The organism is Paenibacillus sp. Soil724D2, assembly GCF_001427935.1.
GTDB lineage: Bacteria > Bacillota > Bacilli > Paenibacillales > NBRC-103111 > Paenibacillus_E.
Window position 1 is genome coordinate 115,344 of the sequence record NZ_LMRY01000012.1, and the last position, 230,686, is coordinate 346,029.

Genomic DNA, 230,686 nt, shown 5'->3' on the forward strand with positions numbered 1-230,686 from the left:
CGAATATAATTGAATATGTCAGTTTTAATAACATGTTACCGTAAGGGCATTAGTTATTGAAGAATGTAAGTCTTCTTCTATAACTATGCCCTTTTTATTTTTGCCAAAATGATAACCCTGAAGGGAGTTGGTAGCGCAAACTACAAGGAAAGTTAAAGTTAGGAATACGCTACTTCATAAATAACCATCAGACTTATTAAAAAAGGGAGAAGATGAACACATGAATATGAAAAAATGGTCAACAATGGGTTTAGCTGCGTCCATGGTACTTGTGGCGGCAGGCTGTGGTAAATCTACACCAGTCGAAACAACAAAACCAGCTGCATCGGCGGCGCCGACTACAGCTGCTTCAGCGGCCCCAACAGCTGCTGGTCCCAAAAAATTAACCGGTGATTTTGAAATCCAGTACTTTGTTGGCGGTTATGGCGACAAATGGTGGAAAAAAGTTATTGCTGATTTCCAAGCAGCAAACCCTGATCTGAAAATTAAAGAAAGTGCGGGACCAAAAATCAACGAACAAATGAAACCCCGTTGGATCGCTGGAAACCCACCTGATTTCGTATATATCGATGGACCTGAATTGTTCGATCGCCAAATGGTTACAGACGGACAGCTTGAAGATTTGACGGATTGGATCAAAGATGCTAAAAACGTTGACGGCGAGAAAATCATTGATTTGCTTGCTCAAAAGCCACAAGAGTTCGATGGTAAAATCTACAACGTTCCTTTCGTAATGAGCTCATGGGGTATTTTCTACGATAAAGCCCTGTTCAAAGATAAAGGTTGGGCTGAGCCAAAAGATTTCGAAGAATTCTTAGCGGTAAGTGAGAAAATTAAAGGTGCTGGCATTAATCCTTTCATCCACACAGGTAAATACCCTTATTACATCAACGGTGGCGTGTTGCTTCCAGCTATCGTATCTGCTAACAATAATGACTACAAATTGCTGCAAGACATGTCTACAAATAATCTAGAAGCTTGGAAAAACCCAGCTATCCTTAAAGGTCTTAATAAAATCGTTCAGCTTCGTGACAAAGGTTACATCGACAAAGCATCCGTACAAATCAACCACACGGATTCCCAATCCTTGTTCCTGCAGCACAAGGATGCTTTTATCCCGAACGGTCTATGGCTGCCAAACGAAATGGCCAAAGACGTTCCTGCTTCCTTTGATTTCGGATTCATTCCATCCATCACACAAGATAAAGGTGGAAAAGTTGTAGCTAATACTTCGACTTCTACGTTTGCAGTTGCGAAAAAAGCGAAAAACAAAGATGCAGCAAAAGCGTTTATGCAATTCGTATTCTCTAAAACACAAGCTTCCCAATGGGCTGAGTTGAGCGGCGCTCCTTCCAACGTAAAAGGTGACATCTCCTCCTCCAAAGCACCTAACTTTGTTAAAGATGCGGCGAAATTCTTGTCATCTCCTGAAACAGTTGTAGTGCCAACAGTCTCCTTCGCGGCTGACGTTGACAAAGCGATGCAAGATGCAACAGTGGCATTGACGATTGGTACAATTACTCCTGAAGAGTGGGTTAAACGTGTATCTGATGTCGTAGCGAAACAAAAGAAATAGGAACTGAATGAAGCAGTGCGGAGAACTAGCGAGGCATTAGCCTTAGGAGTTCTCCGCCATTTTAATGATAGGACGGTGAGGATAGAATGAAGACCAACTCGAAAATGTGGAAACGGAATTTGTTCATCGCTTCATTCATCATTCCGACTTTTCTTTTCTTCTGTGTGTTTACGATCTACCCTGTTATACAAGCTTTGCAGAAGTCATTCTATGATTGGTCAGGAATGTCAGAGAATAGCACGTTTATTGGGTTTGATAATTTCGTCGAATTATTTAAGGATCCTATTGTACTTAGAGCCATCGGGAATGATTATTTTTTAGTAGTTGGTAAGGTCATTGGCATTATGATTCTGGCGACGTTCTTTGCTGTTGCTTTAACTCGTTTCAAGCTAAGAGGCTCTGGCTTCTTCCGCGCAATATTCTTTATCCCGAATGTGATCTCCGTTGTTGTTATCGGTGTGCTCTGGAACTTCATCTACAATCCGCAAATTGGATTCCTGAATGCGTTCTTGTCACTATTCACAGGAAATAAAGTCGATATTACTTGGTTAGGATTTCCACAGCATACGATCTGGATGCTATTACCCCCAACGATATGGGCTGGTATCGGCTTCTATATGATCTTGATGATTGCTGCAATCGTGAATATTCCTGCTTCCTACTATGAGGCAGCTAATATAGACGGAGCTGGTCAATGGTCGCAATTCCGCCACATTACCATGCCGCTCATCTGGGAGCAAATTAAGGTTTCCATTGTAAACATTGTCATTACGACTCTCAATGGATCATTCGTCATTGTTCAATTAATGACAAACGGCGGACAGCCTGATAATACGACCCAAGTTATGGGATCTTATCTGTATCGGATGGCTTTTCAACAATATCATTTCGGTTATGGAGCAGCCATTGGTGTCATGATCCTAATCGTTTCACTGATTACTACCCTTGTTCTGCAGCGTATTATGCGCCAAGAAACTATCGAAATGCATTAAGGTCATCATAGAAAATGATACTGAAGGAGGGGGAACCATCGTATGGTCGTCAAAAACCCGTTAGTGAAAATGTTTGTCTGGATCATTCTTCTTATTTGGAGCGTCGCCGTCCTGTATCCATTGATTTGGACACTGCTTGATGCGCTAAAAAATAATGAGCAATTTTTCTTAAATGCCCCATGGGCATTGCCTAAATTCCCGCTGCTTTGGACAAACTTCTCCTATGTTTGGAGTAAATATAATTTTAGCACCTATTTCATGAACTCCATTATTGTGACGGTAGGAAGTACCCTTTTGGGTATGATACTTGCTGCGATGACAGCTTATATCCTGGCTAGGTATGATTTTAAAGGGAACAAAATCCTCTTAACAATCTACGTCTCGTCCATGATGATACCGTTCGCGCTAGCACTGATTCCGTTGTTCTTCTTATTGAATGATTTGCACTTAATCAATACGTGGTTAGGATTAATTCTGGTCTATGCAGCACTTAATCTTCCTTTTGGAATTTTCTTGCTTGTAGGGTTTTACAAATCGCTGCCAAAAGAAATTGAAGAAGCGGCAATTATTGACGGGACCTCCCATTACGGTACGTTCTTCCGTGTTATGCTGCCATTGTCTCAACCGGGTCTAATCACGGTGATGATTACAAACATGCTGAATAACTGGAACGAGTACTTCCTAGGGGTTGTCTTGACCAATGAACCAACCAAGTACACGCTTCCAATCGGTCTTGCTGTTATGCAGGCAGAAATGCAGTATAGAGTTGAGTGGGGACCTTTGTTCGCAGGCCTGCTTATAACGACACTTCCCACGTTGATTGTGTATATGATCTTTCAACGTCAAATTGCAAGTGGAATTACTGCAGGTGCCGTGAAATAACTGTATAATTGGTTGCATAGAAAAAACACCTTATCCTAGAGGATTTTATCCTTTCGGGAGGGTGTTCTTTCTACTATAATTGGGATAGGAAGAGCAAACAAGAAACGGCCAAACTTGTAGGCTTTTATAGGGGAACACGACATGAGAGCTATGTATATATTGCAGAAAATAGGACGTTCATTGATGATTCCGATTGCGGTGCTGCCGGCGGCATCCATTCTTCTTCGTATTGGGAAAATGACGTTTAGTGATCCATTTCTTATGCAGGTGGCTCAGATTTTTGAGTTAGGCGGAAGTGCGATTTTTGATAATTTGCCATTCATATTTGCAATTGGTATAGCCATTGGACTTACGTCCGGGGATGGGATTGCGGCACTTGCTGCTGCGGTTGGCTATTTAGTGTTTGACAATGTCTTGAAGCATTTTCAAGTGGGGACCGACTCTGTGGAACGGCTGGATATGGGTGTTCTAGGCGGTATGCTCGTTGGCATGCTATCTGCGACGTTCTTTAACAGGTTCCAAAATACCCGGCTGCCCAAAGCGCTCGGGTTTTTCGGAGGCAAGCGATTCGTTCCGTTAATCACATCTCTGGTTATGGTTTTCCTAGGGGTGTTGATGGGATTCATCTGGCCTCCCGTTCAAAGGGGCATAAGTGTAATCGGGTTATGGATCGTTGACAATGGAAACATTGGCGTATTTATCTACGGAATGATGAACAGGCTTCTAATCCCTACGGGTTTGCATCATATTATTAATAATATAGCTTGGTTTCAAATCGGAGATTATGTCACACCTACTGGTAAAATGCTGCATGGCGATATCTCACGATTTTTTGCTGGAGATCCAGAAGCGGGACTATTCACGACAGGTTATTACCCCGTTATTATGTTTGGGCTTCCTGCTGCGGCCTTAGCATTAATCAGAAGCTCGTCTTCTAACCGTCAGTTTGTTGTTCCTGTGATGCTCAGTGCTGCATTAACCAGCTTCCTTACAGGTATAACAGAGCCAATTGAGTTTGCTTTTATGTTCTTAGCACCAGGCTTATATCTGATACATGCCGTCTTAACTGGCTTTTCCATGGTAATCATGAATATGCTTCAGGTGAAAATGGGATTCGGCTTCTCAGCCGGATTTATTGATCTCGTTCTCAGCTGGCATCAATCTACGAATCCTTATTGGATTATCCTTATTGGGGTAGGGTACTTCTTCCTTTATTATGTCGTATTTCGGACCTATCTTCATTTCTTTCCCTTCAAAGTGCCCGCTCAGGACGAAGCTGCTAAGCTTGAAACAGAGGATGCCCAAGAGATCATCGAAAAAAAGATAGAAGACCGTCCTACCAGCATTCTAAGGCATATTGGCGGACCTTCTAACATTATCTCGATCGATGCTTGCATTACACGACTACGGCTCTTAGTGAATGAAGAAAATTTAATCATGGACAGCGAGCTTAAAGACCTTGGCGCTATTGGAGTTATCAGACTTGGCAAAGGAAACGTGCACATTGTTTTTGGCACGGAATCGGAGCAAATTCGAGAAAGTATTAAACCCATGCTTCACCTGCAAAAAGACAAATCAGGACAAGCCTAAGAACGCGGAGGTGTCTTATGATTGAACGGACGATCATTCATGTACTGTCCCATAATGTGGTGATGGCACATTTGACATCAGGGAAAAATTCCATTGCTTTTGGAAAAGGAATTGGATTCAAAAAAACGCCAGGAATGCTCATTAGCGAAGGTGAGATCACACAAGAATTTCTTCTGCATACATCCGAAGTTCTTAAAAATTATGAACAAATTCTGAATGCGGTTGATTTGAAAATTATCGGGATTACGGAGGAAGTCATCGCGTATGCACAAAGCATGCTGGAAGGCGACTTCTCCGAAACGATTCACGCCTCGTTGGTCGATCATATTAACTTTGCTGTCGAACGACAAAAGCGGGGTATTTTCATCACGAATCCATTCGCTTATGAAATTGGGTATATGTATCCTGAGGAATACAAAGTAGCCAAGAAGTCCGTAGATTTCCTCAATGATCATTTGGATGTGAAATTGCCGGAAGATGAAGTTGCCTTCTTGGCCATGCATTTCAATGGCGCACGTAAAAAAGAGCAAGCTTCTGATTCCTTAACGGTAGTTAGAGTAGTGTCGCAGACGATCGAATCTGCCAAAGAATTAGGCTTTAATTTCGATGATTCGTTCTCAACACTGCGGTTCATTAGTCACCTGAAAGGTGTCATTGAACGGGTCAAACAAAAAAAGACACTCCAGAACTCGCTGCTTGAAAAGATTAAAGAGGAGTATGGAGACACCTATGTGAAGGCGAAGGTATTATCTCTCATGCTGAGTGATTCTCTTCAATTAGAAGTTCCTGACGATGAAACGGGTTACTTGACGATGCATCTGGAACGACTGCTTCAACGAACAGAAGCATAGGCTATTAAATAGCTAATCTGGATTCCCTTGCAACCTTCATGGAGCAGGGATTTTTTGTTTGAAATAGAGACGAAATGCCTTTATGTGGATTGCATATTTGCACGTTGTCAGCTAAACTGACTGTTAGAGTCATTAGAGAACGGAGTGCATAGGACATGCTGTATAAGAAGTTAGGAAAACCAATCTTGTTCCGAATGGATCCGGAGAAGGCGCATCATCTTACGATTGACGGGCTAAGTGCTGTAGTGAGCTTCCCAGGGGGGAAACAACTGCTCAAATCCATGTATGGAGTGCCCTATTCACCAATCTTGGCCCAACAATTATGGGGACTGCAATTTGCAAATCCAATAGGTCTGGCAGCTGGTTTAGATAAAAATGCCAAGGCCGTTAAGGGATTCTCACAACTAGGCTTTGGTTTCATGGAAGTAGGCACAATTACACCAAAGCCACAACCGGGCAATGAGCTGCCGCGGCTATTTCGTCTTCCGGAAGACAAGGCGCTTATCAACCGAATGGGCTTTAATAATGTAGGTACAGACGTGATGGCTACTAACTTGATGAAGACAGGTAAACGCGACATACCCGTAGCTATTAACATAGGTAAAAATAAGACGACACCGAATGAGCAGGCCGAAGAGGATTATCGAACTTGCATTCGGGAGTTATATACATATGGTGATTTCTTTGTTGTGAATATTAGCTCACCAAATACACCGGATTTGCGTAATTTACAGCATGGGAATGATTTGAAGCGACTGCTTGATGCAGTTACAACGGAAATGCAGCTTCAAGAGAAGAAGAATGGTCAAACAGGAAAACCTGTTTTGGTTAAAATTGCGCCGGATCTCACGGATGAAGAGCTTGAATTAACCGTGCATACGATTAAGGATAGCGGTATTTCTGGGATTATCGCCACGAACACTACGCTCAGCAGACAAGGGCTAGTACACCCTAATCGCGAGCAAGCAGGCGGACTTAGCGGAAAGCCACTAACACAGCGAACTACAGAAGTCATTAGACGTGTCTATCAACTGACGGAAGGCAAGCTGCCGATCATTGGGTCCGGGGGAATATTTACTGCGCAAGATGCCTATGACAAAATTCGGGCCGGAGCAAGCTTAGTTGAAGTGTATACAGGCTTTATTTATGAAGGACCTGGAATGCTTACTAGCTTGAATAAAGGCCTACAAGATTTGCTGAGGAGAGATGGGTATACACATATTTCCCAAGCAATCGGCGCAGATCAGCACTGACTTCATTCAGAATGGAGGATAAAAGAATGGATGGACGAGATTGGAAGAAATTTCTCCTGCCTTATGAACAAGCGGTGGAGGAGCTAAAAGTAAAATTCAAGACACTGCGTGGCGAACTCAAGAGCAGAGAAGAGTATGCACCTATTGAATTCGTAACAGGACGTGTCAAAAAGATATCAAGTGTACTGGAGAAAGCGAAACGCTTGAGTGTTCCAATGGATCAATTAGAGTCCGGTATCGAGGATATCGCTGGGATTCGGATTATGTGTCAGTTTGTAGAAGACATTGATCGTTTGGCCGAGCTGATTCGCAGCAGACAAGATATGAATGTAGTCTACGAAAAAGATTATATTGCCAATAAGAAACCGAGTGGCTATCGAAGCTTTCATATTATTATTGAATATCCTGTTCAAACCGCTTTGGGAATGAAACGAATATTAGCTGAGGTGCAAATTCGGACACTCGCCATGAATTTCTGGGCGACGATCGAGCACTCTTTGAATTATAAATATAAAGAACAGTTACCAGTTGAGGTTAGAGCCCGTCTTAGTAAAGCAGCCGAGGCTGCTTATCTCTTGGATCAGGAAATGTCCAGCATTCGTGGTGAGATTGTTGCGTCTCAGAAGATGTTTGAGGATAACTCGAATTTGGTAAATATCGTACTCAATAACATTCAGGAACTTTATTTCTATCATCGGGTTCGGGAAGCCGCTCAATTTCAGCTGAGATTTAACGAGATATGGGAGACGGAAGAAGGGTTGAGTGATCTTTCGTCCGATATTGAGGCTGCAATCAATAGAGCGAAAAAAGGAGATAATAACTGATCTATGAGTACCTACGATCGTTTATATGTGGCTTACTTATACTATTTCAATGATCAGCGAGATTATTTCGAATGTCATGAAGTGATGGAGGAGCTTTGGCTGGAGGAAGGCCGAAGCCCCTTATACCAAGGTCTACTGCAGGTTGCAGTGGGCCTTTATCATCATGCCAATGGAAACGTAAGCGGTTCCATCAAACTCTTTAGCGCTGGACTGGATAAGCTAGCACCATACCCTGCACATTCGCTCGGTATTGATTTGGAAAAATTGATTCGAGATAGTCAAAATTACTTAACAAAGCTGTTGCGTATAGAGGAAGAACAGTTCGCTCCTTATGACCTTAACATTCATATTCTAGATGATGAACTGGGTGAACTTCTTGCACAATTGAAGCTTAACCCACCTCAACATGAAGAGGAGGAAGGCCATGATTGAGGTTCGTCAGCTGAGCAAATATTATCAAGTACATGAGCGAGAGCCTGGATTCATGGCATCTTTGAAAAGCTTGTTTCACCGCAAGTTCCGCACCGTTAAAGCCGTAGACGATGTTTCCTTTTCCATACCGGAAGGTGAAATTGTGGCTTTTCTTGGTCCGAATGGGGCCGGCAAGACGACTACGATGAAAGTATTAACTGGACTGCTGCATCCTTCAGGTGGTGAAGTGAAGGTGGGCGGTTTTGTTCCTTTTCAGCAAAAAAAAGAATTTAAGAAGCAGATTTCGCTCGTCATGGGACAGAAAAGTCAGCTTATCTGGGACATTCCCGCAGCGGAAACGTTTCTCGTTAATAAAGTCATTTATGAGATACCTGATCGGGAATATGAAGAAACCTTAGGAGATTTGGTGCAGCTGCTCCAGTTGGAAGAAGTCATCCGTAAACCGGTTAGACAGCTTTCACTGGGGGAGCGGATGAAGTGTGAGCTGGCAGCGGCGCTGCTGCATCGCCCGCGTATTGTATTTCTAGATGAGCCGACGATTGGCCTCGATGTGAATATGCAAGAAGTGATGCGTCGATTCATTCAGGATTACAGCCGTAAATATAAGGCGACAATCTTACTGACAAGTCACTATATGGCGGATGTTACGGCGTTATGTGAGCGAGTGCTGGTGATTGGAAAAGGTCGACTCCTATATGATGGTGCTATATCCCAACTGGTTGACAAGTATGCGCCTAATAAGCGTATTCGTCTTCAATTGACTGAGCGGGTAAAGGAATCAGAGCTAATCGAAGTAACCCAAGGGTTAGGGACGTTATTTCATTATGCGTTTCCAAATGTGGAAATAGACGTGCCGAGAGAGCAAGTTTCTGAACTTTCAGCCCGATTATTAACCCATTTGACGGTATTGGATTTGACCATTGAAGATCCTTCCATGGAATCGGTGATCGCACAAGCCTTTGAAGCGGGGACCGAAGGGGGAAGTTAAGGACCATGAAGGCGTTAGCTTTATTTTGGCAAAAATATTGCATGCTGCTTCGAGTTGAATGGGCTGTTATGTTTGCCTACCGGAGTGAATCGCTCATTTGGATGATAGGAGCATTCATTCAACCTCTGGTCAGTATGGCTGTTTGGCTCTCGATAAGCGATAACAATTCCATTGGTGGCTATACATCTCATGATTATATGGTGTATTTCCTGGGAGTACTGCTTGTAGATCGATTGACGAGTACATGGGATGTTTGGGAGCTGGATGCCAGCATTCAGGATGGGTCGCTCTCAACCAAGATCGTACGCCCCTTCCATCCGGTTCACTGGAGTATCTCTCAAAACCTCGTATATAAGTTGTTTTTTGCTGTTTTGCTAATACCTGCATGGGCGATAGCTGCTGCGTTTGTCCCTATGTTTAGGTTGACTATTTCCTTGGAAATAATTGCACTCTCGTTCTTCGCTATTGTACTTTCCTCTGCAATCCGCTTTCTAATTGGTTTCGAGTTTGGTCTGATGGCTTTTTGGACGAATAGGGCGACTGCGATTTATAGTTTGTATGAGGGTGTTCATTTGTTTCTTGCTGGACGACTAGCCCCACTCAGTATGTTTCCTTCTTGGGTTGAAAAAATGGCAGCATGGCTTCCTTTCTATGGAACTGTTGGGTTTCCAGTTGAGATGTTAACAGGCAAGCTTGAGCTTGGCACATCAGCCATTATTCAGAACTTTGCGATACAGCTTACTTGGTTAATTGTCCTTCTTGTTACGTTTCGCTTGTTGTGGAGACAAGGCATGAAGAAGTATGGTGCTGTGGGCGGATGAGGAAGGGCGGTGGAAGTGATCAAGTACATACGACTATTTAGGGAGTTTATGAGGGCATGTTTAGTCGAAGAGTTCGAGTACAGAGCTAATTTTGCCGCAAATCTCCTATCCACGGTATTTTGGCTCTTCATGGCGATCTTGACAGTTCAATTATACTTTTATCGAACACAGGAGATTGGTGGCTGGGGTTTCTATGAGGTGTTGGTGCTTCTAGGTATTTTCAACGCTGTACATGGATTTATTGAGTTTATCCTTCAGCCGAATATGTCTCGTCTCGTCAGTCATATCCGTAAAGGGACTTTGGATTTCATCCTGACGAAACCAGTTGACAGCCAATTTTACATTAGTTTTAGACATCTTGTTTTCTGGCGATTAGCCGATATTATTCTTGGCTTTGGCTTGACGGCTTATGCACTCTGGGAGCTGGACGCTATTCCTAGTATTGCGGGGCTTATACGCTTTGTCATTGTTTTCCTTGCATCGTTGGTTGTGGTCTATTCGCTTTGGATGGGCATGATGATGTTCTCGTTCTGGGCTGTTAAAGTAGATAACTTGTCCTATTTATTTAGTTCGTTTTTTGAAACGGCACGGTTTCCAGTTTCGGTCTATAAAGGATTATTACGATTCACCTTAACCTATATTTTTCCGATTGCTTTCATAACGACATTCCCAGCTGCAGCGCTCATTGGTCGAATCAGTGGATGGCAAGTCGTTTGGAGTGTTGGGATTGCAATGGTTTGTTTCGGATTGACGAGGGCTTTATGGAAGATCGCTTTACGCCATTATACCAGTGCGAGTAGTTAAGTTTTTGAGGCGAAAATAGAGAAAGGACTTCCCACCTTGCGGTGTAAGAAGTTCTTTTTTGCGTGGAATGAGTTACCCAGCCTTTCATACATAAAATTAAGGGAAGTGGGAAAACTTTTCCATAAGACATAGTTATTCCTATGAATTTGGTGGTGGCGATCTGATGAAATCTTGGACGAAAACGCTACATCAACTATTTAACAGAAAGAAAACTACTCTCCCCCTTTCACAAGAGAGGGAGCCAATGGAAATGCCTATTTTGCAGCAAAGCCTTTATCTTGATATTGGACTGAACCTCGCTCAGATCAAAACGATTTTTGGACATAGCTCTGATATAGTAACCGGAGAGTTATGCCTGGATGCCGAAAATACCAACAAGATTGGCTATGTATACTTAGATCAATTGGTTAATAAATCATTTTTTCAAGAAGTGACGAATGCTCTATTTACAGGAACTACTCAGCTCATCGAAGCCATAAATACCGGTTTCTATGATTCACCAGATTTGATTAGGAACAGCATTCATGCCTGTGGGGAAGTCAAAACGATCGAAGATTTTCAAGTATTGTGCCAGAATATGTTATCTGGTGAGACTGTTATTTTAATCGATGGCTATGCACTTGCACTTTCAGTGAATACAGCTGGCGGAGATATGCGTTCTGTAGAAGAGCCATCAACGCAATCCGTAGTAAGAGGTCCTCGTGATGGATTCACGGAATCGATCGGCACGAATATATCCCTCATTCGCAAACGAATTAAGAGCCCCAATTTATGGTTAGAAACCACGGTGATTGGCAGAGTCACTCAAACCACAGTGTCCATTATGTACATAAATGGAATCGTAAATAACAAAATTGTTGAAGAGATACGTCTCCGGCTTGCACGAATTGATATTGATGGGATTCTGGAAAGCGGCAATATCGAGGAACTTATACAGGATGAAACCTTCACGCCGTTTCCAACACTATACAATACAGAACGTCCCGATGTTATCGCGTCAGGATTGCTTGAGGGTCGTGTTGCCATCCTGGTAGATGGAACCCCCTTTGTGCTTGAGGCGCCAGCGCTGTTCACCCAATTTTTCCAATCCGCTGAAGATTATTACCAACGGGCTGAATTTGCCACACTTATCCGCATATTACGATATATATGCTTCTTTATCTCATTGATGGCTCCTTCGTTCTACATCGCCATTACAACATTTCATCAAGAGCTATTGCCCAGCTCACTCCTGTTCAACTTAGCCGCGCAGCGAGAAGGCATACCATTTCCGGCTTTTGTTGAGGCACTTCTTATGGAAATTACCTTTGAAATCTTGCGTGAAGCCGGTGTCCGTCTACCCAAAACAGTAGGCCAAGCTGTATCTATCGTAGGTGCCTTGGTTATTGGGCAGGGAGCTGTGGATGCAGGGCTAGTTTCACCGGCAATGGTAATTGTCGTTGCCATTACAGCGATTTCCAACTTTGTAATCCCGGCTTTTAGCATGGGCATTCCAATCCGCATCATTCGGTTTATTCTGATGATTTTTGCCGCAACATTTGGTTTATTCGGGATCACCGTTGGTTTAATCGCGATGGTCCAACATTTATGCAGCTTGCGCTCCTTCGGGGTGCCGTATATGGCTCCTATGGCGCCTTTTGTCCTTGATGACCAGAAAGATACCATTCTTAGATTCCCTCAATGGGGGCTATTCTCTAGACCACGTTTCATTAGTCAAAAAAATAACATTCGGGAAAATAATAACCCAACAACGAAACCAACAAGGAAGTAAAAGGGAGGAGGGCTCTGCCTGATGAAAAGATTAGGTCGTATTCTTTGTACACTTATCTTAGTAGGCGTCGTGCTCTCCGGGTGTTGGGATCGACATGAATTAAATGATCTGGCCATCACGGTTGGTGTAGGATTAGATAAAAGTGGAAAAGATTATCTAGTTACAGCACAGATTGTGAACCCAAGCGAAGTTGCAGCTAAAAAAGGGAGTGGCTATAGTACTGCAATTACAACCTTTTCAGCGACGGGGGTTTCAACATTAGAAGCAGCAAGAAAGTTGACGACATTGATTCCCCGGAAGATATTCGGTTCTCATTTACGTATTCTCGTAATTGGTGAAGAGCTTGCACGTGAAGGTGTTTCCAAGGTTTTGGATGGCCTCGCCAGAGACCATGAAATTCGATCTGATTTCTATATCATTGTTGCCAGAGACACGACGGCAGCCAGTGTTCTTAAAATTTTGACCCCAATAGAAAGAATTCCAGCTAATAAAATGTTTAAAACACTAGAGTCGTCTGAAAAAGCGTGGGCACCAACCGTTAGTGTTGAGCTGGATCGATTTATATCCAACCTTGGTAAACCTACAAGAAATTCGGTACTGACTGGGATTCGGATTCTAGGAGATAAGCAGAAAGGAAAGTCGGAATCTAATTTATCAGAGACTACGCCTTCCTCTTATTTGGAGTATTCAGGAATAGCTATATTTATGAAGGATAAGCTTGTCGACTGGCTTAACGAAGAAGAAAGTAAAGGATTTAACTACATCATGGGAAACGTTAAAAGTACGATGGGGCATCTCAAGTGTCCCCAAGGTGAAACATTATCGATTGAAGTCATCCGAACAAATACCAAAGTTAAAGGTCATGTTGTAAACGGCAAGCCTGAAATTAACATACACTTATTCATGGAGGAAAATATAAGTGAAGTTCATTGCCAGATCGATTTGTTGGATCCTAACACCATTCACGAATTAGAACAAATCTCCAAAACTACGCTAAAAAAAATTATGACTTCTGCAATTAAAAAGGCTAAACAGAACAAAGCTGATATTTTCGGCTTTGGAGAAGCCATAGAAGATGTCTCCCCCAAGACCTGGTTGAAAGTAAAATCGGATTGGGAGAACGAATTCGCCAAGATAAAAGTGAACATCGACACCGATGTTCATATTCGTGGTTTGGGAACAACAAATAATTCAATTATTGAGCGTTCAGTGGAGGACTGATTCGAATGTTGACAATTCTCTTGAACATGATCATTGCTACTATCATCGGTCTAATTGAAGCTCCTGCTCTAATACGTAAAAAGCAAGTCTTAGAAAGCTGGGTTTTCTTTTCTCTTCTATTTATAGGAACCCTTCTTAGTATCCTGTTAAGACTTAGAGTAAAGCTTCCTAACCCACTTGACCTGATTACCTATTTCTATAAACCTGTCAGCGAAATTGTTTTTGGTATCCTAAAGTAGAGGTGTATGAAATGATCGAGAAAGGTAAAATTGGCGTCCATCAATTTACCATCCTAACTATCCTATTCACAATTGGCAGCTCCATTCTCATAGCTCCCTCTGGACTTGCTTATGAGGCTAAGCAGGATGCATGGATTGCCGCAATTCTGGGACTACTTGTCGGGTTACTTCTAGTTATGCTGTATCAAGCAATTGGAAATCGTTTCCCCCAAAAAACATTGGTTGCTTATAGTGAGGAACTTATGGGGAAGTGGATGGGAAAAGCGGTTTCCTTACTTTACTTTTGCTTTTTTTTCATTCTAGCGGCACTCGTTCTTCGCAATCTTGGGGATTTTATCTCAACACAAGTATTAGTGGATACGCCTCTGCAATTCACGCAAATCTTTTTCTTAGGCGTTATCATTCTTGGTATTCGAAATGGGATAGAGACATTCACTCGAACTTCGGAAATTTTTCTGCCATGGGTATTAATTTTTTTCTTCCTTATGTGTATTCTTCTCCCCTCCAAAATGCAAATTGATTGTTTAAAACCCCTTTTAGGCTACGGATTGAAACCTATCGTACGTGCAGCGGTTCCACTTATCGGAACTCCTTACATGGAGCTTGTTGTATTCTTAATGATTATTCCTTTCGTGAAGCATACGAAAAAACTGGGGAGGTCTTTTTTAGTCGGGGTTTCTATTGGTGGAAGTTTGTTAATTATCATATCGCTTTTATCCATCCTTGTATTGGGAGATGATTTAACAGCCACCCAAATGTATCCGAGCTATAGCTTAGCCAAAAAAATTAGTATTGGTTCTATCCTTGAACGTCTAGAGGTCTTAATGGCAGGGATCTGGTTTATCACCATCTACTTCAAGCTCACGTTATGCTTTTATGCGGCAACTATGATTATCGGTGAAATATTTAATCTGAGGGATGTTCGGCAGCTGTATTTGCCTTTAGGGATGATTTTAATTGTGCTTTCGGTTGTTGCTTACCCTAATGCAACCTATTTCATTCAATTTGCGACTAAAATATGGGTCTTCTATTCAGGAACATTCGGGTTTGTCATCCCTCTGTTATTACTCGTTTTGGCTATTTTTCGAAAAAAAAAGATCGTTAAATAGCAAAATCAGCGGAATTTCCGCTGATTTTTATCGTAGGATTAACCTTTATACTTTTGGAAAAAAGCCTTAAATGTCTCTGGTGTGTTACCGCCAGCTGCGCCTGCTTCAGGAACACCGCCAACAATTCGCTCGACTTCTACACCATTTTTGTAGTAGACGAGTGTAGGTGTGGATTCGATTTTATATTTCTGCCAGCCCTCTTTGAATTCTTCCAAGTTGAATTGTTTGACATCAATACCTAGCTCTTTTTCTATAGGAACAAGAACTGGGGTTGTTAATTTACAATGCGGGCAGGTCGAAGCATAATAATATTGGAAAAATGTTTCTTTGTTCTTTAGTCTTTGATCCAAATCTTTCGGTAGAATAAGGTTTTGATAGTTCGGATCAGTTAATTGTTTTACAGTTTCCGGATTTAATTTGGATGCAGCAACGCCATAGGGATTACCAGCATTAGCTTTGTCCGAAGTTTTGGTAGACTGCTGATTAACGAAATATAAGCCTCCAAATAAAACAAGAACAATGCCTAGATAAATAAGCAGCTTCTTCAATGTATGCACCTCTTTATAATGTTTACTTTCTACTATCTTCTATAAAAAGTATAGCATATCCTGTTGATATTTTGAAAATAATTGGCTGTTTGGTGACAAGTTAGATATAATACCGATATTAAAAGATGAAAGAGAAGATGTCCGGATGACGAAGCAGCTGCCTGCCCTTTTTAAAGAAAAGATGATTGATTTATTGGGTGAAAATGAATTTCAGCAATTTCTGGAATCGTATGACCAAGCGAGAACGTTTGGTTTAAGAGTGAACACGGTGAAGGTGGAAAAGGCGGATTTTTTGGCGAAAAGTCCATTTGCGCTGAGCGCGGTGCCTTGGGCTACCGATGGCTTTTATTATGAAGAAGGTGAACGACCAGGGAAGCATCCCTATTATCATGCAGGCCTTTACTATATTCAAGAGCCAAGCGCGATGGCGCCTGTAGAATTGCTGCAAGTACTCCCAGGGGACCGTGTTCTTGATTTATGTGCCGCACCTGGCGGGAAATCAACGCAAATAGCCGCTAAGCTTCAAGGCGAAGGGGTGCTTGTTGTTAATGACATTCATTCTGATCGTGTGAAGGCATTAGTTAAAAACCTTGAGCTTTTGGGAGTTAGAAACGCTATTGTTTTGAATGAGAAGCCGGAGCGGATGTTAAAGGTCTTCCAAGGCTATTTCGATAAAATACTAATAGATGCGCCTTGTTCAGGTGAAGGGATGTTCCGTAAAGAAGAAGAGATGATGCAGCAATGGGAGCGTCATTCGGTACAGGAATTTGCTAGTATGCAGAGAGAACTGCTTGGTCAGGCGGCTCAAATGCTAGCGCCCGGCGGAATGATTGTATATTCGACCTGTACGTTCTCACCGGAGGAGAATGAAGCGCAGATCGCGGAGTTTTTGGACAAGCATCCGGCGTTTGATGTGGTTCCGGTTGAGGGCTTTGGTGCTGGAAGGTCGGAATGGCTGCGTTCGCCTTGGTGTGAGGAGGAGTTTTCTGAACGCGCTCGAGAGGCTGTGGCGGGAACTGCTCGGCTTTGGCCGCATCGTTTGCGGGGCGAGGGGCACTATGTTGCTGTGCTGCGGCGGGACGGGGCTGCCACCGCGGGAGATGCTAGAGATGCGCAAGAGGTAGGGAGTGATCCCGACGTTGTGTCGGCATCGGTAGTTGGGAAGCGCAGCGGCCGTGAGGCGCTGCGGAAGGGCCGCGCGGAGACGTCGACTCGCGCGGCTGTGAGCTTGGAGCCGCTGGAGGCGTTCTCGGGCGAGCTGCTTCGCAGCGAGCCCTTCGCCGCCGCGCGACTCGTGTGTTACGGCGAGCACGCGTATGCGTCGCCGGCAGGTTTGCCCGAGCTGCACGGACTGAAAGTCGTGCGGCCGGGCTGGTACATCGGCGCGCTGCACCGCGGCCGATTCGAACCGTCCCATGCGCTAGCCATGGGACTGCGCATGCGCGAAGCCAAGCGAGCGCTGAGCTTGGCTTCGAGCGACGAGCGAGCCCTTCGGTACCTGAAGGGCGAGACGCTCGAAGTCGCGGAGAGCGAGATCATCCGCGACCCGGAAGTGACCCAGGCAGCCAAAGGCTACTGCCTGGTCTGCATTGAAGACCATCCCGTCGGCTGGGGCAAATGGCACGACGGGATGCTGAAGAACGAATACCCGCCCGGCTGGAGGTGGACCTAATCGGTCATGAAACAAACACAAAGGCTCGATAAAATACTCGCCCATGTGGGCATTGGCACACGCTCTGAACTCAAACGCCTTGCCAAAGAAGGCGCGATTTTCGTCAACGGTGTGAAAGTCAAAGACAGCGGTATGCAGGTGAATGCTGATACCGATATCATCACTGTAAACGGTGAATCGGTGTCATATCGTGAGTTCGTTTACCTCATGATGAATAAACCGCAGGGGGTCGTTTCTGCCACAGAAGACAACCGCGACCGCACGGTTGTGGATCTTTTGGATAAGGCATATGCGCCATTCGAGGTTTTTCCTGTTGGACGATTGGACAAGGATACAGAAGGCTTCCTTTTGCTAACGAACGATGGGAAATTGGCCCATAATCTTCTTTCTCCACGCAAACATGTACCCAAAACCTACTTCGCGAAAGTGGAGTGGGAGGTAAGCGAATCGGACCGCGAAGCCTTCTCCCAAGGTGTTACTTTGGACGATGGCTATGAAACACTTCCGGGTATTTTGAAAATTTTGAAGACCGGTAATGAGTCTGAAAATGAGCCCTCGGAAATCGAGCTAACGATCATGGAGGGCAAATTCCATCAGGTGAAACGGATGTTTCAAGCTGTAGGCAAAAAAGTCGTATACTTGAAACGGATTTCGATGGGGCCACTAGCGTTAGATCCAAGTTTAGCATTGGGTCAAGTGAGAGAGTTGAGTAAAGAGGAACTTCTTGCCTTACGAAATTCCAATTAATGGTAAATCCGAATAACGCGCACAGTACCGGATTGTACGAAACGGATTGTGCGTGTTTTATTTTCAATCTTATTAACGCTCTTCCCATTTCTTTAGGATGGATGCAATAATCTCCTTCTTTGTCTCCTCAGCAAGTCCGTTCCTTAGTTCTGTGATGAATTCAATGAAGAGCAACGACAAAAGCTCATTCAGGTCCATTTCCAATGGAATCTCATACTTGCAATCCCAATCATCGAAAAACACCGCTATTCGGTTGACTTCTCTTGGATGGATGTCTACGTTAAGGGTCAAATAATCTCTTGCACCGGTCATACTAGACACGTTAGACAAACTCCATTGAAACTTCTCAATTCTATTTATCTCTCGCAGATTGTTACCTACAACGCTAGTATTCGTGTTTAAAAAATGACTGTAGTTTTCTCTCAAATCCAACACGTAATCATACAAATCCTTATCTTGGCGTACGTGATCAAGAAAATTATCAAATAATAGCTTTACGAGAAACGTTATATTCATACCAAGGAGGTCTTCATTGGTTGTGTATTGAATATCTTCAATGAAAACTTCTGCCCGGTTAAAAAAATCGCGAGGTGCACGGACTTTAACGGTTTTATAAAATTCAGGAGTTTCCCTGTTAAAAAAACTAGTCCATGATTTTAAAGTTAGCATACAAGCGGTCCTCCTTTTCTTCTCTATTACTACTTATTCTAAATCTAGCACACATATGACAATCGGCACGAAAGCTTTAGCCAAGGGGAGGGGAAAACGAAACGGAAAAGTAACATCTTAAAATTAGAGATTTACAAAACTACTAGTATATGGTATTTTCAAACAAGAAAGAATATGGAATGCGTGCGGAAGAACCGCCCATGTGTCGCTGTGTGCTAGGCGATTACTGGGCGGTTTTTTATGTAATGCGATGCTACCGATAATGATAAGTCACGTTTTGTATGTAATGAGTGACCAATAGAAAGAGGGGATTATTATGAGAAAAAGGTTTTCAATGATTTTATGTACGGTACTATGCGCAACATCTATAGGGTATGATGCGATTAATTCCTCCGCACAAAGCCCCATCAAGTTCGTGGACACATCGCAGCATTGGGCCGAAAAGTCTATTCAAACCGCAGTGGAAAAGAAATACGTTGATGGCTATGACGATGGAAGCTTTAAGCCAGATTTACCAATTAGCCGTGCTGAGTTTATCAAAATGTTATCTGCTGCCGCAGGTGAAAAAGTAGAAAAAGTTGAGGGAAATGATTGGTACGTGCCTTATGTTAACAGGCTGAAGGAATTAAGTGTTATTCCAGTGGAATTTCCCGAAAGATATAATGAGCCACTTCAACGCTCTGAAATGGCTATGTTAAGCGCTCGGAGTGTGGATAAAGCTCTGAAGGGGTCAATGCTTGATTCTGTGAAATTAGGGTTGATTCATGGGGTTAGCACGACTGATTTAGCGCCTTATGGGACAAGCACTCGTGCACAGGCAATTACGATTATTGAGCGTATCTTGTCGGCTAAAAAGGGTGAGAAATTACCGGTAGATAAGTATGCAATTAGTCAGGCACTGATTGAGACGACGAATAGTAATGTCGAATATGTTCTTGGACTAAAGCCGAAAAATATTGGCGAGACATGGAGTGCGGGGCAAGGTGCTACGGTGACTTTAGACCAGGTGGTTATTGCTGATCCGTCTGATGAGAATGATCCTTATATGTCGTATGTTGATACTTCGAACTGGAACCGTAAGGTGGATAAACAGCTGAATTTCGTGGTGTTAGCTAAATTCACAGTAAAAGTGGATGAATCGGCGGATGAAAAATTTAATTTTTTCGTTAATCAATATATCACTTTATTTGATGGAACCGGAATTCTACTACTCTCGAAGAGTGGCTTGCCAAGAACTATACGTTTTGCGGTCCCAGGAACTTATTCGGGTTATGTGGCTTATGGTGTAAAAAAAGATCATGCAAAAACAGGCTTAACTTTTGATGTGATAGGCAATGAAGTTGGTATTGCAAAACCATAGGGGGTTCTCACATTGCGAATCTTTACTGCAAAAATAATGTTATTTCTAGTAATAACTCAATTGATAACCCCTTTTATTGATATTTTCCATGCTGAAGCTGCTAGCTCTAAAACACTGTATTATGATTATGAACAAGGTCAGTTTAAAGAAGCACCTGTCAATGCACAATATTCTGCTTCGTCAACCAAACAGATAAATAAAGACATTAGTCCTTATTTATCTGGAAATATTACTTCAGTAAAAATCATCAATAATGGAACAGAAATACCATGTTCAAGTTGTTTTTCGGGTTCATCAATTATTATTACTTCGATAAGTGGAGCACAAATACCTGTGTATGGTAAGTCAGAAACAAAGCCGGGACATCAAATATATAGACAACCTCTGGGAAAGATATGGGAGCATATGGGTGAAGAAACGCCTGCTATTGAATTTAGCGGTGCCTCCGGAAATCCTTCACCTTACCCAGGACTAATACCTGCACTTGGTAGATACAGATACACAGTAAATCCTTTCGATTATCGAGATGTAGGCGGCTCAAGAAATGGACCGGATTTACGTTATAGCTATGATTCTAATCAATATAAAATATCTGGAAAAACTGATTCAACAGCAAGTGGAGATATTGAAAAAGACTTTGTTAAGGAAGGATGGGCAGTTACAACGGCTTATGAGGTCGATCGTCCCAATCGCTGGTTCATAGACGAGTCTTCTGTAGTACTAAAGGACGGATCACCTGAAATAACCGATGGCGATAAATTGTTGCAAAGTACCATCTCAATCGTCGGCGCTGAGCAGCATCCATTTTCAAATGCTATTCCTCTATCATACGGAAAAGGGAAAACGGATGGACAAGGGATGATCAGAACTATGCTAGCCCTTGACGGTTCTGTTGATTCTGTAGACTACGAGGAGCTCGATGCACTCACAGGAGGCCAAACACCACCATACGGTTTACTACGTAACTACCACATGTACGCCATCGGCAAATGGAAAGGCGAAACCTACAAATACCAAACCCGCATAGAAGTCACTTTTGTTCCACCCGACAAACCGGACCTAGCATCCCTATCCATCGACGCAGGCGCATGCGTTCTTTCAAATGTTAGCACCAACCTCACCATCAAGTTCAAAAACTCAGGTGTTTCTATCCCCAGCGGAACATCCTTCAGCGTAACCCTAGCCGCCGACGGCACAGTGTTCAAAACTCTTTCCTACTCATCTGGTTTAACCTCTGGAGAGACCAAAACCGAGATCATCCCCTACACCTTCAGCAGTATGAAAAGCATCACGCTAACCGTTGACTCCAATGATGACATCTCAGAAACAACTGCCTCTAATAACATACTTACTCAAATCGTTACTCCCCAAGCAAGTTGTACACCAAGCGGCGGAAACTTTAGCGGAACTACCTCAGCCGATAAGCCCACAATTCCTTGGAAAGATTCTAACCTCATTAAAGCAGACTGGACGATTCCTTCTGGCTGTACGCCTGTTCGAGGAAGGTTCATTTTATCCCAAACTACAGGTGCATATATTCAATACGGTTGGAGTTCGTTAAGTAGTACTTCTGAGAGTGATATGTCCATTTTTGCTTATGGGATGATGGGTTTTACGGGTTATCCAGGCAATATTACAAGCGGCGAAGTGGTTATTGAATACAAGCTTGAGGATAGCTGTGGAGGAACTTCCTATTTCTATGAAGGGAAGTTTACAGTCGGTCCAAAACCTCCGAATAGACCACCTCAATTTGAGATCGGTTGGTTTGCTGATGCTGATTACTATAGCAGGACTCCTTTATCGGATTCCATTGTTGGTGATAAATTAAATGTGAGGTTGTTGCCAGAAATTCCACCTAACCATTATGATCCTGACGATGATATCGTAACTTTCGAGTGGTTGTTTCCAATCAGCTCAAGTCCTTGGATCAAAAGCTTTCCTTCTTTGGGCTATCTAAAGGGTGAGGATAAGCTTACGTGGTTAACGGCATCAACAGCCGGTGACCATACGATAACAGCGAAAATGTGTGATGATAAGGGAGCTTGTACGCAAAAGGATGCAACAATAACTATTATGCGTCCTGAGCCATTACCCTGTATTAATGTACCGAACCGAGTCGTACAAAACCGTCCTCTTGCAGCTAATGCAATTAATGGAGCTTGCAGCAAACCAGCTAAAAACAGAACGATAACGGAGTATTTCTGGACGAATAATCTCCCCGTTTATCCCAATGTTGGCATAGAGACTGTAACCTTAGAAGTAAAGGACAATTACGGTGTCCGCAGCTTGCCAGAAAACATAGCAATTAAAAACATAAACGTTGTGGAGGATAAACCTCCCGTAGCTGCCATCAACTTGCCTATCTTTGCTGTAAGAGGAAATGTTCCGTTCAGGGATTTATCTTTCAGTCCCGATGGAGATGTAATCGTAGAAACGTCTATTACCTATGTGTACGATAGCAATGACGATGGCATTTTCAATGATCATATGCCTTTAAATATACCGATAACCGTTGGTGGACCGGCTATACTTTCAGCTCCTAAGGTAGGTAAGTATAAATTAACGGTAAAAACAAAGGAGGATTGGGGGTTAACGCATACCAAAAGCTATGTGGTTGATATCAAAAATGATTCTCCCGAAGTTTCATTCAGTGTCACAAGCGCAAATCCAGAACCTCCTTTGTTTCATACAACATTAGAAAATGAAATGCTAATGGCATATGGGGATCAGTGGCAAGGTTCATCTTTAACCAATCCTAATTTAAATAAAGTGAAGGATATTGGATTTACATACAACACGGCTACCAACGGATTAACATCTCATTATGGTAAACAGCCTTTCAATGGCCCTGCCACAGGATTAACGATTACTCCTGAACAGTACCAAAAAACAACCTATAACGCTTGGCATACGTTCCCCGTTCCTCAGTTATTTAATACACAATTTTTGGGTAACAGATATGGAGTTGGTTCTATTGGTTCCATTCCATTTTTTGACGGTACTAATACTAAAATAGACGGAGGTTTGGGAAATACTTATGATTATGTTCAACAAAAGTATATCCCTATTAAACCTACACCTGATAACCCAGGAAAGTTCCTAGCTTATGATGCTAAAGGTGGAGCTTATTCGGTAGACTTCAAATCCGGATATTATAATGATAATGATTATAGTGAGACATGGACTATTTATCGTAAAACTGCTGATGGTACATCTTGGAAACGTTCTGGTCAGTACATCTATGATGGCTGTTCTGGTGACTGTTCGTCCAGTGAAAGTGGAACAAGATCACCTCATGCTAATCTGAAACTAAACAATGACGGAACTAAGGTTTCGCTTGGAGGTAACTACTCATGGCAATGTGGGTGTGTTGTGACTACTTGGCTTGATGTAGAGACAGGATTAGAAGTAGCTGCTAATACTGTTATTCCTGCACCTACTCTAACGGGTATCTATGAGGACTCAGAAGTATATCTGTATCGAGAGCAACCAATGAATTTAACTACGGATACATATAGTTCTGGGAATTGGGGGTCTAGCAGTAACCGATCAGGAACAGTTAGTGAATACTTTGTATCTTATAATAAGCAAACGGGTGTTACGAAGAAGATAGAAATATACAAAGATATCTACTTCAATAATCGTTCAAGAAGTGAAGATGGCAGCGTAATACGAGGTGATGGTTCAGATAGCGATAGTTCAACATTAATTGAGGTGAATTATTCTGTCTCGGCTGATGGCTATGTCTATATCGTTGACGGTATGAACAAAATCGTAGTTGCTGATAAGTACGCAAACCAACTTGCTTCCTATACGACCAAAGGAACTAGACCAACTAATACCTTTTCTCACGAACAAACGCTTCAAGAGAGGTTTAGATATACGGTATCTTCGGCAGGATTAAGTGCAGATGGAGAGTTTCAAGTCGTTCTTCAAGAAGAGCATTATAAGTTAAGAAGATGGAACTTTCAATGGACGTCCTGTGGTTCTTGTAGTGTAGGCAGCTATGTTTCTCACTATGATGAAGATGATAGTCAATCTGAACGTAAATTCTACTATTATAAGATAAATGGTGGAACGACTAGTCCTTCCAGCTACGCTTTAGCGGAAATAGGTCAAACCATGAAGAAGGATACGAGTATTGGAGACGCAGATTACGTGTTCGATTTCTTGCAAGCTAGTGTGAATATGAATGTGAATGCTCCTTCGGGTTTAATCTTCAGGGCAACGAATAACAATACGATGTATCGATTAGAGTTTACAACAAACAAAATAAGCTTATCGAAGCTCGTTGGCGGTGTTCGTACTGAGTTACGGTCAACGCCAGTCTGGTTGTCTACGACATCTTTTAACAACATGAAGGTTAGTGTTAGAGGTGGAAAAATAAAAGTACGGATGGGTACTGTTCCTATTCTGGAAGTAACCGATCTTGCTTTAACAGAGGGTACTTATGGATTTTTCATAGGCGGATATGGTTCTCACTTCCGTAACTTTTATGTCAAAGTACCAATTGTAGATAACAACAAAATTAGCGATACCGGCATTGCGGGAGAAGAACTGACGTACGCTACGGAGTATGCGGATCCTGAAAGTGATGATCATTTGATTAGTAAGGATAAATGGAAATACGAGCATACGAACTCTACGAAATTTTTAGATTCGGGGGATGGTAAAAGTGGACTTTCTGCTTACAATAATCAAACATTTAATGGAGATCCGATTAAAACGTTAGATAAGGTAGGGGTTTATAAATTAACTTTTATTGGTGCAGATGATCCTACGCCTGTTGGCTTTAAATATCCGAATCCTGCCTTTGCAGAGTACCTGTCTGAATCTGATCCTTATACTAGAAATGTATTGATCCATCGTAGACCAATAGGGGTTTTGAATGTAAATCAAGATATCTATTATAACGTGACTTACGATGATCAAAGCTATGATCCTGATCGTTGGCTAAACAATTGGACTTACTCTACGGAACCAACTGGCATTGATTATTCGGCAACTAGAGGAATTATTGAGCGCAGATACGAGTACATAAAGCCAGATGGTACAACTGTAAATGGAAAATTATTGAGAGTAAAAGAAATGGGGGCTTATACATTTAGGGTGGCTGTAAAAGATGAATACGGTGCGTGGTCTGATTGGGCAGAAGCTATATTGTGGCTAGACGCACTACCTGCGAATCATGCGCCTTTCGTTGATATTACGAGCCATACGAGTACGGATACGAATAATCCGTCTGGCTCAACAGGGAATAATCCTTTATTTACATGGAATGCGGTAGATTACGATGCGGATAGCCGAATTGTACGTTCGGAAATAGACGTGCAACAATACTACTATAATTATTATAATAATCCGCAATGGCAATGGTTTAGTATGAATAACCCTAATATTGCAAAAGTCTCTAATGTACTCAGTGATGGCCATACAGTTTCATTAAGCTATAACTATCCAATGACTGTGTACGCCAATCAAACTTACAGGGTTAGAATTAGGGTACAGGATGAACAAGGAGAATGGTCTGGATGGTCGGAAAGGTATTTTGCATTAGGATTTCCTCCTACAGCTACTTTGACTTTTCCTAACGGTACCCAAGCCGAACCTACACCTATTTCTGACGGGGTTTTGAAACCTTCTTGGAATCAAAATGATCCAGATGTTCCAACGGAGTATCGTAGTTTCCAATATCGTATTCTTGATGCTAATGGTACTCAAGTTCAGTATAACCAATATGGGTACGTGTACGATGCTCAAAGATATGGTAGCTTTGCGCACTCTTGTAGCTATAATAGCGAAAATAGTTCCTGGAACAACTGTGATTATTACACGATTTCCAATACTTGGAATACTCATCCTACAGAGTGGTTTGGTCTTTCGTTAATCCAAGGTCAAAACGGCCCCTTCCAAGTTCAAGTTAGAGTACATGATGGAAGATACTGGTCAACGTGGTCTAATTCCGGTTGGTTTACGGCGAATAGACCTCCAGCAGCGAACATGACGATTCCAAGTGGGACGCAAGCTTCGCCTACTATTTTCTCCGAGCTGCGGCCTACCTTTGAGTGGAGCCAAAGCGATCCTGATCCGGGTACAACTTTTACTTATTTCCAAATGCAAATTACCAATGAGGCTAACGATGTGCTGTTACTGGACTCAGGGCAGTTCTACCAAGGGACGGTTTCTAACGTGGGGAGTTGGATGGTCAATCAGGAACTTCCAGCTGGCCAAAAACTCCGCGTTAGAGTTAGAGTATTTGATGGGGTTACTTGGTCAGATTATTCAGCGCAAACTTGGTTTTATATCAATCGAGCACCTGAGGCCGAATTTGACTGGACTCCAAAGCCAGTTTGGGAGGGGGATGTAGTGACAACCATGAATACCTCTTTCGACCTAGATGGTGATGTACTAACCTATGCGTGGAAATTAGAGCAACCTGACGGGGGTACTACCACTTTTTCCACTAAGGATATTTCTCATCGCTTTCTAAAGCCTGGGATGTATAAGGTGTCGTTAACCGTATCAGATGGACGACTTTCGAATACCGTAGTCAAAATGATTGCTGCTATGCCCTTGACGATTCATTCGGATGTAACCTATACAGACAACTGGCTGATTTTGCATGAAAAAAGCGGTCACCAAACAGTTTCGCCACCTAAGGACTTCTACTCTGGGGAAATATTCATAGTTTCTAGCAAGAGTTCACCTGCGCCTGTAGACGAAGTGACAGCTTGGATCGATACGACAGGGTTAGATGGGCATGCGATTTATGTGAATGAGCGTTTAGTTGCAGCAGGAGGGGATGCAACGTCTTTTAGCGGAGAACTATTTGATGCGAAATTCCAATCATTCGCGGAGGGCTTGCCTCAAGGAGTACAAACCATTCATTTTCAAATTCGTTACCGTAACGGTGTTGTGAAAAAGGAGGACATTCCTGTCCAAATCATTGGCAATGTCAATAAATCAGTCGGCGTTCATAGGGTTCAATAATTTGGAGGCAGTTATCTTCGGATAGCTGTCTTTTTTATGTAAATTCGATGAATCCAATGTCTTCCTATGGTACAATAAGTCGATAAAAAGGCGAAGTACAAGGGAGAGAGAATACCTTGAAATATCGATTAATAGCACTGGATGTAGACGGAACTCTTTTAAATGATGAGCATGAATTATCAGAACGCACGATTGAAACGATTCAGGAGGTACATGATCAAGGGTGTCACATTGTGCTATGTACCGGAAGAGCTCCAGCTAGCACATTGCCAATTCTTCAACAACTCGGGCTTGAGGGAACGATGATTACGCATAATGGCGCGGCGACAGTTCATGCAGATGAACGGGGTCAGACTTTGATCAATGAGTTTGCTTTTACGCTTCCTGAAATTGAGCCTATGTTGGATTATGTGCGAAGAGAAGGCATTCATTTCGATGTATGTACGTCTTTTAACATGTATATCGAACGGATCAGTGAGTACGAAAAACAGATGTATCAAAAGTTTATGATCAACCCCAAACTTGTGACGAACGTATCAGAGCTTGGACTGCCAATAGTGAAATTTACAATTTTTAGCCAAAATGAGTTGGATCGCATTCAAAAGGAATGGGAAGAACAGAAACTATACGGTCATATGCGGATGATTCGCAGTGGCGACCTCTTTATTGATGTGATGAGTACAAAGGCCAATAAGGGCAACGCTTTGAAAGCTTTGGCTGCTTCTTTAGAGATTGATCCTAGTGAAATCATGGCTATCGGAAATTATTACAATGACCTAGAAATGATGGAATTTGCCGGACTCGGCATCGCTGTGGAGAATTCGCCAGAAGGCGTGAAAGAAGCAGCGGATGCGGTGACTTCCTCTAATAATGACGAGGGTGTCCGTGAGGCTATCTTGAAATACTGTTTATAATATAAAATTCGATTAAATCCTCGGTTTTTGAGGATTTTTGTCGTTTTAGGGGGGTTCTTCCATATTATGACGTATGGTAGAATAAGAGAAAGAAAATTGATAACGGTGGTGTAAAGGAATGACGGAAAAGAAACGATTATCAAAGAAAGAAAAAGTAATTGCAACGGTAGTGTCAACTGCAATTGCGACTATTCCCTTTTTTGTTGGGATGCCGACTTACGAGGTTGCTGCTGCTAATGGGACGGAGGAACCGGAACCAGTCGATCAGATTCATGATTTAGTAATACCGAAAAATTCCACCATAATCAATTTAAGAGATTTATTTCACTTATCTGAGGAATCAACTTTTTCAGTTTTAAATGGTACAAATCCATTAATTGAAACTAATTTTTTAGATAAAGGCTTCTTGAAAGTAAAGGGAGGAGTTACTGGGAAGGCTAGCTTTACCGTTACATTCGAAGATTATGATAATGAATCCGGAGAATATCATACGATCGAAGAATCGTTTAACGTAGCTGTTGTTCCTTCGGAATCTACCGGTAAAATTAATATTGGCAATTTAGTAACTTATATGAGTGGTCTTCCAGAAGATTTCGAATCAGCAGAACAAGTAAAGCAATTATTAACGGGGATTTCGCCGAGCATTGTTGATGTAAACCACGGAGAAGGAACGACGAAGCTTCTTATAAAGCCATTTCCAGACGTCGTTACGATTAATAAGAATTCTTCTATCCCGATTTCAAGTGTTTATGATTTACATGAATATTTTCATTATTCCTATGGTGAAGGAGAAGGAGAAGGAGAAGGATTAAACTTTTATGTATTCTCTTCAAATGAAGATATAGTAGATGTTTTTAATGATGGGGATTGGTATTTAAGTTCATCTGATCAAACAGGTGGAGTAGACATAACAATTGTAGCTGTAAATGAACGTGGGGATATGGGCTATGATACGTTTCATGCAACAGTCTTAGCTGAGAATCAAGCGCCAGAAATTGGTGAGAGTTTACATAAAAGTTATCATATTTCTCCTGGATCGAGTTTTGAGCTTGATTTGAATCACTATTTTTCTGATTCTCTTGGTGATTTAACTTTTAGCAAAATTTTGACTTCAGGATCAAACGGGTCATCTGAAATTTATGGTTCAAAGCTGTATTTACATCCTAATATGGAGAATATCTCAGAAATACGTGGTGTAAAGGCAACTGATGGGGTGGGTCTTGAGGTGTCACAACCATTCACTGTAACTAGTTCAACCTATAATCCTTTTGAATATCAAACTATCTTTGTTGGCAGCACCTTAGATATTAATCTAACAGATGCTTTTGGAACATCTACTCCTTTAAATTACACTTTTGATTATAATGATGACTCTGTAACGGTATCAAGTGTAGTTTACAATTCTCAGAACTATCTAAGGCTTTCAGGATTAGGGGAGTACTACTTTCCATCTTCATCTAAACTTAAAGTTAACGCAGTTAATTCAGCTACGGATGAAGCTTACGTTGACACACTGGGTTTGAATCACTCAATATTCAATGGTTTTCTTAATATCAGTTCATTATTCCCAATAGAGATTGAGTCCGGCAAAGTTATCCAAGTATCTTCTAGTAATTCAAATATGCCTATGATACCAAGCGGATCTAATTACTTTGTTAACGGTTCAGGGACTACAACAATAACGGTTGATGTTGATCATGGTAAGAAAATATTAACAATACCTTACACCACACCACCGATATTACCATAATAAGCAGGTGACCTATGAAATCGACCTACGCGCCAATCATCGAACTTTTACAGAAGCAAAGATACAAGGAAGCGGAGGTTGTGGCGAAGGATCTAATCCGAACTAATCCATTAGAAGGACAGGCTTGGGTTTTCTTGGGAGAGACCCTGATGCATCAAGGCTATGGTCTAACGGCCAAGCGGGTATTTAATCGTGCTTGGCTCCTCGATCCTGAGGCTTCTTGGGTAAAATCGGTTTATGAGGCTTTGGAGCAAACACCTGAAGGTGAAGAACGAGTTGATATCGAAGGGCTTCTTCATGTTCCAAAGGTTACAGTTGCCGCAGCAATTTTGGCTCGAAACGAAGAGCAACGAATTGAAAAGTGCATAACCGCGCTTTATGAGGCTGTGGATGAAATTATTCTAGTAGATTCATCTACTGACCGTACCCGAGAGATAGCGTCCAAATTCAGCAAAGTGAAGGTGGTATCCATTGAGTGGAGGGACCATTTTGCCGCTGCACGAAATGAGGGCTTGAATCATATTCAAAGTGATTGGGTACTTTGGGTGGATACAGACGAGCTTTTACTTGAAGAGGATGTTTGTGGGGTTCGAGAATTAGCAGGTATTTTCCATCATCATCCCACACCGCCAGTTCTTCATATTTGGCATCTCAATCAGATTCGCGGCGAAGTTCATTATGATTTTTCACAGACACGAATGTTTCCGATGAAGCGAGGGCTTCAGTTTTGGGGAAGAATTCATGAACAAATAAGCAGTTCTTTAGGTATATACGAGGAGGAAACTTACCGTCGTGCCGTTCGAATTCGCTTTCTCCATGATGGGTACGACCCTTCTGTGATTAAGGAAAAAAATAAACTAGAACGTAATTTACGCTTACTAAAGATGATGATTGAAGAAGAGCCAAACGATCCTGGCAACTGGCTTTTTTTGGGTCGGGAGTCTTTATTAATAGGGCAGGAAGAGCAAGCACTGGTAGCATTACTCGAAGCAGAACGGATTGGCATGCAAACACCGCGTTTTGGTAGAATGCTGGATGTCTATAAGCTTCTGACGCATTACTATATGAGCCGTAAGGATTGGAAACAGGCAGAAATAACTTGTCTTAAAGCATTAGAGCATAATAACCAATTTCCCGATGCACATTTCCTACTTGCCCAAATACGAATGAAGCAAGCAGATGAGCTATATCTGCAAGCGGATTTTCATCTCAAAAAAGCGAAGACGTCCATTAAGGAATACAGAGGATCTGTCTCAGCAGATTATCAAATAGGACAATGGAAAGCAGATTTGGCAGTAGCTGATCTAGCCTTAAGAGCAGGCAAATTGGCAGAGGCTCGACATATCTATCAAGTTCACGCAATGCGCTACCCGAACATCGAAAGCTTATCCCAACGAATTGATATGATTGAAAAACAGAAACACCTATTGAATAGACCCATTTAACGGAGGCTCCAATATGCCTTCGTTTATTTCATTTATCCTGAATACTCATATTTTGGGCGATGTTGGGACAATCTACAGAAGAATCATAAGAACTGTAGAGGAGGCGAGGAAAGTCGTGGCCGATATTATGCTTAGACCCGACCTGAAAACGGCAGGCGGAGAAGTCTGCGATATTGAGTACAATGGGGAGTTTGTCGGTACGTTAACGCTAGTCTACAGGGAATCGGATCGACTTAAAGGCTCGATTCATCTGGAGCAGCAGTCCATTACGATCGTGGACAAACAGAAGGTGTATGATTTCGTTCAGTCATACATTCAGAGTGTCATTGATGCACTGGCTATTGAGGAGTGCGAGGTATTAGTTAGTTACAGTGATTATGATTTCGTTATCGCGACAGACCATGCCTTACAACCTACCATGCACGAAGGGGACTCACATTCGTACACTCGTCACGAACATGACGATGAGGTTGATTATGAATGGGTGAGGGACGAAACCCGATTCGATGACATCGACTCAGAGAATGCTCCAGATAAAATGGAAATGATTCAAGAACGCAAGAATCAACAGGGCTATGAGCTTGTTATTGTGGGTGAAAGTAGAAACCGTGTGGATTATCATGTTTATGATAAAGACTCGGAGCTTATTGCTGAAATTACGCTTCATATGTATGGTACTGATGTAATTGGAGATATAACATGGAGATTCGATCCTTTTGATGAGGAAATGGACAGGGTCTCCGAGCTCATCGTCGAAGATTTCAATGAGGATGAAACGGATACGTTCATTTTTAACATGATCTATAATGGGGAAACCGTAGATACGGTGGAATTAACGCACATTGATTTATTAGATTTGGTTGATGACATGGAAGAGGATACGATGCTTCCTTCTCCGGAAGATTACACGATTAATTTGGCCAGAGATGATGGTGATACACTCACGTATGAAATTTATCAGCAATCCTATGGTGGTTTGCCTATTGGTACTGCAACGGTAGATATTAGTTCTCGCCAGCTAACAGGATTCATTGATTTCCGGGAGCCAGGGGATTCAGATGATCGAGAGCTAATTGCCACATTATTGCTTGAAGAGTTGGATAAAGAAAAAGAGTATGAAACGTTTAATGTATCCATGCTTTATAGAAATAAGCTAATTGATGAAATTTGGTTCGAAACAGACCAATATCATTGAGCTAGCACCATGAGCTAACACCAAATAAAAAAGGCATGAACTCCCATAAAAGATGGAAGTCATGCCTTTCTGTTTAATTAAAAAGTGTTGGAAACGATGATTTGATCCAAAGGAAGGCGACCTGCAGATCTTGCAGGGGAAGCAGCCAAACCTACGCTAATCAGCATAACAGGTACATAACGTGCTGGAACGTTGAAAGCTTCAACGAATTTGCCGGCATCGTAACCACCCATTGGGCATGTGTCATAGCCCATTGCTTTTGCAGCAATCATAAGCTGCATAGCTGCTAAGGATGCGTTACGAATAGCTTCGTCACGAGCAACTTGTGGATATTGATATGCGCGTTCGATTTGAGCGGCAAGAGTGTCATACACTTCTTTTGGCATGTGGCCAGCTTCAACTGCTGGACCAAAAGCGAGTTCTACGTTTTTATTAGCTTCAAGATCGCCTAGAACAGCGATAACAACGGAGCTTTCTACGATTTGCTTTTGTCCATATGCGATAGGAAGTAGTTTCTCTTTTTGAGCTTGATCTTCAATAACGAGAAACTTCCAGTGTTGAAGGTTCCATGAAGATGGTGCTTGTGACGTGGACGTCAAAAGCTGTTCCAAATCAGCTTTTGGCATTTTGTGACCAACTTGATATTGCTTTACGGAATGACGGTCTTCTAAAACTTTAAGAACTTCGGATTTAACTTCTGTACTCATTAGGTTTCCCTCCAAGGATATAAATGTAAACCAGTTAATAACAATTACTGTAATCATAAATATTATAGTTTAAGTTGTCAAGAGAGTCTTTCGCGATGTCGGAAAATGTTGGATAATGGAAGCAAGAAAGGGGATGTTCCTCTTGAAAATGACGCAAAAAGAGCTTAGTCACCTTATTTTTCTCTCAGAAGTCGTCTTAACCGGCAAGAAGAAGAGCCTTATGGATGAGACGCTGCAATGTTTGCTTTATATTGTTAAATCAGTCGAAGAGGTTGAGCTTCCCAATACCGTAGTCGATCAAATTGAAAGTCTTACAGCTCTAATTGAATCGGATTTACGTAATGAGAATGAACGGATTCAGGAGATTCGCGGTCACTTGGACTGGTCGCAAAAGGGAAGACGAAAACAGCAAGATTGATTGTGAAAAACGGTCTCTTCGTGATAGAATGTAGAGTACTGTTTTTTTCATAATTATGAGGTGATAGATATGAGCTACGATATCCCAAGAGATGTGCAAATGTTGGGGCGTGACATCCAAGAGAACCAATTGAAATATCATCACAAATCCGTTTTGATTTCCAAAGAATTTACGTTTGACAGTGCGCATCATTTGCATTGTTATGAAGGAAAATGTAAAAATCTGCACGGACATACCTATAAACTGCAAGTTATTATGCGCGGAAAAGTGGATAACCGGGGGATCGCTATAGATTTTGGTGATATTAAACGTATTGCAAGAGAACGTGTCGTTGACCGATTGGACCATAAATATTTGAATGATGTGCTGCCCGCTATGAATACAACCGCTGAAAATATGGTCGTTTGGATGTATGAGGAAATTCATCAGGCTTTGCTTGAGGAACAACTTTATCCAGCGATCATGCTGGAAGAAATCCGGCTGTGGGAAACGCCGACTAGTTATGCGGCCATCACACGCTCGATGATGGAGGAGGATGTGTAATGCGAGATATCCGCATTCCGATGGTCGAGATCTTCGAGACGGTTGAAGGCGAAGGGACCCGTGCCGGGTTCCCGACGGTCTTCGTCCGTCTTTTTGGTTGCAACCTGCGCTGTACCTGGTGTGACACCAAGTACAGCTACCCGCCCGCGGAAGCGGAGAACGTCATGACCATTGCTGAAATTATCAGCAAGGTCCAGACGTACCGCTCCCGGCATATTTGCCTTACCGGCGGCGAGCCGCTCCTGTACGGCGAGAAGTCGCTCGCGTTAATCGACGCGCTCGCAGAGCTGGAGCAGGTCGATGACCTGCATATCGAGACGAACGGCGCGATCGATCTCGCACTGTTCGTAGAGCGTGTCGCATCGCCGAAGGTGCGATACGTCATGGACTTTAAGCTGCCCGACTCTGGCGAGATGGAGCAGATGGTCATGAGCAATTTCGCCCTGCTGCGCGAGCAGGACGAGTTGAAGTTCGTCATCGGCAGCGAGCACGACTTCCGCACCGCGGTGGAAGTGCTTGAGCAGCACCCGACGAAGGCGCTGCCGATGTTCAGCCCGGTGTGGGAGACCATGCCGCCGCGCAAGCTCGTCGAGCATATGCTTGACGCAGGGTTGTCCAAGGTGAAGCTCAATATGCAGCTGCATAAGATCATTTGGGATCCCGCGATGCGCGGCGTTTAAAGCGAGTATCTGCTTATTTATCCATTTTTCACAAGAAGAAAAAGAGGTGTCTACTATGAGCGTAAGCAATGAAGATAAGAAAAGAGCCGTCATCATTCTAAGTGGCGGATTAGATAGTACAACGTGCATGGGACTTGCCAAAGAAGCGGGATATGAGCTATATCCGATTTCTTTTGACTATGGTCAGCGTCATAAGATCGAAATCGAGAATGCCAAGCAAGTCGCTGAGCATTATGGTGTCAGTGGTCGTCATAAGATCATCAAGCTAGATTTCTTGCGTGATTTCGGCGGCAGCGCATTAACGGATGATAGCATTGATGTTCCGAATGTTGTGGATGGCTTGACGGAAGGTTCAGAGGAATCTGAAATTCCAGTGACTTATGTACCTGGACGCAATTTGCTATTCCTTTCGATCGCAACCTCTTATGCAGAAGTAACAGGATCACAGGCTATATATATCGGAGTGAATGCTCTCGATTACAGTGGATATCCGGATTGTCGTCCGGAATTCATTCATAAAGTGGAAGAAGTGATTGCCCTTGCCACCAAGGTCGGCGTTGAAGGAAAAGGGATCACGATTGAAACACCTCTCATTGACTGGACCAAGGCACGAATTGTGGAAGAAGGCTTGAAGATCGGTGTTCCTTACGAGCTAACAACGTCTTGTTACAATGGAAAAGCGGAAGCTTGCGGTGTTTGTGACAGCTGCCGTTTACGGTTGAAGGGTTTTGAAGAAGCGGGTTCAAAAGATCCGATACCATACCTAGCTTAAGTTTCCCGCAAGAAAGGCGGAGCGTTTCGTGACCAGAATCATGGTGGTGGATGATGACGCAGATATCAGAGAGTTGATTCGCGTTTATTTGGCCAGAGAAGGTTTAACAGTCATGCAGGCAAGCAATGGACAAGAAGCGCTCAGCATGCTTGAAACAACACCGGCGGATTTAGTCGTATTGGATGTCATGATGCCTTTGATGGACGGTTGGGAACTTTGTCGCGAATTAAGGGCGCAATATGAAGATTTGCCCCTCCTTATGGTGACAGCCAAAAGCGAGTCCGTCCACAAGGTGAAAGGTTTCCAGCTTGGCACGGACGACTATCTTGTGAAGCCTTTTGACCCCGTGGAATTGGTAATGCGTGTTAAAGCTTTGCTTAAGCGTTATCGGATCAACGCCTCTCAGACGATCACACTCGGTAATGTGCTGATTGATCGCACGGCATTCGAGGTTCGATTACAGGATCAGCGCTTGGCGCTTCCTTTAAAAGAGTTCGAGCTCCTCTATAAGCTTGCAAGTTATCCAGCACAAATCTTCACCCGTACGCAGCTCATTGAGCAGATTTGGGGGATGGATTATGAAGGTGATGACCGAACGGTTGATGTTCATATTAAACGTTTGCGAGAGCGGTTCGAACCACTGACGGAGGAGTTTCGTATTACGACCATTCGTGGACTTGGGTACAGGCTCGAGGTGAATGCATGATTAAGATAAGGTCGCTTTATCTGCGCGTGGTGCTGACATTTCTGGCCATAGTTGTGGTTAGTGTGTCAGTCGCCTTTCCGTTGGCAACGGTCTTTTTCAGAAATCTGATTACCACGGAATTTCAAGCAGACATGCTCGCGATAGGCCGGCAACTAGTCACGTTGAGTGAAGACATTCAGCCGAAAAATCTTGATTCTTTTGTGGCAGGAAGCAACCGATTAAACGATAACTACACCTTGACTTTATTTTACGAAAACGGAGAGCCGGCGACGGCGATCTCTTTGGACAAAAAAGGGAATCCTCGTATTGAAGCATCGGAAGTGGCCTATGTTCTACATGGCAGCATTTATAAAAGTTTAGACTATGGGATGCCCAAAGATCCATTCAATCAGATTAAGGTAGGATTGCCTCTCCAAGTTGATAGCAAAACTTATGCCCTATTCATTCATCCAAACTTCTCCGAGGTAGCTCGTCGTCAAGTGCAGACAGCTGTCATTACTGTACTTCTCATCGTACTTATTGTCGGCAGCTTGCTCATTCTCGTCGCATCTCGCTATCTAGTAAATCCATTAAAAAAATTGACGCTGGCTACGGAACGATTAGCTAGAGGCAATTTTAATGTTCATGTTTCAGTGAAACAAAAGGATGAGCTAGGACAGTTAGCTCAAAGTTTTAATCATATGGCTGGCGAACTGAAACAGCTAGAACAAATGCGGCAAGACTTTGTTTCGAACGTTTCCCATGAAATTCAGTCTCCTCTTACGTCGATCCGGGGCTTTTCCAAGGCGCTAAGGGGTTCAGATATTGACGAGGCGGAGCGTGCACGTTACTTGGAAATCATTGAACGTGAGAGTGAGCGATTATCACGCCTCAGTGATAATTTATTGAAGCTGGCGTCTCTGGAGTCGGAGCATCATCCTTTTCACCCAACCACATACGATCTAGATGAACAATTACGTAGAGTTGTTGTATTCTATGAGCCGCAGTGGTCAAGTAAGCAATTGGAGCTGGACTTGGAGCTTCCTCGAGTGAAAGTTACCGCTGATGCAGACCAATTAAGCCAGGTATGGATGAATCTTCTTGGGAACGCAATCAAGTTCACACCCTTAAGAGGGACAATACACATTCAGTTAGAACCTCTCAATGACAGGATTCGCATTCGCATTCAAGATAGTGGCATTGGAATCGCTGCCTCGGATCAAGAACGGATATTTGAACGATTTTATAAGGCGGATGCGTCCAGACAGCGCGAGACAGACGGAAGCGGTTTGGGACTTGCGATTGTAAGGAAAATTGTTGAACTTCACCATGGTACTATTGAACTGCAGAGTGAGATCGATAGAGGAACGTTGTTTGTCGTTACGATACCGATTCTGATATATCCAACTAATAAATAAAAGAGGACAGCAGATGTTTATGCTGTCCTTTTCCTATTAAAACATGTAACCACGCCAAGCTGTAACCCATATAGTAGGTTATCTGTAAATCATTTTTTACGCAAATAGCGAGCATATTCTAATGGGCGTTTATAAACCCTGTCACGCTTGTCTATCTCATCATACAGTTCTTTTTGTGGCTTTCCGTTCACTTCTATGATCCAAAGAAATCCGGCGCTGTCCAGCACAAGGTCAACACTAAGTTCACCTAGATGGTAGTGGGTTCCCATTTCAATGATTTCCGCCGCTCTTAAACTTATGTCGTAAATCGAGCGAATGATGTCATTAACTTTATCAGGAGGATACAATTGTTTAAGCGCTTTTTCGGATAAACAAACCTTCTCGCACATGCTTGTGTTAAAGAAGCCTTTATGAGCGAGCCGACTGATAACGTTGGTGGCAGACCATTGACCTCTCTTATTTTTTTGTGCGAGTACTCGGATATCGAATACTTGTTCGTTAAGTGGTTGAATATCGACGCCTTTTTGGATGATGTAAGGGGTGGATCCCACAAGCTTATCAATGCTCGCTTGGAATTGCAGGGGATCTTTTACGATGATTTTAGGTGAAAAATGATGCTCCCCAATGTGAATCTCCTTCGAATCTTTCACCTCCACACGATAAACGCTTTTCCCTTTATTTCCATAACAAGGTTTAACGTATAGGACCTTATGAGTATCTAGTAAGCTCAAAACATTTTCCCTGTCATACAAGATAGTTTCCGGTAAATATTGTGCGAGCCATTGGCTTAAATGAATATGAATCTCGTGCTTATTAAATTGGTTGATATGATTGAAACATTTGTCACTTCCGATTATTTTACCTAAACGTTCGATGATTTTAGGGTTAAAACGATAACAACGATTGTAAACAACATCGGGGAAAGGAAATTTACTTAGAAGCCATTTTCGGTTTATACGATGTATGCCGGATATGCTATTTCGTTTCCAATCAATATCATCTGGGGTAAAACAGAATAATTTCATATGGGTCGTATTGCAATTCAGATATTTTTGCAGGGCATACTTTCTTTCATACTGGTTAGCAACCATGATACCGACTAAACCGCTTCCTTTGTCCATCATTTTCCTCCTTAATCCTGTAAAGAAAGTCCTATATAGAATATGTTAGGAAATTGGAAGTGTATGGACAAGAATACAATGGAATAGAAAATGTGTGCATTTATTAAATTAGAAATTAATTTGCCTTTGAGGTAAAATAGCCCAGCCAAAACGTTGTTAGGTGAATACCTTAATTTTGACAACAAATAAGGAGTGATTTTTTATGGGTAGAGTACCTGGCCCCCCAGGCCCTCCAGGACCACAAGGACCACAAGGACCACAAGGACCACAAGGACCACAAGGACCGCAAGGACCGCAAGGACCGCAAGGTCCAGCTGGAGGGATATCTTCATTCGCTTTCCTTTGCAGCACAGAGGAACAAAACGTTGATGCTGCATCAGTCCCCGGCGGGCAAGGAGAAGCCGTTACTTTCAATAATTCTCTTATCACTGGTACGGCCATTTCATTCACAGCTCCGCAAACGATCAATATCCTTCAGTCTGGCACCTATCTTATAAGTTGGGAAGTGTTCCCTACACCAGGTAATAATGCGTTTGGTTTGTTTTTTGATCCAGCTGGTCCTACTCCAGCTTCCTTGGTACTTTGCAGCAATTATGGTACAAACGCAGGAAACCAACCTTACCAAGGTCAGGTCGTTACTCAATTAACGGCAGGTGGTACGTTAACATTGAATCGGATTGATAATATGGGGAATTTGGTATTGCAAAACGCTATTGGTGGAGGCACACCTGTAGTAAGCGCATCTATTGTAATTGAAAAGTTAGCATAATAATCAATTAGGAAATGGCACCTTTTATATGGCGGCGGTTTTTATCATAACCTGCCACAGTTTCTATGTTAGTTAAAGAAGGTCACCAATAGATCCCCGTGTTATTCACGGAGATGATTGGTGACTTTTTTTATTTGTTCATATTGGGTTCATATTGAACCTGTATGGTTAGCTTATAAACATTTGATGAGAATAAGTTTACGCTTGTCATGAGGGGAGTACAGGAATGAATCGATTAACACAGTTTTCCATGAAGAATGTCTCGGCATTATTCATTATCATGATCATGCTTTTTGTTGGCGGATTTTATTCATCCACACAGCTTAAAGTAGAGAACATGCCAAACGTTTCTTTTCCAGTAGTTGCTGTAACAACTACCTATACAGGAGCGCCCAAGGATGTCATGGATGAAATTACGGCTCCTATTGAAGAAAAGCTAGCGAACATTGAAGATCTTGATTCCATAACTTCAACTTCGAGTGATAATTTCTCCATGATTATCGTTCTGTTCAAACAAAATGTAGATATTGACAAGAAGAAGCAGGCCGTTCAAGATATGTTGGCTGAAGTTAAGCTTCCGGCTGCTGCAGGAGCGCCAAAAGCGTCAACATTCGGTGCTGCATCTTTCCCTTCCAATTACTTAGTCGCTTATGCGAAGGACGGGGTAAGCCAAACAGAGCTCGACAAGTCTTTTAAAGATAAAATCAAGCCAGGTCTTGAAGGAATTAAAGGGATCGACCATATGGACGTTATTGGTGCCAGAAGCACATCGCTCGATATTGAGCTGGATGCTGCTGCGCTTGATGTATATGGATTGTCACCGGCTCTAGTGAGCAATGCAATTAATTCCGCTGCGACGAAGAGTCCTATCGGTAGCGTAGAAATTAGCGGCAACAATAAGATGACTCGTGTCACTGGCAATTTATCAAGCTTGTACGATTTGCAACAGGTTGAAATCACCACACCTAAAGGAGATATTGTAACACTAGATCAAGTCTCTAAGGTAAAGGCGATAACGGAATCTGACTTCAATGGCAGACTGGATGGCAAGCCAGCTGTTGGTATGATTTTGTACAAAGCAGGCAGTGCTAATGCGGTTGATTTCTCAGGATCCATCGAGAAGCTCATTCAGGAGTGGGAAACATCACTGCCCAATATTACTTTCAAAAACACCTACGATAGTGCAGATCAAATTAAAAAATCGATTACAGGACTTGTACGTGAAGGAATTGTAGGGGCGATATTGGCTTCCTTAATGATTCTTATTTTCTTGAGGAACATTCGGATGACACTCATTGTTCTCGTCTCGATACCACTTTCCATTTTGATCACATTATTATTAATGTCGCAATTAAATTTGACGCTCAATACGATGACACTCGGTGGTATTTTTATTGCAGTAGGTCGCGTAGTCGATGATTCCATCGTTGTTATCGAGAACATATATGCTTCGTTGGAAAAAGCGCAGGAACGCAAAGAATCTGTCATTGCCTTAGCGACAAAGCAAGTTTCGATGGCTATTACGTCCTCAACTTTGGCAACCGTAGGGGTTTTTGCACCACTTGCTCTAGTAACGGGTGTTGTGGGAGGGTTCTTTAGACCCTTTGCTTTAACCATTGCTTGCGCACTTTTATCTTCCTTAATTGTAGCTTTAACGGTTATTCCGATGCTCGCTAAATTGCTCGTTCTTCGCAGTAAGCCGGGTAAGGGACACCATGATGAATCAAAGCCAACTAAATTAACAACATTCTACGAAAAGGCATTAACATGGAGTTTGAAAAATCGGATAAAAACATTGTTAATTTCAGGACTTATGCTGGTAGTCACAATTGCAGCGACAGTACCTTTCCTATCGGTTTCGTTCTTGCCTAGCTCGAAGCCGGCGACAACGATGTACTTCCAGCTAAAAATGCCGTATGCGACTTCTTTTGAGGCTACAGATGCGAAAACGAAAGAAATTGAAACCGTCTTGCTAGATACGAAAGATTCCAATGGCGAGCCTGTGTTCAAATTCGTTGAAGCCTTAGTCGGTTATGCAGGTAAAGATGACGAACGGACGCCATATGCTTCACAGATTTTTGTCCAAGTGAATGACAAGGTCGATCCGAATCAAGTAAAAGACCAAATGAAAGCTTATATTCTCTCTGAACTTCCAAGCGGATCTGAAGTAGAGCTTAAATCCATGGAAGGTGATTTCGGTGTCTCATCGACTGACTTTGCCTATACGCTGCAAGGGGAGGATCAGCTTCAATTAGAGAAAGCGGCCGGTTTGGTTAAAGAGAAGCTAAATACATTCACGGAGCTAAGTGAAATTGGGGATAACCTGAGTGATGCCAAAACAGAAATTGAAATTGCTGTGGATCAGAAAAAAGCGAGAGCATACGGATTAAGCTCATCGACTGTTCGTGATACCGCACGTGCGTGGATTCAAAAGCAAAATCTAGGAGACATGAAATTCGATAATATCGTTTATACAACAACGGTATCGTTAGATAAATCGGACAAAGATACACTAGAAAAGCTAGGCAATATCCCATTGACCGGATCGAATGGATCAAAGGTTTTATTGAAAGAAGTAGCTAAGGTCAGTGAAACGAAAGGCGCTGCTTCGCTCGCACGTGAGAAACAGCAGCAGCTTGTGAAAGTGACTGCAAAAATCAATGCAGCTGATAAAACGGGTGTGAGTGCCAAAATCAGCGCTGCGATGAAAGATATCGAATTGCCTGAAGGCGTGACACCCAAAATTAGTGGTGTTTCGGATGATGTGAATGAAAGCTTCATGCAGTTGTTCATCGCGATGGCTGCGGCCATATTCGTAGTTTACTTGATTATGGTATTGGCCTTTGGAAATGCAAGTGCACCATTCGCCATCTTGTTCTCTCTACCGCTTGCAGTTATTGGGGGTCTTCTCGGACTTGTCATAGCAAGAGAGCCGTTAACCGTAACCTCTATGATTGGTTTCCTCATGCTTATTGGGATCGTAGTGACGAATGCGATTGTATTAATCGATCGTGCCCAACAGCTGCGCGAAGATGGATACACGGTACGTCATGCTCTAATTGAAGCGGGAAAAGTAAGACTTCGTCCTATTATTATGACCGCTGGAGCTACCATTATGGCATTGGTGCCTCTTGCGCTCGGTATTTCTGGAGAAGGCGGATTAATCGGTAAAGGACTGGGTGTAGTCGTTATCGGTGGTTTGATTACCTCTACGCTATTGACACTAGTTGTCGTACCGATTGTGTACGAATTGATTGAAAGTATAAAGAACCGTATAGGTCGTATGTTCAATCGTAAGAAAGTAAACGAAAAAACGATGTTAGAGGTATAAGGAGGCACATAGATGATTAACGATAGTTCGCGGAAACGAAAATTTAAATCCCGTTCGATGGGGGTGATAGTCCTATTGACCGCTGCGGCGGTCCTGGCCTCAGCTTGTTCAGCTCCAGGTGCAAAAGGGGCTGCAACGGTGCAGTTAGCACCAAAGGCGATTAAAACAGATGTCATAAAGAAGCAGAAAATTAGCAATCCGATCGAACAAGTTGCTGATGTAGCGGCAGGAACGACGCTTGATGTCGTATCGAAAGCTAACGGTGAAGTAACGGAAGTGCTGAGAAAACGTGGAGAGTATGTTGAGAAGGGGGATATTCTCTTCGTTATTGATAATAAAGATGCCTTATCTGCCAAAAGGAAAAGTGAGCTTTCTGTAAGAAGTGCCCAAGAATCCTTGCAGCAAGCAAAGGATAATAAAGTAAATAACCGCAAGGATCTAGCGGACAATGTAACTAGATCGCAAACGGCAGTCAAGAATGCTGAGCAAGAATACAACAAAGTTCGTAATGAATATGACGCAGGCATTGCCGTTCAGCATCAGGTGGATCAATCCAAACAAGCGCTGGATAGCGCCAAGATGAATCTAGATGCTGCACAGAGCAAGCTTTCAGCTTTTGACAACTCGGATTCTATCTCTTCAATTCAAACACAGGCTGAATCCGCAAGCCTATCTCTAGAAGATGCGACTCGCTCATTAGAGAATTATCAAGTTAAAGCACCAGGTAACGGAGTTCTAACGGATTTCAACGTAGTGGTTGGGCAAACAGTAGCTGCCGCGGCAGGGAAAGTTGGGCAAGTCCAGCAGATTGATCCAATCAAAATCAAAACCGAGCTTACAGAAACGAATTTCCTCCTTGTTAAAGGAAAGCAAGAACTCATTTACTATAATCCGGATACTCCTGACAAAAAAGGAACAGCTAAAATTAGCTATTTGGCACCTATTATGAGTGCTGCAACAAAAACGTACACGTTAGAACTGGAAGTTCCCAATAGCGATCATCTGCTGCAGCCAGGTAATCGATTCATGGTACAGCTTACGACTGAGACGGAAGAACAAGTGGTTGCTATTCCTACATTAAGCATCATTCGTGAAGAGTCCGATACCTTCGTCTTTGTTCAGCAAGGTGATCAATATCAGAAACGGAAAGTGAAATTAGGACGCATTAACGGAGAGTATCAAGAAGTGATTGAAGGCGTCAAAGACGGCGAGAAATTGGTTACTGCCGGACAGAACACCTTGAAGGACGGACAAAAAGTAGACAGTGCTAATGCTAGCGCGGGGCCGCAGCCGACAACAACACCAACAGCCAAATAGACATCAGCGAAACTTCACAATAAGGAGAGTACTTACATGAAAAACAAACCATGGAAATCTAGTCTGACAGCTATCATGCTAGGAGCAATGATCGTTCAAGGCGGCACGGCCGTATGGGCGGCCGACTCAACGACGCCTAGTGCCTCTGCACCAACAGTCAATTACGGATTGACACCTGATATACGTGCCGCGATCAAAAGTGCAGCCGTGACGCCAACCGCGTCAGGTTCACAACTTGCGGTTACTGTTCGCTTATATAACGGAGGTGCCGTGCAGAACAGAGTTCCCGAGCACGAGCTTCGTGTTCAAACTGCTAGTGGCGTTTCGTATACCTTGAAACCAAGTGCGAGCAATAAAGAAGCTTTGCAGCCCAAAGAAATCGGCGAGCTTGTGTACATGACTTCCGTTGATAGCAAGGAAATTGGTCAAATTGAGCAATTATCCTTCGTCAATGTAGATATCTATTCCTATCCAAAGGTGGAAACTACACTGCTAGCTATACCAACTAAATCCGTGTGGTATGGCGGTACAGGAAATACAGCTTTGCAGAGTCTCGAAAACTTAGCATGGGGTCAAGCATTCACCATTCCAGGGGTTAATTCAGGACTGACCTATTCACCAGTCGAAGTTTCTATGCAAAATACGGCGTCAGGCCGCGTAGCTGTCGTAACGGTATTAGCTAGTAATCCCGGCGCGGGGCGGGAAACCGTTCCTGCTTTCCGAATGGACGCGCAGTCCGAGCTGAAAAGTTATGAAGGCAAACGTTCCGAAGTAGACCCGGTGACCTTGGAGGCAGGCGAAAAGAAATACATTCATTTCGCGATTCCAGTGGAAAATGGTGTGACACTGTCTAACCTTCTCGTTGTATCGACGGATACGTTTGTACCCAAAGGTGGAGGTCAAGCCATTACGCTAGCAACTGGAAAACTAGCTATCGCATGGCCAAAAGAGCATGGGAATTCTGCTGCAGCGCCTTACACAATGGGTCAGCCGATCACATTTGATGCTTTGACCAAAGTTGTTGATAAGTCAACAGAAGTATCGCTTATGGAGCTTCATCTGCATGAGAATCCAGGTGAAGGCTACCAAACTGCGGTAGCTAAGTTCAAATTAACGAATACGAGTACAACGCCTACAGCAACGCCTGCCTTCCTATCGGAATTGGTTAATGCACATGGTGTTACTTATCAAGGTTCCCGCCAAACGAATGTAACGACGACGCTAAATCCTGGATTAAGCTACGTAGTAAGCTACTCCTACATTGTGCCGCAAACCGAAGAGAGAACAAGCTTCTCGTTAAAGCTGCTCGATTCCGTGGCTGCTGCACCTTTTACAACAACGATTGCCGCTCTGCAAACGGATGTACAGAAGGAAGAAACGGATTCCACCATTTCCTTATATCCATTTGATCTGACGTTCAATGATGTCACAGTGAGCACACAGACGACTGCTCAATTGGCGTATACGTACAAGTTCCGACTTGATCTGGACATTAAACAGAAAGAAAATGTCGTGGTTGACAACAACTTCTCGAAATTGAAATTTGAAATTGTTGATAACGCCGGACGTGTTGTCGGTTCTAAGGACGCTTCCTTCACAGGTGTAAATAAGTTAATCAGCGGGAAACAAATGCTGGATGCAACGAATATTACAACCGATCAATTCAGCTATCCTTTCACGGTCAATGTGTATGAAACAATCGAAACGCAGAATGGAACGGCTAAGCGTTTATTGAAAGTCATCAAATAAGGGCCAGTTCAACAAAAAAGAGAAAGCAAGGTTATACTTGCCTTCTCTTTTTTTGTTTTCTGTCGATTAAAAGGGAAAGTCTCACTTGACCTCTAGTTTGGGGAACGTCGATTCGTTATTTTGGGAATTCTGCAATGAAAATCAAAATAGAGGAACGTGAGTGCGCTATTTGATCAAAATAAACGATCCGGAGGAAAAAAATGCGAAATAACGCATCATCGTTCCTCTTCCTCAGCATTTCGTGTGTTTTTCGTCCAAATAGCGGATCGACGTTCCCTCTACAAAGTTTGGTTGGGACTCAGCATTCATGGTGGTGACCGTCAGGCCATGTTAGTTCGGGACAGCCCCTGTTCATGCTACAAACGAGCTTTAACGGACTTTGCATAGGCGGAAGGCGGCATGCCAACGGTTTTCTTGAAATCTCTTGAAAAATAGTGAATGCTGGCGTACCCCAACATGGCTGCAATCTCTGTAAAATTATATCGGCCATCTCTAATAAATGTTTTGGCTTGTTCAATTTTGAGGGACTTGAAAGCTTCCAAGACGCCTGTCTGCATCTGGGATTGGAAAAGTTCCTTCAATCGGCTTTTGCCCAAGTGAAACGTTTGGCATAAATGGTCTTGCGTGAAGGATTGAGAAAGATTGGCTTTCAAATACTCCATGATTTGCTGAACGATTCGTTGTTCGGCTTTTTCTTTTTGAAGGGATGATTGTTTGTATTTCATAGAATCTGGCGTGGAAGCTTGCTCTTGATTCCGAATGAGTGTGATTAACAAAACCTCTAAATAGGATTTGATCATTTGTTCGCTGGCAAAAGGCGCATGCGGATTTCTTTCCAAATGATGAACGGTTGGTTTGTCAAAAGGGGGCAGGAACGCCTGAAACCCTTCTTGGATTATGAGGGATAGGATATTTCTTTCCCGATCTCCTAATGCCAGAATCTTTTTCTCGAAAATAGCCATGGCAGGAGACGTGCATTCGAAGCATATGACGATAAGATTTGGCGGTGTATGCTCGTGCTTCACGCTAACCGTATGGAATTCCTCGGGTTTGTGGAAGATCATATTTCCTTGATGTAGGGTATGAATGTGATCATCGGCACGAACTTCAACTTCCCCTTTGTCCACGTAAAGAATCTCCCAGAAGTCATGTTGTTCTCCGTCAAATACAAATCCCTTTGCATACTCGAAATAATGAAAGGAAAAGAGGGTTTGAATGGTAAGTGATTCCTGTAGTTGTATACTTGGGAAATCCATGCTGCTCGTCCTCTCTCAGACTCGATCTTGTTCCAAACTCAGTGTTAATCTCATTTTACCATATCCGTTTTTGCAAAAGTGCAAATAAATCGGCTTTTTGGATAAATCTTATCGAGCGCGGCTCTTTTATAATAAAGGGAAGAGACGGAGGAGATAACGATGAAAAAAGGGATTAATATTTGGTCATTTCCAGGCTCTATGAATGTGGAGCAATGTATAACCGTAGTTAAACAAGCAGGATTCGACGGCATTGAGTTGGCTCTAAATGAGACTGGCCAATTAAGCTTGGAAAGTAAAGAAAGCGAAATCAAGGAATACCGTAAGCTTGCGGAAGATCAGGGCATTGAGCTTTCGAGCTTAGCCAGTGGATTATACTGGACTTATTCTTTAACAAGTGGACATGCACAAACGCGTCAAAAAGCGAAAGATATCGTCAAGAAACAATTGGAGAACGCTGCAATTCTAGGTGTTGATACGATATTGGTTGTGCCAGGTGCTGTTGGCGTTGATTTCATTCCGGATTCTGAAGTGGTTCCATATGATCAAGCCTATGACTACGCTTTGGAAGCTTTCAATGAGCTTTCCGATGTTGCCCATTCATTGAAGGTATCCATTGGTATAGAAAACGTATGGAACAAATTTTTACTATCCCCGCTTGAAATGAGAGACTTTATCGATAAAATCAATTCGCCATATGTGGGTGCTTACTTTGATGTAGGGAATGTCTTATATGCCGGCTATCCAGAGCATTGGATTTCCATTTTAAATAAACGTATCAAAAAAGTGCATTTCAAAGATTACCGCCGCGCCGCAGGAGGCTTGCACGGTTTTGTGGATCTTCTAGCCGGTGATGTTAATTATCCAGAGGTTATGAAAGCCCTTCAAACTATCGGGTATGACGATTATGTCATTGCCGAAATGATTCCAGGTTATACGCATCATGGTGAACAGATTATTTATAATACATCGGGTGCCATGGACGCCATCTTAGGGAGGAAGTAATCAACATGCTAAGAATCGGATTAATTGGATTAGGCTTTATGGGCAGGACTCATCTGGAGAATTACGTTCGCCTGGAGTCAGAAGGAGTTCCCATTCAAGTTGTGGCTTTGTGCGATATTGACAATGAGAAGCTTGAAGGTCGCGCGGCTGCAGGCAACATCGATACGGGTTCATCTGGCATTGACTTCGGCCGCTACAATAAATATACAAGTGTGAGCGAAATGCTTGAGAAGGAACAGCTTGATTACGTAGATATTGCACTGCCTACTTATCTACACAGAGACATAGCGGTTCAATGTTTGAATCATGGTCTTCATGTTTTGTGTGAAAAACCGATGGCGCTCAATGCGGCGGAATGTAAAGATATGATTCAGGCAGCCGAGGCGAATGGAAAGCAGTTAATGATAGGTCAATGCTTAAGATTCTGGCCGGCCTATGTATACCTCAAGCAGGTTGTTGAGGAGAAAACGTTTGGTCAGGCACTGGGGGGTTATTTCTACCGCGGGGGAGCAACTCCGACATGGGGACCTTGGCTTACACAAAAAGAGAAAAGCGGCGGAGCACTGCTAGATATGCACGTTCATGATATTGATATGATACATTGGTTGTTCGGTAAGCCTGAATCCGTATCCTGTTTGGCACGAAATGTCGTTCCCGGCAGCGGATATGATGTGGTTTCTGCCAACTATCTGTATGAAGATGGCAAAGTCATCAATGCTCAAGCAGATTGGACGCTTGAAGGAGATTATGGCTTCGACATGCAGTTCCGAGTTAATTTTGAAAAAGGCAATGTCGTTTTCAAAGGCGATTCCTTACAAGTAAATGTGAATGAAGGAAAAGGCTTCAGTCCTGAACTATCCCTGGAAATGGGTTACTATAACGAACTTAAATATTTTATTGAGACGCTACTTTCAGGTGAAAATATTTCAATAGCGACTCCCTCCAGTACAATGGGTAGCATTGAAATTGCTGAGGCTGAAATCGAATCCGCGGATAACCGTGGTGCATGGGTTAGCGTTAAAGGTTAAAAGGACACTTTAGGAACAGTAGAGAAAGCCTTGGAAATCGGAGCCGATTCCCAAGGCTTTTTTCTAGCTTTTAGTTACCGGCATGTTTATTTGCATCATCAATGCCGTTATTACTGTTGTTTTTATTCTTGTTACTGTTTTTACCTTTGTTTTGTGGATTGTTTTGACTTTTTTGTTGGTTCGACATTAGCCCACGTCCTTTGATCTTATTTTCAAACCTTCATTATTGTGAGCAGTCTCAGGCTTATTATTCACGTATAGTCCAACTTAAAGGTATCACGTGACAATGTATTTTTTAATGGATTTTAATAGCATTTGACTGCAATCGCTTACGTATCCTACACTAATAACATTTGAACGGAGAAAGTGTAGGGATTGAAGGACATGGAATCGATAGCATCTTGGAAAAAGCTTGGTCTATTCGCTGTCACATGGCCGATTTTCGTTGATTCCGTCCTGCGGATGATGCTGGGAACGGCAGATGTGTTTATGCTCAGTCTGATCTCGGATCAAGTGACTGGAGCAGTCGGTTTAGCAAACGAAATTATTGTTTTCTGCATTATGATGTTTGGCTTCGTTGGGATTGGAACGAGTGTGGCTGTGGCACAAAATCTTGGCGCCGGTAGGGCAAAAGAAGCCAGCCGCATTTCAGCTCTCGCGATTACGATAAATTTGATTTTTGGAATTTTGATTAGCATTTTGTTGGTTGTCTTTGGTGAATCGCTGATGCGTCTAATGAATTTGGCGCCGGAGCAGGTAGAGATAGCCAAAAAGTATTTAAATATCATTGGCGCGTTTATATGGATTGAGGCGTTGTCCTATGCGATTTCATCTGTGCTCCGTTCCAATGGTCAGACTAGAGACGTCATGTTTGTTACGTTGGGTGTGAACCTGATTCATGTAGCTGGTAACAGCCTTCTTATCTTTGGAAACCTTGGTTTTCCGGAATGGGGAGTAACAGGGGCTGCGGTATCCACTGTTGTAAGCCGTCTTATTGGGCTTATCGTTTTGATTGTCATCTTATATCGCCGTATTCCCGTACCGATTCGTTTGAAGCACTATGTCACATACGACAGCCGTATTGTGAAGCAAATCATGAGCATCGGCATACCGTCAGCCGGTGAGCACCTGTCTTGGCAGTCTCAACATATGATGATCGTCAGTTTTATTAATATCATCGGTCAAGCGGCTTTGAGTACGCATATCTACATGATGAATATAACTAATTACTTCATGGCGCTAGCTATGGCAATAGGAATGGGGACCGAAATCATCGTGGGTCATATGGTAGGTGCTGGGGCATTCAAGGCAGCCTATCATAAGTTAATTCGCAGCTTGCGGATTAGTCTTCTTGTGACCTTTGTGGTTGTGGGAATTGCTTCTATTTTCCGCAAGGATCTGATAGGGCTATTCACCGACAATCCGGAAATTATTGCGATGGGTTCTAGTATTTTAATACTCTCCGTTCTCTTAGAACCTGGCCGGACATTTAATCTAGTTGTCATTAACTCCCTTCGTGCCGCTGGAGATGCTAGATTTCCAGTCTTCATGGGGATTCTATCGATGTGGGGGATCGCAGTGCCGCTTGCATATTGGTTAGGTATTGTCATGAAAATGGGCCTGCTAGGCGTATGGGTCGCATTTGCAGTAGATGAATGGGTTAGAGGTCTACTCATGTATCTAAGGTGGAAGAGCCGTGTATGGCAAAGTAAGGCGCTCGTGAAGCCAACTGTAGGAACAGTCGCCAAGTAAGAATTCGATAGAAGGCAAAGAAGCACAGGACCCTTGAGGGTTCTGTGCTTCTTTTAGTAAGAGTAGAAACATGAGCGTAGCAGCTGGCGACTGGTACAATACTAGTATATTCAGATTCTTGTAAAAGAACTGGATGATTAACGGGATAATAGAAAAAGTGCTAGTGTCCCATTCAATAGAATTACTTCTTCAAACCAGTGTAAATATGGATGGCATCTCTCAGAAACTCTGCCGTACCGGGCTGCTTTTCATCATAGTAAGCCTTAAACCGTTCGTCATCCACATACATTTGGGCTAAACCAGCATGCGCTTCTTTACTATACTCGTTCCAGTAATAGCTTAACCACATCTTATGCAAACCCGCGGCTGCTTGAGCCAGTTCACTGGCAGGGTCCCCATTTTTGAAAGCTTCCGCCAATGTAGCTTTAACTTCATTCGCCAATCGCGTTATCTCGTCTTGCTGTTCCTGTGTCATGTTTTTGATTTTTTGGTTGGACTTATCCACGGTTTCATCGCCATACTTCTCGCGAATTTCTTCCCCGTATTTTTCCTCGTTATCTTCGATCATCTTTTGCTTGAAGCCTTCGAATTTCTCCTTATCTGTCATGGTTACTCTCCCTTCGGTTAAGGCAATTGTTTTTTCAACATTTGCAATCAATGCATCTAATTGTTTTCTTTTGTCGAGGAGTTGTTCACGGTGTTCTTTCAGGGCATTGGCTCCATTGAAGGAAGGGGCGGTGACAATTTCTTTAATACTGTCCAGACTGACGCCTAACTCTCTGTAGAACAGAATTTGTTGTAACCTATCCACTTCCGCTTGACCATAGATTCGGTATCCTGACGAATTGATTCTTGCCGGCTTAAGAAGTTCAATCTCATCATAATATCGAAGCGTTCTGGTGCTGACCCCAGCCAATTTGCCCAGATGCTGCACGGTGTATTCCATCTGTTCACCTCCTGACAACTTAACTGTACAGCTTTACGCAACGTGAATGTCAAATGCTTTTTTGAAATTTATTCTGCAAGTCATACAAGTCATACAAGTCATACGCAAGGAATAGGATGATACGAGCCTTGAAGCATGTACATATTTTAATGAATGGGTGATTCAAAGTTGTATACGATTCTTAGTTTTTTTCTCTTGGGTTTATCTTTGGCTGCGCCAATTGGTCCTATTAATGCAGCTGTGTTAGACAGAGGGATTAAGAAGGGCTTTTTTCATGCTTGGGTAGTGGGTATTGGAGCACTGATTGCTGATGCCTTGTTGATGATCCTCATTTATTTCGGACTCGTCCATTTTCTAACTACACCTTTTATGAAAACGTTCCTTTGGTTATTTGGCTGCTTTATTTTGCTTTACACGGGTATCGAAAGTTTGATTGATGCGGGGAAAATAAAGGAAGAAAGTTATAGAAATGAGATAACGCTATCGAAATCGTTTTTCTCCGGTTTTTTCATGTCTATAACTAGTCCCTTGTCCATACTCTTTTGGCTTGGTATCTATGGGTCGGTTTTAGCTGAAACCATTGCTGAATTCGATAGAAACCACGTATTATTGTATACGGGGGTTATGTTCACTGGTATTTGTATGTGGGATGTTTTTATGGCATCGTTAGCCAGTACGTTTCGAAGATTTCTCACAACTCGCGCGCTCTCGTTCATATCCATCGCATCAGGACTATCCTTGATTGGCTTTGGGTTGCATTTTGGGATTAAAGCCTTCCATGCCCTCTTTGGATAATGCTAGGTCGCTCCTTCACGATTATCATGTTTAGGATTTGGCAGCTCTTTCGGTTTGTAAGATGTTCCGTGGGTGTTCTTTTTCCATTTGAAACTCATGCCTATTGTGACCAAGCCTATAATCCCGACAAATAGGAGGCTTATCCAGAATCCTGGTCGGCTCGTTTCATGAAAGACTGTACCCGTGATAGCTGTAAGGATTAGTGCCATGCCCAGATATCGCTTGATCTTTCCCCATGCGGATAGTTGTAGTAAACGGCCTGATGATAGCAGGATGAAGAGCCAGTTCAAGAGCAGCATAATCCCAGCGGCTGTTGTTACGTATTCATAAAGCTCCTCTGGCAGCAAAAGAGCCATCAGCACCGCTACAGCAATACCTCCAGTCGTAAAACCGATGGCGAATAAAGGCATTTGTCTTTTCCCTGATGTTTTTTTGGCAAAGATCGAGGGGGCATCGTGATCTTTGGCTAACGTGATAAGGATAGTTGTCACCGCAAATAAAGAAGCAACCATCGTAGAAAATCCTGCAATAATGAGGATCGCGTTAAACGCATGCGGGACAAAAGGAAGATTGTAACTTCCCAATGCAACCTGAAACGGGCTTTCCTTTCCCTGTAAGGCATTCAAGGGGATCAAGATTAAAGCAAGAATAAGAGATGCGATATAAAGCGTTGTTAAAAGAAGGATCATGATATTGCCTGCTTTTGGAGCCTCTTCGGGTTTCTTCAATCTTGTGGCCATTAAGCCCATGATTTCAATACCGCCAAAGGCGTAAAAAGCATAAATAAAAGAGGACCAAGAGCCCATTAACCCAGCTGGCAAGAAGGTTTCTTTGACCATCTGGAATCTCGGCTGATGAGCTCCACCCGTGATAAATCCTAAGACTGCGGCGCCTGCTATAAGGAGAAACATAACAATGGCGGATACTTTGATAATGGCAAAAATGTGCTCTGTACGCTCGAATGCTTTTGTCCCAAGCAAGATAACACCGAGCCCAATCAAGGCGTAAACCGTTGCAAAAATCCACATAGGTATCGCTGGAAACCAGATTCGGGTAAAGAAGGACAAAGCTGTTAATTGACTTCCCATAATTAAAAGCTCTGAGCTCCAATAGACCCATCCGCTGCTGAAGCCTGCCCAGCGTCCAAATGCTTTTTTGGCATATGCCCTAAAAGATCCTTGCTGGGGATCTGCTCCCGTCATTCGCGCCAAAACATCAAAGACAATATAAGTGCCTAAGGCTGCAAGAATGAACATAAAGATGACGGATCCACCGCCTAATTTGATACCAATCCCTGAGCCTAAGAAGTAACCCGTACCAATCGTACAAGCAACTCCAAGCAATGACAGCTGCCACCACTTCATAGTTCCTGGCTTATCACTCTTTTCTTTTGTGGACATATAGCCTCCTAATGCCATTCGTCTAGAAATAACAGCTGTTAGTATAGCTTGTCCATTGGTAAAATATACTTAGAGATTAACGCATCTGAGCTAATAGAGTGCCGTCTCTTAATATGACTTCATAAGAGGGGAGTCTAGCACTTGGCACATTATGGCAGCGACCCGTATGTACTTCAAACGTCCATCCATGCAGAGGACACACGAGCTCTCCGTCTTCAAGGTCAACGGTGTAACCGGCATGAGGGCAAACACTAGACAGTAGGGTGTATATTCCATCTATCTCCGCAAGGAAGTACAGGTTATCCTCTACTTGAACCTCTGCCGGAAATGATGTGAATTGATCCTTTGTTCCGATTATGATTTCTTTCATCTTTATTCTCCTTTTCAACCAGATTAGTTTGATTATAAGTCACGGCTGTTGTTTCACCAAGTGAAAAATGACAAAGGAGGATCATACAAATGAGCAAGAACAACCCATTATTAGAAGCGTTTCATCAAGCAAGTTACCCAGTAAGTGGCCATAGTAAAAGAAACATTCAGGTTTTGAAAGAGGTATTGAATGATATAGATGGGAATCTGGACAGTGATATGTATGGTTCAGGTAAACTTATCGAAAGTTTTCAAGAAGAAATGGCGACGTTCTTGGGTAAAGAAACAGCCGTATTTTTCCCTAGTGGAACTATGGCACAACAAATTGCCTTAAGAATCTGGTCTGACAAGAAAGGTAGTAAGAAAGTGGCTTATCATCCTTTGAGTCATTTAGAAATTCATGAAGAAGACGGGTTAAAAGAATTGCATCAAATTGAAACTATTTTGCTTGGGGATAAGGACAGACTGATTCGGCTGGAAGATGTTCTCCATATGCAAGATGATATTGCTTGTTTATTAATAGAATTACCGCAACGTGAAATTGGCGGACAGCTGCCGGACTACGAGGAGCTTGTTGCGATTTGTACTTATTGTCGCGAAAAAGGAATTAAATTGCATCTAGACGGAGCCAGACTATACGAGATTCTACCTTATTATCAAAAAACAGCAGCAGAAGTTTGTGAGCTTTTTGATAGTGTGTATATTTCTTTCTATAAAGGGGTTGGCGGGATCGCAGGAGCCATACTTGCCGGTAGTGAAGCTTTTACAAAAGAGTCCAAAGTATGGAAAAGACGATACGGAGGCGATTTAATTAGCCTTTATCCGTATATCCTAAGTAGCGGCTATTATTTCAAACGGAGATTGCCTAAAATGAATCAGTATTATGAAGAAGCCAAAGTGCTTGCTGAATACTATAATCAATGCCATGGCGTTGTGACAAAACCATTAGAACCCGTGACTAACATGTTTCATGTGCATGTTGATCTGCCGAAAGAGAAGCTTGAACCTCTATTAGTAGCCTTGTATGAGGAGACAGGTATAGGATTAACCCCCTATGTAAGAGAGAGCAGCGAGACAACATGTTATTACGAAGTAAATATCGGTGATCGCTTTGCGAATATACCCAAAGATGAGCTTAGGAAAGCATTCCAGCGGTTGGATGTGAAAATGAGAGCTGTTTAGATCGGTTGCGAAAGTGCCACACTGGTGTTATGGGGTGGTTAGAAATGCTCTTTGAGCCAATAAAACCAATGATTGTGAGTATCGGTAAAGAAGCTTTTGATGACGAGAATTATATATTTGAACCCAAATGGGACGGATGGCGAATCCTCTTGCATAAGCAGGGGAATCGCATTGAAGCTTTTACACGTAACGGCATGTTGATTTCCAGTAAATTTCCGGAATTGAAGGAAGCAGCAGCGGCGATCAAGGCTCAAACGGCAATTCTTGACTGTGAGGGAATTGTTATGCGCGGTGGCAGACCGGTATTTGATGATTTTTCTTATCGTGGCCGATTAAGTAATTCTGCGAGGATTAATCACGCGGTAAACACACATCCCGTAACATTTGTAGTATTTGATGTCCTTTACACAGATAGAGCTCATTTGGATGAATCGTTGACGCAGCGAAAACAGCGGCTTGGCGACATCGTCGATTCTACCCCCGTTATCATGCCTACCATGTTCGTAGGAGGACAAGGTAAGGCGCTTTTTGAGTTAATGAAAACACGAAATATGGAAGGCATTGTAGCGAAGCGAAAGAACTCCAAATATCAACTGGATACCAAAAGTGCCGATTGGCTGAAAATGAAATATTTTAAATCGATTGATGTGGTTATTTTGGGCTACAGAACGAATCCTTTTGGTCTCGTTATTGGCTTGAATTTCAGAACAGTGAAGAATAAGCCAGTTGGAGTGGTTGAGTTTGGCTTTCTGCAAGAAGATAAGCAAATGTTTTTAGTGCTAGCTAAGCAATTGAACACGTTCATGGATGACAAAACACAGTGGATCGAACCACGCTTGTGCTGCCGGATTGACTATTTGGAGCGAACAGACACGCACCAATTAAGGACTACGGTGTTTCGTGGTTTTTTGCCGGATAAGAAGCCTGAGGAGTGTAGATGGGAATCTTAAAGAAGCAAGTGGTAAATAAAGTATGCTAAAATAGGCACAGGCCTAACCAAGAACACTTCATTGAAATCAGCTAATTAAAAAAGGAGCGATTATATGAACATTATTTTTCATGGACAAAGCTGTCTTGAGATTCGATTAAAGGAGCATACGCTCATCATTGATCCCTTCTTGAACCATAACCCTCTGGCCGCTGCAAAACCGGAAGATATTAAGGCCGATTACATACTCGTTACTCATGGTCATGCCGATCATTTAGGTGATTCACTAGAGATTGCAAAGCGCAACGAAGCCACTATTATTGCACCCAATGATTTGGGGAGGTACTTATCTTTCCAAGGCGCAAAAACCCACGGAATGGGGATCGGCGGCGAATATCAGTTTCCTTTTGGTAAAGTAAAAATGACATTAGCGCTGCATGATTCTTCTTATAACCCGCCAGGAACCAAAGAAAATATTTATACAGGGATGGCTAGTGGTTTCCTCATTACAGCTGAGGGGAAAACGATTTACCATGCAGGGGACACAGGCCTTTTTGGAGATATGCAATTGCTGGGTAAATTAAATGATATTGATCTTGCCTTCCTACCAATCGGAGATAACTATACTATGGGCCCCCGGGACGCTGTTATCGCAGCACAATTCTTACAAGCAAAAATGGTCGTTCCGATGCACTACAACACATTTCCGCTCATTAAGCAGGATCCGAGTGCTTTTGTTGATAGTCTGGCTTCTGAGGGAATTAAGGGTCTTATCATGGAACCTGGTCGAAGTCTAGCATTCTAAATTAATCCTTAAGGAGGCTTTATTAGCCATGATGTTTGAGCACCTGGTTTCGTTCAGATTTAAAGAGAATTTAGATCCACAGAAGGAAAAGGAATTGCTTGAAACCTTATTGTCATTAAAAAATAAGATCCCTGGGATCGTCGATTTATCGGCAGGCGTAAATGTGACAGAAGAAACAGACAATGTGCAAGGATACACGTTAGGACTTCGTGTGACTTTTGAAGATCAAGAATCTTTACGACAATATGGACCGCATCCTGCGCACCAGCAATTCGTGAAATCATTAGAAGGAATTATTGAGAATGTCATAGTGATTGACTACCCAATTGTGAAGTGAGTGATAAACAGGGGGAAAACCGAGTGAAATTAGCCTTTATTTCGGATATACATGGGAATGCAATCGCTCTCGAAGCTGTTTTGCAAGATATAGCTAATCATGAGATAGACCGTATTTATGTACTGGGTGATCTTTGCTATCGTGGACCAGATCCCAAACGATCTCTTTCTTTGGTCCGTTCTTTAAATACTCAGGTCATTAAAGGAAACGCAGATGAATGGGTTGTGCGCGGCGTAAATCAAGGAGAAGTCCCAGAGCAGGTCATTGACATGATGAAGAGAGAACGGGAGTGGACCGTTGCACAATTGGACGAGCAGGATATCGCATACTTGGCGAGTCTGCCTACTGAAATGAAGCTTGAGATAGAGGGTATTTCTATTCATGCGTTTCATGCGACGCCAGATAGCCTGTTCGAAATCGTACTTCCTGGCGCTGGTGATGAAGTGCTGAAGTCAAAGCTTATGTCCGCGTCGGATGCGGATATTTTCATTTATGCTCATATCCACAGACCATTCATCCGTTATATGGAAGGTAAAATTCTATTGAATACCGGAAGTGTGGGTCTACCTTTTGACGGTATGTCTAAAGCTGCCTATGCCATTGTTGAAATTGAAAATGGACAAATCCGAACATCGATTGAACGTGTTCCATATAGGATTGAAGACGTAGTCAAGCAATATGAAGAAGTCGATTACCCGAATGCAGAAATGATGACGAAAATTGTTCGAAACGGTCTTGTGAAATGAGAATGAATCATTGAGCGTCGGTATTATTCGTTTGGCGGTCTTTCCAAAATAAGACGGTCAGCATACGCTCGACCCATTCTTTATCTTCTGTCGTTAGTACAAAACCATCAAACATGAGCTCATTCTCTCGGAGAAAACGTCGCAAATTAACGGGATTGCTTTGAAATTGCTGTTCAGACGGAGAAGATTCCAGATATCCAGCGATATCCATCAGTTCGGAATAGGAAGTGTTAAGTCCTTCTGACAGCTTCATTAATACTTCCGGCGAAGGTATGCCGCGGTTACCGTTCTCAAGTTGGGAAATATAAGCTGCTGAGACACCTGAACGGTCTGCAAGCTCACGGATGGTGAAGCCCTTTAATTTGCGCATATCTTTTAATTTATCGTAGAAATACATAGACCCTCACTCACCCTCACTAACAAAAGTAAACATTAGTAAACGATTTAATAGTAACAGTTTACTAAAGTAATTACAATCGAAGTACCAGATAAAATTGATCCATTTTAGGTTACTTATGTAAACTAAAATGGTTGCATAAGTAAAATTTAATGGTATAATGTTCTAAGGGGAACAAAATGAGAACGGGGGTCTATGGCAGAATGAATATCAAGATCTTGGCGAAGACCGATGTTTTTATTAAAGCGAGAGTCATTAAAGGTTACTCCCAGCGAGAGTTGGCGAAGCACTCGGGTTTAAGTCATGCTTATATCAGTCTGCTTGAACGATCTATTAAATCAGTGGGCCCATCAACAGCTAAGAAATTGAGTGATTTGCTAGATAAGGATTTGGAAGAGTTGTTTCTGATTGAGATGTAGTTTGAATTGAAATGATTTTGAAGAAAAATATAGGTAAACTAAGACCCGCAGCATGTAGCTGTGGGTCCTTTTTTTTAGGATGTTTGAGATGATGAGTAAAAGGTTAAACCCTCCCAATTCTAGCAAGGACAGATTAATCCTAAAAGAACGAGAAGAATGTTTTAGTTCGGTTTGTTTGCATTACGAAAGGGATTTGGGAGATAATTACATTGAGTGTCATAGTATGAAAAACAAATTTAGGGAATTGGAGGGTTTTTAGTAATGTCGGATAACATTGCAAGCAACAATCCTGGAAAAATACACTTCATGTTATGGTCTACGCCGCCAAGAACAACTTTTCCTCAGGATATGACCGTAGAAGAACGGAACGTTATGCACTAACACATCGCCTATTGGACGGATAAGCAAAATCAGGGGATTGCTCTCGTTTTCGGACCTGTTCGAAAACCAAACGATCCTCATGGACTCGCCATCATTGAGGTTGAGAATGCAGACCAAGTCCCACAGCTCATCGCTAAAGATCCTGCCGTTATCGCGGGAGTGATGACTACGGAATTTTATCCGATAATGGCAACCTTACCGAAATAACACTCCACTCTATGAGGTGGCGTATTATTATGTTGGCCTCTATTATTCGACGATAAAAGGAACAGCTGCCATTGGCAGTTGTTCCAATTTTTCAAGTAGGTCCTTAAATATTACTACAACAAATCCCCAACTGTCTCGCAAGGACTTCGTGGGCATTCCTTGTGTATATTTATACGAATGGTGTTTCGTACTCTCAAATGAAAATGGTGAGAGAAGAAGATGGCAAAGAAGTTATTATTGACTATAGTGTTAAATATGATGATATATATGTACGTCAAAACGGAACTTGGTTAATAAAGGAACGTACTGCTCACTTTTCAATTATAGACGCAAGAGCATTACAAGGCTAATTTGATTAATACTTGGAAATTGCCCATAAAGTGGCTCCAAAAGAAAGCAGCACCACAATCCCTAAGGTTGTGATGCTGCTTTTGCTCTTTACTACTTTTGAATGCCGCCTAAACTGCCGCCTTTGGCAAATAATCGCATGATGTTTTTATCAACCGTTGGATCCGGTATTAATGGCGGTGCTTGGTGCGGTTTAATTCGCGCATCAATCACAACATTATCGCAAGCCCAATGCTTATTCTCATAAAAACTGTTCACGCCGTATATATCATGGGAAGGGTTGCTGCGTGTGAATGTAGCCCAAACAAAGTTGTTAATAGTCTCACTCATAAAATGGCTGTCATCACATACGATGATCAATGGACAAGCAGGGAGTGGGCCTTTTGCTCCAATTGCCTCGCATAAATCTTTCATTTCAACCTGTGTCTCGCCGTAACTTTTAAATTCAGAAAGCTGAATCGCGACGATTCCCGGCATGACCAAACGCGCATGTTGGACCCCCGGTATTTCATTGAAAACGCCGGGAACCTCTAGACATAAATCCCTTTTTTTATCTCCGACTGCTGCGAATACAACCTTACTGCCGCTATTCAAACCTGTACCTGAGTAATCTAGGGTATCGATAGTCGTATTGGTATAAAAATGAAGGTCCCGATGAAGGTCTATTCGAGCCAAAACGTAAGTTAAGAAATGCTCTACATCATGAGAATCCAAAGGCTGGCTCTCTTCTGCTGTGATGAATAAGTACTTGGCTAAGCTAACTTGTCCCGTCCCTAAAATTCGATTAGCTAACGTGAGTAGCTCTGCAGGCTGCTTGACTTGTTGATAGGGCGTGTAACGTTCGCTGCCAATCGCAAAGAGCAAGGGGTGTACGCCCGCGGCATCTACGGCATGAACTTCTTTGACACCTGGAATTTCTTGCTTGATTGCATCGCCTGTGAGTTCATGAATTAATGCCCCGAACGCCGTATCCTCTTGAGGGGGCCTGCCCACGACAGTAAATGGAAAGATCGCATTCTTCTTGGCATATACTTTGTAAACTCTCATGAGAGGAAAAGGATGCGTAAGGCTGTAGTAGCCCAAATGATCGCCGAAAGGGCCCTCCGGCTTGGTTTCGCCAGGATATATTTCTCCTGTGATAACAAAATCAGCATCATGACTAATACAATAGCCATCAATATAGCTGTAGCGGAAGCGGCGGCCTGAGAGCAAGCCCGCAAAGGTAATCTCACTCATGCCTTCCGGCAAGGGCATAACTGCTGACAACGTATGCGCTGGCGGCCCGCCAATAAAACAGCTTACTTTTAAAGGGGCTCCTTGCTTAGTTGCCTTTGCCTGGTGGACTCCGATGCCGCGATGAATCTGATAATGCAAGCCGATCTCTTTATTTAATTCATACTCGTTCCCGCTCAGTTGAATCCGATACATCCCCAGATTGGAATTCATAATTCCTGGTTTCTCCGGATCTTCCGAATACACTTGAGGCAGGGTGACGAATGCACCGCCATCCTCTGGCCAGTGCTTGATGAGTGGGAGGTCAGTAATGCTGATTTCCTCAAAAGCAGCCGGCAGTCCACCGGTTATTTTGATCGGCAGTGCTTTCCAGGCAGCAAGCCCCGTACCGATATGTTTAAGTGGGCTTTTCATTGCCTTCATGGGATCGCTTCGCAAAGAGATTACATTTTTCACGCCTTCCCAAGTATCTCGAAATATATATTTGCTGCGCTCTACTGTACCGAAAAGGTTGGATACCGCCCGAAACTTCGAACCTTTAACATTCTCGAATAATAAGGCCTGGCCACCGGCTTCATGAACTTTCATATGAATGGCTGCCATTTCAAGCTCAGGATCAACTTCTTCATGAATGCGAACCAAATGTCCGTTCTTTTCTAAATCAACTAAGCATTCTTCTAAATTTTGATAGATCATTATTTTACTCCAATCGGATACCTTTTCCCCAAAAGGTCTATGTAATAATGTCATTCTACAACAAATGCCAAAAATAAAAAACCATACATCCAGCAAGTGAGAAAGTATTCTTTCTCATTACCAAAAATAGAATTCTTCGGAACTAAAGCGTCTCGCTATTTTCTAATTTAATTCCCAGTTTGACTTCCTTGTATCATGCGTTGAGGCGCTGCCGAGCACAAAAAGGGACCATCCCGAAGTAGAACACTCTACTTTCGGGACAGTCCCGGCCAGTATCATGATGAAGGAGACACAGACGAATCAAATCCAACAAAATTGGGATCACGTCAAGACCAGCCTCCGATAATTCGTAAATATAGAGTAACGATTCATAGACACTTCGGAAAGAATGTAGACATCGAATGCACTTTCAAAAAGTTGCTACTTTGCAAGTAAGCTTTCAATGGTATTCAGGATCTTGTATGTTTGAAAAGGTTTCGCGATAAAGTCCTTGGCTCCGGCTCGTATAGCTTGCAGCACAAAATCCTTTTGTGCAATCGCCGAGCACATGATGATAATTGCGGAAGGATCTTTATGGATAATGGCCTTCGTGGCATCAATCCCATGCATTCCCGGCATTGTAATGTCCATTGTCACAAGATCAGGTCGATAAATGGCGTATTTTTCAATGGCTTCTTCACCGGACGCGGCCTCGGCAACGACTTCATATCCACTGGCTTCGAGCATTGTTTTAAGCAACAGGCGCATATAGGATACATCATCAACAATCATTATTCTTAGCATCGCTCACCGCTCCAATTCTCCTAGGTCAATCCTACCAATTGTAGCGGAACGATCTGAACATAAATTGAAACTGTGCTTGTTAAGAGTGAATCATATTTTGAAGGTACCATTCCTCAATGGCCGGATTGGGTTTGATCCCGAATTCTTCGCTGAGGATGAGGCATAGACTGTCGTGCTGCCTTTGAACTGAAGCGTAATCGCCCTGAGCATGATACAGCTTCATCAATGCCCAGTAGCTTTCTTCGCTGTAAGAGAAGGCTTGCTGGATCCGATAGTAGAGAGAGAGGGCCTCGGCATACATGTCGGAAGCCGCCATGAAGTCTGCTACACAAACAGCATGCTGGAACCAAAGCGCCCTCAACCGCTCTCTCTCGCTTTCAGCCCAGATGTAGTCATATTCCGCGAAGTAATCGCCGCGATACAGATCGAGCAGTTGTTTATATTGGGATAACGTACCGGGTTCTAGAGCCGGGAGCTCGAGCAAGCCAGTTTCCCATTCCTCGACGTCAAGCCGGGTATTTTTGAGATCGAGCGTGTAGCCTTTGTCAACGTTTAGTATCTCTATGCTGCTTCCCATCGCGTGCAACGTTTTACGTATCTGATAGATGGCTGTATAAAGCTGGGTTAAGCCTTTCTTCTGATCGGACTCAGGCCACAAAAGCTCCAGCAGCGTATCTTTTCTTACAGGTCGACAGTTCCGATGAACCAGATAGGCGAATAGCTCTTGGGCTTTGGCTGTTCGCCAGGTTATAAATTCGGTCTGTCCCGCGTCGAACTGCAGCGATTGAAAGCATCTAAGAAGAGGGGAGGGAGACTCCGTTGGTATGCTGTGTTTACAATCCTGGTATTGCTTTAATCGTTCTATTGTCACCTGGATGCGCTCAATATTTGATGGCTTCAACAAGTAATCGATGGCGTTCATTTCAAAAGCTTTAACAGCATAGGAGTCATACGCGGTAACGAACACGACGTCCAGCTGCGGCAAGTGGCTGTGGAGCCTTTCTGCAACTTCAATGCCCGAAATCCCAGGCATGTTGATATCCATAAAGACAACATCCGGCATCAACTCCAATGCACCCTCAACGGCAATCTCAGGGTTGGTATACGTGCCGATAATATCGACTCCTCCGACTTTCAATAATTGTTTTTCCAAGTATTTAACGGCAAGATATTCATCATCAATGATGATCGCTTTCATCTCTCATAACCTCCTTCACAGGGAGTCGCATGGTGATGGTATTCCATGCAACGGGACACAAAATAGGCCGATTTCCCTAACAAACATTGCTTGATTCGACGTTCTACATTTCTTAATACAACAATTATTGAGATTTCTTACAAGTAACTAGGCCATATGGACTATATATCGGTAATAACGTGTGAAAATTTCATATTGTTGGAAATTTCATTTTTTGTTCAGTAGGATATGGTTAACTGAGTAAATAAGTTATTCGATGATAATGAGACAGTTTACACTTTCAAAGGCAGGAACCTCTGATGATGAGAAGAGCACTCCCGATGGTGTTGGTTTTGCTTGGGATAATTATTTTTCTATACCCGACGATTAATGATCGCTATGAGAGCTACAAGCAGCAGCAAATATTGAAGCAATGGCAGAATACTCTCGGGCATATCGATGCGGTAGCATCTGAACCGAGTGGGGAGCCGGTGGATATGGATACTCCCTTTCTTACGAAGGAAAACAATAATATGATTTCACTCAGTGGGTCAAAGCTACTAAGCGTAGAACCGTCCCCAACGCCATTGGCGATCACTGGGGGACCCATCGAGGGAATTCTAGCCATCGACAAAATTAATCTGAAGCTTCCGATACTAACGGATGCGACGGCGAAGAACTTGAAACTATCCGTCGCCAGCATTGTCCATACAGGTAAAGTGGGTGCTGTCGGCAACTACGCCATCGCCGGACACAGAAATCTGACCTATGGCAAAAATTTCAACAGGTTGGACGAAGTCGATGTCGGTGATTGGATCGAAGTAGATACGGGGAGTTTGCAGTATTGGTATCAAGTACAGGAGAAGCAGTATGTCCTCCCCGAGGATGTCTGGGTTCTGGAAGGCAACGGCAAGGATCGGGAGATAACCTTAATTACCTGCGATCCTATGGACAATCCGACGCATCGGATCGTTGTCAAAGGGAAATTGCTAGAACACAAAGAATAAACTAATCAAGTAGATAGGTATATGCTACTATAGTCAAATCTTTTTGTTGACAGGAGAACCCGCATCCGAATCCGGAAGCGGGTTCTTTTTGCTTTTGTTCAGATTACGTTCAGTTCAATATCCTACAATACAAAATGTGACTTTTTTGATGAATTGAACCAATAACAGAAAGATAGAGGTGTCGAAAGAAATGTTAAAGAAAAAGACAAGCGTTTTGCTGGTTGCGCTTTTGATTATTATGCAGGGCATATATGGGTTTGGTTTTTTGATGCCGGCAAAAGCAGCCACAATTTCAAGCAATATCATCGACAGCGTTGCGATGTCTGTATATGACAGTTCGGACCATGTCGTAACGGAAAACGTTTATGAACAAGGTTCCAAGGTGCAATTGGACTATTTCTGGTCCCTGCCGAACAGCCATGGTTACCACAACGGGGATATATTTACCTTCACGCTTCCACAGCAATTTCTGCTTTTTAATGATCTCAGCGGCCCTCTTCAGTTTGAAGACGAGGATGTAGGAGCTTTTAGTGTTAATAAAAATAATCATCAAGTCACAATGACCTTTAATAACTATATTGAAAGCCATGATAATGTGAAGGGAATTTTGACGTTCAAGACACAATTTGACACCCAGAAAATAACGGGAAGTACGACTCAAATTATCAAAATGCCTATTAGAAGCGGGGAACAAATCTTTACGCTCAGCTTCAAGCCAAGCGTCACTTCAACAATAGGTAAAAGCGGTGTGCCCCAAGGCTTTAATGCGAAGAACATCGATTGGACGGTTGATGTGAATAAGGCGCTGAATTCCGTTCAGAACGCAGTAGTCACCGACCCGATTCCTGCAGGTCTGGACGTTCCGGTTACCGTCGCTGTCTACAGTCTGGATATGAATCTGAATGGAACGGCCGTCCAAGGGGCGTTGGTTGATGTCAGTAAGTACAGCGTGAGCACAACGGGCAATATACTGAAAGTGAGCTTTACGGACAGCCCGATTCAATCTGCATATCGGATTCAATATAAGACACCTATCACCGACCTAGACAAAGCTTCATTTGAAAACACAGCAACGTTTGAAGGTAGCAATAAAGCTCCCGTTAATGCTACGGCAACCGTTACTGTGCAGCATGGCACCGCCCTGGATAAAGCCTCTACGGGTTATAGTTCCAGTACGCAAACCATCGATTGGGCCATTAAGTACAATTACAATAAGAAGAGCATTGCACAAGCCGCAGCCTTCTTGACGGATTTGTTTAACGACTCGGAAGAGCTCGTTGCAGGATCTATTCATGTATATCCGGTTACTCAAAATTCGTCTGGAGTCGAATCGTTAAGCAGTGAGTTGCCCGGCGCTCAGTATACGGTAAGTACAGCAACCGGAACCAACCAAAGCGGATTCAAGTTGCAATTCAATAATCCGATTTCATCCGCGTACAAAATTACGTACCAAACCAAGGCCATTCAACGTGTTATCGACAATGCTACGATTACTAACAATGTTACCTCTGGCAGCGGGAATAGCGATACGGCCACTCAAGGAATGAACCAGGTGGTCATTGTCAAGAATGTGGGAGCAATCAATTATAATGCTAAGACGGTGGAATGGAATATTGCCGTTAACGGTGACAGCCAAACGATGAATAGCGTTGTGATTACGGATGTGTTTCCGAATAAGGGTCTCCACCTCATTCCGGTTTCATTGACTGTCAAAGAGGGCGCCACGCCGATGAGTCCGACTGACTATACAGTAGACGATTCTGCGGTTGATCAAGGCTTCCAAATAATTTTCAACAAGCCGTTATCCGGGCCAGTTAACATTAGCTACACAACCGAATTCAATAACGACTGGATCAGTCCTGTCGGCAGCACGACCAATTTTATTAATAATGCGAAGATAGATTGGATTGACAGTTCTTTAAATGCACAAACCAAAACCATAACTTCAACGTTTACCCCTAGAAATGAAGTGAAAAATAACGGATTTAAGAATGGTTCTTACAATGCAAGCACCAAACAGCTGACTTGGACGATAGGTGTCAATTACAATAGTAAAACTCTTGCCGTGGCCAAGGTTGAGGATGTTTTGGAGTCCGGTCAGCAATTGGTCGCCAATTCTTTGGTTTTGTATAACATGACGCTTCCTGCGAACGGCAATCCGTCTCAAGGGACGGTTGTAGATAGCGCAGATTATACGTACACGGTCGAAAGCGGCAATAAACTGGTTGTGACTTTCGTTCAACCCATTTCCTCTCCGTATTACATTGTCTTTAAAACAAGTCTGGACAGCAAACTGATTGGAGATAAAGTAAATAATACGGCAAGACTATTTGACGGTTCTGCTCCAGTTTCCGGTAACCTGACGGCGAGTGTGGCCATCCCCAAAGGGGGCGAGTATGTCAACAAGAACGGTGTGCAGGACGGGGACAAAATCAACTGGACGATTGATATCAATCGCGGACAATCAACAGTAGCGGATGCCAAAATTGTGGATACGCCAACTGAAAATCAATTGCTGCTTCCCGGTTCGTTCCATTTATTTGCTACTACAGTTGCAGCCAACGGCGATGTGACCAAGGGTGCAGAATTAACAAAAGGTACGGATTATACGGTTGCAATCATCACGGACGATGACGGCAAACAGACCTTTGAATTGAACTTCCTGCATGAGATCTCAACGGCGTATGTTCTGGAATATCAATCATTGATCGTTGCAGGCGATAAGGAAACCGTCTCCAATAAAGTTAGCTTTAGCGGCAACAATGTGACTAGTGTGACCAAAGACACGACCAAAAGTATTGTGGTCGGAGTTTCAAGCGGATCTGGTACAGGCAGCGGTATCAGAGGCTCGCTCACGGTTAAGAAAGTGGATTCGGCCGATAGTGGAATAAGGCTTAGCGGGGCAACATTTGATCTATATCGGAAGTCAGGTTCTACCCGCTCATTGATCAGCACCCTGACAACGGATGCGACCGGTACGGTTGTATTCAAGAAGTTATTGGCAGGCGACTATGTAGTAAAAGAAACAGCGGCTCCGTCTGGATACACGCTCGATGCAAGCGAACACCTGGTAGCGGTTAATTCGACGGCGGGTATTACTTTAAATGTTTCGAATACGAAGGTGGCTGGACCGGTAACGCCGCCAGCAACACCACCGGTGACACCACCAGTGACACCACCGGTAACACCGCCAGTAACACCAAGCCCGTCGCCAGATCCAGGGTCAGGTTCGGGTCCAGATCCAAATCCAACGCCGAGCCCATCCGCAACGCCATCGCCAACGCCGAGCCCGTCGACGACACCATCACCTACACCAACAGCGAGTCCGTCGGCAAAGCCATCGCCGACGCCGGATGATCGAACAACGGATAAGGACACACCGATTGACGGTAAAATTGAAGTTCCAAAGGGAGCCATACCATCCATCGGCAAACCGCCTGAGCATGGTAAGGCAACCATTGATCCAGATGGAAGCTGGACCTATAAGCCAGACCAAGGCTACATCGGGAAAGATACGATAACTATCGTTATAAAAGATCCCGATGGCAATGAAACGGAAACATTCATTGATATTAACGTTCAAGACATTCCTCTCGGAACTTTAACGGCTAACGGAATACCAGGACAAACACTTCCGAAGACAGGGGAAACCAGCCATTTATATGTAGAGATAGCTGGTCTTGCATTGATCCTTGCGGGAGTCATGCTGAGAAAAAGAGTATGGAAGAAGAAATAAAATTAAAGCCTGCCAGAGATATCTGGCGGGCTTTTTATTTGGAAATGGGAAAATTAATTCGTTATAATTGCTTTGGTTCATTCCTTATTGTGGGATCTGAAAAGTGACGGTAGTACCCTGATCCGGTATTGAGAGGATTATCAATATCTGTTTTTTCGAAAGCAATCCATCAACCTAAGTTTAATTTTATGAGAATTTTTTCCTATCCATCATATCAGATATGTACAGAATTTTGTCGAGATAGTTACAGAACTTTATTTTTCCTCACCATGAAATCTAGGCAGCTGACGATTACATTTAAAGTAATACATAAAAGGAAGGATGTACATATTAATTCATAGGAATACCGAAAGTTGATCAACATATTCGAGAACATAATAATGAAGTTCTGAGGTGTGACGAGTGCAGCAAGAAAATTGTGACATATCCCCGATGAAAGAACAATTGAAGCAACAATTGCGCCACATTTCCGCTGAAATAGAGTGCAGCTTGGATACCTTAGATAATGATGAAAATAGCTGTCTTTTAAGTCGATTTGACGAAATTCGTGAAGCCTTCAAACAAGTCGAATCCATTGCGGCTTCCTTCTATTTGCAATGTTATTTATCCTCTTTTACCAACCATTATTTAGACTTGTCCATTTGCATTCAGCATCTGTCGGAACGCCGACATGGTGCTTTGATCGTGATCCAGAGGAATGATCTGCTGGATATGTTTATGCACTCAGGCATTAGGTTGGAAGCCACGTTGACTTACTCGTTATTGGAAGCCATTTTTTACCCTGGCAACCCGCTGCATGATGGAGCCCTACTGATTCAATCCGATCGAATCGTTTCGGCTGCGAATGTTTTGCCAGTATCTAATATTTCGGTGGATAAAAAACTGGGGACAAGACACCGCGCGGCGATAGGTTTGACAGAGCGAACCGATGCTCTTGTACTCGTTGTTTCAGAGGAAACCGGTAATGCTTCGTTTGCCTATAAGGGAATCCTACACCCCATTAATTCTTTAGATCCAATGAGCTAGCCGACCAACGGTATGATAGATTCAAATCACTCTTTTCTGATAAAAGAACTGTTCCACTAAGAAAACAGATTGCGGGAAATTCAATCCGAGCTGCCACGCCCCAACGCCTTTAAGTTGGTAATCGACGACAGTTTGAAATTTGGCTGCACGGGCTCGCGCATCTTCAAACCACACACTGTGTCTTCTACCGTTCTCGTCCCAATATGAAAAATAAGGTTGTTGGTACTGTATGGAATATTGAATCGGTACTTCATACCTCATAGCTGTTTCGGTAGCCGTTGTAACGGAAACAGCTTTAGCGCTCATAACGGTTCCATTATCCATCGTCCAGTCGTACCCATACCTAGGTACCCCAAGTATAATTTTGTTCCGAGGCATGCGCTGCACGGCGTAATCGAGGGTTTTACGAATCTCATCGATTGGGGCGACTGGTCCAGGACCGGAATGCTTTTCATGCCAATCGTAGGCCATTATGAAAGCGAAATCCACGACAGCACCGATCCCTCCGTAATCATAACCTGGATAATCGCTATCACTTTTTTTTACATGAAGGGCGACCGATGTTAAGTATCCTTCCGGATTCAAACGATCATTTAACGAACGTAAAAAGCCGGTATACAAGTCTCTTTCCCCTGCCCGTACTTGCTCAAAATCAACATTTACACCAGCATAATTTTTTGTTTTTATCAATGTATAGATGTTATTAATGAGTCGATTCCTTATTTCGGGAGAGTTTAGGACTTGCCTTGTCATTTCAGGGCTGAACCCTTCCGGCGTTAAATTCGTAATTGTCGCAAGAGGAGCAACTCGATGATTCCTTGAAGCAATTACAGCGAGTTCATCGTTCTTTAACGTGCTCAAGTTCCCTTCTTCGGTAATGTGATATTCAAAAATGCCAAAGTAAGCATTGTAAGGTGAAAAGTTACGGGTGGTCATTTCAATTTGTTCAGGTGTAGCAGGAATGAAATAACTTAAGCCTTCTTCCGGGTATTTGGTTCTCACCGGCAGATACAGCTTCATGCCTACAGATAATACATCGCTCTGAAGTCCGTTAGCCGAACGCAGGGTGTTCACTTGTACCAAGCTCATCTGTGATATCGTATATAACGAATCTCCGGGCTGAACAATATAATAATTTGATGGAACAATCAAAGCTTGACCGGGAACCAGCGTTGGATCAATCAAGCCGTTTACTTCACGGATTTTATCGAGGGGAAATTGAAATTTTGAAGCAATAGAAAAAAGAGAGTCTCCATTTTTTACGGTGTAAATGAACATATGAAATTTAGTCCCCCCAGCAGAGCAAAGATACTTTCTTCATAAATATTCATTAATAAGCATGTTTCAGAACAACTGCACCGTACTTACGAAGGGGAATGGATGGGATCAACAAAACTTTTCAACATTGTTCAAATTGATCAGAAAGAATCCGTGCTCTAAGGAAAAGATAGAAGGCTATGGGATAGTCATCTTTGTCTGTTCATACTATGGCTGCTCTGACGTCCGTTTAAACTGATAGGGGGTCAATCCCACGTGTTTCTTGAACATTTGGCAAAAATAAGAGAAGTTCCCCAGTCCCACGGCCTGTCCGATTCCCTGTATTGAGATGTCACTTGTTTTAAGCAATAAACAGGCTTGACGAATGCGTCTAGCGGTTAAATATTCAGTAATGCTGCTGCCTACGATTTGCTTAAATACCGCGGATATATGATTTGGAGATAGATGAATGGCCTGAGCGAGCTGATTAAGCTCAAATGGCTCCATGTAATGGATTTCAATCCATTCCATGACCTTCTCAGCAATGGATGAGGACTTTACTTTGGAATTACGTTCCGCGGATAGGTTGTAGCCGGTTAATGGATAGGATGTTTTCAAATGATGCATCAGGTTGGTTAAGAAGAACAATTGCTCTTCAAGCAAATGTTCTGGTTTGGCATGCTCAATTGTATGATGGTGTGCTTGGAGCAAGTTATGAAAAGCCTCCGTGTCTAGTCCGCTTATCTTTTGAATTGACAAGGGGTCTTTCCAAAGCTTCTGGAAAAATTCGCGTGTGGAAGGGAATGCAGCTAAACAGTCATCAAGCAGTGCAGGTTCAAATACGAAAAAGGATCGGATGTACGCATGCTGGGCTTGTTCGTTCATACGAATCCGATGAAGCTGGAAAGGTCTGAAGTAAAAGAGCATACCTGGGGCCAGGTCGAAAATTTGTTGTTCCACAATGACAGTACCGGTGCCTTCGTGGACGATAAGGATTTCCATACCTTGATGTGCGTGATAGATTTCAGCAAAAGCATTTGTCCGATTTCGGTAAAATTGAAGATGTGCAGGGTGTTGATTAAGGTTCAAGTAATTCATTACCTTCATGGTCCGAATGACTCCCATCTTCTCTAATCTGTTAAATCATAATACAACAACATTTTATCATAAGAGCACTACACTCTGTTCGATTGATTTTTGCTATACTGAGGGCAAGAATTTCGGTGGGAGTGATAGACATTGCTTGGTCAACGTTTGAATCAGAATTGGGAGCATTATTGTGGGAATCTAGGAGGCGTATGGGAGGTATGGCGGGGCGATAAGCTTCAAAATCACTATAATGTCCCATGGAAACAAGTAGATCTTCCGCATTCTTACAATGCTTTGGATACGATGGACCCAGACAGTAAGTACTATCAAGGACAGGGCTGGTATCGCACAAAGCTGGAGGTGAACAATCCGTATCCGAACGGGCGAACGCTTTTGCACTTTGAAGGAGCTGGACAGCGTTCAAGCGTATTTGTTTATACCGAGCAGGTGGGCGAGCACCTTGGAGGTTATGATGAATTCACGGTTGATATTACTGAAGCTGCTGCACGAGCGCGTACAATTGAACGGTATGAGGGTAAAGTAGCCGTAGCCGTCATGTGCGATAACAGCCGTGAGCTCGAGACGATTCCGTCAGATGCTAGTGATTTCCACCTATATGGCGGTGTGTATCGCTATCTGAATCTGGTCTATGTGCCAGCGATGTCGCTGGAGAAAGTACATATCGAGACCGATACACAAGCCTTGCAAAGGTCGATGGTAACCGGCTCGGATTCGATATCCTCCTGTACGGTGAAAGTTCGCGCTGCGTTATATAATCCGAAGGGCTTGAACGAAAACCTGCAATTGACGATCCAATTAACGGACCCAACGGGCAATGTGATAGCGGTTTCAAATGTGAGCTCAATGCCGTGGGAAGGTGATAAGGAGCTAACCGTATTCGAGCTTGATACTCCTCAACTCTGGTCGACGGATCAACCTGTCTTGTATGGTTGTAATGTGACGCTTTTGAGTGTGCATGGAGAGACGACGGTTAACGAGAAATTCGGGGTTCGTTTCTTTGAGTTCATAAAACAAGGTCCGTTCAAGCTTAATGGTGAGCGGTTATTGCTTCGCGGTACACATCGACATGAGGATCATGCCGGTGTTGGGCCTGCTATGACAGAAGAGATGATACGTGAAGAAATGCGATTGATTAAGAGTATGGGAGCTAACTTTATTCGGCTAGGCCATTACCAGCAATCGAGAATTGTACTGAATCTATGCGATGAGCTCGGCATATTGGTTTGGGAGGAAATCCCCTGGTGCCGTGGAGGTTTAGGCGGCGAAGCTTACCGGCAGCAATGTCGCGATATGCTAAGCGCGATGATCTCTCAGCATTACAATCATCCGTCCGTGATTCTTTGGGGACTTGGCAATGAAAATGATTGGGAATGCGATTTTGATTATTTTGATCAGGGAGAAATCCGTGGCTTTATGAAAGAGCTTCATGACCTGTCACACCAGTTGGATGCAGGGCGTCTGACCGCGATACGGCGATGTGAGTTTTGCAAAGATATTATTGATGTCTACTCGCCATCCATTTGGGCAGGGTGGTATCGAGGCATATACACAGACTACGAGAAAAGCTCCAGGATGGCCTTTGAACAGGTGGACTCCTTTTTCCATATGGAATGGGGGGCTGATAATTTGCCAACTCGGCATGTGGAGAAAACGTACACAGGTTTCGAGTATATCCCTCGCGGAAACGGAGCTACAGAAGAGCGAGATGGGGATTATTTACTTACTGGAGGCGAAACGCGTGTCTCTCGGGACGGAGACTGGTCGGAGACCTACTTCTGTGAAATGATCGATTGGTATTTAAAATGCCAAGAGGGAATGGATTGGCTGACAGGTGCAGCACAATGGTCCTTCAAGGATTTCGCCACGCCAGTCCGACCGGATTCACCGATTCCGTATCTGAATATGAAGGGAATCGTTGAACGTGATTTGACGAAGAAGGAAGCTTTTTATGTATTCCAATCCTATTGGTCTAAAGAACCTATGGTGCGCATCTACGGTCACACGATGCCAGTCCGTTGGGGGGCTGAGAATGAGCAGAAATACCTAAAGGTTTATTCCAACTGCTCTAAGGCGGAGCTTTTCCTTAATGGGGTTAGTTTAGGTATAAAACTGCGAGATTCCAAAGACTTCCCATGTGCGGGTCTACGTTGGAACACGACCTTCAATCCTGGCATGAACCATGTGCAGGTCATCGCTGAGAAGGAAGGCATCATCGTGAAAGATGAGCTGACCTTCGACTACCAGACAGAGACATGGGGGGAGCCGACGGAGCTTCGGCTTGCGTCAGTGAAACAGGATGATGGTCGTATCTATGTGGAAGCGCGTATGTTTGACGAGAAGGGTGTTTTTTGTCCAGATGCTTCTCATTTCATTCGTTTCGGACTTAGCGGCGATGGTAAGCTGCTTGATGGTCTTGGCACGATCCATGGCTCGAAGCTTGTACAGCTGGCAACTGGACGCGCGGGGATTTATATCGATCCGTTAGGAGGAAGCGCAGCTGCCATCGGCGAGACTGCGTTCATATCTGCGGGCGGACCAGCCATGGCTGTGATCAAAGCAGGCAAAGTGACTCATTTGCCTACTTCGATAGTTAGCGCGAAGTGTGAAGGTATTGCTACTGCTTTTATCACTTTACAATAAAACCAAAGGAGCGAATCGAATGGAAAACAAGACAACGATTCAAGCTGACAAGTGGAAAAACGCGGCAAGCATGAAGGAAGCACTGCCCCTCGTATGGGAGGCGCTGCAGGTTAAGGTAGATAGAATGATCGAGCAGCTCGGGGATAAATCTCCGCATGTGGCTAAAGAAGACGGGATCTACGATGATATGCGGCATGATTGGTGGACATCCGGTTTTTGGCCAGGCATCCTGTGGATTATGCACGAAATGACAGGCAAGGAGCATTACAAAAAAGCGGCTTGGAGCTGGGACGAGAAGTTTGAAAAGAAGATGATCGAGGCTAACAACTATCATCATGATGTAGGCTTTCAATTCCTGCCGACGGCGGTTATCAAATACAAGCTGACAGGCGATCAGGACGGTAAGCGCCGAGGGCTGTTCGCGGCAAACTTCTTAACGGGACGCTTCAATCTGGCTGGTCAGTTTCTGAGAGCTTGGAATCAAGAAAAAATCGGTTGGTCTATCGTAGATTCGTCTATGAACTTGTCTATATTGTTTTGGGCTGCACAAGAGTCTGCTGATCCACGGTTTGAGCATGTAGGCAAGGCGCATGCTGATACGGTGGTGGAACACTTTATCCGAGAAGATGGATCTGTGAATCATATTTTAAGCTTTGACCCTAGGTCGGGTGAACTCATCGAATCGCTTGGCGGGCAGGGAGCAGGACCTCACTCTTCCTGGAGCCGTGGGCAAGCATGGGCGCTGCATGGCATGGCGAACACTTACCGCTACACAGGGGATGCCAAATATCTCCATGCCGCTAGACGCGTAGCGCACTATTTTCTAGCTTGCTTGCCTGAAGATTATGTAGCGCATTGGGATTTCCGCGCAGATGAATCATTGGAAGGCCTCCCGCGCGACACGTCTGCGGCAACCTGTGCTGCGTCTGGTCTGCTTGAGCTGGCTGATGCACTTCCAGCCGTAGAGGGCGCACTCTATAGGCGGGCAGCGGAACGGATCCTGCTTTCCTTGACCCAAAACTATGCGACATGGGATCAGCCGGAGCATGAGGCAATCCTACGTGGTGGAACTGGAAATTTACCCGCTGGGCAGAACATTGATGTTTCCTTGATTTATGGGGACTATTATTACGTTGAAGCCATTGCGAAGCTGCTAGGCTGGAAGAATCGTATTTTCTAGCAAACTGGCCTGTGATTAGCTAATTTCATTATGGAATTAGTGGGTCACAGGCCAATTGCTTTTACATGAGTTGCACGCGGAAGGTTAGTAGTTTGCAGGGAGGAGCCTGATAATGGGAATCTTAAAGTTAAAGAAGGAACAATGGAATGATTACTTTGATATGGGCAGAATTCTCCATGATGCGGAGGAGTCGCTTCAAGCCCCGATGATACATATAACAGATCATATTGCTCATGGAAGTCCAGGAGGCATGCATGACTATTATTCGAATGGAGACTATTGGTGGCCGAATCCGGATACGGAGGACGGACTGCCGTATATTCGCCGCGATGGCGAAAGTAATCCTGGCAATTTCGATCATCACCGGGGTACGCTTCGGCTTATGAGGTCGCATGTGGTCAAGTTGGCTTCGGCCTATCGGATTACTGAGGATGAACGGTATGCGGCAAAAGCGATACAGCTTTTGAAGGGGTTTTTCTTGGATGAACAGACCCGAATGAATCCGCATCTGCTGTATGCCCAAGCGATTCCTGGCGTATGCGAGGGAAGGGGAATCGGGATTATCGATACGCTCCATTTGATCGACGTTACGGTAGCTTTTAAAGTTTTGCAAAGGTCTTTAAGTGTGGAGGATGCTTTCAGGTTGAGCCTCGAGGATTGGTTCTCCAGTTACTTGAATTGGATGAGCACGCACCAGCAAGGTATTGAGGAACGGGACACGTCCAATAATCATGGGATCTGTTGGTTCGTGCAAGCAGCCGCATTTGGTCGGATGACTGGGAATCAACAAATCCTTGCTTATTGCCGGGAACAATTCAAGACCCGTCTGCTAGCTGAACAAATGGATCAGAACGGCAGTTTGCCGAGGGAATTGGCACGTACTAAGCCTTACGCCTATTCCATCTTCGCATTGGATAATCTGGTCACCCTCTGCCATATCCTATCGACTCCGAACGATAACCTATGGGATTATCAATTACTTGATGGAAGGGGAATCCGGAAGGGAATCGATTTTCTGACGCCATATTTAATGAATAAAGCTTCATGGCCTTATAGGCATGATGTGGAGTGCTTTGAAGAGTGGCCTGTAGGGATATCGTTTCTATTATTCGCAGGGCTTGCTTACGAATCTAATGATTTGCTGAAGCTGTGGCACTTGCTGGACAAAAGCCCGGCGAATTCAGAGGTGCGTCGAAATATGGCCATCAGACAACCAATGCTTTGGTTGTAAGAATGTAGAGGCAATGCAGTGAAGGGATGTCTGGTAACCAAGGACACTCCCTTTTTTATGTTTACATCCCTATTTGAATATCCAGATTAGGTAATGAGGGTGTGGAGTTTCGATTTTAAAGATGAATTTACGATTATGAAGATTTATTATCTCCATGATTTATATAAAATTGAAGGAGAGTGCGCACTCGACGACAATGAAAGGAGTTCAATGGTTGGAAGGTTTGGTTGTTCGTTAATGAAACCAAGATAAGAGGAGGATGTTTTAATGGGAAAAGGAAAAAAAGCAGGCATTGTTATGTTAATGATTAGTTTATTTCTTGCCATGATCCCTTTTTCAGGTTATGCTGCTGACGCTAAATTGTCGGTCGCAACGTCTGGCGTGACTGCGAGTGCGGATGATGGGAACGTACCTGCCAATACGGTGGATGGAAGCTTAACGACCCGTTGGTCTGCAAGTGGTGACGGGCAATGGATCAAGTACGATTTGGGCTCTGTAAAAAAAGTATCTTTCCTTAAAATCGCTTTTCTAAATGGGGATACGAGAACATCTAATTTTGATATTCAAATATCCACGGATAATGTTACTTTTACGACGGTTCAGGCTAACGTGACGAGCAGTTTGAATACAAGCTTGCAGATGTTTGATTTTCCGGATGTAGACCCCGTCCGTTATGTGCGGATTGTTGGACATGGCAACTCTGTCAACGCATGGAATAGTTACACAGAGGTTGAAATTTACGGAGACACTTCTGTAAGCGCTTCCGCGGACGCGAAGTTCTCCATCTCCGGATCTTCCGTGACCGCAAGCGCGGATGATGGGAATGTGCCTGCTAACACAGTGGATGGAAGCTTGACCACACGTTGGTCTGCTAGCGGAAATGGGCAATGGATCAAGTACGATTTGGGTTCGAATGTCAAGGTCGCCTTCATTAAGATTGCATTTTTAAGCGGGGATACAAGAACTTCTAGTTTCGATATTCAAACTTCCACAGATAACGTGAATTTTACAACGGTTCAGGCGAACGTTACGAGCAGTTTGAATACAAGCTTACAGACTTTTGACTTCCCAGATGTAACGCCAGTCCGTTATGTGCGAATTGTTGGACATGGCAACTCCGTCAACACATGGAACAGTTATACTGAGGTAGAAATCTATGGAGTTGTTCCTGTTACTCCTGGTATACCTGTTTCCACATCCGGAGAGTTAGCAACGGCCTTGAGTAATGCAAGTGCGGGTACTACGATCGTTCTCGCTAATGGGACCTACTCACAAACAGGCCCCTTCGTCTTGAGCAACAAAAACGGCACAGCAAGCAGCCCTATCACGATCAAGGCAGCTAATCAAGGGCAGGCGATTATTTCTGGCGGGGCGTCTCTCCAAATTCAAAACTCATCCAATGTCGTTATCGAAGGGCTTAAATTTACAAACTTAGGAAATACTGCCCTTCTCCTTGATGGATCCAATAACATTCGAGTTACTCGAAATCAATTCGCGCTGCAAGCAACCGGAGGAACCCTCATCTGGCTTCAGGTTAGCGGAGTCAATAGTCATCACAATCGAATCGACCATAATGACTTCGGTCCCAAGAGCGACATGGATCCTCTAATTGCCTATCAAGGTGATAATAACGGAAACATCTCTCAGTATGACGTCATCGAATATAATTACTTTCATGATGTGGGTCCATGGGTGGCTAATGGTAAAGAAACGATACGCCTTGGATTATCGGGAATCTCCTTGTCCAATGGATTTAATACTATCCAGTATAATCTATTTGAGAACTGCGATGGCGAACCCGAAATCGTTTCTGTGAAAAGCAGCAACAACACGGTTCGTTATAATACCTTCAAGACGTCCAAAGGAGGACTCACCTCAAGACATGGGCATAACAATTCATTTTACGGAAACTATTTCCTTGGTGATGGTGTAGAAACGGAAGAAGCGGGAATCCGTATTTATGGCAACGACCATAAGATATACAACAATTACATGGAGAACCTCACGGCTAACGCCATTATTCTTGACAATGGTAATTATGATGGGGGCACGAGTGGGTATCCTTCCAATCCAACGCCTGATGACTTGAGAGCGCAGTGGAAAATCTACCGAGCGCAAGTCGTCAACAATACGATCGTTAATAGCACGACAGGAATTGTTGTTGGTTCCAGTAAAACGTATGCTACTCAGGACAGCAGAGTGGCTAATAATATCGTGAGAAATTCCACGGGTACCTTGTACGATGAAGTTGTGACCACCAACACCGTATTCGAAGGGAATATGGGGTTTGGCAGCACAGTTAGCAATAATAGTTCGAGGACGGCTGCCCAAATTTGGGGAATCAATCCGTTGTTAACAACCGTTAACGGGTTGCAAAAATTGTCCGCTACCAGTCCGGCGATCAACGCTGCTTTAGGAACCTACACCTTTGTAACAGAGGATATGGATGGAGAAACACGCTCCACCACGGATATTGGTGCAGATGAACGGTCTTCAAGCACATCCTTTGGGAAACATCCGTTGGTTGTAACAGAGGTTGGACCGAATGCGCCATAAGTAATGATTAAATAGTTTAAATGAAGATCGCAACAGCTTAGGCTGTGCGGTCTTTTTTCCATGTAAGAAAGTATAAGTTTTCGGTTCTCATAACCGCTTTCTTATGTGGCCACACATCCTTGACCTTGATAAAGGTTTTCTCAACCGTCCATTTCGTGTCGATTCTCCAATATAGTCGCTCCTTCTGCCATGTAGCTCAATATTTAATGTTCACCCACCTGTGAACATATTCACCAGATTGTAGCGGAACGTAGATGCCTTATTTTACTCAAAAACGCGTATATCACGTTTTCGCGGAACGAGGAGCCTCTATTTCCGCTTTCGAGGCGAAAAAACCGGTAAAACGCCAAAATAACGCCCCCACGTTCCGCTTACCGGCCCTGTATCAGCATAATCACCGAAATAGAGGCTCCTCGTTCCCTCCGATCCTCCGATTAGCAGCTTATATGTTCGAAATCACTCCACAGAGTTGGATCTGACCAGCTGTTTATCAGTATTTGAATAGAAGCCTATCTACCTCACGTAGCTGCTGAATGACTTTAAGGGGCGGAGTAATCAGTTTTTCTTATAAAACTTGATAATGATGGAAAAGCCAAGTAGAGTTTAAGTGTAGGAGTTGAAAGTGGGGGGTTGTTTTATTTGAAAAAACTAGGTATTGCTTTGCTGATCGTCTCAGGGGTTGCTCTATTGTCGGCATTTACGATTCCCTTCTTCATTCATAACGGAAGTGAGATGGCTGGTTGGATCGCTGGTCTTCTTATTGTTAGCGAAATTGCGTTCTGGACAGGCGGCATCATTCTTGGTAAAGAAGTGGCGAGAAAATATAGACGGTACTTAAATCCTAAAAACTGGTCGCGAAAACAGCATAAGTCGAGTAACGATGGAGAATAAAGAAGAGATACTTCAGGAAAGTTTAGTTTTTTTCTTAATTTCAGGTATACTATAACCTGCAGATGAAAAAGGGGTGGTCCAATGTTTACAATGACAAGTTACACTGTGGAATTAGTGAAAGATCCATTTGGGATATTGACGGGGCAGCGATATGAATTTCTCATAGATATTGAAGTTGAGGAAGATGATGAGCTTTACTCCGAAAGCGGATTATATATTAGAGCGATCTATAGCGTGGAAGAGGAAAAGTCCGGAATTATGAAATACGAGCTATATGAGAAAACGACACAACTCTATTTGGATTTTGATTTAGAGGATGATGAAGTTGCCGCAGTAGAAGCGTTTTGTAAAGAGCATTTTCATGAAGGAAATGATTAAGTAAAATGAACAGCCATTCGAGATGCATGCATCTTGGATGGCTGTTTTTCTTCCTATTGAATCAAGTATCAACGCGGTGTATTTATCCTTTTTCGGACTGTTTAGTCAAGAAAATAATGAATAAAAAGAAAACCCCTCACGTAGTAAGGGATTTTCATCAAGTTCAGGCGTACTTCTTATCCTTGAAGGATGTCTTCCACCTTTTGCAACACATCTTCCGTCAAGCGGATGCCGCTAGCTGCGCAGTTTTCAACGACTTGCTCAGGGCGGCTAGCACCAACGAGAGCACTTGCTACATTATTTTGTCTGAGAATCCAAGCAATGGCCAGCTGAGAGACCTTGATGCCAAGCTCGTCGGCGATTCCAGATAATTGTGCCACTCTATTCAAAGAAGCTTCGTTTAATTGCTTATCGCTCCAATTCTTACTGCTTGCTCGGCTATCGGCTGCGATGGGTTGTCCTGCACGATATTTGCCTGTAAGAAGCCCCTGTGCAAGCGGCGAGAAGACAACCTGGCCGAATCCCTTAGCCTCACCAAGTGGGATAATTTCTTTTTCGATGTAGCGATTAAATAGGTTGTAGATCGGTTGATTGACAATGAGCTTATCTAACAAAAGCTTGTCTGCAATGGCATATGCGTCGACAATCTGAGCAGGCGTCCATTCGCTAACGCCGATGTAAAGTACCTTGCCTTGTGTGACCAAATCGTCCAATGCACGCAAAGTTTCTTCTAGCGGAGTTTCAGGGTCATAACGGTGGCAATAGTAAATATCAATGTAATCCGCATTCAGTCGACGTAGACTGGCTTCGGCCTGTTCTTTAATATGCTTGCGGGATAAACCGCGATCATTAGGACCATCGCCCATCGTATTAAAAACTTTGGTGGCTAGAACATAGGATTCCCGTGGATAGGAAGCAAGTGCTTTGCCCATGACTTTTTCTGCTTCACCACGTTCGTAGACGTTAGCTGTATCAAAGAAATTAACACCCAAATCATAAGCTTGTTCAATCGAACGGACGGCAGGGTCTTCCCCGACATAACCGCCGTATGTGAGCCAACTGCCAAGACTGATTTCACTGACTTTGAGACCGCTGTTACCGAGTTTGCGATATTGCATGATTGTTAACCTCCTAGTGCAATGTGGGATAAGTACTATCTATTAGTATAAAGACATTCCCCGGTTTATGTAAGAACTGACAAATAGGTGATTTAGTTACCTGGAGGTGTGACGCTTACTTCAAGGTAAGTATAAAAGTGATCGGGAAATCAAAAGAGATGAAGACAATCTGCTCTGTAGCCAAAAGAAAGCTTTTCAAGTAAAATGACGTTGAAAGGAGGAGGTATTCATGTTAGCTTCCCTATTTGTTGGCATCGTAGCTATAGAGCATATCTACATTCTAATATTGGAAATGTTTTTATGGACGACACCTCGCGGTTTGAAAGCCTTCGGAATGACGAAGGAACAAGGCCCAGGAAACCAAATCTCTTGCTGCTAATCAAGGTTTATATAATGGATTTCTTGCAGCTGGTCTTGTATGGGGACTCGTTCACCCTGATGCATCCATGGGTCGTTCCATTGAGATTTTCTTCTTAATCTGTGTGATTATTGCTGCCTTGTATGGCGGGGCAACTGCAAAAAGGTCGATTTTGCTAGTACAGGGTTTACCTGCGGTTATTGCTCTTCTTTTTGTCCTTCTGTAAGATCACCACTACATAAGTAAATAGACATAGAAAAGACTTACATAGGTAAGGTTTTATCGCAATAAATAAGGGAAGTCCCTATAGCTACTGGGGACTTCCCTTATTTATTAGGCATACTTCACTACTTTATTTTTGCCGCTCGTTTTTGCTCGGTACATGGCTTCATCCGCCTGTTTGATGAGCTCCTCGGCGCTTAGACCATTCTTGTACTTGCTGTAGCCGATACTTGCGGTTACGATCGTTTCTTTTTCGATTCGACTGCGAACGCGTTCCGCAAAGGCTTCCATTTTGACACTAGGATCTGTCACCATGACGACCATCTCTTCGCCACCGTATCGGCCGGCAATGCCGCATTCTTCGGCTTCTTCTTTCATAATCAGCGCAACTTGCTTGAGCACATCGTCCCCCATCTGATGACCTTGGGTATCATTTAGCTTCTTGAAGTTATCAATGTCGCTAAATAAAATGTACACAGGCAAATGCCGTCCAACATATTGGGAAACGCGATTATAGAAAAATTTGCGATTATATAGACGTGTAAGCCCGTCCGTTATGGATGAATTATAAATGGCCTGCATAAGCTCTACGACACGTTCAAAGAGCAGCATAAATAATAAAAAATAATAAATAATCGGTAAGACATTGGCTGCAATGGATAACAAAGGCTGAACGTTCCCATACATATAGGCATTTACAAGGTGGACAGATTGAATGAAAAAGTAAACCGTCAGTGCCATTTGATATTTGACCTGTTGGCCGATGTACGGTGGAATTGTGTAGAAACAAAGAAAGATCAGTACAAATACATAGAGCTCTAGACCAATATCCTGAAGCAATCTAACTTGCTCATGCGTCCCTGTATACATATTCGGCACACTGAAATGAAGGATAGAAACGACAAAACCCATAATCATTAAGCCATAGAAGAATATGTACTGCTTACGATTCGTACGATTGTATAACTGATAGATCCCCATATTTATAAGGATAAAGGATATTATTTTAAGCATTAGCAGCATGTAGGCGGTTAAACTTGTATCAATGTTGCTGAGTGATAAATATAATTGTAATAGGTAATGAATGCCTACTATAACTAGTGAAATGGTCATCGACATGTAGCCTTTTTTGCGACGGTCTAGAAATAATCGAAGAGAGATCACGAACATAAGGGCAACAATGACAACGATAATGGCATTCGATAATAATGAAGCTAAATCACCGAAAAGCAGATCAACGACGTTCATACTTTCCTCCAAAATACCCTGTTTTTCGACATGTAGTGACTCTATTATAAAGGAAAATGCGAGAGAGGGATAGAATCGATTGTTAGGGCTCGAAGGTGTTCTCTTTTCTATTCGGCGCACACAAGTTACAATAAGAAGGTAAGCTCAAGGATTTGGGAGAGGGGCTCATGCAATGAACATATTGCAAGCATTGTTTTTCCCCCCGGAACAGCCGGGTGGGGTGTCATCCATGGTTCCCTATATATTGGACCGTTTTAATAAAAAAGGCTGGGAAATGGAATTATTTTCGCTACCTAAGCGGATTCGAGGCAAGGGTACTGAGGAAGTGGAGTTCGTCACTTTTGATTGGCGGAAGTATGCCGGAAACCCGATCGTTGATAAATACATTCAGACGTACAAGGATTATGTTTGGTGGACGAAGCTAAGAATTTCCAAGAAGTATGATATCATCCATGCTCATCATCCGATTGCGGCACTTGCCATGAAGCAGATTTACCCCGAAACACCCGTCATTTTAACCATTCATTCTAGCTTTGAGAGAGAGCTTATTTTGAATGGACGCATTCAGGAGAATGGCGTAGAGCATCAATTCCTTACTCAAATTTACGGGGAGCTTGAAGCGAGAGTCGATCAGATGATCACAGTCTCTAATTCGTTCAAGCAATATATGGCGGAATATGTGCAGGATAGTGAACGGATTGGCGTTATCCCAAATGGTTTTGACGAAAAGCGTTTTCGTCCGATTTCACATGAAAATCCAGTTACGCAGTTCATAACTGTTTGCCGTTTAGTGCCTGCCAAAGGGCTCGATACGCTGCTGATTGCTTGCGGAGAGCTGAAAAAACGCGGTCATCCCTTCGTTTTACATATTATTGGTGATGGACCGAGCCGAGAAGAGCTGGAGAAGCTCGCGATTCAGCATAATATTTACGAAGAAACGATTTTCTATGGCTATATGCTGCATCCAGAAGAATTTATGCCGTTCTTTGATGTATTCGTTCTGCCATCGCGCGCGGAGGCATTCGGGTCTGTATTTGCAGAAGCAGCACTGTGCTGGTTAGCGTTAATAGGAACTGATGTCGGAGGGATCGCTGAGCAAATCGAACATGGACATAACGGCTTGCTTGTACCGGTTGGTGATGCGATGGCGCTTAGCCATGCTTTGGAAAAAGTCGTCATTGATCCTACTTTCCGCTATAATTTGGCACGAACTGCTTGGGAAAAGGCGAAGAAAACTTACTCTTTAAACCGTGTGCTGCGGCAGCTTAAAAGTGTATATGAGAGTTATCCTATCGCTGCTCAATCAAATAACGATGATAGTGCGGATAGTGAAAAAAGCTGAATTAGGAAGGCGTTTGAGACATGAAACGACTGCGGTTTATGCATGCCGCCGATCTGCATCTGGACAGTCCGTTCAAAGGCATGTCGGCGCTGCCTGAACGGGTTCGTGAGCGAATACGAGAATCGACGTTTGAAGCGCTCAAGGAACTCGTGGCTTTAGCGATACAAGAGCAGGTAGATTTTGTACTCATTAGTGGGGATGTTTATGATTTATCTGATCGTTCCTTACGCGCTCAAATTCGCTTCCAGAAAGCACTGGAGCGATTAGCTGACAGGGGAATTCCTACTTATATTATTCATGGAAATCATGACCCGGAGGATGGACGTGCCGCGAAATTGGATTGGCCGGCAGCAGTCCATTTTTTTGCGTGCGACCAAGTGGAGACGATTAGCGTGGAAAAGCCGAATCGCGGCATCATCGCCCAGATTCATGGCATTTCATATCGAAGCTCGGCTGTTACGGATAATTTAGCTGTCAAATTTAAAGCAGGCCAAGAGAACGTATGTCAGATCGGCCTTTTACATACGAATGTCGACGGTGATCCCGGTCATGATAATTATGCCCCTTGCAGCAAGCAGGATTTGCTTGAAGCGGGTATGAACTACTGGGCATTAGGCCACGTACATACGAGGAATGTGCTTCATCAGCAGCCGGCGATTGTTTACCCAGGGAACCTGCAGGGCCGAAGTATTCGGGAAACAGGACCACGTGGGTGTTATATCGTCGATATGTCTGAGGATGGACGAGCTGAGCTAACCTTCCATGCGTTGGACCAGGTTCGTTGGTTCTTAGAGCAGCTGTCGGTGACAGGCATACAGACCGAGCAGGAATTGAAAGACCGGCTCGGGGAGCAGCTCGAGCGTATCCGGTCTGAGGCGGACGGCAGAGATGCCGTCGTCCGTCTTGTTCTGGAAGGGCGCAGCGCGGTGCATGGCTTGCTGCGCAAAGGGCGGGCATTGCAGGAGCTGACCGCCGAACTGCGTGAGGACGAAGCCGAGCGGAGCCGCTTCGTCTGGGTGGAATCGATCGAGGACCGAACGGCAAGTGAGCTCGACCTCGAGGCCTTACAGCAGGAGAAGAGCTTCCTTGGCGACCTTCTGCGGTATTCGGCTGCGCTGCAAGGCGACGACGAAGCGCTTGCTTTGTTTGCAAGCGAGGCGCTGGCCGCGCTGCAGAGCTTGCCGCAGGCAGCCGGTGACCCGGCTGCGGCGGAGCCTGAACGGTTGCGCGAGTGGCTGCGCGCCGCACAAGAATTAGCCGCGGATCTGTTGTCCGCGGATGGGGGGGGACATGGATGAGAATCGTATCCATGCAGGTTCAAGGCTTCGGCAGCCTGCGCGAGCGGCAGCTTGATACGGACAGCCCATTGGTGCTGTTTTACGGCGCCAACGAAGCGGGCAAGAGCACGCTCATGGGCTTCGTCCGCGCGGTGCTGTTCGGCTTCCCGACTCGTCAGAGCCGGTTGGAACGCTACGAGCCGCTGGGCGGCGGCGCGCATGGAGGCGCGCTAACCCTGCTCGATGAGCAGGGTCAGCTCATTCGCGTCGAGCGCTACGACGCGCCCGCCGCAGGCGGCAGACGAGCCTCTGCGGGGCTCGTCAAGGTTACCCTCGGTGATGGCACCACCGGGGGCGAAGACCTGCTGAACACGCTGCTGGGCGGCCTATCGGCCGACCTCTTCCGCAGCTTGTTCGCTTTCGGTTTAACCGAACTGCAGGAGCTGCGCACCCTGCAGACGGACGAGCTCAGCGGCTATCTGTATAGCGCTGGGCTTGGTGTGAGCGGCTCGGCCATCATGGAGGCCGAGCGCAAGCTGACGGCGCAGGCCGACGGCCTGTACAGACCCCGCGGGCGCAATCAGGAGATGAACCGTCTCCTGAAGGAGCTTGAGGGTCTGGAGCAGTCGCTGCGCCGCAGCCGGGACCCAGCAGCCGACTACGATCGGCTGCGAGCGGAGCGCCGCTCCGCGGAGGAGCGCATTGCTGCCCTGGAGGGGCAGCAGGAATCGCTGCGCGCGGAACTGCACAAGCTTGGCCTGGCCGGCAAGGCGCGCAGCGGATGGATCCGCTTGCGTCAGATCGGCCAGGAGCTTGCGGCGCTGCCTGCGCTGGCGGGCTTCCCCGAGCATGCCTCGGCGAGGCTTGACGCGCTCGAGGCAGAGCTGGAGCGCATTCATGCGGAGCGCGCTCGGCTCCTGCTGCGGCAGCAGGGACTAACGAGTCAGCTGCGCGCTATAGAGCTTGTGCCTGATCTGCTCGAGCATCAGATTGAGCTGAATCATTGGCTGGAGCAAGCAGCCACATATGAAGAGAATAAACGCAGCGTAGATCAAATGCGCGTGGAGCGGGAACACCAACGCGCGCAGGTAGATAGGCTGCTTAAACAAATAGATGTTCACTGGGAGGAGACAGATTTAGCCTCTTTCTCGGTAACGATTTCGCTGCGTGAACAGGTACGAGCTTACAAAGACCGGTTTCATAAGTCCAAGGAGAGTGAGCTGCGCGTCAGAACAGAGCTTGAGAGTCTGCAGCAGCAGGTGGAACGCGTCCAAGAAACGGTAAGGAGCTTGGAATCCGATCTACATAAAAGCGGGGTAAGAACAGATGGTTCAGCCTCTCCTGGTTGGGGAGGAGCAGATCCATCTGCCACCTTGCACCAAATAGCGAGAGATTATGCCAGGTGGCAGCTGCTTGTGAGAGAGCTTGCCCATCAAAAAGAACGCGATGCTGTGGAAAATCAGTTCCAGCTTAGTCTGGAAGAGGCGGCGAAAGCAGGCAAAACGGCCTCACGGAGACTGCGTCAACGCATCGTTGTCATAACCGGCCTTTTGGCCGTCTTGGCGCCATTATTGCTGTTATGGCAGGGCAGCTGGCTGGCAGCTCTCTGCGCCTTTCTTTTATTTGCTGGTACTGCGCTCTATTTACTTGTTTCTGATCGTGCAGAGACAGAGAGCCGCTCTTCCCGAGTGATGACTTCATCCCCGATCAGGGATGAAAGTCTGAGTGATGAACTTCGCTTGCTGGAACGCCGCCTTCAAGAACAAATCCAACCTTTTGCCCAACAGCAAACGGGCTACGGTGAAGCTGCGGCAGCATCAGCTGCTCATTCGTGGGGCCGTTCCGCATCATTGTCTCTTGAAGTTCTCCAGCCACAATTGGATGCTTGGATGCGTGAAGCTGAGCAAAATAAACAGCAACGAAGCGAGCTGCTTCGTAAACTAGAGAAGCTGCAGGACACGAAGGAGATGCTGCAATCTCTTCGGCAGCAAGAAGATCAGCGTAGTGGATACTTCGAGCAGCTTATGTTGGAGTCAGATCAGCTCCAGTTGGATTGGAATCATTGGCTGCAATCGCTGGGACTAAGTACACAGTTATCAGCAGATGCCCTGTTAGAAACCATCCAGACGATTGAGCAAGGGCAGGAAAGTCTTCGTCAGCTTCATAAGCTGGAGTCCAAGCTTGAGGTATTAGTAACAAACATCGATCATTACGAAAAGACAGTCGGTTCACTTCTTCGACTTTCACCGGTGACACGGCAAGAGCCCGTATTCGCGCTCAAACGCTGGAAAGAGCAGGAGCAAGAACAAGTGAAGCTGCTTACGGAGAAGAAGCATGGCGAGCAGTTATATTCGGAAACCGAGCAAGAACTGCAGCTTCTACAGACCAATGAGCAGCGTACACAAGGCCGGTTGGACCAGCTTTTACAGGAAGCGTCTGCATGTGACGGTGAAGAACTGCGTATTCATCAGAGAGAGCAGGAAGAACGCAGGAAACTGATGGAAGAACAAACATTGCTGGAATCCTCGCTCGAAACGTTACTTAGCCGATCCTTACTTCCCAGCTACACCGAGCTTTTGGAAACCCAAGGAGAAGAGGATATCTCACTTCAAATGACATCCCTCCAAGGTCAGTTAACCGATACTGCCCATGAAACGAATGAACTTCGGGAGGTCGTTGGCAAGCTGGCGGGGCAAATTGAGAAGCTGGAGCAAGGCTCAGAACAGGCCGATCATCTTCTTCAGGCTGAAGCATATCGAGCTACCATTCGGCAGCAAGTGGATCAATACGCCGTAGCTTCTTTTGCTTCACTGCTGATGAAGAAAGCCCGCGAATTTTACGAGCATGAACGGCAGCCTGGCGTGCTTCTGCGAGCATCGGATTACTTTGCGAAAATGACGAACGGTGCCTTCTCTCATGTCAAAGCGCCATTCGGAGAGCAGCGGCTAGTGGCCATACGAGCGAATGGAGAGTCGCTGGATACGACTCAGCTTAGTCGGGGAACGGCAGAGCAGCTCTACTTATCCATGCGCTTTGCACTCGCCCAGGAGTATGCTTACAAGGCTATTTTACCGCTGGTGATGGACGATATACTCGTCAATTTCGATGAGGAACGAATGGAGAGCTGTTTACGCGTTCTTGCAGACATAAGCAGCAAGCATCAAGTGCTGCTCTTTACCTGCCACAGCCACGTGCGGGATGCGGCAGCAAGAGTTATTCCCGGAAATCGCTTAATTCGTTTGTAGAAGCGTTGCAATGGAGGAATCGGAATTGGAATCAGGAAACGATAAGAAGAAAGAGCATCGGGAAATCACCTATCAGGTCGGATGGAAGAAGGGGAAGATCGAATGGAATGAAGGGGCATCGGAATCTTTAGCCGACAAAATATCCATAGAAGATGAGGGGCATGTTGGAGAAAAGCGTCTGCAGCTGTTTTGGCTTCCAGCCATGAATCTTCCTAGTTGGTTGCTTCTCCCCTTACTTTATTCGCTTCCCGTCTTCTGTTTCCTATTAACGCTTGTTCTCATTTATGGGTTGCGTCATGGCTAACAGCGAGTAAGGATTGAATGAAGGGGGGATCAGCTTTATGAACATGCTATTAGCTATTATAGGTGGCCTGCTTGGCCTTTTTGTAACAGGGGTTGCCATATATACAGCTTGGATGGTTCATCAGCTTTGGAAGCAGCAGGCGGCAGCGCCAAAACCAGCAGGTCAGGTGGAAATTGCCGTCAAATACTTTTCAAAATGGACGGTCTTTGATTACGCGGTCGTTTTACTGTTTATTATCGGTCTTTTACTATTGTTAGCCGAACTATTTGCTGTTTGGCGAGATCAAACGGCTATTGCCAATTTCCATTTCTCCTACCTGCTCATAGGAATCATTATTTCTGCTATGGGCATGCTTCTGTTGTTTGTACGTTTGATCGTCGTTCTTGGTTTTATTCAGTCAGGTGCTCTACATCGCACGGTTACGATTGCGCCAGATCATCAGAACGAGCCAGACAACACTGATAAAGCCAAATAAGGGATACAAAGCGGAAAGAAGTATTTTGAAACCAATTTGACTGATTAGATAACTAAGTATTAGGATACTAACGAGAATAACCTTAGGGTGCAGTTTCATGCGCTGTTGAAGCTGCTGGGACAAGCCGTAGGCGTCAGCAATGAAGGTCGTGAAAATTTCACCATAAATAACGAGTAAATAAGCAATTTGCGGTACGGATCCTAGTCGGGTAATAATATTTCCCATTGGGATCTCGAATTGTGCGATACCTGGCATTTGCGCGGATAGTGCGTAATGTGCAGACAACAGGAGCAGACCAATGCCTGCACCTCCAAGCAGTCCGCCCCAGTAAAGAACGGATCGATTGCGAATGGACGCTCCCATTGGAACGAGCACGGCTTGGGCCATGGCTAAATTAAAGGCGGTATAGAGGAAAGGTGCAAACCATATTTTTTCTAGTGGATCATCACTAGTAATGCGCAACCAGTTTCCTGAAGAAGGCGAATGCCACGTATAAATGACGATGACCAAGCTGAAGAGCAGCATGATGGGAACGACGATTGAATTCACGGTCATAATGGCGCCAATTCCGCGGGATAATACGAAATAGGCGAGCACCAATGTCACGAAGAGTCCTGTTTGGTATGAGAGGTGCAGCTGTTCCTCAAATACGGTTCCGCCCCCAGCGAGCATGACGGTTGTAATCCCAAAAAGGACGATCATCATAAACAAGCTAATGGCGTTACCGATTCTTTGGCCAAAAATGGCTCGATTTAAATCCTCATAGGATGCGGCTTTCAGATCATGAGCCATCAGCATGAGTTTAATGCCAATCCAGATGAAAAGGATGCTGGATAAAGCAATCGTCAACGAGGCTAGCCAGCCGTAACGTGTGAAAAACTGCAGGATCTCTTGTCCAGAAGCGAACCCTGCTCCAACAACCGTTCCAATGTAGGTAAAGGCAACACGGACGATCTGTGAACCTGTTCGCATAGATTGCCCCGCTTTCTTTCGTTTGATATAGTACAAGGTATGTTCGGGATCCCACGCGCATGACTGGAACTTGGGGCAAGCTGTCATTTCTGTTAGAATGGGATTGAATAAGACGAAGTACAATGCGGGAGTGAGTCTTTTGTGAAGGAATTTCTATATGATTTCATAAGTCATTATGGATATATTGCTTTATACCTTTTGCTGTCTGCTGGAATCGTTGGGGTACCCGTACCAGATGAAACCCTAATGGCTTTCGTGGGTTCGCTAACGGCACTTGGAGGTCCCTTTGAGTTTGGAACAGCGTTAATTGTGATTTATGCCGGCACGATGACAGGAATGGTTGTTAGTTATTTAATCGGTCATCGCGTGGGTAAACCGTTTCTTTATCGGTATGGCAAATGGTTTAAACTAACACCGAACCGGATTGAGCGGGCCGAAGGGTGGTTTAAGAAGTATGGGCTCTGGACTGTTTTCTTTGGGTATTTCGTGCCGGGGGTACGTCATTTCACTTGTTATTTGTCAGGTGTAAGCGGGGTTAAGTTTTATAAATATTTGTTCTTCGCGGGTACAGGAGCTCTGCTGTGGTGTACAACCTTCTTAACATTAGGGCATTTTATTGGCAGTAACTTGGAGGGTTTATTCCAATTGATACATAAATACATGGGAATAAGCTTATTGACTATAGCGGTTATAGCCATTATTGGAACGGCCATTTACTTCCGCTTCCGGAAGCGGAGAGCGATATGATTCCCGTACACATGAAATAAGACCATGAGTGCATCCTATAAGAGGAGCATTCATGGTCTTATTTTGTATTCTTTGCGATTTAATGGTTCGCGAAAAGTTTAATCGATTGGATGGTGCCCTCCGTCGGATCGATATCGAGCTTAAGCAGTGTTCCTTGCGATTTGTAGGAAAGAACATAAGTGGAGTTAGTGTCCGGTTTGCCTAGAATGTCAACAGCTTCTTGGACTTTCTGACCGAGGCGCAATCCGCGTAGCCCAGGATCAATCTCCGTGGAATGTACGTCAACAAACTCAAGAGCATCCTTCTTATTGAAGCCTACGGAGAAATCCGTGAAATCATAGACTTGAATGGCGTCTTCATCTGCATCCATCACGAATTGTTTCTTCGCCTTCCCAAAACGTTCAAGCACAACGTCCTTACTCGTTCCGAGCTTCAAGCCCATCAACGTTGGTTTCTCCTGTTGGTACGCATCCTCTGCTTTAATCTTCGGCTTAGCGGTTGGCTTCGAACTCGCAGATAATGGGGGGATGTCGGTTAAATCCGTTTTGGACGTGCCTGCGACTTGTGCCTCGTGCTTCGCCGTGTCTTCCGGCGTTGGCGAAGGTGATGCTGTCGCTGTTGATACTACGATCGCAGGAGGAGTGCTTTCTGCAATAGGGTTATTTTGTACATGGTTAGTTGGATCTATAGTAGGCTGTCCGGAAGGAGCAGATGACTCTTGGCATCCAGCTAACAGTAAAGAAGCAAATGCGACTGGCACAAAGCCAAGCATGACAGGTTTAAGCAGGTTGTTCATCGTCATCTATCCTTTCTGCCGAATAATTGGAGTGAAAATTGCAACATTACTAATCATACTGTTTTCTGGTTCTATTTCAATGCATCAAGTTACCCAAATGTGAGCAATTGTAGACAAATTTCAAAATGCTGAACCTTATATACATATAGACACCTTGAACAGAGTAAAAGTTTCACTTCAAAAGAAGGATATTCACAAATTGGGACTTGAAACCTACTTCATCAATATGGTAACTTACTCATAATAGACAGGTTTAGGGGGCTAGAATCATGGAATTATTAAAACAGCGGATCCTAGAGGTCGGTGTAGTCGTGTCGGATCAAGTGCTAAAGCTGGATGCCATACTTAATCATCAGGTTGATCCTGTACTCATCATGGAGATGGGGAAAGAATTTGCAAGATTATTTAGAGAAACGAAGCCTGACAAGGTGCTTACCGTAGAATCGTCCGGTATTCCGATTGCCTATACGACAGCTTTACATCTTGAGGTTCCCATGATATTTGCACGTCGGAAGAAGACGTTGACGATGGATCAAGATACATATAGTGAGCGTGTGCCATCCTTTACCAAAGGGATTGTTACGGATATTATGGTATCCTCTCATTTGCTTCACAAAGGCGAGCGAGTTCTGCTGATCGATGATTTTATCGCGAATGGAGACGCAGCACGCGGATTAATTCGTATCATTGAAAAAGCGGAAGCTGAGCTTGTTGGTGTAGGTATTGCTGTAGAAAAATCATTCCAAGCTGGCGGAAGCTCGATTCGAGAGCGTGGAATTCGTGTGGAATCATTAGCTCGCATTTCCTCGCTTGCAAATGGGCAAATCACTTTTAACTGATTTTACAATTTGTTCATGACTTCCCTCAAACCGATTTATCCTTTATAATGAGTATATGGTATGAGAGGAGGCTGACATCTATGGGTATCGAAAATGGTTCCATTGAATATTTTATGACAAAGCTTGGGGAAGCCAAAACACATTTTGAACGTGCGCTAGATTGTAAGCATACAGAGTTTGATGACCTGTATCCGTATATGATCGAACACCCTCAATTTTTCTGGTACAAACGATATGTAGCATGGTCCGAGTTGTTAACGATCGTAAAGCTCTGCACAGAACTGACTATCGAGTGGGAACAACATTTCTCTGCCGCACAAGTGGAGTATATTCAGAAGCGCGTAATGTCCAGCAAAGTCCTTGATTTCTGGTACGAGACGAATGATTCGAAGGAACATGTTAGTTAATTTATGCCCATATAAGGAAGAGGCCAGTGAATCCGAAGAGGATTCGTTGGCCTTTTTTTATGATCTAAATGGTGTTGGTTTCTTGGTTTAAGCTTAGTTTTGTTAGATTGGGGGAACTACAATTCGCTATTTTTGGAAATATGAGCTAAAAAGTGGATTAGCGGAACGTGAGGGCCTTATTTGATGAAAATTGAACAATTAAGGGACCAAAACAGTGAAATAACGAATCGTCGTTCCTCTTAACCGTGAATTCGGGTGTAAATCGCATAATAGAGGATCGACGTTCCCTCACGGAACGGTGTCAGAGGCTTTCTCGGATCCGGTGAAGCGGGGCTCTGACTCAGACGTATGCTCTGTTTATGGCTATGCTTCTAACTCTAACTCTACTCAGACGCCATTTTCCAGTACATTCATGCTTTCAATATGCCTTTTCGTTTGTTCAGAACCGAGCTTGTGAAGGGTTCGATATACTTCTGTTAAATAATAATCGTATTCCTGATTGGTCTCATTGGAGTAATAAACTTTCCAAGGAAGCCAAGAAGTTGCATAACTGCCTTGGGAGGAGTTATCGGTTTCCTCGAAAAGCTCTTGAAGCTTATCAATTTCTTCTTCGGTTGCTGAGATCTCGAATTCGAAATTAAGTGCTCCTTTGTCTTCCAGAACTTCCCCCGTGCCAACGTTGATGTAGTACGTCTTTTTATCCACTATAGAACCTCCCATGGAGTAAGTTTGCTTTTTTGTGTTAACTTTGTTTCGTCATTAGTTAAGTTAACCTCAGTAAAGCGGTTTTATGTAAAGTTTGATCTAAATGCAAATTGGTGTATGCTAATGATGTACATATGAAATGTTGGAGGTAAGTTAATGATATCGGAAGAACAGCTTGATCACTATAGAGTTGAAAGCACATTATTGCGTGTTATTCGGGACGTCAGTCCAACGAATGATGTGCGTGGAATAGTAGTAGCTTGGGATGACGAGAGCGTGTTAATTCGCAAAAAAAACCGCAAAGTAGTCAAGCTCGCACGTAATTATATCTATCAACCATATGAAGCCGAAAGACCTCCTGAATTTATGCTTCCGCAGGATCCCATCGAACCAGATGGCGTTTCTGATGACGAATAAGGACGCATGGATGGGATCCATGGAGGTTCCTATCTCCGGTATTCGCATGGACTTGGTTAGTTCCCACCAAGGTCCGTACTTCCGGATTTGCAGCGACAATCCGCTGCGAACGCTGAATTCTTCGCCATGGGGCGGTGGATTCGGCACGCATAAGGTAATGATGAACCGGCAGGTGGACAAGCTGTATAATGAGGCGGATCCGCTCCGAGAGATGGAGGAATTCATCCAGCGTGAGGGTTTGAATCCCCAAGAAACAGCGGGTATGCTGACCGCGGCGAAGGTAAAGGACGTTGGCTACAGCACCCTTACCTGGGAAACGGGCGAAGACGGTGTTATCGGCGAATTCGGCCAGGAACTTGCGATGAAGCCAGATCATGAGCCCCTTCAAGTTTGCTCGTGGGTTACGGTGGGGCTGGGGAATAAAGCAAGAGCAGGAGCTGAACTCCCTGCCGCTTCCCTTTACCCTGGAACGATTAACACGATTGTCGTTATAAACGGTTGCTTAACCGATGCGGCCATGGTTAATGCTGTCATTACGGCAACGGAGGCCAAAGCTGCAGCTCTACAAGCATTAGGTATCCTCGTTGAGGGTCAGCCTGCAACAGGAACGACAACCGATGCCGTACTTATTGCTGCTACGTGCCGTGGCCAGACCTATCGTTACGCGGGTACAGCGACAGCAATTGGTTACTTGATCGGAAGGACGGTATACGAAGCCATCATGCATTCCGGACAATTGTATGAACAAACGCCCTACTAATCCATGTGGATAAGTAGGGCGCTTGTTCCTTTTGGTTGGCTCCCGCATTTGCATGAAGCATTCAAGTTTTGTTAGTTAAGTTCTACGGAACACTCCGAACGCAGCTGCGGTTGCAATCGTGCCTAATCCAGACTCATCCTCATCTTCACTTTTGTAGTTCGGATCATGCACAATGGCTTCAGCTTCACCTTCCGTAAGGTGCCTTTGATTGCCTGTATATTTCGGTTCCAAAGCACGAATTTCTTCCTCATTCATAGGTCATTCCTCCTTTGCGAATAGGGTTAGGAGTGAAGGGAAGAATTATTCACGAATTGTAAAAGTATCGTTGACTAGCTCTCATTTCCCATGTTATATTAAGTTTTGTCGCAGCTATTATGACTTCGTTCATAGAGCAGCGTATACGCGATCATGGCGGAATTGGCAGACGCGCACGGTTCAGGTCCGTGTGGGCTTACCCCCGTGGAGGTTCGAGTCCTCTTGATCGCATCAAGCAATAACCCTTTCAGATAAGTCTGAAGGGGTTGTTTTTGTTTTTATGCAACCATGTTCGTCTTTTTCATCAATTTGGGATTTGGTTATTGAGCTCTAATGTTTTAAACGCATAGATGTATAGCGGCTTTCATGAAAACTAGGTATAATACATAGTATAGATTGTACATCATTACAAAGGGGCTGATGTTTCATGGATAGAACGATTACGGTTACGCATTCTGGCAGTTTTGCTCATGTGCTTCAAACGTTTGCAATTTCCCTGTTGGTTTCCTTCCTAGGGACATTGATCGGTGCAATTGTCGTTCCGCCATCGATGATCATGCTTTTCATCATTGCTGAGGTGGTCATGCTGGTGGTCGCAATCATCATTCGTGTTCGCGGCAAGCATATCGGATACGGCTTTCTTTATGCATTTACCGCGATTTCAGGGGTTACTCTGTACCCAGTTATTATGGCGTATGGCGGTTTGCTGGGGGCAAATGTAGTATCTGGCGCTTTCTTCGCAACTGCAGCAATTTTCGGCGGACTTGCCTTTTATGCTCATCGTTCGCAGCGTGACTTCAGCTTTCTAGGCGGCTTCTTATTTGCCGGGACGATCGGACTCGTGCTAATGAGTGTAGTCGGTATGTTCGTTAACTTTGGTTCTGCGATGAACCTAGTATGGTCGATGATCGGCATCTTGATTTTCAGCGGTTGGGTTCTCTACGATGTAGCTCAATACCGAAACGGTGTATCGGCGGAAGAGGTCCCACTTGCAGCATTAAATATTTATCTCGATTTCATTAATCTCTTCTTGTACATCTTGAAGTTCCTAGCCTCAATTGTTGGGTTAAACAGGGATTAAACAGATCATCAGAGACACCAAAAAGCACTTTCGTCTCTCACCGTAAGGTGGGAATCGAAGGTGCTTTTTTGCTTGAAGCTATCTTAGGAGATCGAGCTTGGGCTTGACCTGAACTTGAACAGAATGAAAATAGGAAATATCTCCGCGGAAGCTTCGATTAATTTCGAGCAGGGTATGCAGGATTTGGATGAGTTCAGCATGGTTTAATCGGACGGTTGCTGTCTCCTCCTGCTCGGTTCTGCTTAATTTGACCTCGAGTAGATGATTGGATTCGTCCATTTGAATCTCTAGCTGCTCCGTTAGCAGCATCTGTTTCCACATCCAAGTCAACACCTCTCTCTCTACTTACTCTAGTGTATGCTTGGATAACGTGAATAGACGTGTAAGACTGCGCTATGATCAATGGATTTTTAAGAAACAAGCACGATTTCCTTTCTCTGTTCATACAATTTAATGATCCTATAAGGGGAGAGAGGAGATGACCTATGGCGGCTTGCAGCACATGGACGTATAGAGGGATTTCGTCTTCGGTATTCAAAGCCTTACAACAAGTCGGCAGAAAGCAGGGCATTACGATTCCTAATACAACACAAGGCAAGTTCATGGTAACGGTGGTTGGCATGAATGTCGGATTTCAATATGCGTGGGATACGAATGCTCATACCTTGTTATTGCAGTGTGATAATAAACCGATGCTGCTCGGTTGCAGCACGATTAAATCTTTTGCAGACAAAATCATTGCGGAGAGTGGCGGCAAAATCGGTTAATCCCCTATATCCACCTGTCTTTTGCAAGTTTAAGCTCCTGTCTCTGTGGTTAAAATAGGGATAGAAGGCAGGTGGACATATGGCAAAAAGCGATGATCTGGTTAAGTACATAACGCAGCAAGTCGTCACGTATATAGAAACACCAAAGGAAGTTCGTCAGCAGGTTAAAGCGATGAGCAAGGAACAGCGGGAAAGCTGGCAAACACGCTGGTTCGGCATGCTGCCGCTGGCCACACGAATGCTGATTGATCAGGCAAAACCCAAAAAATAAAATGACAAAGCCTCTTCACCTATCATCGGGAGATTTCGTTCATCCGGATGATTGGTGCGAGAGGTTTTTTAGTTTACATATCGAATATAGTCAGGACGAACGTACTACCATAAATTGGGGGAAGATGCCATAATGAAACTTGAGAAAAATAATAAGCTCGTCATGATTGGTGATTCTGTTACGGATTGCGAACGATCAAGACCGATTGGTGAAGGATTATTCGGAGCTTTAGGTAAAGGCTATGTCTCTATCGTGGACGGGCTGATCAATGCAACGTATCCAGAGCTTCAAATTCGTACCGTTAATGTGGGTACCAGCGGTAATACGGTACTTGATCTCCAAGCCAGATGGCAAACGGATGTCATCGATTTGAAGCCGGACTGGTTATCTATCATGATCGGTATTAATGACGTTTGGAGGCATTTTGACGTACCGCATCAAAAGGAAAAACAAGTGGGCATTCAGACTTATGAAAAGACGTTAAGAGAGCTAGTCGAACAGACACGTCCTCTTGTCAAAGGGCTTGTACTGATGACACCCTTTTACATAGAGCCGAATCCGCAAGATGCCATGCGTTCCAAGATGGATCAATACGGAGCAATCGTGAAACAGATAGCCGAAGAAACGAGTTCCCTTTTCGTGGATACGCAAGCTGCCTTTGAACCTGTTCTACAGGCTTACTACCCAGCCTACATCGCTTGGGATCGTGTACATCCGAACAACGTAGGTCATACTATTTTAGCTAAAGCTTTTCTTAAAGCTATTGATTTTACTTGGAAATAAAGCGGAAAGCCTTAGACCTCTGGAAATAGTGGTCTAAGGCTTTTTTTTACGGAAAAATATGTCCTAACCTTAAAGCATTCTCCAGCAGCACGTAACGGGGTCCAACATGATCTAAAGTCAGGTAGGTATCCCCAGATACCCATTGTTGATAACCCAGAATGGCCAGCGGCAGCGTGACTTGACCATCATAGAGCTCGGTGACATAAGTTAATTTAGCCTGAGGGTTTAAAGTCTTTTGAAGTTCGCTCAGTTTGGTCACTGGAAGCGGTTTGCCCTGGACCCATGGGAGTCTGTCATAAGGATCAAAGGCGGGATATAACGCCGTTTGAGCTTTGCTCGTCAAATCGGTTGGTTCTGGCCGATCCTCAGTTATCCTCGGGGTAGGGTCCTCTTTGAGCGGAAGCAGCTCTCCGGATTTGGCATCCAAATAGTACGTTTGATCTTGCAAACTTATTTTCCATACAGCGGTTAGCTGGTCCATGTAAAGCCGGTCTAAAAGAATCGTTTTATTTTGAACAAAATCAGAGTAAGAAGTAGTAGTTGGAATGAGTTCCTGCTGTACCAAAGAACGATACAGCGTGGTCAAGCTGAATAGCGGATTGTTCCCCGTTCCGTACTCGGTTAATCGGAAGGAGCCGTTGTCCGTGGCATGTACGATCATATAGCCAACATCCTGTCCATGATCGGTGAGGATAACCACCCAACCATGGGTGCCTGGTCCGAGCGGATAACTGTTCCAAACTGCCGTCTGCCAGCGCTCAAACCCCGATTCCCGAGCGAGAGTTGTTCGCCAAGTGTTGATCGTAGCGGTCAAAGTGGATTCACTCCGCAAATCAGGTAATGGCTTCGTCTCTGTGTTACTAGCTATCGTTTCCCTTGCCGCCTGCGTATAGCTTGTCCGTTCTACGGAGTCGCCTGCAGAGGTTTGGAGCGGTATGAATAATAAACTGCTCACACTTATGAAGCAGGCCGCCGTCCATGTTGTCCACAGCTTCATCCTCGTTCACCTACCTATCGTTAACCTCTAGTGGTATGAACCTATTAACCTATTGTAATTCTTATGTCTTAAAAAGATTGTTAGAACCTGTAGTGTTAATTTTGCGATGTTTTAGCGACTAACGTCAGTTTCTGGGTCCTCGTCCGGCATTTAAATGAAACAAACCGCAATTGATGACAGATACGACAATACGCGGCTTGTGCTGCCAGTCAATCTCTTGCAGGCGGTTACGGCATTGGGTTTCAATTTCGTCTCTTTTGTCAGGCTCAGCGCTCAGCAGGAGACCGTTGTAATAAGCTTCCACACGATTAATTTCGCTGCGGTGCTGCTCGTTAGCTTCATCAGCCCAAGAATGATCATACGCACTGACCTTACGTTCGAGCATCATTTCAAGGGCATTAATGGCTTTAGGCAGTGAAATCGTGTCAGGCAAAATGTGACTATTCGCAGGAAGCTTCGGAGAGAGGCTCTTGGTAAGCATATGTTTATGAAAATGTTCCCGAATTTCACCGCTATTCAGATGAATAGCGAGAGAGTGAATCTCGCTTCGTTTGCGGTCGCAAGCAAGCTCTACCTTGTAGTTCACGCAGAACCAAGTGTCATAGACAAGCGCAGCGTGATAGGTAGCGCTCATTGGGAATGGTTCCTCAAACAAATGAACGAATCGTCCTCGTTCACGGACAATGTTGAACATTTGTTCCAGACGCCTACTGCCGAAGGTTACTTCGTCCTGCGGAAGCCGCTGGGATATGACTGTCGTAGGTACGAAGCCGAAATAGCGGCCAAGAATGCTGTCTGAGTTTGCGTCAGGTGGCTGGGGGACTTGGTTCTGACCTTGCCCTTGGCTCTGGCCCAGGCCCTGGCTGGGCGCTCCCGCGTTAGGCGGGCTTTTGACAGCTGTTGCGGTGGTCTTCGCTTTAGTCTCCAGCTTCATCTGTTCAGGATCGAAGATGAACTTATAGGTCATCGTTTCGGCTGCAGCCCCTGTACGTTCTACGAAGCTCCAATAATAAGGGCGGCCTGTCATCTCTCTATCTGCTTCAGGAGAGAGCTTTGCAGTGACGTAAGTAGGTGATTTCTCTAGAATCGTGCAATTATATGCTTCAAGAAAGCGCATGACGAACGTGTGAATGTTGCGTTTATTCATGGCCTTACCTCGATATTTTGCGTCCCGCCAACAGCATCAAGAATGCCTTGGAAGGCTGCCCCGTATACCGGATTTTGTTCAATCTCTGATTTAACCTCGATAAACGAATGACCTAGCTCATCGATCTTTCTGCGTATATCTTCGCTAGAGCCAGCCTCCATGACCATGCGGAACAACGATGTTTCGAGGGAGCCTTTTTTCTCGATTTTCTCTAGGATCGTATCGAGTTGACCGATAACCAGCTCAAACATATTGATTTTCTCATGCAGCAAAGAAAGAATATGCTCCTCAATCGTGTTTCTGGTAGAAAGGTTATAGATGTTGACATCATGCGTTTGCCCGAGTCGATGTACACGACCAATTCGCTGTTCCACACGCATTGGGTTCCAAGGCAGATCGAAATTAATCATGTTATGGCAAAATTGGAGGTTAATCCCTTCGCCGCCAGCCTCTGTAGCGACAAGGACTTGTACTCGATTACGGAATAAATCCATCATCCAATCTTTTTTACCGCGATTCATACCGCCTCGATAAGGGACAGCTGTTATTTTATGCTCTTTCAAATAATTGAGAAGATATTCTTGAGAAGCGCGGTATTCGGTGAAAATGATGACTTTATCATTAATATCTTGTACGAGCTTCATCGTGGTCTCTGCTTTGGTGTTCGCTTTAATACTGCGAATCAGCTCAACTAGCTCCCATATTTTGGCGCGTTGCGGCGAGTCCTCGGCTGTTTTCTTGAACAAATTGACGAGCGTGATGAACACGGCATCACGGGAACTGCAGACTTCGCGCTGCAGAGTGATAAGCGAGAGTACACTGCTGAGATCTCCAGCGCTCTCTTGGTACCTGGTTCGAACGAAATTCGTTACCCCATCGTAGAGTGCCTGTTCATCATGGGAGAGCGTGAGAGGAATGTTCCTAACAACCCTTTTCGTATAATGAACGCCGCCGTCGCCGCGACGATTGCGAATCATAACTTTGGAAAGCTCCTGTTGAAGCTGACCTTCGTTTTTAGGTGTCCTTTTGCCAACCACATAGTTGGTTTTGAAGTTGCTATGAATCCCTAGTTGACCTGGTTTGAGCAGGGTGATGAGGTTGAATAGCTCTTTCAGGTCGTTCTGCACCGGCGTGGCAGTGAGCAGCAGACAATATTTTTTTCGCAGCTCGTTCACGAAAGTATAATTGGTCGTTTTTTTATTTTTGAGCTTGTGGGCTTCGTCGACGATTAGCATGTCATATTCAAGACCCATGACAATTTCACGATGCGGATCACGTTTGGCGGTGTCCATGGAGGCCACAATGACGTCGCTTTGTTTCCACATATAGGCTTTTTTATGAGCAACAGCTGGAATGCCGAATTTGCTATTCAATTCCCGGACCCATTGCAGCACAAGGGAAGCGGGTACGAGGATAAGTGTTTTGCGGACCAAGCCGCGGATCATGTATTCTTTTAAAATCAAACCAGCCTCAATCGTTTTCCCAAGCCCAACTTCATCGGCCAAAATAGCCCGACCACGCATCTCATTAAGCACACGTTTCGCCGTATCAATCTGATGAGCCATAGGTTCAAGCTGCCCTAGATGAACGAGGCACTGCATCTCGTCAAACGTCGAAATAAGCCCCGATTCTTCCGATTCGTAGGCTAGCTGGTACAGTGTCCAATCGTCCCATGGACCACCTCCGCGCACACGATTGTCCAGCTCAGTAAACCAGTCCCTCTCAAAGTGCATATCAAGCTGATTATGAATGGGGCGAATGTTCTCTTGCTGTTCATGTTGACGCATCGATGTGCCCTCCTAAGAGTTTTCGTTAGAAAACTAACTTCGTAAGCGTGTACTGAGTTCGTAAAAAAATGACTTTGCAGGCATGAGCTGAGCTTTCGTAGAAAATTGAGAATGGAACAATACTGGGTTTCAGAGTCGTGAAATGGCTCCAAGCTCACCAGATTTGCGTCGATTACGTGTTAGTATGTCCAGAAGAGGCGCTTTCATAACTTTTCCATGGAAGTTGTCGTGAACTGTTTCGTAGTAAAAATGTCCACCAAGTGGCGCGAAACCTGAAATGCTGTAAAAGGTACATTAATTCAGCCTGCAGCAGCGTATTTCTGATTTGAAAGATATGCTGCAAAAAGTGCAGCTAATCTGGCAATTACTGCTCGTTTCGAGCTAGAACTGTACTCGATCTGAATTTCATTAGCAAGTTGTGGCATTCAACCGTCACCAACATCGTAAGCATGTACGATTATATGATATGATATAGGTTGTCTTCGGATAGCAAAGTGGGAAGGGTGACAGAAAGAGATGACGACATGGCGTTTTATACATACAGGAGATCGATCTCCTGCTGAAAATATGGCATTAGATGAAGCAATACTGACCGCCCATAGTGAAGGGCTCGTTCCTCCTACGGTACGTTTCTACGGATGGAATCCGGCAACGCTGTCGATTGGCTATTTCCAAAAGGCGTCGGAAGTTGATCAGGAAGCGGTAGCAAATGAGGGAATTGGCTTCGTAAGGCGTCCAACCGGGGGGAGAGCCGTTCTACACGATAAGGAGCTGACATATAGCATTATCGTTGCCGAGGACTATCCGGGCATTCCGCGAAATGTGACCGAAGCTTATCGCGTGCTGAGCGAGGGGCTTTTGCAAGGATTTCGTGCGCTTGGTCTGGGCGCAGAAATGGTCCAGCTCGCGAGTGATGAGGAGAAGGAGAAGTACGCATCCGCTGGATCAGCTGCCTGCTTCGATTCCCCCTCATGGTATGAGCTGGTTGTTGAGGGACGTAAAGTCGCCGGCAGCGCACAGGTTCGGCAAAAAAATGTCGTGCTGCAGCACGGCTCCATCCTGCTCGACATGGATACCGATCAGCTATTTCGCATGCTGCGTTTCTCCAACGAGAAGGTTGCGGATCGAATGAAGACGAGCTTTTTGAAGAAAGCTGTGGCAATTAATGAGCTGCTTCGGGCGCAAGGAAAAGAGGCTGTAACGCTCAGACAGGTGGAGGATGCGTTTCGTCGTGAGATCGCACGGGGTCTTGGTGTGGAGCTTGTGGAGGAATCGTTGACACCTTATGAGATTGAGCTTTCTGAGCATCTTGTGCGTGAAAAATATGGCACGGATGAGTGGAATTTGCGTCGTTAAGCGAAAGCGCAAAAAAGCACGGACCTTTCTAGGAAAGGAGCGTGCTTTTTTTTACTGTGCAAAAGTACGTTCAAACTCACTTTGCAGAGTACGAGTAATCGGACCTGGCGCACCATGTCCAATTGCTTTGCCATCAATCTGTAAGATAGGTGTAATTTCCACGGTAGTTCCCGTGATAAAAGCTTCATCAGCCATAAGAAGCTTCTCCGTCGTAAAGGATTCTTCTTTCACTGTGATATTTAGTGAGTGAGCTAATCTCAAAACGACAGCCCGAGTGATTCCATGAAGGATCAAATGGTTAGCTGGGTGCGTGTAAAGTACGCCATCTTTGATCATCATCAAATTAGAGGCGCTGCATTCGGTGACAGTACCGCTGCGATGGAGCACGACTTCTTGCACCCCGTGATCGAGCGCTGCTTGTTTGGCCATGACATTTGGGAGAAGATTGAGCGTTTTGAGATCACATCTCAGCCAGCGGATATCCTCTAATGTGATTGCGTTAATGCCATTATGTATCGTGGCAATGGGTCTGCGCACCTCTGTGCAGTAGGCCAGCAGAATGGGCACAGCTTGTGCAGGGAACGGATGTGCCCGAGGAGCTTCGCCTCTCGTGATTTGCATATAAACAGTGCCTTCATTGAGATCATTCATTTCAATAAGCTGTGTGAGTATATGACCCATTTTTTCAATAGTAAAAGGTAGTTCTATCCGCACTTCACTTGCGGTTCTTTGGAGTCTCTGCATGTGAGCAGCTTGCTCGTAAATTTTCCCGTTATATACCCGGAATACTTCATATATCCCATCTCCAAAGTAGTAGCCACGATCATCTGGTGAAATAAGAACGTCCTTCTTGTTGACGAAATCATTTTTAAAGAAATAAATATCCAACATCTCCTCAAGCGTTTTCTTATGAAAGTAGTACTGAAATCATTTTCCACATTTTAAAAAATCTATTTATCGAACAAATGTTCTAAAAATAAGTGAAATGTGATATCCTATATATAGGTTAGCAGAGGAATTAACGATCGTCAAAACGAGCTGTATAGCCTATCTCATCTTGTTTGGTTGACTGATTAAATTTGGTTATTCTGACCATGAAAAAGAGAGAATTAGTAAGTAAGGATTAGCTAATATGATTAAGGGTTGTCTTAATAACGAATTTTGGTTCTTTAGCTATTAGAAGATCAATATATAGTGAGGTATAATGAATTTCGCACACCACATATTGTAATTTTACATAAACTTCATAAAGTAACTTTAATTTTAGTTGTAGCTGAGTATGTAGCTTATTGGGAGGGAATTATGGATGGGGATTGTACAGTCTAATAAGAAGCTGGATGGATTAAGCGAGAAAATATTTTTGGATCGTTATGCACTCAAAAATGCGGATACGAGTTTGGCCAAGGTGGGCGATACCGTACTCGTTTTAACGAAGGATGACCCTAAATTCCCAGCCAAAGAAGTTGGCGAAATTATCAGTCGAAATGGCAATACCGTCAAAGTAAAGACAAGAAGTGGTGAGACTGTTGAATCCGCAGTGGAAAAGCTCACTTTAAATATTGAGAAGACACCAGAAGAAATGTGGGACCGTTTGGCAGGTGCAATGGCATCGGTAGAGGCAACCCCTGAGAAACGCAAAGAATGGACTGATAAATTCAGATATATTCTTGATGATTGGAAGCTTGTACCAGGCGGACGTATTGCTGCTGGTGCTGATGCAAGTGATGAACTGACCCTATTTAACTGCTATGTCATCCCGTCTCCACACGATAGCCGAGGCGGAATTATGAGCACACTCTCGGAAATGACAGAAATTATGTCACGCGGCGGTGGAGTTGGTATCAATCTTTCTTCCCTTCGCCCACGCCGATCTGTTGTGAAAGGTGTTAATGGATCATCCAGCGGCGCTGTTTCTTGGGGTGGTTTGTTCAGCTATACAACAGGCTTAATTGAACAAGGCGGCAGCCGTCGCGGAGCACTTATGCTCATGATTAACGACTGGCACCCTGATCTTGAGGATTTCATCACTGTTAAGTCAACGATGGGTCAAATCACGAATGCAAATTTATCCGTTTGTGTAAGCAATGCATTTATGAAAGCCGTTAAGGAAGATCTCGAGTGGGAGCTTGTTTTCCCGGATACGACGGACCCTGATTATAACGATAAATGGGATGGCAACTTAGATGCTTGGAAAAAGCTTGGTAAATCCGTCAAGCCTTATCGCACTGTAAGAGCACGTGATGTTTGGCATACAATCATTGAGTCTGCTTGGAAGTCAGCTGAGCCAGGTGTTGTATTCTTGGAATACTACAACCAAATGTCCAACAGTTGGTACTTCAATCCGATTATTTGTACGAATCCATGCGGGGAACAGGGGCTTCCGGCTTGGGGTGTTTGCAACTTATCTGCTATTAATCTATCTAAGTTTTATGACGTGGAGAAGCACGACGTGGATTGGGCAGATTTGGCCAAAGTGGTCCGTTATTCGACTCGCTTTCTTGATAATGTTATCGATAAGACACCCTATCATTTTGAAGAAAATCGTACGAATCAACAAGGCGAGCGCCGCGTAGGTTTAGGTACTATGGGCCTTGCTGAACTGATGATTAAATTGAAAATTCGGTACGGAAGTCCGGAATCCTTGGTGTTTTTGGACAAAATCTATGGCTTTATGGCTAGGGAAGCTTATCTGGCATCGGCTGAAATTGCTGGTGAAAAAGGGTCTTTCAAAGAATTTATTGAAGATAAGTTCCTCGAGAGCGGCTTTATGAAAAACATGACGAAAGTATTCCCTGAAGTTGGCGAAGCGATTAAGCAGAATGGCATGCGCAATGTAACCGTAATTACCCAAGCGCCTACTGGAAGTACGGGGACAATGGTGGGTACATCGACAGGCATTGAGCCATACTTTGCTTTTGAATATTACCGACAAAGCCGTCTTGGGTTTGATAAACAGTATGTGCCGATCGCACAGGAGTGGACAGATGCGAATCCGGGTCAAGAGCTGCCGGATTACTTCGTAACCTCCATGACATTGACTGCGGAAGATCATATCCGGGCGCAAGCTGCGATTCAAACATGGGTAGACAGCTCGATCTCCAAAACAGCGAATTGTCCGGCAGATTTCACCGTGGAAGAGACGAAACGCTTGTATGAATTGGCTTTTGATCTAGGTTGTAAGGGTGTAACCATCTACCGTGATGGCAGCCGTGATGTGCAAGTATTGAGTACAAGCGCGGAGAAAAAAGAAGAGAAGAAAGCAGAGGCGGCTCCAGTGGCTGTTGCCGCGGAAGCTGTGAAAGAAGAAGAGAGCTTTACTAATCTATCAGGCAAACTAGCTGTAGATGTGGATGCGAAGACGGAGCAAGTATTCGATAAACAATACAAACGCCGCCCGCAAATTCTACGAGGTGCAACGTATAAAGTGAATACACCATTCGGGATGGCGTATATCACGATTAATGATATGAACGGTACGCCGAGTGAAATCTTCCTCAACGTAGGAAAAGCAGGCTCCGACGTGTTCGCAATGTCCGAAGCACTCGGTCGCGTGTGCTCCTTGTTCCTGCGTTATGGCGATCACGGCGATAAAGTGAAGCTGCTCGTGAAGCACTTGAAAGGCATTGGCGGCTCTGGCGCCATTGGCTTCGGCAACAACCGCGTCGAGTCCATCGCGGACGCGGTTGCGAAAGCGCTCGAGCAGCACGACGAAGTGATGAACGAGCAAGACGACGCGCGGAACTACGTGACCGCGACGAGTGAAGTGCTGGATGCGCCAGCACCTGCACCGGTAGTGGCCGCGGGGCACACGGGTCATGGAAGTAGCGCGGCTAGTGCTGCGCCGAAGGACCTGTGCCCGTCGTGTGGATCCGCTTCGCTGGTGAACAGCGAAGGGTGTAAGAATTGCGTCAACTGCGGGTACAGCAGGTGTTCTTAGGATTGAGCCAGGGCGGAAGCCCTGGTTTTTTTTGTGAGCTGTAGCTTGAAATGTCGGTGATTGGTGTCGACCGTCGAGCAGATTGATATAGCAGTCAAAACGGCTGAGACAAAAATCTAAGCAAATACCTATAATATCAAGGGCTGTTTCATAAATATTGAGACAGCCTCATTTTCATCATATTTTCCCCGCGAAATCGTTTCAAAAAGGTTGAGATATAATATTTCATATATAATGAGACATTGTAATCCTTCATGTAGTTTTGAAAAACGGGAATAAAGATTGAAAGTAAAAAGCTCGCAAACCCGTACAAGAAGTGGGTTGATTTAATATAGATTGGAAAAACCTATAAAGTAGAACATGTGTTCTCAAATATTGGAACCCCCTAGAAATTCTAGAGTCTGCAAAATTTTAAATTTAAAGCTGAAAGTTTGCATAGTGCTGATGAAAATTTTCGGAAATTGGAAAAGGTTTGCATTAAATTTTCAAGAAAGTTGAAGGATTAATAAGACAAAAGACTGCAAAGCTAAAATGTTTTGCAGTCTTTTTGTGTCATAGGTTCAATTAATTGTACATTTTTAACTTCCTTATCATTTATTAATTCCACTTAATGATAGGTGTTCGTGAAAAATAAAGTTGGCATCTGAAGCCCGCCGGAACTCGACGTGGTATTAGTGCATTTTTAAGCGATTTATTCGATTGATGTTTAAAGACTTAAGCCTTTATAAAAAATACTGACTCGGTTTATTTTGTGTACTGTAAGTTCACATTTTAATAATTAAAAGTTTACTATTTACAACAAGCCTTGTTAGGTATATAATCAAATCACAGCCGCTGGAACAATGTGGTATACCATAAATGAAAGGACGTATGCGAAATGGAAGACTACAGGATGTATGTAATTGGAGGACTCCCCAAAGGGTTACCTGTTGAGTGGTGCAGACAGGAGAAAATGGAGGTGCTGCAGATCTTAGAAGGTAACTCGGATCGACAATGGTATCAGTCCAGAGTCATTAGCGCTCATGTGAAGCCGATCGGTCGTATTAAAGTAATCATCCCTGAAGGTCCAGATCTTCCCGATGCTGTTCTGGACGCCTGCTTAGCTTTTTACCCTAGCTTCTTCACCGAATGCCCAACTCTTCCAATAGTTCAAAAGAAATTGCAAAACGCGACCCGCTTGGACTTTGACCTTGATTTAGAAGCGATACCGCCTGAGTGGAGCATGCTCCGAGAAGAAGCGCGCCCGGTATTTGACCGCTTGGATGTGTATGAGATTAAGGTTAAGAAGGTCAGCAATCGGAATGAATGGTTTTTTTAAACGATGGAAAAGTGTGTGACAAGTACACATTATATGAATTATAATGAATAAACAAGAATACTGGGGATGGTGAAAATAAATGAGGTTTCCAATTACAAATAATGCTGACAAAGATCTCTGGACCGTGTTTGATATCCTTCGAGGTATGGGTGATTCTACAGCAGTCCGGAATTTTGTATTTTCAACCGCCGCGTTAAAGTTTTTGTCTGAAAATCCGGAACTTGGATTCCAGGTTCCTCCTGAGGCACATTGGAACCAAGTGATGAAGCATGGCATCGATTTTGGTCGTACGTTATCCCGAGCTTTTCAGGCTCTTGAGTTTGAGAATACCAGTCTTCAAGGTGTGTTCGAAGTCTATGACTTCTCCAAGGTAATCGATCACGTAAGCTTATTTAAGGCTGCAGAATATCTGGATCGATACTCCTTTGCGTTGAAAGATCAGAACGACCCGGATCCACTCTCTGGTACGGTTGCACTCTTCGCGGAACGGTTATTCGCACTGGCGATTGATCGTGAAGGAGTTCGTGGGGGGGAAGTAAGCTCCCCTCCGGGGATCAGCCGACTTCTTCCGCAGCTGGTTGATGTAACGAGAGGAACAGTATATGACGGGGTATCCGGAATCAATGACTTTTTGGTCGAATTGTACCGATACGCCAAAAGTAAAGGTGGAAACTTGCGACTATTTGGTCAAGAAATTCATCATGAGACGTGGTCGCTTGGAATTATCAATCTTATCTTTCATGGTTTATACCCTCACGATGCTGATGTGCAAAGAGGTAACACCATCACAGATCCAGCATGGCTGGAGAACGGGTCATTGATGCAATTTGATGCGATCGCAATGAATCCCCCGTTTGGTTTAAGTAACTGGGGATACGAAGTGGCGGAAAAGGATGTCTACGGTCGTTTTCGTTATGGTCTTCCAAGCAGGTCACACGGGGATATGGCGTTCGTGCTTCATACGCTGGCATCACTTCGAGAAGAAGGTAAAGCAGCAATCGTTGTGCCGCACGGCGTCTTATTCAGGGGGGCTGCAGATGCCAAAATCCGTGGGGAACTGATCAAAGCTAACATGATTGAAGCTGTTATTGCGCTTCCCGGTAATTTATTTGTCGGAACCGGTATTCCTGTTGCCATACTGATCCTAAATAAGAAGAAAGACGACTCACTGCGAAATCAAGTGTTCTTCATTAAGGCAGATGAAGGCTTCGAAAAAATTTCCCGGAGCCGTAATGACCTCCGTGAGAGTGATATCGTGAAAATTGTGGATGTCTATCGGAACAAGAAGGTGGAGGAGAACTACAGTAAGTTTGTAAACATCGAAGAACTTGCAGAAAACGAATGGAGTTTGACACCGTTAAGGTACTTTGAACGAATTGAAGTGTCCACTAAATTCGGTACCGTGGAAATTGACCGGTCTCAATACGAGCGACTGGAAATCCAAAGAGTCCGTTTGAGTGAAGTGGCGGAAATCACAAGGGGATTTGTTCCTCCGAAGGAAACGGAAGGGGAAGATGCTTCACACCTTCTTGTTAATCTTAGTAATGTCCAGGACGGAAGAATTGTCCCCGAAGAATTGGCAGGCATAAAATTGGATTTGAAGAAGGCTAAGCAGTACGAACTCGAGTCTGGAGATATCCTATTATCTAGCCGCGGCACTTCAATTAAAATAGTGACCGTACCAGATGATCTCGTTATTTATGATAAGCCGCTCGCTTTTTCCCAGAACTTCCTTCGGATTCGGGTTCTTTCACAGCGAGTTGATCCACTCTATGTCAAAGCGTTTCTTGATAGTCCGTTAGGTCAATTTTATCTCGAAGCGCTCCAGACTGGAACCATCAATGTGTCTCTAAGCAATAAGGACGTTGGTAATATCGAGATTCCACTGCTTCCTCTAGATGACCAGCGGTCCATAGGCAAAGCTATCCAAGATGCCGATCTGGAACAGGAGGAGACGATTACAGCCGCTACCAAGCGCCGGAACGAAGCATACCTCGAAACGTATAGCAAGATGGGCATTGCCGGAACATTCCGGATCGTGGATTAATGGAAGTCCCCTTTTGGGGCGCACTGGAAAATAGTTGAATCTACTTCCCGTGTTAGAGGACAAAGTGCAGTCCGTAACGAAACTATAATCTTATCTAAATGGAGGGTTTAAATCTATGCTAACAGGTGAATTTCGAAATAAAGTGGATGCGCTGTGGGAACTATTTTGGACAGGTGGGGTTACTAATCCCCTCTCAGTAATCGAGCAAATCACGTATCTTCTCTTCATGAAGCAACTTGACGAGCAGCAGACCAAGTTGGAGAAAATGGCACGCATGATGGGCAAAAAGCTTGAGAACCCAGTATTCTCGGATGCCGATGCTGATCTGCGTTGGTCGAACTTTAAAAATAAACCGGATGCCGATAAAATGTTTTCCATCGTTAGAGATGGTGCGTTCTCTCACATGAAGAAAATCGGTGGTGAAGGATCCAAGTTTGCGAAGCATCTGGAGAATGCGGTTTTTATCATCCCGACTACTCAGTTACTTCAGCGGGTCGTCACGTCGATTGATAATCTCTTATCCGAGATGTCGGAAAAAAACAAGGATACAATGGGGGACCTCTATGAGTACCTCCTGTCAAAACTTTCAACGTCAGGCACAAATGGTCAGTTCCGTACGCCGCGACACATTATCCGTATGATGGTGGAACTCATGCAACCAACGCTGGGGGATAAAATCGTGGACCCGGCAGCTGGCACAGCTGGCTTCCCCGTTGCTGCTGCGGAGTATGTAAGTGAGCATTACAAGAACGAATTGTTCGTCAAAGCCGGAAACGAAACGCTTGCAGAGCACTTCAAAAAATCGATGTTCTATGGTTTCGACACTGATCAAACGATGCTCCGAATTGCGAGCATGAACCTAATGCTTCACGGCATTGATGATCCAAACATGGTATATAAGGACTCACTTTCCAAGGACAACTTGGAAAAGGAAGCCTACACGCTCGTTCTCGCGAATCCGCCATTTAAAGGCTCGCTTGATGAAAGTCAGGTTGCTCCGAACCTTCTCGCCAAGGTCAAAACGAAGAAAACAGAGATTTTGTTCCTTGCGCTGATGCTTCGATTACTTAAAAATGGCGGTCGCTGTGCCGTTGTTGTACCAGACGGTGTTATTTTCGGTTCGTCTGGTGCACACGTTGGAATCCGCAAGGAAATCATCGATAATCATAAGCTTGAGGCGATCATTTCCATGCCATCCGGCGTCTTCAAGCCCTACGCTGGGGTATCTACGGCGATCATGATTTTCCAAAAAACCAGCATCGGCGGCACGGATCAAGTGTGGTTCTACGACATGACCGCAGACGGATACTCACTCGATGACCACCGGCGCGAGCTGAATCTGGATAAACACGAAGAGAACAACATTCCCGATATCATTACACGTTTTCATAATAGAGAGGCAGAAAAGGAAAGAGCCCGTACCGAGCAGTCGTTCTTTGTAAATGTAGAAGAGATCCGTGAAAAAAAATATGATCTTAGCATCAACCGCTACAAGGAGCAGATTCACGAAGAAGTGAGCTATGTACCACCGAAACAGATCCTGCAGGATATTGCGGAACTCGAGGAGGAAATAGCGGAAGGCGTGCGCAGACTGGAGGCGATGTTGGGGTGATTTGGAGAAAAGTTAAGCTTGAAGATATTGCTGAAATAAATCCGAGGACAGACATTAGTAAATTGAATGAAGATTCTATCGTATCGGTTTTACCCATGTCGTTCATTTCTGAGGAAGGTAAGATTATTCAGAGTAACACAAGTAAATTATCAGAAGTTACAAAGGGTCTAACAAGTTTTTCTGAATACGATGTCTTGTTAGCTAAGATAACTCCTTGTATGGAGAATGGAAAACGAGCTATTGCAAGAGGTCTTGAAAATGGGGTTGGTTTTGGTTCTACGGAATTTCATGTCCTGCGAGCTAAAGAACAAGTATTGCCAGAGTTCATCTATTTTTACATTGGACAAAAGAGTTTTCGCAAAGAAGCAGAATTAAATATGACTGGAAGTGCGGGGCAAAAACGCGTTCCCACAAATTTTCTAAAAAACAAGATCCTTATGCTGCCTTCACTTGACATCCAAAACAAAATAGTTGCTGCCCTCAATGAAGCCAACGAGCTCATCCAGAGGAGAAAAGAAGTGATCGCGAAGCTCGATGAGTTGATCCAATCAATTTTCTTGGATATGTTTGGAGATCCATTGACGAATCCTAAAGGATGGAAGACCACTTATTTGGAGAATGTAGTATTACTCCAAAGGGGATTTGACCTTCCCGTTTCAGAAAGAGATGCTTCTGGTACAATTGAGGTTTGGGGTTCGAATGGAATCCTTGGTTACCATTCGGAAAGTAAAATTAAAGGCGGAGGGCTGATAACGGGCAGGTCTGGTTCGATAGGAAATGTTTATTATACTTTAAATGATTTTTGGGCATTAAATACAACTCTTTTTTCAAAAGAATCGTATGGAAATGACATCATTTATCTAACATATTTATTGAGAATGTTTAAACTGGACCGTTTTTTTAATGGTACTGGTGTCCCTACACTTAATAGAAATATAATTCATAAAGAGGAAATTTACGATATTCCTCTAGATTTACAAAAAAGGTTTTCTAGCATCGTTACAGAGATTGATGCTCAGAAAAAACTAATGGAACAGCAACTAAGAATGCTCGAGGAAAACTTCCAATCCCTCCTACATCAAGCGTTTTCCGGACAGCTTCAACTTCAATCGGAAGGTGAGATCTATGCCGCTAAATGTTGATTTTCTCAACAATTTTCCGCAGTGGCAAACACTTCATGACTACGCATCCGAAGCGGAAAAAAACGTCTATTCAAATCCCCGTACGTCGCTTTTCTACTGCCGGGCAGCCCTCGAGAGGGCTGTTCGGTGGATGTATGCGACCGACGGATACCTAGAGTACCCCGACAAAGAAAAGCCTACGCTGAGCGACCTCATACATACGGCATCGTTTCAGGAAACGATAGCGGTTGGTCTGTTCCAGCCGATCAAGCTCATTATTAGAGTTGGCAATCTCGCGGTGCATGACGACTCGCCGCTTTCCAAAAGTGAATCCTCGATCATCTTCGAGCATCTGTTCACCTTCCTGAATTGGCTGCAGGACTATTATTGGGATGCGCCACTCGAAGGTCTTGCCTTCAAGTCCGAACTGATTCCAACCGCCGTCGCGGCAAGCACCGAATCGATCGAGCAGCTACGGATCCTCGAAGGTAAACTTGAAAAGCAGGAAGAGCGCATCCAGAAGCTTGAAGCAGAAAATACCGAGCTCCGTAAACAGCTCGCGCAAATACCGCGGAAACAAAAGCCGCCGATCACTATGACGCCGGAAAACGAAGCAAGAACAAGGCAGCTCATTATTGATGTGATGCTCCGCGAAGCCGAATGGGATCCGCACGGTGAAAACGTACGTGAGTATGAAGTTGCCGGCATGCCAAACCATTCCGGTCTCGGTTACTGCGATTATGTGCTGTGGTCTGACGCGAACCTGCCGCTTGCTGTGATCGAAGCAAAAAAAACAACGGTGAGCGCAGAAACGGGCAAAAACCAAGCGGTAGGGTATGCGAAATCGCTTGAGGACCGGTACGGACAGCGTCCGATTGTATTCTATACGAACGGGTATGAGACGTGGATGTGGGATGAAGCATTTTATCCGCCGCGTCGCGTGGCTTCGTTTTATTCTAAGGCGGATTTGGAATGGGCTATCCAGAAACGGACCGAACGCAAAGATACGCGCGACTTCAAGGTAAATCCAGCGATTGCTGGGCGATCCTATCAGATCGAAGCCATCAAACGAGTGTCTGAACGTTACGGTAAAGGTCACCGGAAAGCGCTGCTGGTAATGGCGACCGGCACCGGAAAAACGCGGACAGCTATCGCGCTTGTTGATTTTCTCAAAAGCGCCGGGTGGGTCCGAAACGCATTATTTCTCGCCGATCGTATCGAACTCGTAGACCAGGCATGCGGAGAGTTTAAAAAACACCTGCCGACGGTGACCACCTGTAATCTTCTCGAAGATAAAGAAGATGACTCCGCGCGGCTCTATTTTTCGACCTACAAAACGCTGCTCAATTTGATCCGTCCTGGCGTTACACCGAAATTCAGCACCGGATTCTTTGATTTGATCATCATCGATGAGGCACACCGCTCGATCTACTCGAAGTTCCGCCTGCTCTTCCAATATTTTGATTCGATTTTGCTGGGACTCACGGCAACGCCGAAATCCGATGTCGACCATGACACCTATCAGTTTTTCCAGATGCCGCCAGGCGTTCCGACGTTCGCCTACGAATATGAAAAGGCGATTGGGGATAAGAACCTGGTGCCGGTAAAACCAGTGAAAATGCCAACCAAGTTTACACGGGATGGCATCGACCCGGATCAGCTGACGGCGGAAGAGCGAGCTGATTATGAAGCGAACGTGACACCACTTGCCAAAGGTAAGAAGAAAATTGCAGCTAGTGATATCAATCAATTCCTGTACAACCGGGATACGATCCGAAAGGTCCTAGAAGGTCTATTCAAGCACGGCATTAAGGTTGCCGGAGGCGATCGACTCGGAAAAACCATTATTTTTGCTCGCAACCAAAAACATGCGAAACTCATTGTCGAAGTATTCGATGAACTGAATCCGCAGTACCGCGGCAAATTTGCACTCGAAATCTCTGATGGCGTAAAGGGAGCAAAAGGACTGATCAAGGATTTCAAAAACCCAGAAGGCAATCCGCATATTGCGGTGTCTGTTGACATGCTTGATACCGGTATCGACGTGCCTGAAGTTGTGAACTTGGTTTTGTTCAAGCCGGTATTTTCACTCTCAAAGTTTTGGCAGATGATTGGTCGAGGTACACGGCTCCGCGAAGATCTGTTTGGTCCTGGATTTCATAAAACGCATGCGCTTCTTTTTGACGTATGCGGAAACGTCGATGCATTTAAAGACCTCGGCAATCCCGCGGATCCGCCTTCGGGTCAGATCCCGCTGACAGAACAATTATTTCGAGAGCGCGTGCTGCTGGTTCAGGATCTTCAGATGGCGGGTAACGATTATCAAGACCTGCGCAAGGAACTGGTTTCAGGACTTGTCAGCCAGCTAGCGCATATCGATGAGCACTACTTCGCGGTTCGCCCTCATTTGCCGGTTCTGCTGCGATATCGCGATTCAGCCCAGTGGGAGTTCCTCGATGATCGTGCGGTGCTGGATTTAACCAAGACGATGGCGCCGCTGATGTATGATGAGGAGCCGGAGGACAAAAAAAGAGTCGACTTGTTACATGTGCAGCTGCAACGTGGTCGCCTTGGAGTAGCGGTTCATCAGCTGTCATCCAAGCAGAAAAAACTGCAGAGTATTGCCGAGCGTCTTCTCAAGAAAAATGTTCAACAAGTGACTCAGCACGTCGACATGCTTAGAGCCATTCGTGACCTGCATTTCTTCGAGCGTACGTCAGCCATTGAGCTACATGAAATCCGCAAAATTATCCGTGAACTCATTCGGCTGCTGGATCATGAAGAAAAGGATATCGTTCATACCGATTTTCAGGATCAGCTTGGCAATATTTCCTTTGAAGAAGACTTACCGGTCTCTGCTGATTTCACGGATTATCGGGAATACATCAGCCAGTTCGTCCGTCAGCACCAGGATCACGTCGCGATCCAGCGTCTCCGGCGGAACAAACCGATTACGATGCTGGATATTGAAGCGTTTACCGCAGTGCTCGAAGTAGAAAAACCCGGAACAAAAGAACAGTTTAATGAGCTGTTCGTTTCAGGCAGCGAAAGTTCGTTTGGACTGTTTGTACGTAGCCTGCTCGGGTTAGAACGGGAAGCGGCACTAGAACTGTTCGCCGAATTGCTTCAAAAGACCGATTTAAACGCAAACCAGATTACGTTTATCCATATGATCATCGATTATCTTTGCGAAAACGGCGTACTGGAGCCAGCGAAGTTACTACAGGAACCATTTGTCCGAATGCACAAGGACGGCGTTTTTGGACTCTTCGAAGAGAAGATTGTGGATAGTATCGTGAAAATCGTAAACTCAATTGACGAGACCGCGAAGATCAAGACGGGGTAGATTGATGAACCTTGTCGTGTGTTGACCTAAAAAAATGAGCCTGGCAGGTGTACCTAGCTGCCGAGCTCTTTTTTTAATTTTCTCTCGATGGACGTGTCTTTACAATTACACGTACGATATGGAAGTTTACTAGCAACGAGACGGGGAAAAACTTAACTAGACGAGTAATATATATTGACCGGCGCTGCCACTCGGTAGTTTTAGGGGGATGCGGATGTGGCATTTCCCTATTTTTATGCTATTGCATGTAAGTTTTAACACGACACTTAACTTCGACAACATTCTCAAAACCTAATAGGTACAATATAACATAAAGGAGACCGACTTCGTTTGAGATTTGACTAGTCAATTGATTTATTTTGTTAAGTATTGTTGCCGCTTTCAAGGTATTAGGTTAGGTTGATCCTATACTTTTAATTTTGGCGAATTTTTGCGTGATTTTAACTACATTAGCGCTAGAAAAGGAGTGTTCTATGGAATATACGGTTGAACAAAGAAAAGCAATTTCAGTGATCGAAGAAAATTTGCAAATCATAGCCGGAGCTGGAAGTGGAAAAACGGCTGTGGTCGCCCAACGAGCGATCAATATTTTAAAACAAAAACCTCACATAAAACCGGGAAATTTGGTGGCAATCACCTTTACCGATAAAGCAGGAGAAGAAATTAAATCTCGTATTCTTCGTCTTGCTCAAGAACAAATAGGCGACATTCAAGGAATGTCGGAACTATATGCGGGTACGTTTCACGGATTTTGTTTACAATTATTACAGGAATACGTGGTTACATATCAAAAGTATAGTGTTCTAGATACTATAAAAAACAAAATTTTTATCGATAAAAACTATGAAAAAAGTGGGATGCCCCTTGTGATCAAGGTGCGTAATGGCTTAGGTGCAGGAGAGACTCCTATGCGTATTTATATTGACACAGATAAGTATATGGGGCTCCTGAGCGTTCTTCGTGAAAGTGAATTAGAAAGCGCCTTACCACCTCATTTGCAACAAGCCCTAGTAGAGTATGAAACACTCATGCATGAACACGCGTATTTTGATTTTACGATGATTATGAATGAGACGTTAAAACTTCTGAAAAATGATAAAGATTTTTTTGACAAAGCAACTCAAAGGGTAAGATATCTCACGATCGACGAATATCAAGACACCAATCCGATTCAGGAAAAGCTCCTCCAAATTTTCCACAGCGCGGGTACAAATATCTGCGTCGTTGGAGATGACGATCAAACCTTATATCAATGGAGGGGAAGCGATATCGACAATATCTTAACCTTCGATAAACGCTACAATGTTCAAAATGTGGCTTATTTGATGGACAATTTTCGCTCCAGCAAAGGTATCGTTGAGTTATCGCACGGTGTAATCCAAAACAACCAAGAACGAAAAGAGAAACAAATGATCCCCCAGAGCGATAAACAATACGAAAAGGGGGATATGGTTTATAAAGAGTTCGAAGAAGAAGAGGAAGAGTATCAGTTTATAGCTGATCGTATTTTAGATTTACATGAAATGGGTCTTCCCTTTTCAGAAATAGCTGTTCTATTGAGGGTAAAAAAACTAGGCAAAGGAATCATGCGTACGTTGCAAAGGAATCAAATTCCTTTTGTCATTGAAGGTGTCAACGAATTATTTGAAACTGAAGAAATCGGAGCGATAAAAGCCACATTCGATTATTTAAATGGTTTCAATAAGAAACACATTGGCAACAGAGTAAGCAAGCAAGAAGTTATACAGGCATGGCTTTCTATCGATTATCCTCTTGAATCGCAAAACATTGAAAGAGCTATTACACGGCTCGAATATTGGAAGCCTGAGAATTTTAAGTTCTATCACGAGTACATTATCCAAAAGATCTATCAGGAGTTCCTAGATCTTTTGGAGCTTAAAGAGGTTGAAGGCGTCAACGAAAATCGTTTAGAAATAATATTGTACAATCTTGGTAAGTTCAGTCAAGCCATCCACGATTTCGAAACCATTTACTATCGAACAGTTGCTGAAAATAAGCTGAAATACTTTTGTAAATTTTTAGAACACACAGCTGGCGGTTATTACCCAGAGGGGCATCTACAAAATGCTTACATTCAGCCTGACGCGGTTAGAATCATGACAATTCATCAATCCAAGGGACTGGAATTTGGAGCTGTATTTATTCCAGGGCTTTGCAAAAACATTTTCCCTGCTCAAAAAATAGGGGGACTTTCAATGTGGCACTTTATCCCTTTTGGGCTTGTGAGAAATGAAAATCGTTATTCAAGCGGAGACCTTGAAAGTGAACGAAGACTTTTTTATGTAGCCGCGACTCGTTCAAAAAAATTTTTATTTTTAACACGCGCAAAATATAAAGAAATTTACAAGGGGAAAAATAGTATTGTTTCTCCATTTTTGGTGGAATCCAAACACTCAGGGTATATTTTCGAATATGATGATCATGTTCAAAAAGATTATAGGATAAGACCTAAGCTTTCCTGGAATGGAGCAAAAGATTTACCTATAGTTCTTAATTTTTCGGTGCTCAAAGATTTTTACAATTGCTCATACAGATTCAAACTGTCTTTCTTCTATGGGTTCGTTCAGCCCATCGAACCTGCGATGGGATATGGTAAAAGTGTGCATAACATGATCTATGAAATCCACAAACGGGCAGCGGCTAAAGAAGATCTTGGTGGACAGGTGCTTGAAAAAATATTAAGTCGGCACTTCCATCTTCCCTACGCGAACGAACAAATGAAGATTAATATGAGGCAAAAAGCAGAGAAGACCATTAGTGAATATATAGGGAAAAATGGCAAAGACTTTGACCGCATTGTATTCGTTGAAAAAGAAATTGAAATCGCTATTGGAGAGGGAGTCCGCGTCACTGGTCGAATTGACCTTGTGAAACGAAAGGAAGTTGACGATAATGAACAGACATATATCGTCGATTTTAAGACTGAAATACGTTCACTTAGCGAGGATGTAGGCGTAGAGCAATTAAAAATATACGCATTAGGATATAAGGAATTAACTGGAGAAAATGCTGACTTTATTGAAGTGTACAATTTGGATAATCAGGAGCCAAACAGAAAACGCATTTTACAAGATGATCTTGCCGCAACCAAGGACATAATTTTACATGCCGCAGGTGAAATACGAAATAACCGTCTTGAAAAAGTGTGTGAAAAAAACAAATGTACCTCCTGCTACTTAAATTATCTGTGCTTATCTCGGGAGAAAAAGCGCGAATACGAAATTTCTCCAGTTGCCATTTAGTATGCAGGAAAAGATAAGAAGGAAGCCCGTTATAATGGGCTTCCTTCTTATCTTTATGCCCTGCACCGGTGATGAATAGGTCAAGGTAAAGTGTTTGGGAAAAATTTGAAGGACTTGGTAATGGTAATCAGGGGACTTGAAGAATATAGCAAACTAAAATTATCTCGATCTTAATTAATAAACGAAACAGAGTTAGGATAAAAGGATTGAAATTTAAAAGCAGACGCCAAAGAGAGAAAATGAGAGATCAGATCTTATTGCATCGTAAGTTACGTTTAAAGGTAATCTTTATTTAAATAAATTAGCTAATTGATATCTTACTGCGTAGAATACATGACAAACCATTATGCAGGTAATAAAAAATAAAGGCAGCGATCCCCTATGAAACAGGGCTCGCTGCCTTTATTTTTCACTACTTAAAGTTAGAACTCATATAACTTTTTCAATCGTAGTGATTTTTTTCTTCTGAGAAGCTTTTTTGCAAACAATAAATCATCTTGGCTGCTGTTGCCGAAGCTTTCGAGTCTTTTAATACGTGCTTCTATTGATTGAATGTCAAGTTCCAGAACCTTTAATGATTTATCAAAATCAACATTTGATATAATCTCAAAGTAATAATTTTCCAACTGCTTTTCATTCCAACCAGACTTAGCTTCCATGAACCAACGTGGATATTTCTTCAAAACCAAAAACCCCTCTCAAAATGGAAATGCTGATGATATCAGCATTTCCATTTTGAGGAAAAATTATACACAAAGCAGCAAAAAAAATATGCTGATCGGTTACATTAATGGAAATCGACTTTTTCATCGTCGTCGAATTGTTGGAGTTGTCACTTAACCTAGGATAAAAGTCTCGCGTAAGGTATACATTTCTTGCAGGAACTTTAATTTACCTATGAAATTACGGAATCATCTCTGAATAAATGAGCGTTTAGCCACTTTTCAATATCGTGAATTGTAGTGGTGGCTTTTTTTACATTACTATTTAGCAAAACAAAAAATTCGATGTCATAAAGGTTCAATTTAATATCCACTACTTGATCAAAATAAGTGATTTGGAAGTGATACCTGTGGATATTTTCAAACTTTGCGCCTCGTTTTTCTACTTTTTTGCCTAACTGTAGGATTTGTGAATAGATAGTGTGGCGTGAGAGTTTACATATCTTTTCTAATTTGTCCAATTACTTCTCCTCCTTCGTACTAACTTTATTTCCAATAAGTAAAAATTTTATGTTGTTAAAGGTTATTAGAAGAAAAGAGTAGTCTAGTAGTTTGTAATCAATTAGGTCTTTTATACTATGCTTAGCCCTGCTATACTAAAAATTACAGAATATTCCTGACGGAGGGTCATATGAATTTAGTTAAATTGACAGATAAATATTCCTTTCATAATTTCCAACAGGTTTGTGAGAGTATTAAAACGAAAATTGAAGCAATAACTAGGACAAAATCAATGATATTGGACTTGAGTGAAGTTACTTTTGTTGATCCTTTTGGAATGGTTACTATTTTGGGTTTATGTCGGCATATGTTTAATACTTATGGTGTTTGTACTAATATTGTTTTGCCAGAAGGTGATGCTGGGGCGTACATGGAGAGAGCGGGATTTGCAAGAATAATTCCACAGGACCATTTCATAACTGTGCAAAAACGTAAAAATATTAGAGATTATTTTAAACGTAATCAAAATATGGGGGTACTAAGGTTTTTTAATTCTGAAAAAGACATACAACCGATTAACGCAGAAGTAGAGGGTTGGATGGAGAGTAACAGTTTTTCCGAAGAAGACAAAAATAGTATCGCTATCTTTATCTCCGAAATGGTTCAAAATGTTGTTCAACATAGTAATACTCCACAACCTGGGGTACTCTGCATACAGTCGTATACTAATAAAAAAGGAGAACCTTTTTTGTCGTGGGCTATTGGTGATTCTGGGATAGGCATACGCCAAAGTTTGGTTGATGCCGGCGTTAACGATATGAATGGTATGGAAGATTCTCGTGTAATCCGCGAAGTAATACTCAAAGGGATTTCAAGATTTCAAGACGATATAACACGCGGAAATGGTTTGTCGAGACTATACAAAGCAGCACAAAAGAGAAGTGCAATACTATTTATCCATTCGCATTCGGGAATATTTGGTTTGAACATTACACAAGACAAACAGAAGAAAGTAGAAAATGATATCCCACTCGTGGCGGGAACAAATATTGGGTTTTATATTCGAAGTTGACAAGCCTATACAAGATAAAATATAATTATATTACAGCTTCACAGAAGTAGATGAAGGAGAATTACAATGGATAGATTTGAAATAGTAATGTCTGAACGGTATGGAGAACAGCTATGGGGTAGAGAACAAGGCAAATCAATCCGCGATGATATAATTGAATCTTTCTTAAACCAAAGACACAATGTTTTGCAACTGAATTTTAATGGTGTCACACGTATAGATTTCTCTTGTGCAAGTGAAATTGTATCTGTATTGATATTAAGATTATCAGGAGAATTAAAAGGCAGGCACTTGCTCGTATCCGGGTTAAGCAACTTTGTTGAAGAGAACATTGACGCAGCATTAGATAAAGCGGAATTGTGCAGTTTGGTTCTATTACAAGATGGATCATGGAAAATGATTGGCAGATACAGTGAGACATTACTACAAACATTAAGTAAAGTTATTGCACTTGGACAGGTTGATACCCCCACTTTAGCAGATTCATTAAAAATTGCTGTTACAAGTTGTAATAACCGTTTGAAAACACTTGTGAATTTAGGAATTGTCAGTAGAGAAGAGCAAATAGCTCCAACTGGCGGCAAGCAGTATATATATAACTCAATTATCTAAACTAAATTTTTTTTCGCTCTGATTCATCTCGTTGAGTGAAGGAGAAAAAGAAGATGAAGGAGATTTTATGAAAGGAGGTGAATAGAAATGGATTTTGCTATGAATAGAGGTATTCTTAAGTTTATCGCTCTTCCGATAATTCTTTTATGCATTACCATTTGGCTTATTATCCCAATGGGAAGTGCTGCAATAAATGCAGTTTTTGGTTCGAAAGTTACGACAGAGTATAAAGCAAAAGTTATCGGAATTACTGATAATAAAGCTACTTTAGAGTGGGATGAGCATAAATTTCCCTTGGACAAAAAAACTTACACTACACAAAAAAAAGTTATTGAGTTAAGTAATTATAAACATGTTAAGGTCGGTGACACTTTTGATATCGCTGTAACCGCTCCAGGTCTAATTCTTCAGATTGGAAGTAATTCGGAACGTGAAGTTGATGTGAAAGACCATAACCTGAATTTTGTCACTCTCCTATGGAGAACAACAATAAGTGATAAGTAATATAGCAATTTAATAAAAGAAATTATGCTATTTAGCAATTAAAGATACTGAGGTAAATTCGGGAGGTCACAATATTTAATGGATATAGCAAGATATAAAATTCTTTCGATTGATGGTGGCGGAATTAAAGGGTTGTATTCGGCAATTATTCTTCAAAAAATGGAAGAAGAATATGGATCAATTCATAAACATTTCGATCTAATATGTGGTACTTCCACTGGGGGGATTATCGCATTAGCTTTAGCCGCAGGAGTACCAGCTTCTGAAATAGTACGTTTTTACAAAGAAGCTGGACCCAAGATATTTCCATATAAAAGAAAATGGATGCGGAAATTACATTGGTTGAAACAAATCGGAATTATATCGAAATATTCGGATAAAGATCTTCGTAGCGCACTTACTAATGTTTTTGGTGATATGAGAATCGAGGATTGTAAAACCAATGTCCTTATACCTTCCGTTAACATAACGACTGGAGAGCCATATGTATTCAAATCCGACCATAATCCGCTATTAACTCGGGATAAAAAACGACTGCTTACTGAAGTAGCGCTTGCTACGTCTGCTGCACCGACTTATTTCCCGATTGTGCAATTGCAGACCAATAAAGGTGTCGAACAATTTGTAGATGGTGGTTTAGTAGCTAACAATCCATCTCTGTTGGGTATTCAAGAATACCTAAGATTTTATAAGAATGACGCCAGATACTCTAATTTTAGTTTGTTATCTATTTCAACTTTACATGAGCGCATTAAATTTCCAAACCCAGATAAAGTCTTCAAACGGAAATCGTTTGTAGGTTGGAAAGATGATCTAATATCCTTGATGATTGATTCGCAGAGTGGAGCGGTACATCATCATATTGAGTACCTACGTTCACATTTTGGTGGAGATTACATCAGGATTCCAAGTATGGAGCTTTCACCGAAAGAAAAAAAACATGTTCATCTTGATCTTGCTTCTCCTAAATCAATATCGATTTTAAATAATAAAGGATTAGAAGCTAGCAACGAATGGGTTGCAAATCAAGAAGTCAAGGCAATGTTTACTAATACAATTAAAGAGGAGATTGCTTAAATGGCAAATTGCAATGATTTATTTACTACTTTTCATGAAAAAATTTACCTGAGCTCGGACAAAAAAGAAAGTTTGCGTACATCCCGCAATGCTATTCGCACCAAAATTAGAAAGTATTTCAAAGATGAACTTGGGGTTTCAGAACCTAAGTTTTACGGTCAAGGCTCTTATATGATGAATACAACTATTGTTCCATTGGATGGCGAGTATGACGTTGATGATGGAGTATATTTGGAGCATTTGAAGGAAACGGATGAAGAAGATTGGGCAACTCCATCTGAAGTACATAACTGGATTATTAAAGCGACCGAGGGGCATACAGACACGGATCCGCTGGACAAGACCACTTGTGTACGTATTATCTATAAAGCAGAATATCATGTAGACCTTCCGATTTATGTGAAGAAAAAAGATGAACACCCTAAACTAGCACATAAATCAAAGGGCTGGATCGACAGTGATCCAAAAGAATTGACTAAGTGGTTTAATAATGAGGTTAAGGCAAAAGGGAGCCAATTAAAACGCCTAGTGCGTTATTTGAAGGCGTGGAAAGATTTTAATGAAGGTGAAACAAAACTCCCAAGCGGAATGTTTTTGAGCATTTTAGCAGCTAATCATTTTGTTTCTGATCACCCAGACGATGATGATGCGGCGCTATCGGCAACTGCAAAAGCTATTCATGAAGAGCTAACGGCGTCTTTCTCGCTTCTTAGACCGGTATTCCCAAATGAAGAACTAATGGCAGATTGGTCAGTCACAAGAAGGGATAACTTTTTGAATAAGTTGGAAAAGCTTATTCAAAAAGCAGGAGTGGCGTTAGAAACTCAAGAAAAAACTACAGCTTCAGAAAAGTGGATTGAGATTTTCGGGGACCGCTTCCCGGAATACGAGTCTACAGAAGATTCACGGTCGGAAACAAATACTGTAATCAAATCCTCTGCACCACCTGTACTAGGTAACCATGGAAGATCTGCGTAATCTAGAGGGCTACTACGAGGGAGTGCTGCAGTCTGCAGCACTCTATCTTACTGACAATTACCAAGCGGTTAAGGTAAGTCCTTTTGGGCTTGATAAAGAGTTGTTCCCATACACATTTAAAGTAAAGAATCATGAGCAGTATGAAATCATATTAGCACTACCTTTTAATTTTCCTGACGATTTTCCGACGGTACTCGTCCCTGAACCGCACTTTTCCAGATTATACCCAATGCCACACCTATCAAAAAGCAAGGTACTATGCACGTTTGATAGCAATGTTGCTCACCCAAACATGAATAATCCTGAAGGGGTTATCGACGAGGTTATTAGAAAGGCATATTTATTAATAAATGATGGGCTACTGGGAGAAAACCCTGATGATTACTACGACGAATTTGAATCCTATTGGGAGCAAGAAGCGGAAAGAAATATACTTTCACTAATTCACCTTACGCATGAACCGAAGAAAATTGACCTTATAACGTTCAAACATCCAAATTGGGAACAAACAATACTTGCTGCTGATTCAAGGAATGAAGGGGTGAAGTGGCTACTACAAGCTGGTGCTAAAATAGAACAAGGGACAAAAAAGGCGCTATTTATTCCACTTCAATCTATAGGTATTCCCCCATTTCCAAAATCAAATGGTGAATTGCTCAAATGTCTAAGAAAATATAGTCCGAATGCTGTAAAACCGCTGTTAGATTTCCTCAATGCAAATGGTAGACCCTCTACAGTTATTTTTTCTATTCCAAATGGAGAAGGGCAGATTATTGGATCTTGGGAGCATCCGAAGGCATTAAAATTTAAATCTAGTGCTTTTAAAGGAAAAGGAAAGGTTCAAAAGACGCTCAAAGGTTTTCGACCGGGTAAAGAAAATGCATTACTTGAGTTACAGCGTGATTTTAAGGACCTAAAGGTGAATAAATATCATTTGACCCGAGTGGATCGGGTAAGATTGTTTACACGCGGCGGCGATGGAAGTATTTCAACTAGCCGAAGAGTTGGCGTAATTGGTTGTGGTTCAATTGGAAGCCATCTAGCAAGGTCTCTGGTTGATATGGGTATTCATAAATTGCTATTGGTGGATAAGGAAAAACTAACTTTTGAGAATATTGCACGTCACCTTTGCGGCGCCAAAGAAGTAGGGAAATATAAAGTTGATGCCGTAAGTAAAATGATCACTTCTCATTTACCACATAGTGAAATTACAATTAATAACAATGATGTGTTGAAAGCTTTATGTGATTATGAAACACTGTTGAACCGTTGCGATTTTTCTATTGTGGCGGTTGGTCACTTACCAACTGAATTGCGACTTGACCAACTGCAAAAAGATGGATTGATTGATAAGCCATTACTGTATGTATGGGTTGAACCATATTTAGCTGGAGCTCACGCTGTTTACGTGGATCCTCAAAATGAAGGAAGCTTACGGGATTTGTTTGATGAGCATCACCGATTCATCCAAAGCGTTCTTGAAAATCCAGGACAATATTCAAAACGTGAAGCTGGTTGCCAAAGCTCATATGTACCATACGGAGTGAATGAAGTAAAAAGGTTTATTTCTGATTTAACAATTTTAATTCATGAGATAGAATCTGGAAGAATATCTGAAAACATGCTCTTTACATGGTTAGGTGATTTGAAATTACAACGTTCGTGCGGGAGGAAAATTGCCGGAAGATGGGCTGTCGCAGAAAACTATTCTGTGCGTAGATATCCTCTGAGTATTTTTAAAGGTGTTGAAGTCAGAAGGTGATGGAGTACAAATTTGGTGATAGATTGTTGATATTTAATCCAGAAGTTTTGAAAGTATTTTACTCGTACCGACAAGTAGGACGTCTCCAAAATGAAGCCGGTGGTATTTTACTAGGCAGAATATATAAAAATGAGAAAATTGTTATCGAAAATATTAGTACACCTTCATCTGCAGATAAATCAGGTAGATACTTTTTCGAGCGAAACGTTCAAAAAGCGCAAATGATTGTAAATAGAGCCTGGGAAGAATCTAATGGAGAAATCACCTATCTAGGAGAGTGGCATACTCACCCAGAGGCTATACCAACACCGTCAACTGTTGACAAAAAGTTGCTTACCAACATGTTAATTGATACAAAAATGGAAAATGATTATTTGTTCTTGGTCATAGTTGGCATTAGTGGTTATTATATAGGATCACAACATAAAGGTAAGAATCTTGAACAACTTATGGGGAAATAAAATTTTAGTATCTAAAAAAAGTGTGCAAAAGTTAGCAGTTAAACAAAGGAACGCTGGATCAATCAAAATTGATTCAGCGTTCCTTTGTTTAACTAGGGTTGCGTTTGAACAGTCCTGTAGAATTGATTTTTGAAGGTGTGATTTGAATGTTAAATGAATATGCTCTGGAAAAGTTGGCGGAAGCAAAGGCTAAAGAGATGGAACAATATTTTTATCAGAGTGGTTTATGTAAAAAAACAAACTTTCGCTTTAATTTGTACTCGCTGTTTATAAAACAAGAAAAAGTTTGTTGCAGTTGTTAAGTTTATGAAGAAAAGGGTCAATTTGCTTAGCAAATTGACCTTTTTCTTCATTTGTGTTCTTCGACTCATCTTTTATTAAAAAACTGACAATTCCCCTTAACAAAGCGTTCACCATTCGTACCTAATACGTATTCATCATCATGAGATTGAATAATTACATTCTCGCCAATAAGCTCACCTTGGAAAAAGATTGAAATTGGCTGTTGAAATACCCGCATACGTTCAAAGTCTGCATGCACGTTGAGTTGCCGTTGTTTTAACATGAATTATCTCCTTTAATAAAAAATGACATGAACCATTATCACATAAATAGGTAATGATTTACAGTATTTTCATTATTGGAAGATAAATAACTGCTAATTCACTCATAACCAGAACGAATGTTCCCAATCCATGGGTCAATCATTTCATCTTCAGTCCATTCTTTGCTTAATTCCGCTTTTATTATATCCTGATAATAAATCCATTCAGAATCCTCATTTCCGTTAAATGGATCGACAGAATCCAATCGAAAGCTATCTCGTTGGCTTCCATTCACAATGCCGGTTAAAGTGCGCGTTTGATACTCACCATATAAAGTGAGCTGAATAAATTTATTGTACATTTGAGATTGGCTCAACAATCCAGATATAAGCTGAACTTCTTGAAGGTCAAGATTAGTGCGTGGAAGCCGTTTAAGTTCGCGTTGCTGAAGTCGGATAGATTCTTTAAATTCAGGTCCAATGAAACGAGAAGATTCCCAGATGCCGTTCGCTTGAAGTTTCTTACCCATTAATACTCACACTCCATTTAAGAACGTTTGTTTGTATTATATAACGAGTACGTAATGAATACGCAAGTGAATTTTTTGAGTTTGAGGATAAATGGACTTTAGATTTAATTATTCCATACTCCTCTTTTTGCTGTTCAAGTAAAAGGCAGGATAATGAAGAATTATGAGGAATTATCAAATAAAGATTATTTCTAAGGGGTGTCAGAATGTTAAAAGAATCGCTTCTTAATGAAATAAAGCAAGATATGCTCAAAGAGATTAAAAATGCAGTAAAAGAAATAAAACTACGTGATTCAGACGAAGTTTGTTACATCTCCCTCTTCGGGTCTGACAATGAACCCGTCCTTGGTTTAATTACGCTAGGTATCAGATCCTATCGGGACAAAATGATTAAAGAAGAGCTCAATGAATATGATAGATTAGGATACTTGTGGAATTCTGCGGAAATGCCGGCTAATTATCAGATCGGGTTGGAACAAGTTATACCTTCATTTGCCGACAAACAACAACGATTTATGGAATTAACGGAGGAAGAAAGTTGGGATAAAACATGGGAGGATTGTCAACAAGTTAGATTTGAAGTTGCTTATCAATTGAATAGCTTTGACTGGAGCGAGATTATTCCTGTAACAAATGATTTTGTCTTATATTCGGAGTGGGAAGCTATCGACTTAAATGGTGGTGATTTAATCAAAAGCATCCCACCAGAAAAGTTACACTTATTAAAAGCTAATCGCTTGGCATAATTTTATTCCATAAACGAGAACTATAGGTTCAACATCGAAAGGGTTGCCGCTAATTAGCCTTTCTCTCAGCTAATGAGCATTTCTATATAATACATCTGCACTTAAGTTATGATGAAATATTTCCATCCCCACTAAACGTAAGGTTGTGTCATGTATGAATAAAGGACTCTCGATATTCGATAAATACACGGAGAAAGAAAACAATTTGACTAAGAGTCTCTTAGACTTGTTTCGCTTTTCAGACGTCTCATTGACGGGTATGTTCATACGAGAGTATATGGGGATTCAGGAACTCGAAGATTCAGACAATCCTACAAAGGGGTATCAGATGCAAATAGGAAGCGATCTAGCAATTCGAGCCGGCATTGGTTGTGTTGTTGGAATTACCAGTCTTCAAGGTCGCTCCACGAAGGAAAAGATACTTTCGGCTGTAGAAAAAGACACTATCCCCGATGCGATGATACGCTTAAATAATGTCATACTCCTAATTGAAGCTAAGGTTGCTGGTGCTGCTCATTTAAACTTGCAGCAGCTCAAGGATCATGAAAAGCGATTTGCAGTTGGTGAAACGATTCGCTCGCCCCTACAACGGTCATGGGAAGAGATGCATGAATTCTTCAAGAAGGTGCGTGAAGCCCATTCTTTTGATACTCTAACCATGTTTCTTCTGGACCAGTTTATATTAATGTTAGAAAACGCCGGCTACTCCAGAGTGAAATCAGAGGCATATATCTACGCACATTTTATGAACCACCCTTACGTACTGCATACGTTAGATAGAGCTCACCAATATCTAAAATCCTTGGACCGAGTGCATTGTAATGAGGACATATCGGATTGTTTTGGCTACGTGCTTATTAAACCGGACCAATTGAAGACCGTTAAGTTCTTTTCGATATCGAAATTCGCGAATGGCACCTATATTCTGCATTTGGTTCGTCCCGAAGACGCAACGATTCTTCAAGGGCAGGTAAATCAGCAATTCCCTAATAATATTAAAAAGAACCTAAAAGCTATCAAGGAGGTGCATATCAATATGTTTCTAGTTCATCATTTCGAGGATCTAAAGCATTATATTGATTATGCTTACCAGGATCGGTTTGCCAAACACTACAAGACCACAAAGCCAAACCAAATGATGATGAAGTATTGGGGCAGTCATTCTGGAATCATGAAGTAGACTGAACTGGCTGTTTAATAAAAACCAAATAGCACACAAGCAAAGCTAATGGAAAACTTTAGCTCAATAAACTATAAAGGGAGGTTGCCGCGATATCGGAAGCGGCTTCTTTTTCGCTGTACAGGCGCATAGGGTATTTAGTGTACTTTTATCTAACCAAACGGAGGGGTATGCTTGGAAAATACATTTGTAATTACCGTAGATATTTTGGTTGATCCAACTACAAAAAAGATTTCTGAAGGCGCATTTCTCACCGTTTTAGCGAAGGCAGAAAAACACTATAAAGATGTTCTCAAGAACTATAACCTCAGATGCCCACGGTGTAGAATCATTATCGGAGACAAGTTCAAAATGGGGATCCGAAGCACACTGGACATGATCTTAGACCCGCAGCTCGTTTTTTTTGCGGCGCACCCTTCTTGTATGGATGATCCGGTGAGCGGCGATTTGATGCTCAATGACCAAGGTGAAATCGAAGTGACCGCGAGCGCCTTTCTGAACTCGGAAGATGAAGTGTTGTCGTATCAGAAAGGGCTGGACCGCCACCTGAACATGCTTGAATTCGATAAGATCAATGGTGAATATAAAGTAGTGATGAGGAGCCAAAAGGCGATCAGCAACGGATCGATGGATCAATTAATCGCAGCCGCCACCGTGAGGTTCAAGGAAATAGAAGACCTCGGCGTTCCGATTAACTGCCCGGTTTGCCGTAATGCCGTACTAAGCAACCAAGAACGTTTTATTGCGATGATTCCACACGGTTCAGGCAAAGATGCAAACATCGAGATGGTTCATCAGCATTGCCGCAAGCGGTTTCAAAAAATTTATAGAAGCCAGGTGAATTAGATGGAACTATCTATACTGATAAATCTAGGCGAAAAGAGAGATCGCAAAAAATTCTGCCAAGCTGTAGTCGATGCAGAGTTGTATTTTGAGGAGCAGCTTATGAAAGGCGCAGCGGCTATTTGCAAAATATGCACCAAAAAACTTGGCACACGATTTCGTACTGCTTGCAGGGGGGAGATACAAGGAGGAAAAGCGGGGATAACTACAATTCATCCTGTGCATTTGCATTGCATTGAAGATCACGGCAATGCGGAGAAAATTTTAATGAGTGATTCGGGATACTACGATTTCTCTCCTCTTGATATGGTAGCCATGATAGATATTTTCGTGCATTTGAAAACTCTAGAAGAAAGTGGTCGACTTCCCGATATTCAAGATTACGAGGAGGAAAAGCGCAAGCATACACCGTCTCCACAAACGCCAGGCGAACCATTTTATACTTTGGCAGAAATAAAGGATGGGGTGCCGACAGATAAAATCAACAGCCATCCGGTAAATGGGAAATTAATGATGATTCTTTATGTGACAAGGAAAGTCGCCGACCAGGCTAAGGCGCTTAGTAAGTCTGAGGGTTGGGAGAATTTCCAAGTCTCAGGTGTCAATAAGCTAGCATTAAATCAGATCATTTCATCCGACACCGAAGTTCTAGTGGTCATGGGGTTCGAAGGAACAAGTGCAATTTCCATGCAGTTCAGTGGCAGCGAGATCGCGGAAGAATTAAAACCGGGAGGACGGATCAGCAGCATAATCAAGCGGCAACAATAAAAAGGCGGAAATGTAAAATAGTGCATCGATTTCTCGATGCACTATTTACATTTCACTGAAAAGCTTGACATGATTTATATAATTTCTCCCGCACGTCCCATACAAAACATCTCTCCAAAAACGTCCTTTTTTGAGGAACCTCTGAGTCGTTCTTTATTGCGCAGTTTTACGTTTTCGTTTAATGACGATAAACCAGCAGATAAAGAATATAATAGCCATTGCTGTAGCTGCGATGTGATCGCTATGAGTTCTCATCGATTATATATAAATGTCGTTGATTAAGCCTGGAGAAGGATAATAAAATACGGTAGGGGCTGCCGCGTTGCAGCCCTTCACTCCGTTAACAGGCAGGATAATTTATCCACATCGCCGAAGAATATCTGAAGTCGTCTTTCTTATTCATACGCTTAAAGAGGTGTGAACTACCGGGGGATTACAAAATGAAGGATAGGGGTAAGCATATGCGCTTAAATGAGTTGGATGTAATGCAGGACAAGCAGGTTTACTATTTCGTTAAGTTCACGAAACCGGAGTACGTTCAAGACCTTTTAGATGGTAATCTTTTTATGCAACCGTTGAAAAGCTTCATCGAACAAGAAGAACGTGAACAGGTACGTGGGCAAGGTGATAGACTTGAAGGGGCGGCAGTGGGTCAAGTGGAGAACCTAAGTGTCGTTGATAACCGAACAGGCGAAGTAGTAGCTGAGTTTGGAAAAAAAGGTATTATATTGCGCCATCCTGATGCCGGGTACGTTCCGGTGTTTTGCTTTACAGCTTTCACGAAAAATGATTTTGAAGTTGTCCAAGCAGACGAAGAATATGCCTACGTAAAACTAAGCCTTACCGAAGAAGACAAGCAGAAGATTATCGATAATTTCGGGAAAAGTGCCGTCATCTTGCCGAACGATTTTCCACATCTTGTAGCTGCAACAATTCAAGATGAACATTACGGACAAATAACAGGCGTTCGATACGTTGATTATTCTGCCGGGGTCATGTACAAAGAACAACTAGAACAATTTATTGAAGGAGACATCGGCTTGGCTTTTTGGAAAGAAGATTTTTTTAAGTACCAAAGAGAATTTCGACTAGCTTTCTCCACTATGCCGACCGATAAAGCGAACAAATACTCAATTGGCGACGTACTGAAAGACTGCATTGTTGTCGATATTAACTATTTTTTTGACGAAGCTATACACCGATTACCTCTTAAATAATAAACCTAATTTTTATTGTACTCTACTATAGTTGAATAAAGGCATTTCCGTAAAAGAAGAAACCCAACTCAATCCGAGTTGGGTTTTATATGTCCGCTTTGATAGTATTTATTAAAAAATTCAATTGGATACACAATTAATTGTTAAAAATCTTCTCAAATGCCACACGTTGTGAGGTTTAACATTCACTTATACCATAACTTTAAGTTTGTCCAAAACGTCTGATCAAAAATAGGGACCATTTATTTATGCGACATAATGTAATTGGTGCACGCATTCTATTGGTTTTGCTGATTTTTTTGGCATGTTAATGTCGAAGGCGGCGGACTATATGCAGTACCTGGATGCCGTTTCGTTATTATCCAGCTAGTCTAATATTCATTTTTCAAAAGATTGCTGACCAAAATACACAAAAAATATGCTTATTTCTTAGTAGAATATTTACGGATTTCACCACCTTCGGAAGGCTTTTTTGAATTAAATATTATTGTTTATATCCTTCTATCGAATTAATATGCATACTTTTTTGGGAAAATGGACATACACTCATTGAGGTGAGAATATGAACGGGAAAATTCCAAAAATTATTTCGGGTGAAAGTCTATCAAGTTTTATTTATCGACTCTGCAAAGCATTTCATTTCGATTCTTGTTTTTCTTTTGTTAGTCATTGGAACATGAGTGAGGAAAAACTAAAGAAAAATGAATTTTCTGTTAAGGAAATCGAACTAATTTCTGAGTTTTCTGATCAGAATAAAGAAATGCTATATGAAATGACCGGTGATAATTGGAGAGAAATTTGGGGGGCGGGATATTACAATAAATTAATTTTAAAGAATAAAATCAAATATTGTCCATGCTGTGTTAGAAATGAAATTGTTCACAAAAAAAACTGGACTATACTGCCTGTTGCAATATGCCCGGAGCATAAAATATTTCTCATTGACCGCTGCCAAGGTTGCAACTGTTTCATTTCAATGGACAACTTTATGTTCGGATTTTGTTTGAATTGTAGTTTTAAATTTTCGCAAGCAACGATTCAAATTGTTGATGAAAAATCAATTTTCTTTGAGTCGCAAATTTATTTAATCCAGAAAATTAGTAACACCACCTGTATTGTCAGCAATGAGGAATTTTTAAAACGTTTTTCTTCTCTGGAGATTTTTGCACTCAGCTTTTGTTCGTTCTATTTACTATCAGGACTGAAATCTTTTATTGATTCCGGAAGCGAATTTATTTCGCCATTTAGTAACGGAAAAGATAAATTGAAAAATCAAATTAACGCTGCAACAGCATTCGGAAATGTTTTTTGGATATTACATGAATTTCCGAAAAACTTCATACAAGTATTGGAAGCTTTTCACTCAAATAAGGAGAAAATTATTTATCTCCAAAAACCACGGTTTGAAAAGCTTTTTAAGCTAAAAAAATTCGAGTTCATTCATAAAGCGTACAATGAATTTTGGATTGGAAAATTTAATAATGGACAAATTCGTAAGGATTTTTCTGTTTTTAAGATTGATAAATCACTGATAAATCAAGCACAGATGCTTAGAAAGGATGAAATTAAAAATAGATTCAAAGTGACATATAACGCTATTGGTAAAATGAATCAGATTGGACTAATCCAAGCTAAATATATCCGAAGAGGGAAAAATATACGTTATTTAATTGATAGAGCATCGCTAGAAGCAGCGCTGCAATTGAATAGGTTATATATTACAAAATGCGACGCCGCAGAAATTCTAGGGGTACAGAAAGACTCAATCCCGAAACTAATAAATGCTGGTTTGTTGAAAATAAAAGAATCCCCTACTAAACAAGCTATGATTTTCAAACCTGACGTTGAAAATTTGTTGAGTCGAAGCAGAGGAGGATTAGTTGATGGTGAGATTCAGGGGATTCAATTTCATAAAGCGCTTATTAAATATAGTGTAAACGGGTTGAGTATTGCTAAGCTTTTAAATTTCACTGAAATTGGTGTATTGCACCCAATGACCAATATTACAAATGGAACGCTTGCAAATACATTCTATAGTGAAATTGAATTGGAAGAATGTATGTCATTTTTAAAGAAGGAAAAACAGAACCAGCACGGATATTACTTGCAAGATGTGATGCAATTATTGCACATTGGTGAGAAAAGTCTCAATAACTTGATGAAACTTGGAGTAATTTCCCCACAACGAGAGTTTACAATGAAGGATGGTCGAAAACATTTATTCTTTGAGAAGAATAGAATCGATACTTTTATTAAAGGACATTTGACAGTTGAGGAAGCAGCGCAAAAATTTCAAATATCTTCGTCCACCATACGAAGATATTTGAAATCAGGCAAATTAAACGATGCTATGAAAGGTGCTTGTAAAAACTATCTGATTTCTATTGAGGAGTTATCTTTGGTAGCGGCGGCAAAATAATTGCTGCCGCTTTTCTAATTCATACGTTTGAAAATGATTATATCAGACCACATTGATAATATGATATGAATATATGGGAGATATAATGAATGAAATGGGAGAATGCGAACTATTTATTTAGAATGCAAGAATTTATGGTCAAACAAGACCGTAAAATAGTAATTCCAATGACTCTAGCTAAGCTCAAGAAGATAAAAGGTGTAGGCGTGAGCAAAGAAAGTGTAGTGAATTCGCTTAATAACTTTAAAAATGGTGCATCGCCGACGGGTGAATATATTGAAGCATATCTACAAGTGATTGATGATCTGATAGGTGAGAATGGTGCTGTAGAAATCTTAAGTGGGAACTATCAACTAGATAGAACATTCGAACTTAGGCAACTGTTATTACAAATAACAAAAGGTAGGAGTTTACCAACTGAATTAAAAGAATATATTGATAAACCAGAAGTTTTATTTGAATTAACAGAAGTATTTTACAAAATAGTACATATTTGCTTTAGGGAAAAAGCTGACCCAGAAAACAACTTAGTTAGGTTTAGGCAATTTTTAGAGATATTCTACAATAAAAACGGCGCTAATTCATAAATTGAATTATGCCGTTTTTATTTTTTTGTTAATAATAAAGTCAGATTAGATAATTTGGTTTAAAAGAATAAAATACTTTCATCTGAATTTTACATTGTAACGACTTCGGGAATATATCGATAAAACCGCGGTATACAAGGGTTTTATTTGTTTAGTTGCCGCAAATAAATAATAGTAATGAGGCAGAAAATTCTATGCAATGATTTTCAACTTTACTCATGCTAACATGATTCCATAAATTGATTTATAGTATTTTCAATTAATGGACATACTGTAAAGGAGAGGTTAACTTGTCACTTCAGCTTCGTATTACGCCAAGCTCGGACGAAAGTTTGTATAGTATCCTTTTTCGAAACGCCGTGGCGTATAACTTCACGCATCTATCCGTTTTGTTTCCGGGCGATTCCAACCCTTATTCACTGTACAGTCGCAATATGAACTATTTCCATAATGCTATCTGGCAGCAGGCATTATACGAACAAGGAAATATGTTAGGCGTACATGTTGACAGTCATATATTGAATCAATTCGATTTAATATTGTTTGGCAAGGCTCCAACGAAAGATCAGAAACAACGGGTATTTGCAAGTGAATCAACAAAATATTGTATTCATTGTTTGCGGGAGCAATATTACCACCGGTTAAAATGGGATATTAACTTCATAACTACTTGCATTGATCACAATTGCTTTCTTATTGATCAATGCCCTGGCTGCTCTGGAAGCATTACGTTATCTCGGCTTATGCAGCGATACTGTGCATGTGGTCATGATTTTATAAAAGGTGAAATGGACTGCTTAGTGCCAAATGAGCTGATGATTTCCCAAACTATAATTCAAGCGTTGCTTGTAGGGTCACTCGATGAGGTAACCCTTGAAAACGGAACCGTAATCAGTTCAGAAGATTATTTTTATCTTTTCAATCTTATGGGTAGGCTGCTTGATTATTTTTCAGGTAAGCATCCTATATTCGCGGAAATCCCTTTAAGCATTAACAAGGTTAACTACCTCATAAGCAATATGATGCAGTACAACCAACCAAGGGATGTAACTATGTATAGCGTATTATCTGCGGTTATACACAGATTAATTGTGGACCCGGAAAGCTCTTTTGCTGACGTGCTTGTAACAGTTCAAGAAATGTCAGCGGGTGCCGGCAAAGGATTCAGATATAAGCGTGCTGCATTGCGTAAACTTATGGAATTCTCAAAAAGCACAACTTATCTAGATGTATACAAAAATCTGTTAAAAGAGGTGAATGATGCATATGTGCTTAAATTTGATATTTGTCGTGAAATTGAAGATCGGAAATTCTTGTCAATAACAGATACTCAGCGGCTGTTAAAGATATCACGAAAAGAGGTTGATCGCTTAACACATGCAGGTTTTCTGAATCAAGTTATAACTGGGGCAACGAAACTTATCAGCCGAGAGAGTATTGATGCATGGCTGTATAAACGCAGTCGACTTCTGAATTCATATCAAGTATCAGATTTGGTTGGATTATCTCCTCAAAGGATCCGTGAAATGGCACAGTCGGGAGTTCTTACACCTTTTTCGGGTCATAATGTTGATGGTTCTTTTCAGTGGTTATTTGAACTGAAAAATGTTAATCATTTTCTTAGTGAAACATTTAAACATAGAAAAGAGAAGGATGAAAAACTAGAATGGTTTTCATTCACACGCTTCTATGCAAAACTCCGTCCGCAAAGTATTTCGTTTGATAAAGCAATCGAGTTGCTGCAAGTTGGAAAGTTTACTTGCGCATTTGACAAGGAGCAACTGAATTTTAAAACTGTTTATATTTTAAAATCAGCGGTCAATGACTATTTGCAAGAACTTGCCAATGAAAGAATCGCTAGCTTTGGTTATACGGTTAGTGATGTTGCTCTTTTACTTGGATCATCAAGTAGTAGAGTTAAACGACTTGTTGAAATAGGGCAACTGCGATTTACATCCCAGTTTATTAACCAATGGGGGACAGTGTCGTACTATTTCGATCCCGATGAAATTAAAAAGTTTATCAACGCAGATAAAAACAAAAAGAAGTCACTGAAGTCGTAATTTGAGTAATCAAGAATAAAAAAGTGAAAAAATACAGGAAGGGAAGTATGGAAATGGGTTTAGGTCGTTTAGCAATTGGGCAAACAATCAAATGGAATAATGAAATCTTCACATTGTCAGGGCGTGCGGCAAAAAATAAGTGGCGTCTGCAAAGTGTGCAATTCCTAGATATTCAGGAAGTCGAGGAAGATGTATTAATAGAGGCAATTGGAAATAGGGAGATCCGGTTTTCGGAAAGTGGTAACGCCACAATTCAAACCGAGAATGGTTTTTTTGAATATGATTTTCCTGGTATCTTGCAGCTGCCAGAGAAGACTCAAAAAGAAATACACTTCCGATTTTTTGTTATAAAGCCTTTGATTCCATTTATTGAAAGCGGCAAAGGGTTAAGCAAGGAGGTGGATAAGCGAGAAACTGAACTAAAAAATACCGGTGAAGAATTATTAGGACATGCTCCACCCTCACGAGCAACCATCTACCGTTGGATTGCTTATTATCGTGATAGTCAATGTGACTGGAGAGCTCTAAAGCCAAATCATGAGAAATCACATAATACTCATTTTTCCCAACAAGTAGAAGATATTATTGACGACGTCATCGAAGGGCTTGGTGGAGAGCAGGTAACCAACGAAACATTACATGCTCAAGTGGAATCCCGAATTTTTGAAATAAATAGGTCAGAAGGATTAGAACTTGATATACCTTCAGAGTCAACGGTTTATCGAAGGTTAAAAAGTAAAGATCCCTTTGACATAGAAAAACAGAGATATGGGGAAGAGGTTGCATATAACAATCACGGCAATAAAAAAATGGGTATTACTGGTGAAGCACCACTAGCGCGAGTTGAAGTCGATCACACACCAGTTGATTTACTGCTGGTTGATAAAAACGGAGATGAGATTGGAAAAAAATGGTTGACAACAATAATGGATTCAAATACACGTACTATTCTTGGACACCATTTGAGTTACTCGCCTTCAGCAACTTCCATCTTGTACGCATTAAAAAATGCGATACGCTCCAAATCGTATATTAAAAGTAAATACCCCCATATCGAGTTAGAAAGCAACATTTATGGTGTTCCAAAAGTGATTGTTACTGACCGCGGTAGGGATTTTACTAGTAAGCATTTCGATAACACATGCCGTGTAATTGGCATTGAAATAGATCAATGTCCTCCACACATGCCGAGATTTAAAGGAAAAATTGAAAGGTTCTATGGAAGCATCAGTAAAGGATTGTTTCACCAATTGATAGGTACTACACTGTCAAATGTAGTAGAAAAGAAGAAGATCAATTATAAATCGGAGAAGAAGGCGGGTCTAACTGAAGAAGAGTTAGATGATCTTGTTCATCTTTGGATATACGGTGTGTATCATAAGAAAAAACATCGTGGCGCCTTAGGAGTTCCAAATGATTTATGGGACACGCGGACAAAAGGAATACCGAAAACGTTCCCGAGTAATCCGGACTGGGAATTACTTGTGGGGAAAACTGGCGACGGGACAATTCAACCTGAAGGAATTCGGTATCAATATCTCGACTACAATTCAGATGAATTACATCTTTTACGAAGGGGGCTTATTGCACAATCAATGCCGCTTAAAATAATGTTCGTATATGATACCGATAATATTGGACATATCCGAATTTTTGATCCAATAAATAAGCGACATATTAAGGTGCCGTGTACTGACTCTGATTATGCCGAAGGCTTATCCGAATATTTACACGGTAAAGTAATTGAATCAATGAACCAAAAGGATAGGCTGAATCGTGCAGCAAGATCACGTGCATTAAAACTTATAATGGATAAAACCAAGGCAGCTTCCATTACAAGTCGTAAGGCACGTCGAGAAATGAAGAGGATGAAATTTAAGAATGGCATGACGAAAGCAACCAAGAAAACAAAAGGGTTTCAAACGAATGAAGAGGTTCAAATTGATCACGTTTCTGAACCCAAACCACAAATCAGTTTGGTTCCGCCGCGCAAGCCAAAAGTATACACCAATTCAGATTGGGAGGGATCTACTTATGCTCGAAAAATTTTCTGACATGCAATGGCGACAACTGAAGATGGTAGAATCGATCCGTATAATGCATCCTAGAATAAAGGAGATTATAACATTGATATCAGAGTGTCATATGACACATGGTATAACACCTGAGCCACAATGTATGTTTGTTACTGGAGATTGGGGGTGTGGGAAAACCACTGTTGCCGAATTGTATAAACAGTGGTTACCTGAGACCAAACAGAAATTAATATTGACGGGAGAGGTTCCGACACCCACCAAAATTCCAGCAGTAGTTGAATACTTGCTCGGAAAAATCAATGACCCAGCTCCTACACGTGGCAAACTCGGTAATCAGTTAGACCGCCTTTTTCAAGGTTTGCACGATAGCGGAATTGAACTCATCATCTTGGATGAAGTACAACATTTGGTAAATACGGAAAATAATAAGGTCATCTCTGATGTTGCCGATTGGTTTAAGTCACTGGTAAACAGAACCAAAATTCCGGTAATATTGATTGGCTTAGATCATGCAAGAAAGGTGCTGACACAAAATCAACAGCTCGAAAGACGATTTGAAATTAAGCGAAAATTAGAGCCTTTTTATTATCACGACTCCGAAACTATTCATGAATTTCAGCGTTTTTTGTACGAATTTGATCGAATGCTGATTCCGATATTGGGATCAAGATCGAAACTGGATGACGATGAAATTAGCGAAAGAATTCACCATGTTACAGGAGGAAACATGAACAAAGTTGTGAAACTGATAAGAAGAGCGGCTAGAGAAGCAATATCAGAAAACAGCGAAAACATAACCTTCAAACATTTGTCAGAAGCTTTTGATTTTTATTACTCCGAGTCAGAGAAGCAAAACCCTTTTCATGTTGCATCATAATGAGAAGGTATCATCGGGATACCGATGATTACATAATTGTGAGAAACCATTTAATCCAGCAGCAATCATATAAATTATAATAATACACCGGATCCGGTGTTTTTTTATTTGCTTTAACAGTTAGAGGGCTCCAACAATTTATTTAGTCTCAGTATTTGTGAAATTTTACGGTTTTATCGCAAGAAATATGAATTAATGTCTCAAACTGCTCGAAAAAAGCCCCCATAAAATAAGGACTTTTAGCACCCGTTATCTCAATCTGCTCGACGGTCGACAATTGGAAGATGAAATGTCGTTGAGTTTGAACATAAATGTCGTCGGCCCGAGCCTTTATGGTATGGGCTTTTTTCATTTTTTCACTTTGAAATTTTGGCGGTTTAATATAATGTTTTGCGCTGATTATACGTGCAGGGACTTGGCAGAAAAATGTATTATAAAATGACATTTTTCTTTAAACTTACAGTATATTTCCGTTATCTAATAAATATAAAGAATAATCTTTGCTCTTGCAGAGATTGATGTACTATTTGAAAGGTTAATGGCTTTCTCAAAGTTGAAAGATACCAAGGACTGGGACTACTTTCTTAACTCGATTGACGAAGTTGTTTGAATAGGACAATTTATGATTTCCGTATACTCCTACTAAGGTACTAAATGGTGGGGAGGGGAAACTAATGTCCGAAGAGGAATTGCTTGTATTATCTTTTGATAATTTGGTATGCGATGTGGAAGGTAGTTATCATCTCGATGCAGGCAACTTAGAAGCAAGCCTCTTAGCTAATGGTTTATTTACTCCTTTATTAGTGGGGTCCAGATCATGAAGGGAAATATTACATAATTGATGGTTTTCGAAGATTTCGAGTGATGAAACAACATACTCATCTGTTTGATAGTATTTTCTGCAAAATATATGGAGAATTATCATCTAAAGAAAAAAGACAAATCTCAAGATTAAAATTGAAGAGAACGCAAAAGCGAACAACTTCTCTTGAGATGCAAAGGCTTGTTGAGGCGTCCGGAAATTCTGAAGAAATTATAAATGAACTTCCTGCAGTCACACAAAGACGTGTAAGACGTGCATTGGAAATTCCTCGTGCTTGGCGTGATGAAGTTGAAAAGAAGCGAAGAAGCCAAGATGCACTTGCAGTTATTTGGCATGATTTAGATGTCGATAAGGAGTTTAAAAACGAGCTTTTACAGCGTCTTGTTAACACCGACAAAATAAAGGTGGATCATGCAACTGCACTAAAGAAAATGGCTAATTTAAGAGCTTATCGCAAATTAACGTTTTATCAAAAGCAAATTGCAGTGGAGAATGTGTTAGTAGAGGCAAAGTTTACTGAAAGTGAAGCAGAAATGATAATTATCCAAAGCATCATGCAAACAGCACCAGATCCAGTATTTGCTGATTTTTGGGTCAATTTTTGCAGCTTTGAACTCAAACATGTTTCTGCTAAGCTTTCCAAGGAAATGGGCCCAATGATCCGCGATACAACAGTTACCCATTTGATTAGCGCTAGGGACGCGATAAATGATATCATAGATGATTTATTAGGGCAGCGTAGAGCTAGAGGAGTAAACCCAAAAGAGGATCAACTAAGAATGACGAACGAAATAGCAACTAAGAAAGAAAAGGCATCACTTCTGGATGCCGCAAAGTTCTCAAATGGAATTGACATAGTTAAGTCGAAAACTGTTAGATTCATTGCCCCTAGAGTGGAGAAAACTGAAAAAGGATTTAGTGTATTAATTTCGAGTGATTAATAACTTAAAGTAAGGGTTTTAAAGTGAGTATTAATAATGCAATCCGCCAAACCATAAACTAAATGCTGGAAAAAGAAAGAGAAGAAAAGTTTAATGTTAATATTGAAACAGTGAAAACTAAAATTTAACGTTGGCTAGACGAAATAGTGTAGAAGTATTACTCGCAAATCTTATCAAAGTATATTAGCTTCAGTTTATTATAAAATAGAGCCTGTTACGAATACTTTCATAAGTATAGTAACAGGCTTATTGGTGTTCTTGCGCTCAGAACATTGGAGATGGGAAGAATGAAATAATTGTAATATAATAGGAGATAGTGTAAACCGTATCTTACTAGAGACTAAATGATCGGGGATATTTATGAATTCTGATGATTCTAGACAGTTAACTGATGAAATTAGTGACACCCATAGTGCAGTGCCTTCATGGAGTGGATATGATTATCAAGGGAAAGTAGCAATTTATACAGTCCTTAGTTTAATAAATAGTATAGATATTAATGAAATAAGCGATTATGCATTAGAAATTGAGCATCTAGAAGATTTTTCAATAAAGTGTAATGGTGATTATCACTCGATACATCAAGTAAAAGCATATCAGAGTCAAAACAAATCAAAAATTAGTACATATAGAAGTGCAATTCTAGACTTAATGGGGAAATCTGCGAAGTTTAATTCGGTAAAGTATGCAAATTTACATTCGACTTGTGAAATTGAGAGCATTGAAAAGGAAGAGCTAGAAAAAGTATTAAAAGAATATGAGCCTACGAAAAAAGTTCATCAACAGGTGCATTATAAAGAGTTACTAAGTGAGAAGGAGAAATTTGATGAAGTATTTATAAAATTACGGTTGAATGATGATTATGAGGAATTACCATTTAAACGAATTGTAAATTTAGATGAGATCGAAGAAGAAGTTAAGGATCAAATTAGGAAGTTCTATAAAAGTAACGATAATCATGTTGATAAAGAGTTTTCTTTTATAGATGAAAATATTGATCATATTTATCAAAACTTAACAGCTATAATTGACGATTTAGTGAGATCAATTCATGTCAAAAAAACAACCGTTCCGGAAATCACTTTTTTAAGGATATTAACTATACTTAAAGAAGAGTTTATTTTTAAACTATCAATTAAGACCGCGGCAGCTTATTTAAAATTAACTCTACAAGAGTATTTTATTGATTTTTGTGAGGATTTTGGTATTTGTCCTTCTGATAACGAAATTCAATGTATTGCTTGGAATAATAACTGGAATTATTTAAAAGATTTAAGCGATGAAGAGTTTCTTACAATTTGTAAAAAACTATCACCAAATATACTTTCAAAAAATAATTCTATTAATATAAGGACTTATCGTGAGTTGATAAATAAAATCGGAGTTCAGAAAAATTTAATTCCAATAATAAATTTGGAGAGTAGATTTGAAATAAAATCTACAAGCATTAAAGAAGCATTTGTATTTAATAAGGATGGAGTCCATCATCTTATTACAACAATTGCAGAGTCAATGGGTCCTAATAGCGTAGAAAATATAGGAAAAAAAATATTCCAAAATTTAAAAAGTGATGATCAATTATCTTACATACTCTTTGATATTCATAAAATAATTACAACTGAGATTGAAGGTGCTTTTAGCGGTAACATTTTTGATGTTAAAAAAGCATATGAGAATGAACCAGATGGAATAGGAGTCAATAGTAAAGAAGCAATTACAAGTCCAAAACGGATGGATTTTTTGAAAATAGTATCAGCACTGGAGGAGCTTAAATGATAAATTTATTAAAAAAGATTTTCACAAAGAGTGGATTTCAAATTAGTAGTGACATATTAAGTAGTAGTTCAAATGCCTTTTTTGCTGAGAGGACCAACGATGGTAAGTTTGATTTTTTTGTTATTGTGAGCATTAATAAATTAAAATTAATTGATAATTACACCGATTTATTTGAAGATTACTATTCAACTATAATAACGAATAGGCAGGGTTTTATCGGAATAGAAAAAAACCTTTCATTGATATTATTGATGGAATCAAATTCATTGCAATTTTCTAAAGAGCAAAGTGCATTTATTTATGATATAGAAGAAGATCCTTATTTTTTCAAGAAATATGTATTAGTGTATACACAACAACAACAGGAACTAGTTATTGAGAGAATAAATCAGGAGAATGAAATAATTGAATATTTGAATGATTTCTTATTGAATCCTAACTATTTTAATAGTTTTAAGCGAAGTCAAGATTCAGAGATTGCAATGGAATATGATTTAGTTTCAAAGCTTTTTATCAAAATTCCCTTCTTAAATATGAAACATGAGATTAAAAAGCTAATTAAATTATCAGATGAGATACGAAGTAAAATGGAAGAAAGTGATTGGCTTTTTTATAATGGACTTTTAGAAAACTTTTTAAATAACAAAAATAATGATCCCAATATTGAACAAATAATAAGTTATTTAGGGGTTGATATTGATGAATAAATATATGCTGAATAGAATACATATACAAAACTTTAAATCAGTTGATAACGCTATTATTTCTTTTAATGGAGCGATATTAACAGTACTTGATGGGCCAAATGGATTTGGGAAGACTACAATTTATGATGCAGTTGAATTTCTAGTAACAGGGAAAATAAGAAGGGTTTATTCCAATTCGATAGTGACTAATAATAGAGGATTTACTGATCATTTACTGAGTAAAGATCAATACTTACCAACAGTAATTAAAATTGAATTTATTAATATTGATAATTCCAAGGATCGTTGTGTCATTTCTAGAGAATTTTCTGCGACTACTTTTTCAAATACACAAAAACGTCCTAATACAAATGATTTTATAAAAATATATAATCTATATGAATATGAAAGTTTTGAAAGTGAAAAAAAGAAAAAAATTTCTGAAGAGAGAATGAATGAGCTGCTATCTACTAAAAATTTAAAAGATGAATTTTCATTGTTTCACTACATTGAACAAGATGAAAGTGCGCACTTGCTAAAAAAAAATGAAAAAGATCGTATGCAAGTAATTTCAAAACTCTTCAATATTGAAACTGAAATGGAACAAAAAAAATTTCTAGACAATGTTAAGAGAAAATTAATGACAAATAAATCACAAACTGAAAGGCAAATTAAGCAAATGGAAGGTAGCTTAAACATTACCTTAACCAAGAACATAGAAAAAGTGCAATATCTACAACTCATTAAGAGTGAGGATTTAGAGATTCTGTGGGATAAAGAAAATGTTGAACCTCTTGATAAGGATATTAAAGAGCTATATTTAAATGAAATAGACGATATTTCTAAACTAGTACAATATTGGGATGAATATAAGCAGCAATTAAAAAATATTGAAATACAAAAAATAATTAGTAATGATAAAAGGATAAAAGCAATTATTATTTTTAGTGAATTTAAAGATGACTATAGCAAAATTGAGGAAGAATATAAAAAACAAGAAAATCTAAGGAATGTACTGCTGAAAATAAAAAATAAAGAAATAATACATGAGAACATTGATTGGGTATATTTGTTCGATTTAGCCAATATTCAAATTGATGGGAGCATGTTCACTCAAAGAATTAGCCTATTAGAAATTCTGGATAGGTCAGCTAGTACGATATCTAAATTAGTTGAGAAGATGGATAAAACCCGCGAAAGTTTATTTGAAGATTACAAGCAATATTTACATGATAGAAATAAAGAAAATATTGATTGTCCTTTATGTGGTGACCGAAAGCATAGCTTACTTGAACTAACTGAAGAATTTGAGGCTAAATCAAATGAATTAAGAAAAGATTACAGTGAATCAACTAAAAAAATAAAGAGTGAAATAGATGAAATATATAAATTATACGTTAATGAATTAGTCGAAAATCTTGATAAAGTGCTTGAGGGAGAAAATAGGCTTGATAATCAATTTGTTGAACAATTAAGACAGTATGTTGATGTAATTTCTGATTACCCTAAAGCACTTGAATGGTTCAAAAATCTTAACATCGATATGTCTGAATTTATTAATAAAAACAAAAAGTATGTATCTGAGCTTGATCGATTGGTAGTAAACATTACGCTAAAATTAGAAAGTTCTAAAGTTGAAGTTAGTGATTTTTGTAAAGAAAACCTTATGATTTTTGATCAATTGTATAAGAATCGATTTCTTAAAAAAGAGAATATTCTCATGTCATTACATCAAGAAGATTTACAACAGAAAAAAAACTATATTGAATACCTGTATTTGATTCAAGCAAGTAAACTTTATAATGAACATAGGAAATTAAAAAAAAGGTTAGATAAGATTAATGATAATATTTCAAGGTTGAATAGAATAACCCCTATATTCACGGAGGCAATAAATAAGTACAGAGGTAAGATGATTAGTGATGTAGAAATTCCATTCTATATTTATAGTGGTAAGATTATTCAGAATCATCAGAGAGGTATAGGTGTCTTCATCAAGGAAGAAGAGGATTCTAATCAGTCGACAGTTGAAAGTCAGTTGAAAGCAATAAATTTTGTTCCACCAGCCAAAACTGATCATGATATCATTCATTCCTTCAGTTCAGGCCAAATTTCATCAACAGTAATAGCATTAACATTAGCAATAAATAAAGTTTATAATATTGGCGGAATCTCGACGATACTTATTGATGATCCAGTTCAAACTATGGATGAAATGAATATGGCTTCATTTATTGAGTTATTGAGAAATGATTTTAATAACAAACAAATTATACTTTCTACTCATGAAGACAGAGTATCATTGTTCATGCGATATAAATTTCAAAAGTATGGTTTAAAAGTTAATAATATTAATGTAAAAGAACACTTGTACAAAGATTTGCTTGAGAATGAAAATTTCAATCTATAAAAAATATGGAGTCTACTAATATTTATTTAGTAGACTCCATATTTTTTTACATCCAAATAAAATTAATTCAGAGGGAGTATGGTGTTATGAGTATAGGACTAGAGGAGTATTATAAAAAGAATTTTATCGGATTGATTAATACCTACATTAGGATGGTTAATGAGAGTGATAAGTATGATTACATTGGCAAAGGAATAATAAATAATGAATGGAAATCACAAATCAAGGATAATGGTGATACGTTTGTTGCAATATTAACTGTGAATGGGAGGGAAAAATATTTGAATTTCGAAGAATATGAATGGAAAACTAAAAATCCAAATATATATGTGAAGTTGAGATTTGGAGAGTTATTATAGTTGAAATGAAATCTTTTTGAAATAAAGCGTAAATCTTAATATTAAGATAAGTAATGTTTTGGAGTTATTCAGGTATAAATTAGACCTTTCAATGATGTATTGAAGTTTTAAAAAAGCAGATTTCACGAACTGATATTCAAAGTAAGGATATTAAGGGGAGCCAGGCGCTCTCTCTAACGCTGACATGAAAAATAATGGCTCTTGTAAATAAGAGCTTGTTAAAGCCCTCAATTTTTCAGGAGAACCTGATTAATTGAGGTTTTTTGTTACTTCACCATAGCGACGTTTATTTCCAAGATTTTGAGTAATACTGAAAAGTATTCATAACTGGAACATATTCTGTCATTTTTCAGGGGGTTGGTAAATGGACTACAACTGGAGTACTAAAAAAGATTGGAGCAAAGAGGATAAGTTATACTCGCGGAAACGAAATGTCTCTAATAAAGGGAGCCGAGAATTTGAGCATCTAATTGGGACTATTTACAGCCATAAAATGAACCGCGGGGTTCAATACGAATCGTTTTGGGGAGAGTGCCTTTTTTACTATTTACTGGAACTTGATCCGCTGACAATTAGGTACTATGAGCAGCCAGTTATCGTTCCAATAAATAGATTAACTAAAGATCATTTACTAAAAGAAGAAGGACACGTGCCAGATGTTCTTACTTTCAGAGATGGTTTAAGACCTAATTTGATTCAGATCAAGGGTGGAAATAAGAAGGTTGAGCAGAAACTCAATCTTTTTAAGGCTTGTGAGGATTTCGCCAAAGAACAAGGTTGGGAATATAGTTTGGTAAATCCAAAGGTAACAATACCAGAGATCATAAAGGAAAATATTCTATGGCTAGTGAATTATTTGCGGCCAAGGGAGTATTTTTCTGATTTAATTCCTGAAGTTAATCGTCGAGTAAAATACCTTCATAAAGTAGAAGTGATTCGGTTAGCGAAAAGTTTTGAACCAAAAGTAGATTATCGACATGTGCTACCTCTAATATTTCATTTAATTGCAGCTGGCTCACTGTCGACAAACATAAATAAAAAAATTGACCATTCAAGTGAAGTTTCGTTGGGAACTATTTTCGATGATATTAATTTATTAATTGAGAGGGGGTAGGCGAGTATGAAGTTACATAATCCATTAGCAATTGATGATGAGTTCTACTTGAATGGTGTCAAGTTCATCGTTCATGATATCCAAGCACCGAATATATTTTACTATCGTGAAGAAGGCGATAAAAAAATAAGGGAAATTAATTACATTACCTTACTTGAGGATCTTACATTTAAAGGCCCAGATAAAGTCGTGAAGATATCTGCTAAAAATGAATCTAACGTTGAAAAAAAAGTAACATTCATGTTAGATACCTTAATTCCAGATAGAAAAAGGAAGACCGTGCTGCGGCTCAATTTGATCAAGCCGATACTTCTGTACGATAAAGCTAAACAAGGGGATATGTACGCTTTAAATTCCTTTAATGAAATATATAAGGGATATCTAAAGGGTAATGAAACAATTACTAAATTAACTAAAAAAGAACTATTGGCGCGGGTTTCCAAGAATTCAAAGGAAAGTGGAGATAAGAAAATATCACCAAGACAATTGGAGAGATATCTACAAGCTTACTATGAGTCTGAAAACAACAGGGAAAACTTTGGAGTTGAAGGCCTTATCTCAAAAGCCTATTATAATGCTCATTCTAGGGAGGATGAGAAAGCTATCCAAATTCTTCATCCTAAAAAGGATGAAATCATCCTAGATACAATATACTGCAGGGTTGAGAATGAAGAATATGTTCCACTAATCGAGAAAGGAATCAAGCGCTTCTTATCAAAAAAAAGAAGGAAAATCACTCATCTGCATTCTGATTTGGAGATTTTATGTTCTGCCCAGAAATTAGATCCGCTACTTTACGATACTGTTTATAAAATGGTTAAAAGAATTAATGTACAAATTTATGATAGGTTATCGAAAGGGATTATGGAGGCTGAATATCATGATCCAGTAACACAAAGAGTTTCAGGGTATTTCGCCAGATGCCCACTTAATGTTATTGAAATTGATCATGTTAAACTTCCTATAAAATTGATTGATGAGACAACTGGTAGTGATCTTGGTGAGCCATGGCTAACTCTTGCTATTGATGTGTATACCAGGATGATTTGGGGTTTTGACCTCTCTTTTCAAAGTCCATCTGGTCATAAAGTAATGTGCGCTATTTACAATGGTATATGTCTGAAACGAGCTAAAGAAATGTATGGAACAATTAATGATTGGGAGATGCATGGAATCCCAACTGTTATATATATGGATAACGGACCTGAGTTTAACAATACATTTGTAAAAAGCATGATTGAAGATGAACTACATGCAGAAGTGAGATATAGACCTGTAGCTACTCCTCGTTATGGGGGAATAATTGAAAGATTTTTTAGAACAATCAATGATGAGTTTTTAGATCAATTATTGGGATTCTATAGTAAAGGGAATAGCGTAGAGGAGCGTCAAGCAGCTAAAAAAGAAGCTATCCTAACTCTAAGTGATTTAACCGAACTGCTTGTTCGTTATTTTGTTGATGTTTACCATTTTGATACGCATAGGGGCTTACCACTTGATCAAGACACCCCTGCTGTGCGATTTCATCAGGCTATTAATATAATGGGCTACCCTCCAAGTATTCCAGCTAATCAAGAGGAAAGTTACTTGATTAAGTTACTTCCAGTGGACATGAAGTCTTACGATAAGGATGGGATTCGGGAGGAAAATGTAAGATATGCTTCTCCAGAGACCAGTCGTTTTGTTAATACACGACTGAAGAAAAACGTAAAGATTAAGTTTGATGTGCGTGATATTTCTAAAATTTATATTTTGGATTCAACCAATCAGGTTTATATAGAAGTGCCATCCATTTCTCCACCTGCTGAGCAAGTACAAGGTATGAGCAGAGATCTCTATAAAGCGATTCGTAAAGAATTAATTGCGACAGGTAAAATCAACAAAAGACAAATACTAGGTACTGATCAAATTATTGAGGGAAAGAGATTAATTCAAGAGCGATTTGAAAAAATGGTGAACAAAAATGCCTCAATGAGAAAACATATATTAAATAAAGGAGGTACTTTGTCTGTATCCTTATCTTCAGTTGAGCCTCTAAAAAGAACTACACCGTCTAAAGCTCAAAGTTTAATTGAAAAATACAATAACCAACGTAATGGTACAGGAAAGTAAAGTGCAGAGGCCAAAGTGCCTCTTTTATTTTAACTATCAAGAGAAAGAAGACTAAAAGGAGAATAACACAATAATATTTAGGCAATGCTTTTAAAAATTATTTACAAGGAGTGATTAAGTGCCTATGACGAGTAAACTGCATAAAGAGTTTCAGAATCGAATTAGTAACTTATTTATTGAACATGATGAGGTCAAAAGAATATGGAAAAGATTGGATAAAAATCGTGGAAATAAAAGAGCAGGGGTACTGAGCGATGATTCCCCCATACATTTATTCATTGAGGGAAAGTCTGGGGCTGGAAAATCCATGACCTTAAAAAAATATGTGAAAAAGAATAAGGGTTGGACTGTCGTAGATGAGGAAGAGACAGAAACTGATATTAAACCTGTAATCTATATGACCCTTCCTGTTCCCTTCACATACAAAGGTTTCTACAATAACATTCTTAAGGCTATGGGTATGCCTGCTCGTAATGCGGATGTTGATCGAATAAAAACACAAGCTTTCGAAATGATGAAGGAATTAAAGGTTGAAATGCTTATTATTGATGAGCTTGATTACTTATTAGCTTCGACTTTTGTCCAGCGAAAGGCTGTCATGGAGAATATTAAAGATATTGCAAACTCGGCGGATGTTTGTTTAGTATGCGTTGGGACTCTTGCTATTGAAGAGCTTAGAACCCTGAATACCCAACACATCCGACGATATCCTAAAACAGTTTTAAAGCATTTTGAGAAGTGTGATGACTCGTTTAGAGAATTCATTAAAAATATTGAAGTTGAACTTTCTCCACCTCCAGGGCTACTGGATTGGTCTAAAGATGAAAATATTTTTTCTGAGCTAATTTACGAACTTACTGGAGGGTTAGTTGGATGGATTAAACCTATACTAAGGGAAGCTTTCGATATTATTGGAGTTATGGAGGAGGACTTTAATGATTTTAATATTTTGAAGAAATTAGATGGGACAGTCATAGCAGAAGCTCAAAAAAATATTATTGGAGAGTTTGCTGATAACGATATGGCTAAAATTCTGGCTGATGAACTAGAATCAAAAGAAGAAGACTCCGCGTAAGTGGTCTTACTTTTTTGGTTGAAAAGATATAAGCGGTGGCATAATTGCCACCGCTTATATCTTTTCTTCAAACATGTTGTATACAAAGTCTTTGATTTTTTTTACATCTCTACTTGGGAGTTTAATTAGTACATCAATGATCTTCTCAATGTCAGAAGATTTTTTATCTCCAGAAGATTTTAACTTAGTGTATTCAAATAAATCATAAACTCCAACTTCTAGCGCATTAGCAATTTTTATTAAATTAGCTAGAGTAACATTCTTTTGAGCACGTTCTAGACCACCGATGTAGGTGTAATGAAACCCGGAAATCTCAGCTAGATATTCTTGAGAGTACCCTCTTGCTTTTCTTAAATCACGAATCCGTTTTCCAAGTAGTACCTGATCTCGATCGGACATTGTCTACACCTCATAAAAAGTTTAGACAACATCTGAGTAGAAAAACATGTTTGCATAAATAACAAAAAAAAAAAAATGTTATGTATACGTATCAATTTGATGTGTAATGGTAACTCTAGTATTAATAGATTCATAGGAGGAATTCATATGGAGACTAAAAAAGACGATATTATTAGCTTGTTCATTCCTGCGTTGTCAGAAATAACGGAAAAAGGTATTAAATACAAGGACAAGTATTATTCCTGTCATTGGGCGGTACGCAATCAATGGTTTCAATTGTCATCAAATACTCGAATACTAAAGGTGTTCGTCGACACAGCTAATGAAGACTATCTCTTAATCACTTTGGAGAATGGTTGTTTAGATATTGCTCTCCAAATACAACATTATAAAGTCGATGGTGAAAAGCTAGATGAGTATTATCAGCTACTGGATAATATAAAAAAACAATTGAAAGCACGTAAAAGGAAGAGAATGTAATGGATTTGAATTCTCTTATGCCAAAACGTCCGAAACATTTTCATGATGAGAGTATATCTGGTTATTTATTTCGTTTATTTAAAGCAAATTTTTTTATGCCTAATTCAAACTACTTAAGGGATATTGAACTGACACACGCACAACTACTGAATAATGAAATATCGGAGCAAGTCTTGTTGAAAATTTGCCCATGGGTTTCGATTGTAGAAAGTATTTCTATAAATAATACAAATCGCATTCTATTACCTCTAAACCAGTCTTGGTACAATAAGATAATTCAAAAAAATAATCTCAAATTCTGTCCTCTGTGTGTTCAAGAAAATTTTTATCATCGCCTAGAGTGGTGTATCTTACCTTTAAGGATGTGTACTAAACATTTTGTATTACTTCAGGAAGGTTGCTGCAGCTGCAACCAGCCCTTAGACCTGTACGATTTTATTCAGCGACGTTGTAAGTTTTGTTTATCGAGACTTAATCGAATTAATTTGGATCATATTCAGTGTGATGTCTTTTCGGGTTCGCAATTAAGCCTTGCAACAACCCTAATTCATAAAGAAAAATCAGCTATTTTTGAACTGCAAGCTAATGACTATTTAGAATTAGTGTTCGCCAGCTTTATGTTCTTAGACGGGTTAACTGATTTCACAGGTTTTTCTCATGAGACATTAGATATTTTCCATAATCGCAAAAGTAAGACGAAAAACAGTTTGAATCATGCTATAGCCTTTTCTAATGCCGACTGGATGTATGCCAAGTTCCCAATTCATTTTTTCCATGTGCTTGATTTATTTCTGTCGAAGACTAAAGGTATGAAAAGATATGGCGCATTTCAGAACTTTGAGAAATTAGTCAAACGCGGTTGTTTTTCTGAAATAAGAGAGGCATTTCATAATTATTGTATTCAGAAATTGGAATGCGGTGTAATTAGGCGAGATTTTGGGGTGTTTAGGGAGGAGCCTGAGTTACTTCAGAAACGAAAAGTAATCCGCCGTGAGGAGGTTAAGATTGAAAAGGGGGTTACTTATGGGAAATTGTTTCGACTAACAAAGAACAACTTGGTTCTAATGAATCAGAGTAAGAAGAATGAATTTTATGTTGATCAGACTACCCTGAATAAGTATCTTGAGGAAGAGAAAAGATGGATTACAAAAAAAGAAGCCTCGCTTATCCTTGGTATTCACGCTGCTTCAATAGAAAGTCTCATTCGCTCTAATTTGCTGCAAATAAGTTTGAACTACTCGGGGAAATCAAAACGGATAAATCTGGATGAAGTTAATCAACTCGTTACACGATGCAGAGGCCGATTAGTAAGAATCATTTCGACTGATTGCATAAATTTCCATAATGCCTTAATTAAGTACACAGTGTATAACTTATCAATTACATCACTTTTACAATTTATTTTATCCGGTAGGCTAACACCAGTTCGTTTAAGCTCTAAGGTAACACTTCGTGACTTGTTTTTTGAAAACGATGAGATTCATAAATGTTTGATAGATCTTAAAATAAGTAAACAAAAAGAGCGTGGCTATTTTTATTCTGATTTGCTTAAAGCATTTAAGATTGGAGAAAAACGACTTCGTCGTTTGCTCGAAGAACATAACATACAGCCGGATATTATTAGTCACTATAAGGATGGGAGGACTAGATTTTTATACAAAGAAACGACTAAATTGAGAATTCAAGAAGCTTTATTAACATGGAAATCGAATGCTGGGCAGATATAAGGAAGGCAAGGGTGATTTAAGTTACTGATACTAATTGACTTAAAGGTGGAGTGTGATCAGCTTGACAATATTAGGAATAGAGGCTTTTATTCAATCAGGTGCATACAGAGAATTAAAGCATCTCGAAGAAAAATCTAATGTGCTAAAATGTCTAATTCGTGATAAGCAATCAGCTTTAAGAAGGAAACGGATGGTTTGGACAAGCATAGGGGTGGTTGGACAATTCCAAATAAATAAAACATACGAGTATAATTTCATTGAAATGAATGAGTACCTATATGATCTTGGAATCCTTCCTAAAATTGCTTCAATAAATGGAGATTTATTATCACAAGAACAGGAAGTAGAGCTTAAACGGTTATGCACTCCTGGTAAAAGTTATGTTAGATATACCCCTAATCGTGTAGGACGGGATGAATGTCATAACCCTTTGGATGAATACAATCATTATCTTTCTATGTCACTTAGTAATAAAGTTAGTGTTTGGAAAGATATGCATCTAAGAAAAAGCGTTTTAAATAATGCTTGGGAGAGAGAAAGGAAGCAAGCTGTAAATATGGACCTTTTTCATATATCGAGTAATATCCCGATAAAAACAGGTTCACTTTCTTTAATTAAGACATTGGAAAGATTCCAAGCAGCACATGTCCTACAATTATTCGGACCGAATGTATTAGTTCATTGTGCAAGGGTTGATTACATGATATTAGAAGAATACGCGGCAAGAGGATACTTGAAGAAGTCAGATCTGAATTCATTCAGAAAAACTTTAGATATCCAAGAAAGTTATCATCTCATGACTATGCGCTCTGAAAATGCTAGACGTAGATATTGGGATTCAAAAGTAAGAAGACTTTCTAAGCTAAGTCAGTTATCTTGAGAGGCTGAACTGCATCGATACCGTTTCATGCGGGATATATCGCCATGAGGGCTGTATGCCTCGATGGTTTTATTTTGATATCGATGAAATAGAAAATATATTCCTCATTGGCCGAAAATGGCCTGTGGGGGATTTTTTTATTTTTTAGTACTTGTATAGCGAATACGTGTTCGGTATATAATGAATAACACGAACGTATGTTTGTGTTAGTGGTGAGTATAATGAGTGTTTTATCAAGAACTGAGAATGAAGAGGATGTTCAAATTATTAAAGAATATACGCTATTACCGATTTTGCTCGATATGTTAACCAGGGACATGGAGGAGCTGAAAATTTACAAAGATAAAATTGTTTATAATCATGTTCTCTATTATTTGAAAGAGATGGAGAGCGCTATTTACCCCCAATTACAAAGTATTAAGAACAGTATGAAGAAGAGAGATATCAAAGTGCTTAACACAACTACGAATGCAGTCGGTATTAACGTAGAATACAAAGTCCGTGGTTACATCTATTATTTCACAATGCTTAGAAGCTTGGTTAAAGCAGAACTAATGACTATGCTGATGAACATGCGGAGGCGCGTTTAGATGAGCAAAAAATGTGAAAGAACAATATTCCTTTCAGATTGTCAGTCATTCTATGCAAGCGTTGAAAAGGCTACTCATCCAGGCCTTGATAATTTGCCTGTTGTTGTAGCTGGGGATCCGGCCAGGAGATCAGGAATTATTTTGGCGGCATGTCCTATCGCTAAAAGCTTTGGCATTACTACAGCCCAGCGTCTTGGTGAGGCCTTACAACTTTGCCCAAATGCTATTGTAATGCGTCCGCACATGCAGCGCTATATAGACGTATCGCTCGCGATAACAGGTATATACGAAAAATATACTGATCTCGTAGAGGTATTTTCAATCGATGAGCAGTTCTTGGACGTGACCGGTTCACTCAATCATTTCGGTTGTACGCCAGATGAATTGGCAGTTATGATTCAACAGAAAGTTGCTGCATCAATGAACGTTCGAATTCGAGTAGGAATTGGACCAACTAAAATACTTGCAAAGCAGGCAACTGATAATTTCGCAAAAAAAAATGCCAGTGGAATATTTACGCTAGGCAAAGATGACGTTGAGCGATTCCTGTGGCCGTTATCCATCGATAAGATGTACGGAGTTGGTTCACGAATGACGCGCCACTTTGTCGCACTTGGTATGACCACGATAGGTCATGTGGCTAGAACCCCACTAGCGACACTAAAACAGAAATTTCGTGCACGATTTGGAAAGCAATCGGATATTCAAGCGGAAGTAATGTGGAGAACGGCAAACGGACTAGACGATAGTCCGGTTACGCCTGGAACGTTTGATATCGCACCAAAGTCGATAGGTCACGCTATGACGCTTCCTCGCGATTATTTGACAGTTGAAGAGGTTGACATAGTACTTTTGGAATTAACGGAAGAAGTGTGCCGCGATGCTAGATCAAAGGGGTTTACAAGCGGGACAGTTCACGTTTTCTGTATGTGTTCACCTTATGACTCTCCAACCGGTTTCAGTCAACAACGTAAGATGCCAATGAATACGAATCATACCTTAAAAGTTTACAACTCGGTGCGCGAAATATTTCGTCGCAATTGGAACGGATTGCCTGTGCGAAAGGTAGGCGTTACACTTGGAACTCTTGCAGAGGAAGATGTTACTCAACTTGACCTGTTCGAAGATGTGACGAAATTGCGTGAGCTGGATCGTGTAGTGGATGGCATAAAGGACCGTTTTGGTAATACAGCAATCATTCGTGCTTCGAGTCTTATGAAAGCAGGATTGGCAACGGACAGGGCCGGTAAAATTGGGGGGCATTATAGATGAGCAAAAAACTAGAAATGAATGGTCTATGGGAATCAAGTCGTATGATGCTTCCTCAACATAAAGAGTCCGCAATAAGAGGTCAGAAAGAAAAGCAATACATTCAGCGACAAGCACTCGATGAGCAAGAAATTCATTTCATTTCTGCTGCACTTAGCCAGTCCCAAATATACAAAAGAACTGTACAACTCACGATATATGACAAATACCAGTCACGCACTGTTTCGGGTATAGTGACGCGCAGCAAGCATGGAGAATTTCGATTGGATACCGTTGATCCGTTCAGCGGGGTAGAGGATTGGGACTGGATCAGATTTCAAGATGTACTGAAGGCGGAGCTAAGTAAAGAATGGACAGAAAATGAGATGATTGATCCGTAGAATAATCATTTAATAATTCTCACCTCAACCAAATTACCAAGCGCTTAGGATTATAATTCAATCACATCCAATAAATAAGATAAATTAGTTATTTACAACTAATGGTTAATTATATTAATGTATCCTTAAATTCAGAAGCACTGGTGAACAAGCCCAAGGGAAAGCATCCCTTGGGCTTGTTTTTGTTTTAATTTCGCATTAGCTTTGGAAATCATTCGATTGGCATTATTGTCTTGAGAAGATAAATGTTAGTCTGAAAAATATAGTTGTAGACTGGCAAGTGGCGTTAAGCTATTCCAGCTAATAGCTTGTCAATATTTAATTATTAATGGCGGATTCATGAGATGGTATACTTAAAAAAGTGCATGGGAAAGAACCGTCCCATAAAGCACGGAAAGACATTCCATATATTTCTATTTCTTGCGCTTACTCTAAACGGAACGCTTCCTTAGTAGTTAAGATGGCAAAAATCCAGTGGATGAGTTTATTCACACAAGCAATTATCGCTACTTTGAACAGCTTTCCTTCAGCACGCTTCTTATCATAATAAGCTCTTAGTTTTTTATTTCTATTACTACGAATACCACATCGTACAGCTTGATATAGGGCAGTACGAAGCCTCCTAGAACCGTGCTTAGTTATTTTATTTATGGTTGCTGTAAACTTGCCTGAAGAAAAAACACTTGGATCTATACCAGCAAAGGCAACAAGTTTCTTAGCGTGATTGAACCGATCGATTTCCCCGATCTCAGCTAAAATTGTTGCAGCAATTTTAGTGCCAATCCCGGGTATCGATTGGATTAAATCATATTCAAGTAACGCTTCAGCTAGGGCCTCTATCGATTTATTTAGGTCTGCAAGATGGTCTTGGTATTGAAGAAGCAATTTGATGAGCAGCTGCATGGAGATCAGATGACTTGGAAAAGCCGTCTCCTTAAAGGGATTTCTCCTTGCTGCTGCTACTAAGATTTGAGCGCGCTCTAGACACCATAAAGCCGATTTGCCACGTCCTGTAAGGCGCCCGATTGTTGCTGCAATCTCCTTCTCATCCAGTTCCAGAACCTCTTTAGACGTTGGGTGTAAAGCCAGAAATCGAAGGGAAACCTTTGAATAAAGGTCACCAAACACGCCATGATATTCAGGAAAAACTTGATCCAGAATAGCCTGAAACTGTAGTTTAGCTTGGACATACATTCCCGTTAAAGATTCATGTTGGCGTGTTAGATAGCGTAAATTCATGAGATGCTGACCCCGCTTTTTGTAGGGTTCAAACTCTTCTTTATAGAACAACGCTCCCAAAAGATGGGCATCAGCGGCATCCGTCATCAATCGTCGCAAATTGGTTTTCTTGGCGTTATGTGAGATTAAAGGATTAATGACGATATTCAGATACTGATGCTCATCTAGAAACTGAACAACAGGGCTATGATAATGACCTGTTGCTTCCATCACAATGGAGGGACGCATTCCTGCAGCGGATTCCACCCCTCTCAAATAATTCAGAAAAGACGCTAATCCTTCAAGATCATGCTTAAACTTAAAGATCTTTCCATGAGGTACTCCACGATCTAAAAATGCTTGTGCATGGCTTTCTCCCTTGGATACATCCAAACCAATGACTGGATTCATGACATCACTCCCTGAGTATTTTCACCGGCAACCCCTAACCTTCTTGTCTTCCACACTATCGCATGTGATACGGGATTCATGTCCCAACCAGCCTAACCATGGTTGAACAAGTAGGGGGGATGAACTGAATAGCTCTCGGGATCCAAGTCCCACGGGCAGATACGTTCGATCCCCGGCTACCGCTATCTTACGGCCTCAAAAAAATGAGGTCGACCAGAAATATCTGGTGACCTCATAATACGAACGGGCAGATTAGTGGAATAAAACACACAAAAAAGGGGCGACTTCAAGGAGCGCCCCTTTACTTGATATGCATAGTTCCCTCATTACTTTTTTATTTATTTACTATTTCGGTGTCTTCTTTAGCTATCGCAAACCAACTCGGTAATGCTTGAATTACATTCCAGAGTTTTTCAGGAATATCGAGCTGGTTTAGCTTCGAAACCTTCAACTCCGTATTGATTTTATCCTCTTGTCCATTTGTGACCATTTCAACCCATTGAGGATTCATAATTAACGCCTGACCTATCGCGATTAACGGTAAACCTAATTCTAAAGGTTTTAGCGCATCATCTGGGGTTCTCATTGAACCAGCAGCCATCACAGGTACTTTGTCATTTGCTCTTTCAAGAATCAATTCAAGCCGTGTTTTGTCATCTTGGCTGTTTTTCGGTTTTGAAGCTACATTATCTAATGAAGCATGGATATAGTCTAAATTCTGCTTGATAAGGCGATCAATTAATTCAAATGTATCTTCCATTGTTAATCCGCCTTCCCTCGATGATTCTTCAGGGGAAAATCGATATCCTAAAATGAATGGCTTTGTAGCATGTGTTTCAATTACCTTTTTGATTTCTTCAATAATCGCCAATGGAAAACGCAAGCGATTTTCAAGTGTTCCTCCCCATTGGTCCGTCCGTTGATTGGTCGCTGGCGACCAGAAATTTTGAATTAAAAATCCATGAGCCCCATGAATTTCGACGCCATCAAATCCTGCTTCAATCGCTCGTCTCGTTGTGTCGCCAAAAGCACGAATAATCGACAAGATTTCCTCATGTGATAGCTCTCTTGTTTCTGCACTTGGACCCAAAACAGTAACCTCGGGTTTCATTGCATTGGCACTAACTGCATCCAATTCAGGCAAGGCTTTATTACCTGCATGAAAAATTTGTAGTACCGCAGGGGAGCCTCCACTTTTCGCTGCATCAGCTAATTTTCGTAAACTTGGAATAAATTCATCATTGTATCCAGCAAATTCATTCGTAAAACCTTGCCCATTAGGTGTAACATGAGTACAACCTGTAATGACGAGTCCTACTCCATTTACTCTTAGTTTGTAATACTTTACCTCGTCATCCGAAATGGTAAGGTCGTCATTACCTGACCAGGTTGTCATAGGTGCCATAACGATTCTATTCTTAATAGTTATTCCGCTTCTGAATGTGAAGGATTCAAATAACCTACTGTATTTTTGATTCATTTCTTAACCTCTCTCTTAAATATTCTTCTAATGTTGAAAGTTTGTCTGGCTGCTATTTTTACCATACGTTATTCTGAGCCATCGCAACTCTCCCTTATTACAAGTTCTACTTTAGTATATTTGGTTGACGTAACAGGAAGTCAAGTTTTAATTTTCGTATGATTATATATAGTATTATTGAATTTTCATTCTCCTTTATGATATCATTTTAGTTACAGTAACTGTAACTTAGGGGCGAGTAAATGTTGTATTCAATGAAATATGTAGTGGAGAATTTAAATGTGTCTGCAAAGACGCTTAGATTTTATGAAGAGCAGGGGATTTTAACAAATATATCTCGTGATGAAAAAGGTCGTAGAGTTTATAACGAACAAAATATAGATTGGATTTCTTTTATTCGTTGTCTCAAAGAGACAGGAATGCCTCTTTCTAAATTAAAAGAATATAAGGATCTTTATGAATTGGGGAATACTACCTTCTTGCAAAGAAAAGAAATGTTGATGCAGCATAAATTGGAAGTGCAGAATAAAATTGAAGAAAGCTTAAAACACATGGAAGAAATAACCTATAAAATAGCAATGTATGAACTTCAGAAAGAAGAAGTTAGGAAAAATCCTAATTATAACTTTAAATGTCACCTGTCTGAAGATTAAATTGTGAAATAATGTACTTACGCTAACGAGAAACGATAGTGGAGGAGCTTTGCAGCAATGCAGCTCCTCTTTTTTCTTAAAGTAACGGGCAGGATCCAAGTGTTGATACAAGAACTCATCCTGTTTACATTCCCGAACTCATGTTACTACCAATATATGGTATAATATGTTCAGGGTTGGTTTATAGGGAAGGAGGGGACCAGAGTTGATATTATGGTTTCGACATTTACACAATAGAAATGAATCACTCCGAATGAAATACGTTCGGAGTTGTTTTTTATTCACATAAGCTTACAAAAGTCTCGTGGATATATTGCGCATAATGGAGCGTCAATTTTTTGGCAGTAGTTCTTTTTGATGCTGCGGATCTACCTGAATTGCTCAGTTGTACCGATAAAAGAAGGCTTAGCACGTCAGAATCGTGATCTCAAGTAAGTGGATATGGGTTTACCGTTCTGTATAAGCTTGATACAATAGAAAATACTATGCACTAATATTTCATATAGATTGGGGGGTCTAAAAATGCAAACTAAAAAAGACCTTTTAGATATATGGTTGTCCTTGGCACAGATCTATTCCAATGTAACCGACAAACTGGAACAAGCTCTGCTGAAGGAATATGATTTATCTTTGAAGGAGTTTTATGTTTTGAATTTCATTTCAAAATCGGAGGACAAAGAATTACGATTACAGCAACTCCAAGAGTTGGTGGGCTTAAGTCAAAGCGCTACTGTCTGATTGAGACGGAAGGCACCGTTGTTAATCACGTTGATGCTTCCAATCAAGCGGATGTACCTATCATTTACGGTAAAGAAGCAGTGGACGGATGGACATACGTGGTGACCGAAGTACACGCGGCAGGGAGAAAAATCATTCCTTTAGATCTGGCACATGGGCGTGCAGGCAATGTAAATGATTATTCGGAAACCGAAATCAGAGACATCGTTAATGCATTTGCCAATACAGAAACTGAACCCAAACACATCGGATTTGACGGAATTGAAAATTAGGTGAAGCGACTCAATGACAATCACGACAAACTTTCTTACAGGATTTATAATATATGCGGACTTGAAAAGCAACTTCGCTATATTTATGTGGTGATAAAGGGAAATTAAATCTTTGATTAAAGATATCGTACTGCAGGACTGTGATCACCGTATGCATCTAAAGATCCAAAACATTAAACAACTCGTTAGATTTAAACTAGATAATAATATATCTGTGCAAGTATCCAATATTGCACAGGAGCTTGGGATGAGTATTAAAGAATTTCATAAAAAAGATTCGAGTTATAAAAAATCAATTTATGATGAGATTAACGATCAAACAATCAAATTAAAGATTGACTTGACATCATCAAAACATAAATTCTTATACTCATGATATTTAGGTGTCAATTGACAGTAAAATATAGAAGCATCTTTAACTGAATTAATATTTGACTGCAATTTCGCGGGTCAAATGCAATTGTTACTTTGTCTTTCCCTTTAATTAATTCCTCTGTGAACCAGCCATTTTCCTCTGCTATCTGATCATTAGATGAATTTGCGGCCAGAGGCTTCTTTAAAAAATCAGATTTAAATCAATTCAGAGATATTACTGATATCAAGAAAGATACATTTTAGAAACTTTTCAGAATGATAATAAAAGCCGAGATTATTGGAATTCAAGATTAGATCATCTTATTGGCTTAATTCATAAGTGCATAAAGAGCGTGATCTATAAATCAATGTTAATAAGGGGGATAAGCCCTCCTTTTTTTGAAAACAAAAAACGCGCCGGACCTCATGGTCTTAGCGCGCTTGAAATCCTACAGGGAGGGCAACGCAAGAAGTGTTAGCCCACCTGGTCAATAACTTTTCAAAATTGCTTTTTCATCCTGCAATGTAAAGCTTTCGTCGTTAGGCGGAAATCTGATATCCCTAGGTTCCCCGACGGCTAGTACTTGCAGTTCCCCCTTTGCCCTCATGCTAAACGAACACATAACAATTTTATATTGCTGTTAACCGCCATACATAGCTTTGAAAATCACCTTTCAGCTCGTTCGGCACACTCAATCCGGCATAGGCCAGCTCGTCTCCGCCAAACACTTCGTTCGTTCCTATTACTTTGTACGCTTTGTCTGCATCCAGCCCTTTGACTTTGAAACTTTCAAACGGCGCATTCGGTTCCGCCAGTACCCGGAAATAAAACACAATTGCTTCTGTTTTTTCCCGATTCACAAATGCCCAAGCAGTATTGTTGCCTTCAAACGGGCAAAGCAGCCGGTAAAAGTCGCCAAACTGAACAAGTTGTCTCCATTGTTTGTACGTGGCAACCTGCCGCTTCACCATATCCTTCTCTTCATTCGTCAGTTTTGTTAAATCCAGCTCGTAGCCTAGATTACCCGACATCGCCACATGACCGCGCATTTCCAGAGAAGTCATGCGATGGACCTGATGGTTCGGAACAGCCGAGACGTGCGCCCCCATGGATACAACCGGATAGACCAGACTTGTTCCGTATTGAATTTTCAAACGCGAAACGGCATCGGTGTTATCGCTGGTCCATGTCTGAGGCATGTAATAGAGCATTCCCGGATCAAACCGCCCGCCGCCACCAGAACAACTTTCAAATAAGATGTCCGGAAACGACGAGGTGATCGTCTCCATGACGCGGTATAACCCTAACATATAACGGTGTGCCGTTTCTCTTTGTCTGTCCGGGGGAAGTGTGGCCGACCCGATTTCGGTCATATGGCGGTTCATATCCCATTTCACATACGAAATCGGGGCGCTAGCCAATATTTTGGTCAGCATCCGGATGACCTCATTGCATACGTCTTCTCTGGAATAGTCGAGGATGAGTTGATTCCGGGCTTCCGAAGAGTCGCGGTTCGGCACATGAAGGCACCAATCCGGATGCTTGCGGTACAGCTCGCTATCCACGGAGATCATCTCCGGTTCAAACCAAAGACCAAACTGCAAACCCATATCCCGCACGCGGTTGGCCAAATCCGTCAAACCCTTCGGGAGCTTCATGCGGTTCACAAACCAGTCTCCCAAAGAACTTAAATCGTCGTCCCTTTTGCCGAACCAGCCGTCATCGAGAACAAACAGCTCAATTCCAAGTTCCCGCCCGACACTGGCAATATCCAATATTTTCTCGGCATTAAAATCAAAATAAGTCGCTTCCCAGTTATTCACCAGAATCGGACGCTCCTGATTTCGATGACTGCCCCTGACCAAACGGTTTCGGTACAGCTGATGGAATGTCCTGGACATGCCCCCCAAGCCTTCCGACGAATAGACCAGCACGGCTTCGGGTGTTTGGAACGATTCTCCCGCATCCAGTTTCCAGCTGAAATCGAACGGATTGATTCCAAGCGTAACCCGTGTATGGTTGAATTGATCCACTTCCGCTTGTGCCAGGAAATTCCCGCTGTACACAAAATTAAAGGCATATACTTCCCCTGTATCTTCCGTCGTTCCTCTTCTTAATAGGGCAATAAACGGATTATGTTGATGAGAGCTGGCTCCTCTCGTACTTTCGATCGACTGAATTCCATGACGCAGGGGGCGCCGCTCTATATAGCGTTCTTTTATGTGAGCCCCGTAGAGATGTAAGAAGTCAAACTCGGCATCCCGAAAATCAACACACATACTCAAGGCGCTCAATAGCTTGATGGTTGCCGTCCCTTCATTGACGAATCGCACGGATCGGCTTATCACATTCAGCTGTTCAAATACGGTATAAGTTAAAACAACTTTCAAGCCTGACACAGCATCGGTCATGATTAACTCAAGAGATTCAGCTTCGTTCTCGCTTTCCACGTATGTGGAAGGAAGGCCCTCCAATGGACGCTTGCCTTTATAGATGGAATGGGCATAATATCTTAAATCGGTCACGGTCGAACCGTTATCAAGCTGGACTTGATAGGCTGGCTTCCTGTAATCTGTACTCCCGTATGCCGGATACTCTTGGGGCAGCGTATCCAGTGAAAAGGTTCTATCATCTTTATGTTGATACGGATTTCCGGAAAATCCGCGGTCGAGATACTGGAGGTAATTGGAATTCCGATACTCCTTGACCTTCCGTCCCCAATACAAGTGCGCAACATAACCGTCCCGAATGATTTGCATGACGTAGCTGGTATCTCCTGCTTGCAGGTGAAACATTTTGTTTTGTTCATCAAACCTTACTCCCATATCCGATGAATCCTCCTGTTTTTTCTATAAAAAATATCCGTATACTAGCCCTTCACAGCTCCCGAAGCCAGTCCAGTGATGAAAAAACGCTGCAGGAACAAGTACAACAGGATGAGCGGAAGCGCGGCAATAAGCGATCCGGCGGCCACCCAACCGACATTATCTGTGTTATTGCTGAAGAACGAGGCAAGTCCGACGGTAACGGTATGCATCTCAGCCTTCTGCATGAAAAACAACGAGAAGCGGTAATCGTTCCATATCCCGACCCCTGTCATAATGGTCACGGTTGCCGTGATCGGCTTCAGCAGAGGCAGGATGATACGGAAAAACAGATGCAAACGCCCCATGCCGTCGATCATCGCCGCCTCGTCCAGCTCACGCGGAATCGTGCCGATAAACCCGGTATAGAGGAAAATCGTCATGGGCAAACTGAAAGTCAGTTGCAGTAAAATGACGCCCCAATACGTATTCATGGCGTGAATATCGATCATCATCCGGTACAGGGGAACCAAAATCGTCAGCCCTGGGAGGATCAACGCGGAAAGGAACACCATGTATACCGTTTTGTTGAGCTTCGTTTGGTAGCGGGACAGGGGGTACGCTGCGCAAGCTCCAACGATAATAATTAAAATCAGCGAAAAAACGGTAATGATGGTGTTGTTTATGAATGCCTGACCCAACTGGGCCTGTTCCCACGCAATCGTGAAATTGCTCCAATCGATGCTTTTAGGCAGCAGCCATTTGGAGCTTATATCGGTCTTCGGTTTCAGCGATGTCGTGATCAATAAATAAAACGGTACGATATGAATTAAGGAGATAATAAGCGCCAGCGCCGTTGCCAATTTGTTCTTGGGTTTCATGCCTGGACCTCCCTTTTACGCAAAGCGGATAGCGATACGAAGCTGATGACACTGATGATCACGAACATTAAATTGCCGAGAGTTGCGGCATAACCGGCGTCCTGCGAGCTGAAGTATGTTTTGTACATGAGGTAGGACAACGATTGCGATGCGTAACCGGGGCCGCCTTTCGTCAGGGCGGCAATCACGTCGAACAGCTGGAGTCCGCCGATAAGATTGACCAAGATATTAATCGTAATGGACGGCGCGAGCAGCGGCAGCGTCACATTGATGAATTTCTGCCAAGTCGTAGCCCCGTCGATAGCGGATGCCTCATAATACTCCTTGGATATCGATTGCAAACCGGCCAAAAAGATGATCATCGCCACCCCTACATATTGGTAGGTATTCACAAAAGTGATAATCCAAACATTGATGGCAGGTTCCCCTAGCAGATTGACCGGTTTATCCGCAAAGAGCATGATCAGATCATTTAAAGCGCCCCCGCGATACTGAAAAATGAAGTACGTGATGTAGCCCATGATAAGCGGACTAATGATAACAGGCAAGTAGACAATCGTTCGGGTGATTCCTCTTGTTTTGATTTGCTGATTGAGCAGGAGCGCATACAGCAGTCCGACTATATTCTGCAGCAAAGTACTGCCGATACCGTAAATAAAGGTGTTCTTCAGCACAAGCCCAATATTCTCGTCTTGAAATAAACGTTTGTAATTGTCAAGGCCTATCCAGTTATAATCCTGCGAAAATCCGTCCCAATTCGTGAATGAAATTTTGAGACCGTTCAAAAATGGATATACGATAAACGTCGCAAACAAAAGCAAGGCCGGAACGTACATCAAATTGAGCCACATCGGCGAATTCCGGGATATGCGCATAATCGACATCCTTTCGATGAGAGTCTAGGGGGCTCGCCAGCAGCCCCCTAGAGCTTTTTTTCACTTATTTTTGTTGAGGTTTCAAGCGCGCGACTTCCGTTTTCATTTTCTCCGAATACTGTTCCGGTGTAATCTTCCCGCTAATTAGCTGGGCGGAAAGCGTCTGAAGGACGTCCCACGTGCCGCTTGGCAAATAGACGCGGTCGAAGTACGGGAATACGCGAATGTCCTTGTATTTGTTATAGTACTCGGTGAAAATTCCCAAGTCCGGATTGATATCTTTCATTCCTGCAGGAGTGCCTGATACTTCGGCAATTTCCTTCAAATTAGCCGGTTTTGCGAATTCACGGATGACATCTTTCGAGATTTCTACGTTTTTGCCGTCCTTCCATGCACCGAGAGTAAATCGTTCGCCGCCGGAGAAGGTTGGTTCGTCTCCGGGCACTATGGACGGCACCGGCATAATTCCGTAATGTACGTTCGGATTGATCTTGAGCGCATCGGGAACGAAGCCCGGTCCGCCCACGTTGAACGCAAACTTGCCTTGAGCGAACAAGGAAATCCGCTCGGTTTCTTTCAAGCTCATTACATCTTCAGGCATCAGCTTCTTGTCAAAGAGTTCTTTGAGATTTTTCGCAAGCGGCGTCCATTTCGTCCAATCGAAAGTGCCGTTCAGTAAGCTTTCGGCTTCATTGTTCTTAGGGCTGATCAATTGGGAAGTCGCGAATTCGTCAAGATATTGGGCCATTGTACCGGCGTCGGCTGCAGAGAGGAAGAAAGGCGTCACTTGCCCTTTGCTCTCGCTCTTTATTTTCTCGCCTGCCGCAATCAACTCATCCATCGTTTTTGGTACGGCAATATTATATTTGTCCAGAATGTCTTTGTTGTAGGTAATGCCATCTTTAGCAGCATTAAGCGGCAAAACGTAAACTTTACCGACCTTATCCGTTACGATGGGCTTCATGGAATCTTCAATGTTCGCCGCCCAAGGCTCTTTGGACAGATCCGCCAAAAACTTGCCGTAACGAATTTGCGCCCAGCCATGTGTATCGAATAAGTCCGGGAGGTCATTCGAAGCCATTTTCATCTTCATCAGACTCTCATAATCACTCGGATTTTGAAGTTCGATGGTCACATTCGGATGCTGTTTGGTATAATCGTTCAAAATCCTCTGGAAAACAGCTTGCAACGGTTTGTCGCCTGATGTCGTATACATCGTCAACTTGACCGGTTTATCCGAGGCTGTTGGAGAATTTGATTTGGAATCGTTTGCAGAATTGGGTTTGCTGCTGCAGCCAGTGATGGCTAAAGTTGCGCAAAGAATTAGAACTGACGAAAGCGATAATATTTTTTTCATCGATCGTATGCCTCCTTCAAATGAAAAACTCAAAATAGTAATACTTTGACCGTTGTAAAACGATTCATGTAAACTTAAAATGGATTGATTTTCTTAGGCTCCCTCTATCTTATTTTTGGGGGAGCTTTTCTTGCTTGTGCTTACCATATGAGCCTGGCCCCCTCCTCCTTTCAGATTGTTCCAGAATACCTTAATCACCCTACATATCTAGCCCACCTTCAAGAAATTTTCTTCCTTAGCCGATGCGAAGGTTCACAGTATTTTCGGAAGTTATATAACAAACTATAATATATTGCTGTTACTCTACTTTTATAAAAGCACTTTCAATGAATAGGGATCAGCTTTATACTTAATGATATGACCTGTTTTTATAATTATCAAGAATAAAATAAACACAAAGGAGGTAATATATTGCTGTCACGCTTGCCTCGTACTTCCGTCTCCTTTAAATTCGAGACGAATTTGCCCCTGCTCATGCTGAAAGGAATCGGTTGGGAATCGAACACGTCCCATCAATATGTTTGGCAGGGAAGTAAACGACAGGATGAACATTTTTTGTTCCAATACACCGTGAGCGGTCAAGGGGAGCTCGAAGTAAAAGGAAGAACCTATCAGCTTAAAGCCGGAGATGCCTTCATCATTGAAATTCCAAGCGATCACTGTTACCGTCTTCCCCCTTATTCAGACAACTGGGAGGTGCTGTTTTTGGAATTTTCGAAAGAAGCTTCGCCCTATTGGCGACAGTTGCTGAACAATACAGGCTATGTCGTCTCGATTCTACCCGACTCATTCCTATTGCAATTAGCATGGAAGATCTATGAATGGTCGGTGAGAGAAGAAGAAAGTCACAGCATGTATCAATGTTCCAGCTATGCCTACCAGTTTGTCATGGAGCTGCTCAGTTACTCTCAAAAAATCCAAATGAGTAAACAATTGCCGAGTAAAATTGAGCTTTGCAAACAATTCATCGATGCGCATTATGCCGAACCTATCGGGTTAAAAGAGATGGCGGAGGCTGCAGGCTTATCCAAATTCCATCTGACAAGGGAATTCGACAAAAAACTTGGCATATCGCCAACAGATTATTTGACGGAGGTAAGGATTGAAAAATCCGAGAAGCTGCTCAGTAGCACCGATGACAATTTGGAGAGCATTGCGAAAAAGGTGGGATTTTCCTGCGCCAACTATTTTAGTAAGGTCTTTAAAAAGCGAATAGGCATTACCCCAAACCAATTCCGTAAAAATCGCTACGAGATCAGTCGGATTCTATATAATTGACGTTGTAATTCATCCTCGCCATTTTCCCCGACTTTAAGTTTTTAAAGTAAAATCAATAGTTTTTACTAAAAATGAGATAAAAATAAGTAAGTTTTGGTTTGTTGTAGAGGGCAGCTTTGAATCTTAATAAGCATGTTTAACCATAAATTCCATTGCTTTGTGTTGACACCAGGGTGTGTCCATGCTAATCTCGTTTTAACTAAAATGAATAAATTTTTACTAAAAGGAGGTGGCTGCCATTGGCCACTATAACTGATATTGCAAAAGCTGCGGAAGTGTCTATTGCGACGGTTTCGAGGGTTCTAAATGAGGATGCGACACTATCGGTTTCAAAAAAAACCAAGGAGCGAATCATCAACGTCGCAAGTGAATTAGGATATAAAATTCAAAAGAAAATTCCAAGTAAAAAAGTTAAAAAAGAAAAAATGTCGCAGATCGGTTTGTTGCTGTGGTGTTCTGTTGAAGATGAGCGGGAAGACCCTTACTTTTCCATGATCCGGGAAGGGATTGAGAAACAATTAAAGGAAATCGGGTTAGAATTTGCAAAGGTCGTTCGAATGAATCCGCAAGAATTAGACAACTCTATGGATCACTTAGATGGACTGATCGTTGTCGGTAAAATTTCTGAAGACGACTTAAATACCGTGTATTCCAAAGATAATCTTGTTTTTGTTAATAATCTGGCTCCGGATCCTCAAAAGTACGATAGCGTGATTTCAGATATAGAATCTGGCGCGGAGCAGGTGATGAAGTATTTGATAGAGATCGGACATACACGAATCAGTTTTATCGGGGGTAAGGACTACACCCCAAATTCAGGGTTCCGAAAAGGGGCTGAAGAAAAAGAGATTCGATTTCGTGTTTATGAAGAAACTATGAAAAATTATGGGTTCTTTAACGAAGAACTTATTTATTTAGGGGAATGGAATTCAGCAAGCGGATATGAATTAATGCAGAAAGCTATTCAAAAAGGAAATCTGCCTACAGTTTTTTTTATCGCCAATGACCCCATGGCCTTTGGTGCAATGAGGGCATTGCACGAATCGGCAATTAAAATTCCACAGGAAGTAGCCGTGGTTGGTTTTGATGACACGGAATTAGCCGCTTATTTTCAACCGCCATTAACTACCGTAAAGGTACATGCAGAGCAAATGGGACGGACGGCAATTAACCTTCTCTTGGAGAAAATAAAAGGAAGAGAAATACCTTTGAAAGTAATGTTGCCAACAAAATTGATCGTACGCGAAAGCTCCAATGTGAATCTTGCTAAAGGTGCAAAAAAATAGGCGATAAAAAGTGAATGAAGGGGGTTAACGATTAAATTTGTTGCAGCCACAGTAGTTTTTGTAAACGTGTTGGGATTTGTTTTAGCCTTATTGGTCACGTCGGGAATCAGAGGTCAGAATTTTTTTAGAACCGCCATCTTTTCGCCCAATCTCATTGGCGGCTTGGTTCTGGGTTATATTTGGAAATTCATCTTTGTTCAGTCATTGCCGAGCATTGGAGCAAAGATGGGGATTGATTTGTTCCGTTTGGGATGGTTAGGCGATGAACATTTGGCGTTTTGGGCCTTAGTTATTGTCACCATCTGGCAATCGGCCGGATATATGATGATCATTTTCATTGCCGGATTGACCAGCGTCCCTAAAGATATTATTGAAGCGGCAACAATAGACGGCGCTAATGCTTGGCGCAGATTGATCAACATGATCATACCGATGATGATTCCTTCCTTCGTAGTTACCATATTCTTAACTTTGAAAAATGCTTTCATGGTCTACGATATCAATTTTTCTCTAACGGAAGGGGGCCATTCAACAGCACGATGATGGTTTCCATGCATGTCGTACGAAAAGCATTTATAGAAAATAACTACAGAGTAGGACAAGCGGAAGCGATCATCCTCTTTGCTGTTGTAACCCTTGTAATAGGGGTGTAGGTATATTTCAGCAAGAAAATGGAGGTTCAGGCATAATGGACACTCGTAGAATCACTTCCGTAACTTTACATATTTATTTTTGATTATAGGATTTGCATCCTTTGTTTTTCCATTTTTTCTCGTTGTCGTAAACTCTTTCAAGCGAAATGGAGAAATTCTTGAGAATCCTTTTTCGTTTCCGAAATCTATAAGTTTCGACCAGTATAACGAAGTCATTCAAAAAATGAATTTTGTGACATCCTTTAAAAATACATTACTCATTACTGTAGTAAGTGTTGTCGGTATCATCATTTTTTCTGCTATGGCCGCTTATTACATGGTAAGAGTTTCAAACCATTTCAATAAAATCTTGTTTGCGCTCTTAGTCGCTTCCATGATTATTCCGTTCCGATCGATTATGATTCCGCTCATGTATATTTATGGCGCCAAATTGTTGATACAGGTGGCGCCGACAACCTTATTAATTATTCTGTATATAGGGTTCGGGAGTGCATTATCGGTATTTATTTATCATGGATTCGTAAAGTCGATTCCCCTCGAATTGGAAGAAGCTTCGCTTATAGACGGCTGCACCCGCAGGCAAACCTTCGTGCAGGTTGTCTTGCCCATTCTCGCGCCGACTTCCATGACGATCGCTGTGTTGAATGTAATATGGATCTGGAATGACTATCTGCTGCCATCTCTCATCTTAACGGATAAAAAGCATTTTACGATGCCGGTGCAGATGAAGATGAAGGTCTTTAACGGAACTTACATGAACAACTGGGAGCTTCTAATTCCCGCAATCTTAATTACCACTATGCCTATTCTGATTGCCTATTTGTTCGGACAGCGGTTTATCATCAAGGGAGTCATGCAAGGGGCAATCAAGTAATAGAAAGCTATTTAGAGAGAAAAAATTAAAGGAGTGGATATTGTATGATGTCCTTGATTCAGAAAGATCAAAGTCTCAATTTGGTGCATGAACAGGAAATAATAGCCGATGGGCTCAGGTTAACTTTCACCTTGGATGACTCTGCTTCATACTCGCTTGATTTCGTTAGTATGGAGATAAAGCAAGAACAGGAACAACATAGTAAGACAATTACGGAGTGCGAGTTTCGAAATAGTGAAGCAGGACTTGCTGCCAAACTTGTTTTAACTGCCGAGGATCATATCACCACATTGTCCGTTGCGGCCACAATCGAAAATCCAAAGTTGTTTGAAGAACTCCGTTACTTTAGCAGCAATAACAGTATTGTCGTTACCTTTGAAAAGTTTCCGGGCGTAACAGGCGTGCTAGGTCACTATCGCTTTAACGACTGGTGGACCAGGCCGCATACGGTAGGACTCTCCAGTCTTCCCGGCCGAACTCAGCAATTGTTAATCAAGCGTGAAGCGTCGTATATACAGCTATTGCCATTATGCGATTCCGATTGCAAAACAGAACTAAGAGGTACTGGGGATGGCGGCGTGCAAGTAATCCTGTCTCCCAATACCGGAGGATTTGCTCAAATCCATTCCGCGGCTCTTGTGCTGGGCATTCACCAGGATCCTTTTGAGCTAGTTGAGAGAACAACGGAAGCCGCCAGAAAGGAACTGCAATACCGTCCTGCACTTTGTGAAAAACAGTATCCAGAGAAACTGGAATATTTAGGTTGGTGCAGTTGGGATGCCTTCTATCAAAATGTGACAGAAGACGGCATTGTTCAAAAGTGCTATGAATTTAAAAAATACCGGCTTCCCGTACGTTGGGTGATGATTGATGACGGGTGGTTGGATATTAAAGATAAAAAGTTAGTTTCCTTTCAGGCTGATCAAACAAAATTTCCTAATGGATTGTCATCCGTTGTAAAGAAATTAAAAGACCTGGATATTGATTCCGTTGGAGTATGGCATACGATCGCAGGATATTGGGGCGGAATTCACCCGGAAAGCAAATTAGCTGAGAAGTACAGAGAATACCTGATGGCTTTAAATAGCGGGACGCTCATCCCGGCCTGTAATATGAACGGGTTCGGTTTCTGGAACGAATTCCATAAATTCTTGGAAGATCAGGGAATCAGCATGATCAAGGTCGATGGTCAAAGTGCATTGGCGAATTTCTCCAAATATCATATGTCGATCGGCCAAGCGGCAAGAGGGGGGCATCTTGCATTAGAAGCGTCGGCAGGAATCCATTTTCATAATCAAATGATCAATTGTATGGGTATGGCAACGGAAAATATGTGGAATCGACCTGCAACATCCATTAGCCGCAACAGCGATGACTTTGTTCCGCAAAACCCCGACAACTTTGCCGAGCATGCCTTGCAAAATGTTTATAATTCTTATTACCATGGGCAGCTCTACTGGGGCGACTGGGATATGTTCTGGACCGTCCATCAGGATGCGGAGAGACATGCGCTTCTTAGAGCGGTAAGCGGAGGACCAGTATATTTCAGCGATCCTCCTCATGCCACAAACCCACAAGTATTATGGCCGCTGATTGATGACAAGGGAAGAATTTTGCGGTGTGATATGCCCGGGATGCCTACGTTGGATTGCTTGACAGTAAACCCTGCCCAAGAAAATGCAGCACTAAAAATATGGAACCGCTGCGGCGAGTCGGGAGTTATCGCGGCCTTCCATATCAGTTCTGATAAAAGTCCGATTCATAGTTCTATAAGTCCGTCAGATGTGAACGGGATTGTTGGTGAATCCTTTGCTGTTTATGAATATTTCTCCAAAAACTGTTTTATTGTATCCAAAACAGAAAAAATTAATTTCATTATAGAAGAACAACACTTGAAATTATACGTAATTGTTCCTCTTGAACATGGCGTAGCTCCTATAGGACTAACGAATAAGTATATTTCACCTAAAACCATAAAAGGCGTACATCGAGACTCATCCCGAATATCGTTTTTCCTTGAAGAGGGCGGCGAGTTCTCCTTTGTATCCGCGAGAAAGCCGTTATTTGCTGAAGTGGATGGAAACAAGATTCCAATCGGTACAACGGCAAATACACAGCTCTACCGTATTGATTGTAAAGACTTGGACGGACCGGTTTGTATTCAAGTTTTACTAGACGAATAAGCCCAACTGAGGGATTGGAGGGGAGTAGGGTGTTTGAATTTTCATCGAAAGTAGAATTACCCAACAACAAAATCAATGATCTTTTGACTGTTGGAGAGCTCCTCATCGATATGATCGCTTCAGAATATGATCATGATTATCATTGCAACACTTACAATAGGTTTTTCGGCGGGTCGCCTTCCAATATTGCGATGAATGTCAAAAAATTAGGAATTCATTCTCTAGTCGTTTTGGCGGTAGGACAGGATGGATTGGGAAGCTACCTCATAAACCAGCTGCAGCAGGCCGACATGGATACGAGCTATGTGCAGAGGGTGGAGCCATCCACAAGCATGGTTGTGCTGACGAAGAGCACCTCCAGTCCGGTACCGATTTTTTACCGGGGTGCTGACTATCATTTGACGTTTACCCCTGAGCTGGAGCGGGCACTCAGCAATTCCAAGATCGTCCATTTTTCCAGCTGGCCGGTTTCCATGATGCCGGTACGCCTCACCATAGAGCGTGTGCTTGAGGAAACCAGAAAGATGGGCTTATTGGTTTGCTTCGATCCGAATTATCATCCGATGATTTGGAGCAAAGACGAAGATGGAGTAGAATATGTCAAAAAACTCATCGGCAGGGTGGATATCATCAAGCCGTCAGAGGACGATGCCGAGAGATTGTTTGGGGCAGATACGCCCGAGAGGCAAATCGAGAAGTTCCTGCAGCTTGGTGCTAAACTGGTTATTATGACCCTTGGCAAGGACGGGGCGATCGTCTCCAATGGTACAGAGATGCTGACGTTCGACACGCTGGCTACCGAGGTTGTGGATACGACAGGTGCAGGAGACGCGTTTTGGTCGGGATTTTACGCCGCATTGGTTCAAGGCTGCACGGTAAAGGAAGCACTAACTCTCGGGTTTGCGGTTAGCGCATATAAGCTGAAATTCACCGGTGCCGTTGTGGATTTGCCTAAGCTTGAACGGATCAAAGAGATCTACGGATTATAGGAGGCTCAAGAGAAATGGCTGTAAAAAATCAAGTTCAGCTCATTACCTATCCCGATTCCATGGGAGGAAATTTAAAGACGCTCCACCACGTTCTCAAGACCTATTTTTCCGATATTTTCAAAGGCGGAATTCATATTTTGCCGCCGTTTCCGTCTTCAGGGGATCGGGGCTTTGCGCCGCTGACTTATTTGGAAATCGAACCGAGCTTCGGAACCTGGGACGACATCCGGGCAATCGGCGAGCGCTTCGATGTACTGGTCGATTTAATGGTGAACCACATCTCCAGGCAATCTCCTTATTTTCAGGACTTTCTGCAGAAAGGACGACAATCGGAGTATGCTGATTTTTTTATTACGTTGGATAAGCTCTGGGAAGCCGGGAAGCCGGTTCAAGAGGACATTGTGAAAATGTTCCTGCGCCGCCCTTTGCCCTACTCAACTTATACGATAAAAGTAACCGGCGAGGAAGAACAGGTATGGACCACATTCGGCAAGACGGATCCTTCGGAACAGATCGATTTGGATATTCATTCGCCGAAGGTAAGGCAGCTGTTTACGGAGTTTTTCCTGAATTTCAAGAAGCAGAATGTAAAGATAGTCAGATTGGATGCGGTTGGCTACGTCATTAAGAAACTTGGAACGAGCTGTTTCTTTGTGGAGCCGGACATCTACGAGTTCCTCGATTGGATCATGGAGCTGGCGCAATCACTCGATATCGAGCTTCTGCCGGAGGTTCATTCCCACTATTCGATCCAATACAAGTTGGCCGATCACGGCTGCTGGATCTATGACTTTATTTTGCCTTATCGAATTCTTGATGCGCTGCTCAATAAGTCAAGCACAGATCTGCGTCAATATATAAAGACTCGTCCTGCCAAGCAATTCACGATGCTAGACTGTCATGACGGAATTCCGGTAAAGCCGGATCTAGACGACCTCATCGATACGAAAGAGGCAAGAAAACTAGTAGACGTTTGCTTGGAGAGAGGGGCGAATCTCAGCCTCATTATTTCGGATGAGCATAAGGCCGAGGATGGATTCGATGTTCATCAAATCCGGTGCTCGTATTACTCCGTGCTGAATTGCGATGATGATGCTTATCTAGCGGCAAGAGCGATTCAATTTTTCACGCCGGGCATCCCTCAAGTGTATTACGTTGGATTACTGGCAGGGGAAAACGATGTTGAGAATGTAAAACGGACCGGCGAAGGCCGTGAAATCAACCGCCACAACTTCAGTCTAGACGAAATCGAACAATCCTTGCAGAAAGGCGTTGTTCAACGATTGTTGAAGCTTATCCGCTTCCGCAATGAGTACGATGCGTTTAACGGGACTTTTGAGGTACGGGATTCGGCTGAGCAAGAAATCTCCCTCTCCTGGAGGAAGGGATATAAGACTTGTCATCTGTCTGTGGATTTGCGAACCAATACGTCTACGATTACCTATGTCGATGATGATGGTGCTGCAGTGGAATATGTTGTGTGAGATCCGCGTGATAGGTGGGCGGTGGGTACACTACATACCGGCGCCTTGCCCGCGGTTCAGCTTCTCGGCAGTAACGGCAGGTTCGTCCCGAAGCCGACGGCCATCTGAGGGAGAGGAGAAAAGGGATGTTCTTATGGAAGATTCTGAGTCGCTAGCTACAATGCTGTATGAACTTCGGCAAAAGCTTAACAGGATTGCTAATAATAACAATTATGACCTTCAGAATCCAGAAGTGTTAGCCTTAAGTGAAGCAATTGACGAATTAATCATTCTGTTTATTAAAATGAGAGATGGGTAAAGTCTGTCTCAAACAGACGGAGGGATAATCTTGGCCTTCAGCTTCTCATTGCGAACCAAACTCATATTTGGGTTTCTTTCCGTAATTGCGCCTCTGGCGATCTTTTTGTACTACAGCAATTACTACGCGATGGAAGTGGTTCGCACGCAAGTCGCCCAATCCAACCTGCAATTGTTGTCCCTGCACACTCGCTCAATGGACAAATCCTTAAGCGATATCGACTCCTACTTGTACAAGCTCGCTGCTAACGATACTTATGTCAAAACCCTTGCCATTTTCCCCGAACAATCCGAGGACTATATCTTCTCTCGAATCATGCTGATGCATAAATTCGATGCGGATCACGGACTATACAATCTGGTCGATTCGTTCTTTGCATATAACGCTGACAATGATGATCTGATTTCGTATTACGAATCGTACGATACGAATCGGGGGCGCGAACGAAATGCGTTGATCCGCAGCTTAGTGAACACGTCTGAAACGGGCGACCGATGGCGCTGGGTTAGCACCGGCACGGAATCGGGCCTGATTCGTATCGTCCGATCGAGCGGAATGTATGTAGGAGCCTGGATTCCGGAATCCAGGTTCATGGAGCCGGTGAAAAATTTGAATTTCGGCGAGTCAGGCAAATTTTTGCTGGTATCCGATGAGGGACGAGTACTCACTTCGAAAAGCGTAAATGATTTTCCCGATCCATTGTTGAACCCGGGGAACGAAAAAAACGGACAATATGGAACGATTTATGACAAAAGTGCAGCAAGCTATATATACATGGTGCATCCGTACACCCAGTCTTCCATATGGATGCTGCTGTTGATCCCGGAACAAGATTTGCTCTTGAACTTGCCTTTTTTTCAACGGGCGATTTATTCGATTCCGTTCATTGTCCTTCTTCTCATTTTCATTTTTGTTATGATTTTGCAGCGTGTGTTAATTAAACCGATCAGCTCCTTGCTGAAAGGGATGCGAATGATCGGCCAGGGAAATTTGAGGATTCGTCTCCCGGTTCCCGCACAATGGGAAATCGCCTATTTGATCAAGACATTCAATCATATGGCTTCCGAAATCGAAGGCTTAACAATCGGCATGTACGAAGAGAAATTGAGGGTGCAAAAAGCCGAGTTCAAGCATTTGCAAAGTCAAATCAAACCCCACTTTTATTTGAATACCCTGAATATCATCTATAGTTTGGCGGTGCTGAAGGATCATGCCACCGTACAAAAATTGGCGATTCATCTGGCCGATTACTTCCGTTTTACGATCCGAACCGACCGTCAGATCGTTACACTGAAGGAGGAGTGCACCCATATCGCCAATTATCTGGAAATTCAGAGGCTGCGGTTTCCGGATCAACTATTCTATCAGGTACTGCTTCCGAAACAGCTTGAAGATGTCGAGATCCCGCCGCTAACCATTCAGCCATTCGTAGAGAATACGTTGATTCACGGTTTCCAGGGCGAAGAAGCGGTTCTTCATATCTCCATTGAAGTGAGAATGGACGCAGATACGGCGGAGCGGAAAATATTCATTGCAGTATTCGACGACGGAGAGGGTTTTGAGGAACAGAAGCTAAGACGGCTGCAAACCGGAGAATACTTTGACAGGCAAGGAGAAAGTGTGGGCATTTGGAACGTCTATCATCGCTTGCGGATGCATTTCGGAGAAGAAGTGGCTATCCGTTTTACCAATAGGCAGCCTCAGGGAGCGGCTGTGACCCTGGAGATCCCTAACGTTTGCAACAATCATCAGGAAAAGGGGATGTCTTGATTGTATCGGATGCTGGTGGTTGACGACGAGAAATTAGCGGTACAAGCAATTGCTGAAGGAATCGACTGGTCCAGTGTCGGTGTTTCTGTTGTCTACAAAGCATACAGCACCAAGCAGGCGATCGAAATCCTGAACCGCGAACCGGTTGATTGCATGATTACGGATATCGAAATGCCGGGGCGAAGCGGCATTGAGTTGATGGAGTGGGCCGTGAACAACCATCCCGGCTTGGAGTCGGTATTTCTGACCGGGTATGCCGATTTTTCGTATGCGCAGAAAGCCGTTCATCTCGGGATTCACGACTATATCTTGAAGCCGATTGAGCTTGATAAATTGCTGTCTGTCGTGAAGGAAATGATACGGAAGCTGGAGCAGCGCAAAGAAAATGAAGCGTTTCGGGAAACCTACAATAAATACGTACGCTTATGGGAAGATCAGATTCCCTCTATGTCGGAGCGTATATGGCAGGATTTGCTGTCAGAGAGGTGCAGATTAGAACCGGAGAAGCTGGATGCGATGTTTCAGCTCTACGAAATTCCCGTCCAAGCAGGTGGAACGATTCTTCCCATTCTCATCAGCGTGGAACGCTGGAAAGAAGAATTCAGCCTGAGGGATGAGGAGATTATGGAGTATGCATTGCGCAAGGCTGCTCAGGAGATCATTCTGGACGATGGGAGCGGCACTGCCGTACAGAGCCTGGATGGCCACAATGTCGTATTGATTCATCTCGATGCATATCAACAGGATGATCCGTATCACTTCGACGAGCAGATCAAGAGAAAGTGCCGGGAATACATCCAATCATGCATATGGTATTTCAAATGCAGCTTGTCCTGTTATATCGGCGAATGGACACTGGTTCCCGATTTGGCAGAAGTCTATAGGCGGCTCGTCAAGCTGGAACGGGATAGTGTGTCGGCATCGAATCAAGTCGTTTCCTTGCGTGAAGGATCGCCTCAGCTTCTGAAGGGGGCGTTCCGTCAGTTTCCTACATCACAGTGGTCTGCTTTGCTGGAAGCGGGAGAAGAGGGGCTTCTAATGGAGGAAATCAGAAAAACGATCAACCATTGGAGTCGGGAGCAAGATTTACATCCGGAAATGCTGGAATCGTTGTACTATACTATCCTCCATATGGTTTATACGGCCGCGCATAAAAAAACAATTTCCATCTCCGCTATCTATCCGGACGAAGATTTGCTTTCCGCCCCGGCCGCCAGGCGCTCCGTTCATCAATTTGTGGGGTGGTGCGATAAGGTAATACGGACGTGCGTGTCCTATTTTAAAGCGTATAGCAAGGATGATTCCGTTGCGGTCATGAAGATCAAGCAATGGATTCAAGAGCATTTCCATGAAGAGATTACCCGTGATACGATCGCAGGGATCGTTCATGTGAACGCAGGTTACGTCTCCCGTATTTTTCGCAGAGAAACGGGGTATTCCTTGTCGGAGTATATTTTGAACGTCCGGATGGAGGAAGCGAAATGTCTGCTTTCCCAAACAAACTTGAAGATCAGCGCGGTCGCGGAAGCAGTCGGGTTCTCTCATTTTTCTTATTTTGCCCAGCAATTCAAAAAGTGCTGCGGCTACTCGCCTCTCGATTACCGCAAGTTGACTTTGATGCGGGATGAATAATAACGGCTTTCAAATAGTGGAAAGGTGTGGTTGAGATGCGTTGGCAGAGGGGAGTGAACATGGCGATCGCCACAACATTGACCGCGGCTATGGTCGCCTCTTGTTCCGGCGGGAGCGCCGAGTCGAAACCGAAGGGGATTGCTGTGCAGATACCGCTCGAAAACTCTTCGATTAACATGTCGAATGTAAACGTCAAAGCCATGTGGATGTATGTCTGGTTTAAAGGAAAGAAGTGGGGTGCAGATCCGGTCACGAAACGTATTACCGAAAAAACTGGCGTTCAATTCGATTTTAGCGGTCCCGATGGTGACGGCGATCAGAAGGCGAATGTCATGCTCATATCCGGAGACTATCCGGAAGTGATGTGGATGGACCGCGGGTGGACTTGGGACAATTATGTCAATTCGAAAGCGTTGTTGCCAATTGACGTGCTTGCGACAAAGTACGGGTATGACAAACTGATCGGTACTTATATTCCGCAGCATGTCATCGACAGCTTGAAGCACCCGGACGGCCATCTTTACGGGATCCCCAACTGGTTCAGCGACAAGGGGGAGCTCTCTGTCGGCAGAACCCTCATGCTGCGTGAGGACATTTATGAGAAAATGGGAAGGCCCGACATCAAGACAATCGAAGATTTCGAAGCCTATTTAGCCAAGGTGCGTAATGCCAATCTGAGCACGACGAACGGTGAAATAGTGTTTCCTCTCGGGCTGGATTATAACGACGGTTCTTTTATTGAAATGTCAAACATGTGGGGAAGCAAAAACAAGGACTACCGCTATTATGACGAGAAGGAACAGAAGGTCAAGTTTTTTATGTTCAACGAGTCCACCAAGGACATGCTACTATGGCTGAACAAGATGTACCGTGAGAAAATGATCGACCCGGAGAATTTCACTTACAACGACGGCATGGAACAGGAAGTGCGCAGCAACGGAAAATGGGCAGCAAGCTTCTCGGCGATTTGGGATTATTGGACGCCGAATGTTGTGCTGAAGAAGACCGATCCCGGCATCTACTATAAAGCCTATCCGATCCCGGCCGGGAAAGACGGTGTCAAGCCATATATGGGGGGCTATAGCACGGTCGGCTGGAACGTGGCGGTCATCACGAAGAACGCCAAACATCCCGAAGCGATCATGCGTTTCTTCAATTACTACATGAGTCCGGAAGGCCAAATGTTAAGCTTCTATGGCATCGAAGGCGAGACTTGGGAAATGAAAGACGGTACACGGGTCCTGAAGCAGAACGCTTACGAGGAAATTCAGAAGGATTGGGATGGCTACAGTCAGAAAACGGGAGTACGATATCTCGAACTGAACCAGTATCAAAAGTATAATTGGGAAAAGCAAAGTGAATCGCCGGATCGGCAAGAGGATCGCCGTATTGCCGAGCTTTTCAAATTTGACGGAACGGACCTGAGCGTTTTATCGATCGACCCGAACAGCAAAGCGGGGATCGTCTGGGCGAATATACAATCCGGTCTGCTTACTGACATTACGAAAGTGCTGATCGCTGACAGCGCAAAGGATGCCCGGGCACGCCTTGAGGAACTGCTGGCCAAGTATGCGAAGATAGGCATTAAGGATGTTGAGGAGGAGTGGACGAAGCAATATCAGGAACGTCAGAAGCTGAAGTAATGACATGTCTTCACTTCGAGGCGGAAGGGGCATTTTACCGCAAAAAAAAAAGCTGGTGTCTCCATCCAGGGGGCAGCAGCTTTTTTTTGTATTATTTCTTTTTGTGTTTGTTCCACCGAGTTCATTTTTTTTTTTTTTTTTTTTTTTTTTTTTTTTTTTTTTTTTTTTTTTTTTCATAGAAATACACATTTATGATGATTCGTCCACAATATTGATAGATGGCGTTGCCTGATGATGTCATGATAGTACTAGCTCGTACAGAATAAAGTATGCAGCAAATGAAAGAAAACAGGGGTGATTGCGTGGCTGACTCACAAGAACTACTGGCAAAAGGGTTAATAAGGTCTCCAAAAGAGTCAGTAAATTGACGAGACGGATTTTATGAAGGGCCTGTTTTTTATTTCTCTAAATTCCAATATTGATACAAATGGGGGGTACAAATGAAACGAAAAGGATTATCCATCATTTTGGCATTTGCACTAATGTTACTTGCTGCGTGCAGCAACGGTGAGGACAAGAAAGAGCAAGCGACGGAATCGGGAGCCGAATCTTCACTGGCGACGAAAGAGAACGGGGAAGTAGATTACGCTTTCGGGAAATACGAGGAGCCGGTCACGATTCACACCGTTCGTGAAACGAATGCGGCCATTGAATTTCCGAAAGGCGACGATATGAAGAACAACATCTGGACGCGAGCGTATAAGGAACGCTTCAACATCAACGTCGTGACGGATTGGGTATCCGACGATTACGAAACGAAGATGAACCTTGCGATCTCGTCTGGCAAGACTCCCGACATTTATCGTGTAAACGCATCGCAGCTGCAGAAGTTGATGGAAGCGGACATGGTTATGGATCTGACCGAGGTGTTCGACAAGTACGCATCCGATCGGGTGAAAAAATACATGGGATTCGATCGTGCCAGCTTTGAATCCGGCATGAAGGATGGCAAATTATACGGTATCCCGCAATTGCACTACGGCGTCATTGACCAGCCCGATTTTGTCTGGATTCGCAACGATTGGAAGGAAGAGCTTGGGCTCCAGGATCCGCAGACGATAGACGACATTAAGAACATCGCGCTCAAGTTCATGGAAAAACACGGCGGTTACGGCATTACGCTTAATAAGACGCTCGATACACTAAAGACGCTCGCAGTCGCATGGGGAGCTCATCCGGACATATGGGTTCCAGGCGAAGACGGCAAGATCGTCGACGGTTCGACCCAGCCCGAGATGAAGGATGCGCTTGCAACATTTGCGGAATGGTATAAGCTCGGCATTATCGATCCGGAATTTATGGTTAAAGATACGGCAGCGATGAACGCTAATGTCATAGCCGGCAAAGTCGGCGTGCAACCTTTTTACCAGTGGTGGGGCTATAGTCCGGGCGTGGATGTTGTCACGAAATTGGGTAAGAATGCGATATTCTATCCTTATAACATACCGTCCGCCAATGGCAAAAAAGTGATTCATTCAGTTTCCTTCTTAAACGGGAGCTACGTTGTCGTAAACAAGAAAGCTAAGAATCCGGAAGCGGTGATCAAGCTGATTAACTTCTACGCCTATATGATGGACGAAGGATTCAGCAAGGAATCAAAAGAGACTGTGGCCGCTTTCGTAAACGATGGCTTGGAGCACGCTCCTCAACCGTTTAAGATCACGAACCCGAACACGGACTACGAGCAGTTCGTGAAGGTCAGCGAGGCGATGAAGACGAAAGACACGAGCAATTTCACAGCGACCGGTCAGTGGCAGAAGTACAACAACAGTGTCGAGTTTGAGACGAAAGGCACACCGACCGCGGTTGGCGACTACCTGCAGCAAGGCGCGCCGAGGAGCGCATATAGCCTCGCCAAGCCCTTTATCGACAACAATCAGTATATCAAGAACTCGCTTTGGGGAGCACAGCCCATGGAACTTGCCAAATACGGCTCCACGCTGGGCGATATTCTGACCGAAGGCTTTACGAAGATCATCATGGGTAAGGAGAGCATCGATTATTTCGATAAGCTCATCAAGGAGTGGCGGAAAGCCGGCGGAGACGAAGTGACCGAAGCTGTAAACAAAATGTACGGCAACAAATAACTAACGATCGAGAGCCATGCGAAGAGGCGAGCTTACGCTTGCCTCCTTTATATTAATATTATTCTAGGAACGGAGGATCGTGACATGTTAAGAAAGTTAAGACAACAGAGAGCTTTCCACCTCATGCTGGTTCCGAGCATCATTCTCGTTTTTATTTTCAGCTATCTCCCCTTCTACGGATTGGTCATCGCGTTTCAAGACTATAATCCGGGACTCGGCTTCCATTCGCCATGGGTCGGAATGGAAAACTTCGAACACGTTTTCAAGCAGGAGAAATTCTTGCAAACGATCTGGAATACGCTGTACATGTCGATTTTCAAGTTGATCGGCGGCATCGTCGTGTCGGTCACCTTCGCCTTATTACTGAACGAAGTAAAGCAGATGGCCTTCAAACGGACGTTCCAAACGCTTGTCTATATCCCGAACTTTCTATCCTGGGTTATTATGGCCGGCATAATGATCGATATTCTAGCTTCGGATGGGATCGTCAACACGTTTCTCGGTCTCTTCGGCGTGAAGCCCGTTTCTTTCCTAGGCAGCCCCTCGATCTTCCCGTGGACGATGATCGTCTCCGATATCTGGAAAGGGTTCGGCTTCGGCACGGTCGTTTATCTGGCTGCTTTGGCCGGCATCGATCCGGCTCTGTATGAGTCGGCGCTGATCGACGGGGCGAAACGTTGGAAGCAGACGATCTATATTACGCTGCCTCTGCTTGCGCCGACGATCATCCTGATGACGGTTCTGTCCCTCGGTAACGTCTTAAACGCGGGCTTCGACCAAATCTACAACCTCTATTCCCCCGCTGTTTACGAATCTGGCGACATCATCGATACCTATGTGTATCGGCTCGGCATTGTGCAAGCGCAATATTCGATAGGCGCGGCGATCGGTCTGTTCAAATCGGTCATCACTTGTATCCTGGTCCTCTTGTCTCTCGTGCTAGCGAAAAAGGCCGCAGGATACAAGATTTATTAAGGAGGGAAAGTATGGTTCAAGACAAAAGCCTAGGGCGCAGGCTATTTATTTTCGCCAATTATTCGATTCTGTTCTTGGCTTCACTAATTTGCGTCCTGCCGTTCGCTAATCTGTTTGCTGTTTCTTTTAGTGGTAGCGCAGCGGTAGCGGCAGGAAATGTCGTATTGTGGCCGGTCGATTTTACGACGAAGGCTTATGAGTTTGCGTTTGGAGGAGGCCAATTTTTACAATCTTTATGGGTATCAACCGAGCGTGTGGTGTTGGGGACAATAATCAACCTCATCTTGATGGTCCTCACCGCATATCCGCTTTCCAAGACGAAGGAGAAAGTGATGGGACGCGGAATCTATATGGGTTTTTTTGTATTGACGATGCTATTTAATGGGGGATTGATCCCGAGCTATCTCATCGTCGTCAAAGCCGGACTCATCGACTCCATCTGGTCGCTCATTCTGCCGGGCGCGTTGCCCGTCTACAGCATGATCATTCTCATGAACTTCATTCGGAGCCTGCCGGAAGAGATCGAGGAATCGGCGACGATCGACGGAGCCAGTCCGATGCAGATCTTAATCCGTATTCTCCTGCCGCTTCTTAAGCCGGCGCTTGCGACCGTCGGACTGTTCACCATAGTTGGGCATTGGAACTCATGGTTTGATGGCATCATCTACATGAACAATCCCGATAATTATCCGCTGCAAAGCTATTTGCAGACACTGCTGCTCAACTACGACCAAGTTATATTGAGAGCCGGCACCAACTATACGGAGGTGCTCGCGAAAATGAACGTGCGAACCGGCCGCGCTGCGCAGTTGTTCCTTGGAATGGTCCCGATCCTGGTGGTCTATCCGTTCCTGCAGAGATATTTCACGACCGGTCTCGTGCTCGGCAGTGTGAAAGGTTGATTTGGGCTCACAACTCGGATATGGATCAGTGAGAGGAGAATTACCGCAGGGTAGCTCTCTGTATTTGGGGAGGAAGATACATGAATATACATTTCGATGAAAAGAGGAAGATTTTTCACCTCAGTAATAAAGGAAGCAGTTATGTGATGAAGGTATTGGATGGAGGTTATCTTGTTCATTTGTACTGGTGAAGGAGTATTGTCTTCTATAACGGAAGCAACCCCTGATATTTTTGGATAGAGGCTTCTCACCTAACCCTAACCCTAACCCTAACCCTAACCCTATGGACCGCAGCTTTTCTTTGGATACGATACCTCATGAATATCCGGTGTATGTAAACGGGGACTACCGGCAGCCTGCATTCCAGTTACAACTGGAAGACGGATCTACGATATCTGACTTACGATATCATTCTCACAGGATTTATCATGGGAAATCAGTACTAAAAGGCCTTCCTGCGACTTATGCAGAGAACGATAAGGAGGCTATTTCCCTTGAGATTGTATTGGAGGATGCGCATCTTGGCTTGTCGGTCGCGTTAACCTATTGCATCTTCCGTGACCATGATGCCTTCAGCCGCTCGGTTGCCATCACCAATCATGGGCAGTGCAATATCAAACTGTTGCGTGTTTCAAGCGCATGTGTGGACTTTCGGGATGATGAACTTGAGTGGTTGACCCTTTATGGAGCGCATACGAATGAACGGAATATAGAAAGGCGTCCGCTTACCCACGGCGTTCAAGCCATCACCAGTGCCCGGGGGGCCAGCAGCCCGAGTCAGGCCGATCTTGATAAACAACTGGGAAGCAACCTATTTCAATTTTGATGCGCATAAATTGGAGAGCCTGGCAGATGAAGCGCAGCGTCTTGGAATCGAGCTGTTTGTGTTAGATGACGGATGGTTTGGGCACCGCGACGATGATACCAGCTCATTAGGAGATTGGCAGGTGGACAAGCGTAAGCTGCCGGACGGCCTTGCAGATTTTGCTGAAAGATTTCGTGCCAGAGGGATGGAGTTTGGATTATGGTTCGAACCTGAGATGATTTCGGAGGATAGCCATCTATACAGGGAACACTCAACCGGGAGAACGGGTAAGATTCCTGCGTTTAAACGGCTTGCATCCTGATGCGAAGTACAAACATGCAGAGACCGGCCGCATTTACGGCGGTGACGAATTAATGCATGCAGCGTTAACCATTCCGGTCATGCATGGCGACTTTACGAGTGTGTTCTACAGATTTCAACAGGTTGAATTAACTTAGATTCCGGGAGGGTAAAACATTTGCTGAATTTCCGGTTTTTGGATATGGAATTAACAAATAATATTCCTTTTATTGAATGGAGTAATTAGGATCTGAATTGGGTTGATAATCGAAAATAATTTAAGAACATGTCCTAAATAAGAAAGAGCCTGCTGAATATTATTTCAGCAGGTTTTTTGGTGCGCCTCACCAGCTTCACGGGCCAAAGCTCAATTGAAACAGATGGCGGCAATAAGAGGGGCAGTTTTTGTGAACTCGTTTACCCTTTATGAGCAAGATTCATTTATAGAACATTGAATCCACAGAAATCAAGAATTCTTCTTCAATTTGCGCTCACGAAAACGACGGATTCTTCCGATGTAGTGCTTGAATAGTCATACTTCAAGAGGGAAAGATAATACTTAATAAGAATTACCTAAAGGTGGTATATATGCTGCAAATACCAATTTTAGTTTTAAGTATATTAATGCTAACGATAATTATATTGAAGCTTCAAACCTTCATGCCACCATTCCAAAAGTCCGAATTAATTAGTGTCATGCTATTCACTTTGGGTTTTAATTCCTGGTGTTTCAATTTTTATTCAGCTGCTTACCCTTCGCTCGAACTTATCGAAACCTATATAAACCAAGCAATCGCGAATATCCACTTTGTCATCATGTACCCCTTATCACTTATATGGGTTTTGAGATATTTTAAACTGAAAAGGCATTTCATTTTTTGTTTTGGATTGGCTTTTTTATGGCTCTCGGGGTATGAAGTGTTACTCTTTGGGGACGTTTATTTTGGCATTTTCAAAATTGAAGGATCATACGGGGTCCCATTAAGTATTACGACTTTATATAATACGGTAACAATTTTGTTAGCAATTTATTTTTTAAGAAAATTTGAATGGATTCTAATAAAGGAGAAGACTTAAATGAATATGCAGCGATGGTTTGAAATGTTCTATGGTCCAATTAGTCCAGTCGCATTTGATAAAAATGAATGGTTTACAATAGCGATTTTTTTTCTCAGTGTTGGTGCAGCTATTTATTTATTAAAGAAACATCCAATCATGAAAAAATCCGAAATAATCTTTGTTATATTGTTCAATGTGTATTTTTCTTCATTAGGAGAATATGTTTTAGCAGTTAAACCGACAGATCTATATGATACGATTGATCGAAATTGCGGGGAATTATTTGATATCCCCTTGCAAGTTATTGTTTACCCAACGACAATATACATTTTATTGCATATTTTTGTTATGTTTAAGCTAAGGAAATTGAATTTTATCTTACTTGGATCTATGGCACTTACGTTAATGGAATGGGTATCAGAGCATTATTTTTCAATGTATAAGTATAAGGGATGGGCGATTTATTACAGCTATTTATTTTATATATTTACATTAGCTATAAATATGTATTCGTTGGGATGGTTTAATAAACAAAGCAACGCAGGGATGGTCCAGCTAAAGGAAAAGCATTGAAGTAGTATTAAAAACAGACGAAAAATATGTTGAACGATTTTCATGTCAATCGTTCGACATGAGGGTGAGAGCGTTCTACTTGTACGGCATTTATTTAACCTTCACCGATTGGGACGGCATCTCGGTCAACAGCACATTCGTGGGCTCATCTCAGAGAACAAGCATTTGCTGATGCAGGAATATCGGCTTGCCTTTCATCTGATGAGCGAATTCGGCTGGATAAACGACCCAAACGGCATCATCTATCATGATGGACGTTACTGTATGTTTTACCAGCATTATCCGTACAAGCCGTTCTGGGGTCCAATGTAATGGGGATAGGCTGTATCAATCAATAAAGTGAGCGGATATAAAAGTTGAGAGTCAAAATAGGGTAGCCCTTCCTTCTATTGAAGGAAGGGCTACCCTATTTTATTATTCAGAGAGAAAAGGCTAAAAAATTGAAAGAGATGTTAACATAGTGCAATCTTCAGCTTGTAATTATTTGTGTAGAATGAAATATAGCCATTACTTATTCAAGTAATTAGATGGAGTTGATATAGTTGAAAATTAGTAATTTAAAGGAATTGTTTGAACAACCTCCGGTAGAATATAAAGGAGTACCTTTTTGGTCATGGAATGATACACTCGAGCAGGATGAACTTGATAACCAGGTAAAAGGATTCAAAGAACAGGGGATGGGCGGGTTCATGATGCATGTTCGCGAAGGTCTGGAGACGCCCTACTTGAGCGATGAATTTATGGAACGTGTAAAACAAACAGTAGCGACAGCAAAACAGGAATCCTTCTACGCTCGCGAAGCTATATGGGGTGGAGTCAAGGTAAGATTGTTCGCACTGGTATATCAGGAGGATATCTTGATTTGATTGTTTTAGAATGAGTACATAGAAATAGCGCTAAGTGGTGGAGATACCGCGGCTTAGCGTTTTTTTGTATCGCAAATTAATGTTATTGTATCAGTTATTCGTACTACCAACTTCTTGCTGCCAACTCTAGCTTGAACCTACTCAGAATAAAATATGTTAAGAGCAGTGTTTATTATTTGATTATTTTGGAAATCATAGTTAATAAATATCAATATTATTGTCCGTTAAAATGGAATGATGAAGTAGGAAGTTGAGAGGAATTAATCGTTTTGAGAGAGGCATGATTAGTTTTGTATTGTTTGTTATGGAGAGAATATTGCTACTACAGAAACTTATTCAATTATGATTAAATATTCACAAAAAATAAACGAGAAAAATGTATCAATAGAAAGTTTAAATTTTTTACCAAAAAGACCTTTTCCCTTTAGTGATGAAAGCCTAGGGAGCTACATTGTGAGATTAGCTGACGCAAATGGATACACCTCATCGAAATTACTATGCAAAGAAGCTGGATTAATAACCGGATTTTCAAAAAGTACAGTTATAATAAGATTAAATATGATTGATACTACCAAATGGAATTTAAAAAAACTCAGTATTATAGGAAAAGTATCAGAAATACAGCTCTTAAAATTAACTTTTAATACGTTTACACGCGAAATTCCAGAATACGCTCTTCACAATAAAAAAAGAAAGATTTGCCCAGAATGTTTAAATGAACCTAAAGTATACGGTCGTAAAGTGTGGGAAATTAATCTTGTTACGATTTGTACGAGACATAAATGTCTACTTGTTGATGCATGTCCAAATTGTTCAGGTTTACTACACTGGGACAACATTTCAAAAAAACACTGTAATTGCGGTTATGATTTATCCCAAATTAAGCCTTTAATAGTTGCCAAAAACGAGATTCAACTTTCTAATTATATTGAGCTGTACAGTAATAAATATTTAATTTCGAAGGAAGAAGAACCGAGCCTTCATAATCATTTCTTTGATTTTCTGAATGTAATAATATTTTTAATTGGTCAAATTTTTACTCAAAGTCAAAGTGAAACGGATAATCGGTCATGGAGCGGAAGTATTTTTAGATCAATGAGAAATCAAGAGTTACATTTGCTTATTAAGTTAGTTTTAAGTTTACTTAAAAACTGGCCAAGCAACTTCTTGGATTTTTTACAAAAATTTAATCTTGAAAAGATGGATGCAATGTTATTGAGAAAAAGGAAGAATGCAATTACAATTTGCTTTTTTCCATTTGATTACAACGAATTTTGTGAGGATGGGTTCATATTTTCATTGGATAAGTTGAAAATATTTATTATGGCAAGAACAGAAATAATTCAAGATTATTTTAATAGACCGCAGAGATAATAGCAAACTAATATTGATAGCTCTGGTTTTTGATGCAAGATTCGTCAGAAATATTCATGCAACCAGGAGAGAGGTCAAATGTCTATAAAAAGTGAGCAAGAGAGTACAAGACTATCTGATACAAAGCACAAAATATTGCCAGCTATTAGACCAGATGAACATAAAAAATTACAATTGCTTGCCCTAGCCTGTTCCATACATAAGACACAATTGTCTGCGGAAATCATTGAAATGGCAGTAAATAATCCTGAAATTATCAAGTGGTTTCAAGATAAGTACAAAGTGAGTCCAAATGACAGAGTTATACCAATTCGTAGTTCAGATGGAAATATTCAATATAAACGAGGCATTTAAAGATCAATGCTAATAAGGAAAACACGAACCACTTGGGTATCGTGTTTTTTTGTATTACATCGATCATTTTACGACATATCATCTTACAATATCCATAAGAAACGACAAATTATAATACAAGAAGCGCCAAAAATTAAATTCGAAAAGCATAATAAAGAGTACTTAATTACGACAAAACAAGTTACAATTCACATTTTTTGTGTGTGGTGTCATATTTCTTGAGAAAATTATTAGAATTGATGAGAAAAGATTTTCAGAATTGATGATAAATGTATAATTATGCATGTTTATACAACCCCCGTGCAGCGGTTGAGAAACCTCGGAGAGTCAACTGCTGCACGGGGCAATGCTTTGTAGATGGGTGACATTATATTTGATATGAAGGTTTTTTTTTTTTTTTTTTTTTTTTTCATAATTAATTGTAAATGTTTCAAAATTTGTTGTGGTTTTTGTTTCACGAAAATGTTTATGTATTAAAATGAATGATTATACATTCTTTGAATGTTTTTTAGGGAGCTGCCGAATACAGACGGCTCCTACCCCCGGAAGGGTGGTTCTATTGAATCGAAATATTCAGAGACCGATTAAATGAGTAAAATACATATAATCAACGTAGATCCCGCCGAAGAGAACGAAAAATGGAGTAATAAACGGAACTTCAGTTTCCGCTATCACTCCGTCTTCGCGTGCGATTCTTGTATTTTCCTCAACGCATCTCCCAGTGCATACAACTCTTTAATAATATCCTCGATAGGATTTGCGGGTCGTGTAGCAATGAAGCCGCTATATCTCCGCGCATGCGTTGCCCAAGGCTGAGCTGGCGGACGGGCGTATCGAGAAAATCCCCCAATCGAGCAGCTCTGTAAAAGTGGTAATATTATTCCGCAGCCGTTCCGGCTCTACTTTGTATACCGAACCAAGCAGCCTGAACGAGTCGAGGAACGGCAAGTCCCACCATAGCTGTGTCCGCTGACCGAATACGACACCGATCGCTTTGGCGTTTTGTTTCCGATTCTTGAACGGCTCCAGACCGAGTACTTGCACAGTGCCGGATGTCGGTGTTAGCACACCGGAAAGCATTTTGATCGTTGTCGATTTGCCTGCTCCATTCGGACCGATATAACCGACAAAGTCGCCCTCCTCAATTGTAAAGCTAATATTATCGACGACTCGTTTCACGCCGAAATTACGACCGAGCAGAGTCTTGAACAGCCGAAATGAGCAGCGAGTCCCGCTTCTCACTTTGAATTCGCGCGCGATTTGTTTTACTTCGATAACCGCCACTACGATCCCGCCCCCTGATAAACGTCTATGCCCCTACGCCATACCTGATAAGCTAACCCAACCAGTACGACCGCTACTCCCGGAGAAGCGTACACCAGCCACGGAGAGGGCGGCTGCTGCCCTACCTCGTTCATGAACAAATATGCCGGGTAAAACGACATGAATGCGACCGGCAGCACAAACGTTAGCACCAGTTGGATCGGTCTGCCGTACAAGGATAGCGGGAAGCGAGAGAGCTTGTTTAATAGCGTGTCTAATAGCGCCAATAAACCTCCCGACTGCAACGTCCAGAATGCCGAAACGCCTAGCATTGTCATAAGCGCCCATTCGATGGCCGCTCCGCTGAGTATAATGATAATCAAGAAAAATAGCTTTAGCATGCTCCATTGACCAATGTGCGGGGCGGCGTATGCAAGTCCGCCAATGCCGGCCATTAGATCGCCGAAGCCGTAAATTTGGATGCGCATTGCGAAAAATTGAAATAGCGGGTTGAGGGGGCGGACGAGGACTCGATCCATAAGACCCTCGCGAATTAGATATTCCAAGTTCCAGATTTGCTGGAAGAACGTAACGAATAAACCATGGCTGAACCTCGATAATGACATGACGAACACGATCTGTTACGAATCGGGAACTGCAAAAGTGACGCGACCGCGATCGGGATAAGCATATAAATGAGCCGGCGAGCGAACGAAAAAAATACATCGTTTGAAAATTCCACGGCTTCTGCAAGTCGAGCACAATGTCTCCGGTCTGCACCTGCTGTGAAATATGCCAATGAAAATCAGATGGAATCAGCGTCCAGATTACGCTGGCAACGACGGAGTAGGTGAGCAAATCCTGCAGAGATACGGTTAAATTGGCAGCTCCGCTGCTGTAAATAGCGGTCCATATTTCGCGTAACACGATGATTAGTAACACTGAGCTGATGACGCGGAACAAAACATTCTATAAGCTGATCCATGTGAGAGTATAGTAAGATTTTATGACATTCCTCGCTTGCTATCGCGCGTCCGATTATAGGAGATTGTTAATATTTACCACTCAATATTCAGCCGTACTTGCAAATCTGTCAACAATTAATATGTTGTTGTATCAAGAATTTGATAATGTTATACTTGATATATCAACAATATTACAGGTGAAGGATTGATAGGTCATGTCGTTATACGAGAAGATATATAGTCATTTGCTGGATGAAATCAAGGCAGGTAGGCTAAAACCTGGCGATCGTATTCCTTCGGAAAACGAATTGTCTACTCAGTTCAGCGTTAGCCGCATTACGTCGAAAAAGGCGTTGGAGATGCTTGCACAGCACGAATGGATCGAGAGGGTGCAGGGAAAGGGATCGTTCGTCGCACAGAAAATTCTCAATTACCACGAACAGCAGGAAGCGGTTCCTTCCGGCCGGGGGGAACGCGATCACGCTGCGGGTCCGAGGATCGTCAGCCTCATCTTACCCGACTTTGATCATTCCTTTGGACTTAAGATGGTACGCGGAATTGAAGAGCGGTGCTCGAGCTATGGTATCCCGCTTATGCTGAAGCTGACTTATGATAAACAAAACGTGGAGGAGGAGGCGATCCGTGCATCGATTCGGCAGGGTGCTTCGGGTTTGATTGTTTTTCCGGTACACGGAGAGCACTATAACGCCGAACTGTTGCGTCTTGTTCTTAACGGGTTTCCGGTCGTGCTGGTGGACCGCTATTTGCGCGGGATTGCCGCAACGACTGTGTATACGGATAATCGCAAAGCCGCGCAGGAACTGACTGAGTATCTTCTCGATCAAGGTCATCGGGAAATCGCCTTCGTATCGCCGCCGTCCGAAAACACCTCGACGATTGAGGACCGCATTCAAGGGTACTTGTCGGCATTTACACAGCGCGGGATTCCGGCAAATCCGGACATGATCGTGACGAACCTTTACAGCACGCTGCCGGTCGGCGGGACGAAAGAATACATCTCGAACGATTATGGAACGCTGCAATCTTTTATCGAAAGGCATCCGGGCACGACGGCCTTCGTGGCTTGCGAATATCTGATGGCTATGCGCATATCCGAGTGGCTGAACAAGATGGGCAAGCGGGTTCCGGATAATTATGAAATAGTCTGTTTCGATTACCCTGAAGATTCGTTTAGCCCGCCGGAGTTCACGCATATTCGGCAGGACGAATGGAGTATCGGACAACGTGCGTTGGACTTGCTAGCAACCAAATGGGCAGGTGAAGTGACCCCGGAAAACCACCTGGTTGAGCACAAGTTGATTCGGCGGCAAATCGAGATTATAAATCAATAGTTGATATAATTGAATTATACTTGGTATATAAATAGTATATTGACATTATGTTATTTGAGATGTTATATTGATATCACGAAAGGAAGCGATTACAATCTGAATAGGAGTGTGGTTATGTATAGTTCGGTTTATCGGAAAATTGAAGAAACAGCGGATCGACTTCAGCGGATCGACCCGGGACTTTCTGAAATCTTTCAGAAATGCTACCCGAATACGTTGGAAACGACTGTAGAACTGATGGACGACGGGACGTCCTTCGTCATTACCGGAGATATCCCGGCGATGTGGCTCAGAGATTCGTCCGCCTAGGTTCGGCCTTATATTTAGCTGGCAGCCGACGATCCGGATGTACAGCGGATGATACGCGGGGTAATCGAACGGCAGGCTCGATACCTGATGCTCGATCCATACGCAAACGCATTCAATAAGGAGCCGAATGGGCAAGGTCATTCGGGAGACCTAACGGTCAAAGGACCTTGGGTTTGGGAACGGAAGTACGAATTGGATTCACTGTGTTATCCTGTTCAACTGTGCTGGGACTATTGGGAAGCTACTCAAGACAGAATGGTATTCAGTGAAACGGTACATACGATGTTTCATCGGATTGTTGAAATCATGAGCGTAGAACAGCGGCATGACCGAGATTCCGAGTACGCTTTCGAAAGAACGGGCTGCCCTCCTTCAGACACGCTGCCTTTCGGCGGAAGAGGCACCCGAACCAATTATACTGGCATGATCTGGTTGGGCTTCCGACCGAGCGACGATGCCTGCAAGTTTGGATTCCTGATCCCTTCGAAAATGTTCGCCGTCATCATCCTTCGTTATATTGGACAGTTGGCCAAGAAGATGTATCGTGACCACGGCTTAATTGAAAGCGCTTACAAATTATCTGTAGAAATCGAATTCGGTATTGAGACATACGGCAAGGTCAAGCATCCTGAGCACGGATGGATGTACGCTTACGAAACCGACGGCTTCGGCAACTACAATCTGATGGATGACGCCAACGTTCCCGCATACGCCGCCCGGTCACATTTGGGCGATCGGACTCATCATCCAAGGGCTGACCTCGATCGATCCGATTGAGCGGGACGATCTGGTACGGATGTTAGTTTCCACTACCGCAGGCACAGGCTTTATGCACGAAAGCTTTCATCCCGACAGACCGGATACGTTCACAAGAGAATGGTTCGCTTGGGCGAACAGTTTGTTCGGCGAGTTTATTTGCCGATGGCTCGAACAGAAACCCGAATAAAGAAAGGTGGTCGGAACTTTTGATTGCAGCATCCCGCAAGAGGGTTTACCGCCAATGGATCAAGGGTTATTTGTTCATCCTCCCCTCGATTATCGGTTTCAGCGTATTCGTCGCCTATCCGTTAATCTCTTCGCTTTATTATGCGCTTACGGATTGGGATGGCATCAACAAGCCTAAGTTTGTCGGATTCGATAACTTCACTTATATGTTTACAGTCGATCCGGCTTTCTGGAAGTCGCTCCGAGTGACCTTCTATTTCGTTCTGCTCAATGTGCCTTCATCACTCATATTCGGCCTTGTGTTGGCCATGCTTCTCAACCGCAAGCTGCCGGGCATCAAGTTTTTCCGGACTGCCTTTTACTTGCCGACGGTTATCCCAGCGGTGGCAACCTTGACCCTATGGCTTTTCATGTATCATCCGCAGTATGGATTGGCCAATCAGGTGCTCAGATTGTTCGGCCTGCCGGCCGCTCCTTGGCTCACGAGCGAGAATACGGCTCTTCTATCCATCATCCTGTCCGGCTTGTGGCAGGTCGGTTCAGGGATGATCATCTTCTTAAGCGGACTGCAATCCGTACCGCAAGATTTGTATGAAGCTGCGGAGGTGGACGGGGCCAGCGGATGGACGACGTTCTCCCGTGTGACGCTGCCGATGATCACACCGATTCTTTTTCTGCAGCTCATTTTGGGTATTATCGGCTCCTTTCAGGCCTTCACCCAAATTGTTGTCTTAACTCACGGCGGTCCCAACTTCTCGACGATGCTGCTCAATTATAAGATTTACGGAGATGTGTTTAACGGTAAAATGTTCGGATACGGTATCGCTGAGGTTTGGGTTCTGTTCCTCATCATCATGTTCTTCACTCTGCTTACTTACAGGTATTCCAATCGATTCGTGTATTACGAAAATGACAATAGGGGGTGAAACGAATGGCTATGTCCCAGTCTGCGGTAATAGAAAATTCCCGGACAGCCGACCGTGTATCCAAATATCCTTTGAAAGATACGGTTCGTTTCTTGATTCTTCTCGTCGGCTCCATCGCCATGCTGTATCCGCTCCTCTGGATGATTACGATAGCGCTGAAAGGGAATGAAGAAATATTCAAGATACCGCCCGATTGGTACCCGAAGGAGTTTCATCTTGAAAACTTCGTCAAGGGAACGCAGACTATCAACTTCTGGAGGACGTTCGGCAACTCGATGTTCATCGCCGTCGCCTGCACGATTGGGCAAGTCGTCAGCTCGGTCCTCGTCGGATACGGACTCGGCAGGCTTCGTTTTCCTGGACGTAAAATGTGGTTTTCGTTCTTCGTTGGCAGCCTCATGCTGCCGGGCTTCGTAGGGCTCGTTCCGATCTTTCATCTGTTCATCTCGCTCGGCTGGTACAATACTTATCTTCCGCTGATCGTACCGGCATTTCTCGGCAATGCCACCTTTACGTTCTTGTTCATCCAATTCACGAGCACGATTCCGAAATCGTTCGACGAGGCATCCAAGATCGACGGGGCCGGAGACTTCCAAATCCTTTGGTATGTGCTTGTTCCCATGTCGCTGCCGGTCATCGTCACCATGATTATCTTCGCCTTTAACGGAGCATGGAACCAGTACCTGGAGCCACTCATCTATATTGCGGATCAAAGCAAATGGACGCTATCGGTAGCTCTTGCCTCTTTTGCATCAAGTTGGACGACGCAGTGGAACTATTTCATGGCTGCAGATTTAATCTACATGCTTCCGATGATCATCATCTTTTTCCTCGGCCAAAAGTACTTTATGCAGGGTCTCGGGTCGGTCAATTCCGCCGGCTTGAAATAAACAATCTTAGGAGGTCTTTAAAATGAAAGCGGTTAAAATGGTTGGTTTGGCAGGAGCGTTGACGCTGGCATTGGGGACGGCGGCAGGTTGCTCGAACAGCACGGTTTCGAGCGGAGGTACGACTACTTCGGCGCCTACGTCCGGCAACGATAGCAAAGCGGCGACCACGGAGGTCACGTTGATGACTTGGGAGTCCCAGGCTATGAACGACAAGATCATGGCTTCGATGAAGAAGTTCGAGGAAAAGAACCCGGGTATCACCGTTAAGCTGCTCCCTGCTCCGCTTCAGGATTACGGCATCAAAATCAACGAGATGATGGCTGCCAAACAGGCCCCGGACATTTTCATGACAGGCAACGACATGACGCTGCAAAACGGCACGAAAGGTCTTCTTTACGACTGGTCGGCCAAAGCGAGTTCGGATAAGGATTTTATGAACGGATTTTATCCGGGTGTCGTCGACAGTTGGAAATCGAATAACAAGCTTTACGGATTGCCGGGTCTTCTTAATACATATGGCGTTTTCTACAACAAAAAGCTGTTCAAAGATGCCGGACTTCCGGATCCGAAGCAGGGTTGGACGTATGATGAATTTTTTGGCGACATGGCGAAACTGACATCTAACAAAGGCGGCGTTCAGCAATACGGATATTATGGCCGCCCCGATGCGTTCAACATGTCACTGTACTCGGTATCGGCGGGAGGTGCTCCTTTTACGGATTCGATCGTAAACCCGACGAAGGTGGAAGTGAGCCCGCAATTTATCGAGGGCGTGAAGAAGTATCAGAAGGCGATTGCCGACAAATCCATGATTCCGCCGACGTTCGACCAATCAGGCGTTATGGCGTCATTCAAGGACGGTAAAGTTGCGATGACGATGCAAGGGCAGTGGGTGGCAGACGACCTGATCCGCAATGCGCCGAACCTGGAATGGGGCTATGCTCCTCAGCCTGTCGTGAAGACGCAATCGGAGATTTATGACGCCGTCGGTTGGTGCAGCCCGGGCACTATCAAGAATCCGGATGCGGTCTGGAAAGTGCTGATGTATCTTGATTCGTCGATGTATCAGGAAGTGCTGCCGTCCACACCGGTCGCTCCCGCCGCTTACAAATCGGCCGCAGGCGCTTATTTCGACACGCTCAAGAAAGCGGGGCATCCGGATTTGGCGGACGGTATCGATTATATTCTAAAATCACCGAACATTCAGCCGGTACGGTTCCTTACGACCTGGTCCGGTAAAGCAGGCCCGTTCATCGACGCCGTCTGGAATAATGTCTTGAGCGGCAAAGCTGGCGAAGTCGAACTGAAGGATACGGTCGACAAGGTGAACAAAGTGATAGCGTCATCCAAATAATCCGGGGAGGTAATGTAATGGTACTGACAAAAAGGGTCCGCTCTAAACTTTTACTGTTGACAACGGCGTTTGCATTAACTTTCACATCATATTCTGCTCTGGGAAGCCTAAAAGCGAATGCATTTACTTCGTCGGACGGAGATACGGCCATACAAGCATTTAACGCGAAATTTTGGGACAGCAGCGCAAAGTTATTTTGGAAAAATTCGAATCGCGGCAGCAACTATATGGACTTTTGGATAGAAGCGGAGCTTTGGGAAACGGTCATGGACGCCTATCTTCATACTTCCGATGCCGGCTTGAAAGCGCAGCTTCGAACTCAGATTGACGACATTTTTGACGGTACGGTAGCGAAATACGGGGAGGATTGGACGAACAATCATTTCAATGACGACATCATGTGGTGGGCGATGGGTTCAGCAAGAGCCTACGAAATAACGAAAAATCAAAAATATTTGGATAAAGCCAAGTATTATTTCGACTTTGTTTACAATACGCAATGGGATGACAGCTTTGCGAACGGCGGCATCTGGTGGATGAATACGGATCACTCTACGAAGAATGCCTGTATTAACTTCCCCGCAGCCGAAGCGGCCGTTTATCTGTATAACATCACGAAGGACGATCATTATTTGGATGCGGCCACCCGCATTTACCGATGGAGCAAGACGATGCTTACGGACGGTAACGGGAAAGTGTTTGACCGCATCGAGATGGAGAAAGGCGCCGTCCCCGATGCGACTCATTACAATCAGGGCACTTTCATCGGCGCAGCGGTAGGATTGTATCAAATAACCGGAAATACCGTATATCTTGACGATGCTGTGAAAGCGGCGAGCTTTACCAAAGATCATTTAGTCGATGAAAACCGTTTGTTGCGCTATGAAGGACCGAACCACGACCTAAAAGGCGGCAAAACGATCCTGCTTCGCAATCTTGCCTATCTGCAAAAGGCCGTCAACGAGCGAAGCGAAAGCACCTACAAGCAATTCGCTGCGGACTTTAATTACTGGGCGGCTTTCAACGCCCAAACGGCATGGAACAATCGAAACGCCGACAACATCGTCGACGGCAACTGGTCAGGGCAGCTGCTTTCCGGAACTTATGAGGCTTGGGCATCATCCGGCGCAGTAGAAGCATTGTCCGTTTTGCAATCGCAGGATGTCAATCTCGGCGGGTATGCCTCCAAAAATCCTTTTAATAAGGTAGAAGCGGAAAGCTATAACGTCGGTACCGGATTTGTTATGGAAGGTAGCCCGGATGGCTCGCTACAGCTCGGCGGCATACAGCCCGGATACTATGCGGCTTATAAAAATGTCGACTTCGGATCTGAGGGTGCCATTGGCTTTATCGCCAGAGCGGCAAGCGGAACTCGTGGAGGGAACATCGAAATAAGACTCAACTCCTTGAACGGTACAAAAGTCGGAACCTTAAACGTTGAGGGGACAGGAGGATGGAACAATTTTACGGATGCCGTGACCGTTCTTAAAGACGATCAGAGGAACCCGAGCAAAGTAACCGGCGTACATGACGTCTATCTTGTCTTTACGAAGACGAACGATCAATATTTGTTTAATTTGAACTGGTTTAAATTCACAACAACGGATCCGACCAAATCGGACGCATATGCAAGGCTGAAGGCCGGCAATTTCGACTTCAGCTCGGGTCTCAGCAAAAATGCCGATTGGGGCTTCCTGGACGGTATTAAAAACAATGCTTATGCCTCATATAAAGGCATTGACTTTGGATCTGGTGCGGCCGGCGTTACCTTTCATGTGACCAGCGGCAATCAAGGCGGCACGATTGAGGTGAAGCTAGATAGCCTGGACGGGCCGACCGCAGGTGTGATCGGAATTCCGGCTTTGGGAAACTGGAATAATTGGGTGGACCTGATGGCCAACATTGACGACACCAAGGCAGTTGGCGTTCACGATGTGTATCTCGTATTCCATGGCACAAACGGAAGCGATGCGCCCTGCAATTTGGATTGGTTCACCTTTACGACAGTGAAAGGGAAAGCAAGGGATGCTTATGGCAAGCTGGAGGCTGAGAACTATACCAGCGGCGTAGGCTTAGGTACGGAAAACGGCGGCGGTCAAACGTACTTGGCGGGAATATACGGGCCCAATAAGCCGTATGCCATGTACAATTACATTGACTTTGGAACTCAGAGTCCGTCTAAATTTTATGTTAATGCGGCAAGTGCAACCGGCGGAGGAACGATAGAAGTTAGAGTCGATAGCATGAGCGGCCCGGTTATCGCAACCAGTTCGGTTTCAGGAACCGGCGGATGGCAAGATTTCAAGGTTACCTCGGCGGACGTCACCACTCCTGTGAACGGAAAACATATCGTGTTCATGCTGTTCAAAGGCAACGATTGGTTATACAACTTCGATAAATTTACGTTTGGTGACCCGGCCGTGCTTACGGCACCGACTCCGCCTCCTGTGACTATGCCTGATCATGTACCTCCGGGAGAGGTAGAGAACGTGCAAGCGATTCGCGGCAACGATGCCATGACATTGTATTGGGACGGCCCTTATGACATCGACGGTCAAAAATCACAAATCGCGGTATTCAGCAACGGCCAACAGGTTGGTAACACAATCAACGTCGGTAGAGGCATACAGACTGCACTTTTATCGGGTCTTGATAAGAACAACAGCTACACGATCTTGATCAAGAACACAGATAAGTCGGGGAACGTATCGAAGGGAATCACGGTAGACGGCAGAAATTTGCCTTCCTATGCTCTAACCGCTAACGGAATTATTTTAAAAGACGGCGATTCTTTTGATGACGACTTGGCTCTAAACTTCAAAGCATGGGACCACATGTCTTCGACCAGGACAGCAAAAATCGCAATTGACGGTAAGGAATATACGATTGATCCGACGACGCAGCAAAGCATTGACATTGATATGGCTGGAAATCTAGGAATGAAAACGGCCGTTGTCACTATTGAGGACGCTTCTGGAAACAGACTAGAGAACACAAGGAACGTCAGCGTGACGACCAGCGTCTATGCCATGCAGCATTTAATAACCCGCTTCACGAATTCGGGAGAGCTGAGCGGAGCGATCGTCCCTCAGCTGACCAACTCTCTTAAGCAGGTTCAGCATCAGCTAGACAAAGGCAAGCAAGATCAAGCGGTAAAGCATATGCAAGATTTTATCAAGCACTTGAATAATGAAGCTTTAAGCGGTAACGTACAAGCTCGTGCAAAGGCGATTCTGAATACGGATGCTCAATTCCTCATTGATACTTGGCTGAAAAGGAAAGAGGGCTAACCGTAAAAATAGGTAGGTCGACCGCAGGTCGACCTACATTTATGCATGGAAGAGGTGTCAAGCGTGATTAGATAGGGGCTACACTGGATGTCGCCAGCAGCGAATTCATTGAATAGAGGTGGGTTATGAAAAAGCTTATCGTCCTGCTTATTCTTGCAGGCATCTTCTGGACGTCCTATGCTGGAAACGCTTTCTCGGCTTCCTCGGTAACTCTTCAGGAAATCAAGGATAGCAGAGCCCGGGATACCGTCGCGATGTCAGGACGCACCGATCTGGAGACGATCACGGTCAAAGTCTTAAGACCGAATCTAAGCATCCTTTATGTGAACGTTTTAAATGGAGGGGAATTCAGCGACTCGTTCACCTTGCCGGATGATTCCGTACCGGGCACCTATACCGTTATTGCCGGAAGCGGCGACGTGCAGGACGTTAAGAAATTCCAAGTTATCGCGCCGAGCCGTGGAGAAGACGGCGGGAGCTCGAGCGGGGGAACGGTTCCTGCGCCGGCTAACCAGACGCCAACGCTTAAGCCTGTCATACTGAACGGCATCGCATCGGTTCAGACGGAGGCGGGCCAAAACACAGCGCTGATAGCTGTTGAAGATTTTGCGAATATGCCGCTGAAGGTGCGATTTCGCGACATTTACCTCACGGTAGGGCTGTCCGAAGTGCAGGCCCTACTCAAGCGGACAGCCAACTCGGAGGGGGCGGTATTGCAAGTCAAAGCGGAAGCTACCACAAGCACGGAAATGGGGCGTCTGACCCGCCAGAACGGTGCTCAATTGCAAATGGCCGGCGAGATTTTTGACGTCAAGGTGTCGCTGATTTCGAAGGACGGCACTGAAATTCGGGCCGTTCAGCTTGTAGGGGACACGGAGCTGTCTCTGCCTTACGATCCGAAGGCCGATGAACGCTTACTTGGTATCTACTACCGCAACGATGACACTAAGCAATGGGAATACGTTGGCGGCACGGTGGATAAGAACTCGGAGCGGATACAAGTCAAGCTTAAACATCTGAGTTCTTATGCGGCTATCGCGTATAAAAAATCATTCGATGACGTCCCATCCAGCCATTGGGCAAACCGAACACTGGAATTGCTGGCTGCGCGGCATATCGTATCGGGCCAAACCGAAAACTTGTTCCAGCCTGACGACCATACGACGCGGGCGGAATTCACGGCGATGCTCGTGCGAGTATTGGAGCTGCCGACCAGCAAAGGACGCACTCCCTTCTTGGACGTAAGCGCTGATGCTTGGTACGCCGATCCCATCCAGAGAGCCTATGTGGCCGGGTTGATCTCTGGGCTAACGGATACCGAGTTCCGTCCCGATGCCGCCATTACCCGCGAACAGATGGCTTTGCTGCTCGTGAAGGCTTATGAGGCCAAACGCGGGAGCATTCATGCGGGGCAATCTTCGCTGCTGGTCTTCAAGGATCAGGAACAGATTTCCGGATGGGCCCGGGAAGCTGTGAACCAAGCATGGACCGCGAAGCTGATGCAGGGCATCGGTGAGGGCACATTTGATGCTCAATCCGCAGCTACGCGTTCACAGAATGCTCAAGCTATCTACAATTTGATGCAAAACCTTTTGCCCTAACAGCAGTTGGGCCAAACCATGAATCAGGAGGAGAGTACGCTTGCATAATAGACGCTATTTGCGGCCAATTGCGGCCAAGTTGTTTTTGATGGTTTGCTTGCTGTTTGGCAGCTTGCCTTTCGGATTGCCGGGAACTGTCGTGGCCAATTCCGTGCAGCTTCCATTCACGCACAAGACATTCGATGAAGGAACTGGTACGACGGCAACGAATGCATTGGTGACCGTAGCGACCTATAACGAAAGCTCAACTGCCCTCGTTGTGAGCGATGTAGTATACGCGTCCGACCTGAACTGGGTCAGCATGGAATCGTACTGGAGCGGCGCCAAAAAAGATAAGTCGCTGGACGGCAACACGCTGACCTCGGCGGGGAAAACGTACAATAAGGGCATCGGGGCGCATGCAAGTTCCAAAATCGTGTACAATCTCGACCCTGCTTACAAGCGCTTTACGGCGGTTGCCGGGATTGACGACGAGGTCAAATCGAACCCGGATCATGTCAAGGCCAAGGCTAAATTTTACATCAAGGCGGACGATACCGTCATTGCCAGTTCGCCGGAAGTGAAATTTAACGAAACGTATACATTTCAAGTCAAGATTCCGGCAGGGGCCAAGACACTGACCCTGATCACCGATGACTTGGGCGACCCGACTTGCGACCATACGGATTGGATGGACGCCCGTTTCCTATTGACCGACGAAAATGGCGGCTGGTCGCCTTCCGAGCCTGTCGTTATCGCCAGCCCCGGAGGCCAAGTCACGAGTACGATTGAGCAGATGGACGGAAGGCTGACCTATTCCATGAAGTTTAACGGCTCAACTGTCGTTGAAAAGTCGGCGCTTGGCGTCATCGTGGACGGCCACGATATCGGCGAGCGGGTTCTCTGGGACCGGACTCAGGCGGTTACCGTTTCTCCGGACGCTTTCACTTATCCGATAACCGGCAACCATTCCACAGCCAGGGATCATCACACGTTGACGACGATTCCGATTACGGACGTGAATAGCGGCATGACTTACAAGCTCCAAGCCAAACTGTTTGACGATGGAATTGCTTTCCGATATGTGATTCCGCCGGGAACCTCAGACCGCGTGTTCTCGGGCGAGAGCACCAGCTTCCGGCTACCCGCGGACAGCACCGTCTGGTATCAGCAAAATACGACCAATTACGAAGGTCGCTTCACGAAGCAGCGCGCCCAATCAGTTCCTGCGAATACGAAAATCGGCCCGCCGATGACGATTAAGCTGCCAGGCAGCGCCGGGTATGCGGCAATTACCGAGGGAGCGCTCGTTCAATATGTCGGCATGACCTTGAATGCCGAAGGCGGAGCCAACTTCAAAGCCAATTTCATCAGCGGCGGCAACTGGACCTTGTCCGGCGAGGTTTCGACGCCATGGAGAATCGTAACCGTAGCCCGTGACTTGAACGGCCTCGTGAACAATGACATCATTACCAATGTGAGCCCGCCGCAAGCGCCGATCTTTGACAACAACACCGATTGGATCAAGCCCGGCTCTTCCACCTGGTCCTGGGTTGTGGACGGCGACGTCAGCAAACGCAACATGCTGCTCTATATCGACTACGCCGCCGAAATGGGAATTCCGTACAACCTGATCGACGAAGGATGGACGGACTGGGCATCAACGCCTGAGGAGTATTGGGCAGCGGTCAAAGAAGTCGTGGACTACGGCAAATCCAAGCATGTCGAAAGCTGGCTATGGAAATCTGCTTCCGATCGCTTCGGCATCAAAGGCCTCTTCAACCGAGAAGACCGGATTCCCTTTTTCGAAAAAGCCAAAGCGGCAGGGGTAATCGGGGTCAAGATCGATTTCATCGACGGCGAAGAGCTGTTCAAGATGAATTTTTATAAAGACACGCTGGAGGACGCCGCAAAATATCACCTGATGGTCAATTTCCATGGGGCCAATAAACCGACGGGCATGTCGCGGACTTATCCCAATGAATTGTCCCGCGAGGCCGTGCACGGTCTGGAGCAAGGCGCGCCGCCGGCCGATCATAACGCCACCTTGCCGTTCACCCGCTACCTAGCAGGTCATGGAGACTATACGCCAATGTCGCTTAGCAACCGGATGGGCAAAAGCTCCTGGAGCCATCAGGTGGCCACGGCGCTAAGCCTTACCTCGCCGATTCTATCCTTCGGGGAGCATCCGGAGAACATGCTGCTGAATCCGGCAGTAGAGCTGTTCAAAAGCATGCCGACGGCCTGGGATGAGACGATTGTATTGCCCGGCAGTGAAATCGGAGAGGTTTCGGCGATGGCCCGCCGCTCTGGTACGACCTGGTATGTGGCCGTCATGAACGGGCTGGAGGAGCGCACGATGGGCCTGAATCTGTCGTTCCTCGGCAGTGGGAAGTACAATTCCAGCATCTATGCAGACGATTTTACGAAGCCCAACACTTACAGTCTTGATAAGGAATTGGTGTCTTCAGGCGACGTGTTAAGCATGAAGATGCGCGGTAGCGGAGGCTATGTGGCCAAATTCAGCCAGCTTGACATGGAGCCGTTCGGCGGCGGATTTCTGGATAAACGTACGGTTCATCTGAAAACGTCGGACAGCTCGAGCGAGATTCATTATACGCTGGACGGTTCCGAACCGAAGGCTAGCTCTTCGAGATACGAGAAGGAAATCGTGATCACTGATTCCGCCGTCCTCCGTGCGGTCATCACGAGCGGGGAAGGAGCCGGCAGAACCGTCACGGCCCGATTCAACAAGACCTTGCCTATCATAAAGATCCTGTACGACGGGGATCGGAACTGGGTCAATCCAGGTGGGAAAGTAAGGATACAGACCAATGCGGAGGGAAGCGACTTCGAAATTCGCTATACGCTGGACGATAGCGAACCGAGCCAACACTCGCTGCTGTATACAGGACCTTTTGCTCTCCCTGTAAGCACGGCTAAATTGAAAGCCAAGCTTTTTGTGAAAGGACAACCGGGCTCAAACGCCGTATCGAAAACTCTGTACACCTTGGAGCATAACGGCCCAGTGTCTCCTCTGCCTTCGGTTTACCTGGACGAACTGAATTGGGTCAGCGCGACGTCCGGCTGGAACAACATACCGAAGAAAAAGCTTTCGATTGACGGCAATCCACTGAGAGCGGGCGGTAAAATGTATGAGCGCGGTTTGGGGACTCACGCCAATTCCGATATCGTATACACGATTCCCAATGGGGCCAAAAGATTTGTAGCTATTGCCGCTGGGGACGACGAGGTGAAGGAAGAAGGCGGATATGCAAGCATGCTGTTCAGCGTGTATGTGGACGGGAAGCTTGCTGCCGCCTCGCCGCTCATCGGCAAAGGCATGCTGTGGAACTTCGACGTCCCGATGCCGGACGGAGCCAAGCAGATTCTCCTGTCGCTGAACGATGCGGGCGGCAAAAACTTTGACCACGGCGATTGGCTGAACGCCGGTTTCTTGACAACGGCCATGACGGCACGAGAATTGGCGGCGAGCATCAAGCAGATCGCAAATCCATTGCCAAGCGACACCCGGCTTAAGCTGCCTGACGTACCGAATGGATTCCGCATCGCGATTCAAAGTTCCGACGACCCTAGCATCATTGCGCTGGACGGCACGATACGGGCGCCTAAGGTGCAAACGACTGTACAGGTGGTTCTGGAGATCACCGACTTGTCGGACGGCAGCAAGGCGGCGACCGAGGCGATTTCCGTTCTCGTCCCGCAGGCCAGCGGACTGGCGCCATATACGCTTACGACCACAGGTGTTCTCAAGCGCCAAGGCGGCATAGAGGCCCAGGTAAGCGTGCAGCCGACGCCGGATGCAGTGAAGGGTCCGGATGTACAGGTCATCGTCTTTCAACTGATGAAGGGCAACACGCCTGTAGGGATCGTGGCTGTGCAATCCGACAGAATCGAAGCCTCCAGAGCCTTTACCGCCTTCTTCAACACGGCAGATTTTGACTCTAGTCTGTACACGGTTCGAGCCATGGTGCTGGATCGCTTCAACAGCGATTTGACGTCTCCCGTCAGTTTGGCGGCGTTGGTTCAGCTGAAATAGACTGCGGCGCAAGGAAACCTGTCGACTAAAAACCACAAAAACCGTTCTTTCTGACTAGGGAACTTTCTCCCCTGAGAAAGAACGGTTTTTCTGTATGCCTCAGTTGTGCTATAGGGGAGTTCTATGTTTTTGTAGAATTAACTTTCTTCACGTCATAATTAATTCCTAATTTCAGTTAATTCGACAAACATTTTAAAATACAAGTGATAGATTATTCGTGTATTAAATCATAGAAAGGGTGAGCGCTTTCAATAGCGTCAGCAAACTGATTTCCATTCGAACTATTCTACTATCTGTTTTACTTCTGTTTATGATTTCCCCTTTGGTCGTAATTACCTATATTACATACAAAAAGGAAAATGAATTATTTCAAACACAGATGAGCCAGTATTTGTTGCAAACGGTTGCACAAACTCAGAGGGCACTGGATGCCAATCTGTCAGAGATTGATCGGCTCACATGGACATTGTTATATGAGCAGTCGCTTGATTTTATTAACGGTCCCTTGGATTCCCCGTATCGATTATTTGATGCGAATCAAAAATTTAAAAGCATGGTGTATTCCAATCTGTTTCGGGGCAGGCTGGAGCACATTCGCGCGATTTATTTCGTTACATCGAGTAAAGATGTTCTTTCGACAGAAAATTTATTTTATTCATTTGAGCAAGTTAATCGAGTGAATTATCAATTCATGACGGATCAACTGGAGAAGCAGCCCTTAAAGATGAGCTGGTTCAGCGACAATAGAGCGATATACCGTCCAAAGAATAGCTACGAATCCCCGGTTCGCGCTTCGGTTACAGCATCTAGACGTCTCATTGACAATAATACAGCAAAGCTTCGAGGATATTTGTTTATTCATTTCAACGATCAATTTATTAGCGATTATCTCCGGGAAGTTCAAATTGGTTCAACAGGTTCCTTATTGGTCTCGGACGCGTCGGGAGATGTCATTTATCAGCAAGATCCGCTTTTGGCGCAAAACAACAAAATAAGCGCTGCGATAAAGACACTGCCTTCTCAAGGGCAGGGACTTAAGATCGTTGACGGGAAATGGATTCTTGCCTCGGATACCTCCCAAATTAGCGGATGGAAAATGACTGCGGTAGTCCCGATTGATGAACTAATTGGTTCCAATCAAAAAATACTACGCTACCTGCTCATAATGGCGGCAATTGGAGCTCTTATCTCGGTCATTGTCTCGTTTCTGCTGGCTACTGCTATCTCTAAACCGGTAATGAACTTGGCTAGGTTAATGGTTTTCGCTGCGCAAGACAATCTTCATGTACGTGAAACACTAGGACATATTCAAGAAATCAGTCTTTTACAAGTTAGCTTCAACCGAATGATGGATCGCATTCAGACACTGATCCAAGAGAATGAGAGGCAGCAGAAAGAGAAACGGGAAGCACTGCTTCAAGCTCTGCAAATGCAAATTCATCCTCATTTTCTATACAACACGCTCGACATGATTTATTGGATGGCCAAGAAGCACAACGCTGATTCGATCAGTAAGCTTGTCACTGCGCTGGGACGGTTCTTCCGGTTTACCTTAAATGCAGGACAGGAATGGACAACGCTTGGAAAGGAGCTTGAACACGTTGAAAACTATTTGCAAATTCAGTCCTTTCGCTACAGGGACAAGCTCTATTATGAAATCAATGTAGATCCCGACATTTCATCGGTCATTGTGATGCCGCTTATCCTGCAGCCACTCATTGAAAATGCTTTGGAACATGGAATATCGAAAAGTCCGGAAGGCGGTACCGTGCAGATCAATGCCCATAGATTCGAAGAACGAGTTTATATCCTCATATCGAATACGGGCAAGCAAATCGATCTTGATCGTGTTCGCCTTCTGTTGCAGGATGATTCCTCCGACCATGTAGGACTTCGAAACGTCCAACAGCGAATACAGACGGCATTCGGTCCCGAATACGGCATCGAGCTTGTGGCAGGTATGGAGCAAGGAGCGCTGGTCAAAGTGACGATCCCTTATAGGTTATCAATGTCGGGTCAGGTCCAAGAGGAGGCGGGGGGCTAACCATGAACTACTTAAAATACAATGGACTGATGATTGTTTCGGTCGTCCTGCTTCTGGTCTGGGCGCTCAGCAGTTTAATTTTATTGGAGCGGGTGACGATTGATCCACCCAAAGCAATGGCAAGTTCGAAAAAAATTAAAGTGCTAATTCGAACAGGAACGGAATCCTCAGCTATGCGTCAAATTTCGCAGACATTTGAGAAAAACACTGGAATTCAAGTTGATTTTATTGAATTAGGAAGGGACGTGTACTTTACTGCTGTAGGTACACAACTGCTGGCAGGGACCGATACATTTGACATCGTTTCCATTCCCAACACATCGATCGCTCAATTTGCCTCCGTTCATGCGATTCTTCCGTTGGACGGCTTCATGAAGGATACGAATATAACCGATTTACAATCGTTTGATGTAGACGATTTTTTTTCCATCTACCGGTACCACGGGGCGACCTATGCGCTGCCAACCGATATCAGCACCCACTTTCTTTACTACAGGAGTGATTTAATCCCAAGCCCGCCTGAGACTTGGGATGAGTTGTTCGAGGCTTCCAAAAAGTTTTCGAAAAGTAATAACCCAGCATCCCCAACCACTTGGGGATTGGGGATGCCAGCTGTCGTGCCGGAGGAAAGATCCAAGATCTTTGCCTCGCTGCTATGGTCATTTGGGGGTGACATTCTGAATGAAGAAGACGGGAAAGTATTTTTGGATAATAAAGAGTCGATTCAAGCCGGTCAATACTTGGAGAAATTGGTACAAGAGAAGGTGGTGCCGCAGGATTTGCTGAGCTGGGATTTTGCGAGAACCCGTGACGCGTTAATTGCTGGGGAGATCGCCATGGCGGCTCCTTATTGGAATGCGGCTTACCCGATGATCAAGCAAAATAGTGACCCCAATAAAGAATCGATTAAAATTGCATTAATTCCAGGCACCAAAGATCAGAATGGACAAATACAGCGCGTCCCATTTCAGCATGGCTGGACTCTCGCCATTAATGCGAACTCTAGAAATTCAGTTGATGCCTGGAAGTTTCTCGAGTATGCGACCGGCAAGAATGGCGGGATGATTTATGCACAGCAAGGCGGTGTGCCGGCACGACGTTCAATTTTGGGCGATCCGTTCTTTAAAGCAACAAGGCCGGATTTTGCTTTAATTTTGAAGAGCATGGATATTGCCAAAAATGAACCTTCCATTAGCTATTATCCGGATATGGTCGATATAGAAGAAAGGGCTTTAGCTAAAATCATTACGTCATTTGCCAAGCCAGAAGAAGCCTTAAGAGAAGCAGCGGTTGAATTGCGCCATCTGTCCCAAAAAATGAATACGAATTCTCAATAGGATGGAGGATATATCAATGACTGCTTCCATTTACCGTGCCGTTATTATTGATGACGAAGCCTGGATTCGGGAAGGCTTAAGTATGCATATCAATTGGGAGTTAATAGGTATAGAGCTTGTGCGAGTATTTCAAGACGGACTTGAAGCAATAGATTATATACAAAATCATCCTGTCGATATCATTTTGTCGGATATTCGTATGCCTAACATGACTGGATTAGAGCTAGTTGCAAGATTGCGCGAATGGGAAAATGAAAATTGCTTGCTGGTGAGCAGCAAGGTCATTTTCCTGAGCGGGTATGGTGATTTTAAATATGCGCAAGAAGCGCTTCAGTTAGGCGCGGTAAATTATTTGCTTAAGCCTACGGAAGTCGAAGATATTGAAGATGCATTACAAAAAGCTAAGCAGATGTGCGCCAAAGAAGCCATGCAAACCAACAAACAACCTGTCGAACCCATAGCATTCGAGGAGCCCAGTTCGTACCTGATTAAAAAAGCGCTGCATATCATGAACGCAAAATTTACGGAGGATATTCAACTCAATCTAATTGCAGAGGAATTGTTTGTTACCTCTAATTATTTAAGCAGGTTGTTTCGTCAGGAAACAGGGAAATCGTTTAGTGATTATTTATCGTACCTGCGCATCGAGAAGGCCTGCGAGCTGCTGGCAGGCAGCACCCTCAAAATTTATCAGATCGGCGAGGCCGTGGGCTACCCCAATCCCCGGTATTTCAGCGAGTGGTTTCAAAAACAGATGGGAATGTCACCTGGCGACTACCGTTCCCGACGTTCCTAATTAATAAGCCCAACGGTGTTTGTGCAAAAAAACGGAAGAAAAGATAGATTTACCTCATTAAATGAATTTCCAATAATAAGTAAAATGATAGATGTAAAGCGGTTTCAAACATAGTGACTGAAAGGGGAAGTACTGTGAAACGCAAATTATCTATCATTCTTACGACGGTAACAGTAACGGGATCGCTTCTTACTGCTTGCGGCACGAGCACAAAGGAGGCGACAAACAACAGCCCAGCTCCGAGTGCGGCTGCAAACACGCCAGCGGCTACAGCAGCTGCAGTGGCGACTTCGGCACCGGCGGCGACCAAAAAGCAGGTGGAAATCTTTAGCTGGTGGACGGGTGCCGGTGAAGAAGCGGGACTCCAAGGACTTATTAAATTGTTCAAAGGCAAATACGCTGACATCGAAGTGATTAATGCTGCCGTAGCTGGGGGAGCCGGTACAAATGCAAAAGCAGTACTCGCAAGCCGCATGCAGGGCGGCGATCCGCCATCCGCTTTCCAAGTTCATGGCGGGGCCGAGTTAAATACCGGTTGGGTTGCTGCCGGCAAGGTCAGCCCCTTAAATGATCTGTACGATAAGGAAGGCTGGAAGGATAAGTTTCCGAAGGACCTAATCGACATGGTTAGTAAGGATGGCAACATTTACTCTGTACCGGTCAATATCCACCGTGGAAATGTGATATTTTACAACAAGAAAATTTTTGATCAAAACGGTTTGAAAGCGCCTACTACATTTGATGAGTTCATCAAGGTAGCGGATGCTTTGAAAGCCAAAGGAATTACTCCGCTGGCGCTCGGCGACAAAGAGCCTTGGACGGCGACGATGCTGTTTGAAAACGTTTTGCTGGGTGAGCTTGGCGCGGACGACTATAAAAAATTGTGGACTGGCGAGATTCCATTCGACGATGCGCGCGTGAAAAAATCGCTCGAAACCTTTAAAAAGATGCTGACTTATGTGAATAAGGATCACGCTGCCCGTAACTGGCAAGATGCTGCGCAATTGGTTGCCAAAGGCGAAGCGGCCATGAACAACATGGGTGACTGGGCTAAAGGCTACTTCACGACCGATCTGAAATTGAAAGCGAATGAAGATTTCGGTTGGGCGGCATCCCCGAATACAAACGGAACTTTCATGGTCGTGACGGATACCTTCGCGCTTCCGAAAGATTCTAAGGATCAAGCGACAGCCAAAGAATTCTTGAAGGTACTTGGCTCCGTGGAAGGTCAGGACGTGTTTAACCCGCTGAAAGGATCTATTCCGGCAAGGGTTGATGCGGATGCTTCCAAATACGATATTTACGGGAAAACGACGATTGAGGACTTCAAAAAGAGCAAGCTGACGCCAAGTATGGCACACGGTTCTGCGGCACCGGAAGGTTTTACAACTCAGGCTAACCAAGCGATCAACATCTTTGTTACACAAGGCAATGTTGAGCAAGCGGCTAAAGCGCTCAAAGCGGCGCAGGATGCCAACGGTATGAAGAAATAAGGAAAAATCGGCAGGGCCAGATGGCAGGTAAGGCATCTGACCCTGTTTCTCTGGAGTGTGAATACATGAATTCATTCCGTTCGAGCGCTCAACTGGGTACTGCGCAATCCAATACCAACACTGAGTTACGCCGGCGCCGCGTATGGAAGTCAGAGAAGTATGTCCCCATCCTCATGCTGCTGCCATCATTAGCGGCGATTGCCATTTTTGTGTATGGATTTATCGCCTGGACCGGATACGTTTCATTAACCCAATGGAACACCCTTGTCAAAAACCTTACATTTGCAGGATTCAGCAATTATCAGTTTCTGTTCAATGATTTCCGGTTTCAATCGGATTTTAGAAATACGATTGTATTTACGGCTCTTTTCATAGCTGGAGGTATGATTATCGGCTTGTTTCTGGCGGTTATGGTAGACAGGAAGGTGCGCGGAGAAGCTTTTTTTCGAAATATTTTTGTCTTTCCTATGGCGCTTTCGTTCATCGTAACAGGTGTTGTGTGGCAATGGATTCTGAACCCGACGACAGGGATCAACCTGCTGCTGAAGTCACTTGGAGTTTCTAACGTACCGAGCTGGTTTGTAAGCACAGAGATTGTACCGAAGATTCATTTCGGTCAAATTGATATTGGTATCCCTGTAGCTATCATTGCCGTGGCAATTGCCGCCATCTGGCAAATGTCCGGATTCGCAATGGCGATGTACCTGGCCGGATTGCGGGGTATATCTGAGGATCTGAGGGAGGCTGCGCGTGTAGACGGCGCGACCGAATGGCAGGTGCTGCGCAAGGTCATCCTGCCGCAGTTGAAACCGATCACGATGAGCCTGATCATTATTTTGGCACATATTTCGCTAAAGATTTTCGATCTGGTCTATGCAATGACAGGACCGGGAGCCATGTTTGTGACAGATGTACCGGGCGTTTATATGTTCGAAACGACGTTCCGTGGGAACCATTATGCGCAGGGTGCCGGTATTGCAATGATCATGCTGCTTCTCGTTTCCTTGCTCATTGTCCCTTACTTGATCACAAACATGCGCAAGGAGGAGAGTTAAGATGCCGCTGGAGCGCATAAATCGTACTCTGCTGTATGTGGTCCTGATCGTTTTGGCGATTGCTTATCTGATCCCGGTTTACGTGATGATCATTACGAGCGTCAAAGGCTTAGACGAAATCACATTGGATAAAATGTGGGCGCTGCCCGAAAGTTTTAACCTGAAGGGCTATCAAGAGGCGTTCAAGAAGCTGATCCCCAACTTGACAAACAGCTTTTTGTTGGCCATCCCCGCTACGTTGTTATCAGCTTTGTTTGGATCTTTAAACGGGTACATCTTATCCAAATGGAAGTTTAAAGGCGCAGACGTTCTATTTACGCTCATGCTATTTGGGATGTTCATTCCGTACCAAAGTATTCTCATCCCGCTCATTCAATTCTTGCAATCCATTAAACTGTACAACTCGATTCCCGGGTTAATTCTCGTTCATGTCGTGTACGGACTTCCGATCTGCACCTTGATGTTTCGTAACTTTTACATCGGGGTTCCTACGGAAGTGCTTGAGTCAGCCAAAATCGATGGAAATGGATTTTTTGGTATTTATCGATACATCATCATCCCTCTTTCCTTAACTGGGTTTGTGGTTGTTGGTATCTGGCAGTTCACCAGTGTATGGAATGAATTCCTGTTTGCAGTTACGCTTACGACACAGAAGCAGCAGCCGATCATGGTTGCCCTGCAGAACTTGTCCGGTAGTCAAATCGTACAGTGGAACGTGCAGATGGCAGGGGCCATACTAGCAGCTTTACCTACACTTCTCGTCTATATTTTCTTGAGCCGATACTTTATCCGTGGCCTACTCGCAGGTTCAATTAAAGGATAACGCTAACGAAAAAGTTATAGCCCACTTCAGTAAATGAATTTATTGGGAAGGAAGAGCATACATGCTGCGCAAACTTTTGACGATGAACTTGGCCTTAACGATTTGTATACTTCTGCTTCCCATATCTGCATGGGCAGCAAGCCAGGCTTCTTACACGCTGACCATTTCTAATGATAAACCAGAGGTAGGTCATGAGGTTCAGATCATTGTAAAGGGACAGCATCTCGAGGATGTATACGCTTATGAAGTCAATTTGGACTATGATCCTAGTCAGCTGAAGTTCAAGGATGCGAAAAGTGCTATAAAGGGATTTTCCATTCCACCCATCGTAAAAAATAACCGGATTCAATTTGCGAACACTAAAATTGGCAAGGAATCCGGGGAAGGCGGAGATGTAACCTTGTGTACACTGACCTTCACGGTTATTGGTAAAGGGCAAGCCATCGTTAAGCTCACGGATGTGAAGCTCGTTAGCAGCAGCATGGTCTCCAATAAGCAGAACGCCGGTGTGCAGGTTGCAGCAGAAATCCACGGTGATTTGGCATCGTTTAGCGATATTTACGGTCATTGGGCTAGAGAAGCGATAGATAAAGCAGCTAAACTCGGATTTATAAACGGATACGAGGACGGCACCTTCCATCCGCAAGGACTCGTCACACGCGCCGAGTTTGCAGCGATGCTCGTGAAGGCACTTCATTTGCCGATTAACGGGAACGGACAACTTGCTTTTGCAGATCTGGAGCAAATCCCAGACTGGGCGAGACCGAGCATCTCAGCAGTTACGACGGCAGACATTGTGACGGGATATGAAGATCATACCTTCCGTGCGAATCAAATGATCTCACGCGCCGAAATTACGACGATGATTGTTCGCGCCCTCGGCACTAACGTGAATTCAGCAAGCGTATCGACCTTTGCCGATGTCGATCAAATTCCGGATTGGGCGCAGGCTTTCGTTTCGACTGCAGCTGGGTTGGGTATTATCCAAGGCAAAGGGGATAACCTTTTCGTACCTAATGAAAATGCGACCAGGGCAGAAGCAGTCACGATCATCCTGTCTATGCTTGCTCAGAAGCATTGATTAGAAGTTAGTTATATATACTAATTTATTTCGTGAGAGAGGAAGACAGGCAATGAGAATGAGCAGAAGGAAAAGTGAGTTCATTGTACTTTCCATCCTCATGCTTTTGTTTATCAATTTATTTGCGGAACCGCCGATTACTTTGGCTGAGGAGTCCACTCATGCCGTATTGTCTGGTACGAATACGGTTCAATCCGGCCAACCATTCAACTTGACGTTTGGATTGAGGGGGGTGTCCCAGGCTATTATTGCACAGGATATTTCTATCACATACGATTCGGAGCAGCTCTACTTTGTCGGTGCGGATTCACAGAAAGCAGGTTTTTCGATTGTAGGCCAATCGGAGAAGCCGGACCAAGTCCGGATCATTGCGATCAGTCAAGGCGAAGCGCATACCGTCAAGAGCGACGAAGATTTGCTGACTCTGCATTGGGCTGCCAAGCAGCTTGCCAGTCCATCCGCAGCTATGGTTTCGATCACTAATCTCGTGATATCTAATGCCGAAGGTGTGGAACTAACCGGGGGCGGCGCTTCGCATACGATTCAAATCACTGTGGGTAAGCCAAGTGATCTGAACGGCGATAACCAGTTCACCATAGGTGATTTGGCCATTGCTGCTAGAGCTTACGGTAAAACCTCGGAAGACCCGGATTGGTCGCAGTACCGGAGAGCAGATGTTAATCATGACGGCAAAGTGCTGATTGAAGATCTTTCAATCATAGCAAGAGCGATTTTTGATCAAGATGCGACTGCGCCGAATAAACCGGTTTGGACCTCGGAAAAACGTTTGACGGTAACTAACGTTACGTATTCCGGAATGACATTAACCTGGTCTGGAGCTGTTGATTCGTCCGGTGTAACTGGCTTTAAAGTTTACCAGGAGGGCCGTGAGATCGGTTCGGTTACGGATAGTGTGTATGCCATTAGCGGCCTGGCAGCTAACCGGGTGTACACCTTCAAGGTGGAAGCAAGGAACGCGTCAGGGCTTTGGAGTACAGATGGGCCGAGCGTTACGGTGACTACACCAACCGCTAATCTGCCTTTGGATCTCAATGGCGACAACAAGATCTCTGTAAGCGAGCTGGCGATCATTGCGTCGGCTTACAGCAGAACTTCCAACGATCCAGAATGGGCGAAGTATGTAAGAGCAGATGTCAATCACGACGGTAAAGTGGATATTGAAGATTGTGCTGTCATTGCCGGATTACTTCTTCGTTAAAGGCTCAAATGGGCGAATGTGGTACTTTTTCGGAATTGAAAACAAAACAAATGGGAGGTTTTCTGGAATGAGTAACCGGAAAGCTAGGAAGTTTCTGGCAATCGCAACAAGCTTTACGATTCTAACAGGGGCTTTTTACATTCCTTCAAATCAAAGGGCGTCAGCAGCTGGTGAAACAGCTGATTTTTTCTCGTCATTTGAGGCAAGTGATCCCAGTGTGACCTGGGAGAATACCGTTGAAACAGACGCAGATGGAAACCGTCTGCTGTCGGGTATCGACGGAAATACTCCCTTTACCGGGATACCAGGCAGCATTACAAATAAAGTCGTTGAAGTGACGGCAAAAGGAGAAAACACCGGTGCGGGTGAAGTGCCCATCAATCTGATTGACGCAAACTCGAATTCCAAATGGCTGGATTTTGAGTCGACAAGCTGGTTAAGATTCAAGCTTTCCGAACCAACTGCGGTAATAAAGTATGCCTTAACCTCTGCCAACGATGCTCCAGGGAGGGATCCTAAAAACTGGACGCTTGAAGGCTCCAGTGACGGCAGCACTTGGACGACGCTAGATACGAGAACGAACCAATCGTTCAGTGAGCGTTTTCAGACCCATGAATATGACTTCGTAAATGAAACCCCTTACTTATACTATCGCTTTAACATTACCGCAAACAGCGGTGATTCCATTATCCAATTGGCAGAGTTCCAACTTTCAAATGGCATTGTGCTCCCGCCGCCGCCTCCATCGGAAATGAAGTCGAATGTTTCCAAAGGTCCTTCAGGGCTTTATAACGCGAAGTCAAATGTAGGATGGACCGGGTTAAAAGGATTCACCTATTCAGGTATCCACAAGGTTGACGGTAGAGCATACTCCTACAATAAGGTTTATGACGTTGATATTCTCGTGACGCCAAATACCGAGTTGTCTTATTATATTGCTCCCGAATTTACGGATACAGCGAAGATGGATTACGCCAGTACCTATGCAGCGGTTGATCTTGCATTCTCAGACGGCACGTATTTGCATGATCTCGGCGCAGTCGACCAGCACGGCGTTAAGCTGAACCCTCAGGATCAAGGAAATTCCAAAACGCTGTATAACAACCAATGGAATTTCAAAAAATCGAGTATTGGCACAGTTGCAGCAGGTAAAACCATTAAGCGCATCCTCATGTCTTACGATAACCCTACGGCTTCAGCTGGAGCAGGATTTAAAGGAACTATCGACGATTTGAAAATCGAAGGTAATCCCGTTCCTAAAACGTACAGCCGGCTTTCAGAATATGCAAACATCCTGAGGGGCACGCAATCAAACGGTTCTTTTTCTAGAGGGAATACGATCCCTGCCGTTGCCGTACCTCATGGTTTTAATTTTTGGATACCGAAAACAAATGCAGGTTCGGACTGGGCTTATAACTACAACCAAGGTAATAACGCGAATAACCTCCCGACGATACAGGCTTTTGCTTTAAGCCATGAGCCGAGCCCTTGGATGGGCGACCGTCAAACATTCCATGTCATGCCTTCCGACACAGCAGGAACTCCAAGTATCAGCCGTACAACACGGGCACTACCATTCAAGCATGCAAATGAGATCGCGAAACCCCACTATTACGGTGTCACCTTTGAAAATGGTCTCAAAACGGAATTCACGCCAACAGATCATGCCGCCATGTTCCGATTCACGTTTGCGGGAAATTCGTCTAACCTGATTTTTGATAATCAGAGCAATATCGGTGGGATTACACTCGATGCTGCCAACCAAACCATCTCAGGCTATTCGGATCAAAAAAGCGGGCTTTCCACGGGCGCAACACGCATCTTCATCTATGCGACTTTCGATAAACCGGTCACTGCAAGCGGCAAGCTTACTGGCAACGGCGGCGGTGGAACGAATGTGCAGGCTTACTACAAATTCGATACTACGACCGATAAAGTAGTGACGATGAAGATCGCTACTTCTCTGATCAGCTTAGATCAAGCGAAGAGAAACCTGGAACTTGAAATCAACCCTGCGGATACGTTCGAAACGATCAAAGAGAGGGCACAAACGCAGTGGGATCAGCAAATGGGTGTTATTCAAGTGGAAGGTGCTACAGAAAACCAGCTAGTTACCTTGTACTCGAACATGTACCGCTTATTTCTTTATCCAAACTCAGCGTTTGAAAATGTCGGCACCAAGGAAGCGCCGGTATACAAACATGCCGATCAAACGCCTGTTACAACCTGTTCGACGAGTACGGCAACGAATACATGCACTAAAATTGCAGACGGTAAAATTTATGCTAATAATGGTTTCTGGGATACGTATCGAACAGCTTGGCCAGCATACAGTTTATTGTCGCCTACGAAAGCCGGAGAATTTATCGATGGATTCGTTCAGCATTATCGGGATGGAGGTTGGATCTCCAGATGGTCTTCACCAGGCTATGCCGACTTGATGGTAGGAACTAGCGCGAATGTGGCTTTTGCAGATGCTTACCTGAAGGGTGTCACGAACTTCGACGTTCAAAGCTTCTATCAATCTGCGTTGAAAGACGCAGCCGTCACACCGCCTAATTCGAATGTCGGAAGAAAAGGAATGTCCACTTCCGTGTTCGATGGATATACCAACACAGGCACTGGAGAAGGACTGGCGTGGGCGATGGATGGATATATCAACGATTACGGCATCGCGAATCTGGCTGATGCGTTGGCTAAGAAAAACGACTCAAGCGATCCATACAACACGCACTACAAGGACGATCAACAATATTACATCAACCGAGCGCAAAATTATGTCAATATGTTTAACCCGAATTTGAAATTTTTTAACGGAAGGACTGCAAGCGGAGCTTGGCGTTCGACACCTGAAGATTTCGACCCTAGAGATTGGGGTAATGATTACACGGAAACGAATGCTTGGAATATGGCTTTCCATGCACCGCAAGACGGCCAAGGTTTGGCTAATTTGTATGGCGGAAGAGAGAAGCTGGCCGAAAAGCTGGATCAATTCTTCAGCATACCGGAGCCTGCTTCCACGGATAATGCGGGTTCATATGGCGGTGTGATTCACGAGATGACAGAAGCCAGAGATGTAAGAATGGGACAGTATGGACACAGTAATCAGCCGTCGCATCACATTATTTACATGTATGATTACGCTGGAAGGCCGTGGAAAACACAGGAAAAGGTTCGCGAAGCGCTTGACCGTCTGTATCTGGGCAGCGAGATCGGCCAAGGCTATGCGGGCGATGAAGATAACGGTGAAATGTCCGCATGGTACATTTTCGGCTCCTTAGGCTTCTATCCGCTCAAAATGGGAAGTCCGGAATATGCGATCGGTGCGCCATTATTCAAAAAAGCGACGATCAATCTCGAAAACGGTAGTAAACTCGTTATCAACGCACCGAATAATAGTAAATCTAACAAATACGTTCAAAGCTTGAAGGTGAATGGCGATGCGTATTTGAAAACATCTCTGCCGCATGCAGTCCTTGCAGCTGGCGCAACACTGGATTTTGACATGGGGCCGACACCATCCGCATGGGGAAGCGGCGAAAACGACGTGCCTGCCTCCATTACTCAAGGCTCGGCCGTTCCAACTCCGCTTAAAGATATGACGGATAAAATGGTTTCTCAAGGATTTGCCAAAGTAACGGATAGTGCAAACAGCTCCACAATTGGCAATCTGTTCGACAATAATTCTTCTTCCCGTGTTACGTTCAACAGTCAAACGCCATGGATTCAATATCAATTCATCGGCTCGAAAAAGCAGGCTAAGATGTATACGCTCACTTCCGGCAATACCGAAGGAGATGCAAAAAGCTGGACGCTGAATGGCTCGAATGACGGACAAAACTGGAGCGTATTGGATGAAAGAACGAACGAAACCTTTGCTTCGCGTTCATTTACTCGCCCATTTACGATACAGCATCCGGATAAATACGCTTATTACCGTTTAGAGGTTAGCGCAAACTCCGGCGCTGCTACCACTTCGTTCGCTGAAATCGAGCTCCTTGGCTACCCGGTACCTGCTGCAAGCGATGAAGTCGCCGTAGCGGAAACCTTGCAAAGTCTGGATTTGGGCGACACGAGTGCAGTCACCAAAAAGTTGAGTCTGCCTAACGAAAACATCGAGTACGGTACGACAATTAATTGGGAAAGCTCCAAACCGTCAGTCGTGAGTAAGGAAGGAAAAATTTTGAAACGTCCGGATTTAGGACAGCAGAACGAGAGCCTAACGTTGACGGCAACGGTGCAAAGAGGAAGCGCACATGCAACGAAAACAATAAACATTACAGTGCTTGCGATCACTGCAGCAGATCTGCATTATGGCGCCGGCATTGATTTCAAGACTGGACTGGAACCAGGTGATGTTATGCCGACTTGGGAAAACCATACAATTGATTCCAAGAACATCAGTGAATTCTGCTGTGGTATCGGAGGCATGGAAACGAAGGCCGGCACACCAGGCCGTAATAGCAGCTCAACGGCGATTCTGTATTCAGGCAATGCGACGAATGCGGCTGAGAACTATGCATACAATCAGATGTTTGATGCTGAGTTCGACATCAAGCCTTCCACCGTGCTTTCATACTGGATCTATCCGGAAGGCAGTGCCGCAACTGTGCTTCCCGGCAACGTAAGAACAACGAGCCAACATTATGCGGTAGACCTGCTGTTCACTGACGGCACTTATTTGCACAATTTGGGTGCCACCGATCAGAATGGCATCGGCCTCAATCCACTGGCTCAAGGAAATGGCGGTAAGCTGATTGCCGATCAATGGAATTTCGTTTCATCCAACATCGGAGCAGTGGCAGCTGGGAAAAGGGTGGATAAAATCCTCATTTCCTTCAACGGTACAGGGAAAACTGGATATTCACGAGGACTTTTCGATGATATCGCGATCGAACACGCTCAAAGCGAGCCTGGTGCAGTAGTATCAGGAAGCTCGACTGTTGTGGCGGGCCAAACCTTTGATTTGATCTATGGACTGGGTAGTGTGACTCAAAGTGTATATGGCCAGGATATCACCGTTACGTATGATGCCGACAAATTTGACTGGCAATCCGGGGAATCCTTGAAAGATAACGACTTTGTGATTGTGGATAAAAAGGCAACGCCAGGCCAAATCCGAATTCTTGCGGTTCATGTAGGATCGAGCGCTTCGAATCCGAATGGAGCCTTGCTGAAGCTTCATTTCCAAGCTAAAGCAGCTGAGCTTGGAGCAACCGGCACCATAGCCGTTCACCATGTTGTTGTTGCGGACGGAGAAGGTGTGGAGGCGGAATTGCCGGGCGCTTCGAAAACGATACGTTTTTCAAGCGTAGATAAAACGGCGCTCAACAGCTTGATTGCCGAAGCACAAGCTTTCCATGATACGGCAGTTGAAGGCAGCAAATACGGCCAGTATCCGGCAGGTTCGAAAGCAGCGCTGCAAACGGCCATCAACGCTGCTAAAGTCGTAGCTGAAAGCACGCAAGGCACGCAGAATGAAGTTGACTCGGCGGGCGTTCAGCTGAATACAGCGCTGCTAACGTTCAAGAACTCCATCATCAACACGGTGGACAAAAAGGCGCTTAACGCTTTGATCGCACAAGCGCAATCGGCGCATGACGCTGCAGTAGAAGGCACTGGCATCGGTCAATATCCTGCTGGCTCCAAAGCGATTCTGCTAGCTGCTATTCAAACGGCTAGCCAAATTGCTGGCGATACTGCGGCTACGCAATCGCAAGTCGATCAGGCGGTGACTGTATTGAATACGGCTTTGGAAGGCTTCCGTGCCTCCGTGAATACACGTATTCCAGGAGATGTTAACGGCGACGATAAGGTCAGTATCGGTGACTTGGGAATAATGGCCGCCTACTATGGCAAAACATCCGGCGATGTGAATTGGAACTTGTACAAGAAAGCGGATCTGAATAACGACGGCGTGATCGATATCGTCGACCTTGCGCTCATAGCAAACAAGATTCTTGGTTAAAGCTTTGCGTCGGGAGGATAAAGGGTGGTTTCACCGTCCTCCCGATTTTTTCATGGAGTAAAAAGTTGGAGGTATTTGCCGATGGTAAGAAAGGCTATGCAGAAATCGTTCCGTCTTGTGCTTTGCTTTTTGCTGCTGTGGGGAATTGTGTTCATCCCGCCGACGTTCGTTCAGACCGCAGATGCTGCTGCACCGACATTTTATGCAGGATTTGAAAGCAAAGAAGCCCTAAAACCAATCTGGGAAAATGAATCAGAAGCAAGCCAAGACGTTATTCAAGCGACATCTTCCGTAACGGGCGAGAAAAGCCAATCCGGGAAAAGGTCGTTGTTATTTGCGGGTAAAGCTGTGAGCGCAGGTCATGCCTACGCGTACAACAAAGTGTTTGATGTCAACATTCCTGTTAAATCGAATACAACATTATCGTATTGGCTTCATCCGCTAAGCCACTCCGTTCTCGATGGTAATTCCGTAAACAATGGAACAAACAGCACCTATGTCTCCATTGATCTAGCCTTTGAAGACGGCACATATCTGCACAATACCGACGCTGTGGATCAACATGGCATCAAAATGAACCCAGTAGAACAAGGCAAGGGTAACCAATTGGCGTTAGACACGTGGAACTTCACAACTTCAAAAATCGGCCTTGCAGCTTCAGGAAAAACGATAAAGCGCATCCTTGTTTCCTACGAGCAGTCGGGCAAAAGCGGTACATACCGGGGCTTTATCGATGAAATCCAAGTCCGAAACTCTGAATTCGATGCCTTGGAGTATGCGAATCCCTTTCTAGGATCCCAAAATAATGATCTGGACATCATCGGCTTCGGCGGCAACAGGGGGAATACGTTTCCGGGGGCGGTCGTGCCTTTTGGCATGATTCAGTGGAGCCCGGATACCGGCTATAACGATCTTGGTTCAGGTAAAGCTCCCTTGGGCTCGGGTTATGATTACGACCGGAAATCCATTTCTGGATTCAGCTTAACACATATTGACGGACCTGGATGTGATATTGCTCAGAACGTGCCCTTCTTACCTGTTGTTGGCGGGTTGGTCAAATCTCCGGCAACAAATTTCGAGGATTACGCTTCACCTTTTAGGCACAGCAATGAAACAGCAGTCCCCGGTTATTACAGTGTTTTACTGGATAAATACAAAGTTAAAACAGAATTCACAGCAACCGAAAGAACCAGTATCGGAAGATTCACCTATCCTTCCTCCACGCAGGCGATGATGTTGATTAATACGGGAATTAACGGCACGGGTGTCCGGGATGCCAACGTGAACATTGATCCGGGCAACCGGATGGTGACGGGCTTTGTGAATGCAGGCGGATTTTGCGGCAGTAAAGGAAGTGGAACTTTAGCGGAAAATACGAACAATTACACCGTTTATTTCGCAGCAGAGTTCAGCCAGCCATTCACTGAAGTCGGTACGTATAAAGGCGCTCAGATTTCAAAGAACAACGTATCCGAAAGATCCGATATTCCAGATAATCGTAAGATCGGCGGCTATGTCAGGTTTGACACTACCGAACATAAGGAGGTGTATGTGAAGGTAGCGGTTTCGTACACCGATATCGAGCATGCCAAATTAAATTTGAAAACCGAAAATCCCGGTTGGAACTTCGAATCTGTGAAACAATCTGCACAAGCCAAATGGAAAAAGATGCTGGCCACCATTCAAGTTTCCGGGAGGACAGATAAGCATAAGCGGATGTTCTACTCCTTCTTGTATCATTCCTTGATTCATCCGAATGTGTACAGCGATGTGAACGGCGATTACAGAGGCTTTGACCAAAAGATTTATAATACCGGAGGGAAGTATACGCACTATTCCACTTTCTCCGGCTGGGATGTATACCGGACACAAATGCAGTTAATCGCACTTCTTTTCCCGGACATCGGTTCAGATATCGCACAATCTTTTGTCGATGATGCTAAAAGCAGGAGCGGTTTTTTGCCGAAATGGAGTATTGCCAATTCCGAAACAAATGTGATGAACGGTGATCCCGCATCGATTACGATCTCCAATATGTACGCATTTGGGGCAAGAAACTTTAATTTACAAGAAGCTCTGAAGGTCATGGACTTCCATGCTTCAACCCCATCCAGCTTAAATGGCCGATTTAATCTTGCCGACTATTTGCAGCTTGGCTACATTCCGATTGAAAGAGGCGGGTGGGTTACCGGCTATATTCCTGAATATAATAACGCGGATTTTGCGATTGCTCAGTTTGCCAAAGCGATTGGCGATGAAGAGAAATACAATAACTATTTGAATCGTTCGCAAAGCTGGAAGAAATCGTTCAAGGACGGCTATCTTCAACCGCGAATGGCGAACGGAAATTTCGAGGCCAGCTTCGATCCTGCGAGCGAACACGGTTTTCAAGAAGCGAACTCGGCCCAATATACCTGGGTGCTTCCCTTTGATTATAAGGCCTTGTTTGAGAAAATGGGCGGCTTAGACGCTGCAAGGGACAGACTCGACTTCTTCTTCCAAGAATTGAATGCCGGATCCACAAAACCACATTCCTTCCTCGGCAATCAACCGAGTTACGGCATTCCTTGGGCCTATAATTTTGCCGGTCAGCCTTGGAAAACGCAGCAGATTGTGCGTAAAGGGATGATCGAGCTGTTCCATGACGGTCCGGCTGGATTAATCGGCAATAACGATTTGGGCGCTGGCTCTGCATGGTTCGTGCTAGCTGCTTTAGGGATGTACCCATCCATTCCGGGGATCGGGGGTTTTTCAATGAATGGTCCGCTGTTCGAAGAAACAATCATTAATTTAGGCGCATGCAAACAGATCAAGATCATCGGTCATGGCGCATCGGAAGAGTCGAAATATATACAAAGTTTAAAGCTGAACGGGAACAGTTATGACAGCACGTGGATTCCCTATGATTTATTAAAAGACGGAGCAGATCTTGAATTTACACTCGGTTCGACGCCAAATACGAGCTGGGCCATAACTCCTCCTGAACCACTGGTTCCAATGTCCGTGACAGATAAAGTCCATCAACAGCTGTCGCTGAACGGAGCAGCTTGTACGTCAGGAAGGAGGTTTTAGGAGCATGAAGAAAAAACTTTTGGGCAGTTTATATGCTCTGCTCTTTACCGTGCTGATGCTCAGCCTGCTTCCGGATTTACCGGTTCATGCGGTTCCTGGGGATTTGGTCAACGTTGCTCTTGCCAACAATCTAACCGTGAAATTTAGCAAAGAAAATCCGCCAAGTGAAACAGCTGAGAAATTGTTCGATAATAATTCGAATACGAAATGGCTGGGGCCACAAACAACGAATGTTTGGGTGCAAATTCAATTCAAATACGGCGACAAGCAGGCAGTGAAAAAATACGCAATGGTGTCAGCCAA

At 43.2% G+C, this 230,686-nt stretch carries 185 protein-coding genes, 1 tRNA gene and 4 pseudogenes (1 of these 190 running past the window's edge); 152 read left to right on the forward strand and 38 right to left on the reverse strand.

Annotated features, from left to right (window positions below; all coding sequences use genetic code 11):
• Positions 1-220: 220 nt before the first annotated feature.
• The 14 genes from ASG85_RS13655 (at position 221) to ASG85_RS13725 (ending at position 15,353) form a co-directional block, all read left to right on the forward strand.
• On the forward strand, positions 221-1,576 hold the full coding sequence (locus ASG85_RS13655) for an ABC transporter substrate-binding protein (protein WP_057306953.1): 1,356 nt from the start codon (positions 221-223) through the stop codon (positions 1,574-1,576).
• Positions 1,577-1,662: 86 nt separating this feature from the next.
• Complete coding sequence (locus ASG85_RS13660; protein ID WP_057306952.1) at positions 1,663-2,568, forward strand: carbohydrate ABC transporter permease; 906 nt, start codon at positions 1,663-1,665, stop codon at positions 2,566-2,568.
• Positions 2,569-2,610: 42 nt separating this feature from the next.
• On the forward strand, positions 2,611-3,450 hold the full coding sequence (locus tag ASG85_RS13665) for a carbohydrate ABC transporter permease (protein ID WP_057306951.1): 840 nt from the start codon (positions 2,611-2,613) through the stop codon (positions 3,448-3,450).
• A 141-nt stretch (positions 3,451-3,591) separates the two neighbouring features.
• A complete protein-coding gene (locus ASG85_RS13670) occupies positions 3,592-5,040 on the forward strand; it encodes a PTS transporter subunit EIIC (protein WP_063860284.1) in 1,449 nt (482 codons plus the stop codon).
• Positions 5,041-5,057: 17 nt separating this feature from the next.
• Positions 5,058-5,891 (forward strand): PRD domain-containing protein, encoded by an 834-nt coding sequence (locus tag ASG85_RS13675; RefSeq protein ID WP_057306950.1) that lies wholly within the window; start codon positions 5,058-5,060, stop codon positions 5,889-5,891.
• 155 nt (positions 5,892-6,046) lie between these two features.
• Positions 6,047-7,144, forward strand: coding sequence for a quinone-dependent dihydroorotate dehydrogenase (locus ASG85_RS13680; protein WP_057306949.1), 1,098 nt, complete (start codon positions 6,047-6,049; stop codon positions 7,142-7,144).
• Between the two features lie 26 nt (positions 7,145-7,170).
• Positions 7,171-7,968: a GTP pyrophosphokinase family protein gene (locus tag ASG85_RS13685; protein ID WP_057306948.1), complete on the forward strand. Its 798-nt coding sequence runs from the start codon at positions 7,171-7,173 to the stop codon at positions 7,966-7,968.
• A gap of 3 nt (positions 7,969-7,971) precedes the next feature.
• The gene (locus ASG85_RS13690) at positions 7,972-8,400 is read left to right on the forward strand and encodes a DUF309 domain-containing protein (protein WP_060646507.1); all 429 of its coding nucleotides are present in this window, start codon (positions 7,972-7,974) and stop codon (positions 8,398-8,400) included.
• The gene (locus ASG85_RS13695; RefSeq protein ID WP_057306946.1) at positions 8,393-9,388 is read left to right on the forward strand and encodes an ATP-binding cassette domain-containing protein; all 996 of its coding nucleotides are present in this window, start codon (positions 8,393-8,395) and stop codon (positions 9,386-9,388) included. The genes ASG85_RS13690 and ASG85_RS13695 overlap by 8 nt, the downstream gene beginning before the upstream one ends.
• Before the next feature lie 5 nt (positions 9,389-9,393).
• On the forward strand, positions 9,394-10,209 hold the full coding sequence (locus ASG85_RS13700; protein WP_060646508.1) for an ABC transporter permease: 816 nt from the start codon (positions 9,394-9,396) through the stop codon (positions 10,207-10,209).
• Positions 10,210-10,224: 15 nt separating this feature from the next.
• Positions 10,225-11,013, forward strand: a complete 789-nt coding sequence (locus ASG85_RS13705; RefSeq protein WP_060646661.1) for an ABC transporter permease — start codon at positions 10,225-10,227, stop codon at positions 11,011-11,013.
• A 163-nt stretch (positions 11,014-11,176) separates the two neighbouring features.
• Entirely contained in the window at positions 11,177-12,784 is a 1,608-nt protein-coding gene (locus tag ASG85_RS13710; RefSeq protein ID WP_414858724.1) for a spore germination protein, read from the forward strand.
• Between the two features lie 21 nt (positions 12,785-12,805).
• The gene (locus tag ASG85_RS13715) at positions 12,806-14,005 is read left to right on the forward strand and encodes a Ger(x)C family spore germination protein (RefSeq protein WP_060646510.1); all 1,200 of its coding nucleotides are present in this window, start codon (positions 12,806-12,808) and stop codon (positions 14,003-14,005) included.
• Between the two features lie 250 nt (positions 14,006-14,255).
• On the forward strand, positions 14,256-15,353 hold the full coding sequence (locus ASG85_RS13725; RefSeq protein WP_060646512.1) for a GerAB/ArcD/ProY family transporter: 1,098 nt from the start codon (positions 14,256-14,258) through the stop codon (positions 15,351-15,353).
• Between the two features lie 38 nt (positions 15,354-15,391).
• Here ASG85_RS13725 and ASG85_RS13730 read toward each other — a convergent pair whose 3' ends face one another.
• Positions 15,392-15,901 carry a thioredoxin family protein gene (locus ASG85_RS13730; protein WP_060646513.1) on the reverse strand — a complete coding sequence of 170 codons (510 nt, stop codon included), beginning with the start codon at positions 15,899-15,901 and terminating at the stop codon, positions 15,392-15,394.
• A gap of 145 nt (positions 15,902-16,046) precedes the next feature.
• Here ASG85_RS13730 and ASG85_RS13735 point away from each other — a divergent pair, with 145 nt between their 5' ends.
• Both ASG85_RS13735 and ASG85_RS13740 read left to right on the forward strand, forming a co-directional pair.
• Positions 16,047-17,573 carry an RsmB/NOP family class I SAM-dependent RNA methyltransferase gene (locus tag ASG85_RS13735; protein ID WP_060646514.1) on the forward strand — a complete coding sequence of 509 codons (1,527 nt, stop codon included), beginning with the start codon at positions 16,047-16,049 and terminating at the stop codon, positions 17,571-17,573.
• Positions 17,574-17,579: 6 nt separating this feature from the next.
• Positions 17,580-18,320 carry a pseudouridine synthase gene (locus ASG85_RS13740; RefSeq protein WP_060646515.1) on the forward strand — a complete coding sequence of 247 codons (741 nt, stop codon included), beginning with the start codon at positions 17,580-17,582 and terminating at the stop codon, positions 18,318-18,320.
• Positions 18,321-18,392: 72 nt separating this feature from the next.
• Here ASG85_RS13740 and ASG85_RS13745 read toward each other — a convergent pair whose 3' ends face one another.
• Positions 18,393-18,989, reverse strand: coding sequence for a hypothetical protein (locus ASG85_RS13745; protein ID WP_060646516.1), 597 nt, complete (start codon positions 18,987-18,989; stop codon positions 18,393-18,395).
• A 316-nt stretch (positions 18,990-19,305) separates the two neighbouring features.
• Between ASG85_RS13745 and ASG85_RS13750 the strand changes: the two genes are divergently transcribed.
• The 6 genes from ASG85_RS13750 (at position 19,306) to ASG85_RS13775 (ending at position 32,643) form a co-directional block, all read left to right on the forward strand.
• Entirely contained in the window at positions 19,306-20,349 is a 1,044-nt protein-coding gene (locus ASG85_RS13750; RefSeq protein WP_060646517.1) for an S-layer homology domain-containing protein, read from the forward strand.
• A 12-nt stretch (positions 20,350-20,361) separates the two neighbouring features.
• Complete coding sequence (locus ASG85_RS13755; protein WP_060646518.1) at positions 20,362-27,339, forward strand: PKD domain-containing protein; 6,978 nt, start codon at positions 20,362-20,364, stop codon at positions 27,337-27,339.
• Between the two features lie 116 nt (positions 27,340-27,455).
• A complete protein-coding gene (locus ASG85_RS13760; protein WP_060646519.1) occupies positions 27,456-28,253 on the forward strand; it encodes a Cof-type HAD-IIB family hydrolase in 798 nt (265 codons plus the stop codon).
• A 118-nt stretch (positions 28,254-28,371) separates the two neighbouring features.
• Complete coding sequence (locus ASG85_RS13765; protein WP_060646520.1) at positions 28,372-30,003, forward strand: hypothetical protein; 1,632 nt, start codon at positions 28,372-28,374, stop codon at positions 30,001-30,003.
• A gap of 14 nt (positions 30,004-30,017) precedes the next feature.
• Positions 30,018-31,448: a glycosyltransferase gene (locus ASG85_RS13770; RefSeq protein ID WP_060646521.1), complete on the forward strand. Its 1,431-nt coding sequence runs from the start codon at positions 30,018-30,020 to the stop codon at positions 31,446-31,448.
• 115 nt (positions 31,449-31,563) lie between these two features.
• The gene (locus ASG85_RS13775; protein ID WP_063860287.1) at positions 31,564-32,643 is read left to right on the forward strand and encodes a hypothetical protein; all 1,080 of its coding nucleotides are present in this window, start codon (positions 31,564-31,566) and stop codon (positions 32,641-32,643) included.
• A 77-nt stretch (positions 32,644-32,720) separates the two neighbouring features.
• On the opposite strand, the gene ASG85_RS13780 is transcribed toward ASG85_RS13775, so the two are convergent.
• Positions 32,721-33,350 carry a nitroreductase family protein gene (locus tag ASG85_RS13780; protein WP_060646523.1) on the reverse strand — a complete coding sequence of 210 codons (630 nt, stop codon included), beginning with the start codon at positions 33,348-33,350 and terminating at the stop codon, positions 32,721-32,723.
• A 148-nt stretch (positions 33,351-33,498) separates the two neighbouring features.
• On the opposite strand from ASG85_RS13780, the gene ASG85_RS13785 reads away from it, so the two are divergent.
• From ASG85_RS13785 to ASG85_RS13810, 6 genes are all read left to right on the forward strand, one after another.
• Positions 33,499-33,768 carry a hypothetical protein gene (locus ASG85_RS13785; RefSeq protein ID WP_235549460.1) on the forward strand — a complete coding sequence of 90 codons (270 nt, stop codon included), beginning with the start codon at positions 33,499-33,501 and terminating at the stop codon, positions 33,766-33,768.
• A gap of 69 nt (positions 33,769-33,837) precedes the next feature.
• Positions 33,838-34,311 carry a 6-carboxytetrahydropterin synthase QueD gene (gene queD / locus ASG85_RS13790; protein ID WP_060646524.1) on the forward strand — a complete coding sequence of 158 codons (474 nt, stop codon included), beginning with the start codon at positions 33,838-33,840 and terminating at the stop codon, positions 34,309-34,311.
• Positions 34,311-34,991 (forward strand): 7-carboxy-7-deazaguanine synthase QueE, encoded by a 681-nt coding sequence (locus ASG85_RS13795; protein ID WP_057306927.1) that lies wholly within the window; start codon positions 34,311-34,313, stop codon positions 34,989-34,991. The genes queD and ASG85_RS13795 overlap by 1 nt, the downstream gene beginning before the upstream one ends.
• A gap of 55 nt (positions 34,992-35,046) precedes the next feature.
• Positions 35,047-35,763 carry a 7-cyano-7-deazaguanine synthase QueC gene (gene queC / locus ASG85_RS13800; RefSeq protein WP_057306926.1) on the forward strand — a complete coding sequence of 239 codons (717 nt, stop codon included), beginning with the start codon at positions 35,047-35,049 and terminating at the stop codon, positions 35,761-35,763.
• A gap of 28 nt (positions 35,764-35,791) precedes the next feature.
• Positions 35,792-36,469 carry a response regulator transcription factor gene (locus ASG85_RS13805; protein ID WP_060646525.1) on the forward strand — a complete coding sequence of 226 codons (678 nt, stop codon included), beginning with the start codon at positions 35,792-35,794 and terminating at the stop codon, positions 36,467-36,469.
• Positions 36,466-37,866 carry a sensor histidine kinase gene (locus ASG85_RS13810; RefSeq protein WP_060646526.1) on the forward strand — a complete coding sequence of 467 codons (1,401 nt, stop codon included), beginning with the start codon at positions 36,466-36,468 and terminating at the stop codon, positions 37,864-37,866. The genes ASG85_RS13805 and ASG85_RS13810 overlap by 4 nt, the downstream gene beginning before the upstream one ends.
• An 89-nt stretch (positions 37,867-37,955) precedes the next feature.
• Here ASG85_RS13810 and ASG85_RS13815 read toward each other — a convergent pair whose 3' ends face one another.
• Positions 37,956-38,990, reverse strand: coding sequence for a YheC/YheD family protein (locus ASG85_RS13815; protein ID WP_235550119.1), 1,035 nt, complete (start codon positions 38,988-38,990; stop codon positions 37,956-37,958).
• 199 nt (positions 38,991-39,189) lie between these two features.
• On the opposite strand from ASG85_RS13815, the gene ASG85_RS13820 reads away from it, so the two are divergent.
• The 4 genes from ASG85_RS13820 (at position 39,190) to ASG85_RS13835 (ending at position 46,153) form a co-directional block, all read left to right on the forward strand.
• Positions 39,190-39,756: a hypothetical protein gene (locus ASG85_RS13820; RefSeq protein ID WP_060646528.1), complete on the forward strand. Its 567-nt coding sequence runs from the start codon at positions 39,190-39,192 to the stop codon at positions 39,754-39,756.
• 226 nt (positions 39,757-39,982) lie between these two features.
• A complete protein-coding gene (locus ASG85_RS13825; RefSeq protein WP_060646529.1) occupies positions 39,983-43,087 on the forward strand; it encodes an efflux RND transporter permease subunit in 3,105 nt (1,034 codons plus the stop codon).
• A gap of 12 nt (positions 43,088-43,099) precedes the next feature.
• Positions 43,100-44,404 carry an efflux RND transporter periplasmic adaptor subunit gene (locus ASG85_RS13830; RefSeq protein ID WP_060646530.1) on the forward strand — a complete coding sequence of 435 codons (1,305 nt, stop codon included), beginning with the start codon at positions 43,100-43,102 and terminating at the stop codon, positions 44,402-44,404.
• A 36-nt stretch (positions 44,405-44,440) separates the two neighbouring features.
• Positions 44,441-46,153 carry a hypothetical protein gene (locus tag ASG85_RS13835; RefSeq protein ID WP_057306919.1) on the forward strand — a complete coding sequence of 571 codons (1,713 nt, stop codon included), beginning with the start codon at positions 44,441-44,443 and terminating at the stop codon, positions 46,151-46,153.
• 356 nt (positions 46,154-46,509) lie between these two features.
• On the opposite strand, the gene ASG85_RS13840 is transcribed toward ASG85_RS13835, so the two are convergent.
• Positions 46,510-47,409 (reverse strand): AraC family transcriptional regulator, encoded by a 900-nt coding sequence (locus ASG85_RS13840; RefSeq protein WP_060646531.1) that lies wholly within the window; start codon positions 47,407-47,409, stop codon positions 46,510-46,512.
• 159 nt (positions 47,410-47,568) lie between these two features.
• Between ASG85_RS13840 and ASG85_RS13845 the strand changes: the two genes are divergently transcribed.
• From ASG85_RS13845 to ASG85_RS13855, 3 genes are all read left to right on the forward strand, one after another.
• On the forward strand, positions 47,569-48,411 hold the full coding sequence (locus tag ASG85_RS13845; protein WP_060646532.1) for a sugar phosphate isomerase/epimerase family protein: 843 nt from the start codon (positions 47,569-47,571) through the stop codon (positions 48,409-48,411).
• Between the two features lie 5 nt (positions 48,412-48,416).
• Positions 48,417-49,439 (forward strand): Gfo/Idh/MocA family protein, encoded by a 1,023-nt coding sequence (locus ASG85_RS13850; protein WP_060646533.1) that lies wholly within the window; start codon positions 48,417-48,419, stop codon positions 49,437-49,439.
• Positions 49,440-49,823: 384 nt separating this feature from the next.
• The gene (locus ASG85_RS13855) at positions 49,824-51,191 is read left to right on the forward strand and encodes an MATE family efflux transporter (protein ID WP_060646534.1); all 1,368 of its coding nucleotides are present in this window, start codon (positions 49,824-49,826) and stop codon (positions 51,189-51,191) included.
• A 181-nt stretch (positions 51,192-51,372) separates the two neighbouring features.
• On the opposite strand, the gene ASG85_RS13860 is transcribed toward ASG85_RS13855, so the two are convergent.
• Positions 51,373-52,137 carry a MerR family transcriptional regulator gene (locus ASG85_RS13860; protein WP_060646535.1) on the reverse strand — a complete coding sequence of 255 codons (765 nt, stop codon included), beginning with the start codon at positions 52,135-52,137 and terminating at the stop codon, positions 51,373-51,375.
• Between the two features lie 168 nt (positions 52,138-52,305).
• Between ASG85_RS13860 and ASG85_RS13865 the strand changes: the two genes are divergently transcribed.
• Positions 52,306-52,932, forward strand: coding sequence for a LysE family transporter (locus tag ASG85_RS13865; RefSeq protein ID WP_156390245.1), 627 nt, complete (start codon positions 52,306-52,308; stop codon positions 52,930-52,932).
• A gap of 2 nt (positions 52,933-52,934) precedes the next feature.
• Here ASG85_RS13865 and ASG85_RS13870 read toward each other — a convergent pair whose 3' ends face one another.
• A complete protein-coding gene (locus ASG85_RS13870) occupies positions 52,935-54,332 on the reverse strand; it encodes an amino acid permease (RefSeq protein ID WP_057306913.1) in 1,398 nt (465 codons plus the stop codon).
• 76 nt (positions 54,333-54,408) lie between these two features.
• Complete coding sequence (locus ASG85_RS13875) at positions 54,409-54,702, reverse strand: Rieske (2Fe-2S) protein (RefSeq protein ID WP_057306912.1); 294 nt, start codon at positions 54,700-54,702, stop codon at positions 54,409-54,411.
• An 89-nt stretch (positions 54,703-54,791) separates the two neighbouring features.
• Between ASG85_RS13875 and ASG85_RS13880 the strand changes: the two genes are divergently transcribed.
• The 5 genes from ASG85_RS13880 to ASG85_RS13900 all read left to right on the forward strand — a co-directional run bounded on the left by ASG85_RS13880 (position 54,792) and on the right by ASG85_RS13900 (position 58,699).
• Complete coding sequence (locus tag ASG85_RS13880) at positions 54,792-55,883, forward strand: threonine aldolase family protein (RefSeq protein WP_057306911.1); 1,092 nt, start codon at positions 54,792-54,794, stop codon at positions 55,881-55,883.
• A gap of 44 nt (positions 55,884-55,927) precedes the next feature.
• Positions 55,928-56,833 (forward strand): RNA ligase family protein, encoded by a 906-nt coding sequence (locus tag ASG85_RS13885; protein ID WP_057306910.1) that lies wholly within the window; start codon positions 55,928-55,930, stop codon positions 56,831-56,833.
• Positions 56,834-56,926: 93 nt separating this feature from the next.
• Positions 56,927-57,616, forward strand: coding sequence for a metal-dependent hydrolase (locus ASG85_RS13890; RefSeq protein WP_057306909.1), 690 nt, complete (start codon positions 56,927-56,929; stop codon positions 57,614-57,616).
• 28 nt (positions 57,617-57,644) lie between these two features.
• A complete protein-coding gene (locus ASG85_RS13895; RefSeq protein ID WP_235549448.1) occupies positions 57,645-57,953 on the forward strand; it encodes a Dabb family protein in 309 nt (102 codons plus the stop codon).
• Between the two features lie 23 nt (positions 57,954-57,976).
• Positions 57,977-58,699 carry a metallophosphoesterase family protein gene (locus ASG85_RS13900; RefSeq protein WP_057306908.1) on the forward strand — a complete coding sequence of 241 codons (723 nt, stop codon included), beginning with the start codon at positions 57,977-57,979 and terminating at the stop codon, positions 58,697-58,699.
• Positions 58,700-58,706: 7 nt separating this feature from the next.
• Here ASG85_RS13900 and ASG85_RS13905 read toward each other — a convergent pair whose 3' ends face one another.
• On the reverse strand, positions 58,707-59,096 hold the full coding sequence (locus tag ASG85_RS13905) for a helix-turn-helix domain-containing protein (protein ID WP_057306907.1): 390 nt from the start codon (positions 59,094-59,096) through the stop codon (positions 58,707-58,709).
• Between the two features lie 203 nt (positions 59,097-59,299).
• On the opposite strand from ASG85_RS13905, the gene ASG85_RS13910 reads away from it, so the two are divergent.
• The 3 genes from ASG85_RS13910 to ASG85_RS13915 all read left to right on the forward strand — a co-directional run bounded on the left by ASG85_RS13910 (position 59,300) and on the right by ASG85_RS13915 (position 60,453).
• Positions 59,300-59,515, forward strand: a complete 216-nt coding sequence (locus ASG85_RS13910) for a helix-turn-helix domain-containing protein (protein WP_216625547.1) — start codon at positions 59,300-59,302, stop codon at positions 59,513-59,515.
• 384 nt (positions 59,516-59,899) lie between these two features.
• Positions 59,900-60,103, forward strand: coding sequence for a YciI family protein (locus tag ASG85_RS39850; RefSeq protein ID WP_200961680.1), 204 nt, complete (start codon positions 59,900-59,902; stop codon positions 60,101-60,103).
• Between the two features lie 197 nt (positions 60,104-60,300).
• Positions 60,301-60,453: a hypothetical protein gene (locus ASG85_RS13915; protein WP_235550120.1), complete on the forward strand. Its 153-nt coding sequence runs from the start codon at positions 60,301-60,303 to the stop codon at positions 60,451-60,453.
• 91 nt (positions 60,454-60,544) lie between these two features.
• Here ASG85_RS13915 and ASG85_RS13920 read toward each other — a convergent pair whose 3' ends face one another.
• The 3 genes from ASG85_RS13920 to ASG85_RS13930 all read right to left on the reverse strand — a co-directional run bounded on the left by ASG85_RS13920 (position 60,545) and on the right by ASG85_RS13930 (position 64,361).
• Entirely contained in the window at positions 60,545-62,380 is a 1,836-nt protein-coding gene (locus ASG85_RS13920; protein ID WP_200961676.1) for a UbiD family decarboxylase, read from the reverse strand.
• A 420-nt stretch (positions 62,381-62,800) separates the two neighbouring features.
• A complete protein-coding gene (locus tag ASG85_RS13925) occupies positions 62,801-63,163 on the reverse strand; it encodes a response regulator (RefSeq protein ID WP_057306904.1) in 363 nt (120 codons plus the stop codon).
• A 79-nt stretch (positions 63,164-63,242) separates the two neighbouring features.
• Positions 63,243-64,361 (reverse strand): response regulator, encoded by a 1,119-nt coding sequence (locus ASG85_RS13930; protein ID WP_060646537.1) that lies wholly within the window; start codon positions 64,359-64,361, stop codon positions 63,243-63,245.
• A 299-nt stretch (positions 64,362-64,660) separates the two neighbouring features.
• On the opposite strand from ASG85_RS13930, the gene ASG85_RS13935 reads away from it, so the two are divergent.
• From ASG85_RS13935 to cdaS, 3 genes are all read left to right on the forward strand, one after another.
• Positions 64,661-65,347, forward strand: coding sequence for a class D sortase (locus ASG85_RS13935; RefSeq protein ID WP_060646538.1), 687 nt, complete (start codon positions 64,661-64,663; stop codon positions 65,345-65,347).
• Positions 65,348-65,537: 190 nt separating this feature from the next.
• Positions 65,538-69,083 carry a collagen binding domain-containing protein gene (locus tag ASG85_RS13940; protein ID WP_060646539.1) on the forward strand — a complete coding sequence of 1,182 codons (3,546 nt, stop codon included), beginning with the start codon at positions 65,538-65,540 and terminating at the stop codon, positions 69,081-69,083.
• A gap of 402 nt (positions 69,084-69,485) precedes the next feature.
• Complete coding sequence (gene cdaS, locus ASG85_RS13945; RefSeq protein WP_082588078.1) at positions 69,486-70,109, forward strand: sporulation-specific diadenylate cyclase CdaS; 624 nt, start codon at positions 69,486-69,488, stop codon at positions 70,107-70,109.
• 21 nt (positions 70,110-70,130) lie between these two features.
• On the opposite strand, the gene ASG85_RS13950 is transcribed toward cdaS, so the two are convergent.
• Both ASG85_RS13950 and ASG85_RS13955 read right to left on the reverse strand, forming a co-directional pair.
• Positions 70,131-71,387, reverse strand: a complete 1,257-nt coding sequence (locus tag ASG85_RS13950) for a glycosyl hydrolase family 18 protein (protein WP_060646540.1) — start codon at positions 71,385-71,387, stop codon at positions 70,131-70,133.
• 207 nt (positions 71,388-71,594) lie between these two features.
• Entirely contained in the window at positions 71,595-72,473 is an 879-nt protein-coding gene (locus ASG85_RS13955) for a helix-turn-helix domain-containing protein (protein WP_060646541.1), read from the reverse strand.
• A 132-nt stretch (positions 72,474-72,605) separates the two neighbouring features.
• Here ASG85_RS13955 and ASG85_RS13960 point away from each other — a divergent pair, with 132 nt between their 5' ends.
• The 6 genes from ASG85_RS13960 to ASG85_RS13985 all read left to right on the forward strand — a co-directional run bounded on the left by ASG85_RS13960 (position 72,606) and on the right by ASG85_RS13985 (position 81,352).
• Positions 72,606-75,116 carry a glycoside hydrolase family 2 TIM barrel-domain containing protein gene (locus tag ASG85_RS13960; RefSeq protein WP_060646542.1) on the forward strand — a complete coding sequence of 837 codons (2,511 nt, stop codon included), beginning with the start codon at positions 72,606-72,608 and terminating at the stop codon, positions 75,114-75,116.
• 70 nt (positions 75,117-75,186) lie between these two features.
• Positions 75,187-76,296, forward strand: a complete 1,110-nt coding sequence (locus ASG85_RS13965) for a glycoside hydrolase family 88 protein (protein ID WP_063860290.1) — start codon at positions 75,187-75,189, stop codon at positions 76,294-76,296.
• Positions 76,297-76,408: 112 nt separating this feature from the next.
• On the forward strand, positions 76,409-77,527 hold the full coding sequence (locus ASG85_RS13970; protein WP_060646543.1) for an alginate lyase family protein: 1,119 nt from the start codon (positions 76,409-76,411) through the stop codon (positions 77,525-77,527).
• A 267-nt stretch (positions 77,528-77,794) separates the two neighbouring features.
• Positions 77,795-80,083, forward strand: coding sequence for a chondroitinase-B domain-containing protein (locus tag ASG85_RS13975; RefSeq protein ID WP_082588079.1), 2,289 nt, complete (start codon positions 77,795-77,797; stop codon positions 80,081-80,083).
• Positions 80,084-80,722: 639 nt separating this feature from the next.
• The gene (locus ASG85_RS13980; RefSeq protein WP_057306896.1) at positions 80,723-80,974 is read left to right on the forward strand and encodes a transporter suffix domain-containing protein; all 252 of its coding nucleotides are present in this window, start codon (positions 80,723-80,725) and stop codon (positions 80,972-80,974) included.
• 81 nt (positions 80,975-81,055) lie between these two features.
• Positions 81,056-81,352, forward strand: a complete 297-nt coding sequence (locus ASG85_RS13985) for a DUF6509 family protein (RefSeq protein WP_057306895.1) — start codon at positions 81,056-81,058, stop codon at positions 81,350-81,352.
• 176 nt (positions 81,353-81,528) lie between these two features.
• Here ASG85_RS13985 and ASG85_RS13990 read toward each other — a convergent pair whose 3' ends face one another.
• On the reverse strand, positions 81,529-82,470 hold the full coding sequence (locus ASG85_RS13990; RefSeq protein ID WP_060646544.1) for an aldo/keto reductase family protein: 942 nt from the start codon (positions 82,468-82,470) through the stop codon (positions 81,529-81,531).
• 229 nt (positions 82,471-82,699) lie between these two features.
• Here ASG85_RS13990 and ASG85_RS13995 point away from each other — a divergent pair.
• A pseudogene (locus ASG85_RS13995) lies at positions 82,700-83,054 on the forward strand (DUF1304 domain-containing protein).
• 107 nt (positions 83,055-83,161) lie between these two features.
• On the opposite strand, the gene ASG85_RS14000 reads toward ASG85_RS13995, so the two are convergent.
• Complete coding sequence (locus tag ASG85_RS14000; RefSeq protein ID WP_057306892.1) at positions 83,162-84,298, reverse strand: GGDEF domain-containing protein; 1,137 nt, start codon at positions 84,296-84,298, stop codon at positions 83,162-83,164.
• A gap of 172 nt (positions 84,299-84,470) precedes the next feature.
• Here ASG85_RS14000 and ASG85_RS14005 point away from each other — a divergent pair, with 172 nt between their 5' ends.
• From ASG85_RS14005 to ASG85_RS14025, 5 genes are read left to right on the forward strand one after another with little or no spacing between them, the layout of a single operon-like run.
• Complete coding sequence (locus ASG85_RS14005) at positions 84,471-85,640, forward strand: glycosyltransferase family 4 protein (RefSeq protein WP_057306891.1); 1,170 nt, start codon at positions 84,471-84,473, stop codon at positions 85,638-85,640.
• 20 nt (positions 85,641-85,660) lie between these two features.
• A complete protein-coding gene (locus ASG85_RS14010; protein WP_057306890.1) occupies positions 85,661-86,938 on the forward strand; it encodes a metallophosphoesterase family protein in 1,278 nt (425 codons plus the stop codon).
• Positions 86,935-90,162, forward strand: a complete 3,228-nt coding sequence (locus ASG85_RS14015; RefSeq protein ID WP_057306889.1) for an AAA family ATPase — start codon at positions 86,935-86,937, stop codon at positions 90,160-90,162. Before ASG85_RS14010 ends, ASG85_RS14015 begins: the two co-directional genes overlap by 4 nt.
• 25 nt (positions 90,163-90,187) lie before the next feature.
• The gene (locus ASG85_RS14020) at positions 90,188-90,466 is read left to right on the forward strand and encodes a hypothetical protein (RefSeq protein ID WP_057306888.1); all 279 of its coding nucleotides are present in this window, start codon (positions 90,188-90,190) and stop codon (positions 90,464-90,466) included.
• Positions 90,467-90,503: 37 nt separating this feature from the next.
• Entirely contained in the window at positions 90,504-90,941 is a 438-nt protein-coding gene (locus ASG85_RS14025; protein WP_057306887.1) for a hypothetical protein, read from the forward strand.
• Here the strand turns inward: ASG85_RS14025 and ASG85_RS14030 are convergent.
• Complete coding sequence (locus ASG85_RS14030) at positions 90,873-91,913, reverse strand: hypothetical protein (RefSeq protein ID WP_057306886.1); 1,041 nt, start codon at positions 91,911-91,913, stop codon at positions 90,873-90,875. The genes ASG85_RS14025 and ASG85_RS14030 overlap by 69 nt on opposite strands.
• 141 nt (positions 91,914-92,054) lie before the next feature.
• Between ASG85_RS14030 and ASG85_RS14035 the strand changes: the two genes are divergently transcribed.
• Positions 92,055-92,660, forward strand: coding sequence for a DedA family protein (locus ASG85_RS14035; protein WP_057306885.1), 606 nt, complete (start codon positions 92,055-92,057; stop codon positions 92,658-92,660).
• 79 nt (positions 92,661-92,739) lie between these two features.
• Here the strand turns inward: ASG85_RS14035 and ASG85_RS14040 are convergent, their stop codons facing one another.
• The gene (locus ASG85_RS14040; protein ID WP_057306884.1) at positions 92,740-93,456 is read right to left on the reverse strand and encodes a hypothetical protein; all 717 of its coding nucleotides are present in this window, start codon (positions 93,454-93,456) and stop codon (positions 92,740-92,742) included.
• Between the two features lie 269 nt (positions 93,457-93,725).
• Between ASG85_RS14040 and ASG85_RS14045 the strand changes: the two genes are divergently transcribed.
• Positions 93,726-94,295, forward strand: coding sequence for a xanthine phosphoribosyltransferase (locus ASG85_RS14045; RefSeq protein WP_057306883.1), 570 nt, complete (start codon positions 93,726-93,728; stop codon positions 94,293-94,295).
• Between the two features lie 80 nt (positions 94,296-94,375).
• Positions 94,376-94,702 carry a hypothetical protein gene (locus tag ASG85_RS14050; RefSeq protein WP_057306882.1) on the forward strand — a complete coding sequence of 109 codons (327 nt, stop codon included), beginning with the start codon at positions 94,376-94,378 and terminating at the stop codon, positions 94,700-94,702.
• Between the two features lie 387 nt (positions 94,703-95,089).
• Here the strand turns inward: ASG85_RS14050 and ASG85_RS14055 are convergent, their stop codons facing one another.
• The gene (locus ASG85_RS14055; protein WP_057306881.1) at positions 95,090-95,407 is read right to left on the reverse strand and encodes a hypothetical protein; all 318 of its coding nucleotides are present in this window, start codon (positions 95,405-95,407) and stop codon (positions 95,090-95,092) included.
• 156 nt (positions 95,408-95,563) lie between these two features.
• Between ASG85_RS14055 and ASG85_RS14060 the strand changes: the two genes are divergently transcribed.
• Positions 95,564-95,824, forward strand: a complete 261-nt coding sequence (locus ASG85_RS14060; protein ID WP_057306880.1) for a hypothetical protein — start codon at positions 95,564-95,566, stop codon at positions 95,822-95,824.
• Positions 95,814-96,584 (forward strand): adenosylcobinamide amidohydrolase, encoded by a 771-nt coding sequence (locus tag ASG85_RS14065; protein ID WP_063860285.1) that lies wholly within the window; start codon positions 95,814-95,816, stop codon positions 96,582-96,584. Before ASG85_RS14060 ends, ASG85_RS14065 begins: the two co-directional genes overlap by 11 nt.
• A 75-nt stretch (positions 96,585-96,659) precedes the next feature.
• Here ASG85_RS14065 and ASG85_RS14070 read toward each other — a convergent pair whose 3' ends face one another.
• Positions 96,660-96,839: a hypothetical protein gene (locus ASG85_RS14070; RefSeq protein WP_060646546.1), complete on the reverse strand. Its 180-nt coding sequence runs from the start codon at positions 96,837-96,839 to the stop codon at positions 96,660-96,662.
• Between the two features lie 147 nt (positions 96,840-96,986).
• On the opposite strand from ASG85_RS14070, the gene ASG85_RS14075 reads away from it, so the two are divergent.
• Positions 96,987-97,070 (forward strand) — tRNA-Leu (locus ASG85_RS14075).
• 196 nt (positions 97,071-97,266) lie between these two features.
• On the forward strand, positions 97,267-97,920 hold the full coding sequence (locus ASG85_RS14080; RefSeq protein WP_060646547.1) for a Bax inhibitor-1 family protein: 654 nt from the start codon (positions 97,267-97,269) through the stop codon (positions 97,918-97,920).
• A gap of 78 nt (positions 97,921-97,998) precedes the next feature.
• On the opposite strand, the gene ASG85_RS14085 is transcribed toward ASG85_RS14080, so the two are convergent.
• Entirely contained in the window at positions 97,999-98,241 is a 243-nt protein-coding gene (locus ASG85_RS14085; protein ID WP_057306876.1) for a hypothetical protein, read from the reverse strand.
• Positions 98,242-98,405: 164 nt separating this feature from the next.
• Between ASG85_RS14085 and ASG85_RS14090 the strand changes: the two genes are divergently transcribed.
• From ASG85_RS14090 to ASG85_RS14100, 3 genes are all read left to right on the forward strand, one after another.
• The gene (locus ASG85_RS14090; protein ID WP_057306875.1) at positions 98,406-98,687 is read left to right on the forward strand and encodes a hypothetical protein; all 282 of its coding nucleotides are present in this window, start codon (positions 98,406-98,408) and stop codon (positions 98,685-98,687) included.
• 79 nt (positions 98,688-98,766) lie between these two features.
• A complete protein-coding gene (locus ASG85_RS14095) occupies positions 98,767-98,958 on the forward strand; it encodes a YqzE family protein (RefSeq protein ID WP_057306874.1) in 192 nt (63 codons plus the stop codon).
• Between the two features lie 132 nt (positions 98,959-99,090).
• Complete coding sequence (locus ASG85_RS14100) at positions 99,091-99,741, forward strand: SGNH/GDSL hydrolase family protein (RefSeq protein WP_057306873.1); 651 nt, start codon at positions 99,091-99,093, stop codon at positions 99,739-99,741.
• Positions 99,742-99,787: 46 nt separating this feature from the next.
• Here the strand turns inward: ASG85_RS14100 and ASG85_RS14105 are convergent, their stop codons facing one another.
• The 3 genes from ASG85_RS14105 to ASG85_RS14115 all read right to left on the reverse strand — a co-directional run bounded on the left by ASG85_RS14105 (position 99,788) and on the right by ASG85_RS14115 (position 103,672).
• The gene (locus ASG85_RS14105) at positions 99,788-100,738 is read right to left on the reverse strand and encodes a hypothetical protein (RefSeq protein ID WP_060646548.1); all 951 of its coding nucleotides are present in this window, start codon (positions 100,736-100,738) and stop codon (positions 99,788-99,790) included.
• A 124-nt stretch (positions 100,739-100,862) separates the two neighbouring features.
• On the reverse strand, positions 100,863-101,885 hold the full coding sequence (locus tag ASG85_RS14110; protein ID WP_057306871.1) for a YqhG family protein: 1,023 nt from the start codon (positions 101,883-101,885) through the stop codon (positions 100,863-100,865).
• Positions 101,882-103,672, reverse strand: a complete 1,791-nt coding sequence (locus ASG85_RS14115; RefSeq protein WP_057306870.1) for a DEAD/DEAH box helicase — start codon at positions 103,670-103,672, stop codon at positions 101,882-101,884. Before ASG85_RS14115 ends, ASG85_RS14110 begins: the two co-directional genes overlap by 4 nt.
• Positions 103,673-104,188: 516 nt before the next feature.
• Here ASG85_RS14115 and ASG85_RS14120 point away from each other — a divergent pair.
• Positions 104,189-105,028: a biotin/lipoate A/B protein ligase family protein gene (locus ASG85_RS14120; RefSeq protein ID WP_057306869.1), complete on the forward strand. Its 840-nt coding sequence runs from the start codon at positions 104,189-104,191 to the stop codon at positions 105,026-105,028.
• A 51-nt stretch (positions 105,029-105,079) separates the two neighbouring features.
• Here ASG85_RS14120 and dat read toward each other — a convergent pair whose 3' ends face one another.
• A complete protein-coding gene (dat, locus tag ASG85_RS14125; RefSeq protein WP_060646549.1) occupies positions 105,080-105,919 on the reverse strand; it encodes a D-amino-acid transaminase in 840 nt (279 codons plus the stop codon).
• A gap of 415 nt (positions 105,920-106,334) precedes the next feature.
• Here dat and ASG85_RS14130 point away from each other — a divergent pair, with 415 nt between their 5' ends.
• From ASG85_RS14130 to ASG85_RS14160, 7 genes are all read left to right on the forward strand, one after another.
• Positions 106,335-108,965, forward strand: a complete 2,631-nt coding sequence (locus tag ASG85_RS14130; protein WP_060646550.1) for an adenosylcobalamin-dependent ribonucleoside-diphosphate reductase — start codon at positions 106,335-106,337, stop codon at positions 108,963-108,965.
• Between the two features lie 892 nt (positions 108,966-109,857).
• On the forward strand, positions 109,858-110,283 hold the full coding sequence (locus tag ASG85_RS14135; RefSeq protein ID WP_060646551.1) for a hypothetical protein: 426 nt from the start codon (positions 109,858-109,860) through the stop codon (positions 110,281-110,283).
• Positions 110,284-110,362: 79 nt separating this feature from the next.
• Positions 110,363-112,330 (forward strand): N-6 DNA methylase, encoded by a 1,968-nt coding sequence (locus tag ASG85_RS14140; protein ID WP_060646552.1) that lies wholly within the window; start codon positions 110,363-110,365, stop codon positions 112,328-112,330.
• A 115-nt stretch (positions 112,331-112,445) separates the two neighbouring features.
• Positions 112,446-113,942 (forward strand): type I restriction-modification system subunit M, encoded by a 1,497-nt coding sequence (locus ASG85_RS14145; protein ID WP_060646553.1) that lies wholly within the window; start codon positions 112,446-112,448, stop codon positions 113,940-113,942.
• Positions 113,939-115,084 carry a restriction endonuclease subunit S gene (locus ASG85_RS14150; protein ID WP_060646554.1) on the forward strand — a complete coding sequence of 382 codons (1,146 nt, stop codon included), beginning with the start codon at positions 113,939-113,941 and terminating at the stop codon, positions 115,082-115,084. The genes ASG85_RS14145 and ASG85_RS14150 overlap by 4 nt, the downstream gene beginning before the upstream one ends.
• The gene (locus ASG85_RS14155) at positions 115,068-118,409 is read left to right on the forward strand and encodes a DEAD/DEAH box helicase family protein (RefSeq protein ID WP_060646555.1); all 3,342 of its coding nucleotides are present in this window, start codon (positions 115,068-115,070) and stop codon (positions 118,407-118,409) included. The genes ASG85_RS14150 and ASG85_RS14155 overlap by 17 nt, the downstream gene beginning before the upstream one ends.
• A 473-nt stretch (positions 118,410-118,882) precedes the next feature.
• Positions 118,883-121,672, forward strand: coding sequence for an ATP-dependent helicase (locus ASG85_RS14160; protein WP_060646556.1), 2,790 nt, complete (start codon positions 118,883-118,885; stop codon positions 121,670-121,672).
• 422 nt (positions 121,673-122,094) lie between these two features.
• Here the strand turns inward: ASG85_RS14160 and ASG85_RS14165 are convergent, their stop codons facing one another.
• Together ASG85_RS14165 and ASG85_RS14170 are read right to left on the reverse strand one after the other, a co-directional pair.
• The gene (locus ASG85_RS14165; protein WP_060646557.1) at positions 122,095-122,355 is read right to left on the reverse strand and encodes a hypothetical protein; all 261 of its coding nucleotides are present in this window, start codon (positions 122,353-122,355) and stop codon (positions 122,095-122,097) included.
• Positions 122,356-122,567: 212 nt separating this feature from the next.
• Complete coding sequence (locus tag ASG85_RS14170) at positions 122,568-122,855, reverse strand: hypothetical protein (protein ID WP_060646558.1); 288 nt, start codon at positions 122,853-122,855, stop codon at positions 122,568-122,570.
• Positions 122,856-123,025: 170 nt separating this feature from the next.
• On the opposite strand from ASG85_RS14170, the gene ASG85_RS14175 reads away from it, so the two are divergent.
• The 7 genes from ASG85_RS14175 to ASG85_RS14205 all read left to right on the forward strand — a co-directional run bounded on the left by ASG85_RS14175 (position 123,026) and on the right by ASG85_RS14205 (position 129,301).
• A complete protein-coding gene (locus tag ASG85_RS14175) occupies positions 123,026-123,907 on the forward strand; it encodes an STAS domain-containing protein (protein WP_060646559.1) in 882 nt (293 codons plus the stop codon).
• Between the two features lie 66 nt (positions 123,908-123,973).
• Positions 123,974-124,519: a hypothetical protein gene (locus ASG85_RS14180; RefSeq protein ID WP_060646560.1), complete on the forward strand. Its 546-nt coding sequence runs from the start codon at positions 123,974-123,976 to the stop codon at positions 124,517-124,519.
• 87 nt (positions 124,520-124,606) lie between these two features.
• Positions 124,607-125,023, forward strand: coding sequence for a hypothetical protein (locus ASG85_RS14185; protein ID WP_060646561.1), 417 nt, complete (start codon positions 124,607-124,609; stop codon positions 125,021-125,023).
• A 78-nt stretch (positions 125,024-125,101) separates the two neighbouring features.
• Positions 125,102-126,100 (forward strand): CBASS cGAMP-activated phospholipase, encoded by a 999-nt coding sequence (locus ASG85_RS14190; protein ID WP_060646562.1) that lies wholly within the window; start codon positions 125,102-125,104, stop codon positions 126,098-126,100.
• Positions 126,101-127,078, forward strand: coding sequence for a CBASS cGAMP synthase (locus ASG85_RS14195; protein ID WP_060646563.1), 978 nt, complete (start codon positions 126,101-126,103; stop codon positions 127,076-127,078).
• The gene (locus ASG85_RS14200) at positions 127,062-128,840 is read left to right on the forward strand and encodes a ThiF family adenylyltransferase (protein WP_060646564.1); all 1,779 of its coding nucleotides are present in this window, start codon (positions 127,062-127,064) and stop codon (positions 128,838-128,840) included. The genes ASG85_RS14195 and ASG85_RS14200 overlap by 17 nt, the downstream gene beginning before the upstream one ends.
• Entirely contained in the window at positions 128,840-129,301 is a 462-nt protein-coding gene (locus ASG85_RS14205) for a Mov34/MPN/PAD-1 family protein (protein ID WP_060646565.1), read from the forward strand. The genes ASG85_RS14200 and ASG85_RS14205 overlap by 1 nt, the downstream gene beginning before the upstream one ends.
• A 367-nt stretch (positions 129,302-129,668) precedes the next feature.
• Here ASG85_RS14205 and ASG85_RS14210 read toward each other — a convergent pair whose 3' ends face one another.
• Together ASG85_RS14210 and ASG85_RS14215 are read right to left on the reverse strand one after the other, a co-directional pair.
• The gene (locus ASG85_RS14210; protein WP_060646566.1) at positions 129,669-129,866 is read right to left on the reverse strand and encodes a hypothetical protein; all 198 of its coding nucleotides are present in this window, start codon (positions 129,864-129,866) and stop codon (positions 129,669-129,671) included.
• 98 nt (positions 129,867-129,964) lie between these two features.
• Positions 129,965-130,375, reverse strand: coding sequence for a YolD-like family protein (locus tag ASG85_RS14215; protein ID WP_060646567.1), 411 nt, complete (start codon positions 130,373-130,375; stop codon positions 129,965-129,967).
• A 206-nt stretch (positions 130,376-130,581) separates the two neighbouring features.
• On the opposite strand from ASG85_RS14215, the gene ASG85_RS14220 reads away from it, so the two are divergent.
• From ASG85_RS14220 to ASG85_RS14310, 19 genes are all read left to right on the forward strand, one after another.
• A complete protein-coding gene (locus ASG85_RS14220; RefSeq protein WP_060646568.1) occupies positions 130,582-131,121 on the forward strand; it encodes a hypothetical protein in 540 nt (179 codons plus the stop codon).
• 154 nt (positions 131,122-131,275) lie between these two features.
• On the forward strand, positions 131,276-132,301 hold the full coding sequence (locus ASG85_RS14225; RefSeq protein ID WP_060646569.1) for a hypothetical protein: 1,026 nt from the start codon (positions 131,276-131,278) through the stop codon (positions 132,299-132,301).
• Positions 132,302-132,475: 174 nt separating this feature from the next.
• Positions 132,476-133,147 carry a hypothetical protein gene (locus tag ASG85_RS14230; RefSeq protein WP_060646570.1) on the forward strand — a complete coding sequence of 224 codons (672 nt, stop codon included), beginning with the start codon at positions 132,476-132,478 and terminating at the stop codon, positions 133,145-133,147.
• Positions 133,148-133,246: 99 nt separating this feature from the next.
• Positions 133,247-133,912, forward strand: a complete 666-nt coding sequence (locus ASG85_RS14235; RefSeq protein WP_156396562.1) for a hypothetical protein — start codon at positions 133,247-133,249, stop codon at positions 133,910-133,912.
• Positions 133,913-134,352: 440 nt separating this feature from the next.
• A complete protein-coding gene (locus ASG85_RS14240) occupies positions 134,353-135,129 on the forward strand; it encodes a hypothetical protein (RefSeq protein WP_060646572.1) in 777 nt (258 codons plus the stop codon).
• 562 nt (positions 135,130-135,691) lie between these two features.
• Positions 135,692-137,548, forward strand: a complete 1,857-nt coding sequence (locus tag ASG85_RS14245; protein WP_060646573.1) for a TniQ family protein — start codon at positions 135,692-135,694, stop codon at positions 137,546-137,548.
• Between the two features lie 89 nt (positions 137,549-137,637).
• Positions 137,638-138,135 (forward strand): hypothetical protein, encoded by a 498-nt coding sequence (locus tag ASG85_RS14250; RefSeq protein ID WP_060646574.1) that lies wholly within the window; start codon positions 137,638-137,640, stop codon positions 138,133-138,135.
• A gap of 290 nt (positions 138,136-138,425) precedes the next feature.
• Entirely contained in the window at positions 138,426-140,198 is a 1,773-nt protein-coding gene (locus ASG85_RS14255) for a TniQ family protein (RefSeq protein ID WP_060646575.1), read from the forward strand.
• A 47-nt stretch (positions 140,199-140,245) separates the two neighbouring features.
• Positions 140,246-142,252: a DDE-type integrase/transposase/recombinase gene (locus ASG85_RS14260; protein WP_060646576.1), complete on the forward strand. Its 2,007-nt coding sequence runs from the start codon at positions 140,246-140,248 to the stop codon at positions 142,250-142,252.
• The gene (locus tag ASG85_RS14265) at positions 142,233-143,111 is read left to right on the forward strand and encodes a TniB family NTP-binding protein (RefSeq protein WP_060646577.1); all 879 of its coding nucleotides are present in this window, start codon (positions 142,233-142,235) and stop codon (positions 143,109-143,111) included. Before ASG85_RS14260 ends, ASG85_RS14265 begins: the two co-directional genes overlap by 20 nt.
• Positions 143,112-143,785: 674 nt before the next feature.
• Entirely contained in the window at positions 143,786-143,932 is a 147-nt protein-coding gene (locus ASG85_RS37835) for a hypothetical protein (RefSeq protein WP_156396563.1), read from the forward strand.
• Between the two features lie 43 nt (positions 143,933-143,975).
• Positions 143,976-144,875, forward strand: coding sequence for a hypothetical protein (locus ASG85_RS14275; RefSeq protein WP_060646579.1), 900 nt, complete (start codon positions 143,976-143,978; stop codon positions 144,873-144,875).
• Positions 144,876-145,235: 360 nt separating this feature from the next.
• Positions 145,236-146,651 carry an ABC-three component system protein gene (locus tag ASG85_RS14280; RefSeq protein WP_060646580.1) on the forward strand — a complete coding sequence of 472 codons (1,416 nt, stop codon included), beginning with the start codon at positions 145,236-145,238 and terminating at the stop codon, positions 146,649-146,651.
• Positions 146,648-147,358 carry an ABC-three component system middle component 1 gene (locus tag ASG85_RS14285; RefSeq protein ID WP_060646581.1) on the forward strand — a complete coding sequence of 237 codons (711 nt, stop codon included), beginning with the start codon at positions 146,648-146,650 and terminating at the stop codon, positions 147,356-147,358. Before ASG85_RS14280 ends, ASG85_RS14285 begins: the two co-directional genes overlap by 4 nt.
• Positions 147,351-149,747 carry an AAA family ATPase gene (locus ASG85_RS14290; protein ID WP_060646582.1) on the forward strand — a complete coding sequence of 799 codons (2,397 nt, stop codon included), beginning with the start codon at positions 147,351-147,353 and terminating at the stop codon, positions 149,745-149,747. Before ASG85_RS14285 ends, ASG85_RS14290 begins: the two co-directional genes overlap by 8 nt.
• Before the next feature lie 86 nt (positions 149,748-149,833).
• On the forward strand, positions 149,834-150,106 hold the full coding sequence (locus tag ASG85_RS14295) for a hypothetical protein (RefSeq protein WP_060646583.1): 273 nt from the start codon (positions 149,834-149,836) through the stop codon (positions 150,104-150,106).
• 364 nt (positions 150,107-150,470) lie between these two features.
• Positions 150,471-151,220 (forward strand): hypothetical protein, encoded by a 750-nt coding sequence (locus ASG85_RS14300; protein ID WP_060646584.1) that lies wholly within the window; start codon positions 150,471-150,473, stop codon positions 151,218-151,220.
• A gap of 6 nt (positions 151,221-151,226) precedes the next feature.
• Positions 151,227-153,332: a Mu transposase C-terminal domain-containing protein gene (locus ASG85_RS14305; RefSeq protein WP_060646585.1), complete on the forward strand. Its 2,106-nt coding sequence runs from the start codon at positions 151,227-151,229 to the stop codon at positions 153,330-153,332.
• Between the two features lie 124 nt (positions 153,333-153,456).
• A complete protein-coding gene (locus ASG85_RS14310; RefSeq protein WP_060646586.1) occupies positions 153,457-154,407 on the forward strand; it encodes a TniB family NTP-binding protein in 951 nt (316 codons plus the stop codon).
• A gap of 54 nt (positions 154,408-154,461) precedes the next feature.
• Here the strand turns inward: ASG85_RS14310 and ASG85_RS14315 are convergent, their stop codons facing one another.
• Positions 154,462-154,806, reverse strand: coding sequence for a helix-turn-helix domain-containing protein (locus tag ASG85_RS14315; RefSeq protein WP_060646587.1), 345 nt, complete (start codon positions 154,804-154,806; stop codon positions 154,462-154,464).
• Positions 154,807-154,953: 147 nt separating this feature from the next.
• On the opposite strand from ASG85_RS14315, the gene ASG85_RS14320 reads away from it, so the two are divergent.
• The 6 genes from ASG85_RS14320 (at position 154,954) to ASG85_RS14345 (ending at position 160,132) form a co-directional block, all read left to right on the forward strand.
• The gene (locus ASG85_RS14320; protein ID WP_060646588.1) at positions 154,954-155,286 is read left to right on the forward strand and encodes a hypothetical protein; all 333 of its coding nucleotides are present in this window, start codon (positions 154,954-154,956) and stop codon (positions 155,284-155,286) included.
• Positions 155,286-157,013: a TniQ family protein gene (locus ASG85_RS14325; protein WP_060646589.1), complete on the forward strand. Its 1,728-nt coding sequence runs from the start codon at positions 155,286-155,288 to the stop codon at positions 157,011-157,013. The genes ASG85_RS14320 and ASG85_RS14325 overlap by 1 nt, the downstream gene beginning before the upstream one ends.
• 61 nt (positions 157,014-157,074) lie before the next feature.
• Positions 157,075-157,893, forward strand: coding sequence for a hypothetical protein (locus tag ASG85_RS14330; protein WP_060646590.1), 819 nt, complete (start codon positions 157,075-157,077; stop codon positions 157,891-157,893).
• Between the two features lie 221 nt (positions 157,894-158,114).
• The gene (locus ASG85_RS14335; RefSeq protein ID WP_060646591.1) at positions 158,115-158,483 is read left to right on the forward strand and encodes a hypothetical protein; all 369 of its coding nucleotides are present in this window, start codon (positions 158,115-158,117) and stop codon (positions 158,481-158,483) included.
• Positions 158,484-159,755: a DNA polymerase IV gene (locus ASG85_RS14340; protein ID WP_060646592.1), complete on the forward strand. Its 1,272-nt coding sequence runs from the start codon at positions 158,484-158,486 to the stop codon at positions 159,753-159,755. It begins immediately after the preceding gene.
• Positions 159,752-160,132 carry a YolD-like family protein gene (locus tag ASG85_RS14345; RefSeq protein ID WP_060646593.1) on the forward strand — a complete coding sequence of 127 codons (381 nt, stop codon included), beginning with the start codon at positions 159,752-159,754 and terminating at the stop codon, positions 160,130-160,132. The genes ASG85_RS14340 and ASG85_RS14345 overlap by 4 nt, the downstream gene beginning before the upstream one ends.
• Before the next feature lie 426 nt (positions 160,133-160,558).
• Here ASG85_RS14345 and ASG85_RS14350 read toward each other — a convergent pair whose 3' ends face one another.
• Together ASG85_RS14350 and ASG85_RS14355 are read right to left on the reverse strand one after the other, a co-directional pair.
• Positions 160,559-161,761 (reverse strand): IS110 family transposase, encoded by a 1,203-nt coding sequence (locus ASG85_RS14350; RefSeq protein ID WP_060646594.1) that lies wholly within the window; start codon positions 161,759-161,761, stop codon positions 160,559-160,561.
• Positions 161,762-162,095: 334 nt separating this feature from the next.
• The gene (locus tag ASG85_RS14355) at positions 162,096-163,241 is read right to left on the reverse strand and encodes an NADH-dependent flavin oxidoreductase (protein WP_060646595.1); all 1,146 of its coding nucleotides are present in this window, start codon (positions 163,239-163,241) and stop codon (positions 162,096-162,098) included.
• 254 nt (positions 163,242-163,495) lie between these two features.
• On the opposite strand from ASG85_RS14355, the gene ASG85_RS14360 reads away from it, so the two are divergent.
• The 3 genes and pseudogenes from ASG85_RS14360 to ASG85_RS37840 all read left to right on the forward strand — a co-directional run bounded on the left by ASG85_RS14360 (position 163,496) and on the right by ASG85_RS37840 (position 164,904).
• Positions 163,496-163,894, forward strand: a complete 399-nt coding sequence (locus ASG85_RS14360; protein ID WP_268796109.1) for a MerR family transcriptional regulator — start codon at positions 163,496-163,498, stop codon at positions 163,892-163,894.
• Positions 163,895-164,416: 522 nt separating this feature from the next.
• Positions 164,417-164,623 (forward strand): annotated as a pseudogene (locus ASG85_RS14365) (MarR family transcriptional regulator); the annotation flags it as partial.
• A gap of 107 nt (positions 164,624-164,730) precedes the next feature.
• Positions 164,731-164,904: a hypothetical protein gene (locus tag ASG85_RS37840; protein WP_162257256.1), complete on the forward strand. Its 174-nt coding sequence runs from the start codon at positions 164,731-164,733 to the stop codon at positions 164,902-164,904.
• A 984-nt stretch (positions 164,905-165,888) separates the two neighbouring features.
• On the opposite strand, the gene ASG85_RS14375 is transcribed toward ASG85_RS37840, so the two are convergent.
• From ASG85_RS14375 to ASG85_RS14390, 4 genes are all read right to left on the reverse strand, one after another.
• Positions 165,889-168,084: an alpha-galactosidase gene (locus ASG85_RS14375; RefSeq protein ID WP_060646598.1), complete on the reverse strand. Its 2,196-nt coding sequence runs from the start codon at positions 168,082-168,084 to the stop codon at positions 165,889-165,891.
• Between the two features lie 44 nt (positions 168,085-168,128).
• Complete coding sequence (locus ASG85_RS14380) at positions 168,129-168,944, reverse strand: carbohydrate ABC transporter permease (protein ID WP_060646599.1); 816 nt, start codon at positions 168,942-168,944, stop codon at positions 168,129-168,131.
• Entirely contained in the window at positions 168,941-169,819 is an 879-nt protein-coding gene (locus ASG85_RS14385) for a carbohydrate ABC transporter permease (protein ID WP_156396569.1), read from the reverse strand. The genes ASG85_RS14380 and ASG85_RS14385 overlap by 4 nt, the downstream gene beginning before the upstream one ends.
• 64 nt (positions 169,820-169,883) lie before the next feature.
• Positions 169,884-171,176, reverse strand: a complete 1,293-nt coding sequence (locus tag ASG85_RS14390) for an ABC transporter substrate-binding protein (RefSeq protein WP_060646601.1) — start codon at positions 171,174-171,176, stop codon at positions 169,884-169,886.
• 411 nt (positions 171,177-171,587) lie between these two features.
• Here ASG85_RS14390 and ASG85_RS14395 point away from each other — a divergent pair, with 411 nt between their 5' ends.
• The 21 genes and pseudogenes from ASG85_RS14395 (at position 171,588) to ASG85_RS14490 (ending at position 194,561) form a co-directional block, all read left to right on the forward strand.
• The gene (locus ASG85_RS14395) at positions 171,588-172,454 is read left to right on the forward strand and encodes a helix-turn-helix domain-containing protein (protein ID WP_060646602.1); all 867 of its coding nucleotides are present in this window, start codon (positions 171,588-171,590) and stop codon (positions 172,452-172,454) included.
• A 239-nt stretch (positions 172,455-172,693) separates the two neighbouring features.
• Positions 172,694-173,740 (forward strand): LacI family DNA-binding transcriptional regulator, encoded by a 1,047-nt coding sequence (locus ASG85_RS14400; RefSeq protein WP_060646603.1) that lies wholly within the window; start codon positions 172,694-172,696, stop codon positions 173,738-173,740.
• Between the two features lie 66 nt (positions 173,741-173,806).
• Entirely contained in the window at positions 173,807-174,283 is a 477-nt protein-coding gene (locus ASG85_RS14405; RefSeq protein ID WP_060646604.1) for a carbohydrate ABC transporter permease, read from the forward strand.
• Positions 174,284-174,616: 333 nt separating this feature from the next.
• The gene (locus ASG85_RS14410; protein WP_235550123.1) at positions 174,617-175,267 is read left to right on the forward strand and encodes a carbohydrate ABC transporter permease; all 651 of its coding nucleotides are present in this window, start codon (positions 174,617-174,619) and stop codon (positions 175,265-175,267) included.
• Positions 175,268-175,311: 44 nt separating this feature from the next.
• The gene (locus ASG85_RS14415; RefSeq protein WP_060646605.1) at positions 175,312-177,450 is read left to right on the forward strand and encodes a Sip1-related alpha-galactosidase; all 2,139 of its coding nucleotides are present in this window, start codon (positions 175,312-175,314) and stop codon (positions 177,448-177,450) included.
• A 29-nt stretch (positions 177,451-177,479) separates the two neighbouring features.
• Positions 177,480-178,439 carry a carbohydrate kinase family protein gene (locus tag ASG85_RS14420; RefSeq protein WP_060646606.1) on the forward strand — a complete coding sequence of 320 codons (960 nt, stop codon included), beginning with the start codon at positions 177,480-177,482 and terminating at the stop codon, positions 178,437-178,439.
• A gap of 14 nt (positions 178,440-178,453) precedes the next feature.
• The gene (gene gtfA, locus ASG85_RS14425; protein WP_060646607.1) at positions 178,454-179,923 is read left to right on the forward strand and encodes a sucrose phosphorylase; all 1,470 of its coding nucleotides are present in this window, start codon (positions 178,454-178,456) and stop codon (positions 179,921-179,923) included.
• A complete protein-coding gene (locus ASG85_RS36955; protein WP_162257257.1) occupies positions 179,913-180,221 on the forward strand; it encodes an aspartyl-phosphate phosphatase Spo0E family protein in 309 nt (102 codons plus the stop codon). Before gtfA ends, ASG85_RS36955 begins: the two co-directional genes overlap by 11 nt.
• Before the next feature lie 30 nt (positions 180,222-180,251).
• Positions 180,252-181,991: a sensor histidine kinase gene (locus tag ASG85_RS14430; protein ID WP_060646608.1), complete on the forward strand. Its 1,740-nt coding sequence runs from the start codon at positions 180,252-180,254 to the stop codon at positions 181,989-181,991.
• 9 nt (positions 181,992-182,000) lie between these two features.
• Complete coding sequence (locus tag ASG85_RS14435) at positions 182,001-183,623, forward strand: response regulator transcription factor (RefSeq protein WP_235550132.1); 1,623 nt, start codon at positions 182,001-182,003, stop codon at positions 183,621-183,623.
• A 59-nt stretch (positions 183,624-183,682) separates the two neighbouring features.
• Positions 183,683-185,266, forward strand: coding sequence for an extracellular solute-binding protein (locus ASG85_RS14440; RefSeq protein ID WP_235550124.1), 1,584 nt, complete (start codon positions 183,683-183,685; stop codon positions 185,264-185,266).
• A gap of 440 nt (positions 185,267-185,706) precedes the next feature.
• Entirely contained in the window at positions 185,707-187,353 is a 1,647-nt protein-coding gene (locus tag ASG85_RS14445) for an extracellular solute-binding protein (protein WP_060646611.1), read from the forward strand.
• Between the two features lie 84 nt (positions 187,354-187,437).
• The gene (locus ASG85_RS14450; protein WP_060646612.1) at positions 187,438-188,328 is read left to right on the forward strand and encodes an ABC transporter permease; all 891 of its coding nucleotides are present in this window, start codon (positions 187,438-187,440) and stop codon (positions 188,326-188,328) included.
• A gap of 11 nt (positions 188,329-188,339) precedes the next feature.
• On the forward strand, positions 188,340-189,230 hold the full coding sequence (locus ASG85_RS14455; RefSeq protein WP_060646613.1) for a carbohydrate ABC transporter permease: 891 nt from the start codon (positions 188,340-188,342) through the stop codon (positions 189,228-189,230).
• An 80-nt stretch (positions 189,231-189,310) separates the two neighbouring features.
• Positions 189,311-190,306: pseudogene (locus tag ASG85_RS39855) on the forward strand (glycoside hydrolase family 36 N-terminal domain-containing protein); the annotation flags it as partial.
• 40 nt (positions 190,307-190,346) lie between these two features.
• The gene (locus ASG85_RS39860; RefSeq protein WP_414858728.1) at positions 190,347-190,493 is read left to right on the forward strand and encodes a GH36 C-terminal domain-containing protein; all 147 of its coding nucleotides are present in this window, start codon (positions 190,347-190,349) and stop codon (positions 190,491-190,493) included.
• 919 nt (positions 190,494-191,412) lie between these two features.
• Entirely contained in the window at positions 191,413-191,967 is a 555-nt protein-coding gene (locus ASG85_RS14475; RefSeq protein ID WP_060646617.1) for a hypothetical protein, read from the forward strand.
• Positions 191,968-192,009: 42 nt separating this feature from the next.
• Entirely contained in the window at positions 192,010-192,279 is a 270-nt protein-coding gene (locus tag ASG85_RS39865; RefSeq protein WP_082588084.1) for a hypothetical protein, read from the forward strand.
• 230 nt (positions 192,280-192,509) lie between these two features.
• On the forward strand, positions 192,510-192,833 hold the full coding sequence (locus ASG85_RS14480) for a hypothetical protein (RefSeq protein WP_060646618.1): 324 nt from the start codon (positions 192,510-192,512) through the stop codon (positions 192,831-192,833).
• A 342-nt stretch (positions 192,834-193,175) separates the two neighbouring features.
• The gene (locus ASG85_RS14485) at positions 193,176-194,207 is read left to right on the forward strand and encodes a TniQ family protein (protein WP_060646619.1); all 1,032 of its coding nucleotides are present in this window, start codon (positions 193,176-193,178) and stop codon (positions 194,205-194,207) included.
• A gap of 78 nt (positions 194,208-194,285) precedes the next feature.
• Positions 194,286-194,561 carry a hypothetical protein gene (locus ASG85_RS14490; protein ID WP_060646620.1) on the forward strand — a complete coding sequence of 92 codons (276 nt, stop codon included), beginning with the start codon at positions 194,286-194,288 and terminating at the stop codon, positions 194,559-194,561.
• Between the two features lie 783 nt (positions 194,562-195,344).
• On the opposite strand, the gene ASG85_RS14495 is transcribed toward ASG85_RS14490, so the two are convergent.
• Positions 195,345-195,845 carry an ATP-binding cassette domain-containing protein gene (locus ASG85_RS14495; RefSeq protein WP_057306867.1) on the reverse strand — a complete coding sequence of 167 codons (501 nt, stop codon included), beginning with the start codon at positions 195,843-195,845 and terminating at the stop codon, positions 195,345-195,347.
• The gene (locus tag ASG85_RS14500; protein WP_321166587.1) at positions 195,845-196,459 is read right to left on the reverse strand and encodes an ABC transporter permease; all 615 of its coding nucleotides are present in this window, start codon (positions 196,457-196,459) and stop codon (positions 195,845-195,847) included. Before ASG85_RS14500 ends, ASG85_RS14495 begins: the two co-directional genes overlap by 1 nt.
• A gap of 545 nt (positions 196,460-197,004) precedes the next feature.
• Here ASG85_RS14500 and ASG85_RS14505 point away from each other — a divergent pair.
• From ASG85_RS14505 to ASG85_RS14595, 19 genes and pseudogenes are all read left to right on the forward strand, one after another.
• Positions 197,005-198,141 (forward strand): GntR family transcriptional regulator, encoded by a 1,137-nt coding sequence (locus ASG85_RS14505; RefSeq protein ID WP_057306865.1) that lies wholly within the window; start codon positions 197,005-197,007, stop codon positions 198,139-198,141.
• Positions 198,142-198,255: 114 nt separating this feature from the next.
• A pseudogene (locus ASG85_RS14510) lies at positions 198,256-199,396 on the forward strand (glycoside hydrolase family 125 protein).
• Between the two features lie 19 nt (positions 199,397-199,415).
• A complete protein-coding gene (locus ASG85_RS14515) occupies positions 199,416-200,321 on the forward strand; it encodes a carbohydrate ABC transporter permease (RefSeq protein ID WP_235549445.1) in 906 nt (301 codons plus the stop codon).
• A 5-nt stretch (positions 200,322-200,326) separates the two neighbouring features.
• Positions 200,327-201,211 (forward strand): carbohydrate ABC transporter permease, encoded by an 885-nt coding sequence (locus ASG85_RS14520; RefSeq protein WP_057306863.1) that lies wholly within the window; start codon positions 200,327-200,329, stop codon positions 201,209-201,211.
• Positions 201,212-201,233: 22 nt separating this feature from the next.
• Entirely contained in the window at positions 201,234-202,565 is a 1,332-nt protein-coding gene (locus ASG85_RS14525) for an ABC transporter substrate-binding protein (RefSeq protein WP_060646621.1), read from the forward strand.
• A 17-nt stretch (positions 202,566-202,582) separates the two neighbouring features.
• The gene (locus tag ASG85_RS14530) at positions 202,583-205,855 is read left to right on the forward strand and encodes a carbohydrate-binding protein (protein WP_060646622.1); all 3,273 of its coding nucleotides are present in this window, start codon (positions 202,583-202,585) and stop codon (positions 205,853-205,855) included.
• Positions 205,856-205,980: 125 nt separating this feature from the next.
• Positions 205,981-207,456 carry an S-layer homology domain-containing protein gene (locus ASG85_RS14535; RefSeq protein ID WP_060646623.1) on the forward strand — a complete coding sequence of 492 codons (1,476 nt, stop codon included), beginning with the start codon at positions 205,981-205,983 and terminating at the stop codon, positions 207,454-207,456.
• 40 nt (positions 207,457-207,496) lie between these two features.
• Positions 207,497-211,495, forward strand: coding sequence for an NPCBM/NEW2 domain-containing protein (locus ASG85_RS14540; RefSeq protein ID WP_060646624.1), 3,999 nt, complete (start codon positions 207,497-207,499; stop codon positions 211,493-211,495).
• 394 nt (positions 211,496-211,889) lie between these two features.
• Positions 211,890-213,539: a sensor histidine kinase gene (locus ASG85_RS14545; protein WP_162257258.1), complete on the forward strand. Its 1,650-nt coding sequence runs from the start codon at positions 211,890-211,892 to the stop codon at positions 213,537-213,539.
• Between the two features lie 2 nt (positions 213,540-213,541).
• Complete coding sequence (locus ASG85_RS14550; protein WP_060646626.1) at positions 213,542-214,876, forward strand: extracellular solute-binding protein; 1,335 nt, start codon at positions 213,542-213,544, stop codon at positions 214,874-214,876.
• A gap of 16 nt (positions 214,877-214,892) precedes the next feature.
• Positions 214,893-215,672, forward strand: coding sequence for a response regulator transcription factor (locus tag ASG85_RS14555; RefSeq protein ID WP_060646627.1), 780 nt, complete (start codon positions 214,893-214,895; stop codon positions 215,670-215,672).
• 134 nt (positions 215,673-215,806) lie between these two features.
• On the forward strand, positions 215,807-217,165 hold the full coding sequence (locus ASG85_RS14560; protein ID WP_060646628.1) for an ABC transporter substrate-binding protein: 1,359 nt from the start codon (positions 215,807-215,809) through the stop codon (positions 217,163-217,165).
• A gap of 65 nt (positions 217,166-217,230) precedes the next feature.
• Entirely contained in the window at positions 217,231-218,220 is a 990-nt protein-coding gene (locus ASG85_RS14565) for a carbohydrate ABC transporter permease (RefSeq protein ID WP_060646629.1), read from the forward strand.
• 1 nt (position 218,221) lies between these two features.
• Complete coding sequence (locus ASG85_RS14570; RefSeq protein ID WP_060646630.1) at positions 218,222-219,043, forward strand: carbohydrate ABC transporter permease; 822 nt, start codon at positions 218,222-218,224, stop codon at positions 219,041-219,043.
• A 61-nt stretch (positions 219,044-219,104) separates the two neighbouring features.
• Positions 219,105-220,124 (forward strand): S-layer homology domain-containing protein, encoded by a 1,020-nt coding sequence (locus tag ASG85_RS14575; protein ID WP_060646631.1) that lies wholly within the window; start codon positions 219,105-219,107, stop codon positions 220,122-220,124.
• Between the two features lie 58 nt (positions 220,125-220,182).
• On the forward strand, positions 220,183-221,343 hold the full coding sequence (locus ASG85_RS14580; protein ID WP_162257259.1) for a dockerin type I domain-containing protein: 1,161 nt from the start codon (positions 220,183-220,185) through the stop codon (positions 221,341-221,343).
• 67 nt (positions 221,344-221,410) lie between these two features.
• Positions 221,411-227,311 (forward strand): GH92 family glycosyl hydrolase, encoded by a 5,901-nt coding sequence (locus ASG85_RS14585; protein WP_060646633.1) that lies wholly within the window; start codon positions 221,411-221,413, stop codon positions 227,309-227,311.
• 81 nt (positions 227,312-227,392) lie between these two features.
• A complete protein-coding gene (locus ASG85_RS14590; RefSeq protein WP_060646634.1) occupies positions 227,393-230,383 on the forward strand; it encodes a GH92 family glycosyl hydrolase in 2,991 nt (996 codons plus the stop codon).
• Between the two features lie 4 nt (positions 230,384-230,387).
• On the forward strand, positions 230,388-230,686 hold the start of the coding sequence (locus ASG85_RS14595) for an immunoglobulin-like domain-containing protein (protein WP_060646635.1). Its footprint extends 3,343 nt past the window's final position; the window shows 299 of its 3,642 coding nt (coding positions 1-299); its start codon is at positions 230,388-230,390; its stop codon lies off the right edge, out of view.

Excerpts from the sequence above, each read along its gene's own strand:
- ASG85_RS13655 (WP_057306953.1), top strand. The coding sequence starts at position 221 with ATGAATATGAAAAAATGGTCAACAATGGGTTTAGCTGCGTCCATGGTA.
- ASG85_RS13660 (WP_057306952.1), top strand. The coding sequence starts at position 1,663 with ATGAAGACCAACTCGAAAATGTGGAAACGGAATTTGTTCATCGCTTCA.
- ASG85_RS13665 (WP_057306951.1), top strand. The coding sequence starts at position 2,611 with ATGGTCGTCAAAAACCCGTTAGTGAAAATGTTTGTCTGGATCATTCTT.
- ASG85_RS13670 (WP_063860284.1), top strand. The coding sequence starts at position 3,592 with ATGAGAGCTATGTATATATTGCAGAAAATAGGACGTTCATTGATGATT.
- ASG85_RS13675 (WP_057306950.1), top strand. The coding sequence starts at position 5,058 with ATGATTGAACGGACGATCATTCATGTACTGTCCCATAATGTGGTGATG.
- ASG85_RS13680 (WP_057306949.1), top strand. The coding sequence starts at position 6,047 with ATGCTGTATAAGAAGTTAGGAAAACCAATCTTGTTCCGAATGGATCCG.
- ASG85_RS13685 (WP_057306948.1), top strand. The coding sequence starts at position 7,171 with ATGGATGGACGAGATTGGAAGAAATTTCTCCTGCCTTATGAACAAGCG.
- ASG85_RS13690 (WP_060646507.1), top strand. The coding sequence starts at position 7,972 with ATGAGTACCTACGATCGTTTATATGTGGCTTACTTATACTATTTCAAT.
- ASG85_RS13695 (WP_057306946.1), top strand. The coding sequence starts at position 8,393 with ATGATTGAGGTTCGTCAGCTGAGCAAATATTATCAAGTACATGAGCGA.
- ASG85_RS13700 (WP_060646508.1), top strand. The coding sequence starts at position 9,394 with ATGAAGGCGTTAGCTTTATTTTGGCAAAAATATTGCATGCTGCTTCGA.
- ASG85_RS13710 (WP_414858724.1), top strand. The coding sequence starts at position 11,177 with ATGAAATCTTGGACGAAAACGCTACATCAACTATTTAACAGAAAGAAA.
- ASG85_RS13715 (WP_060646510.1), top strand. The coding sequence starts at position 12,806 with ATGAAAAGATTAGGTCGTATTCTTTGTACACTTATCTTAGTAGGCGTC.
- ASG85_RS13725 (WP_060646512.1), top strand. The coding sequence starts at position 14,256 with ATGATCGAGAAAGGTAAAATTGGCGTCCATCAATTTACCATCCTAACT.
- ASG85_RS13735 (WP_060646514.1), top strand. The coding sequence starts at position 16,047 with ATGACGAAGCAGCTGCCTGCCCTTTTTAAAGAAAAGATGATTGATTTA.
- ASG85_RS13740 (WP_060646515.1), top strand. The coding sequence starts at position 17,580 with ATGAAACAAACACAAAGGCTCGATAAAATACTCGCCCATGTGGGCATT.
- ASG85_RS13745 (WP_060646516.1), bottom strand. The coding sequence starts at position 18,989 with ATGCTAACTTTAAAATCATGGACTAGTTTTTTTAACAGGGAAACTCCT.
- ASG85_RS13750 (WP_060646517.1), top strand. The coding sequence starts at position 19,306 with ATGAGAAAAAGGTTTTCAATGATTTTATGTACGGTACTATGCGCAACA.
- ASG85_RS13765 (WP_060646520.1), top strand. The coding sequence starts at position 28,372 with ATGACGGAAAAGAAACGATTATCAAAGAAAGAAAAAGTAATTGCAACG.
- ASG85_RS13770 (WP_060646521.1), top strand. The coding sequence starts at position 30,018 with ATGAAATCGACCTACGCGCCAATCATCGAACTTTTACAGAAGCAAAGA.
- ASG85_RS13780 (WP_060646523.1), bottom strand. The coding sequence starts at position 33,350 with ATGAGTACAGAAGTTAAATCCGAAGTTCTTAAAGTTTTAGAAGACCGT.
- ASG85_RS13785 (WP_235549460.1), top strand. The coding sequence starts at position 33,499 with ATGACGCAAAAAGAGCTTAGTCACCTTATTTTTCTCTCAGAAGTCGTC.
- queD (WP_060646524.1), top strand. The coding sequence starts at position 33,838 with ATGAGCTACGATATCCCAAGAGATGTGCAAATGTTGGGGCGTGACATC.
- ASG85_RS13795 (WP_057306927.1), top strand. The coding sequence starts at position 34,311 with ATGCGAGATATCCGCATTCCGATGGTCGAGATCTTCGAGACGGTTGAA.
- queC (WP_057306926.1), top strand. The coding sequence starts at position 35,047 with ATGAGCGTAAGCAATGAAGATAAGAAAAGAGCCGTCATCATTCTAAGT.
- ASG85_RS13810 (WP_060646526.1), top strand. The coding sequence starts at position 36,466 with ATGATTAAGATAAGGTCGCTTTATCTGCGCGTGGTGCTGACATTTCTG.
- ASG85_RS13815 (WP_235550119.1), bottom strand. The coding sequence starts at position 38,990 with ATGATGGACAAAGGAAGCGGTTTAGTCGGTATCATGGTTGCTAACCAG.
- ASG85_RS13820 (WP_060646528.1), top strand. The coding sequence starts at position 39,190 with ATGGGTAGAGTACCTGGCCCCCCAGGCCCTCCAGGACCACAAGGACCA.
- ASG85_RS13825 (WP_060646529.1), top strand. The coding sequence starts at position 39,983 with ATGAATCGATTAACACAGTTTTCCATGAAGAATGTCTCGGCATTATTC.
- ASG85_RS13830 (WP_060646530.1), top strand. The coding sequence starts at position 43,100 with ATGATTAACGATAGTTCGCGGAAACGAAAATTTAAATCCCGTTCGATG.
- ASG85_RS13835 (WP_057306919.1), top strand. The coding sequence starts at position 44,441 with ATGAAAAACAAACCATGGAAATCTAGTCTGACAGCTATCATGCTAGGA.
- ASG85_RS13840 (WP_060646531.1), bottom strand. The coding sequence starts at position 47,409 with ATGGATTTCCCAAGTATACAACTACAGGAATCACTTACCATTCAAACC.
- ASG85_RS13845 (WP_060646532.1), top strand. The coding sequence starts at position 47,569 with ATGAAAAAAGGGATTAATATTTGGTCATTTCCAGGCTCTATGAATGTG.
- ASG85_RS13850 (WP_060646533.1), top strand. The coding sequence starts at position 48,417 with ATGCTAAGAATCGGATTAATTGGATTAGGCTTTATGGGCAGGACTCAT.
- ASG85_RS13855 (WP_060646534.1), top strand. The coding sequence starts at position 49,824 with ATGGAATCGATAGCATCTTGGAAAAAGCTTGGTCTATTCGCTGTCACA.
- ASG85_RS13860 (WP_060646535.1), bottom strand. The coding sequence starts at position 52,137 with ATGGAATACACCGTGCAGCATCTGGGCAAATTGGCTGGGGTCAGCACC.
- ASG85_RS13870 (WP_057306913.1), bottom strand. The coding sequence starts at position 54,332 with ATGTCCACAAAAGAAAAGAGTGATAAGCCAGGAACTATGAAGTGGTGG.
- ASG85_RS13875 (WP_057306912.1), bottom strand. The coding sequence starts at position 54,702 with ATGAAAGAAATCATAATCGGAACAAAGGATCAATTCACATCATTTCCG.
- ASG85_RS13880 (WP_057306911.1), top strand. The coding sequence starts at position 54,792 with ATGAGCAAGAACAACCCATTATTAGAAGCGTTTCATCAAGCAAGTTAC.
- ASG85_RS13885 (WP_057306910.1), top strand. The coding sequence starts at position 55,928 with ATGCTCTTTGAGCCAATAAAACCAATGATTGTGAGTATCGGTAAAGAA.
- ASG85_RS13890 (WP_057306909.1), top strand. The coding sequence starts at position 56,927 with ATGAACATTATTTTTCATGGACAAAGCTGTCTTGAGATTCGATTAAAG.
- ASG85_RS13895 (WP_235549448.1), top strand. The coding sequence starts at position 57,645 with ATGATGTTTGAGCACCTGGTTTCGTTCAGATTTAAAGAGAATTTAGAT.
- ASG85_RS13905 (WP_057306907.1), bottom strand. The coding sequence starts at position 59,096 with ATGTATTTCTACGATAAATTAAAAGATATGCGCAAATTAAAGGGCTTC.
- ASG85_RS13910 (WP_216625547.1), top strand. The coding sequence starts at position 59,300 with ATGAATATCAAGATCTTGGCGAAGACCGATGTTTTTATTAAAGCGAGA.
- ASG85_RS13915 (WP_235550120.1), top strand. The coding sequence starts at position 60,301 with ATGAAAATGGTGAGAGAAGAAGATGGCAAAGAAGTTATTATTGACTAT.
- ASG85_RS13920 (WP_200961676.1), bottom strand. The coding sequence starts at position 62,380 with ATGATCTATCAAAATTTAGAAGAATGCTTAGTTGATTTAGAAAAGAAC.
- ASG85_RS13925 (WP_057306904.1), bottom strand. The coding sequence starts at position 63,163 with ATGCTAAGAATAATGATTGTTGATGATGTATCCTATATGCGCCTGTTG.
- ASG85_RS13930 (WP_060646537.1), bottom strand. The coding sequence starts at position 64,361 with ATGAAAGCGATCATCATTGATGATGAATATCTTGCCGTTAAATACTTG.
- ASG85_RS13935 (WP_060646538.1), top strand. The coding sequence starts at position 64,661 with ATGATGAGAAGAGCACTCCCGATGGTGTTGGTTTTGCTTGGGATAATT.
- ASG85_RS13940 (WP_060646539.1), top strand. The coding sequence starts at position 65,538 with ATGTTAAAGAAAAAGACAAGCGTTTTGCTGGTTGCGCTTTTGATTATT.
- ASG85_RS13950 (WP_060646540.1), bottom strand. The coding sequence starts at position 71,387 with ATGTTCATTTACACCGTAAAAAATGGAGACTCTCTTTTTTCTATTGCT.
- ASG85_RS13955 (WP_060646541.1), bottom strand. The coding sequence starts at position 72,473 with ATGAAGGTAATGAATTACTTGAACCTTAATCAACACCCTGCACATCTT.
- ASG85_RS13965 (WP_063860290.1), top strand. The coding sequence starts at position 75,187 with ATGAAGGAAGCACTGCCCCTCGTATGGGAGGCGCTGCAGGTTAAGGTA.
- ASG85_RS13970 (WP_060646543.1), top strand. The coding sequence starts at position 76,409 with ATGGGAATCTTAAAGTTAAAGAAGGAACAATGGAATGATTACTTTGAT.
- ASG85_RS13975 (WP_082588079.1), top strand. The coding sequence starts at position 77,795 with ATGGGAAAAGGAAAAAAAGCAGGCATTGTTATGTTAATGATTAGTTTA.
- ASG85_RS13985 (WP_057306895.1), top strand. The coding sequence starts at position 81,056 with ATGTTTACAATGACAAGTTACACTGTGGAATTAGTGAAAGATCCATTT.
- ASG85_RS13990 (WP_060646544.1), bottom strand. The coding sequence starts at position 82,470 with ATGCAATATCGCAAACTCGGTAACAGCGGTCTCAAAGTCAGTGAAATC.
- ASG85_RS14000 (WP_057306892.1), bottom strand. The coding sequence starts at position 84,298 with ATGAACGTCGTTGATCTGCTTTTCGGTGATTTAGCTTCATTATTATCG.
- ASG85_RS14005 (WP_057306891.1), top strand. The coding sequence starts at position 84,471 with ATGAACATATTGCAAGCATTGTTTTTCCCCCCGGAACAGCCGGGTGGG.
- ASG85_RS14010 (WP_057306890.1), top strand. The coding sequence starts at position 85,661 with ATGAAACGACTGCGGTTTATGCATGCCGCCGATCTGCATCTGGACAGT.
- ASG85_RS14015 (WP_057306889.1), top strand. The coding sequence starts at position 86,935 with ATGAGAATCGTATCCATGCAGGTTCAAGGCTTCGGCAGCCTGCGCGAG.
- ASG85_RS14025 (WP_057306887.1), top strand. The coding sequence starts at position 90,504 with ATGAACATGCTATTAGCTATTATAGGTGGCCTGCTTGGCCTTTTTGTA.
- ASG85_RS14030 (WP_057306886.1), bottom strand. The coding sequence starts at position 91,913 with ATGCGAACAGGTTCACAGATCGTCCGTGTTGCCTTTACCTACATTGGA.
- ASG85_RS14040 (WP_057306884.1), bottom strand. The coding sequence starts at position 93,456 with ATGAACAACCTGCTTAAACCTGTCATGCTTGGCTTTGTGCCAGTCGCA.
- ASG85_RS14045 (WP_057306883.1), top strand. The coding sequence starts at position 93,726 with ATGGAATTATTAAAACAGCGGATCCTAGAGGTCGGTGTAGTCGTGTCG.
- ASG85_RS14050 (WP_057306882.1), top strand. The coding sequence starts at position 94,376 with ATGGGTATCGAAAATGGTTCCATTGAATATTTTATGACAAAGCTTGGG.
- ASG85_RS14060 (WP_057306880.1), top strand. The coding sequence starts at position 95,564 with ATGATATCGGAAGAACAGCTTGATCACTATAGAGTTGAAAGCACATTA.
- ASG85_RS14065 (WP_063860285.1), top strand. The coding sequence starts at position 95,814 with ATGACGAATAAGGACGCATGGATGGGATCCATGGAGGTTCCTATCTCC.
- ASG85_RS14070 (WP_060646546.1), bottom strand. The coding sequence starts at position 96,839 with ATGAATGAGGAAGAAATTCGTGCTTTGGAACCGAAATATACAGGCAAT.
- ASG85_RS14080 (WP_060646547.1), top strand. The coding sequence starts at position 97,267 with ATGGATAGAACGATTACGGTTACGCATTCTGGCAGTTTTGCTCATGTG.
- ASG85_RS14085 (WP_057306876.1), bottom strand. The coding sequence starts at position 98,241 with ATGTGGAAACAGATGCTGCTAACGGAGCAGCTAGAGATTCAAATGGAC.
- ASG85_RS14090 (WP_057306875.1), top strand. The coding sequence starts at position 98,406 with ATGGCGGCTTGCAGCACATGGACGTATAGAGGGATTTCGTCTTCGGTA.
- ASG85_RS14095 (WP_057306874.1), top strand. The coding sequence starts at position 98,767 with ATGGCAAAAAGCGATGATCTGGTTAAGTACATAACGCAGCAAGTCGTC.
- ASG85_RS14100 (WP_057306873.1), top strand. The coding sequence starts at position 99,091 with ATGAAACTTGAGAAAAATAATAAGCTCGTCATGATTGGTGATTCTGTT.
- ASG85_RS14105 (WP_060646548.1), bottom strand. The coding sequence starts at position 100,738 with ATGAAGCTGTGGACAACATGGACGGCGGCCTGCTTCATAAGTGTGAGC.
- ASG85_RS14110 (WP_057306871.1), bottom strand. The coding sequence starts at position 101,885 with ATGAATAAACGCAACATTCACACGTTCGTCATGCGCTTTCTTGAAGCA.
- ASG85_RS14115 (WP_057306870.1), bottom strand. The coding sequence starts at position 103,672 with ATGCGTCAACATGAACAGCAAGAGAACATTCGCCCCATTCATAATCAG.
- ASG85_RS14120 (WP_057306869.1), top strand. The coding sequence starts at position 104,189 with ATGACGACATGGCGTTTTATACATACAGGAGATCGATCTCCTGCTGAA.
- dat (WP_060646549.1), bottom strand. The coding sequence starts at position 105,919 with ATGTTGGATATTTATTTCTTTAAAAATGATTTCGTCAACAAGAAGGAC.
- ASG85_RS14130 (WP_060646550.1), top strand. The coding sequence starts at position 106,335 with ATGGGGATTGTACAGTCTAATAAGAAGCTGGATGGATTAAGCGAGAAA.
- ASG85_RS14135 (WP_060646551.1), top strand. The coding sequence starts at position 109,858 with ATGTATGTAATTGGAGGACTCCCCAAAGGGTTACCTGTTGAGTGGTGC.
- ASG85_RS14140 (WP_060646552.1), top strand. The coding sequence starts at position 110,363 with ATGAGGTTTCCAATTACAAATAATGCTGACAAAGATCTCTGGACCGTG.
- ASG85_RS14145 (WP_060646553.1), top strand. The coding sequence starts at position 112,446 with ATGCTAACAGGTGAATTTCGAAATAAAGTGGATGCGCTGTGGGAACTA.
- ASG85_RS14155 (WP_060646555.1), top strand. The coding sequence starts at position 115,068 with ATGCCGCTAAATGTTGATTTTCTCAACAATTTTCCGCAGTGGCAAACA.
- ASG85_RS14160 (WP_060646556.1), top strand. The coding sequence starts at position 118,883 with ATGGAATATACGGTTGAACAAAGAAAAGCAATTTCAGTGATCGAAGAA.
- ASG85_RS14175 (WP_060646559.1), top strand. The coding sequence starts at position 123,026 with ATGAATTTAGTTAAATTGACAGATAAATATTCCTTTCATAATTTCCAA.
- ASG85_RS14180 (WP_060646560.1), top strand. The coding sequence starts at position 123,974 with ATGGATAGATTTGAAATAGTAATGTCTGAACGGTATGGAGAACAGCTA.
- ASG85_RS14185 (WP_060646561.1), top strand. The coding sequence starts at position 124,607 with ATGGATTTTGCTATGAATAGAGGTATTCTTAAGTTTATCGCTCTTCCG.
- ASG85_RS14190 (WP_060646562.1), top strand. The coding sequence starts at position 125,102 with ATGGATATAGCAAGATATAAAATTCTTTCGATTGATGGTGGCGGAATT.
- ASG85_RS14195 (WP_060646563.1), top strand. The coding sequence starts at position 126,101 with ATGGCAAATTGCAATGATTTATTTACTACTTTTCATGAAAAAATTTAC.
- ASG85_RS14200 (WP_060646564.1), top strand. The coding sequence starts at position 127,062 with ATGGAAGATCTGCGTAATCTAGAGGGCTACTACGAGGGAGTGCTGCAG.
- ASG85_RS14205 (WP_060646565.1), top strand. The coding sequence starts at position 128,840 with ATGGAGTACAAATTTGGTGATAGATTGTTGATATTTAATCCAGAAGTT.
- ASG85_RS14210 (WP_060646566.1), bottom strand. The coding sequence starts at position 129,866 with ATGTTAAAACAACGGCAACTCAACGTGCATGCAGACTTTGAACGTATG.
- ASG85_RS14215 (WP_060646567.1), bottom strand. The coding sequence starts at position 130,375 with ATGGGTAAGAAACTTCAAGCGAACGGCATCTGGGAATCTTCTCGTTTC.
- ASG85_RS14220 (WP_060646568.1), top strand. The coding sequence starts at position 130,582 with ATGTTAAAAGAATCGCTTCTTAATGAAATAAAGCAAGATATGCTCAAA.
- ASG85_RS14225 (WP_060646569.1), top strand. The coding sequence starts at position 131,276 with ATGAATAAAGGACTCTCGATATTCGATAAATACACGGAGAAAGAAAAC.
- ASG85_RS14235 (WP_156396562.1), top strand. The coding sequence starts at position 133,247 with ATGAAAGGCGCAGCGGCTATTTGCAAAATATGCACCAAAAAACTTGGC.
- ASG85_RS14240 (WP_060646572.1), top strand. The coding sequence starts at position 134,353 with ATGAAGGATAGGGGTAAGCATATGCGCTTAAATGAGTTGGATGTAATG.
- ASG85_RS14245 (WP_060646573.1), top strand. The coding sequence starts at position 135,692 with ATGAACGGGAAAATTCCAAAAATTATTTCGGGTGAAAGTCTATCAAGT.
- ASG85_RS14250 (WP_060646574.1), top strand. The coding sequence starts at position 137,638 with ATGAAATGGGAGAATGCGAACTATTTATTTAGAATGCAAGAATTTATG.
- ASG85_RS14260 (WP_060646576.1), top strand. The coding sequence starts at position 140,246 with ATGGAAATGGGTTTAGGTCGTTTAGCAATTGGGCAAACAATCAAATGG.
- ASG85_RS14265 (WP_060646577.1), top strand. The coding sequence starts at position 142,233 with ATGCTCGAAAAATTTTCTGACATGCAATGGCGACAACTGAAGATGGTA.
- ASG85_RS37835 (WP_156396563.1), top strand. The coding sequence starts at position 143,786 with ATGTCCGAAGAGGAATTGCTTGTATTATCTTTTGATAATTTGGTATGC.
- ASG85_RS14275 (WP_060646579.1), top strand. The coding sequence starts at position 143,976 with ATGAAACAACATACTCATCTGTTTGATAGTATTTTCTGCAAAATATAT.
- ASG85_RS14280 (WP_060646580.1), top strand. The coding sequence starts at position 145,236 with ATGAATTCTGATGATTCTAGACAGTTAACTGATGAAATTAGTGACACC.
- ASG85_RS14285 (WP_060646581.1), top strand. The coding sequence starts at position 146,648 with ATGATAAATTTATTAAAAAAGATTTTCACAAAGAGTGGATTTCAAATT.
- ASG85_RS14290 (WP_060646582.1), top strand. The coding sequence starts at position 147,351 with ATGAATAAATATATGCTGAATAGAATACATATACAAAACTTTAAATCA.
- ASG85_RS14295 (WP_060646583.1), top strand. The coding sequence starts at position 149,834 with ATGAGTATAGGACTAGAGGAGTATTATAAAAAGAATTTTATCGGATTG.
- ASG85_RS14300 (WP_060646584.1), top strand. The coding sequence starts at position 150,471 with ATGGACTACAACTGGAGTACTAAAAAAGATTGGAGCAAAGAGGATAAG.
- ASG85_RS14305 (WP_060646585.1), top strand. The coding sequence starts at position 151,227 with ATGAAGTTACATAATCCATTAGCAATTGATGATGAGTTCTACTTGAAT.
- ASG85_RS14310 (WP_060646586.1), top strand. The coding sequence starts at position 153,457 with ATGACGAGTAAACTGCATAAAGAGTTTCAGAATCGAATTAGTAACTTA.
- ASG85_RS14315 (WP_060646587.1), bottom strand. The coding sequence starts at position 154,806 with ATGTCCGATCGAGATCAGGTACTACTTGGAAAACGGATTCGTGATTTA.
- ASG85_RS14320 (WP_060646588.1), top strand. The coding sequence starts at position 154,954 with ATGGAGACTAAAAAAGACGATATTATTAGCTTGTTCATTCCTGCGTTG.
- ASG85_RS14325 (WP_060646589.1), top strand. The coding sequence starts at position 155,286 with ATGGATTTGAATTCTCTTATGCCAAAACGTCCGAAACATTTTCATGAT.
- ASG85_RS14335 (WP_060646591.1), top strand. The coding sequence starts at position 158,115 with ATGAGTGTTTTATCAAGAACTGAGAATGAAGAGGATGTTCAAATTATT.
- ASG85_RS14340 (WP_060646592.1), top strand. The coding sequence starts at position 158,484 with ATGAGCAAAAAATGTGAAAGAACAATATTCCTTTCAGATTGTCAGTCA.
- ASG85_RS14345 (WP_060646593.1), top strand. The coding sequence starts at position 159,752 with ATGAGCAAAAAACTAGAAATGAATGGTCTATGGGAATCAAGTCGTATG.
- ASG85_RS14350 (WP_060646594.1), bottom strand. The coding sequence starts at position 161,761 with ATGAATCCAGTCATTGGTTTGGATGTATCCAAGGGAGAAAGCCATGCA.
- ASG85_RS14355 (WP_060646595.1), bottom strand. The coding sequence starts at position 163,241 with ATGAATCAAAAATACAGTAGGTTATTTGAATCCTTCACATTCAGAAGC.
- ASG85_RS14360 (WP_268796109.1), top strand. The coding sequence starts at position 163,496 with ATGAAATATGTAGTGGAGAATTTAAATGTGTCTGCAAAGACGCTTAGA.
- ASG85_RS14375 (WP_060646598.1), bottom strand. The coding sequence starts at position 168,084 with ATGGGAGTAAGGTTTGATGAACAAAACAAAATGTTTCACCTGCAAGCA.
- ASG85_RS14380 (WP_060646599.1), bottom strand. The coding sequence starts at position 168,944 with ATGAAACCCAAGAACAAATTGGCAACGGCGCTGGCGCTTATTATCTCC.
- ASG85_RS14385 (WP_156396569.1), bottom strand. The coding sequence starts at position 169,819 with ATGCGCATATCCCGGAATTCGCCGATGTGGCTCAATTTGATGTACGTT.
- ASG85_RS14390 (WP_060646601.1), bottom strand. The coding sequence starts at position 171,176 with ATGAAAAAAATATTATCGCTTTCGTCAGTTCTAATTCTTTGCGCAACT.
- ASG85_RS14410 (WP_235550123.1), top strand. The coding sequence starts at position 174,617 with ATGAATTTTGTGACATCCTTTAAAAATACATTACTCATTACTGTAGTA.
- ASG85_RS14415 (WP_060646605.1), top strand. The coding sequence starts at position 175,312 with ATGATGTCCTTGATTCAGAAAGATCAAAGTCTCAATTTGGTGCATGAA.
- gtfA (WP_060646607.1), top strand. The coding sequence starts at position 178,454 with ATGGCTGTAAAAAATCAAGTTCAGCTCATTACCTATCCCGATTCCATG.
- ASG85_RS36955 (WP_162257257.1), top strand. The coding sequence starts at position 179,913 with ATGTTGTGTGAGATCCGCGTGATAGGTGGGCGGTGGGTACACTACATA.
- ASG85_RS14435 (WP_235550132.1), top strand. The coding sequence starts at position 182,001 with ATGCTGGTGGTTGACGACGAGAAATTAGCGGTACAAGCAATTGCTGAA.
- ASG85_RS14440 (WP_235550124.1), top strand. The coding sequence starts at position 183,683 with ATGGCGATCGCCACAACATTGACCGCGGCTATGGTCGCCTCTTGTTCC.
- ASG85_RS14445 (WP_060646611.1), top strand. The coding sequence starts at position 185,707 with ATGAAACGAAAAGGATTATCCATCATTTTGGCATTTGCACTAATGTTA.
- ASG85_RS14450 (WP_060646612.1), top strand. The coding sequence starts at position 187,438 with ATGTTAAGAAAGTTAAGACAACAGAGAGCTTTCCACCTCATGCTGGTT.
- ASG85_RS14455 (WP_060646613.1), top strand. The coding sequence starts at position 188,340 with ATGGTTCAAGACAAAAGCCTAGGGCGCAGGCTATTTATTTTCGCCAAT.
- ASG85_RS14475 (WP_060646617.1), top strand. The coding sequence starts at position 191,413 with ATGAATATGCAGCGATGGTTTGAAATGTTCTATGGTCCAATTAGTCCA.
- ASG85_RS39865 (WP_082588084.1), top strand. The coding sequence starts at position 192,010 with ATGTCAATCGTTCGACATGAGGGTGAGAGCGTTCTACTTGTACGGCAT.
- ASG85_RS14485 (WP_060646619.1), top strand. The coding sequence starts at position 193,176 with ATGATTAAATATTCACAAAAAATAAACGAGAAAAATGTATCAATAGAA.
- ASG85_RS14490 (WP_060646620.1), top strand. The coding sequence starts at position 194,286 with ATGTCTATAAAAAGTGAGCAAGAGAGTACAAGACTATCTGATACAAAG.
- ASG85_RS14505 (WP_057306865.1), top strand. The coding sequence starts at position 197,005 with ATGTCGTTATACGAGAAGATATATAGTCATTTGCTGGATGAAATCAAG.
- ASG85_RS14520 (WP_057306863.1), top strand. The coding sequence starts at position 200,327 with ATGGCTATGTCCCAGTCTGCGGTAATAGAAAATTCCCGGACAGCCGAC.
- ASG85_RS14525 (WP_060646621.1), top strand. The coding sequence starts at position 201,234 with ATGAAAGCGGTTAAAATGGTTGGTTTGGCAGGAGCGTTGACGCTGGCA.
- ASG85_RS14530 (WP_060646622.1), top strand. The coding sequence starts at position 202,583 with ATGGTACTGACAAAAAGGGTCCGCTCTAAACTTTTACTGTTGACAACG.
- ASG85_RS14535 (WP_060646623.1), top strand. The coding sequence starts at position 205,981 with ATGAAAAAGCTTATCGTCCTGCTTATTCTTGCAGGCATCTTCTGGACG.
- ASG85_RS14550 (WP_060646626.1), top strand. The coding sequence starts at position 213,542 with ATGAACTACTTAAAATACAATGGACTGATGATTGTTTCGGTCGTCCTG.
- ASG85_RS14555 (WP_060646627.1), top strand. The coding sequence starts at position 214,893 with ATGACTGCTTCCATTTACCGTGCCGTTATTATTGATGACGAAGCCTGG.
- ASG85_RS14565 (WP_060646629.1), top strand. The coding sequence starts at position 217,231 with ATGAATTCATTCCGTTCGAGCGCTCAACTGGGTACTGCGCAATCCAAT.
- ASG85_RS14570 (WP_060646630.1), top strand. The coding sequence starts at position 218,222 with ATGCCGCTGGAGCGCATAAATCGTACTCTGCTGTATGTGGTCCTGATC.
- ASG85_RS14575 (WP_060646631.1), top strand. The coding sequence starts at position 219,105 with ATGCTGCGCAAACTTTTGACGATGAACTTGGCCTTAACGATTTGTATA.
- ASG85_RS14580 (WP_162257259.1), top strand. The coding sequence starts at position 220,183 with ATGAGCAGAAGGAAAAGTGAGTTCATTGTACTTTCCATCCTCATGCTT.
- ASG85_RS14585 (WP_060646633.1), top strand. The coding sequence starts at position 221,411 with ATGAGTAACCGGAAAGCTAGGAAGTTTCTGGCAATCGCAACAAGCTTT.
- ASG85_RS14590 (WP_060646634.1), top strand. The coding sequence starts at position 227,393 with ATGGTAAGAAAGGCTATGCAGAAATCGTTCCGTCTTGTGCTTTGCTTT.